The 225337-nt window shown below is 68.3% G+C and carries 219 protein-coding genes and 4 tRNA genes (2 of these 223 only partly in view); 140 read left to right on the forward strand and 83 right to left on the reverse strand.

What is annotated here, in order from left to right; genetic code table 11:
* On the forward strand, positions 1 to 151 hold the 3' end of the coding sequence (locus ACFVY3_RS01600; RefSeq protein WP_400158548.1) for an SDR family oxidoreductase. The gene continues 635 nt to the left of window position 1, outside the view; 151 of the gene's 786 nt are visible here — the last part of the coding sequence; its start codon lies off the left edge, out of view; its stop codon occupies positions 149 to 151.
* Between the two features lie 25 nt (positions 152 to 176).
* Here the strand turns inward: ACFVY3_RS01600 and ACFVY3_RS01605 are convergent, their stop codons facing one another.
* From ACFVY3_RS01605 to ACFVY3_RS01620, 4 genes are read right to left on the reverse strand one after another with little or no spacing between them, the layout of a single operon-like run.
* On the reverse strand, positions 177 to 1367 hold the full coding sequence (locus ACFVY3_RS01605; protein ID WP_400158549.1) for an acyl-CoA dehydrogenase family protein: 1191 nt from the start codon (positions 1365 to 1367) through the stop codon (positions 177 to 179).
* A gap of 9 nt (positions 1368 to 1376) precedes the next feature.
* Positions 1377 to 2897: an APC family permease gene (locus ACFVY3_RS01610; RefSeq protein WP_400158550.1), complete on the reverse strand. Its 1521-nt coding sequence runs from the start codon at positions 2895 to 2897 to the stop codon at positions 1377 to 1379.
* Entirely contained in the window at positions 2894 to 4108 is a 1215-nt protein-coding gene (locus ACFVY3_RS01615) for a glutathionylspermidine synthase family protein (RefSeq protein ID WP_400158551.1), read from the reverse strand. Before ACFVY3_RS01615 ends, ACFVY3_RS01610 begins: the two co-directional genes overlap by 4 nt.
* Before the next feature lie 2 nt (positions 4109 to 4110).
* Entirely contained in the window at positions 4111 to 4773 is a 663-nt protein-coding gene (locus tag ACFVY3_RS01620) for a Tat pathway signal protein (protein ID WP_400158552.1), read from the reverse strand.
* Between the two features lie 178 nt (positions 4774 to 4951).
* Here ACFVY3_RS01620 and ACFVY3_RS01625 point away from each other — a divergent pair, with 178 nt between their 5' ends.
* The 6 genes from ACFVY3_RS01625 to ACFVY3_RS01650 all read left to right on the forward strand — a co-directional run bounded on the left by ACFVY3_RS01625 (position 4952) and on the right by ACFVY3_RS01650 (position 11035).
* Positions 4952 to 5605, forward strand: coding sequence for an MOSC domain-containing protein (locus ACFVY3_RS01625; RefSeq protein WP_400158553.1), 654 nt, complete (start codon positions 4952 to 4954; stop codon positions 5603 to 5605).
* A 438-nt stretch (positions 5606 to 6043) separates the two neighbouring features.
* Complete coding sequence (locus ACFVY3_RS01630) at positions 6044 to 8056, forward strand: DEAD/DEAH box helicase (RefSeq protein ID WP_400158554.1); 2013 nt, start codon at positions 6044 to 6046, stop codon at positions 8054 to 8056.
* A 255-nt stretch (positions 8057 to 8311) separates the two neighbouring features.
* Positions 8312 to 8383, forward strand: a tRNA-Thr gene (locus ACFVY3_RS01635).
* Positions 8384 to 8444: 61 nt separating this feature from the next.
* Positions 8445 to 8518, forward strand: a tRNA-Met gene (locus tag ACFVY3_RS01640).
* Between the two features lie 157 nt (positions 8519 to 8675).
* Positions 8676 to 9335: an NAD(P)H-binding protein gene (locus ACFVY3_RS01645; protein WP_400158555.1), complete on the forward strand. Its 660-nt coding sequence runs from the start codon at positions 8676 to 8678 to the stop codon at positions 9333 to 9335.
* A 128-nt stretch (positions 9336 to 9463) separates the two neighbouring features.
* Positions 9464 to 11035, forward strand: coding sequence for a Na+/H+ antiporter (locus ACFVY3_RS01650; protein ID WP_400158556.1), 1572 nt, complete (start codon positions 9464 to 9466; stop codon positions 11033 to 11035).
* 9 nt (positions 11036 to 11044) lie between these two features.
* Here the strand turns inward: ACFVY3_RS01650 and ACFVY3_RS01655 are convergent, their stop codons facing one another.
* Positions 11045 to 12265: an ROK family protein gene (locus ACFVY3_RS01655; protein WP_400158557.1), complete on the reverse strand. Its 1221-nt coding sequence runs from the start codon at positions 12263 to 12265 to the stop codon at positions 11045 to 11047.
* A gap of 83 nt (positions 12266 to 12348) precedes the next feature.
* Here ACFVY3_RS01655 and ACFVY3_RS01660 point away from each other — a divergent pair, with 83 nt between their 5' ends.
* From ACFVY3_RS01660 to ACFVY3_RS01700, 9 genes are all read left to right on the forward strand, one after another.
* On the forward strand, positions 12349 to 14055 hold the full coding sequence (locus tag ACFVY3_RS01660) for a glycoside hydrolase family 13 protein (RefSeq protein WP_400158558.1): 1707 nt from the start codon (positions 12349 to 12351) through the stop codon (positions 14053 to 14055).
* A complete protein-coding gene (locus ACFVY3_RS01665) occupies positions 14052 to 15032 on the forward strand; it encodes an aldo/keto reductase family oxidoreductase (RefSeq protein ID WP_400158559.1) in 981 nt (326 codons plus the stop codon). Before ACFVY3_RS01660 ends, ACFVY3_RS01665 begins: the two co-directional genes overlap by 4 nt.
* Positions 15033 to 15177: 145 nt before the next feature.
* Positions 15178 to 16041 (forward strand): CoA ester lyase, encoded by an 864-nt coding sequence (locus tag ACFVY3_RS01670; RefSeq protein WP_290255983.1) that lies wholly within the window; start codon positions 15178 to 15180, stop codon positions 16039 to 16041.
* 26 nt (positions 16042 to 16067) lie between these two features.
* Entirely contained in the window at positions 16068 to 16991 is a 924-nt protein-coding gene (locus tag ACFVY3_RS01675) for a DUF2797 domain-containing protein (protein WP_400158560.1), read from the forward strand.
* A gap of 55 nt (positions 16992 to 17046) precedes the next feature.
* On the forward strand, positions 17047 to 17271 hold the full coding sequence (locus ACFVY3_RS01680) for a DUF3188 domain-containing protein (protein ID WP_400158561.1): 225 nt from the start codon (positions 17047 to 17049) through the stop codon (positions 17269 to 17271).
* Positions 17272 to 17290: 19 nt separating this feature from the next.
* A complete protein-coding gene (locus tag ACFVY3_RS01685) occupies positions 17291 to 17770 on the forward strand; it encodes a MaoC family dehydratase N-terminal domain-containing protein (RefSeq protein ID WP_400158562.1) in 480 nt (159 codons plus the stop codon).
* A 2-nt stretch (positions 17771 to 17772) separates the two neighbouring features.
* Positions 17773 to 18210, forward strand: a complete 438-nt coding sequence (locus ACFVY3_RS01690) for a MaoC family dehydratase (protein ID WP_377973209.1) — start codon at positions 17773 to 17775, stop codon at positions 18208 to 18210.
* A 15-nt stretch (positions 18211 to 18225) separates the two neighbouring features.
* Positions 18226 to 19503 (forward strand): MFS transporter, encoded by a 1278-nt coding sequence (locus tag ACFVY3_RS01695; protein WP_400158563.1) that lies wholly within the window; start codon positions 18226 to 18228, stop codon positions 19501 to 19503.
* Positions 19504 to 19617: 114 nt separating this feature from the next.
* Positions 19618 to 20685: a UDP-N-acetylmuramate dehydrogenase gene (locus ACFVY3_RS01700; RefSeq protein WP_400158564.1), complete on the forward strand. Its 1068-nt coding sequence runs from the start codon at positions 19618 to 19620 to the stop codon at positions 20683 to 20685.
* On the opposite strand, the gene ACFVY3_RS01705 is transcribed toward ACFVY3_RS01700, so the two are convergent.
* Both ACFVY3_RS01705 and ACFVY3_RS01710 read right to left on the reverse strand, forming a co-directional pair.
* A complete protein-coding gene (locus ACFVY3_RS01705) occupies positions 20682 to 21143 on the reverse strand; it encodes a hypothetical protein (protein WP_400158565.1) in 462 nt (153 codons plus the stop codon). The genes ACFVY3_RS01700 and ACFVY3_RS01705 overlap by 4 nt on opposite strands.
* Positions 21144 to 21212: 69 nt before the next feature.
* Positions 21213 to 21695, reverse strand: a complete 483-nt coding sequence (locus ACFVY3_RS01710; protein WP_400158566.1) for a hypothetical protein — start codon at positions 21693 to 21695, stop codon at positions 21213 to 21215.
* Between the two features lie 99 nt (positions 21696 to 21794).
* Between ACFVY3_RS01710 and ACFVY3_RS01715 the strand changes: the two genes are divergently transcribed.
* Positions 21795 to 22907 (forward strand): winged helix DNA-binding domain-containing protein, encoded by a 1113-nt coding sequence (locus ACFVY3_RS01715; protein WP_400158567.1) that lies wholly within the window; start codon positions 21795 to 21797, stop codon positions 22905 to 22907.
* Between the two features lie 9 nt (positions 22908 to 22916).
* Here ACFVY3_RS01715 and asd read toward each other — a convergent pair whose 3' ends face one another.
* From asd to ACFVY3_RS01780, 13 genes are all read right to left on the reverse strand, one after another.
* Positions 22917 to 24050: an aspartate-semialdehyde dehydrogenase gene (asd, locus tag ACFVY3_RS01720; protein WP_400158568.1), complete on the reverse strand. Its 1134-nt coding sequence runs from the start codon at positions 24048 to 24050 to the stop codon at positions 22917 to 22919.
* A 74-nt stretch (positions 24051 to 24124) separates the two neighbouring features.
* Entirely contained in the window at positions 24125 to 24457 is a 333-nt protein-coding gene (locus ACFVY3_RS01725; protein ID WP_290255973.1) for a hypothetical protein, read from the reverse strand.
* A 55-nt stretch (positions 24458 to 24512) separates the two neighbouring features.
* The gene (locus ACFVY3_RS01730; protein ID WP_290255972.1) at positions 24513 to 25166 is read right to left on the reverse strand and encodes a hypothetical protein; all 654 of its coding nucleotides are present in this window, start codon (positions 25164 to 25166) and stop codon (positions 24513 to 24515) included.
* A 9-nt stretch (positions 25167 to 25175) separates the two neighbouring features.
* A complete protein-coding gene (locus ACFVY3_RS01735) occupies positions 25176 to 26276 on the reverse strand; it encodes a WXG100 family type VII secretion target (RefSeq protein ID WP_400158569.1) in 1101 nt (366 codons plus the stop codon).
* A gap of 185 nt (positions 26277 to 26461) precedes the next feature.
* A complete protein-coding gene (locus ACFVY3_RS01740; protein ID WP_290255970.1) occupies positions 26462 to 26677 on the reverse strand; it encodes an NF038396 family protein in 216 nt (71 codons plus the stop codon).
* A complete protein-coding gene (locus ACFVY3_RS01745) occupies positions 26677 to 27288 on the reverse strand; it encodes a dihydrofolate reductase (protein ID WP_400158570.1) in 612 nt (203 codons plus the stop codon). Before ACFVY3_RS01745 ends, ACFVY3_RS01740 begins: the two co-directional genes overlap by 1 nt.
* The gene (locus ACFVY3_RS01750) at positions 27285 to 28088 is read right to left on the reverse strand and encodes a thymidylate synthase (RefSeq protein WP_400158571.1); all 804 of its coding nucleotides are present in this window, start codon (positions 28086 to 28088) and stop codon (positions 27285 to 27287) included. The genes ACFVY3_RS01745 and ACFVY3_RS01750 overlap by 4 nt, the downstream gene beginning before the upstream one ends.
* 49 nt (positions 28089 to 28137) lie before the next feature.
* Positions 28138 to 28527, reverse strand: coding sequence for a GntR family transcriptional regulator (locus ACFVY3_RS01755; protein ID WP_364133426.1), 390 nt, complete (start codon positions 28525 to 28527; stop codon positions 28138 to 28140).
* Entirely contained in the window at positions 28524 to 30158 is a 1635-nt protein-coding gene (locus tag ACFVY3_RS01760) for a hypothetical protein (protein ID WP_400158572.1), read from the reverse strand. Before ACFVY3_RS01760 ends, ACFVY3_RS01755 begins: the two co-directional genes overlap by 4 nt.
* A 78-nt stretch (positions 30159 to 30236) precedes the next feature.
* Positions 30237 to 31202, reverse strand: a complete 966-nt coding sequence (locus ACFVY3_RS01765; protein WP_364133417.1) for an NUDIX hydrolase — start codon at positions 31200 to 31202, stop codon at positions 30237 to 30239.
* Positions 31203 to 31213: 11 nt separating this feature from the next.
* Entirely contained in the window at positions 31214 to 33478 is a 2265-nt protein-coding gene (locus ACFVY3_RS01770) for an RNA degradosome polyphosphate kinase (protein WP_290255964.1), read from the reverse strand.
* Positions 33479 to 33575: 97 nt separating this feature from the next.
* Complete coding sequence (gene mshD, locus ACFVY3_RS01775; protein ID WP_400158573.1) at positions 33576 to 34595, reverse strand: mycothiol synthase; 1020 nt, start codon at positions 34593 to 34595, stop codon at positions 33576 to 33578.
* A gap of 288 nt (positions 34596 to 34883) precedes the next feature.
* Complete coding sequence (locus ACFVY3_RS01780; RefSeq protein ID WP_290255962.1) at positions 34884 to 35582, reverse strand: response regulator transcription factor; 699 nt, start codon at positions 35580 to 35582, stop codon at positions 34884 to 34886.
* A 343-nt stretch (positions 35583 to 35925) separates the two neighbouring features.
* Between ACFVY3_RS01780 and ACFVY3_RS01785 the strand changes: the two genes are divergently transcribed.
* The 6 genes from ACFVY3_RS01785 (at position 35926) to ACFVY3_RS01810 (ending at position 41442) form a co-directional block, all read left to right on the forward strand.
* A complete protein-coding gene (locus ACFVY3_RS01785; protein WP_400158574.1) occupies positions 35926 to 36660 on the forward strand; it encodes a permease in 735 nt (244 codons plus the stop codon).
* A gap of 179 nt (positions 36661 to 36839) precedes the next feature.
* Positions 36840 to 37460: an FABP family protein gene (locus ACFVY3_RS01790; protein ID WP_290255960.1), complete on the forward strand. Its 621-nt coding sequence runs from the start codon at positions 36840 to 36842 to the stop codon at positions 37458 to 37460.
* A gap of 91 nt (positions 37461 to 37551) precedes the next feature.
* Positions 37552 to 38286 carry a flavodoxin family protein gene (locus ACFVY3_RS01795; RefSeq protein WP_364133404.1) on the forward strand — a complete coding sequence of 245 codons (735 nt, stop codon included), beginning with the start codon at positions 37552 to 37554 and terminating at the stop codon, positions 38284 to 38286.
* Between the two features lie 22 nt (positions 38287 to 38308).
* Positions 38309 to 39391, forward strand: coding sequence for a YgfZ/GcvT domain-containing protein (locus ACFVY3_RS01800; protein ID WP_400158575.1), 1083 nt, complete (start codon positions 38309 to 38311; stop codon positions 39389 to 39391).
* Positions 39388 to 39795, forward strand: coding sequence for an ankyrin repeat domain-containing protein (locus ACFVY3_RS01805; protein WP_400158576.1), 408 nt, complete (start codon positions 39388 to 39390; stop codon positions 39793 to 39795). Before ACFVY3_RS01800 ends, ACFVY3_RS01805 begins: the two co-directional genes overlap by 4 nt.
* 75 nt (positions 39796 to 39870) lie before the next feature.
* On the forward strand, positions 39871 to 41442 hold the full coding sequence (locus ACFVY3_RS01810) for a DHA2 family efflux MFS transporter permease subunit (protein ID WP_400158577.1): 1572 nt from the start codon (positions 39871 to 39873) through the stop codon (positions 41440 to 41442).
* 73 nt (positions 41443 to 41515) lie between these two features.
* Here ACFVY3_RS01810 and ACFVY3_RS01815 read toward each other — a convergent pair whose 3' ends face one another.
* The 5 genes from ACFVY3_RS01815 to ACFVY3_RS01835 form a co-directional block, all read right to left on the reverse strand.
* Positions 41516 to 42226, reverse strand: a complete 711-nt coding sequence (locus ACFVY3_RS01815; protein WP_377973192.1) for a GNAT family N-acetyltransferase — start codon at positions 42224 to 42226, stop codon at positions 41516 to 41518.
* Positions 42227 to 42280: 54 nt separating this feature from the next.
* Entirely contained in the window at positions 42281 to 43306 is a 1026-nt protein-coding gene (locus ACFVY3_RS01820; protein ID WP_290255954.1) for a 6-phosphofructokinase, read from the reverse strand.
* 169 nt (positions 43307 to 43475) lie between these two features.
* Positions 43476 to 43730, reverse strand: a complete 255-nt coding sequence (locus ACFVY3_RS01825) for a PspC domain-containing protein (RefSeq protein WP_290255953.1) — start codon at positions 43728 to 43730, stop codon at positions 43476 to 43478.
* Positions 43731 to 43733: 3 nt separating this feature from the next.
* On the reverse strand, positions 43734 to 44009 hold the full coding sequence (locus ACFVY3_RS01830) for a hypothetical protein (protein WP_400158578.1): 276 nt from the start codon (positions 44007 to 44009) through the stop codon (positions 43734 to 43736).
* Between the two features lies 1 nt (position 44010).
* Positions 44011 to 45609, reverse strand: coding sequence for a PspC domain-containing protein (locus tag ACFVY3_RS01835; protein WP_400158579.1), 1599 nt, complete (start codon positions 45607 to 45609; stop codon positions 44011 to 44013).
* A 125-nt stretch (positions 45610 to 45734) separates the two neighbouring features.
* Here ACFVY3_RS01835 and ACFVY3_RS01840 point away from each other — a divergent pair, with 125 nt between their 5' ends.
* Both ACFVY3_RS01840 and ACFVY3_RS01845 read left to right on the forward strand, forming a co-directional pair.
* A complete protein-coding gene (locus tag ACFVY3_RS01840; RefSeq protein ID WP_400158580.1) occupies positions 45735 to 47105 on the forward strand; it encodes a PspC domain-containing protein in 1371 nt (456 codons plus the stop codon).
* Positions 47102 to 47791 (forward strand): LuxR C-terminal-related transcriptional regulator, encoded by a 690-nt coding sequence (locus tag ACFVY3_RS01845; RefSeq protein ID WP_400158581.1) that lies wholly within the window; start codon positions 47102 to 47104, stop codon positions 47789 to 47791. The genes ACFVY3_RS01840 and ACFVY3_RS01845 overlap by 4 nt, the downstream gene beginning before the upstream one ends.
* Positions 47792 to 47957: 166 nt before the next feature.
* On the opposite strand, the gene ACFVY3_RS01850 is transcribed toward ACFVY3_RS01845, so the two are convergent.
* The gene (locus ACFVY3_RS01850) at positions 47958 to 49175 is read right to left on the reverse strand and encodes a pyridoxal phosphate-dependent aminotransferase (RefSeq protein WP_400158582.1); all 1218 of its coding nucleotides are present in this window, start codon (positions 49173 to 49175) and stop codon (positions 47958 to 47960) included.
* Positions 49176 to 49389: 214 nt separating this feature from the next.
* Here ACFVY3_RS01850 and ACFVY3_RS01855 point away from each other — a divergent pair.
* From ACFVY3_RS01855 to ACFVY3_RS01900, 10 genes are all read left to right on the forward strand, one after another.
* A tRNA-Trp gene (locus ACFVY3_RS01855) sits at positions 49390 to 49462 on the forward strand.
* 79 nt (positions 49463 to 49541) lie between these two features.
* Positions 49542 to 49826, forward strand: coding sequence for a preprotein translocase subunit SecE (gene secE, locus ACFVY3_RS01860; protein ID WP_290255948.1), 285 nt, complete (start codon positions 49542 to 49544; stop codon positions 49824 to 49826).
* Positions 49827 to 49937: 111 nt separating this feature from the next.
* A complete protein-coding gene (gene nusG / locus ACFVY3_RS01865; protein WP_400158583.1) occupies positions 49938 to 50765 on the forward strand; it encodes a transcription termination/antitermination protein NusG in 828 nt (275 codons plus the stop codon).
* A 130-nt stretch (positions 50766 to 50895) separates the two neighbouring features.
* The gene (gene rplK / locus ACFVY3_RS01870) at positions 50896 to 51327 is read left to right on the forward strand and encodes a 50S ribosomal protein L11 (RefSeq protein ID WP_003803853.1); all 432 of its coding nucleotides are present in this window, start codon (positions 50896 to 50898) and stop codon (positions 51325 to 51327) included.
* Positions 51328 to 51512: 185 nt separating this feature from the next.
* Positions 51513 to 52220 carry a 50S ribosomal protein L1 gene (gene rplA / locus ACFVY3_RS01875; RefSeq protein WP_290255946.1) on the forward strand — a complete coding sequence of 236 codons (708 nt, stop codon included), beginning with the start codon at positions 51513 to 51515 and terminating at the stop codon, positions 52218 to 52220.
* A gap of 109 nt (positions 52221 to 52329) precedes the next feature.
* Positions 52330 to 53445, forward strand: a complete 1116-nt coding sequence (locus ACFVY3_RS01880; protein WP_400158584.1) for a GNAT family N-acetyltransferase — start codon at positions 52330 to 52332, stop codon at positions 53443 to 53445.
* A 138-nt stretch (positions 53446 to 53583) separates the two neighbouring features.
* The gene (locus ACFVY3_RS01885) at positions 53584 to 54702 is read left to right on the forward strand and encodes a GNAT family N-acetyltransferase (protein ID WP_290255944.1); all 1119 of its coding nucleotides are present in this window, start codon (positions 53584 to 53586) and stop codon (positions 54700 to 54702) included.
* Between the two features lie 293 nt (positions 54703 to 54995).
* Positions 54996 to 55577, forward strand: a complete 582-nt coding sequence (gene rplJ, locus ACFVY3_RS01890; RefSeq protein ID WP_364133372.1) for a 50S ribosomal protein L10 — start codon at positions 54996 to 54998, stop codon at positions 55575 to 55577.
* 76 nt (positions 55578 to 55653) lie between these two features.
* On the forward strand, positions 55654 to 56031 hold the full coding sequence (gene rplL, locus ACFVY3_RS01895; protein ID WP_290255942.1) for a 50S ribosomal protein L7/L12: 378 nt from the start codon (positions 55654 to 55656) through the stop codon (positions 56029 to 56031).
* Positions 56032 to 56233: 202 nt separating this feature from the next.
* Positions 56234 to 58075 carry a bifunctional metallophosphatase/5'-nucleotidase gene (locus ACFVY3_RS01900; RefSeq protein WP_400158585.1) on the forward strand — a complete coding sequence of 614 codons (1842 nt, stop codon included), beginning with the start codon at positions 56234 to 56236 and terminating at the stop codon, positions 58073 to 58075.
* A 138-nt stretch (positions 58076 to 58213) separates the two neighbouring features.
* Here ACFVY3_RS01900 and ACFVY3_RS01905 read toward each other — a convergent pair whose 3' ends face one another.
* Both ACFVY3_RS01905 and ACFVY3_RS01910 read right to left on the reverse strand, forming a co-directional pair.
* Entirely contained in the window at positions 58214 to 58744 is a 531-nt protein-coding gene (locus tag ACFVY3_RS01905; protein ID WP_400158586.1) for an aminoacyl-tRNA deacylase, read from the reverse strand.
* Positions 58744 to 59943, reverse strand: coding sequence for an acetyl-CoA C-acetyltransferase (locus tag ACFVY3_RS01910; RefSeq protein ID WP_400158587.1), 1200 nt, complete (start codon positions 59941 to 59943; stop codon positions 58744 to 58746). The genes ACFVY3_RS01905 and ACFVY3_RS01910 overlap by 1 nt, the downstream gene beginning before the upstream one ends.
* Positions 59944 to 60363: 420 nt before the next feature.
* On the opposite strand from ACFVY3_RS01910, the gene rpoB reads away from it, so the two are divergent.
* From rpoB to tuf, 6 genes are all read left to right on the forward strand, one after another.
* Positions 60364 to 63876, forward strand: a complete 3513-nt coding sequence (rpoB, locus tag ACFVY3_RS01915; RefSeq protein WP_364133363.1) for a DNA-directed RNA polymerase subunit beta — start codon at positions 60364 to 60366, stop codon at positions 63874 to 63876.
* A gap of 104 nt (positions 63877 to 63980) precedes the next feature.
* Entirely contained in the window at positions 63981 to 67880 is a 3900-nt protein-coding gene (locus tag ACFVY3_RS01920; protein ID WP_290255937.1) for a DNA-directed RNA polymerase subunit beta', read from the forward strand.
* Positions 67881 to 68346: 466 nt separating this feature from the next.
* Positions 68347 to 68721, forward strand: a complete 375-nt coding sequence (gene rpsL / locus ACFVY3_RS01925; protein WP_009358312.1) for a 30S ribosomal protein S12 — start codon at positions 68347 to 68349, stop codon at positions 68719 to 68721.
* Between the two features lies 1 nt (position 68722).
* The gene (gene rpsG / locus ACFVY3_RS01930) at positions 68723 to 69193 is read left to right on the forward strand and encodes a 30S ribosomal protein S7 (protein WP_026531948.1); all 471 of its coding nucleotides are present in this window, start codon (positions 68723 to 68725) and stop codon (positions 69191 to 69193) included.
* Positions 69194 to 69262: 69 nt separating this feature from the next.
* Positions 69263 to 71377, forward strand: coding sequence for an elongation factor G (fusA, locus tag ACFVY3_RS01935; protein ID WP_290255935.1), 2115 nt, complete (start codon positions 69263 to 69265; stop codon positions 71375 to 71377).
* A gap of 240 nt (positions 71378 to 71617) precedes the next feature.
* Positions 71618 to 72808 carry an elongation factor Tu gene (gene tuf, locus ACFVY3_RS01940; protein ID WP_290255934.1) on the forward strand — a complete coding sequence of 397 codons (1191 nt, stop codon included), beginning with the start codon at positions 71618 to 71620 and terminating at the stop codon, positions 72806 to 72808.
* Between the two features lie 100 nt (positions 72809 to 72908).
* Here the strand turns inward: tuf and ACFVY3_RS01945 are convergent, their stop codons facing one another.
* Complete coding sequence (locus tag ACFVY3_RS01945) at positions 72909 to 74348, reverse strand: GH1 family beta-glucosidase (RefSeq protein WP_400158588.1); 1440 nt, start codon at positions 74346 to 74348, stop codon at positions 72909 to 72911.
* A 395-nt stretch (positions 74349 to 74743) separates the two neighbouring features.
* Between ACFVY3_RS01945 and rpsJ the strand changes: the two genes are divergently transcribed.
* From rpsJ to map, 23 genes are all read left to right on the forward strand, one after another.
* The gene (gene rpsJ / locus ACFVY3_RS01950) at positions 74744 to 75052 is read left to right on the forward strand and encodes a 30S ribosomal protein S10 (RefSeq protein WP_003803825.1); all 309 of its coding nucleotides are present in this window, start codon (positions 74744 to 74746) and stop codon (positions 75050 to 75052) included.
* A 17-nt stretch (positions 75053 to 75069) separates the two neighbouring features.
* Entirely contained in the window at positions 75070 to 75720 is a 651-nt protein-coding gene (gene rplC, locus ACFVY3_RS01955; protein WP_290255932.1) for a 50S ribosomal protein L3, read from the forward strand.
* Between the two features lie 4 nt (positions 75721 to 75724).
* Positions 75725 to 76345 (forward strand): 50S ribosomal protein L4, encoded by a 621-nt coding sequence (gene rplD / locus ACFVY3_RS01960; RefSeq protein WP_290255931.1) that lies wholly within the window; start codon positions 75725 to 75727, stop codon positions 76343 to 76345.
* The gene (gene rplW, locus ACFVY3_RS01965) at positions 76342 to 76647 is read left to right on the forward strand and encodes a 50S ribosomal protein L23 (RefSeq protein WP_290255930.1); all 306 of its coding nucleotides are present in this window, start codon (positions 76342 to 76344) and stop codon (positions 76645 to 76647) included. The genes rplD and rplW overlap by 4 nt, the downstream gene beginning before the upstream one ends.
* A 29-nt stretch (positions 76648 to 76676) precedes the next feature.
* Positions 76677 to 77516, forward strand: a complete 840-nt coding sequence (rplB, locus tag ACFVY3_RS01970) for a 50S ribosomal protein L2 (RefSeq protein WP_290255929.1) — start codon at positions 76677 to 76679, stop codon at positions 77514 to 77516.
* A 12-nt stretch (positions 77517 to 77528) separates the two neighbouring features.
* Positions 77529 to 77810: a 30S ribosomal protein S19 gene (gene rpsS / locus ACFVY3_RS01975; RefSeq protein ID WP_018773666.1), complete on the forward strand. Its 282-nt coding sequence runs from the start codon at positions 77529 to 77531 to the stop codon at positions 77808 to 77810.
* A 38-nt stretch (positions 77811 to 77848) separates the two neighbouring features.
* Positions 77849 to 78214: a 50S ribosomal protein L22 gene (gene rplV, locus ACFVY3_RS01980; RefSeq protein ID WP_003803798.1), complete on the forward strand. Its 366-nt coding sequence runs from the start codon at positions 77849 to 77851 to the stop codon at positions 78212 to 78214.
* The gene (rpsC, locus tag ACFVY3_RS01985) at positions 78215 to 79042 is read left to right on the forward strand and encodes a 30S ribosomal protein S3 (RefSeq protein ID WP_290255928.1); all 828 of its coding nucleotides are present in this window, start codon (positions 78215 to 78217) and stop codon (positions 79040 to 79042) included. It abuts the gene before it with no gap.
* Entirely contained in the window at positions 79043 to 79459 is a 417-nt protein-coding gene (gene rplP / locus ACFVY3_RS01990; protein WP_056737809.1) for a 50S ribosomal protein L16, read from the forward strand.
* A gap of 2 nt (positions 79460 to 79461) precedes the next feature.
* Positions 79462 to 79791 carry a 50S ribosomal protein L29 gene (gene rpmC, locus ACFVY3_RS01995; RefSeq protein ID WP_290255927.1) on the forward strand — a complete coding sequence of 110 codons (330 nt, stop codon included), beginning with the start codon at positions 79462 to 79464 and terminating at the stop codon, positions 79789 to 79791.
* Positions 79788 to 80096, forward strand: a complete 309-nt coding sequence (gene rpsQ, locus ACFVY3_RS02000; protein WP_056737811.1) for a 30S ribosomal protein S17 — start codon at positions 79788 to 79790, stop codon at positions 80094 to 80096. Before rpmC ends, rpsQ begins: the two co-directional genes overlap by 4 nt.
* 632 nt (positions 80097 to 80728) lie before the next feature.
* Positions 80729 to 81097 carry a 50S ribosomal protein L14 gene (gene rplN, locus ACFVY3_RS02005; RefSeq protein ID WP_003803789.1) on the forward strand — a complete coding sequence of 123 codons (369 nt, stop codon included), beginning with the start codon at positions 80729 to 80731 and terminating at the stop codon, positions 81095 to 81097.
* A 3-nt stretch (positions 81098 to 81100) separates the two neighbouring features.
* Positions 81101 to 81460, forward strand: a complete 360-nt coding sequence (rplX, locus tag ACFVY3_RS02010) for a 50S ribosomal protein L24 (RefSeq protein ID WP_290255926.1) — start codon at positions 81101 to 81103, stop codon at positions 81458 to 81460.
* Positions 81460 to 82041 (forward strand): 50S ribosomal protein L5, encoded by a 582-nt coding sequence (gene rplE / locus ACFVY3_RS02015; protein WP_290255925.1) that lies wholly within the window; start codon positions 81460 to 81462, stop codon positions 82039 to 82041. Before rplX ends, rplE begins: the two co-directional genes overlap by 1 nt.
* Positions 82042 to 82119: 78 nt before the next feature.
* Positions 82120 to 82518, forward strand: coding sequence for a 30S ribosomal protein S8 (rpsH, locus tag ACFVY3_RS02020; protein WP_018769139.1), 399 nt, complete (start codon positions 82120 to 82122; stop codon positions 82516 to 82518).
* A gap of 18 nt (positions 82519 to 82536) precedes the next feature.
* On the forward strand, positions 82537 to 83073 hold the full coding sequence (rplF, locus tag ACFVY3_RS02025) for a 50S ribosomal protein L6 (protein WP_290255924.1): 537 nt from the start codon (positions 82537 to 82539) through the stop codon (positions 83071 to 83073).
* Positions 83074 to 83075: 2 nt separating this feature from the next.
* Complete coding sequence (gene rplR / locus ACFVY3_RS02030; protein WP_290255923.1) at positions 83076 to 83459, forward strand: 50S ribosomal protein L18; 384 nt, start codon at positions 83076 to 83078, stop codon at positions 83457 to 83459.
* 26 nt (positions 83460 to 83485) lie between these two features.
* Positions 83486 to 84166, forward strand: a complete 681-nt coding sequence (gene rpsE / locus ACFVY3_RS02035; protein ID WP_290255922.1) for a 30S ribosomal protein S5 — start codon at positions 83486 to 83488, stop codon at positions 84164 to 84166.
* A 3-nt stretch (positions 84167 to 84169) separates the two neighbouring features.
* Positions 84170 to 84376, forward strand: a complete 207-nt coding sequence (gene rpmD / locus ACFVY3_RS02040) for a 50S ribosomal protein L30 (protein WP_056626615.1) — start codon at positions 84170 to 84172, stop codon at positions 84374 to 84376.
* Positions 84377 to 84868: a 50S ribosomal protein L15 gene (gene rplO, locus ACFVY3_RS02045; RefSeq protein WP_364133347.1), complete on the forward strand. Its 492-nt coding sequence runs from the start codon at positions 84377 to 84379 to the stop codon at positions 84866 to 84868.
* Positions 84869 to 85058: 190 nt separating this feature from the next.
* Positions 85059 to 86369, forward strand: coding sequence for a preprotein translocase subunit SecY (gene secY / locus ACFVY3_RS02050; RefSeq protein WP_400158589.1), 1311 nt, complete (start codon positions 85059 to 85061; stop codon positions 86367 to 86369).
* A gap of 5 nt (positions 86370 to 86374) precedes the next feature.
* A complete protein-coding gene (locus ACFVY3_RS02055) occupies positions 86375 to 86944 on the forward strand; it encodes an adenylate kinase (RefSeq protein WP_290255919.1) in 570 nt (189 codons plus the stop codon).
* 106 nt (positions 86945 to 87050) lie between these two features.
* Positions 87051 to 87878 carry a type I methionyl aminopeptidase gene (gene map / locus ACFVY3_RS02060; RefSeq protein ID WP_400158590.1) on the forward strand — a complete coding sequence of 276 codons (828 nt, stop codon included), beginning with the start codon at positions 87051 to 87053 and terminating at the stop codon, positions 87876 to 87878.
* 110 nt (positions 87879 to 87988) lie between these two features.
* Here map and ACFVY3_RS02065 read toward each other — a convergent pair whose 3' ends face one another.
* The 3 genes from ACFVY3_RS02065 to ACFVY3_RS02075 form a co-directional block, all read right to left on the reverse strand.
* Positions 87989 to 89335 (reverse strand): ABC transporter substrate-binding protein, encoded by a 1347-nt coding sequence (locus ACFVY3_RS02065; RefSeq protein WP_400158591.1) that lies wholly within the window; start codon positions 89333 to 89335, stop codon positions 87989 to 87991.
* An 86-nt stretch (positions 89336 to 89421) separates the two neighbouring features.
* Positions 89422 to 90354 carry a carbohydrate ABC transporter permease gene (locus tag ACFVY3_RS02070; protein WP_400158592.1) on the reverse strand — a complete coding sequence of 311 codons (933 nt, stop codon included), beginning with the start codon at positions 90352 to 90354 and terminating at the stop codon, positions 89422 to 89424.
* On the reverse strand, positions 90351 to 91301 hold the full coding sequence (locus ACFVY3_RS02075) for a sugar ABC transporter permease (RefSeq protein ID WP_364133336.1): 951 nt from the start codon (positions 91299 to 91301) through the stop codon (positions 90351 to 90353). The genes ACFVY3_RS02070 and ACFVY3_RS02075 overlap by 4 nt, the downstream gene beginning before the upstream one ends.
* 247 nt (positions 91302 to 91548) lie before the next feature.
* On the opposite strand from ACFVY3_RS02075, the gene ACFVY3_RS02080 reads away from it, so the two are divergent.
* From ACFVY3_RS02080 to ACFVY3_RS02115, 8 genes are all read left to right on the forward strand, one after another.
* A complete protein-coding gene (locus ACFVY3_RS02080; RefSeq protein WP_400158593.1) occupies positions 91549 to 92571 on the forward strand; it encodes a P1 family peptidase in 1023 nt (340 codons plus the stop codon).
* Positions 92572 to 92752: 181 nt separating this feature from the next.
* Complete coding sequence (gene infA / locus ACFVY3_RS02085) at positions 92753 to 92974, forward strand: translation initiation factor IF-1 (protein WP_009358723.1); 222 nt, start codon at positions 92753 to 92755, stop codon at positions 92972 to 92974.
* A gap of 68 nt (positions 92975 to 93042) precedes the next feature.
* Positions 93043 to 93156, forward strand: a complete 114-nt coding sequence (gene rpmJ / locus ACFVY3_RS02090; RefSeq protein WP_009358722.1) for a 50S ribosomal protein L36 — start codon at positions 93043 to 93045, stop codon at positions 93154 to 93156.
* 184 nt (positions 93157 to 93340) lie between these two features.
* Positions 93341 to 93718 carry a 30S ribosomal protein S13 gene (gene rpsM, locus ACFVY3_RS02095; RefSeq protein WP_011775569.1) on the forward strand — a complete coding sequence of 126 codons (378 nt, stop codon included), beginning with the start codon at positions 93341 to 93343 and terminating at the stop codon, positions 93716 to 93718.
* A gap of 101 nt (positions 93719 to 93819) precedes the next feature.
* Positions 93820 to 94221, forward strand: a complete 402-nt coding sequence (gene rpsK / locus ACFVY3_RS02100) for a 30S ribosomal protein S11 (protein ID WP_066436904.1) — start codon at positions 93820 to 93822, stop codon at positions 94219 to 94221.
* Positions 94222 to 94346: 125 nt separating this feature from the next.
* Positions 94347 to 95357, forward strand: coding sequence for a DNA-directed RNA polymerase subunit alpha (locus ACFVY3_RS02105; protein ID WP_290255912.1), 1011 nt, complete (start codon positions 94347 to 94349; stop codon positions 95355 to 95357).
* Positions 95358 to 95432: 75 nt separating this feature from the next.
* Complete coding sequence (rplQ, locus tag ACFVY3_RS02110) at positions 95433 to 95987, forward strand: 50S ribosomal protein L17 (protein WP_290255911.1); 555 nt, start codon at positions 95433 to 95435, stop codon at positions 95985 to 95987.
* A 32-nt stretch (positions 95988 to 96019) separates the two neighbouring features.
* Positions 96020 to 96910, forward strand: a complete 891-nt coding sequence (locus ACFVY3_RS02115; protein ID WP_400158594.1) for a tRNA pseudouridine synthase A — start codon at positions 96020 to 96022, stop codon at positions 96908 to 96910.
* Between the two features lie 44 nt (positions 96911 to 96954).
* Here ACFVY3_RS02115 and ACFVY3_RS02120 read toward each other — a convergent pair whose 3' ends face one another.
* Entirely contained in the window at positions 96955 to 98610 is a 1656-nt protein-coding gene (locus tag ACFVY3_RS02120; RefSeq protein ID WP_400158595.1) for a sensor histidine kinase, read from the reverse strand.
* A 259-nt stretch (positions 98611 to 98869) separates the two neighbouring features.
* Here ACFVY3_RS02120 and ACFVY3_RS02125 point away from each other — a divergent pair, with 259 nt between their 5' ends.
* Positions 98870 to 99613: a response regulator transcription factor gene (locus tag ACFVY3_RS02125; protein ID WP_400158596.1), complete on the forward strand. Its 744-nt coding sequence runs from the start codon at positions 98870 to 98872 to the stop codon at positions 99611 to 99613.
* On the opposite strand, the gene ACFVY3_RS02130 is transcribed toward ACFVY3_RS02125, so the two are convergent.
* The 19 genes from ACFVY3_RS02130 to ACFVY3_RS02220 form a co-directional block, all read right to left on the reverse strand.
* A complete protein-coding gene (locus tag ACFVY3_RS02130; protein ID WP_400158597.1) occupies positions 99610 to 100059 on the reverse strand; it encodes an Hpt domain-containing protein in 450 nt (149 codons plus the stop codon). The two genes, ACFVY3_RS02125 and ACFVY3_RS02130, sit on opposite strands and share 4 nt — an antisense overlap.
* A gap of 107 nt (positions 100060 to 100166) precedes the next feature.
* On the reverse strand, positions 100167 to 101048 hold the full coding sequence (locus ACFVY3_RS02135; protein WP_400158598.1) for a type II secretion system F family protein: 882 nt from the start codon (positions 101046 to 101048) through the stop codon (positions 100167 to 100169).
* 7 nt (positions 101049 to 101055) lie between these two features.
* Positions 101056 to 101988, reverse strand: coding sequence for a type II secretion system F family protein (locus ACFVY3_RS02140; RefSeq protein ID WP_400158599.1), 933 nt, complete (start codon positions 101986 to 101988; stop codon positions 101056 to 101058).
* Positions 101989 to 101996: 8 nt separating this feature from the next.
* On the reverse strand, positions 101997 to 103538 hold the full coding sequence (locus ACFVY3_RS02145) for a CpaF family protein (RefSeq protein WP_400158600.1): 1542 nt from the start codon (positions 103536 to 103538) through the stop codon (positions 101997 to 101999).
* The gene (locus ACFVY3_RS02150; protein ID WP_400158601.1) at positions 103539 to 104729 is read right to left on the reverse strand and encodes a CpaE family protein; all 1191 of its coding nucleotides are present in this window, start codon (positions 104727 to 104729) and stop codon (positions 103539 to 103541) included.
* The gene (locus ACFVY3_RS02155) at positions 104726 to 105487 is read right to left on the reverse strand and encodes a Flp pilus assembly protein CpaB (RefSeq protein ID WP_400158602.1); all 762 of its coding nucleotides are present in this window, start codon (positions 105485 to 105487) and stop codon (positions 104726 to 104728) included. The genes ACFVY3_RS02150 and ACFVY3_RS02155 overlap by 4 nt, the downstream gene beginning before the upstream one ends.
* A 53-nt stretch (positions 105488 to 105540) precedes the next feature.
* On the reverse strand, positions 105541 to 106575 hold the full coding sequence (locus tag ACFVY3_RS02160) for a pilus assembly protein TadG-related protein (RefSeq protein ID WP_400158603.1): 1035 nt from the start codon (positions 106573 to 106575) through the stop codon (positions 105541 to 105543).
* Positions 106563 to 106937 carry a TadE/TadG family type IV pilus assembly protein gene (locus ACFVY3_RS02165; protein WP_400158604.1) on the reverse strand — a complete coding sequence of 125 codons (375 nt, stop codon included), beginning with the start codon at positions 106935 to 106937 and terminating at the stop codon, positions 106563 to 106565. Before ACFVY3_RS02165 ends, ACFVY3_RS02160 begins: the two co-directional genes overlap by 13 nt.
* Before the next feature lie 102 nt (positions 106938 to 107039).
* Positions 107040 to 107279 (reverse strand): Flp family type IVb pilin, encoded by a 240-nt coding sequence (locus tag ACFVY3_RS02170; RefSeq protein ID WP_400158605.1) that lies wholly within the window; start codon positions 107277 to 107279, stop codon positions 107040 to 107042.
* Between the two features lie 58 nt (positions 107280 to 107337).
* Positions 107338 to 107577 (reverse strand): Flp family type IVb pilin, encoded by a 240-nt coding sequence (locus ACFVY3_RS02175; RefSeq protein ID WP_400158606.1) that lies wholly within the window; start codon positions 107575 to 107577, stop codon positions 107338 to 107340.
* Between the two features lie 248 nt (positions 107578 to 107825).
* Positions 107826 to 108707 carry a type II secretion system F family protein gene (locus ACFVY3_RS02180; RefSeq protein WP_400158607.1) on the reverse strand — a complete coding sequence of 294 codons (882 nt, stop codon included), beginning with the start codon at positions 108705 to 108707 and terminating at the stop codon, positions 107826 to 107828.
* 13 nt (positions 108708 to 108720) lie between these two features.
* Complete coding sequence (locus ACFVY3_RS02185) at positions 108721 to 109647, reverse strand: type II secretion system F family protein (RefSeq protein WP_400158705.1); 927 nt, start codon at positions 109645 to 109647, stop codon at positions 108721 to 108723.
* Positions 109648 to 109667: 20 nt separating this feature from the next.
* Complete coding sequence (locus ACFVY3_RS02190) at positions 109668 to 111134, reverse strand: CpaF family protein (RefSeq protein WP_400158608.1); 1467 nt, start codon at positions 111132 to 111134, stop codon at positions 109668 to 109670.
* A complete protein-coding gene (locus tag ACFVY3_RS02195; RefSeq protein WP_364133299.1) occupies positions 111131 to 112333 on the reverse strand; it encodes an AAA family ATPase in 1203 nt (400 codons plus the stop codon). Before ACFVY3_RS02195 ends, ACFVY3_RS02190 begins: the two co-directional genes overlap by 4 nt.
* Positions 112330 to 113112 carry an RcpC/CpaB family pilus assembly protein gene (locus tag ACFVY3_RS02200; RefSeq protein ID WP_364133297.1) on the reverse strand — a complete coding sequence of 261 codons (783 nt, stop codon included), beginning with the start codon at positions 113110 to 113112 and terminating at the stop codon, positions 112330 to 112332. The genes ACFVY3_RS02195 and ACFVY3_RS02200 overlap by 4 nt, the downstream gene beginning before the upstream one ends.
* A gap of 19 nt (positions 113113 to 113131) precedes the next feature.
* Positions 113132 to 114235: a pilus assembly protein TadG-related protein gene (locus ACFVY3_RS02205; RefSeq protein ID WP_364133295.1), complete on the reverse strand. Its 1104-nt coding sequence runs from the start codon at positions 114233 to 114235 to the stop codon at positions 113132 to 113134.
* Entirely contained in the window at positions 114223 to 114630 is a 408-nt protein-coding gene (locus ACFVY3_RS02210) for a TadE/TadG family type IV pilus assembly protein (RefSeq protein WP_364133292.1), read from the reverse strand. The genes ACFVY3_RS02205 and ACFVY3_RS02210 overlap by 13 nt, the downstream gene beginning before the upstream one ends.
* Before the next feature lie 114 nt (positions 114631 to 114744).
* The gene (locus ACFVY3_RS02215) at positions 114745 to 114951 is read right to left on the reverse strand and encodes a Flp family type IVb pilin (RefSeq protein ID WP_364133290.1); all 207 of its coding nucleotides are present in this window, start codon (positions 114949 to 114951) and stop codon (positions 114745 to 114747) included.
* A gap of 271 nt (positions 114952 to 115222) precedes the next feature.
* A complete protein-coding gene (locus ACFVY3_RS02220) occupies positions 115223 to 115888 on the reverse strand; it encodes a prepilin peptidase (protein WP_400158609.1) in 666 nt (221 codons plus the stop codon).
* A 331-nt stretch (positions 115889 to 116219) separates the two neighbouring features.
* Here ACFVY3_RS02220 and rplM point away from each other — a divergent pair, with 331 nt between their 5' ends.
* From rplM to glmM, 3 genes are all read left to right on the forward strand, one after another.
* On the forward strand, positions 116220 to 116663 hold the full coding sequence (gene rplM / locus ACFVY3_RS02225) for a 50S ribosomal protein L13 (protein ID WP_043454696.1): 444 nt from the start codon (positions 116220 to 116222) through the stop codon (positions 116661 to 116663).
* Between the two features lie 39 nt (positions 116664 to 116702).
* Complete coding sequence (gene rpsI, locus ACFVY3_RS02230; protein ID WP_290255887.1) at positions 116703 to 117209, forward strand: 30S ribosomal protein S9; 507 nt, start codon at positions 116703 to 116705, stop codon at positions 117207 to 117209.
* Between the two features lie 196 nt (positions 117210 to 117405).
* Positions 117406 to 118767: a phosphoglucosamine mutase gene (gene glmM / locus ACFVY3_RS02235; protein ID WP_400158610.1), complete on the forward strand. Its 1362-nt coding sequence runs from the start codon at positions 117406 to 117408 to the stop codon at positions 118765 to 118767.
* A gap of 39 nt (positions 118768 to 118806) precedes the next feature.
* On the opposite strand, the gene ACFVY3_RS02240 is transcribed toward glmM, so the two are convergent.
* Entirely contained in the window at positions 118807 to 119706 is a 900-nt protein-coding gene (locus ACFVY3_RS02240) for a D-alanyl-D-alanine carboxypeptidase family protein (RefSeq protein WP_400158611.1), read from the reverse strand.
* A 5-nt stretch (positions 119707 to 119711) separates the two neighbouring features.
* The gene (gene coaA / locus ACFVY3_RS02245) at positions 119712 to 120677 is read right to left on the reverse strand and encodes a type I pantothenate kinase (RefSeq protein WP_400158612.1); all 966 of its coding nucleotides are present in this window, start codon (positions 120675 to 120677) and stop codon (positions 119712 to 119714) included.
* Between the two features lie 113 nt (positions 120678 to 120790).
* Here coaA and glmS point away from each other — a divergent pair, with 113 nt between their 5' ends.
* The 8 genes from glmS (at position 120791) to ACFVY3_RS02285 (ending at position 133365) form a co-directional block, all read left to right on the forward strand.
* Positions 120791 to 122683, forward strand: a complete 1893-nt coding sequence (gene glmS / locus ACFVY3_RS02250; protein ID WP_364133278.1) for a glutamine--fructose-6-phosphate transaminase (isomerizing) — start codon at positions 120791 to 120793, stop codon at positions 122681 to 122683.
* A 4-nt stretch (positions 122684 to 122687) separates the two neighbouring features.
* A complete protein-coding gene (locus ACFVY3_RS02255) occupies positions 122688 to 123035 on the forward strand; it encodes a holo-ACP synthase (RefSeq protein ID WP_290255883.1) in 348 nt (115 codons plus the stop codon).
* A 3-nt stretch (positions 123036 to 123038) separates the two neighbouring features.
* Positions 123039 to 124601: an NAD(P)H-hydrate epimerase gene (locus ACFVY3_RS02260; RefSeq protein WP_400158613.1), complete on the forward strand. Its 1563-nt coding sequence runs from the start codon at positions 123039 to 123041 to the stop codon at positions 124599 to 124601.
* Between the two features lie 90 nt (positions 124602 to 124691).
* Complete coding sequence (gene glgX, locus ACFVY3_RS02265) at positions 124692 to 126932, forward strand: glycogen debranching protein GlgX (protein ID WP_400158614.1); 2241 nt, start codon at positions 124692 to 124694, stop codon at positions 126930 to 126932.
* Entirely contained in the window at positions 126929 to 129253 is a 2325-nt protein-coding gene (treY, locus tag ACFVY3_RS02270; protein ID WP_400158615.1) for a malto-oligosyltrehalose synthase, read from the forward strand. The genes glgX and treY overlap by 4 nt, the downstream gene beginning before the upstream one ends.
* Before the next feature lie 38 nt (positions 129254 to 129291).
* Positions 129292 to 131061, forward strand: a complete 1770-nt coding sequence (gene treZ / locus ACFVY3_RS02275) for a malto-oligosyltrehalose trehalohydrolase (RefSeq protein WP_400158616.1) — start codon at positions 129292 to 129294, stop codon at positions 131059 to 131061.
* A gap of 21 nt (positions 131062 to 131082) precedes the next feature.
* Complete coding sequence (mgrA, locus tag ACFVY3_RS02280) at positions 131083 to 132120, forward strand: L-glyceraldehyde 3-phosphate reductase (RefSeq protein ID WP_400158617.1); 1038 nt, start codon at positions 131083 to 131085, stop codon at positions 132118 to 132120.
* Between the two features lie 159 nt (positions 132121 to 132279).
* Positions 132280 to 133365 (forward strand): inositol-3-phosphate synthase, encoded by a 1086-nt coding sequence (locus ACFVY3_RS02285; protein ID WP_400158618.1) that lies wholly within the window; start codon positions 132280 to 132282, stop codon positions 133363 to 133365.
* A gap of 229 nt (positions 133366 to 133594) precedes the next feature.
* On the opposite strand, the gene ACFVY3_RS02290 is transcribed toward ACFVY3_RS02285, so the two are convergent.
* The 3 genes from ACFVY3_RS02290 to mshA form a co-directional block, all read right to left on the reverse strand.
* Entirely contained in the window at positions 133595 to 134542 is a 948-nt protein-coding gene (locus ACFVY3_RS02290; protein WP_290255876.1) for a hypothetical protein, read from the reverse strand.
* Positions 134543 to 134722: 180 nt separating this feature from the next.
* A complete protein-coding gene (locus tag ACFVY3_RS02295; protein ID WP_400158619.1) occupies positions 134723 to 136426 on the reverse strand; it encodes a formate--tetrahydrofolate ligase in 1704 nt (567 codons plus the stop codon).
* Positions 136427 to 136498: 72 nt separating this feature from the next.
* Complete coding sequence (gene mshA, locus ACFVY3_RS02300) at positions 136499 to 137764, reverse strand: D-inositol-3-phosphate glycosyltransferase (RefSeq protein WP_400158620.1); 1266 nt, start codon at positions 137762 to 137764, stop codon at positions 136499 to 136501.
* A gap of 165 nt (positions 137765 to 137929) precedes the next feature.
* On the opposite strand from mshA, the gene ACFVY3_RS02305 reads away from it, so the two are divergent.
* The gene (locus ACFVY3_RS02305) at positions 137930 to 138466 is read left to right on the forward strand and encodes a GNAT family N-acetyltransferase (RefSeq protein WP_400158621.1); all 537 of its coding nucleotides are present in this window, start codon (positions 137930 to 137932) and stop codon (positions 138464 to 138466) included.
* 44 nt (positions 138467 to 138510) lie between these two features.
* On the opposite strand, the gene ACFVY3_RS02310 is transcribed toward ACFVY3_RS02305, so the two are convergent.
* Positions 138511 to 139995 carry a 6-phospho-beta-glucosidase gene (locus ACFVY3_RS02310; protein WP_400158622.1) on the reverse strand — a complete coding sequence of 495 codons (1485 nt, stop codon included), beginning with the start codon at positions 139993 to 139995 and terminating at the stop codon, positions 138511 to 138513.
* Positions 139996 to 140085: 90 nt separating this feature from the next.
* Here ACFVY3_RS02310 and ACFVY3_RS02315 point away from each other — a divergent pair, with 90 nt between their 5' ends.
* The 6 genes from ACFVY3_RS02315 to tsaD all read left to right on the forward strand — a co-directional run bounded on the left by ACFVY3_RS02315 (position 140086) and on the right by tsaD (position 145411).
* Positions 140086 to 141177 carry a carbohydrate kinase family protein gene (locus ACFVY3_RS02315; RefSeq protein WP_290255871.1) on the forward strand — a complete coding sequence of 364 codons (1092 nt, stop codon included), beginning with the start codon at positions 140086 to 140088 and terminating at the stop codon, positions 141175 to 141177.
* Positions 141178 to 141262: 85 nt separating this feature from the next.
* Entirely contained in the window at positions 141263 to 142483 is a 1221-nt protein-coding gene (alr, locus tag ACFVY3_RS02320) for an alanine racemase (protein ID WP_400158706.1), read from the forward strand.
* Positions 142480 to 143094 carry a tRNA (adenosine(37)-N6)-threonylcarbamoyltransferase complex ATPase subunit type 1 TsaE gene (gene tsaE, locus ACFVY3_RS02325; protein WP_400158623.1) on the forward strand — a complete coding sequence of 205 codons (615 nt, stop codon included), beginning with the start codon at positions 142480 to 142482 and terminating at the stop codon, positions 143092 to 143094. The genes alr and tsaE overlap by 4 nt, the downstream gene beginning before the upstream one ends.
* On the forward strand, positions 143095 to 143766 hold the full coding sequence (gene tsaB, locus ACFVY3_RS02330) for a tRNA (adenosine(37)-N6)-threonylcarbamoyltransferase complex dimerization subunit type 1 TsaB (RefSeq protein ID WP_400158624.1): 672 nt from the start codon (positions 143095 to 143097) through the stop codon (positions 143764 to 143766).
* A 59-nt stretch (positions 143767 to 143825) separates the two neighbouring features.
* Positions 143826 to 144308, forward strand: a complete 483-nt coding sequence (gene rimI / locus ACFVY3_RS02335; protein WP_364133242.1) for a ribosomal protein S18-alanine N-acetyltransferase — start codon at positions 143826 to 143828, stop codon at positions 144306 to 144308.
* Positions 144305 to 145411, forward strand: coding sequence for a tRNA (adenosine(37)-N6)-threonylcarbamoyltransferase complex transferase subunit TsaD (gene tsaD, locus ACFVY3_RS02340; protein WP_400158625.1), 1107 nt, complete (start codon positions 144305 to 144307; stop codon positions 145409 to 145411). The genes rimI and tsaD overlap by 4 nt, the downstream gene beginning before the upstream one ends.
* A gap of 69 nt (positions 145412 to 145480) precedes the next feature.
* Here tsaD and ACFVY3_RS02345 read toward each other — a convergent pair whose 3' ends face one another.
* Positions 145481 to 146632 (reverse strand): glutamate--cysteine ligase, encoded by a 1152-nt coding sequence (locus ACFVY3_RS02345; protein ID WP_400158626.1) that lies wholly within the window; start codon positions 146630 to 146632, stop codon positions 145481 to 145483.
* Between the two features lie 123 nt (positions 146633 to 146755).
* On the opposite strand from ACFVY3_RS02345, the gene ACFVY3_RS02350 reads away from it, so the two are divergent.
* Both ACFVY3_RS02350 and ACFVY3_RS02355 read left to right on the forward strand, forming a co-directional pair.
* Positions 146756 to 148417, forward strand: coding sequence for a glycoside hydrolase family 3 protein (locus ACFVY3_RS02350; RefSeq protein ID WP_400158627.1), 1662 nt, complete (start codon positions 146756 to 146758; stop codon positions 148415 to 148417).
* Between the two features lie 90 nt (positions 148418 to 148507).
* A complete protein-coding gene (locus tag ACFVY3_RS02355) occupies positions 148508 to 149341 on the forward strand; it encodes a shikimate 5-dehydrogenase (RefSeq protein WP_290255864.1) in 834 nt (277 codons plus the stop codon).
* Positions 149342 to 149366: 25 nt separating this feature from the next.
* Here ACFVY3_RS02355 and ACFVY3_RS02360 read toward each other — a convergent pair whose 3' ends face one another.
* Complete coding sequence (locus ACFVY3_RS02360) at positions 149367 to 150596, reverse strand: methyltransferase domain-containing protein (protein WP_400158628.1); 1230 nt, start codon at positions 150594 to 150596, stop codon at positions 149367 to 149369.
* A 56-nt stretch (positions 150597 to 150652) separates the two neighbouring features.
* On the opposite strand from ACFVY3_RS02360, the gene ACFVY3_RS02365 reads away from it, so the two are divergent.
* The 4 genes from ACFVY3_RS02365 (at position 150653) to ACFVY3_RS02380 (ending at position 155591) form a co-directional block, all read left to right on the forward strand.
* Positions 150653 to 151048, forward strand: coding sequence for a hypothetical protein (locus ACFVY3_RS02365; protein ID WP_400158629.1), 396 nt, complete (start codon positions 150653 to 150655; stop codon positions 151046 to 151048).
* A 237-nt stretch (positions 151049 to 151285) separates the two neighbouring features.
* Entirely contained in the window at positions 151286 to 151582 is a 297-nt protein-coding gene (gene groES / locus ACFVY3_RS02370) for a co-chaperone GroES (RefSeq protein WP_056737866.1), read from the forward strand.
* 81 nt (positions 151583 to 151663) lie between these two features.
* Entirely contained in the window at positions 151664 to 153274 is a 1611-nt protein-coding gene (groL, locus tag ACFVY3_RS02375; protein WP_290255861.1) for a chaperonin GroEL, read from the forward strand.
* Between the two features lie 256 nt (positions 153275 to 153530).
* Complete coding sequence (locus tag ACFVY3_RS02380; protein ID WP_400158630.1) at positions 153531 to 155591, forward strand: acyltransferase family protein; 2061 nt, start codon at positions 153531 to 153533, stop codon at positions 155589 to 155591.
* Here the strand turns inward: ACFVY3_RS02380 and ACFVY3_RS02385 are convergent.
* Positions 155575 to 156543, reverse strand: coding sequence for a DUF389 domain-containing protein (locus tag ACFVY3_RS02385; protein WP_364133222.1), 969 nt, complete (start codon positions 156541 to 156543; stop codon positions 155575 to 155577). The two genes, ACFVY3_RS02380 and ACFVY3_RS02385, sit on opposite strands and share 17 nt — an antisense overlap.
* A gap of 200 nt (positions 156544 to 156743) precedes the next feature.
* On the opposite strand from ACFVY3_RS02385, the gene ACFVY3_RS02390 reads away from it, so the two are divergent.
* The 3 genes from ACFVY3_RS02390 (at position 156744) to ACFVY3_RS02400 (ending at position 162508) form a co-directional block, all read left to right on the forward strand.
* Complete coding sequence (locus tag ACFVY3_RS02390; protein WP_400158631.1) at positions 156744 to 158828, forward strand: acyltransferase family protein; 2085 nt, start codon at positions 156744 to 156746, stop codon at positions 158826 to 158828.
* A 226-nt stretch (positions 158829 to 159054) separates the two neighbouring features.
* Positions 159055 to 160566 (forward strand): IMP dehydrogenase, encoded by a 1512-nt coding sequence (gene guaB / locus ACFVY3_RS02395; RefSeq protein ID WP_290255858.1) that lies wholly within the window; start codon positions 159055 to 159057, stop codon positions 160564 to 160566.
* 106 nt (positions 160567 to 160672) lie between these two features.
* Positions 160673 to 162508, forward strand: a complete 1836-nt coding sequence (locus tag ACFVY3_RS02400; protein ID WP_400158632.1) for an ABC transporter ATP-binding protein — start codon at positions 160673 to 160675, stop codon at positions 162506 to 162508.
* A gap of 41 nt (positions 162509 to 162549) precedes the next feature.
* Here the strand turns inward: ACFVY3_RS02400 and ACFVY3_RS02405 are convergent, their stop codons facing one another.
* From ACFVY3_RS02405 to ACFVY3_RS02420, 4 genes are read right to left on the reverse strand one after another with little or no spacing between them, the layout of a single operon-like run.
* Positions 162550 to 163158: a hypothetical protein gene (locus ACFVY3_RS02405; RefSeq protein WP_400158633.1), complete on the reverse strand. Its 609-nt coding sequence runs from the start codon at positions 163156 to 163158 to the stop codon at positions 162550 to 162552.
* 19 nt (positions 163159 to 163177) lie between these two features.
* Positions 163178 to 163825: a hypothetical protein gene (locus ACFVY3_RS02410; RefSeq protein WP_400158634.1), complete on the reverse strand. Its 648-nt coding sequence runs from the start codon at positions 163823 to 163825 to the stop codon at positions 163178 to 163180.
* Positions 163822 to 164451 carry a hypothetical protein gene (locus ACFVY3_RS02415; protein WP_400158635.1) on the reverse strand — a complete coding sequence of 210 codons (630 nt, stop codon included), beginning with the start codon at positions 164449 to 164451 and terminating at the stop codon, positions 163822 to 163824. Before ACFVY3_RS02415 ends, ACFVY3_RS02410 begins: the two co-directional genes overlap by 4 nt.
* A gap of 22 nt (positions 164452 to 164473) precedes the next feature.
* On the reverse strand, positions 164474 to 165436 hold the full coding sequence (locus ACFVY3_RS02420) for a hypothetical protein (RefSeq protein WP_400158636.1): 963 nt from the start codon (positions 165434 to 165436) through the stop codon (positions 164474 to 164476).
* Positions 165437 to 165576: 140 nt separating this feature from the next.
* Between ACFVY3_RS02420 and ACFVY3_RS02425 the strand changes: the two genes are divergently transcribed.
* The 7 genes from ACFVY3_RS02425 (at position 165577) to ACFVY3_RS02455 (ending at position 176778) form a co-directional block, all read left to right on the forward strand.
* Entirely contained in the window at positions 165577 to 166713 is a 1137-nt protein-coding gene (locus ACFVY3_RS02425) for a GuaB3 family IMP dehydrogenase-related protein (RefSeq protein WP_400158637.1), read from the forward strand.
* 103 nt (positions 166714 to 166816) lie between these two features.
* Entirely contained in the window at positions 166817 to 168568 is a 1752-nt protein-coding gene (locus ACFVY3_RS02430; protein ID WP_290255851.1) for a glycerol-3-phosphate dehydrogenase/oxidase, read from the forward strand.
* 60 nt (positions 168569 to 168628) lie between these two features.
* Positions 168629 to 169117 carry a PTS sugar transporter subunit IIA gene (locus ACFVY3_RS02435; RefSeq protein ID WP_290255850.1) on the forward strand — a complete coding sequence of 163 codons (489 nt, stop codon included), beginning with the start codon at positions 168629 to 168631 and terminating at the stop codon, positions 169115 to 169117.
* A 126-nt stretch (positions 169118 to 169243) separates the two neighbouring features.
* Positions 169244 to 170113, forward strand: a complete 870-nt coding sequence (locus ACFVY3_RS02440) for an SURF1 family protein (RefSeq protein WP_400158638.1) — start codon at positions 169244 to 169246, stop codon at positions 170111 to 170113.
* Positions 170110 to 170622, forward strand: coding sequence for a DUF3817 domain-containing protein (locus ACFVY3_RS02445; RefSeq protein ID WP_290255848.1), 513 nt, complete (start codon positions 170110 to 170112; stop codon positions 170620 to 170622). Before ACFVY3_RS02440 ends, ACFVY3_RS02445 begins: the two co-directional genes overlap by 4 nt.
* 152 nt (positions 170623 to 170774) lie before the next feature.
* Entirely contained in the window at positions 170775 to 172364 is a 1590-nt protein-coding gene (guaA, locus tag ACFVY3_RS02450) for a glutamine-hydrolyzing GMP synthase (protein ID WP_400158639.1), read from the forward strand.
* 208 nt (positions 172365 to 172572) lie between these two features.
* Entirely contained in the window at positions 172573 to 176778 is a 4206-nt protein-coding gene (locus ACFVY3_RS02455) for a DUF4011 domain-containing protein (protein WP_400158640.1), read from the forward strand.
* Positions 176779 to 176837: 59 nt separating this feature from the next.
* On the opposite strand, the gene ACFVY3_RS02460 is transcribed toward ACFVY3_RS02455, so the two are convergent.
* The 3 genes from ACFVY3_RS02460 to ACFVY3_RS02470 form a co-directional block, all read right to left on the reverse strand.
* Entirely contained in the window at positions 176838 to 177584 is a 747-nt protein-coding gene (locus ACFVY3_RS02460) for an RcpC/CpaB family pilus assembly protein (protein ID WP_400158641.1), read from the reverse strand.
* An 85-nt stretch (positions 177585 to 177669) separates the two neighbouring features.
* Complete coding sequence (locus tag ACFVY3_RS02465; protein WP_290255844.1) at positions 177670 to 177921, reverse strand: FmdB family zinc ribbon protein; 252 nt, start codon at positions 177919 to 177921, stop codon at positions 177670 to 177672.
* A 158-nt stretch (positions 177922 to 178079) separates the two neighbouring features.
* Positions 178080 to 178715: a 5-formyltetrahydrofolate cyclo-ligase gene (locus ACFVY3_RS02470; RefSeq protein WP_400158642.1), complete on the reverse strand. Its 636-nt coding sequence runs from the start codon at positions 178713 to 178715 to the stop codon at positions 178080 to 178082.
* 96 nt (positions 178716 to 178811) lie between these two features.
* On the opposite strand from ACFVY3_RS02470, the gene galU reads away from it, so the two are divergent.
* The 5 genes from galU (at position 178812) to ACFVY3_RS02495 (ending at position 182622) form a co-directional block, all read left to right on the forward strand.
* Complete coding sequence (gene galU / locus ACFVY3_RS02475; protein WP_290255842.1) at positions 178812 to 179717, forward strand: UTP--glucose-1-phosphate uridylyltransferase GalU; 906 nt, start codon at positions 178812 to 178814, stop codon at positions 179715 to 179717.
* Positions 179718 to 179721: 4 nt separating this feature from the next.
* Positions 179722 to 180363, forward strand: coding sequence for a GNAT family N-acetyltransferase (locus tag ACFVY3_RS02480; protein ID WP_290255841.1), 642 nt, complete (start codon positions 179722 to 179724; stop codon positions 180361 to 180363).
* Positions 180364 to 180461: 98 nt separating this feature from the next.
* On the forward strand, positions 180462 to 181442 hold the full coding sequence (locus tag ACFVY3_RS02485) for a hypothetical protein (protein WP_400158643.1): 981 nt from the start codon (positions 180462 to 180464) through the stop codon (positions 181440 to 181442).
* A 168-nt stretch (positions 181443 to 181610) separates the two neighbouring features.
* A tRNA-Ala gene (locus tag ACFVY3_RS02490) sits at positions 181611 to 181683 on the forward strand.
* Positions 181684 to 181797: 114 nt separating this feature from the next.
* A complete protein-coding gene (locus ACFVY3_RS02495; RefSeq protein WP_400158644.1) occupies positions 181798 to 182622 on the forward strand; it encodes a DUF1206 domain-containing protein in 825 nt (274 codons plus the stop codon).
* A 104-nt stretch (positions 182623 to 182726) separates the two neighbouring features.
* On the opposite strand, the gene ACFVY3_RS02500 is transcribed toward ACFVY3_RS02495, so the two are convergent.
* Positions 182727 to 182903 (reverse strand): CsbD family protein, encoded by a 177-nt coding sequence (locus tag ACFVY3_RS02500; RefSeq protein WP_290255838.1) that lies wholly within the window; start codon positions 182901 to 182903, stop codon positions 182727 to 182729.
* Between the two features lie 278 nt (positions 182904 to 183181).
* On the opposite strand from ACFVY3_RS02500, the gene ACFVY3_RS02505 reads away from it, so the two are divergent.
* Positions 183182 to 184858 carry a cellulase family glycosylhydrolase gene (locus ACFVY3_RS02505; RefSeq protein WP_400158645.1) on the forward strand — a complete coding sequence of 559 codons (1677 nt, stop codon included), beginning with the start codon at positions 183182 to 183184 and terminating at the stop codon, positions 184856 to 184858.
* A gap of 27 nt (positions 184859 to 184885) precedes the next feature.
* Here the strand turns inward: ACFVY3_RS02505 and ACFVY3_RS02510 are convergent, their stop codons facing one another.
* Positions 184886 to 185728: an SDR family NAD(P)-dependent oxidoreductase gene (locus tag ACFVY3_RS02510; RefSeq protein WP_400158646.1), complete on the reverse strand. Its 843-nt coding sequence runs from the start codon at positions 185726 to 185728 to the stop codon at positions 184886 to 184888.
* A 61-nt stretch (positions 185729 to 185789) separates the two neighbouring features.
* Here ACFVY3_RS02510 and ACFVY3_RS02515 point away from each other — a divergent pair, with 61 nt between their 5' ends.
* The 4 genes from ACFVY3_RS02515 to ACFVY3_RS02530 all read left to right on the forward strand — a co-directional run bounded on the left by ACFVY3_RS02515 (position 185790) and on the right by ACFVY3_RS02530 (position 189079).
* Positions 185790 to 186125: a YnfA family protein gene (locus ACFVY3_RS02515; protein WP_290255835.1), complete on the forward strand. Its 336-nt coding sequence runs from the start codon at positions 185790 to 185792 to the stop codon at positions 186123 to 186125.
* Positions 186126 to 186283: 158 nt separating this feature from the next.
* Positions 186284 to 186886 (forward strand): hypothetical protein, encoded by a 603-nt coding sequence (locus tag ACFVY3_RS02520; protein WP_400158647.1) that lies wholly within the window; start codon positions 186284 to 186286, stop codon positions 186884 to 186886.
* A 210-nt stretch (positions 186887 to 187096) separates the two neighbouring features.
* Positions 187097 to 188689 (forward strand): ABC-F family ATP-binding cassette domain-containing protein, encoded by a 1593-nt coding sequence (locus ACFVY3_RS02525; protein WP_400158648.1) that lies wholly within the window; start codon positions 187097 to 187099, stop codon positions 188687 to 188689.
* A 36-nt stretch (positions 188690 to 188725) separates the two neighbouring features.
* The gene (locus ACFVY3_RS02530) at positions 188726 to 189079 is read left to right on the forward strand and encodes a hypothetical protein (protein WP_364133174.1); all 354 of its coding nucleotides are present in this window, start codon (positions 188726 to 188728) and stop codon (positions 189077 to 189079) included.
* A gap of 39 nt (positions 189080 to 189118) precedes the next feature.
* Here the strand turns inward: ACFVY3_RS02530 and ACFVY3_RS02535 are convergent, their stop codons facing one another.
* The 3 genes from ACFVY3_RS02535 to ACFVY3_RS02545 all read right to left on the reverse strand — a co-directional run bounded on the left by ACFVY3_RS02535 (position 189119) and on the right by ACFVY3_RS02545 (position 192438).
* Complete coding sequence (locus ACFVY3_RS02535; RefSeq protein WP_400158649.1) at positions 189119 to 190795, reverse strand: ABC1 kinase family protein; 1677 nt, start codon at positions 190793 to 190795, stop codon at positions 189119 to 189121.
* A gap of 85 nt (positions 190796 to 190880) precedes the next feature.
* The gene (corA, locus tag ACFVY3_RS02540; RefSeq protein ID WP_290255830.1) at positions 190881 to 191876 is read right to left on the reverse strand and encodes a magnesium/cobalt transporter CorA; all 996 of its coding nucleotides are present in this window, start codon (positions 191874 to 191876) and stop codon (positions 190881 to 190883) included.
* A 7-nt stretch (positions 191877 to 191883) separates the two neighbouring features.
* The gene (locus ACFVY3_RS02545) at positions 191884 to 192438 is read right to left on the reverse strand and encodes an Lrp/AsnC family transcriptional regulator (RefSeq protein ID WP_377971966.1); all 555 of its coding nucleotides are present in this window, start codon (positions 192436 to 192438) and stop codon (positions 191884 to 191886) included.
* Positions 192439 to 192595: 157 nt separating this feature from the next.
* Here ACFVY3_RS02545 and ACFVY3_RS02550 point away from each other — a divergent pair, with 157 nt between their 5' ends.
* Positions 192596 to 193831 carry an MFS transporter gene (locus ACFVY3_RS02550; RefSeq protein WP_400158650.1) on the forward strand — a complete coding sequence of 412 codons (1236 nt, stop codon included), beginning with the start codon at positions 192596 to 192598 and terminating at the stop codon, positions 193829 to 193831.
* 35 nt (positions 193832 to 193866) lie between these two features.
* Here ACFVY3_RS02550 and ACFVY3_RS02555 read toward each other — a convergent pair whose 3' ends face one another.
* Positions 193867 to 194373 carry an Lrp/AsnC family transcriptional regulator gene (locus ACFVY3_RS02555; RefSeq protein ID WP_290255827.1) on the reverse strand — a complete coding sequence of 169 codons (507 nt, stop codon included), beginning with the start codon at positions 194371 to 194373 and terminating at the stop codon, positions 193867 to 193869.
* Positions 194374 to 194505: 132 nt separating this feature from the next.
* Between ACFVY3_RS02555 and ACFVY3_RS02560 the strand changes: the two genes are divergently transcribed.
* Positions 194506 to 195669, forward strand: coding sequence for a trans-sulfuration enzyme family protein (locus ACFVY3_RS02560; protein WP_400158651.1), 1164 nt, complete (start codon positions 194506 to 194508; stop codon positions 195667 to 195669).
* Here ACFVY3_RS02560 and ACFVY3_RS02565 read toward each other — a convergent pair.
* Positions 195666 to 196982, reverse strand: a complete 1317-nt coding sequence (locus ACFVY3_RS02565; RefSeq protein WP_400158652.1) for an MFS transporter — start codon at positions 196980 to 196982, stop codon at positions 195666 to 195668. The two genes, ACFVY3_RS02560 and ACFVY3_RS02565, sit on opposite strands and share 4 nt — an antisense overlap.
* A 118-nt stretch (positions 196983 to 197100) precedes the next feature.
* Between ACFVY3_RS02565 and ACFVY3_RS02570 the strand changes: the two genes are divergently transcribed.
* Positions 197101 to 198084 carry a LysR family transcriptional regulator gene (locus ACFVY3_RS02570; protein ID WP_400158653.1) on the forward strand — a complete coding sequence of 328 codons (984 nt, stop codon included), beginning with the start codon at positions 197101 to 197103 and terminating at the stop codon, positions 198082 to 198084.
* A gap of 55 nt (positions 198085 to 198139) precedes the next feature.
* On the opposite strand, the gene ACFVY3_RS02575 is transcribed toward ACFVY3_RS02570, so the two are convergent.
* On the reverse strand, positions 198140 to 199180 hold the full coding sequence (locus ACFVY3_RS02575) for a nitronate monooxygenase (RefSeq protein ID WP_400158654.1): 1041 nt from the start codon (positions 199178 to 199180) through the stop codon (positions 198140 to 198142).
* 49 nt (positions 199181 to 199229) lie between these two features.
* Here ACFVY3_RS02575 and ACFVY3_RS02580 point away from each other — a divergent pair, with 49 nt between their 5' ends.
* On the forward strand, positions 199230 to 200162 hold the full coding sequence (locus ACFVY3_RS02580) for an N-acetylglucosamine kinase (protein WP_400158655.1): 933 nt from the start codon (positions 199230 to 199232) through the stop codon (positions 200160 to 200162).
* A 38-nt stretch (positions 200163 to 200200) separates the two neighbouring features.
* Here the strand turns inward: ACFVY3_RS02580 and ACFVY3_RS02585 are convergent, their stop codons facing one another.
* A complete protein-coding gene (locus tag ACFVY3_RS02585; protein WP_400158656.1) occupies positions 200201 to 201223 on the reverse strand; it encodes a pirin family protein in 1023 nt (340 codons plus the stop codon).
* A gap of 65 nt (positions 201224 to 201288) precedes the next feature.
* Between ACFVY3_RS02585 and ACFVY3_RS02590 the strand changes: the two genes are divergently transcribed.
* The 8 genes from ACFVY3_RS02590 to ACFVY3_RS02625 all read left to right on the forward strand — a co-directional run bounded on the left by ACFVY3_RS02590 (position 201289) and on the right by ACFVY3_RS02625 (position 209267).
* Positions 201289 to 201753, forward strand: coding sequence for an NUDIX hydrolase (locus tag ACFVY3_RS02590; RefSeq protein WP_290255820.1), 465 nt, complete (start codon positions 201289 to 201291; stop codon positions 201751 to 201753).
* A 265-nt stretch (positions 201754 to 202018) separates the two neighbouring features.
* Positions 202019 to 203221 (forward strand): ribosome small subunit-dependent GTPase A, encoded by a 1203-nt coding sequence (gene rsgA / locus ACFVY3_RS02595; protein ID WP_400158657.1) that lies wholly within the window; start codon positions 202019 to 202021, stop codon positions 203219 to 203221.
* Between the two features lie 264 nt (positions 203222 to 203485).
* On the forward strand, positions 203486 to 204577 hold the full coding sequence (locus ACFVY3_RS02600; protein ID WP_400158658.1) for an ABC transporter ATP-binding protein: 1092 nt from the start codon (positions 203486 to 203488) through the stop codon (positions 204575 to 204577).
* Positions 204577 to 205278 carry an ABC transporter permease gene (locus ACFVY3_RS02605; protein WP_400158659.1) on the forward strand — a complete coding sequence of 234 codons (702 nt, stop codon included), beginning with the start codon at positions 204577 to 204579 and terminating at the stop codon, positions 205276 to 205278. Before ACFVY3_RS02600 ends, ACFVY3_RS02605 begins: the two co-directional genes overlap by 1 nt.
* Positions 205275 to 206021, forward strand: a complete 747-nt coding sequence (locus ACFVY3_RS02610; RefSeq protein WP_290255817.1) for an ABC transporter permease — start codon at positions 205275 to 205277, stop codon at positions 206019 to 206021. Before ACFVY3_RS02605 ends, ACFVY3_RS02610 begins: the two co-directional genes overlap by 4 nt.
* Positions 206018 to 206980, forward strand: coding sequence for an ABC transporter substrate-binding protein (locus ACFVY3_RS02615; protein WP_290255816.1), 963 nt, complete (start codon positions 206018 to 206020; stop codon positions 206978 to 206980). Before ACFVY3_RS02610 ends, ACFVY3_RS02615 begins: the two co-directional genes overlap by 4 nt.
* 142 nt (positions 206981 to 207122) lie before the next feature.
* On the forward strand, positions 207123 to 208343 hold the full coding sequence (locus tag ACFVY3_RS02620; protein WP_400158660.1) for a pyridoxal phosphate-dependent aminotransferase: 1221 nt from the start codon (positions 207123 to 207125) through the stop codon (positions 208341 to 208343).
* Positions 208344 to 208412: 69 nt separating this feature from the next.
* Positions 208413 to 209267 (forward strand): polyphosphate kinase 2 family protein, encoded by an 855-nt coding sequence (locus ACFVY3_RS02625; RefSeq protein ID WP_400158661.1) that lies wholly within the window; start codon positions 208413 to 208415, stop codon positions 209265 to 209267.
* On the opposite strand, the gene ACFVY3_RS02630 is transcribed toward ACFVY3_RS02625, so the two are convergent.
* Both ACFVY3_RS02630 and xseA read right to left on the reverse strand, forming a co-directional pair.
* Positions 209264 to 209506, reverse strand: coding sequence for an exodeoxyribonuclease VII small subunit (locus tag ACFVY3_RS02630; protein WP_400158662.1), 243 nt, complete (start codon positions 209504 to 209506; stop codon positions 209264 to 209266). The genes ACFVY3_RS02625 and ACFVY3_RS02630 overlap by 4 nt on opposite strands.
* Before the next feature lie 26 nt (positions 209507 to 209532).
* Complete coding sequence (gene xseA / locus ACFVY3_RS02635) at positions 209533 to 210819, reverse strand: exodeoxyribonuclease VII large subunit (RefSeq protein ID WP_400158663.1); 1287 nt, start codon at positions 210817 to 210819, stop codon at positions 209533 to 209535.
* 227 nt (positions 210820 to 211046) lie between these two features.
* Here xseA and ACFVY3_RS02640 point away from each other — a divergent pair, with 227 nt between their 5' ends.
* Together ACFVY3_RS02640 and ACFVY3_RS02645 are read left to right on the forward strand one after the other, a co-directional pair.
* Positions 211047 to 211913, forward strand: a complete 867-nt coding sequence (locus ACFVY3_RS02640) for a hypothetical protein (RefSeq protein WP_400158664.1) — start codon at positions 211047 to 211049, stop codon at positions 211911 to 211913.
* 22 nt (positions 211914 to 211935) lie between these two features.
* Complete coding sequence (locus ACFVY3_RS02645; RefSeq protein ID WP_400158665.1) at positions 211936 to 213027, forward strand: 4-hydroxy-3-methylbut-2-enyl diphosphate reductase; 1092 nt, start codon at positions 211936 to 211938, stop codon at positions 213025 to 213027.
* 15 nt (positions 213028 to 213042) lie between these two features.
* On the opposite strand, the gene ACFVY3_RS02650 is transcribed toward ACFVY3_RS02645, so the two are convergent.
* Positions 213043 to 214293, reverse strand: a complete 1251-nt coding sequence (locus ACFVY3_RS02650; protein ID WP_400158666.1) for a DNA recombination protein RmuC — start codon at positions 214291 to 214293, stop codon at positions 213043 to 213045.
* A gap of 77 nt (positions 214294 to 214370) precedes the next feature.
* Here ACFVY3_RS02650 and ychF point away from each other — a divergent pair, with 77 nt between their 5' ends.
* Positions 214371 to 215456 carry a redox-regulated ATPase YchF gene (gene ychF / locus ACFVY3_RS02655; protein ID WP_400158667.1) on the forward strand — a complete coding sequence of 362 codons (1086 nt, stop codon included), beginning with the start codon at positions 214371 to 214373 and terminating at the stop codon, positions 215454 to 215456.
* Between the two features lie 114 nt (positions 215457 to 215570).
* Here the strand turns inward: ychF and ACFVY3_RS02660 are convergent, their stop codons facing one another.
* The gene (locus tag ACFVY3_RS02660) at positions 215571 to 216071 is read right to left on the reverse strand and encodes a DUF4188 domain-containing protein (protein ID WP_400158668.1); all 501 of its coding nucleotides are present in this window, start codon (positions 216069 to 216071) and stop codon (positions 215571 to 215573) included.
* Between the two features lie 54 nt (positions 216072 to 216125).
* Between ACFVY3_RS02660 and ACFVY3_RS02665 the strand changes: the two genes are divergently transcribed.
* From ACFVY3_RS02665 to ACFVY3_RS02675, 3 genes are all read left to right on the forward strand, one after another.
* The gene (locus tag ACFVY3_RS02665; RefSeq protein WP_290255803.1) at positions 216126 to 216695 is read left to right on the forward strand and encodes a TetR-like C-terminal domain-containing protein; all 570 of its coding nucleotides are present in this window, start codon (positions 216126 to 216128) and stop codon (positions 216693 to 216695) included.
* A 306-nt stretch (positions 216696 to 217001) separates the two neighbouring features.
* On the forward strand, positions 217002 to 217265 hold the full coding sequence (locus ACFVY3_RS02670; protein ID WP_400158669.1) for a hypothetical protein: 264 nt from the start codon (positions 217002 to 217004) through the stop codon (positions 217263 to 217265).
* Positions 217266 to 217482: 217 nt separating this feature from the next.
* Positions 217483 to 218085, forward strand: coding sequence for a hypothetical protein (locus ACFVY3_RS02675; protein WP_400158670.1), 603 nt, complete (start codon positions 217483 to 217485; stop codon positions 218083 to 218085).
* A 46-nt stretch (positions 218086 to 218131) separates the two neighbouring features.
* Here the strand turns inward: ACFVY3_RS02675 and ACFVY3_RS02680 are convergent, their stop codons facing one another.
* Positions 218132 to 218857 (reverse strand): alpha/beta fold hydrolase, encoded by a 726-nt coding sequence (locus ACFVY3_RS02680; protein ID WP_400158671.1) that lies wholly within the window; start codon positions 218855 to 218857, stop codon positions 218132 to 218134.
* 73 nt (positions 218858 to 218930) lie between these two features.
* Here ACFVY3_RS02680 and ACFVY3_RS02685 point away from each other — a divergent pair, with 73 nt between their 5' ends.
* Together ACFVY3_RS02685 and ACFVY3_RS02690 are read left to right on the forward strand one after the other, a co-directional pair.
* On the forward strand, positions 218931 to 219626 hold the full coding sequence (locus ACFVY3_RS02685; RefSeq protein WP_400158672.1) for a helix-turn-helix transcriptional regulator: 696 nt from the start codon (positions 218931 to 218933) through the stop codon (positions 219624 to 219626).
* 76 nt (positions 219627 to 219702) lie between these two features.
* The gene (locus ACFVY3_RS02690) at positions 219703 to 220371 is read left to right on the forward strand and encodes an SDR family NAD(P)-dependent oxidoreductase (protein WP_400158673.1); all 669 of its coding nucleotides are present in this window, start codon (positions 219703 to 219705) and stop codon (positions 220369 to 220371) included.
* Positions 220372 to 220420: 49 nt separating this feature from the next.
* Here the strand turns inward: ACFVY3_RS02690 and ACFVY3_RS02695 are convergent, their stop codons facing one another.
* On the reverse strand, positions 220421 to 220972 hold the full coding sequence (locus ACFVY3_RS02695) for a DUF3090 domain-containing protein (protein WP_290255798.1): 552 nt from the start codon (positions 220970 to 220972) through the stop codon (positions 220421 to 220423).
* An 80-nt stretch (positions 220973 to 221052) separates the two neighbouring features.
* Between ACFVY3_RS02695 and ACFVY3_RS02700 the strand changes: the two genes are divergently transcribed.
* From ACFVY3_RS02700 to ACFVY3_RS02710, 3 genes are all read left to right on the forward strand, one after another.
* Entirely contained in the window at positions 221053 to 221955 is a 903-nt protein-coding gene (locus tag ACFVY3_RS02700) for a dihydrodipicolinate synthase family protein (protein ID WP_400158674.1), read from the forward strand.
* A gap of 50 nt (positions 221956 to 222005) precedes the next feature.
* Positions 222006 to 223616, forward strand: a complete 1611-nt coding sequence (locus ACFVY3_RS02705; protein ID WP_400158675.1) for a cryptochrome/photolyase family protein — start codon at positions 222006 to 222008, stop codon at positions 223614 to 223616.
* 299 nt (positions 223617 to 223915) lie between these two features.
* Positions 223916 to 225337: the 5' portion of an ABC transporter family substrate-binding protein gene (locus tag ACFVY3_RS02710; RefSeq protein ID WP_290255795.1), read on the forward strand. It continues 360 nt past the right edge of the window; the window shows 1422 of its 1782 coding nt (coding positions 1–1422); it begins with the start codon at positions 223916 to 223918; the stop codon falls past the right edge of the window.

Consider the following 225337-nt stretch of genomic DNA (forward strand, 5'->3'; position numbering starts at 1 on the left):
GCAGCTGCGCCAGGACCTGACCGGGCGGCAGCCCGGCGGACGGCTCGGCACCCCCGCGGACGTTGCCGGGGCGGTGGCGTTCCTGCTCTCGCCCGAGGGCCGCTGGATCTCCGGGCAACTGGTCAAGGCCGACGGCGGTTTCTCCGCCTGACGGCCCTGAGCCGGGGCCCGAACCGCTAGCGGAAGGCCGGGAGACCGGTGATGTGCTGGCCCAGCACCAGGGTGTGCACTTCGTCGGTGCCCTCGTAGGTGCGCACCGATTCGAGGTTGGCCGCGTGCCGCAGCGGTGAGTAGTCCAGGGTGATGCCGTTGCCGCCCAGGATGGTCCTGGCCTCCCGGGCGATCGCGATGGCTTCCCGGACGTTGTTGAGCTTGCCGAGGGAAATCTGCTCGGGCCGCAGCTGCCCGGCGTCCTTGAGCCTGCCCAGCTGCAGGGCCAGCAACGTCCCCTTCTGGATCTCCAGCAGCATGTTCACCAGCTTCTCCTGCGTCAGCTGGTAGCCGGCCAGCGGTTTGCCGAACTGCAGGCGCTCCTGCGCGTAGCGGAGCGCCGCCTCGTAGGAATCCCGGGCCGCGCCCATGGCACCCCAGGCGATCCCGTAACGGGCCTCGTTCAGGCAGCTGAATGGGCCGCGCAGTCCGCGGGCGGCCGGGAGCAGCGCCTCGGGTCCCAGCCGGACGCCGTCGAAGGTGATGTCGCACTGGATCGAGGCGCGCATCGAGAGCTTCTGCCGGATCGGCGCGGCCGTGACCCCGGCGGTGCCGGCCGGAACAAGGAAGCCGCGCACGCCGTCGTCGGTCATCGCCCAGACCACCATGATGTCCGCCACGGACGCCAGCCCGATCCAGCGCTTGGCGCCGTCCAGAATCCAGCCGGCGTCCTCGCCGCTGCCGTCCCGGCGGGCGAAGGTTTGCATGGCGGCGGGATCTGAGCCGGCGGTGGGTTCGGTCAGGGCGAAGCAGCCGATCGCCTCGCCCGCGGCCATGCGCGGCAGCCACTGCTGCTTCTGGTCCTCGGAGCCCCACAGGTGGATGGAGGTCATGGCCAGCGAACCCTGAACCGAGACGAACGTGCGGATGCCGGAGTCCCCGGCCTCCAGCTCCATCGCGGCCAGGCCGTACTCGACGGCGGAACGGCCCGGGCAGCCGTAGCCCTCCAGCTGCATGCCCAGCACGCCCAGCTCACCGAGCTCCGGGGCCAGGTCCAGCGGGAACACGCCCTCGTCGAACCACTCGGCAATCCCGGGCCGGATCCGCTGCCGGGTGAAGTCGCGGACCTTCTCCCGGACGGCCAGCTCCTCGGAGCTGAGCAGGGAATCGATGGCGAGGACGTCGGAGACGTCGGACACTTCGGCGGGTCGGCTCATGCGGCCATCCTACGGCCGGGCGCCGTCGACCGCGGGCTCCGTCCGCGTTGGCCGGACGAAATAGTCCCGCGTGGCGGGGGCGAAGCGGCAGACGGCGGCGAGGACCACACCCAGTGCCAGCAGCACCACCCCGCTGACGAAGGCCCCGCCGACGCCGAAGATGGTGGTGTTGCCGTAGCCCGGGTCCCACATCTGCACCGCGGAGACCACGAACGCTGCCGTCAGCGCCACGGCCCCGACGGCGGGCAGGATCCCGCGGAACCACAGGTTCCGGGCCGAAGCGCGCAGGGTCCCGCGGAAGTACCAGACACAGGCGAACCCGGTCAGGGCGTAGTAGAAGGCGATGAAGAGGCTGATCGAGCTGATCGAATCGGCCAGCAGGTTCTGGCTCAGGATGCTCATCAGCACGTAGTAGCCCACCGCCGCGGCGCCCATCACCTGGGTGGAGAACCCGGGGGTCTGGTTGCGCGGGTGCACGTGGGCGAAGCGCCGGGGGAGCGCGCCGTGCACGCCCATCGAGAGTGTGCCGCGGGCCGTCGGGAGGATGGTGGTCTGGGTCGAGGACAGCACCGAGGCAAGGACCGCGACCACGATCAGCCAGCCCCAGGGGCCGAGCACGGTGTCCTTCATCGCCAGGAAAACGTCGCTGCGGTTGGCCTCGTTGCCCAGCCCGATCCCGTCCGTTCCCACCGAGGCATACATCATCACCAGCAGGGCCACCGAGACATAGATCGCCACCAGGATCACCGCGGAGAGCACCGCGCCGCGGCCGGGCGTGGTGGCCGGATGCTCGGTCTCCTCGTTGACCGCCAGGCAGGTGTCCCAGCCCCAGTAGATGAACAAGGCCAGCAGTACCCCGTGCACCGCGGCGCCCGGATCGGAGACGAGCGCCGCCGGGTTGAACCAGGCCGGGTCGAACGGCTGGCCCGAGGCTGCGGGGCTGCCGGCGGCGATCTGGACGATCAGGGCCACGGCGAAGATGCCGAGGGACACGTACTGGACGTAGGTCAGGGTGCGCTGGACGTGCTCGCCGAGCCTGATCCCGCGGTAGTTCACCAGGGTCATGAAGACGATGAAGACGACGCCGGTGGCCGTCACCACCAGCGGATTGCCGGCGAGCGACCCGTCGCCGATCAGCAGCCAGAGGTACTGGCCGGCGACCTGGGCGAGGTTGGCCAGCACCACGATCCCTGCCAGCGCCACGCCCCAGCCGCCCAGCCAGCCGGCCCACGGGCCGAAGGCGCTGCGGGCCCAGGTGAAGGTGGTGCCGCAGTCGGGTATGGCGCTATTGAGCTCGCGAAAGGCGTACGCGATGAAGAGGACCGGAATGAAGCCCAGCAGCAGGATCAGCGGCGTCGCGTTCCCGTTGACGGCCACGATCAGGCCCAGGGTGGCGGCGAGGGAGTACACCGGGGCCGTGGAGGCCAGGCCCAGCATGACGGAGTCGCCCAGGTCCAGGATGCCGGCGCGCAGGCCCTTGGCCGGGACCGCGTCCGCGGCTCCGGGCGCCGTCGTGGAGGGGATGGTCATAGCGCGATACCTGCCTTGGCTGAGTTCCGGCCGGCCGGGGGAGCGGGGGCCGGGGCGTCGATGGTGTTGGGGACGAAGCGGCAGAAGTAGTCGGTGACCGGGCCGTCGGATTCGCGGATGCCGCAGCCGACCGATTCGCCGTCGACCACCCACAGCCCCAGCACCGGCCGGTTGCCGTCGAAGTCCGGCAGGGCGTGGAACTGCTGGTAGCACCAGCCCTCCCGGCCGTAGTCCCCGGGCTGTTCCAGGCTGAGGCCGTCGGCGTGGATCCGGATGTTGTCCCCCTCGCGGCCGTGCAGCGGTTTGGCGACCCATTCCCGCAGCGGGCCCGGGCCGTCCAGGTAGGCCGGCAGCAGGTTGGGGTGGCCGGGGTAAAGGTGCCACAGCGCGGCAAGGAGTGACTTGTTGGAGAGCAGCATCTTCCAGGCCGGTTCCACCCAGCGGGGGTTGGAGGCCCGCTGGAAGAGCCGCTGGCCGAACCGTTCCTTGATCATCAGCTCCCAGGGGTAGAGCTTGAACATGGTGCTGATCAGGTAGTTGTCCAGGTCCACGAAGCGGTTGAGGTTGGGGTCCCAGCCGATGTCCGACATGTTGATCCCGATGGTGCTCCAGCCGGCCTGCTCGGCCACGTCGCGCATGTACGCGGCGGTCATCCAGTCCTCGCCGGATTCCTCCTCCTCGGCGTGGGCCACGTGCAGGGTGCTCATCCCGGTCCGGTACTGGAGCTTGCGCCACTGCCGGATCAGGGCCTCGTGGATGCCGTTCCACTGGTCCTTTTCCGGGTGGACGTCCTGCAGCCAGAACCATTGGGCGACGGCGGCCTCGATCAGGCCGGTGGGGGTGTCCGCGTTGTACTCGAGCATCTTGGCCGGGCCGCCGCGCCCGTCGTAGACGAAGTCGAAGCGGCCGTAGATGTCCACGTCGCCGGCCTGCAGCGATTCGGCTGCCAGCTCCAGCGCCTGCGGGCCGATGCCGATCCCGCCCATCGCCCCGGTGGCCAGGAACTTTGCCGCCTCCAGGCACATGAGGTGCATCTGCTCGGCAGTGGTCTCCAGCGTCTCCACCTCGTCCATGGTGAATTCGTAGTAGGCGTCCTCGTGCCAGTACTCGAGGGTCTTTCCGTCGGGAAGTTCGGTGGTGGAGAACACCAGGCCCTGGGATTCGATCCGCGCCTTCCAATCCGGGCGGGGTGTGGAGTGCAGCCGTTTCATCCCTAGCCTCCCGTGCTTCCGCCCTTGGCGCTGCCGCCGAAGCCGCCGCGGCTGACCGTTCCGCCCTTGGAGCTATACCCGGTAGAGGCCTTGGCGCCCGAGGGGACGGTTTTGCTGAAGCTGGGGTAGGCGGAGCGGTTCTGGCCGATGCCGGGGACGCTGGCGCCGCGGGAGTAGAAGTACCAGGCGTAGATGCCCGAGCTGCGGCCGGCGGTGCTGCTGTTGCCGCACTGGGAGTCGTCCACGCGCTCGCCGGTTTCGTCGTTGAAGCAGACCTGGGCGTAGTCGGCGTCGTCGCCGCCGCTGGAGACCATGGCGGTGATGGTGCCGGCCAGCAGTGCGGTGACACCGAGGCCGACGACGACGGTGCGGCGCTGGGAGCGCTTCTTCCGCGCCGCTGCGGCGCGCTCGCGGTCCCGCTCGAACGGATCGAACACTGCGGTGGGTCCGGCCTCCGCCGGTCCGTGAGTGGGCCCGGGGGCGGTGCCGGCCTGATCCAGCAGCTCGGGCCGGAGTTCGGGCTGGGGGACCTGCCAGGGTGGCGGCTTGGGACCCTTCCCGGGCGTGGTCGCGTCGCCTTGATTGGCAGCCTTGTCAGCGGCCCGGTCGCCTGCCGGCTCCCCGGGCTGGTCCGGGGCGCTGCGCCCGCCGTCGTGCGTGTCCATGCTTCCCCCTGCGTGGTTGCTTCTCCGAATGGCGGCCTGCGCCGGCCGGGACGGCCCGGCACTCCGGCGGACCGCGGAATTCTGAAAGCCAGCCTAACCGGCAAACAGCCGGTCCGCTGCGGATTCGACCGCTCAAAAACCCGGCCGCGCTGTCCCCGGACCGGCCTACACTGGTGCCATGGAAACCGCATCCGTGCTTGCCGTCTGCGTGGTACACCAGTTGCTCAGCGATGAGGGACGGCTGGGCGTCACCGCCATCGACAAGCGCCCGGTCCAGGGCCCGGTCAAGGTCCACCGGCTGGGGCTGCGCGGCGACGTGCAGGCCGACCGGCTGGACCACGGCGGCGAGGACCAGGCGCTCTACGCCTATTCGCAGGACGACGCCGACTACTGGGCGGAGGAACTGGGCCGGGACATCCCGCCGGGGTACTTCGGCGAGAACCTTCGGGTGGCGGGCCTCTCCGCGACGGATGCGGTGATCGGCGAACGCTGGCGGATCGGGCTGGATCTTGAGGTGGAGGTCACCTCACCCCGCGTTCCGTGCAGCACGTTCCAGCGCCGGGTGGGGGAGCCGCACTGGGTCAAGCGCTTCACTGAGGCCGGCCGGGTGGGGACCTACCTGCGCGTGGTCAAGCCCGGCACCATCCAGGCCGGCGACCACATCCACCGGCTCTACGTCCCGGCACACGGCGTCACAGTCGGCAAGTGGTTTGCCGACCCCACCCCGGAGGACGCGGACGCCCTGCGGGACGCCGAAGCGGACGGCTCCATTCGGCTGCAGCCCGAGTACCACCGGATGTTCGAGAAGCTGCAAGCCGGCCGCATGGCCTGAAGCGGGCTGTAGCCGTAGGCCTGCGCCGTGCCTAAATACGCCTTGGCCCTGGCCCCGACGGCCGGTGTGCGCAAGCTCACCGCCGTCGTCGTCGTTCTCCGTTGGCGCCCGTGCGGGGCCATGGCCTACACTTGAAGCATCCCCCACTCCGGAAATCCCTAATTCCTGCCCAATTTTTGAGGCAGGACTGGTAAGTGTTGGGGCCCGCCATTGTGAGCGGGCATTTTCATAGGGAGAGCCGGCTAAAGAAAACGCTGTACAGACTGCTGGGATAGCAGCCAAGAGATGCAGCGTGAAGTCCTGCCAGGGATTGCGAAAGCGCCGGACTTCTGTGACCGGCCGGTCAAAGGATGCCCGGCGTTAGTGCGTCACGCGTTCTGCGGCTCCGCTCACCTCGGGTTGTGCCGCTTGGCCCCTATGGATGAGGAAGAATCACCTATGCCCGAAAATCAGGACCACTCCGTCGACACCGAAACCGCCACCGCGACCGGTATGAACGACGTCGAGACCACCGAAACCACTGCCGCCGGGACTCCGGCCGAGCAGCCCGCTGAGAACGCCGGCCAGGAAGAAGAGGGCGTCAAGTTCGTCGACCTCGGCATCGACGGCCGCGTCCTCGCCGCCCTGCAGGACGTCGGCTACGAGAAGCCGTCCCCGATCCAGGCGGCCACCATCCCGCTACTGCTTGAGGGCCGCGACGTCGTGGGCCTCGCCCAGACCGGTACCGGCAAGACCGCAGCCTTCGCGGTGCCGGCCCTGTCCAGGCTCGCCGAACTGCACGACCTGAACGGCCCGTCCCGCAAGACCCAGGCCCTGGTGCTTGCCCCGACCCGTGAGCTCGCGCTGCAGGTGGCCGAGGCCTTCACCTCCTACGCCAAGCACATCGACGACTTCACCGTCCTGCCGGTCTACGGCGGCTCCGCCTACGGCCCGCAGCTGGCCGGCCTGCGCCGCGGCGCCCAGGTTGTTGTCGGTACCCCCGGCCGCGTGATCGACCACATCGCCAAGGGCTCCCTGGACCTGTCCGAGCTTCAGTACCTGGTGTTGGACGAGGCCGACGAGATGCTGCGCATGGGCTTCGCCGATGACGTGGAGCAGATCTTCCAGCAGACCCCCGAGGGACGCCAGGTTGCCCTGTTCTCCGCCACGATGCCCGGCCAGATCCGCCGGATGTCCAAGCAGTACCTGAACAACCCGGCCGAGGTGCAGGTCAAGTCCAAGACCACCACCGGCGCCAACACCCGCCAGCGCTACCTGCAGGTCATGGGCCCGCACAAGCTCGACGCCATGACCCGCATCCTCGAGGTCGAAGAGTTCGACGGCGTCATCGCCTTCGTGCGCACCAAGATGGCCACCGAAGACCTCGCCGACAAGCTCCGCGCCCGCGGCTTCCAGGCTGCCGCCATCAACGGCGACATCCCGCAGCAGCAGCGCGAGCGCACCGTCGACGCGCTCAAGGAAGGCCGGATCGACATCCTGGTCGCCACCGACGTCGCCGCCCGCGGCCTCGACGTCGAGCGCATCAGCCACGTCATCAACTACGACATCCCGCACGACACGGAGTCCTACGTGCACCGGATCGGCCGTACCGGCCGCGCCGGCCGCTCCGGCGAGGCGATCCTGTTCATGACGCCGCGCGAGAAGTACCTGCTGCGCTCGATCGAGAAGGCTACCCGCCAGCCGGTGGAGCAGATGCACCTGCCCACCGCCGAGACGGTCAACACCCTGCGCTTGGGCAAGTTCGCGGACAAGATCACCGAGACCCTCGAGTCCGAGGACGTCGCGGCGTTCCGTGACCTGATCTCCTCCTACGAGGAAGAGCACGGCGTACCCGCCGCGGAGATCGCCGCAGCCCTGGCCGTCATGGCCCAGGGTGGACAGCCGCTGCTGGTCAAGGAACTGCCGGCCGCTCCCGAGTACCAGAAGCGCGAACGCTCCAAGGACGGCTTCGGCTCCCGCGGACCGACCCGCACCCTCACCGAGGGCAACGCCACCTACCGGATCGCCGTCGGACGCCGCCAGCGCGTCATGCCGGGCTCGATCGTGGGTGCAATCGCCAACGAGGGCGGCATCTCCTCGGCCCAGATCGGCGGCATCGACATCCGCTCGGACCACTCCCTCGTGGAGCTCCCGGCGGACCTCAGCCCCGAGCAGCTGAAGGCACTGTCCCGCACCCGGATCGGCGGCGAGCTGATCCACCTGGAGCTGGACAACGGCCGGAAGCCCTCCGGGGACCGCGGCGCAGGCCACGGCGGCCGTGGCGGCTACTCCGGCGGCAGCGGCAACTTCAAGGGCAGCGGCGGCTTCAAGCGCGAGTTCCGTAAGAACGACGGCGGCGAGCGTTCGTCCGCTGACCGCGGCGGCCGCTCCTACAGCGACCGTTCCGAGCGCAGCTTCGGCGACCGCAAGCCGCGGACCGAGGGCGGTTTCAAGCCCCGCAACAAGTGGTAACCACCTGTAGCTAAGCACTACCCGGACGGGCCGGCTCATCGCGAGCCGGTCCGTCCTTTTTGTCCCCCCACAGGGGCTCGGCCCGGGCGCAACGTAGCCTTCGTCACATCCGGGCCTAAAGGGGTCCCGCCGTCGTTGTTTCAGAGGCCCCGGGTGCCGCTATATCCCCGTCCTGGCGCGGATTTTGGGGGTAGCGGGACGCCGGCTGCGCCGATTTGTTGGGAGCGGAATCTTCCGGTAGAGTATTTACTCGTTGCCCCCCTAGCTCAGTGGTAGAGCGCGTTCTTGGTAAGAACGAGGTCACCGGATCGATTCCGGTGGGGGGCTCTGAATGAGGGCCTGCGTCAAGGCGGTTTTGACCGGCTTGACGCAGGTTTTTCTCATTCGTGGCGGTGTAGCTCAGTTGGTTAGAGCGCACGACTCATAATCGTGAGGTCGGGAGATCGAGCCTCCCCACCGCTACAGATGAATCCCCGGAAGTGCGAAAGCGTCCGGGGGTTTTCTGTTTCCCGTCTCGGGGCGTTGCGCTATCACCTCCGGGGCCCATCCGGGCTGTCTAGCCGCCCGAAGTGATAGCCCAACGGATGCGGTAGTTGCCGGGGTGGGACAGAATGGGACGATGACGAAAATTGCGATCATCGGCGGCCACGGCAAAGTGGCCTTGAAACTCTCCAGCATCCTCACCCAGGACGGGTCCCAGGTGACCTCGGTCATCCGCAACCCCGAACACCGGGACGACGTCGCCGCCACCGGCGCCACCCCCCTGGTGCTGGACGTGGAAAACTCGACGACGGCGGAGATCGCCGCGGCGCTGGACGGCCACGACGCCGTCGTCTGGTCCGCCGGAGCCGGCGGCGGAAGCCCGGAACGCACCTACGCCGTCGACCGTGACGCGGCCACCCGCTCCATGGACGCCGCAGACCAGGCGGGCGTGCGCCGCTACGTCATGGTCTCCTACCTCGGCGCCGGGCCGGACCACGGCGTGCCGGAGGACAACAGCTTCCACGCCTACGCCGAGGCCAAGGCGGCGGCCGACGCCCACCTGCGCCAGAGCGGCCTGGACTGGACCATCCTGGGCCCGGGTTCACTGACCGACGGCGAAGGCAACGGCCTGATCGAAGCCAACCCGGCCGACACCTCCGACGGCACCGGCACCGCCCGCGCCAACGTCGCGCTGGTCGCGGCCGCCGTACTGGCCGAGCCGAAGACCGCGGGACACACCATCGAATTCCGTGACGGTTCGGCTCCGGTGGCGGACGCCCTGCAGTCCCTCCTCTAAGCCCTCCCAATCCCCGGACCCGGGGGCGCAGGCGCGCCCCCGGGTAGGGTGGTAGGGGCTCCCGGCCGCGCCGCAATGGCAATTGCGCCGACGGGCCCGGAAGCAATCACCCCGGGGAAAGTGAGCACATGGATCTTTTGGCCCTCATTATTGGACTACTGCTGGCCACCGTCGTGGCCGTGGGTCTGGGGGACCGGCTCCGGTTGCCCTATCCGGTGCTGATGCTGATCCTGGCCGTGGCGCTGACCTTCATCCCCGGCTTCCCGGAGGTTGACATCACCCCGGAGTTGATCCTTCCGGTCTTCCTCCCGCCGCTGCTCTTCGCCACCGCGCAGCGAAGCTCCTGGGCCGTGTTCCGGGTCCGCTGGCGCACCCTGCTCATGCTCGCCGTCGCCTTGGTGGTGGTCTCCACCGCCGTCGTGGCCGGTGCCGCTTGGCTGATGATTCCGAGCATCGGCATCCCCGCTGCCATCGCACTGGGGGCCATGGTGGCACCCCCGGACCCCGTGGCCGTGGATTCCATCGCGGGCCGGGTCCACATGCCCCGCCGGCTGATCACCGTGCTGCAAAGCGAGGGCCTGTTCAACGACGCGGCGGCTATCGTCATCTTCCAGGCCGCCGTCGCCGCCTCCGTTTCGGGCACCAAGCTGGGGCCCGACGTCGTCCTCCAGTTTGCGCTCGGCGCGGCCCTGGCCGTGGGCGTCGGGATCGCCATGGGCTGGCTCACCGGCCTTGTCACCCGGCTGGTGCAGTCCATGGTGGCCCGGAGCGCCGTCACCCTGGTGGTCCCGTTCGCCGCTTACATCCTCGCCGAGGAGCTCCACGCCTCGGGCGTCATCGCCGTCGTCGTCACCGCCCTTGAGGTGCAACGGCACTCACGGCCGCAGGACGCCGCCGAACGCATCACCCGGACCGCATTCTGGGACGTGGTGGAACTGCTGGTCACGGGCCTGGCGTTCGGGCTGGTTGGCCTGGAGATCCGTCAGGTCATCCATGATGAGGGCTCTGCGGTCCTCGGCATGGCCGGCACCGCGGCGGTGATCTGCGTCCTGGTCTTCGCCGTCCGCTTTGGCTGGCTGGCCCTGATGTCCGGGCTGGCCCGCAGCAGCAAGAACACGCTCCGGCCCACCTCCGCCAAGGAAGTGCTGATCCTCACCTGGTGCGGCATGCGCGGGCTGGCCACCCTGGCCCTGGCCCTCGCACTGCCGCTGACCCTGGAGGACGGATCACCGTTCCCGGCCCGCAGCGAGCTGCTGGTGATCGCCTGCGCCGTGCTGCTGGCCACCCTGGTGCTTCCCGGGCTGACGCTGCCGTGGCTGATGCGGGTGCTGAAGGCCTCCGAGGACGGGTCCGTGGAGCGGGATGCCGCCCGCCTGCTGGCCGCCCGCGCGCAGCAGGCCGCCGTCGCCGCCCTGAAGGACCACCAGCTGATGAAGGAGCTGCCCCCGGAGAAGGTGGCGCTGGTGAAGGAGAAGATGACCCGCCTGCACGCCGAGCTACTCGACGGCAGCCTGCGCAACGAAAGCCTGGGGGACAAGCGCAAGCGCGGCCGGGAGCTGGCGATCGCGGTTCAGACCATCGCCCTGGACGCAGCCCGCCAGGAAGTCGTGGCCGCCCGGAACGAACCGGATATGGACCCCGAGGTGGCGGACCGGGTGCTGAGGCAGCTGGACCTGCGCACCATGACCATGCCGGAGTAGGTGCGGCCGCTACTTCGTCAGCCGCAGGTCCAAGGCGTTCGCCTCGACGTAATCCAGGGCGTGCCGGACGGCGCCGACCGTCACGATCGCATCCCCCAGTGTGGAGACGGTGACTCGCGGGGGAGTGGCGGTGAGGGCCGGCAGGGCGGCGGTGATGCCGGGCAGCAGTGCGCCGGCGGAATCGGCGACGGCGCCGCCGATCACCACCTGCTCGGGGTTGATGAAGCTGGCGATCGCGGCGATCACCCGGGCCATCCGCTCGGCGAGGCGGTCGAGGATCTCCAGCGCTGCGGCGTCCCCGGCCGCGGCGTCGGCGAACACCCTCCGGGCCCCCGCCGGACCGCCGCCGGTGGGACCCCCGGCCTCCGCCTGCCACGTCCTGGCCAGGCTCGCGATGCCCGCGCTGGAACCCACGCCCTCCACGAGGGAGAGGAATCCCATCTCCCCGGCGCCGCCCGCCCGGCCATGCAGCAGCCGGCCCGATTCCAGCACTCCCGCGCCGAGGCGTTCACTGGCCAGCAGCACCACCAGGTCGGTCACCCCGGCGCCGGTTCCGCGCCAGCGTTCGCCCAGGGCCGCGAGGTTGGCGTCGTTCTCCAGCCGCACCGGCCAGCCGTGGCGTTCGTGGAGGGCGGAGCGGAGGCCGACGTCGAACAGGGTCCAGAAGTGCTGGGCGGCGAGGACGGCACCCTCCCGGTCGACCGGGGCGGCGATGCCGGCCGTCACCGCCAGCACCTTCTCCGGGGTCTGGCCGGCCTCCCGGAGTGCGTCCAGGCAGGCCCGGTCCACCACGCTGACGCGCTCCTCCGCCGGGATGTCCGTGGCCCGGAAGGCCGCACTGGCCCGGCCGAGGACGGTGCCGCGCAGGTCCGCGACGGCCGCCGTCGTGGTCCCCGCGCCGATGTCGACGCCGAGGACGACGCCGGCGCGGGCATTCAGCTCAAAGCGCCGCGCGGGCCGGCCCTTGCGCGGTTTGCCGGCGGCGGAGGGGGAGGCGCCTTCGCGGGCCGGGGTGTCCAGCTCCCTTAGCCAGCCGCTCCGGACGAGGTCCTCACACACGGCGATCACGGTGGCACGGGTGAGTCCGGTGGCTGCCATCAGCCCGGTGCCGGTGGCCACCTCCGTGGTCCGGACGGCGGCGAGAACCGCCTGGGCGTTGACCCGGCGGAGGGACTGCGGCGTACCGGCGGCGTGCGGCTGCGGAATCTTGACCTCCCTGTAACGCGGCACCCATAATTGAGCGGTAATAGATTTAGTTTCTATCTAAATTATGCTGTCCAAAGTATCAGACCCGGCTCTCATAAGGACTTCACTTGTCGAACACCGCCACGCTGGCCACCCTGTCCGGATCCGACGCCGCCGCCGACCCGAACTGGTGGCGCCAGGCGTCTGTCTACCAGATCTACCCGCGCAGCTTCTCCGACTCCAACGGCGACGGCATCGGTGACATCAGGGGCATCACCGCCAAAGTCCCGTACCTGAAGGCCCTCGGCATTGACGCCGTCTGGCTCTCCCCGTTCTACCCGTCCGCCCTCGCCGACGGCGGCTACGATGTCGACGACTACCGCGACGTCGATCCCAAACTGGGTACCCTCGCCGACTTCGACGAGATGTCCGCCGCGCTGCACGCCGCCGGGATCAAGCTGATCGCCGACATCGTCCCCAACCACTCGTCCAACCGGCACGAATGGTTCAAGGAGGCCCTTGCCTCCCCGCGCGGCTCGGACGCCCGCGAGCGTTACATCTTCCGCGATGGCAAGGGCGAGAACGGCGAGATCCCGCCCTCGGACTGGGAGTCCGTCTTCGGCGGCCCCGCCTGGGAGCGCATCACCGAACCCGACGGCACCCCCGGCCAGTGGTACATGCACATCTTCGCCAAGGAACAGCCGGACCTGAACTGGTCCAACCGCGAGATCCGGGACGACTTCCTGAAGACCCTGCGCTTCTGGTCCGACCGAGGCGTGGACGGCTTCCGCGTCGACGTCGCCCACGCCCTGACCAAGGACCTGACCGAGCCGCTGCTCTCCAAGCTGGAACTCAGCGAGGCCAACACCGGCACCGACGGCTTCATCGACGGCTCGCACCCGTTCTGGGACCGCGACGAGGTGCACGAGATCTACGTCGAGTGGCGCGAGGTCTTCAACGAATACAACCCGCCGCGCACCGCCGTCGCCGAAGCCTGGGTCCACGCGAGCCGCCGCGCCCGCTACGCCAGCCCGCAGGGCCTGGGCCAGGCGTTCAACTTCGACCTGCTGCAGGCCGACTTCGACGCCGACGAGTTCCGGGAGATCATCACCCGCAACCTCGCCGAGGCCACCGAATCCGGCGCCTCGTCCACGTGGGTGTTCTCCAACCACGACGTCGTCCGGCACGCCACCCGGTACGGCCTCCCGCAGGGCGGCGGCAAGCACGCCAAGGGCCAGGACGGCAAGGGCTGGCTCCTCGCCGGTGCCCCCGCCGAGGAACTCGACATCGAACTCGGCCTGCGCCGCGCCCGGGCCGCCACGCTGCTGATGCTGGCGCTGCCCGGCTCTGCCTACTTGTACCAGGGCGAGGAACTGGGCCTCCAGGAAGTCGGCGAAATCCCGGACTCCGAGCGTCAGGACCCCACGTTCTTCCGCAACAAGGGCGTCGAGATCGGGCGCGACGGCTGCCGTGTCCCGCTGCCCTGGGAAACTGAGGGCAGCTCCTTCGGCTTCGGCGCCGGACGTGCGCACCTGCCCCAGCCCGAATGGTTCGGCCGCTACGCCGTCGCCGCCCAGGACGGCCAGGAGGGCTCGACCCTGGAGTTCTACCGCAAGGCCCTCAAGCTCCGCCGTGAGTTGCAGGCCTCCGAGGAACTGGAATGGGTGGAGAACAGCGATGCGGGTGTCTTGCACTTCCGCCGGCACGACGGCTGGCAGTCGGTGACGAACTTCGGCTCCGACGCCGTCGACCTGCCCGCCGGTGAGGTCCTGATCAGCAGCGGACCCCTCGACGGCGGCCGGCTGCCCGGCAACACCACCGTCTGGCTGCGGTGAGTGCCGAAGAAGTGCCCCCCGTCAAGGAACTGAACCCTGTCCAGGAACTGATTTATGGCTGCATGGGCCTGGGCGGCAGCTGGTCGGCGGAGCCGTACACGGCAGCCGACGTCGATCAGGCGGCGGCCGCGGTTGATGCCGCTCTGGAGGCCGGCATCACCCTGTTCGACCATGCCGACATCTACCGCAGCGGCAAGGCCGAGGCGGTGTTCGGCGAGGTGCTGGCACGGACGCCGGGCCTGCGCGAGCGGATCCGGCTGCAGACCAAGTGCGGGATCCGGCTGGGTGAGAACGGACTCGACGCCTACTACGACCTGAGCGGCGAGGCGATCCTGGAACGCGTCAACGGCAGCCTTGCCCGGCTCAAGACGGACTACGTGGACGTGCTGATGCTGCACCGGCCGGATCCCCTGCTGGATCCGGCCGAGGTGGCCTCCGCCGTCGGCCGCCTCATGGCCGAGGGAAAGGTCCGCGCGGTTGGCGTGTCCAACATGTCCGCGGCGCAGATCGAGCTTCTGCAGGACCGGGTGGAGGCGCCCGTCGTGGCCAACCAGTTGGAGATGAGTCTCGGGGCCCGGGCCTGGCTGGAGAGCACGGTCCTGGTGAACCATGCCGACGGCACGGACTACAGCTTTCCGCACGGCACCGTGGAGCACTGCGTCCGCCGTGGCATCGGGCTGCAGGCCTACGGAGCGCTGGCCCAGGGCCGGTATACCGGGGCGGCCGGCGGTGGGGATGCCGCCGCAAGCGCGACGGCGGAACTCGTCGCCGCGATGGCGGCGGAGAAGGGCACCACCGGCGAAGCCGTGGTGCTCGGCTGGCTGATGAAGCATCCGGCCGGCATCTCTCCGGTGATCGGCAGCGCCAACCCGGAGCGGATCCGCGCCTGCGCCGGTGCGGCGGACGTGGCCGCGGCCATGACCCGGCCCGAGTGGTACCGGCTCTGGATCACCGCCCGCGGCAGCAACATCCCCTAACCCATCCCACGGGCCGGCAGGCGAGGCTCTTACAAGCCCCATCTGACGGCCCGTGGGCGGCGGGAACGTGATTTTGGTCGTAATGGTCGCCCGGAACCGGGGTATTACTTGGCGGCCGGACGTTCCGGGCGGCTAGCGTAGAGGCATGACCTCTACGACCACCGCCGGGATTGTCCGGCCCCAACGCAATGTCCCGGCCGAGATCGCCCGCTCCTGGCTGCTGGTCAACGCCATGAAGCCGGAGCTGTTCACCGAATCCTCGGAGTCCCGCGCCGACGCGATCATCCTGGACATCGAAGACGCGGTGGACCCCTCCCAGAAGGACCAGGCCCGGCAGCACGTCGTCGACTGGCTGACCGCGGGCGGCAACGCCTGGGTCCGGATCAACGACGCCACCAGCCCGTTCTGGGCCGACGACCTCGCCGGCCTCCGCGGCACCCCCGGACTGCTCGGCGTGATGCTGGCCAAGACCGAGTCCGCGGACCAGGTCACCGAGAGCTTCCACCGCATGGACGGCAAGACCCCCGTCATCCCGCTGGTTGAGTCCGCCGTCGGCATCGAGGAAGCCAACCACATCGCCAAGGCCCAAGGCGCGTTCCGCCTCGCTTTTGGCTCCGGTGACTTCCGCCGCGACACCGGCATGGCCGCCACCCCGGAGGCCATGGCCTACCCGCGCGCCAAGCTCGTCGTCGCCAGCCGCGTCGGCAACCTGCCCGGCCCCATCGACGGCCCCACGGTGGGTACCAACCACCCGATCCTGCGCGAGCAGACCGGCATCACCGTGATGATGGGTATGACCGGCAAGCTGTGCCTGGCCATCGACCAGACCCACGTCATCAACGAGGTCATCAGCCCGACGCCGTCAGACGTCGCCTGGGCCACGGACTTCATGGCCGACTTCGAGGCCAACGGCCGCGTCATCCGCGACGGTTCCGACCTGCCGCGCCTGGGCCGCGCCGAGAAGATCATGAAGCTCGCGGTAGCCTTTGGGGTGCAGCCGGCCCTGTAGCGGCGCCCGACCCGTCAGGAGACCCCGTGATCCATGCCAACGAGCTGGTTCACGGGGTCTTTTGGGATCAACCGGAGAATCCCCGCGCCGCCCTGCGCGTCCAGGACGCCGCGGGCGGCTTCCGGGATGTGGAGCTCGACGCCGGAACCCGGCTCGGGTTCCGGATCTCCGTCCCCGGCAAACACTGCCTGGGCCACCACAGGGTGCACGGCCCGGCCGAGCGGGACCACATCCCCTGCCCACGGAACGCTCACGCCGAGCGCGGGAACCAGTGCGGCCCCTGCTTCGCGGCGGACGATTCCCGCCTGATCCACGACTTCCACCGCGGCGGCCACGTCCCGCCGCCCGGCCTGCGGGCCTACCTGATGCAGCCGCACTGGCTCTACGTCGCCTCCTTCGCCCACGGCGCCACCAAGGTGGGCACGGCCTCCGCGCTCCGGAAATGGCACCGGCTCGCCGAACAGGGCGCCGTGGCGGCACGGTACATTGCCCGGGCCGACGACGGCCGGATCGTCCGGCTGCTCGAGGACCTGGTCACCCGGGACGCCGGCCTGCCCCAACAGATCCGGTCCGCCGCCAAAGCCGCCGGCCTGGCCGACCCGCGCCCCGCGGCCGAGATCGATGCCCGCAACGCCGAGGAAGCTCAACGGGCCAGGGCGCTGCTGAGTGTGGCCGGCGGCGACGGGTACGAAGTGGTGGACGAACCCTGGGCCCGGCCTGCGCTGGCGGACCTGGCCTGCGGCCACAGCCCCCGGCACCCGTACCCGCACCCCCTCGCCGCCGACGCCCACGGCTTCACCATCCGGTCCCTGAGCGGCGGGATCGCCCTCGCCGGCCTGATGGACAACGGGCCGGAGTTCGTCGTCAACCTCGGAGACCTGAAGGGACGCCTGCTGGAAACCGGGGAGCACCACTCCGAGGTGCCGGCGGTCCAGGAGTCGCTCTTCTGAGCCGGAGCTTCCAAACCGGGGCGGGCCGCCCGGTCCGGCCCCGTAGAATGGCAGGGTGCTGAACGAATTCTGGGCCACCGCGCCGACCCGCTACAAGGTGCTCGTCTTCGGCGCCATGGGACTGATCGCCGCCGGCATCGTCCTCACGCTGATCGGCAACTCCACCGGCAACCAGGCGCTGTCCTTCGCCGCCCTCGGCGTGATCGGCGCCGGCCTCATCCTGCACATCGCCGGCATGGTGGTCCGCGGCCAGGCGATCCGCAAAAAACTCCAGCGGTAGCGGCCGCTAGGCTGGACTCATGACTATTAATCCGGACCTGCAGGGACGCAGCTACCCTGCCGCAGAGGTTTACGACGTCGGCCGGGATAAGATCCGCGAATTCGCGCGCGCCGTTAAGGCCGCCCACCCCGCCCACTTCGACGTCGAGGCTGCCCGGTCGCTGGGCCACGCGGACCTGGTGGCACCGCCCACCTTCGCCATCATCGTCGCCCAGCGCGCCGACGCCCAGCTGATCGCGGACCCTGCCTCCGGCATCGACTTTTCCCGCGTGGTCCACGCGGACCAGCGCTTCGTCCACCACCGCCCCATCACCGCAGGGGACCGGCTCGTAGCCGAGCTGCACGTCGACGGCGTCCGCGCCATGGGCGGAGGGGCCATGATCACCACCCGCGCCGAAATCTTCGCCGTCACCGGCGACGACGCCGGAACGGATTCCGGGCAGCGCGTCCCGGTCGCCACCACCACCTCGTCCATCCTGGTCCGCGGAGAGGGACAGTAACCATGACCCCCACTTTCACAGAACTCACGGTCGGCCAGGACCTGGGCAGCCGCACCATCGAGGTCACCCGCACGGACCTGGTCAAGTACGCCGGCGCCTCCGGAGACTTCAACCCCATCCACTGGAACGAGGCCTTCGCCACCGGTGTCGGCCTGCCCGGCGTGATCGCGCACGGCATGTTCACCATGGGCGCGGCCGTCCAGCTCGTCACCGACTGGGCCGGCGACCCCGCCGCCGTCGTGGACTTCCAGACCCGCTTCAGCAAGCCCGTCCCCGTCGCGGACACCACCGGAACGCCCGACGCCGGCGCCGTGATCGAGGTCGCTGCCGTCATCGGCGCGCTCGACGCCGAGGCGGGCACCGCACGCGTGGACCTCACCGTCGCCTCGGGCGGCCAGAAGGTCCTGATGAAGGCCCAGGCCGTCGTCAAGGTGGCCTGACCCGATGGCGCTGCCGTGACGGTCGGAACCCCGCAGGCCACCGAGATCACCCGGTGGCGCAACGCGGTGGTCGCGGCGTACGCCTTCAGCGGCGTCGCCTTCGCCAGCTGGGTGTCCCGCATCCCCGCCATCCGTGACGGGCTGGACCTGACTCCCGGCACCGTGGGCCTGCTCCTGCTCTGCATGACGCTGGGGTCCTTCGTCTCCGTATCCGCGTCCGGGCTGATCGTGCTGCACTTCGGGTCCAAGCAGACCATCCGGATCGGCAGCATCATGGTGGGCACCGGGCTGGTGATCGCCGGCATCGGCACCTCCGTCCTGGTCAGCCCGCTCGCGGTCGCGGCCGGGCTGGTGGTGGTGGGCCTGGGCACCGCCAGCTGGAACACCGCCTCCAACGTCGAGGGGGCCGCCGTCGAGCGGGCTGTGCGCCGGCACATCATGCCGCGCCTGCACGGCGCCTTCAGCCTCGGAACGGTCGCGGGGGCCGGCGCAGGAGCGTGGGCCGCCGGCGCCGGGATCCCGGTCGCCTGGCACCTGGCCGCCGTCGGCGCCCTCGTCGCCGGATCCGTGGCTACGGCCGCAACCTGGTTCCGCGCTGACGTCACCCCTGTGACCGCCGACGAACCCTTCACCCCCGCTGGCCCCGATACCTTCGAGGACCCGTCCACCGGGCCCATCCCCGTGATCAGCCACGCCTCCCAGGACGCGGCCGCGCCCCTGGACAACAAACGCCAGATCGCGCAGGCCTGGCGCGACCGCAGGACCCTGCTGCTGGGTGTGCTGGTCCTCGGCCTGGCCCTCGCCGAGGGGGCCGCGGGGGACTGGGTGGCGCTGGCGCTGGCCGACGGCCACGGCCAGACGCAGGCCGCCGGGGCCGCCGGGTACGGATTGTTTGTCACCTTCATGACCGTGGGCCGGTTCGCCGGAACCGTGGCGCTGGACCGCTTCGGCCGGGTCCCGGTGATGCGCTGGTGCGCCGTGCTGGCCGTTGGCGGCCTCGCCCTGTTCGTCTTCGCCCCGGTGCCGTGGCTGGCCTACGTGGCCCTCGCGTTCTGGGGACTCGGCGCGTCCCTGGGCTTCCCGGTGGGGATGTCTGCTGCGGCCGACGATCCCGTGCGCGCCGCGGCGCGGGTTTCCGTGGTGTCCACCATCGGCTACGGCGCATTCCTCTGCGGACCGCCGCTGCTGGGACTGCTGGCCGAGCACGTGGGAATCCTGCACTCCCTGCTGGCCGTGATGGTGATGCTGGTGGTCAGTTTCCTGCTCTCCCCGGTGGCGCGGAAGGCCGCCTGACTCCTGGCCCTCCGGTCCGGTGCCAGGCCGCATTCCCACGCGGGTGCCGGCCTGCCTCCCGGGTCGGGCGCCCCGGCTTTCGGAGGGGCCGCCGAACGCGGCTAGGCTGGAGGGGTGACCCAGACTCTGCTTTCCTCCCTGACCACCGCCGGCGTCGGCGGTCCCGCCGCCCGCTATGTGGAGGCCCGGACCGAGGCGGAGATCATCGACGCCGTCCGCACCGCCGACGCCGCGGGGGAGCAGGTGCTGATCCTCGGCGGCGGCTCGAACCTCTTGGTAGCCGACGGCGGGTTCGCCGGCACTGTGGTGAAGATCGCCTCGGAGGGGTTCACCGTGAACGCCGAGGACTCCTGCGGCGGCGTCGCCGTCGTGGTCCAGGCCGGTCATAACTGGGACGCCCTGGTGGAACACGCCGTCAGGCACGCCTGGTCGGGCATCGAGGCGCTCTCCGGCATCCCCGGCGCCACCGGCGGCACCCCGGTCCAGAACGTCGGCGCCTACGGGGCTGACGTGTCCCAGACCATCGCCGCGGTCCGCACCTGGGACCGGCAGCGGAACGCCGTGCAGACCTTCACCAATTCCGAACTGAAGTTCGGCTACCGCGACTCGATCCTGAAGCAAACCACCGTCAGCGGTTCACCCCGCTACGTGGTCCTCACGGTCGAATTCCAGCTTCCGTTGGGACGCATGAGCGCCCCCATCCGCTACGCCGAGCTGGCCCGGGCCCTCGGCGTCGAGGTCGGCCAGCGGGCCTACTCCAACGACGTCCGCCGCGAGGTGTTGCGGCTCCGGGCCTCCAAAGGCATGGTCTGGGACGCCGAGGACCGCGATACATACTCCACCGGGTCATTCTTCACCAACCCGATCGTGCCGGCCGAGACCGCGGACCGGCTGCCGGCCGACGCGCCCCGGTTCCCCGCGGGCGCCGAAGGCATGGTCAAGCTTTCCGCGGCCTGGCTGATCGACCGGGCCGGCTTCGGCAAGGGCTTTGGCCTTGAACCGGACAGCGTGTCCGGCGGCCGGGCCTCCCTGTCCACGAAGCACACCCTCGCCATCACCAACCGCGGCGGCGCCAGCACCGATGATGTGCTGGCCATCGCCCGCGAGGTGCGCAGCGGCGTCGCAGACCGGTTCGGCATCGAGCTGCATCCCGAACCGCTGCTGATCGGCGTCGAACTCTAGCCCACGGGATCCTGGGCGGGTTCTTCCTGCCGTGCGCGGGTCTTCAGCGCCGACGCCGCCAGCGCGTGCGCCCAGCCCGCCAGCGCCATGGTGGGGTAATAGACGGCCGCGGAAAGTGTGCTGGCCCGTATCCCGCCGAAAGCATGGTTCAAGCCCAGCACCATGGCAGCGATGGATGCCGCCGTGCCCAGGGCGGTCAGCACCACCAGCACGTGGACCGAACGGGGATGCTCACGCCAGCCGCGCAGCAGCCTAACCTTCCCAGGCGCCGCAGCGACCGCCCGGCCTCCGGCCGAGAGCGAGGCGTACCCGCCGGCCAACCCCAGGATTCCCCAGATGAGATAGGGCTCCGGGTCGCGTCCGCTCGCCTCCTGGCCCAGGGCTCCCGCCGTCGCGGCGGTTCCTGCTGCGACGGCAAGGGTGGCCAGCGACAGCCACAAGAGGCGGACGCGTCCCACCCCGCCAAGTAAACTCCCCACAGTCATCGGACCAGCCTACGGTAGGGGCCGGGCCACGTCAGCAGCGGACTAGTTTCGTCCCCGCCGCGGGACCACCTTGGTGAAGAGCATGAACGTGAAGCCGGAGGCGGCCGCGCCCAGGAGAAACACCTGGCAGAAGGCCACGGACTGCACGCTCGGGCCGCTGCGCAGCATCAGCCCGGCGCACGCGAACGCCACCGCTCCGGCCAGCAGGGCCAGGGACCCCAGCAGCAGGCTTTGCACCGTGGCGGGGAACGCGGCGCCCGGGTCCAGCTCCAGGTTCCGGCGCTCCTGCTCCCTGGGGGTCCGGCGGGGCTGCAGGGTGGCGGCGGTCGCGAAGCTCACGACGGCGATGGCCATGGCGGCCACGGAGACGGTCTGGAACGTCGTCATCAGGGGGGAGAGGCGGGTGCCGCTGGCGATGGCGACGGCGAGTCCCGCGGCCATGCCCACCGCGCTGGCGGCCCAGCCCAGCAGGGCCAGCCTCCGGCACAGCGGCCGCAGCCGGGGCCACACGTCTCCCAATGTCATTGATCCAGTTTAAGGACTCCGGCTGGGCGGACGCTGGGAGGGCTCCGGGGGTTCCGCATGTTCCCGCGGGCGGACGGAGGGCGGCCCTAGGATGGTGCCATGAAACCCGCCGGTCCGCGCCTGACCCGTCCTCTGCTGGGGCGGCTCCGGCTCGTGTCGCAGGGACTGGTCGGGGCGGGCTTCGCTTCGGTTCCGGAGGCGGTGCGGACCATGACGGCGATGCAGGCCCAGGACCTGCCGGCCGCGCTCTGGGCCGTAGGCGTGCGGGTCCCCGGGGCTGCGTTGGCCGACGTGCGCGGCGCCCTGGACCGCGGCGAGGTGGTCCGGTCCTGGCCGATGCGCGGCACTCTTCACCTGCTCGCTCCCGAGGACCTGGGCTGGATCCTGCAGATCACCTCCGGCCGGCTGCTCCGGAGCCTGGGCGCACGGCACCGGCAACTGGAGATCACCAGCGCGGACATCGACGCCGCCGCGGACGCCGCGCTGCAACGGGTCGCCGGGGGTGCCGCAATCAGCCGGGCGGAGCTGTTCGAGGCGTTTGATCAGGCGGGCCAATCCCCGGCCGGGCAGCGCGGCATCCACCTGCTCGCGGCCCTCTGCCAGCTGCGCCTGCTGGTCCTGGGGCCACTGGCGGGCAACCAGCAGCTGGTGGTCGCCTTCGATGACTGGATCACGGCGTCGCGGACCCTGGACCGGGCGGAGGGGACGGCCGAATGGCTGCTGCGCTACCTGCGCAGCCACGGCCCGGCCACGGAACGGGATTTCGCCTGGTGGTCCGGGATTCCGCTCACCGAGACCCGCGCCGCTCTGGCGCAGATCAAGGACCAACTGGCGGAGCTGGAGTTCGAGGGGAACCGGTACTGGCTGGCCCCGGAAACCGCGGCGCTGCTGGCCGAGGGTGTGCCCGGCGGCCGCTCCGTGCTGGCCCTGCCGGGGTTCGACGAGTTCGTGCTCGGCTACACGGACCGGTCCGGCGTCCTCCCGGCCGACCATGCTGACAAGATCGTGCCGGGCGGCAACGGTGTCTTCAAGAAGACCATCGTGGCCGGCGGGCAGGTGGTCGGGACGTGGAGCGCCACGGCGCGTCGGGGCCGGAACCAAGGCGTCGACGTCGTCGCCGAACCCTTCGAGACCCGGGACGGACTGCGGCCCGCCGCCCGGCAATCGTTCGAGCTGCGGGCCGCGGAGTACCGGCGGTTCCTGGGGCTGTAGCCCCCGGCGTCAGAGGGTGCCGGTGGCGATCTTGAGCATGCGGCGCAGCGGTTCGGCCGCGCCCCAGAGAAGCTGGTCACCCACGGTAAAGGCGCTGATGTACTCGGGGCCCATCTCCAGCTTGCGGATCCGTCCCACCGGAATATTTAGCGTGCCGGACGCCGCCACGGGGGTCAGGTCAGCCATGGACGCTTCTTTGGTGTTGGGCACCACGGTGGCCCACTCGTTGTCCGCGTCCAGCAGCTTCTCGATCTCGGCGACGGAGAGATCCTCGCGGAGCTTCAGGGTCAGGGCCTGCGAGTGGGAGCGCATGGCGCCGATCCGGACACAGAGGCCGTCCATGATCACCCGGTCCGCGGCGGAGGTGCCGAGGATCTTATTGGTCTCCACGCCGGCCTTCCACTCCTCCTTGGACTGGCCGTTGCCCAGGTCCGCATCGATCCACGGGATCAACGAGCCGGCCAGCGGCACGCCGAACTGGGTGGCGTCGATGTCGGTGCGCTGGTGGGCCAGGACCTTGCGGTCGATCTCGAGGATGGCCGACGCCGGGTCGTCCAGTTCCGTGCTGACCTCGGCGTTGAGCGTGCCGAACTGGCTGAGCAGTTCACGCATGTGCCGGGCGCCGCCGCCGGAGGCCGCCTGGTAGGTCATGGAGGTTCCCCACTCGACCAGGCCGTTGGTGAACAGGCCGCCCAGGCCCATGAGCATGCAGGATACCGTGCAGTTTCCGCCGATGAAGTCCTTGACCCCGCCGTCCAGGCCGGCGTCGATGACGTCGCGGTTGATCGGGTCGAGGACGATGATCGAGTCCTCGCTCATCCGCAGGGTGGAGGCGGCGTCGATCCAGAGGCCGTCCCAGCCGCGGCTGCGCAGCTCGCCGTGGACCTGCTTTGTGTAGTCGCCGCCCTGGGCGGTGACGATGATCGGCAGCTTCGCGAGGGTCTCGACGTCGTAGGCGTCCTCCAGCTTCCCGGACGCGGCACCGGCGATGTCCGGGGCTGCACCGCCCGCGTTGGAGGTGGAGAAGAAGACCGGGTTGATGGCGGCGAAGTCGCCCTCGTCCTGCATGCGCTGCATCAGGACGGAGCCGACCATGCCGCGCCATCCGACCAGTCCGACGGTCGGGGAAGCTGCTGTAGTCATTGGGCCAGTTTAGACTTCACGCCGCCGGAGCCGCAGTCGGTTACGCCACAGCCGGACGGTTGCGGCGTAATCGACTATTCGGCCGGCCGGGGCAGGTCACGGGCCTTGCGGAGCTTCTCGGCCTTGCGTTCCTTGATGAAGCCGGCCCAGCCGGCAAAGAGCGGAAACAGCACCAATACGTACATCCACCAGATCTCGCCCATGATGTGCCACTGGTCCGTCAGGGCCATCTGGACAACCGCGTAAAGCATCAGCCCGAACAGCGCCGTCATCAGCAGGGACAGGAACAACAGCCCACCGGAGGAGTTCACGGGCTTGATGACGCCGAGGCCGTCGTCCTTGCGGACCCCGTATTCCTCGTCGGTATAGGCGACGATCTCACCATTTTCGGCAAGGCGGTGCCTCACGGGTTCCTTCGGCGCAGGCGACGGCGTGTATCCCGGTTCCTGCGGGACATCCCGGCTACGCCTCGCCACGGGACTCCTCAATGCCGGCCAGCAGCCCGGCGTCGTCCAGCGGGGCGCTCTCTGCAACCTCGTCGGTGGCGAAGTCCGGAACGCCGGTGGCCCAGTCGCTGCCGTCGCGGCGGACCAGCAGGTGCTTCTCCTCCTGCAACGTCTTGAAGACCAGGTAGGCCGTGCCGCCCGGGTGTTCCTCGACGTGCTGGCGGAGCACCCGCAGGATGGCCTCCGCGGAGCCGATGGTGGGATCCTGCGCGAACGCAAACCAGGTCCCCAGGGCGCGAGGCTGCAGCATGAGGGCTACCTCCGGTGCTTCGATAAGCACCACGTTGTCCATGCTGTCCTCGGTCAGGAGGGACATCTCGGTCCAGCGCGTCGCATGGCCCATGGCCGTTGCGACGGCGGCGGCGACGCCCTTGACGCCGACCTGGTCGTCGTCAGAGACGACGGCCAGGTCCCGGGCCAGCAGGGAGGATGCGCCGGCCGTGTTCAGCGTGGAGTCCTCGACGAGTTCCTCGGCGCGGAAGACGCTGACGGAACGGTCACGGGAAGGTCCCTCGAAAACGTTGAGGAGGTAGGCGAGTTCGCCCACCCCGAAACCGATGACGTCGACGCCGAGGCGCGGTTCCTGGGTCGTTTCGTGCTGGACGGTCATCTAGGTCTCCTAATCTCCAAAGCCGAAGAACTTGGCCACGGACTTTCCTGCATTCTTGACGTTGTTGGCGGTGTCGCTGACAAACTTGCCGGGGTCCTTCACGGCATTGACCACACCCTCACCGATGTCCTTACCCACGCTGGTGATGGTGTCCCAGTTCTCGTAGACCGCGATTCCCACGCTGGCCACCTGGCAAACGGTGCCGGCGGGCGGGGGAAGGAAGCAGCCGACGCCGAGAAGGGCTTTGCCGGCGCTGGCCGCGCCCCCCTTGATGTCGCCGTCGGCGAACTTGGCGACCGAGTCATACGTGTTGAAGCCGACGCCGGCCCAACCCAGGCCGCGGGCGATGCCGGACTTGCCGAGCCACTCCAGGCTCGTGCCCTTGCCGAGCCAGGGCTTCTCCGCGATGAAACCGCCGAGCTTGTCCAACGGCTTGATGAAGTTGTTGAGGTTCTTCAGCGACGCCGCGTCCGAGGCCTTGTCGATCGCGTTGAGGGTGCGGCTGGCCTTGGAGGAATCCTTGAGCAGCCCTTCAAGGGTCTTGTTGCCCGCTGTGGTCTGCCAGAGGTTGCGGATCTCGAAGCCCGGCCCGCCCAGCCGGTGCCTGCCCTTGGTGAAGAGGGCGTTCACCAGTTCGGCGCGCTGGTTCTTCAGTACCCAGCCGTACTGCCCGACGGTCTTGGCCAAGGTGAGCGGGGTCTTGATGTTCTTCTGGATTCCCATGAACGTCTTGAGTCCCGCGGCGCCGCCGGCGAGGATGCCTCCGGCCACAGCCCACGCCCCAGGGCCGGAACCGTGGCCGAGCGGACCCAGTGGTCCGCCGCCGGACCCGGCCTTGGCGTTACTGGCCTTCTCCTGCTCGTCGGCCTGCGTCAGCAACTGCTTGGACTGCTGCTTGAGCGCCCGGGCGGTCTGCTGGATCAGGGCGCGGTGGCTGCCGTTCCACTCCGAGGTGAAGCGCGCGCTGTCCGCACCCTTCCACGACGTGTTGTTGTTGATGGCCGCCGTCAGGGCCGTCGACTGCTGCAGCAGCGTCTCCGAGGTCTGTCCGAAGCTTTGCGCCAGCATGCGCAGCTGGGCGACGTCGGCGCCCCACACGTTACCTGCCACGATGTACATCCCCCTTTGTCGGGCACCAGCCTACTGTGCCGCTGCCGCACTCCCACGTATTCCACCGGCCGCTGTCCACCTCAGCGAGGGGACCCGTGAACCGGACCGCCCCAATCTAACCCGGTTGCCGGCAGGCCGCGATGGGGTGCTCTCCCCATCCGGGTCCGCCGGGACGAGGGCGCCCGCTACTCGCCGTCGTCGGCCAGCAGGGCGCTCTTGCGCCGCCGCAGCGCGAACATGGCGCCGAAGGCGAACACCTGAGTGACGATCACCAGCACGATCGCCCCGGCGATCTTGTTGCCGCCCAGGATCATGGTCAGTCCCACGATGGCGGACAGCAGCGCCAGCAGGGGCAGGAGCATGTAGCCCAGGACGAACAGGGTTTCGGGTTTACGCAGCATTATTTGGCCTCCGTACGGCGCCAGAGGGTGATCCGGTAGCGGGTGCCGTTGGCGGCGGTGAGCCAGCCGTCGGCCGGGTAATTGGTTTCCGTGCGCCATTCGTAGCCGAGCTCGGGGGCGAAGGTGTCGCCTTCGGCTGCGGTGTCGATGGTGGTGACGACGGCGACGTCGGCCAGGTCCAGGGCCTGCGCGTAGATCTCGCCGCCGCCAATCACCCAGACCATCTCCGGGCCGGGGGCGAACTGGGATTCCAGCAGGGCCTCATCGAGGGATGCCACGGCCAGGGCGCCCTCCGCCTCGGGGGTGTCGCCCCAGCCGTCTTGCCTGGTGATGACGATGTTGGCCCGGCCGGGAAGGGGGCGGAACTTCGCGGGGAAGGACTGCCAGGTCTTCCGCCCCATGATGACCGGGTGTCCGGTGGTGAGCCGGCTGAAGTGCCGCATGTCCTCGGGCAGCTCCCACGGCATGGTGCCGCCCTGGCCGATCACTCCGGTGCTGGTCTGTGCCCACACCAGGCCCAGGCCGGTGAGGCTGTCGTGCAGCTGGTCGGTGAAGCCGCCGGGCTCCGCGGGGGCAGCCGCCGAGTTGCCCTGCTGGGGATCGGTGCTCATACGGCGATCGGGGCCTTGATCGTGGGGTGGTGCCGGTAGCCGACAACCTCGAAGTCCTCAAGGGTGTAGTCGAAGATCGACGCCGGGGTGCGGGTGAGCTTCAGCGTCGGGTACTCGTACGGTTCGCGTTCCAGCTGGGTGCGGACCTGGTCCACGTGGTTGTCGTAGATGTGGACGTCACCGCCTGTCCAGACGAACTCGCCGGGTTCCAGCCCGGTCTGCTGGGCCACCATGAGGGTCAGCAGGGCGTAGGAGGCGATGTTGAACGGGACACCGAGGAAGAGGTCGGCCGAACGCTGGTACAGCTGGCAGGAGAGCTTGCCGTCAGCCACGTAGAACTGGAAGAACGCGTGGCAGGGCGGCAGCGCCATGTTCTTGAGCTCCGAGACGTTCCAGGCGGAGACGATGTGCCGGCGGGAGTCCGGGTTGCTCTTGAGGTTGTCAATGAGTTCGGCGATCTGGTCGATGTGGCCGCCCTCGGGCGTGGGCCAGGACCGCCACTGCACGCCATAAACCGGGCCCAGCTCGCCGTCGGCGTCGGCCCATTCGTTCCAGATGGTGACGCCCTGCTCCTGCAGCCACTTCACGTTGCTGTCGCCGCGAAGGAACCAGAGCAGCTCGGCGGCGATCGACTTGAAGTGCACCCGCTTGGTGGTGATCAGCGGGAAGCTGTCGGCGAGGTCGAAGCGCAGCTGTCGGCCGAAGGCGCTGCTGGTGCCGGTCCCCGTGCGGTCGGACTTGTGGGTGCCGTGCTCCAGGACGTCGCGAAGCAGGTCTTCGTAGGGCGTTGGGATGCTCACCCCACCAGTCTACTGACCGGAGTCCTGCGGCGGTGTCCGGCGGTCAATCCTAGTCGAAGGTGCCGGACAGCCGGCCCCGCACCAGCTCGAGGACTGCCGCATCGTCCAGATGGGCAGAACGGGCAGCGGCGATGAGGCGGTCGGCAGCCTGCTCCACCTCGACGCCGGCGCCTCCCGGGCTGGCCCCCGGTGGCAGTGAGGTTGCCACCGTCGTCCCCTTCCGGCGGCCCGTCTCGACCAGGCCGGCGTGCTCCAATTCCCGGTACGCCCGGGCGACCGTACCCGCGGCGATGCCCAGGTCCGCCGCCAGCCGCCGCACGGTCGGGAGGTGTGCCCCCGGCTCGAGTGCACCGGCGGAGATCAACGCCGCAATTTGCGCCCGGATTTGTTCGAACGGGGGAACTGCCGAGCGGAGATCGATGGAAAGTCCTGCGGTCATGCGGCCGGCTGTGGGGTGGGACGTACGAAACCTCGGTGCGGAAGACGGACGGGCACGATGGCGATGACGATGGCGGCAGCAACGAAGACGACTCCCGCCAGGGATGCGGGCCACCACTCACCGACGGAGTACCCGAAAGGCACTCCGGTCCCGGCCGGCGCGAAGACCGCAGCCCATGCCGGGGTTTGGGTCATCAGCAAGGCGGCGGTCAACGCGGCGAGGAGCGACGACAGGGTCCTCACGGCCCGGTGCACGGTGACGGCCCGGAGCGCTGCGTCCGGCCCGTTGGGGACGCTTCGCCGGAACCGGGCGAGAAGTGCGACCGGCAGGGAGGCGGCCGCACCGACAGCCGCCAGCCCCGCGATGGGCAGCCAGTCCGCCGCACCGCCGAGTGAACTCTGACCGATGGCCGTGATTGCCAAGGCCAGCAGGAATGCGACGAGCGCCAGGACTGCCGTGGTCAGCATCGCCGGGCCGACGGTCCGGCGCGGCTGGCTGCGGGGGACTCCGGCGTCGCCGTAGTTGTGCCGGAGCACCAGCTCCCCGGCGGCCAGGCCGGCCGATGAGGCAACCGCGGCGACGGTGGCGAAGACGGCCCAGCCCAGCTCGAAGGTTTCGGCAGCCGGACCGGAGAGGACGAATGCCCCCACCACCAGCGGCAACCCGGCAGCAGCGGCGTGGAGCGGTCCGAGCGAGGACAGCAATCGCGCCGCCGGATGCTGGCCGGATCGCAGCCCCTCAACCGGACGGTTATCGGGTCCGAGCAGCGACGCCGCCAGCGTGGGCGGCCGCCAGCAGAACATCACCAGCAACACCGCCATGCCGGCCAGTCCGGCCGGATTGACCCACCCCGTGGAAACGGCGGCCGGATCCGGGTGTGTCGCGTAGTTGCCCGCGATGACGCCCAGGCCCGCGGCGATGGTGGCGACGGTTCTGAGCAGGCGGTTCATGGCGATGCTGCGCAGCGTCGCATTGTCCGCGGCGTCGAGGGCCTCCAGCTGACGGCGGCCGGCGATGAGAAGGAGCACCAGCACAGTGCCGCCGGCCAGGACCACCAGGGCCGCGCCGAGCCAGGCGGCCAGTTCCACTCCGGGGATGCGCCCGTCGCGGCCCCCCAGGAGCAGGGGGACGGATCCGTCGTTCACGGTGACGGCCGGGACGGCGTCGAAGCCCGGCAGCATCGCGACGACGGCGATCAACGCGCCGGCCGCTACGAAAATCCCGCCCGTCACCAGCGCCAGGCGGCGCGGCAGGAAATCCCGGATCCGCCGAACGGAGAGCACCGTCCGCCGTCGCGCCTGCTGGGGCCCGGGGTAGCTGAGCTGGCCCACGGCGTGCACCGCGAGGCAGCCCAGGACCGGCCAGGCCAGGGCTAGAACGACGGCCTCTGTACCCCTGGGATAGGGCGCCGCCGAGGGATTGGCCGGGATGATGCCAAGGTTCATCGCGCCCTGAAGCGAGCTGGCAACCCAGCCGATGATCCCCACCCAGAGCGCATGATTGGACAGCGATGCGGCCGACGTTCCGGTGGCGGGATCGTGGCTCACCCAACGGAGCACGATGTACACCACCATGGCGCCCAGCGAGAGCCCCACCACCAGCATCGATGGCACGTACAGAAGGCCCGGCATAAGATCCCCCAATGATCCGCCTAGTTTGTATCAAGCAGTTGATACAAACTAGCTGGGCGGGGAACCGGGGTCAAGGACCTAGTCGTCGAACGGGCGGAACTGCTCCACGGCGATGACCTTGCCCTTGGCCCGCGAGACGTGGCAGACCACGAGTTCGCCCGGCGCAAGATACGGATCCGACTCCGGCAGCAGGGCGCGGAGCCGGGAGTTCATGTGCTTGCCCAGCTGCGCGAACACGGTGGGGAGCGCCGGGCGGTGCGTGCACAGCGCCACCGGCCGTTCCTTGTCGAACAGGCCCTCCACCACGTTGGCAGTCTTGTGCGGGCTGCGGCTGTGCAGGTGTTCGGTGAGCGAATCGTGCAGCTTGACCTTGGCCTCCACGGCCTTGGCGTAGGGCGCGACGGTGGCGACGCAGCGCAGCCACGGGCTGGTGACCACCCGGGAAGGGCGCCACGCCTGCAACAGCCGGCCCACGGCCTGGGCCTGGCGGGTCCCGGTGGCGGCCAGCGGACGGTCGCCCTCAGCCTTGGACCAGGAGGAGCGGGGCTTGGCCTTGGCGTGTCGGATCACCACAAGGGGCCAGGTCTCCAGCTCGTGCCGCTCGTGGGCTGCCACCAGGGCGTCCAGCGGGGCGCGGTCGGAGGGATTGGTGAGCAGGCGGGCGGCCTTCTCCGGCGCGCACCAGAGGACACTGTCCACTTCCTTGCCGTCCGGGTGCAGGGGAGCGCCGTCGACGTCGACCGCCCAGTAGTGCACCACCTTCAGCCCGGCGTTGACCCGGTAGTGGATCGGCGGCAGGGGGATGCCCAGCGGCGCCCGCAGGCCGATTTCCTCGGAGACCTCCCGCGCCGCGCACTCGGGAACCGTTTCGCCCGGATCCAGTTTTCCCTTGGGCCAGGACCAGTCGTCGTAGCGGGGCCGGTGGATCAGCAGGACCTCCAGCTTGTCCTTCTTCACCCGCCAGGGCAGGGCCCCGGCGGCGACGACGGCGATCGTTTCGCCGGCATGCTCGGTCTGGTCGGCTGCCAGCGCGTCGCTGTTCACTACCGGCGGCCCTAGCGCAGGCTCGCCGGGCGCTGCCGGGAACGGGACGCGAGCAGCCAGGATTGGACGTCCTGCAGTTCGGTGCCGTCCTCGGCGAGGTGGTGGCGGGACCATTCGCCGCTGCGGTCCAGGTGCCAGCTTGCCGTCGCGGGATCCATGTACCGGCGGAGCATGTCCAGCACGTAGGTGACGTCGTCGCTGCTGGAGAGCTGGACCAGGGCCTCGACCCGGCGGTCCAGGTTGCGGTGCATCATGTCCGCGGAGCCGATGTAGACCACGGGGTCCCCGGCGTTCGCGAAGGCGAAGACGCGCGAGTGTTCCAGGAACCGGCCCAAAATGGAGCGGACCGTGATGTTCTCGCTCAGGCCCGGCACGCCCGGCCGCAGCGAGCAGATGCCGCGGACGATCACGTCCACCTTCACGCCGGCCTGCGAGGCCCGGTAGAGGGAGTCGATGATGGCCTCGTCGACCATGGAGTTGACCTTGATCTGCACCCGGGAGGCGATGCCGGCCCGGGCGTTGCGGATCTCGGTTTCAATCCGGTCAATCAGGCCGGACCGGACGGACCGCGGCGCCACGAGCAGCCGCTTGAACGTGGACTTGGGAGCGTAGCCGGAGAGCTGGTTGAACAGCCGGGACAGGTCCTCGCCCACCTGCTCGTTGGCGGTCAGCAGGCCCAGGTCCTCGTAGTAGCGGGCGGTGCGGGGGTGGTAGTTGCCAGTGCCGATGTGGCAGTAGCGGCGCAGCCCGTCCACTTCCTGGCGCACCACCAGGGAGAGCTTGCAGTGGGTTTTCAGGCCCACGATGCCGTAAACCACGTGCACGCCGGCCTGCTCGAGCTTCCGGGCCCAGGAGATGTTGGCCTGCTCATCGAAGCGGGCCTTGATCTCCACCAGGGCCAGGACCTGCTTGCCCGCCTCGGCGGCGTCGATCAGGGCGTCGACGATCGGCGAGTCACCGGAGGTGCGGTACAGGGTCTGCTTGATGGCCTGGACCTTGGGGTCCGCGGCGGCCTGCTCCAGGAACGCCTGGACCGAGGTGGAGAACGAGTCGTACGGGTGGTGCAGCAGGATGTCCCGGCGGCGCATCGCCGCGAAGACGTTGGCCGCCTTCGAGGTCTCGGACTCGTTCAGGTAGCGGGAGGTGTGCGGGACGTGCTTGGGGTAGTGCAGGTCCGCCCGGTCGATCCCGGCGACGACGGAGAGGCCGCGCAGGTCCAGCGGCGCGGGGACCGAGTACACCTCGGATTCCTCGACGCCCAGCTCACGGATCAGCAGCGCCCGAATGTTGGGGTTGATGTCGTTGGTGAGTTCCAGCCGGACGGGCGGGCCGAAGCGGCGGCGCAGCAGTTCCTTTTCCAGCGCCTGCAGCAGGTTCTCGGCGTCGTCCTCTTCGACCTCGACGTCCTCGTTGCGGGTCACGCGGAAGGTGTGGTGCTCCAGCACCTCCATGCCGGCGAACAGCTGGTCCAGGTGGACGGCGATGACTTCCTCGAGTGCGATGAAACGGGCCACCCGGCCGGGCACGGACCCGGCGCGCGGGCCATCGATGGAGATCAGTCGCGGCAGCTGGTCGGGGACCTTGACGCGGGCGAAGAGTTCCTTGTCGCTGACCGGGTTGCGGACCACGACGGCGAGGTTCAGGGAGAGCCCGGAAATGTAGGGGAACGGGTGCGCGGGGTCCACGGCCAGCGGCGTCAGGATCGGGAAGACCTTCTCGGCGAACATGGCGCTGAGCTGGTCCTTGGCCTGGTCGTCCAGCTCGTCCCAGTGCATCAGGTGGATGTGCTCGTAGGCCAGTGCCGGGCGGATCTGCTCGGCCCAGACCCGGGCGTGGCGCTGCTGCAGGCGGTGCGCCTCCTCGCCGATCTGTTCCAGGACCTGCATGGGGCTCAGCCCTGCGGGGGACGGCACGGCGAGTCCGGTGGCGATGCGGCGCTTGAGGCCGGCCACCCGGACCATGAAGAACTCGTCCAGGTTGGAGGCGAAGATGGACAGGAAGCTGACCCGCTCCAGCAGGTGCAGGTTCGGATCCTCGGCCAGTTCCAGGACGCGGGCGTTGAAGGCCAGCCAGCTCAGCTCGCGGTCCAGGAATCGGTCCGGGCTGATGTCGCCCTCGGGTTCGAGGTTCGGGGCGAACTCCGGGATGTCGATCCGGTCCTGGGTGGCGCGCGAGGCGGGAACTTCGGAGGAGCCGAACCGGGCCCGCGCCGGCCGGGAGGAGCTGTTCTGCGTTCCGGCCTCAGACGTGGCCGTCCCGGCTTGGTCCCGTTGCATGGTCTCTCCTAATGCTGGCGCGATGTAGCTTCAACCTTACAAGGATTCGCACCCCGGTGAGCCCGTTTGACGCCCGGTCCGGCGGCCGTGGTGCGGCTTAGCCGGCGGTCCGCGGGGCGTACATGACGTCCATGTCCCAGCGGGTGAAGCCGAGCCGGCGGTAGAGCGCGACGGCGGGGATGTTGTCGCCGTCGACGTACAGCATCACCGCGTGCAGGCCCTGACGCTGGAGGTGCCGGATCCCGGCGACGGTGAGGGCCTTGCCCAGTCCGGTGCCCTGGGCCTCCGGGGCGACGCCGACGACGTAGACCTCGCCGATCGCGGGGTGGTCGCCGTGCCGGGGGTGGATCTTGGTCCAGTGGAAGCCCAGCAGCCGTCCCGAGGCATCTTCGGCGAGCAGGAATCCCTCGGGGCTGAACCAGTCCTCGGCCATCCGGGCGTCCAGGTCGGCGCGGGTCATGGCGCCCTGTTCGGGGTGGTGGACGAACGCGGCACGGTTCACCGCCAGCCAGGCCTCCTCGTCCCGTCCCGGCTCGAAGCTGCGGAGGGTCACGCCCTCCGGCAGCGGCACATCGGGCAGGTCCGAGGCTGCCGTGGCCAGCCGCATCTTCCACAGTTCCCGGACGGGCACGTACCCGTACCGGGCGGCAAGATCCGCCGCAGCCTCGTGGTTGCCGTGCGACCACGCCTTCAGGCCATCGAAGCCGCGGACGCGCTGCAGTTCGCTGACCAGACGGTCCGCCACGCCCTGGTTGCGGTAGCTGGGGTGCACCGCCACCTCCAGCACCGCGCCGTCCTCCGGCTCCCCGATCACGACGGCGACGCCGGCCAGGTCGTTGCCGTGCGGACCGGCGGGTGTGCCGGCAGCCGGCGGGGCGGCGACGTCGGCGTCCCTCGCCTTGCTGGAATAGTCGGGGGAGTAAAGCGCCAGGGTCATCACCGAATGCGGGCCGGCGTCCGCAGCGCGCAGGGTGACCAGCGTCTGCTCGGACAGGGGCGGGTTGCCGTCGGATTCCTCCGCGGCGGCCACCAGCGTCCTGACATCGCGCAGCAGCTGCTCGTCGACAGCTCCCTGCAGGGTGAGTACGGGCCAGTTTTCCGGGTGCGCGGGACTCATGGTGCAAGGCTATACGTCCCCGGGCCCGGGGAGGGGGTATCGGCCGGATTTGATGCTTCGCCGCCGGATGCGTATAGTCGGTAACTCATCCGGCGCAGGGATAGGTTGTTCAGATCGCTGTTTCGGAATGTGAGGGGGATCCACCAGTGGGGTGGCCTCGATACGTTCGACCCGTATGTCCTCCACCAAAGCGCCGTACGGCGCATAGGAAAGGCCCCGGACCTGATGGTCCGGGGCCTTTCCTGTGTTTTGCGGTTTATATCGGGGAGTCTCCGCCGCGCCGAGGGGCTAAGCCTCGGAGAGTTCTTCGTCCGGCTGCCGGGCCAGCGTGAGCCGGTAGCCGACGTTGCGTACCGTGCTGATCAGGTTTTCGTGGTCCGCGCCCAGCTTGGCGCGCAGGCGCCGGACGTGCACATCGACGGTGCGGGTGCCGCCGTAGTAGTCGTAGCCCCAGACCTCGGTGAGCAACTGCTGGCGGGTGAACACGCGTCCGGGGTGCTGGGCCAGATACTTCAGCAGTTCGAATTCCTTGAACGTCAGGTTCAGCACGGCGCCGTTGACCCGGGCGGTGTAGCTGGCCTCGTCAATCACGACGCCGGCGGCCCGGATCTCGGTGGGGGTGTCGTCCTGGTCCGGCATCGCGCGGGCAATGCCGAGCCGGATCCTGGCCTCAACCTCGGCCGGGCCGGCGGACTCGAGCAGGATGTCGTCGACGGCCCACGCGGAGGAGACGGCGGCCATGCCGCCCTCGGTGAGGATCAGCATGAGCGGGGCGCTGAGGCCGGTAGCCTTCAGCAGCTGGGTCAGCGAGCGGGCGCCCACCAGGTCCTTGCGCGCGTCGAGCAGGACGATGTCGCACGGGTCGGTCTCGAGCAGTGCCGTGGGCTCAGCCGGCAGGATGTGGACCCGGTGGTTGAGCAACTCAAGCGCAGGCAGGACGTCCACCGATGAGCCGGTGCTGTTCGTCAATAACAGGATGTGCGACATGGTTCCTCCAAGGGGTGTCCGCGCATCGTTGGGCGTTTGTGCCGGGCTTTCACCGGCCGGTACTGGACTCCCGGTCCGGGCTCCGGTGTGGGGAGCCCTGCTTGAAGTCTGGTGCAGCCCTGGGTGGGCCGGCCGGGGGAGCGTAGCTGAGGCTCTGAGTATACCCAAACGCCCTCCAACCGGCACGGTTTCGCGGCCTGCCGCGCCCGCTGCTGCGACACAAAACGTTCATATAGGGCAGGATTGACCGGAGAACCGCCGCGGGAAGAACCGCAGTCCACAGAGCAGCCAACACGGCAGTCAACAGAGCCGCACGGGGGAGAACCGCATTGGGAAGAAGCGCATGAAGTCCTGGAGCGTCGGTGTTATCGGCCTGGCCGGGCTCGCCGCGATCGTCGCCGGAGCCTACTCCACCCCGGAGGTCCTGCTGGCCGTCGCCGTGCTGACCGCCGCCCTCGTGGGCTTCGGCTGGCCGCATTTCCTGGGTATCCCGGCCAAGAAAACCCTCGCCGCGCTGATCGGGCTGCCGGGGATCGGCTCTGCGGTGGCCGCAACCTACCTGCCGGGTCCGGCCTTCCTGGCCTGGACCCCGGCCTTCGTCGCCGCCGGCGTGATGGCGGTGTTCGTCATGCAGTTGATCCGCGGCACCGGCCAGGCGCAGCGGCTCGAATCGACCCTGGGCTCCTGCGCCGGGGTCCTGCTTTCCTGCCTTGGCGCCGGCTGGATCGCTTGCTCCCGGTTCAACGGGGTCAAGGAGATGCTGCTCATCGCCGCCATCAGCGCGGCGATCGCGCTCGCGGCCGGGCTGATCCGCTGGCCGGATCGGGTGGTGGCGCCCCTGGGCATCGTCGGGGCCGGCCTCGCCGGGCCGCTCGCGGGCCTGGCGATCTCGAACATCGCCGTGGTGCCCGCGGCACTGGTTGGAATAGTCGTCGGCGCCGTGCTGGTCAGCTTCCGCCGCCTCGTGATCATCCGCGGCGAAACCCTGAACCTCGCCGCGGTCCTCGGAATGGGGCTGGGACCGGTCTCCGCCGTCGGATCCCTGGCCTACTTCATCGATAAACTCCTCATCCACTAACGCGTTAGGATGTCATCATGTCCGTACTTGCATTTGAAATCTTCTTCCTTGTCCTGCTTGCCGTGGCCGGCCTGTCCATGGCCTGGTTCGCCGGTTTCGTGGTCTACCGCCTCTTCAAGGGCCAGAAGTAACCACCACCCCGCAACCGCCCGGAAACCGTCGCTTTAGAGGTCATCGCCGTGCCCATTGAGATCCCGACCGATCTGACCCCCGAAATCGTTCCGCTGTCCTGGCTCATTGGTGAGTGGGAGGGCCGCGGCCGGCTCGGCGCCGGGGACGAGGATTCCGAGCACTTCCTGCAGCACGTCTCCTTCACCCACAACGGCCTGCCCTACCTGCAGTACAGGGCCGAATCGTGGCTGACCGACGACGAGGGCACCAAGCTGCGCCCGCTGACGGTGGAGACCGGCTTCTGGGCCCTCGACCGGAAGCAGCGCGAGGAGGACGGCGGTCCCGGCCTGATCCCGGCCGACATCGTCCCCGTGTTCAAGAGCGCCGAAGAGGTCGAAGAGCTCCGCAACGCCGACGGCGGGTTCGACATCTCCGTCTCCATCGCCCACCCGGGCGGCATCTCCGAGCTGTACTACGGCCAGATCAAGGGACCGCAGATCCAACTCAGCACGGACCTGGTGATGCGCGGCAGCCACTCCAAGGACTACACCGCGGCCACCCGCATCTTCGGGCTGGTGGACGGGAACCTCCTCTGGCGGTGGGACGTTGCAGCCGGCAAGAGCCAGGCCGGCGACGGCGGCAGCGGCCTGGAAGCCCACGCCTCCGCCATTCTCAGCAAGGTCGGCTGACAGCGCAGCTGCCCGGGACCGCTCCCCGCCGCCGGCTTTCCATAAGTCCGCATCGAACGCGGGGAGCAGTGCCAACAAAGGGAGCAGTGCCATGAATGATCCGCAGACCAGCGAAGCCGGCAAGCGCCGCTACGACGACCTCTCCGCCGTCTTCTTCAACGGCACACTGAAGAAGTCGCCCGAGACCTCCAACACGGACGGGCTGATCCAGATCAGCCGCCGGATCATGGAGAAGCAGGGCGTCACCACCCGGGTCATCCGGACCGTCGATCACGACATCGCCAGCGGCGTGTATCCGGACATGCGCGAGCACGGCTGGTCCACCGACGCGTGGCCGGAGCTGTACCCGGCGGTGCGGGACGCGGACATTGTCGTCGTCGCCGGCCCCATCTGGCTGGGCGACAACTCCTCGCAGACCAAGAAACTCATCGAACGCCTCTACGCCCACTCCGGCGAACTGAACTCCCGGGGCCAGTGGGCGTTCTACCCCAAGGTCGGCGGGTGCCTCATCACCGGCAACGAGGACGGCATCAAACATTGCGCCATGAACGTGCTCTACAGCCTGCAGCACATCGGGTTTACCATCCCGCCCCAGGCCGACGCCGGCTGGATCGGCGCCGTGGGACCCGGCCCCAGCTACCTCGATGAGGGCTCCGGCGGGCCGGAGAACGACTTCACCAACCGCAACGCCACCTTCATGACCTGGAACCTTTTGCACCTGGCCCGGATGCTCAAGGACGCCGGCGGGATCCCGGCCTACGGCAACCTGCCCGAGGCCTGGAAATCGGGCACCCGTTTTGGCTTCGAAAATCCGGAATACCGCTGAGGACAGAGGACTTCTACTTCATATGAGCACCAAGAGCCCTTTGCTGTCGCGCCCCGGAGCCGTGGAGGCCGCCGGACCCGACGCCGGCGTGGCCGCCCACTACGGCGAGCCCCTGCGTGAGCAGCGCGCCCTGGCGGCCGGCACCGCCGTCGTCGACCTCTCCCACCGCGGGGTGGTCACGGTCACCGGACCCGACCGCCTGAGCTGGCTCAACACCCTGTCCTCGCAGCAGGTCACGGCACTGCCCCCGGGCCAGTCCACCGAGCTGCTGCTGCTCAGCGTGCAGGGCCGGATCGAGTTCGACGCCCGCGTCGTCGACGACGGCGCCACCACCTGGATGATCGTCGAGGCCGCGGAGGCCGCCCCGCTGGCGGAGTGGCTGAACCGGATGAAGTTCATGCTCCGGGTGGAGATCGCCGACGTCTCCGCGGACTGGGCCGTGCTGGGCAGCACCCGGGCTGTCCCCGAATGGGACCGCCTGACCGTCTGGGAGGATCCGTGGCCGCACGTCGGCGCCGGAGGGTACTCCTACGCCGTCGTGGCCGAGCAGGAGCACCCCGGGCTGGAGCGGCCGTGGTTCGAATACCTGGTCCCCGCAGTGGACCTGGAAGCCACGGTGGGGGAGCGCCCCCTCGCCGGCACCCTCGCTGCCGAGGCGCTCCGCATCGCCGCCTGGCGTCCGCGCTGGGGTGCCGAGACCGACGACAAGACCATCCCGCACGAGCTGGACCTGCTCCGCACGGCCGTCCACCTGGCCAAGGGCTGCTACAAAGGCCAGGAAACCGTCGCCCGCGTCCACAACCTCGGCCACCCGCCCCGCCGCCTGGTGTTCCTCCAGCTCGACGGCTCCCAGCACACGCTGCCCGCCGTCGGCAGTGACGTGCTCGCCGGGGACAAGAAGATCGGCACCGTGACTTCGGTGGGCCAGCACTACGAAATGGGCCCGGTGGCCCTCGCGGTGATCAAGCGCTCCGCCGATCCGGCGCAGGTCCTGACGGTCGCCGACGGCACCGAAACCTACCCCGCGGCCCAGGAACTCGTGGTCGCGCCCGACGCGGGCCAGGTCGTCGGCCGGCAGACTGGATTCCTGAGGAGCCCCCGATGACCGGCGAACAGCATTCATCCACGCAGGCCCCCGACGCGGACACCGTCGACCTCGCGCACCGGCTTTTCGACGCCGCCCGGGAGGGTGACACGCCGCTTCTGGCGGCGTACCTCTCCGCCGGCGCCCCCGCGACGCTGAGCACCGCCTCCGGCGATTCCCTCCTGATGCTGGCCGCCTACCACGGCCACGCGGAGACGGTGCGGCTGATCCTGAGCCAAGGCGGGGACGCCAACACCGCCAACGACCGCGGCCAGACCCCGCTGGCCGGCGCCGTCTTCAAGGGTTACCGCGATGTTGTCGAGGCGCTGGTCGACGCCGGCGCAGACCCCGACGCCGGCAGCCCCTCCGCCCGGGACGCGGCCACCATGTTCGCGCGCAGTGAGATCCTCGCCCTGTTGCGCTGACCTGGCTGTCCCACCCCGGCTGTAGTCTCAACGCTCCACCTTCACCCCGGCAGTAAGCACCTAAAGGAAGAACCGATGGAAAACGTAGCGCGGCCCTGGGCGGCCCTCTGGTCCCTGGTGATTGGGTTCTTCATGATCCTGATCGACACCACCATCGTCTCGGTGGCGAACCCGAAGATCATGGAAGGACTCAACGCCGACATCAACTCGGTGATCTGGGTGACCAGCGCCTACCTGCTGGCCTACGCGGTTCCGCTGCTGATCACCGGACGCCTGGGCGACCGCTTCGGTCCGAAGCGGCTCTACCTCACCGGCCTGGTGGTCTTCACGCTCGCCTCACTCTGGTGCGGGCTCTCCGGCGACATCCAGACCTTGATCGCAGCCCGCGTGCTGCAGGGCCTCGGCGCCGCGCTGATGACGCCGCAGACCATGGCCGTCATCACCAGGATTTTCCCGCCGGACCGCCGCGGTGCCGCCATGGGCATCTGGGGCGCCACCGCCGGCGTCGCCACCCTGGTGGGCCCCATCCTGGGCGGCGTGCTGGTGGACGGGCTTGGCTGGGAATGGATCTTCTTCATCAACATTCCGGTCGGGATCGTCGGCTTCGTGCTGGCCTCCCGGTTCGTCCCGGCGCTGGACACCCACCCGCACAAGTTCGACATCCCCGGCGTCCTGCTCAGCGCCGTCGGCCTGTTCCTGCTCGTGTTCGGCATCCAGGAGGGCGAGACCTACAACTGGGGCACCATCAGCGGCCCGATCACCGTGTGGGGCCTGATCATCGCCGGCATCATCGTGCTCGTGGGCTTCGTCCTCTGGCAGCACTTCAACAAAGGTGAGCCGCTCCTGCCGCTGGGCCTGTTCAAGGACCGCAACTTCTCGCTGGCCAATATCGCCATCACCTCGGTTGGCTTCACGGTCACCGGGTTCGGCCTGCCCCTAATCTTCTACTACCAGGTGGTCCGCGGCCTCACGCCCACGCAGTCGGCGCTGATGATGGTGCCCATGGCCGTTATCTCCGGCGGCCTTGCCCCGGTGGTGGGCCGTATCATCGACCGGGTCAACCCGAAGTACATCACGGCCACCGGTCTGGTCCTGATGTCCGTCGCCCTCTTCTGGAACTCCTCGCTGATGCACCCGGACACGCCCATCTGGCTGTTCCTGCTGCCCAGCACCGTCCTCGGCTTCGCCAACGCCGGTATCTGGGCTCCGCTGAGCTCCACCGCCACCCGCAACCTGCCGCCGCGGCAGGCCGGCGCCGGCTCCGGCGTCTACAACACGACCCGCCAGATCGGCGCCGTCCTGGGCAGCGCCGCGATTGCCGTGTTGATCCAGTCCCGGCTGGCCGCAGAGCTTCCCGCCGCGCCGGGGTCGGCCGGCAACGCCAGCCCGATGGCCTTTGGCGGCGCGCTGCCGCCGCAGCTGCATGAGGGGTTCTCGACGGCGATGGGCCAGTCCATCCTGCTGCCCGCCGTCGTCATCCTGCTCGGTGCAGCCGTGGCGCTGTTCTTCGCCAAGCCCCAGGTCACCCAGCCGTGGACGGCTCCGGCAACGGAGTCCAAGCCGACGTCGGAGTCCGCAGCTCCGGAGCCCGCGACGGACGGCGGCCGCGACGCCGTGGCCGACGGCGTGGAAGCCCGGCAGGTCTAAGGCGATTCGCCCGGGCCGCTCGATGGGATGCCCCGTCGAGCGGCCCTGAGGGGCCGGGGCCGCAGGGGCTGCTCTAGCCCAGCAGGACGCTGGTCTGGATTCCGCCGGCGGTGAAGCCCAGGCTCCGGGCGAGGGCCAGCGAACCCTTGTTGCTGACATCGGCACGCCACTGCAGGGTCAACCCTGAGGCGAGGGCCTCGTGGGCGGCTATCGACGCGGCCAGCGTCCCGAGCCCGCGCCGGCGCCACTCCGGTGCCACCAGGACCCCAAGGTGCGCCAAGATGCCCTCCCACTCGCTGTAGGCGCCGCAGGCCACGGGGGAACGGTGGCCGTCCTCGACGTGCATGATGGTGAACCGGTTTTCCAGGTCCGCCAAGCCCACCTCGTTGACGTCGTCCGGCGGGCACAGGCCCTCGAGCTCGATGGCCTCGGGGTTGCCGTGGGAGACGGTGAGCTCCTCGGCAGGCTGCCTCAGGGGCAGGTCATCGGCGAAGAAGAGGGCTGCGGCGCCGAGGCCGTGGCCGCCCCGGGCACGGGTGATCGTCAGGAGTGTGACGTGCTGGGCCAGCTCCTCGTCGGAGTAGGCTTCGGCGGCTTCCAGCGCCCAACCCGGTCCCACCAAGGCCGAACCGCCGAACAGCCGGACGAACTGCAGCGCCCGGGCGTCGTCGACGACGCGTGTGACGCGCTGCCCGCCGGAGGCCGCGAACGCGCCGTCGTCGAGCCCCAAACGGCGGGCCCACGCGAGCTGGATGATGTCGGCGGAGCCGGGCGTGAGTGTCATGGTTCAACCCTACCCAGACCGGTAACTGCGCCGGCCCACCCCGGCTGCGGCGGCCTAGCCGAAGAGGACGGCGGCTTCCTCGTAGCGGTGCTGCGGGACGCTCTTGAGGTTGCCCAGGGCCGCCTCGAAACCGACGTGGACGATGTCCGTGCCATTGAGCGAGACCATGGTGCCCCAGCGCTCCTCCACCACAGAGTCGATGGCCGCCATGCCGAGCCGGGTGGCGAGGACCCGGTCGAAGGCTGTGGGAACGCCGCCGCGCTGGATGTGGCCGAGGACCGTGGCGCGGGTTTCGATTCCGGTGCGGGCCTCGAGTTCGGGGGCCAACAGTTCGGCGATGCCGCCCAGCCGGGGACGGCCAAAGGTGTCCAGTCCGCGCTCGGAGTGCGGCGATTCCTGGCCCTCGGGGACGAAGCCCTCCGCAACGACCACCAGGGGTGCGCGGCCGCGCTCATGGGCGGAGACCACCCATTCGGTGATCTGCTCCATGGAGGCCTGCTGCTCGGGGATGAGGATGGCGTGGGCGCCGGAGGCCATGCCGGCGTGCAGGGCGATCCAGCCCACGTGACGGCCCATGACCTCGGCGATCATGGTGCGGTGGTGCGATTCACCGGTGGTCCGCAGCCGGTCGATCGCCTCGGTGGCGATCTCGACGGCGGTGTCGAAGCCGAAGGTGTAGTCCGTGGCGTCGAGGTCGTTGTCGACGGTCTTGGGGACGCCGACGATCTTGAGGCCGGCGTCGGTGAGGCGCTTGGCGGCCGCGAGGGTGCCCTCGCCGCCGATCGCGATGATGGCGTCGATGCCCAGCCGGTCCATATGGGCCTTGATGACCTCGGGGCCGCCGTTGTTTTCAAACGGGTTGGTGCGGGAGGTGCCCAGGATGGTGCCGCCCTGCTTGGCGATGCCGCGGACCATGGTCCGGGGAATCTCGATGATGTCGCCCTCGACGACGCCGCGCCAGCCGTCCAGGAATCCCACGAACTCGTGGCCGTGGACCGCGATGCCCTTGAGAACGGCGCCACGGATGACGGCGTTCAGTCCGGGGCAGTCGCCGCCGCTGGTGAGGATTCCAATTTTCATGTCTGGGCTCAAATCCTGGTTTGAAGGTGTACGGGCAGAGCGCCACGCTGAGCTCACCAAGAAGTTTAGCCGGGGATGTGGGGCAGGACACAAACCGGTTCCGGAGGCCCGGACGCACGCTGCCCCCGCCACGGGCGGTGGCGGGGGCAGCGTCAATCATGAGCCGGGGTCAGGGGCGGTTCGCGCGGCGCTCCAGGAACGTCTGGGCGATGATGGCGTTCTGCTGGTCCGGGAGGAGGGCCCAGGCGGCCAGGTAGAACACGAAGGCCGGGCCGGGCAGCAGGGCGAAGAGGAGGAACGCGATCCGGACGTAGGCGACGTCCACGTTGAGCCTGGCCGCGATGCCGCCGCAGACACCGCCGAGCCACCGCTGCGGTCCCCGGCGCAGGCCGAGGCCCCGGACAATGCTGAAGAACTTTTCCATGGATTAAGACTTCCTTGTAGTAGTGGCTTTGTCACGCTTGCGGGCGGAGACCAGGCCGCCGATCACGAGGGCCGCGCCGGCCCCGATCATCAGGCCGATCAGGACATAGGTCCCGTTCAGGACCACCAGGCCCAGGCGGGAAATGATGATCAGGGCGGCGAGGGCCAGCACGATCAGCCCCCACACCACCGTCCCCACCCGGGCGCCTTCGCTGGCGGGTGCGTTCTCCGTGACCAACGGGGTGCCGTCTTGGGTGGTTCCCGGGTCGTAGCTGCTCATGTCAGTTCCCTTCCTTCACGGTGATGTTGCTCAGGGTGCCGGAGACCTTGATGACCAGGCGGGACCCGGCGACGTCCGTGTTGTAGTCGCTCTGCTGGCTGGTCATGCCGCCATGGTTGCCGTTGGAGTCGTTGAGGTTTCCCATCGTCAGGTCCGCCCGGATCTGCACGGGGACGTTACGCGGAATCAGCACGGTGATGTTGCTGGCGGTCGCGTCCAGAGGCACCACGACGTCGGAGCCTAGCGGTGCGTTCAGGTCCAGCCGGGTCAGGTCCACCGTGCCGCTGCCGCCGGTGATGTCGAAGCCGTCCGCGGCCTGCCCGATGGTGGTGGGCGCCCAGTCGACGTTCTGGAACCGTGCCCGGTCCGCGTTCGGGACCAGGCCGTAGACCGCCCCGGTGACCAGCGCCACCACGGCGAAGAAGCTGAGGATGCCGGCACCACGGCCGCGCAGGCCGCAGACCAGGATGCCGAGGCCCAGGACAGCGGCTCCCACCGCCCAGACCACCGCGTTGCCGGCCGGTCCGAGGTTGATTGCGTGGACGGCGTCGAGAGCCTTTAGCCCGCCGCCCGCCAGAAGAGCGAGGCCGGTCGTGACGGCGACGGCGGGGGCGCCGGGACCGGCGGACCTGACCTTCGGAGCGGGTACCGGCGCATATGCGGACGGGCCTGCGGTATAGCCCGGCGCGGTGGCCGCGGGCGACGCCGTGTAGTCCGGCCCGGTGGGGTAGATCGTGGTGGGATACGAGGCGGCCGGATAGGTGCCCACGGGCGGGGTGCCGCCTGACGGGGAACCCGCCGGGGTGCCGGTCCCGGCCGGTGCCGGACCGGACGATCCAGGGCCGGTTGCAGCAGGTCCGGTTGCCGCTGGGCCCTGCGGCGGGAACCCGGCGCCGTGGGTCTCGGCGGGCCGGCGCGTCCTGCCCCGCTGGGAGAAGTAGTAGAAAGCGTAGATCGCCCCGCCCACCCAGAAGACAGTCCACACGACGGCGCCGAAACCGTACCGGTCCCAGCCCCAGACGCCGTTGCCCAGACTCGGGAAGCCGATCAGCGTGGTGATCAGCGCGCCGGTCATACCGGTGCTCCACCGTCCGGCGGCCGCCTCCTGGACGTGGATCCGGCCGTCGGGTTCGGGCAGCAGGGCCCAGGCCAGCCCATACAGCAGGACTCCGACGCCGGCGAAGACCGTCAGGACGATAAGGATGCCGCGCACAATCAGGGGATCGACGCCCAACCGCTGGGCGATGCCGCTGGCCACACCGGCCACCCAACGCTCGCGGCCCCGGTGGATGCCGTGGCTGCGGATCCAATCGAAGAAGTTCTGCTGGGACCCGGCCGGCCGGCGGTCGCCGGCGTAGGGCGGCCCCGGGGGCGGCGTGTACGGCGGGGTGCCACCGGAGGGAGGGGTGTAGGGCGGCGGGGTGTACGACGGCGGTGCATACCGGGGCGCGCCGTCCGGTTCCGCCGAGGAAGCCTGCGACGGTCCGGAAGGCGAGGGCGCAGAGGCGTCCGCCGTGCTGTCCGCCGGGTCACTGGCGGGACGGCCGTCCGGCTGGCTGTCGGCGGCCGGGACCTCATCGGGGTCAGGGTGCGTGTTCATAGTTCGATCCTCCCGCCGGCGGGACCGTCCGCTCTACTGGGGAAACCCCTGACCGGTCCCTGACCGGCCCCCGGTTCGGGCCGTGAACCGCCTCCGGAAGGCCCCTGCCGTGCTTGGATGGATCCATGACCACCGCGCCACTCCGCCCACCGCTGACCCGCGGCGGCGACCGCATGATCGCCGGTGTCTGCGCTGGGCTCGCCCGCCACCTGGGCTGGCCCGTGCAGATGATCCGCGCCGGGATGGTGGTGGCCGCGTTCGCCGGCGGCGCCGGCGTCGCGTTCTACGCCTGGCTCTGGATCATGGTGCCGACCGCGGACGAGAGCGCCCGCCGCAACGCCCGGCCTCCGGCGTCGCCCATCGCCCCCGCCGTGAGCGCCCCCGTGCAATCCCCGGACGCCCAAGGAAACACGGCCACCGCCGGGGAGCCGTGGCGTTTCCGGCTTGCCGGCATGCCCTACGGGAAGGAGATCCTCCTGGGCGTCGGGCTGCTGCTGGCCGCCGGGATCCTGGTGGCGCGGCTGTTGGGACTGGACGTCCCGCTGGGAACCCTGATTCCCGTGGCCGCGATCCTCGGCGGCGCCGCCATCGCCTGGATGCAACTGGATGAGACCCGCCGGACCGGGATCATGGACAAGGCCAAGGCAAACCAGGCCGGCGGCTGGGCACGGCTCGCGGCCGGCCTGGCGCTGGTGGTGGCCGGGGTCCTGGTGATGGTTTCCGGCTCCGGATCCTGGCAGCAGACCTGGCTGGCACTCCTGGCCTCGGTGGCGGTCCTGGGCGGCGTCGCGCTGGTGCTGCTGCCCTGGGGGCTGAAGTTCTGGCGCGACCTCGAGACCGAACGGGAGGGCCGGGTCCGCGCCACGGAAAGGGCCGAGATCGCCGCCCACCTGCACGACTCGGTGCTGCAGACCCTCGCGCTGATCCAGCGCCGGGCCGGCAACGAACAGGACGTCATCCGCCTCGCCCGGGCCCAGGAGCGCGAACTCCGCGGCTGGCTGTACCGCAACGCGGAACGTGACGAGGGGCAGCTCTCGGATGCCCTTCAGGCCGCCGCCGCGGAGGTGGAAGACGCGCTGGGCCAGCCCGTCGACGTCGTCAGTGTCGGGGACAGCGCCATGACCGCAAGGCTGGAGGCCCTCGTCATGGCCGCCCGGGAGGCCATGCTGAACGCCGCACGGCACGGCGGGGGGCCCGTCTCCGTGTACCTCGAAGCCACCGGCGGGGCCGCGGAAATCTTCGTGAAGGACCGCGGCCCGGGATTCGACCCGGCCGCCATCCCCGCGGACCGGCTGGGCGTGCGCGAATCCATCATCGGGCGGATGCGGCGGCACGGCGGAACGGCCGTGATCGTCAGCAACCCGGACGGCACCGAGGTCCGGCTCAGCCTGCCCCTGGCCCCCGACACGGCCGCGCCCGCACCGCCGTCCACCACCACGCCTCCCGAACCAGCCCGGCCCACACCCGCCGGCACCACCACGAAGGACACGCCATGACCAGCCAGCCCGACAGCCCAGTGCCCGCGGGAGCCCCCGTCCCCGCCACCCGGGTGGTGATTGTGGACGACCACGCCATCTTCCGTTCCGGCCTGAAGGCGGACCTCGACGCCGGGATCGCCGTTGTGGGGGAGGCCGCCACCGTCGAGGACGCGGTGCGTGTCATCGGCGAGGCCCTTCCGGACGTGGTGCTGCTCGACGTGCACCTGCCGGGCGGGACCGGCGGCGGCGGCCGGGACGTCCTGGCCGGCTGCGCCGCACTGCTGGGCACCACCCGCTTCTTGGCCCTGAGCGTTTCCGACGCCGCCGAGGACGTCGTCTCCGTGATCCGTGCCGGGGCCCGCGGCTACGTCACCAAGTCCATCTCCGGCGCCGAGATCAGCAACGCCGTGCGCCGCGTCGCGGGCGGGGACGCGGTCTTCTCCCCGCGGCTCGCCGGCTTCGTGCTGGACGCCTTCGGGACCTCACCCGCCGACATCGCCGACGACGAGCTGGACCGGCTCTCGGCCCGCGAACTCGAGGTGATGCGGCTGATCGCGCGAGGGTACAGCTACAAGGAGGTGGCCAAGGAACTGTTTATCTCCATCAAGACCGTGGAGACCCACGTCTCGGCCGTGCTCCGCAAGCTCCAGCTCTCCAGCCGGCACGAACTGACCCGCTGGGCCGCCGAACGCCGCCTGCTCTGACCCTCCCTCAGATCCGGTGACATAAAACCCGATGCTCCCTCACGTTCGGCCGGGTTAACACCGATGCTCCCTCACGTTTAGCCGGGTAAAGCGGACGCTCCCTCACGTCCCGGAAGGATGTGAGGGAGCGTCGCTCGTTTCGCTGCCGAAGGTGAGGGAGCGTCGGTTACTTGGCCTTGCCCAGGAATTCCTGCAGGCGTCCGACGCCGGTGGCCAGGTCCTCGTCGCCGAGGGCGTAGGACAGGCGCAGGTAGCCGGAGGGGCCGAACGCCTCACCGGGAACCACGGCCACCTCGACCTCGTCGAGGATCAGCGCGGCGAGCTCGGCCGACGTCGACGGCGCCACCGGCCCGTTCGCCGTAGGGAACTCCTTGCCCAGCAGTGCGCGGACGTCCGCGTAGACGTAGAACGCGCCCTTGGGGGTAGGGCAGTCGACGCCCTCGATCGCGTTCAGCCCAGCGACGATCGCCTTGCGGCGGCGGTCGAAGGCCACCTTCATTTCCTCGACGGCGGTCAGCGGACCAGAGACAGCTGCCAGTGCCGCGATCTGCGGAACGTTGGAGACGTTGGAGGTCGCGTGGGACTGCAGGTTGGTGGCGGCCTTGATGACGTCGGCCGGGCCGATCATCCATCCAACCCGCCAGCCGGTCATGGCGTAGGTCTTGGCGACGCCGTTGAGGATGACCACCTTGTCCCCGAGGGCCGGCACGGCCGTGGCGATCGAGGTGAACGGCACGCCGTCGTAGGTCAGGTGCTCGTAGATCTCATCGGTGACCACCCACAGACCCTTGGCCGCGGCCCACTCGCCGATCGCCGTGACCTGCTCGGGGGAGTAGACGGCGCCCGTGGGGTTCGAGGGGGAGACGAACAGCAGGATCTTGGTGCGGTCCGTGACGGCTGCCTCGAGCTGCTCAACGGTCACCAGGTAACCCTGCTCCGGCCCGGCGAAGACCTCCACCGGCACGCCGCCGGCCAGCCGGATGGCTTCCGGGTAGGTGGTCCAGAAGGGTGCCGGGACAATGACCTCATCGCCCGGATCCAGCAGCGTGGCGAAGGTGTTGTAGACGGCCTGTTTGCCGCCGTTGGTCACCAGGACCTGCGACGCTTCGCACCTGTAGCCGGAGTCCCGGAACGTCTTCTCCGCGATCGCCTGCTTCAGCTCGGGGAGCCCGCCGGCGGGGGAATAACGGTGGTACTTGGGCTGGCGGGCAGCCTCGATGGCGGCATCCACGATGTAGCCCGGAGTCGGGAAGTCGGGCTCGCCGGCACCGAACCCGATGACCGGACGCCCAGCCGCCTTCAGTGCCTTCGCCTTGGCATCGACGGCCAGGGTGGCGGATTCGGCTATGGCGGAAATGCGCTTGGAAATGCGGGCGGCAGGCATCGCGGGTCCGTTCTTCGCGTCAGCACGGGGCTGGATGTGGGATTCGACGGAATCTACTCTATGCTGTTCACCGGATCCTCCGGGATGCCAAGAGAGCCGGTTCGACGTGGACGTAGTTCATGCGTAGAATGGATCTCCGGTATTGAAAACACGATGATGGCGTGCGCCTCAGGGAAACCTGTTCAGTCCGCCGCCGGCACGGTTTTTAATCCATAGGGTAGTGGCGCAATTGGTAGCGCAGCGGTCTCCAAAACCGCAGGTTGCAGGTTCGAGTCCTGTCTGCCCTGCGCAAGCTGTTCCGGAATGCACCGGAACCAGCGCAGCAACCATGGTTCAGTCCGGAGCCGGGTATCCGACATCGCGAGGATGAGTGAGGGTCAGGTGACCGAAACAGCTGCCAGCAGCTCCAAAGGCCGCCCCGCCAAGAAAGCCCCCAAGGCAGGCTTCTTCGCCCGGATCGCACTCTTCTTCCGCCAGGTCATCGGCGAACTGAAGAAGGTCGTAGCGCCCACCCGCAAGGAACTGGTCAACTACACGCTCGTGGTGCTGGTGTTCGTGGTCATCATGATGGTCGTCGTCACCCTGCTGGACCTGGCCTTCGGGACCGGCGTCGGCTGGGTCTTCGGCGGAACGGGTCCCACGGACCGCTAAGGCGACCGTCCGCAGGCCGCGTGCCGCCCCGGGAAATCGGGGCAGTAACGGGGTGTGCGGAATTGAGTCATTTAAATAGGCATGTTAGGCAATGAGGAAGCAGGAGACCAAGTGTCTGAGCAGGAGCTCGAGGTAACTGAGACTGAGCTGGAGAAGAGCCAGGACGCCGCGGCGGAAGCCGTGGAGGAGTCCGAGGCTCCGGCTGCTGCGCCCGAATTCGACGACGCCGCCGACGCTGACGCGAACGACGCCGTGGACGAGGCTTCCGCCGGCTCCGAGGACGAGGGCGAGGCGGAAGAAGGCGACGCCCTGGCAGCCGCTGCCGCCGCGGCCGAAGCCGACCCCGCCGAGGAGTTCAAGGCCAAGCTGCGCCGCCAGGAAGGTGACTGGTACGTCATCCACTCCTACGCCGGCTACGAGAACCGCGTGAAGGCCAACCTCGAGACCCGCATCCAGACTCTGGACATGGAAGATTACATCTTCGAAATCCAGGTCCCGATGGAAGAAGTCGTCGAGATCAAGAACGCCCAGCGCAAGATCATCAATCGCGTCCGGATCCCCGGCTACGTGCTGGTGCGCATGGACCTGACTGACGCCTCCTGGGGCGCCGTCCGCCACACCCCCGGCGTGACCGGCTTCGTGGGCAACGCCCACAACCCGGTGCCGCTGCGCCTGGACGAGGTCTTCTCCATGCTGGCCCCCGTCTTCGAGGGCGAGCAGGCCGAGAAGGGCAAGCCGGTCAACAAGCAGAACCAGACCCCGGTTGCCGTGGACTTCGAGGTTGGCGAGTCCGTCATCGTCAAGGAGGGCCCGTTCGAGACCCTGCCCGCCACGATCTCGGAGATCAAGCCCGAATCCCAGACCCTGGTGGTCCTCGTCTCCATCTTCGAGCGCGAAACCCCGGTCACCCTGGCGTTCAACCAGGTCAGCAAGATCTAGCACCGATCACAGAATTCGCTCCAGGCTGCCCGCTTTGCGGCCCCGGAGCGGCCGGCCGCCTCGCCATGGCGGCCAACCACCTGAGGCACGCTCCTGTGTCCCAGGACGAAATTGAGAGAAGGACCCTACATTGGCTCCCAAGAAGAAGGTCACCGGCCTCATCAAGCTGCAGATCCAGGCAGGTGCCGCTAACCCGGCCCCGCCGATCGGTCCTGCGCTCGGCCAGCACGGTGTCAACATCATGGAATTCTGCAAGGCGTACAACGCTGCAACGGAAGCCCAGCGCGGCAACGTCATCCCGGTTGAAATCACCGTTTACGAGGACCGCTCGTTCACGTTCATCACCAAGACCCCGCCGGCCGCCGAGCTGATCAAGAAGGCTGCAGGCGTCGCTAAGGGTTCGGCTACCCCGCACACCGTCAAGGTTGCCAAGCTGACCCAGGCCCAGGTCAACGAGATCGCCTCCACCAAGATGGAAGACCTGAACGCCACCAGCCTCGAAGGCGCAGCGAAGATCATCGCCGGCACCGCCCGCTCCATGGGTATCACCGTCGAGGGCTAGCCCCCACCCGCTGGGAGAGCACCGCCGCGGAACACCGCGAACGGCAGTGACCAGCACCCGTCGGGCAACCGGCACCCCCTAATTATCGAAAGATCGGAACCCCGGACACGCCGTCCGGATATATCCGACTGTGGCAGGGCCCAGCGCGGTCCGCAGACCACAACTGCACAAGGAGAAACAGCAGCATGGCAAAGCGCAGCAAAGCATATGAGGCAGCCGCCGCCAAGATCGACGCGGAGAAGTTCTACGCGCCGTTCGAGGCAGTGACCCTCGCCAAGGACACCAACCCGTCCAAGTTCGACGCCACCGTTGAGGTCGCGTTCCGCCTCGGCGTCGATCCCCGTAAGGCCGACCAGATGGTCCGCGGCACGGTCAACCTGCCGCACGGCACCGGTAAGACCGCCCGCGTCCTGGTCTTCGCGACCGGCGACAAGGCCGAGGCCGCGATCGCAGCCGGCGCCGACTTCGTTGGTTCCGACGACCTGATCGAGAAGATCTCCGGCGGCTGGACCGACTTCGACGCCGCCGTCGCCACCCCTGACCTCATGGGCAAGGTTGGCCGTCTCGGTAAGGTCCTGGGTCCGCGTAACCTGATGCCGAACCCGAAGACCGGCACCGTGACCGCTGACGTCACCAAGGCTGTCAACGACATCAAGGGCGGCAAGATCGACTTCCGCGTCGACAAGCACTCGAACCTGCACTTCATCATCGGCAAGGTTTCCTTCGACGCCGTCAAGCTGGCCGAGAACTACGCCGCTGCACTGGAAGAGGTCCTGCGCCTCAAGCCGTCCGCTTCCAAGGGCCGCTACATCCAGAAGGCCACCGTGGCCACCACCTTCGGCCCCGGCATCTCGGTTGACCCGAACGTCACCAAGGTCCTGACCGAAGCGTAAGCTTCCGGACCCCGCGCCACGCCGCCCTCGGCGGCAGGCGCCAGCGAAGACCGTCCCGCACCCGCGGGGCGGTCTTTTCTGTTGCCGGCACCGCGGCTAGGCTGTGCGGGTGAATCCAGCACCCCACAGCATCGACGAACTGCGCCTCCCCGCCTCGCTCGACGACGACGCCGACGGCGCCGCGGAGTTTCGGGAGTTCAATGAACTCTGCGACGTGCTGGCACTCGAATCGTGGGGCAACCACGACCGGACGACGGCGGCCCTGGCCCGCCTGCGCTTCTGGCAGGAGACCGGGTACGGCCGGACCCGGCTCTTCGTCGTCCGGTCCGAAGGCCGGATGGTGGCCCGGGCCAGCGTCCGGCTGGGCCTGACCGAAAACCTCGACCGCGCCGGGATCCAGGTCGCGGTGCTGCAGGCCCACACCGGGCGCGGCATCGGACGGGCCCTGCTGGCTCACGCCGAAGCCGCCGCGGCCGCCGAGAACCGGTCCGTGTTCCTCGGCTCCACCCAGCACCGTGCGGATTTCGACCTCGACGGCGGCGCCGTGGTGCGCCCCGCCACCGGCACCGGGGCCCTCCCGGCGGGGGCGCGCAGCGTCCGCTTCGCCACCGCCGCCGGCTACCGGCTCGAACAGGTGGAGCGCTACAGCAGCCTGGACGTTGCGGCCACGGCCCCGGAGTTGGACCGGCTGGAATCCGAGGCCCTGGCGAAGGCCGGCGGCTACGACGTCCTCACCTGGACGAACCACTGCCCGGAGGAGCTACTGCCGCAGCTGGCCGACCTGATGTCCCGGATGAGCTCCGATGCCCCCAGCGGCGGCATCAGCTACGAGGAGGAGCACTGGGACGCGGCGCGGGTCCGGCACGTGGAGGACACCTGGCGGGAAGCCGGAAATACCTCGCTGGTGGCAGCCGCACGGCACCGGGACACCGGGGACCTCGCCGCCTATTCGGTGCTGGAACTCCCTGCCGGTAAACCCTGGCTGGCCGAGCAGGACGACACCCTCGTCGCCGCCCCGCACCGCGGACACCGCCTCGGCATGCGGGTGAAGATCGCTAACCTCCGCCGGCTCGCCGGGGCCGCCCCGGCCGTCGAACGCGTCACCACCTTCAACGCGGCCGAAAACGGGTACATGCTCGCCATCAACGAGGCCCTGGGCTTCCGTCCCGCGGGCTGGGACGGCGAGTGGCAACGCGTCGCCGGGCCGGGCCTGGCGGGGGAGTAGGCCGCGCCGCCCCCGGTCCTACCGTCAGCCAAAAAATCCCCGTGGCGGGGCATGGAACGCAGGGGGTTTCGGGCATATGCTGACGCTCAAAGCCTGGCACCAGCGGGGCCAGGCTAAGGCGGCAGAATGGCTGGGAACATGACCGCTCAGGCAGGCGACGTACGGATCGAGCAGCTCTGGATCCCGGATTCGTTGGAGGGGGAGGACGCGGCGGACTTCATCGCCGCAGTCGAGGTGGGACGCAAGGTCCGAATGGCGACCTGGGGCACCGACGACCTGGCCTATGCCCCTCAGGAGAAGCTGCTGGAAATGGCCGACCCGTATGAACGCCAGGTCATCCTGGTGGCCAAGGTGGACGGACGGATCGTGGGGACCGTGGACATCGCCCTGCCGCTCGCGGACAACACGGAACTGGCCGAGTTCACCTTGGACATCCTCCCGGACTTCCAGGGTCACGGCGTTGGGCGCCAGCTGCTCGAGGCCGCCGAGCACTTCGCCCGCGACGAGGGCCGGCGGATCATCCTGATTGACACCAACCACCCCGGCGTCACGCTCGCGGACCAGTCGGCGGGCCAGCTGATCCCCGGGGCGGGCCTGGGGTACGTCCCGCTGAACAGCCGCGAGGTGGAGTTCGCCCGGCTCACCGGCTACACGCTGCAGCACATCGAACAGTTCAGCGCCTGCACCCTGCCGCTCGACAGTCAGCTGGTGGCGGACCTGCAGGCCGAGGCAGAGGAGGCCAATGCCGGGCGCTACCGCCTGCACCACTGGACCGACCGGTGCCCCGACCGCTGGTTGGAGGCCGTCGCCCTGCTGGAGAACCGGGCGGGCGACGGCGGGGTGCCGGAGCAGGAAGAGGACGCGCTGGTGTTCGACGGCGAACTCCTGCGCGAGACCGAGGACGTCGCCATCGCGCAGGGCCGCCGGACCGTGGTCACCGCCGTCGAGGAGATCGCCAGCGGCACGCTGGTGGGGCTGACCACCATCAGTGTCCTGGGACTGCGCCCGGACGTCGTCTTCCAGGACGATACCGTGGTGCTGGCCGAGCACCGCGGCAATAAACTGGGCCTGCTGATCAAACTGGCCAACATGGAACGGCTGTCAGAACAGTTCCCGGACGCGCGGGTGCTGTACACCTGGAACGCCCCGGAAAACCGCTACCTCCTCACGGTGAACCAGAAGCTCGGTTTCACCACGGCCGGTGTCACCGGGCTGTGGCAGAAGGAACTCCCGGACCTGCGGCCCAGCACTAGCTGACCCCGATTTGGTGGGGCCCGCCCCCATCCCGTACCCTAGAAGAACCAAAGACCGTCGGTTGTTGGAAATCCACTCTCCTGAGCATCGCTCACTTCTGCAGTTGTGTGCGGGGGATTCAAGTTGGTTTCCGGACGAAGGCCCCTCAACGCAGGGCGGCCGGCGCAGGTGAACGAAGCAAAGCTCCGCGGCACGCCGCGTCGAGACAAGCCCCGTGCATCTGCGCGGGGCGTTTTTAGTTTTAGCGATCCTGAGGGGACCCGGACACACCGGCATTTATCCCCGGAAGGAGGGTTATGGCAACGCCTAGCAAGGTTTCAGCAGTAGCTGAGATCACTAACGATTTCAAGGAATCGAACGCAGCTGTCCTGACCGAATACCGTGGGCTCACCGTTGCACAGCTCAAGCAGCTGCGTGTTTCTCTCGGCCAGGAAACCAAGTTCTCGGTCGTCAAGAACACCCTGACCGCCATTGCAGCCAAGGAAGCCGGTGTCGAAGCATTCGACGGCCAGCTTGCCGGCCCCACTGCAATCGCGTTCATCAAGGGTGACGCAGTTGCCGCTGCAAAGAGCCTGACGGATTTTGCCAAGGCCAACAAGCAGCTGGTCATCAAGACCGGTTACTTCGAGGGCAAGGCACTGAACGCCACCGAAGTTGCTGCCCTGGCAGCACTCGAGTCCCGCGAGCTCCAGCTCGCCAAGGTCGCAGGCGTCCTCAAGGCCCCTGCTGCCGCAGCCGCTCGTATCATCGACGCTCTGCGCCTCAAGCTTGAAGAAGAGAACGGTGCCCCGGCAGCAGCCGAAGCACCCGCCGCTGAAGAAGCCCCCGCAGCAGAAGCCGAGGCTCCGGCCGAAGCCGCAGCCGCCGAAGAGAACTAACTCTCTCTCACCCAAGACTCCGGTGTGACGGCACGGCCAAGCCCGCCAAGCACCACTATAGGAAGGACGCCAAACCATGGCGAAGCTCAGCAACGAAGAGCTCATTGAAGCTTTCAAGGAACTGACCATCATCGAGCTCTCCGAGTTCGTCAAGCTCTTCGAAGAGACCTTCGAAGTTACCGCAGCTGCTGTTGCTGTCGCCGGCCCCGCCGGTGGCGGTGCCGCTGAGGAAGCCGAAGAGAAGACTGACTTCGACGTCATCCTCGAGGCTGCCGGCGACAAGAAGATCGCAGTGATCAAGGAAGTTCGCGCCATCACCTCCCTGGGCCTCAAGGAAGCCAAGGACCTGGTTGACAGCGCCCCGAAGGCCGTCCTCGAAGGCGCCAACAAGGAAGCTGCCGAGAAGGCCAAGGAGCAGCTCGAGGCTGCCGGCGCCACCGTTACCGTCAAGTAACGACCGGCTCTTCGGAAGGCCTCACGCCTTTCAGCTCCGGGAAACCCCGTCCACTCCGGTGGGCGGGGTTTCCTGCGTTCCGGGGCAGAGAACATCCGGTAAACGCTCGGAAAATGATCGTCTCCTCTCCTTTTCAGCCGGGTGCCGGCGGCCTAGACTGTGGCATTGTGCCAATCGGCCGCCAACCCCGAGGAGTCCATCCATGACCGATCCGAACCCCCACGTGTCCCGCCGCGCGATGCTCGCGGCAGCCTTCGTCGGAGGCAGTGCCGCGGCGGCCGCCGTCGCCGGAGCCCCGGCCGCGCAGGCAGACGCCGGCGGCCAGGGGGCTGCGAAGAAGCAGTTCACCCTGACCGTCCTGGGCACCACCGACCTGCACAACAACGTCTTCAACTGGGACTACTTCAAGAACGCCCCCTACGCGGACACCGCCGGGAACAAGATCGGCATCGCCCAGGCCGCCACCCTCATTAAGGCGGTACGCGCCGAGCGCGGGGCCGCCAACACGCTGACCATCGACTCGGGCGACACCATCCAGGGGACCCCGCTGGCCTACTACTTCGCCAAGGTCAACCCGATCTCCACCGAGGTGAAGCACCCCATGGCGCTGGCCATGAACGCCGTCGGCTACGACGCCGTCGCCCTCGGCAACCACGAATTCAACTACGGCATCCCCCTCCTGCGGACGTGGGAGAAGCAGCTGGACTTCCCGCTCCTGGGCGCCAACGTCCACGACGCCGTCAGCGGCAGCCGGGCGTTCACGCCCTACGTGCTCAAGCGCGTCAAGACGGAGAGCGGCTGGGTCACCGTGGGCCTGGTCGGCTTCGTCACGCCCGGGTGTGCGCTATGGGACCGCGACAACGTCCACGGCAAGCTGGACTTCAACGGCATCGTCGAGGAAGCCAAAACCGTCATCCCCGAGATGAAGGCGGCCGGCGCCGACGTCGTCATCGTCTCCAGCCATTCGGGCGCCACCCCGGGCTCCTCCTACGGTGACGCCCTCCCGTTCCCTGAGAATGCCTCCACCCAGCTGGCCGAGGAGGTCCCGGGCATCGACGCGATCCTCGTCGGCCACGCCCACCTGGAGATCCCGGAGCGTTTCGTGACCAACAAGGCCACCGGCCGCCAGGTGCTGCTCACCGAGCCGCTCAAATGGGGCATGCGCGTCGCCGTGATCGACCTGCAGCTGAGCAAGGAGCAGGGCCGGTGGAGCGTCGCCGCGGCGCACGCCCACCTCCTGGACGCAAAGACCGTCGACGCCGATCCCGCCGTCGTCGGCGCCGTCCAGGCCGGCCACGACGCCACCGTCAAATACGTCAACCAGGTGATTGGCACGTGCACCGCGCCGCTGAGCACTGCGACGGCCTGCTGGTCCGACTCCGCGGCGATCGACGCCATCAACTACGTCCAGGCCAGCACCATCAAGGCCGAGCTCGCCAACGGCCCCTCCGCCGGCCTCCCGGTACTCTCCATCGCCGCGGCGTTCTCCCGGTCGGTGGACGTCAAGGCCGGTCCGCTGACCATCCGGGACGTGGCGGGGCTGTACATCTTCGACAACACCTTGCTCGCCATCAAGGTCACCGGCGCGCAGGTCAAGGACTACCTGGAGTGGTCGGCCCAGTACTTCAAGCCGGCCACCGGTACCAGTGTGCGGGCGGACCAAATCACCAACGCGGCCACCGCGCTGGCCCCCAACGGCACCCCGGACTACAACTACGACGTTGTCTACGGCCTGGACGCTCCGCTGAACTACGAGATCGACCTCGCCCGGCCGGTGGGGGACCGGATCCGCAACCTCAGCTACGACGGCGCCCCGCTGCCCGCGGGCAAGGAGTTCGCCATGGCGATCAACAACTACCGGCAGAGCGGCGGCGGCAACTTCCCGGCGGTAAAGACCGCCCCGGTGCTCTCGAACAGCCAGCAGGAGATCCGGCAGCGGATCATCGACTACGTGGTGGCGCAGGGAACCCTGGACGCCGCGGTATTCAGCCAGTCGAACTGGCGCCTGACAGTTAACGACCAGCCCCTGACAGTCACCGCCTGACGGCCGCCGCGGCGGTCCGTCCCGGAGCCTAGGGACGACGGACGACGCGGGGCCCCGGCGGCCCGCCCCCGAACCGGGAGCGGGCCGCCGGGGCCCCTTTCCTGTGTTAACCCGGGCCGGCTACTTCGACCGGTGCGGCTAGGACATCGGGTCGGTGATGTCCGTGACGACGGCGCCAAGTGCTGCCAGCAGCGAGTCGGCGTCGACGAAGGCGCTGTAGCCGTGCTCCCCGGCCCCCATCGAGATCCGCCGGCCGGCGACCGTGCTGTCCGCGTAGACCGGCCACGCCGTGGTGCTGCCCAGGGGAGTGATGGTGCCGCGTTCGTAGCCGGTGGCGTCGAGGGCGACGTCGGCACTGGGGAGCGAGAGTTTGTTGACCCCGACGGCCTGGCGCAGCTTGGGCCAGGAGATCTGCCGGTCGCCCGGGACCAGGGCAAAGAGGAAGGTGCCGTCCTTGTGCTTGACCACCAGCGACTTGACGATGTCGGCGGGGGTGATCCCCAGGATGGCGGCCGCCTCCTCGAGGCTGCGCGCCGCCTGCCGCTCCACCAGCTCCACACTGAGGCCCCGGGCCGCGGCGTCGGCCAGGAACCGCCGGCGCCCGGCGCCGCCGACGGGGCCGTCCCCGGCGCCCAGACCGGGCGCCGGGACCTCCTCCGGACCGGTCATCAGTCGCGGTACAGCAGCAGGGCCTCGCCCTGTCCGCCGCCGCCGCAGAGGGACACCGCCGCCTTGCCGGAGCCGCGCCGCTTCAGTTCGTGCGCCGCGTGCAGGGCCAGCCGCGCGCCTGAGGCGCCGATCGGGTGGCCGAGCGCGATGGCGCCGCCGTGGATGTTGCACTGCTCCAGCGGGTAGTCCAGATCCTTGAGGGACTGCACGGCCACAGAGCCGAACGCCTCGTTGATCTCGATGAAGTCCAGGTCCGCTGTCGTCCAGCCGGCCCGCTGCAGGGCCATCTTGATGGCGTTGGAGGGCTGGGAGTGCAGCGAGTTGTCCGGCCCGGCCACCTGGCCCGGCGCGCCCACGACCGCAAGGTACTCCAGGCCGTGCTCCTCGGCGTAGGACCGGGACGTCAGCACCAGGGCGGCGGCGCCGTCGGAGAGCGGGGAGGAGTTGCCGGCGGTGATCGTGCCGTCGGTCGCGAAGGCGGCGCGGAGCCCGGCGAGGGACGCCACGGAGGTGTCCGGCCGGACCCCCTCGTCCGTGCTGACCGTTACCGGTTCACCCTTGCGCTGCTTCACGCTGATCGGCGCGATCTCGCCGTCGAACACGCCATCCTTGCTGGCGGCGGCGGCCCGCTGGTGCGACGCGGCGGCCACCTCGTCCTGCGCGGTCCGGTCGATGCCCAGGGTGACGTTCTTGCTCTCGGTGGAGAGGCCCATGGACTGGCCGTCGAACGCATCCGTCAGGCCGTCGTGCGCGGCGGCGTCGAGGGCCTGGATGGAGCCGTAGGTCCAGCCCTGGCGGGAGCCCGGCAGCAGGTGCGGTGCGCGGGTCATCGACTCCTGGCCGCCGGCCACCACCACCGTGGCGTCGCCGCTGCGGATCATCCGGGCGGCGTCGATCACTGCCGTCAGGCCGGAGAGGCAGACCTTGTTGATGGTGACCGTGGGGACGTTCCAGCCCACACCGGCGCCGATGGCGCTCTGGCGGGCGGGGTTCTGCCCGGCGCCGGCCTGCAGGACCTGGCCCATGATCACGGCATCCACCTGATCGGTGGCCACCCCGCTGGCGGCGAGGGCCGCGCGGATGGCGTGGGCGCCGAGCTCGACGGCGGTGAAACTGGACAGCTGTCCGTTCAGCCGGCCCTGCGGGGTGCGGGCGGCGGCGAGGATGACAACATCGTTGTTGTCCGGCGAGTTGTTCATGATGGTCTTTTCCGATCTCTGGGGATAGCCCAAGGTTATCGTGAGCCCCATCACGGGGCCATCCGGGGAACCGGCCCGGCCGCCCACCGCGCCGCCCGCCCCACTCCCGCTCCGGCGCCCACCCCTCCGCGCGGGGGAGGGCCGGTGTTTGCAATCGCGGCGTAAGTGGGGTAGACAAGTAGGTTGCTTTGCCGTATCGTAGATATTTGCGTCTTCCCTGTTTACCTTCAGCCTTCATATAGCGGTGGGCTTAGCCTGACAGCTGTTCCATCAATGTGCCGTCTACAACGTGCACCAGCATGGGCAGTACGGGTCCCGGGTCATATAGCGGAACCGGATTGGTAGCACTGCGGAGTCACTTCGCAGACTGCATGACGGGGGAGATCTGAAAACGCCTGAAGGTCTGTGGAAGGATCCCTCTTGGTCGCCTCGAGCACCTCTAATGAAAACAACGCCGCTATTAATGCCGACAGCACCGATGGTGCCACCCGCCGGCTCTCCTTCGCTAAGATTCACGAACCGCTGGATGTTCCGAATCTGCTTGCCCTGCAAACCGACAGCTTTGACTGGCTGGTCGGCAACGAACGCTGGCAGGCACGCGTAGCGAAGGCAGTCGAAGAAGGTGACCTGAGCGTCGCAACGACGTCCGGTCTGTCCGACATCTTCGAAGAGATCTCCCCGATCGAGGACTTCCAGGGCACCATGTCCCTGAGCTTCTCCGAGCCGGAGTTCGCTGACCCCAAGTACACCATGGCCGAGTGCAAGGACCGGGACGCTACGTACTCGGCTCCGCTGTACGTCAAGGCCGAGTTCATGAACAACAACACGGGCGAAATCAAGCAGCAGACCGTGTTCATGGGTGACTTCCCGCTGATGACCGAGAAGGGCACCTTCGTCGTCAACGGCACCGAGCGTGTCGTCGTCTCCCAGCTGGTCCGTTCGCCGGGCGCCTACTTCGAGCGCACCGCCGACAAGACCAGCGACAAGGACATCTTCACCGCGAAGATCATCCCGTCCCGCGGCGCCTGGTTCGAACTCGAGATCGACAAGCGCGACCAGGTCGGCGTCCGCCTCGACCGCAAGCGCAAGCAGTCCGTCACGGTGCTGCTGAAGGCCCTCGGCTGGACCGAAGGCCAGATCCTCGAGGAATTCGGCCAGTACGACTCCATGCGTGCCACGCTGGAGAAGGACGCCACCGAAACCCGCGAAGACGCGTTGCTGGACATCTACCGGAAGCTGCGCCCGGGCGAGCCGCCCACCGTCGAAGCTGCCCAGTCGCTGCTGGACAACCTGTACTTCAACTCCAAGCGCTACGATCTGGCCAAGGTTGGCCGTTACAAGATCAACCGCAAGCTGGGCATCGACCGCTCCCTTGGCGACAAGGAAGCCTCGGTCCTGCACGTTGAAGACATCGTCGCCATGATCAAGTTCCTCGTCGCGCTGCACGCCGGCGAGAAGACCATCATGGGCAAGCGCGATGGCCAGGACCACGAGCTGCGCGTCGAGATCGACGACATCGACCACTTCGGCAACCGCCGCATCCGCGCCGTCGGCGAGCTCATCGAGAACCAGGTCCGCACCGGCCTGTCCCGCATGGAGCGCGTTGTCCGCGAGCGGATGACCACCCAGGACGTCGAGGCGATCACGCCGCAGACCCTGATCAACATCCGTCCGGTCGTTGCCGCGATCAAGGAGTTCTTCGGAACCTCCCAGCTCTCGCAGTTCATGGACCAGAACAACCCGCTCTCGGGCCTGACCCACAAGCGCCGCCTGTCCGCGCTGGGCCCCGGCGGTCTGTCCCGTGACCGTGCCGGCATGGAAGTCCGTGACGTGCACCCGTCCCACTACGGACGTATGTGCCCCATTGAAACCCCTGAAGGCCCGAACATCGGTCTGATCGGTTCGCTGGCGTCCTACGGCCGGATCAACCCGTTCGGTTTCATCGAGACCCCGTACCGGCTGGTCAAGGACGGCGTCGTCTCCGACGACGTCCAGTACCTGACCGCCGACGACGAGGCCGAGGTGCTCATCGCCCAGGCCAACGCGCCGCTGGACGAGAACAAGAAGTTCGCCGAGGACACCGTCCTGGTCCGTGCCCGTGGTGGTGGAGGCGAGCCCGTGCTGGTCCCGGCCGCCGACGTCGAGTTCATGGACGTTTCCCCGCGCCAGATGGTGTCCGTGGCTACCGCCCTGATCCCGTTCCTCGAGCACGACGATGCCAACCGTGCACTCATGGGTGCCAACATGCAGCGCCAGGCCGTGCCGCTGGTCCGCTCCGAGGCGCCGTTCGTCGGCACCGGCATGGAGCGCGCCGCCGCCGTCGACGCCGGTGACGTGGTCATCGCGAAGAAGGCCGGTGTGGTCACCGAGGTCTCCGCCGAGCTCGTCATCATGCTCAACGACGACGGCACCGAGACGAACTACCGGATCAACAAGTTCGCCCGCTCCAATCAGGGCAACTGCTACAACCACCGTGTCCTGGTCAACGAAGGCCAGCGCCTCGAGGTCGGCGGCATCATCGCCGACGGCCCGGCGACGGACCAGGGTGAACTCGCCCTCGGAAAGAACCTCCTCGTGGCATTCATGTCCTGGGAAGGCCACAACTTCGAGGACGCCATCATCCTCTCCCAGCGGATCGTGGCCGAGGATGTCCTGTCCTCGATCCACATCGAGGAGCACGAGATCGATGCCCGCGACACCAAGCTTGGTGCCGAGGAAATCACCCGTGACATCCCGAACGTGTCCGAGGAAGTCCTGGCCGGACTGGACGAGCGCGGCATCATCCACATCGGTGCCGAGGTCGAAGCCGGCGACATCCTGGTCGGCAAGGTCACGCCCAAGGGCGAGACCGAACTGACCCCGGAAGAGCGCCTGCTGCGCGCCATCTTCGGTGAGAAGTCCCGCGAAGTGCGCGACACCTCCCTGAAGGTGCCCCACGGCGAGTCCGGCACCGTCATCGGCGTCCGCGTCTTCGACCGCGACAACGACGACGAGCTGCCCCCGGGCGTGAACCAGCTGGTGCGCGTCTACGTGGCCGCCAAGCGCAAGATCACCGACGGTGACAAGCTCGCCGGCCGTCACGGCAACAAGGGCGTCATCTCCAAGATCCTGCCCGTCGAGGACATGCCGTTCCTCGCGGACGGTACCCCGGTGGACATCGTCCTGAACCCGCTGGGTGTTCCGGGCCGTATGAACGTCGGCCAGGTCCTGGAAACGCACCTGGGCTGGGTTGCCAAGACCGGCTGGAAGATCGAAGGCGAGCCCGAGTGGGTCAAGAACCTGCCGAACCTGCCGCGGGAGAGTGGTTCCACCACCGTCGCGACGCCGGTCTTCGACGGTGCCCGCGAAGAGGAAATCACCGGTCTGCTGGACTCCACCAACGTGACCCGCGACGGTGACCGCCTGATCAACTCCTCCGGCAAGACCCGCCTGTTCGACGGCCGCTCCGGCGAGCCGTTCCCGGATCCGATCTCGGTCGGCTACATGTACATCCTGAAGCTCCACCACCTGGTGGACGACAAGATCCACGCGCGCTCCACCGGCCCGTACTCCATGATCACGCAGCAGCCGCTGGGTGGTAAGGCACAGTTCGGCGGCCAGCGCTTCGGTGAAATGGAAGTGTGGGCGCTCGAAGCTTACGGCGCCGCCTACACGCTCCAGGAACTCCTCACGATCAAGTCCGATGACATCCACGGTCGTGTGAAGGTCTACGAAGCGATCGTCAAGGGCGAGAACATCCCCGAGCCGGGCGTTCCTGAGTCCTTCAAGGTCTTGATCAAGGAAATGCAGTCGCTGTGCCTGAACGTGGAAGTTCTTTCCACGGACGGAACCACAATTGAAATGCGTGACTCTGATGACGCAGTCTTCACGGCTGCGGAAGAACTGGGCATCGATCTGTCTCGTGCAGAGCCCAGTTCCGTAGAAGAGGTCTAGCAGGGAGTCCACGACGGCGGGCTTGCCGCCCGCCGTTGGACGACCTCCCTCTTCCCGTAACCCAAGACTTCAGAATTTAGAGAACAAGAGAGAACAGGGACCATATGTCCAGCGAATCCTCCTTCGGCCTCATGCAGATCGGCCTCGCCACCGCGGAAGACATCCGCGGCTGGTCTTACGGCGAGGTTAAGAAGCCGGAAACCATCAACTACCGCACGCTCAAGCCCGAGAAGGACGGCCTCTTCTGCGAGAAGATCTTCGGCCCGTCCCGCGACTGGGAGTGCTACTGCGGTAAGTACAAGCGCGTGCGCTTCAAGGGCATCATCTGCGAGCGGTGTGGCGTTGAGGTCACCCGCGCCAAGGTCCGCCGTGAGCGCATGGGCCACATCGAGCTGGCCGCCCCGGTCACGCACATCTGGTACTTCAAGGGTGTTCCGTCCCGCCTGGGCTACCTCCTTGACCTGGCTCCGAAGGACCTCGAAAAGGTCATCTACTTCGCCGCCTACATGATCACCAGCGTCGACACCGATGCCCGCCACGAGGAACTGCCCAACCTGCAGGTTGAGCACGACATCGAGAAGAAGCAGCTGATCGACAACCGCGATGCCGACATCGCCGCGATCGCCCGCGACCTCGAAGGCGAAATCGCACGCCTCGAGGGCGAAGGCGCGAAGGCTGCCGACAAGAAGAAGGCCCGCGACTCCGCCGACCGCCAGATGGCGAACGTGCGCAAGCGTGCCGACGCCGACATCGAGCGCCTCGAGCAGGTCTGGGACCGGTTCAAGAACCTCAAGGTCGCCGACCTCGAAGGCGACGAGGGCCTCTACCGCGAACTGCGTGACCGCTACGGCATGTTCTTCGAGGGCTCCATGGGCGCCGAGGCCATCAAGAAGCGTCTCGAGAGCTTCGACATGCAGGCCGAGTCCGACCTGCTGCGCGACATCATCGCCAACGGCAAGGGCCAGCGCAAGACCCGCGCCCTCAAGCGCCTCAAGGTCGTCAACGCGTTCCTGACCACCAACAACAGCCCCCTGGGCATGGTGCTGGACGCCGTCCCGGTGATCCCGCCGGAACTGCGCCCGATGGTCCAGCTGGACGGTGGCCGCTTCGCGACCTCCGACCTCAACGACCTGTACCGCCGCGTGATCAACCGCAACAACCGCCTCAAGCGGCTCCTGGACCTCGGTGCCCCCGAGATCATCGTCAACAACGAAAAGCGCATGCTTCAGGAAGCCGTTGACAGCCTGTTCGACAACGGCCGCCGCGGCCGTCCGGTCACCGGACCGGGCAACCGCCCGCTGAAGTCCCTGAGCGACATGCTCAAGGGCAAGCAGGGTCGTTTCCGTCAGAACCTCCTCGGCAAGCGCGTCGACTACTCCGGCCGTTCGGTCATCGTCGTCGGCCCGCAGCTGAAGCTGCACCAGTGCGGCCTGCCCAAGCAGATGGCGCTGGAGCTCTTCAAGCCGTTCGTGATGAAGCGCCTGGTTGACCTCAACCACGCCCAGAACATCAAGTCGGCCAAGCGCATGGTCGAGCGTTACCGTCCGCAGGTCTGGGACGTTCTCGAAGAGATCATCACCGAGCACCCGGTGCTGCTGAACCGTGCACCTACCCTGCACCGTCTCGGCATCCAGGCGTTCGAACCGCAGCTCGTCGAAGGCAAGGCCATCCAGCTTCACCCGCTGGTGTGTGGCGCCTTCAACGCCGACTTCGACGGCGACCAGATGGCAGTCCACCTGCCGCTGAGCCCCGAAGCCCAGGCCGAAGCCCGGATCCTGATGCTGTCCTCGAACAACATCCTGAAGCCGTCCGACGGCCGCCCGGTGACCCTGCCGTCGCAGGATATGATCATCGGCCTCTACCACCTGACCACCAAGCGTGTGGGTTCGGCGGGCGAAGGCCGGATCTTCTCCTCGATCTCCGAGGCCATCATGGCGTTCGACCTGCACGAGCTGCACCTGAACTCCAAGATCAAGATCCGTCTTGACGGCTTCGTGCCCTACGCGGGCTGGGAAGCCCCGGAGGGCTGGGAGCAGGGTCAGACCGCACTGGTCGAGACGTCGCTGGGCCAGGTCATCTTCAACCAGACGCTGCCCGCGGACTACCCGTGGGTTGAGGCTGTTGCCGACAAGGGCGAACTGTCCCGGATCGTCAACGACCTCGCCGAGCGCTACCCGAAGGTCGTCACGGCGGCAACGCTGGATAACCTGAAGGACGCCGGTTTCTACTGGGCCACCCGCTCGGGCGTCACCGTCGCCATCTCGGACATCGAGGTTCCGGCCTCCAAGCCGGAGCTGCTGGCCGGTTACGAGACCATGGCCGCGAAGATCCAGGGCCAGTACGACAAGGGCCTGATCGACGACGACGAGCGTCGCCAGGAACTGATCGAGATCTGGAACAAGGCCACGAACGAGATCGCCCAGGCGATGCGTGACAGCCTGTCGCCGATGAACACCATCAACCGCATGGTGTCCTCCGGTGCCCGTGGTAACTGGATGCAGGTCCGTCAGATCGCGGGTATCCGTGGCCTGGTGGCCAACCCGAAGGGTGAGATCATCCCGCGTCCGATCAAGTCCTCCTACCGCGAGGGCCTGTCGGTGCTGGAATACTTCATCGCCACGCACGGTGCCCGTAAGGGTCTGGCCGATACCGCTCTGCGTACCGCCAACTCGGGTTACCTGACCCGTCGTCTGGTGGACGTCTCGCAGGACGTCATCGTCCGTGAAGAGGACTGCGGCACCGAACGCGGCCTCGTCACCCCGATTGCCGTGGCTGACGCCAACGGCGAGCTGGTCCTGGACGAGAACGTGGAGAACAGCGCCTACGCCCGCACCCTGGCCGTGGACGTCGTTGACTCCTCGGGCAAGGTCCTGGCGGCTGCCGGCACCGACTGCGGCGACGTGGTCATCGCTGAGCTGTTCGCGGCCGGCATCACCGAGGTCAAGGTCCGCTCCGTACTCACCTGTGAGTCCAGCGTCGGTACCTGCGCCCTGTGCTACGGCCGTTCGCTGGCCACCGGCAAGACCGTTGACATCGGCGAGGCCGTCGGCATCATCGCCGCACAGTCCATCGGTGAGCCCGGTACCCAGCTGACCATGCGTACGTTCCACACCGGTGGTGCTGTGTCCGCCGGCGGCGGTGACGACATCACCCAGGGTCTGCCCCGTATCCAGGAGCTCTTCGAAGCCCGTACCCCGAAGGGTGTCGCACCGATTGCCGAGGCGGCCGGTCGCATCACCATCGAAGAGTCCGAGCGCCAGATGCGTCTGGTCATCACCCCGGATGACGGTTCCGAAGAGATCGCCTACCCGGTGCTGCGCCGTTCCCGTCTCCTGATTGAAGACGGCGACCACGTCAGCGTCGGCCAGAAGCTGATCAACGGTCCGGTCGACCCTAAGCAGGTGCTGCGCATCATGGGTCCCCGTGCCGCGCAGAAGTTCCTGGTGGACGAGGTCCAAGGCGTGTACCGCAGCCAGGGCATCGGTATCCACGACAAGCACGTCGAGGTTATCGTCCGCCAGATGCTGCGCCGCGTCACGGTCATCGAGTCCGGTGAATCCGACCTGCTGCCTGGCGAGCTCGCCGAGCGCAGCCGGTTCGAGGACGCGAACCGCCGCGTGGTCTCCGAGGGCAAGACGCCGGCCTCCGGCCGTCCCGAGCTCATGGGTATCACCAAGGCCTCGCTGGCCACTGAGTCCTGGCTGTCCGCAGCATCCTTCCAGGAGACCACCCGCGTCCTGACGCAGGCGGCCATGGAAGGCAAGAGCGATCCGCTGCTGGGCCTCAAGGAGAACGTCATCATCGGTAAGCTGATCCCGGCCGGCACGGGTCTCCCGCGCTACACCGAGGTCACGGTCGAGCCGACCGAGGAAGCGAAGGCCAACCTCTTCACCGGCCCGAGCGCGTTCAGCGACTTCTCCTACGATTCCCTGGGCGGCGACGGAGCTCCTGAGTTCCACGCCATCCCGCTGGATGACTACGACCTGGGCAGCGACTTCCGCTAACCAACCGGGCGGCCCGCCGCCCCGGTAACAGGTCACTGAACGGTCCTCCACCTTCACGGTGGGGGACCGTTCCCGTTTAAGCACGTCGGGCCGTCTGCCGGCGGCCTTTATGTCCGGTCCGGGGGCCCGAATTCCCCGCCGATTAAGGGCCGGGGCCCGCCCGTGGTAGACTGGAGACTAATTGTTATTGTGGCAGTGGATGAGTGCGCCGGTTCAGGAACCAGCTTCGTGCTGAGGATGAACCGAGACGACGTTTCCGGTTTGCAGGGTTCTTGTGCAACGTATGCCACATTTTCGCATGCCTAGGGGCACTTCCGGACGCGAGTCCGCCGGCCCCGGTGTGCGGTCCGACTATTAAGGCTTCGCCTCAGCTGCTCTGGAGATCACTTCAAAGCTCGAGCGGCGGGGCGCAGCGACAAGAGAGCGGCCGCCAACGGCCGTTCCGGATAAAACGGAGAACACGAGAGTGCCTACGATTAACCAGCTGGTCCGCAAGGGCCGCACGCCTAAGGTCTCGAAGACCAAGGCTCCCGCGCTTAAGGGCAGCCCGATGCGCCGCGGTGTTTGCACCCGCGTCTACACGACCACCCCGAAGAAGCCGAACTCGGCTCTGCGTAAGGTTGCCCGTGTGCGCCTCAACGGTGGCGTTGAAGTCACCGCTTACATCCCCGGTGTTGGCCACAACCTGCAGGAGCACTCCATTGTGCTCGTCCGCGGCGGCCGTGTGAAGGACCTCCCGGGTGTCCGCTACAAGATCGTCCGTGGCGCCCTCGATACCCAGGGCGTGAAGAACCGTAAGCAGGCCCGCAGCCGCTACGGCGCAAAGATGGAGAAGAAGTAATATGCCTCGCAAGGGTCCGGCCCCCAAGCGGCCGCTAGTACTAGATCCCGTTTACGGCTCCCCGCTGGTCACTCAGCTGATCAACAAGGTGCTGGTTGACGGCAAGAAGTCCACCGCAGAGCGCATCGTCTACGGTGCCCTCGAAGGCGCCCGCGCCAAGTCCGGTGGCGACCCCGTTGCAGCCCTCAAGAAGGCCATGGACAACGTCAAGCCTTCCCTCGAGGTCCGCTCCCGCCGTGTCGGTGGCGCAACCTACCAGGTTCCCGTTGAGGTCAAGCCGGGCCGCTCCACGGCCCTGGCCCTCCGCTGGCTGGTCGGTTACTCCAAGGCCCGCCGCGAGAAGACGATGACCGAGCGCCTCCAGAACGAAATCCTGGATGCCTCGAACGGTCTCGGAGCCGCTGTAAAGCGTCGCGAAGACACCCACAAGATGGCCGAGTCCAACAAGGCCTTCGCACACTACCGCTGGTAATACTTCCCGGACGCCGCCGGCTCAACCGGGCCGGCGGCGAACGTGCAGTCCATCCGAAAGGGAGACACCGTGGCACAGGACGTGCTTACCGACCTTAGCAAGGTCCGCAACATCGGCATCATGGCCCACATTGATGCCGGCAAGACCACTACTACCGAGCGCATCCTGTTCTACACGGGTGTGAACCACAAGATCGGCGAGACCCACGACGGCGCGTCGACCACCGACTGGATGGAACAGGAAAAGGAACGCGGCATCACCATCACGTCTGCCGCCGTGACCTGCTTCTGGGAAAACAACCAGATCAACATCATCGACACCCCCGGCCACGTGGACTTCACGGTTGAGGTTGAGCGCTCTCTGCGCGTCCTCGACGGTGCAGTCGCCGTGTTCGATGGCAAGGAAGGCGTGGAGCCGCAGTCCGAGACTGTCTGGCGCCAGGCCGACAAGTACAACGTTCCGCGTATCTGCTTCGTCAACAAGATGGACAAGCTGGGCGCCGACTTCTACTTCACCGTTGACACCATCGTCAGCCGCCTCGGCGCCAAGCCGCTGGTCATGCAGCTGCCGATCGGTGCCGAAAACGACTTCATCGGCGTCGTCGACCTGCTCTACATGCGCTCCCTGGTGTGGCCCGGCGATGCCAAGGGTGACGTGACCATGGGTGCCAAGTACGAGATCCAGGAGATCCCGGCTGACCTCAAGGAAAAGGCCGAGGAGTACCGCAACGCCCTCGTTGAGACCGTTGCCGAGTCCTCCGAAGAGCTCATGGAAAAGTACCTTGAGGGCGAAGAGATCACGATCGACGAGCTCAAGGCCGGCATCCGCAAGATGACGATCAACTCCGAGCTCTACCCGGTCTTCTGTGGCTCCGCGTTCAAGAACCGCGGCGTCCAGCCGATGCTCGACGCCGTCGTGGACTACCTGCCGAACCCGCTTGACGTCCCGCCGATGGTCGGTCACGACCCGCGCGACGAAGAGAAGGAACTGACCCGTAAGCCCTCCGCTGACGAGCCGTTCTCCGCTCTGGCGTTCAAGATCGCCGCGCACCCCTTCTTCGGTCAGCTGACCTTCATCCGCGTGTACTCCGGTCACGTTGAGGCCGGCGCCCAGGTGGTCAACTCCACCAAGGGCAAGAAGGAGCGCATCGGCAAGCTGTTCCAGATGCACGCCAACAAGGAAATGCCGGTTGACGGCGCTACCGCTGGCCACATCTACGCAGCGATCGGCCTGAAGGACACCACCACGGGCGACACCCTGTGCGACGCGTCCAACCAGATCGTCCTCGAGTCCATGAGCTTCCCGGAGCCCGTGATCTCGGTTGCCATCGAGCCGAACACCAAGGGTGACCAGGAGAAGCTCTCCACGGCCATCCAGAAGCTCTCCGCTGAGGACCCGACCTTCCAGGTCTCCCTCAACGAAGACACCGGCCAGACCATCATCGCCGGCATGGGCGAGCTCCACCTGGACATCCTGGTGGACCGCATGCGCCGCGAATTCAAGGTCGAGGCAAACGTGGGCAAGCCCCAGGTCGCCTACCGCGAAACCATCAAGCGTGCTGTGGAGCGTCACGACTACACGCACAAGAAGCAGACCGGTGGTTCGGGCCAGTTCGCAAAGATCCAGATCGCGATCGAGCCGCTGGACACCGCCGAGGGCGAGATGTACGAGTTCGAGAACAAGGTCACCGGTGGCCGCGTTCCGCGCGAATACATTCCTTCGGTTGACGCCGGCATCCAGGACGCGCTCAACGACGGCGTCCTGGCCGGTTACCCGGTTGTTGGTATCAAGGCCACGCTGATTGACGGCGCTTACCACGATGTTGACTCCTCGGAAATGGCGTTCAAGATCGCCGGCCGGATGGCTTTCAAGGAAGCCGCCCGCAAGGCGAACCCTGTCCTGCTTGAACCGCTGATGGATGTCGAGGTCCGCACCCCTGAGGAATACATGGGTGAAGTTATCGGTGACCTCAACTCCCGCCGTGGCCAGATGCAGTCCATGGAGGATGCCCAGGGCGTCAAGGTCATTCGTGCGCACGTTCCGCTGTCCGGCATGTTCGGCTACATCGGTGACCTGCGTTCGAAGACCCAGGGCCGCGCTGTGTACTCCATGACGTTCAACAGCTACGCGGAGGTCCCGAAGGCAGTTGCCGACGAGATCATCCAGAAGAGCCGCGGCGAGTAGTCTCCGGACTGCACGCAGCTGCGACAAAAACTCGGGTGCGTTTCCTCCAGGGGAGATTCACCTTGTGCTGGCGGCCGGACCCGGTCCGGCCGCCAGCACGAACAGGCTCGAGGCACTAGTATTAGTTCCTGAATCTGCAATTTCACCAATCCAAAGCCCCCCAAGTAGACTTACTGGAGTTTCGGCCGCGACAAGCGCGGGCGAAGGGTAAGTCATTTGAAAACGTTCTAGGAGGAACCTGTGGCAAAGGCAAAGTTCGAGCGGACTAAGCCGCACGTTAACATCGGTACCATTGGTCACGTTGACCACGGTAAGACGACGCTGACGGCCGCCATTTCCAAGGTGCTGTACGACAAGTACCCGACTCTCAACGAGAAGCGTGACTTCGCCTCGATTGACTCTGCTCCCGAAGAGCGTCAGCGCGGCATTACCATCAACATCTCCCACGTTGAGTACCAGACCGAGAAGCGTCACTACGCACACGTTGACGCCCCCGGTCACGCTGACTACATCAAGAACATGATCACCGGTGCTGCCCAGATGGACGGCGCAATCCTCGTGGTTGCCGCTACCGACGGCCCGATGGCTCAGACCCGCGAGCACGTTCTGCTCGCCCGCCAGGTTGGTGTTCCCTACCTGCTGGTCGCCCTGAACAAGGCTGACATGGTCGACGACGAAGAGCTCCTCGACCTCGTCGAAATGGAAGTTCGTGAGCTCCTGAGCTCGCAGGGCTTCGATGGCGACAACGCCCCGGTTGTCCGCGTTTCCGGCCTCAAGGCTCTGGAAGGCGACCCGGAGTGGGTCAAGTCCGTTGAGGACCTGATGGAAGCCGTCGACGAGTCCGTTCCGGACCCGGTTCGTGACCGCGACAAGCCGTTCCTGATGCCGATCGAAGACGTCTTCACCATCACCGGCCGTGGCACCGTTGTTACGGGCCGCGCCGAGCGTGGCACCCTCGCCATCAACTCCGAGGTCGAGATCGTCGGCATCCGCCCGGTCCAGAAGACCACGGTTACCGGTATCGAGATGTTCCACAAGCAGCTCGACGAAGCATGGGCCGGCGAGAACTGTGGCCTGCTGCTCCGTGGCCTCAAGCGCGACGATGTCGAGCGTGGCCAGGTTGTCGTCAAGCCGGGTTCCATCACCCCGCACACCGACTTCGAGGCCAACGTCTACATCCTCTCCAAGGACGAAGGCGGACGCCACAACCCGTTCTACTCGAACTACCGCCCGCAGTTCTACTTCCGTACGACGGACGTTACCGGCGTCATCACCCTGCCGGAAGGCACGGAAATGGTTATGCCCGGCGACAACACTGAGATGACCGTTGCGCTCATCCAGCCGATCGCAATGGAAGAGGGCCTCGGCTTCGCTATCCGTGAAGGCGGCCGCACCGTTGGTTCGGGACGTGTCACCAAGATCATCAAGTAATTTGATGGCCTAGCACGATCGGCACGGCTCCTCGGAGCTGCCACGATCACAACAGCCCCGCTGCACTGCAGCGGGGCTGTTGGCTTTTAATAGCGGCCGATCACTGTGAGGCACCCCGGTGGCGGGCCCGGCTGAGCGCGCGGTACCAGTAGTAGGACTCCTTGGGCGTCCGCTCCAGGGTCCCGAAGTCCACGTGGACCAGGCCGAAGCGCTGCGAGTAACCAGCTGCCCATTCGAAGTTGTCCATCAGCGTCCAGACGTAGTACCCGAGGAGTTCGACGTCGTGGGCGATACCGCCGGGAGCGGTCGCCGCCAAGGCCTCGCCCAGGTGGCCCTCAAGGTAGGCGATGCGGCTGGGATCGGGCAGTGTCCCGTCGACATGGTCCGGCTCCGGGAAGCTGGCGCCGCTCTCGGTGATGAAGAGCGGCGGAAGCGCGGCGCCGTAACGGTCTTTAAGTCCGCGCAGCAGCGTGCCGAGGTGCTCCGGTGCCACGGGCCAGCCGAAGCCGGTGGTGGGGTACTCGGGGAAAGCGGCCAGGTGGAACGGCAGCCGTGCCATCGCCTCCGTGGTCCCTGCGGGACTCTCCGCCGGGCCCCGGCCGGCGGCGGCGCGCACCGGGTAGTAGTAGTTCAGTCCGTAGAAATCCAGCGGCTGGTGGATGGTTTCGAGATCCGCGTCGGACACCCGGGACAGGTGGCGGAACCAGGGCCGGGCCGCCAGCGGGGGTGTGGGGTACCGGCCCAGCAGGATCGGGTCCGCGTAGATCCGGTTGAGGGCGAGATCGAAAACTGTGGCCATCAGCCGGTCCAGGATCGAGCCGCTGGCCGGATGCACGGGGGAGTGCAGGTTGGTGACGCCGACCGCCCCGGGGACGCCGGCGGCGCGGAGGGCCTGCACCGCCAGGCCGTGCGCCAGCAGCTGGTGGTGGACGGAGGGCAGGGCGTTGAACAGCAGGTCGCGGCCGGGGGCGTGGACGCCGAGGGCATAGCCGTTCAGCGTCACCGAGGCCGGTTCGTTCAGGGTCACCCAGTGGGAGACGCGGTCGCCGAACCGGTCGGCCGCCGCGGCGGCGTAGTCGCCGAAGCGCAGGGCCGTGTCCCGGTTCATCCAGCCGCCGCGGTGCTCCAGAGGCAGGGGGGTGTCCCAGTGGTAGAGGGTGGCCATGGGGGCGATGCCCGCGGCCAGCAGCCGGTCGATCAGCCGGTCGTAGAAGTCCAGGCCGGCCGGATTGACCGGTCCCGTTCCGTCCGGCTGGATCCGCGGCCAGGAGAGCGAGAAGCGGTAGGAGTCGACGCCGAGGTCCCGCATGAGGTCCACGTCCTCGTCCATGCGGTGGTAGTGGTCGCACGCGACGGCGGGGGAGTGGCCGTCCTGGATGGTCCCGGGCTTCTCGGCGAAGGCATCCCAGCCGGAGGGGCCGCGGCCGCCGGCGGACAGGGCGCCCTCGATCTGGAAGGCCGCGGAGGCCACCCCCAGGAGGAAGCCCTCGGGGAGGCGTTCGGCGAGGTCGCGGACGGCGGCGGAGTCCTGCACGGTCATCACCACATCCTCGTCCGCGCAGGCGCCGAAGGCAACGGATCGGCGGCCGAAAATCCCGCCAATTGGCGTCTGCCCGATATTTCCGGCATACTAGATGAGTTGTTCAAGCGCTCTTTCGCGTCCCGATCCGGATAATGCCGGGTGTCAGGGTCCAGGTAAGAGCCCAAACATAACCCACTCTCCAAGGAATTGCGGACGAGTACGCGTGCACAGCGCGACACGCCCGACCGCGGGGGTCGGTTGCGCCGGCAGGTTGAGGAACCCGGATTCATCCGGATTCAGCTTGTGCGGCGGGTGGTGGTTACGACCTCAAATGCTTCGGCAGCCGCACAACACGTAAGTGAACAGGGCAGCCCTAACCAGGGGAAGCACAGACTGAAAGAGAGTCAGGCGACATGGCGGGACAAAAAATCCGCATCCGGCTGAAGTCATACGACCACGAGGTCATTGACGTTTCAGCACGGAAGATCGTTGAGACGGTCACGCGCGCAGGCGCAACTGTAGTTGGCCCCGTGCCGCTGCCGACGGAGAAGAACGTGTACTGCGTTATCCGCTCTCCGCACAAGTACAAGGACAGCCGCGAGCACTTCGAAATGCGCACGCACAAGCGTCTTATCGACATCATCGACCCCACGCCCAAGGCTGTTGACTCGCTCATGCGTCTCGACCTGCCGGCCGACGTGAACATCGAAATCAAGCTGTAGGGAGGTGCTGAGAGACTATGACCGCAACCCGTAACGTAAAGGGCCTGCTGGGCACGAAGCTCGGCATGACCCAGGTCTGGGACGAGAACAACAAGCTCATCCCCGTCACTGTGGTCCAGGCAGACTCGAACGTCGTCACCCAGCTGCGCAACGCAGAGGCTGATGGCTACGTCGCCGTTCAGATCGGCTACGGCCAGATCGACCCCCGCAAGGTCACCAAGCCGCTGGCTGGTCACTTTGAAAAGGCAGGCGTCACGCCTCGCCGCCACGTCGTCGAACTGCGCACTGCAGATGCCGACTCTTACGAGCTGGGCCAGGAGCTCTCTGTTGAGCTCTTCGAAGCCGGCCAGAAGATCGACGTCGTCGGCACCACCAAGGGTAAGGGCTTCGCCGGTGTTATGAAGCGTCACGGCTTCCACGGCGTTGGAGCTTCCCACGGTGCTCACAAGAACCACCGTAAGCCCGGTTCAATCGGTGGCGCATCCACCCCGAGCCGCGTCTTCAAGGGCATGAAAATGGCCGGCCGCATGGGCGCCGTTCGTCACACCACGCTGAACCTCACGGTCCACGCGGTTGACGTCGAGAAGTCGCTGCTCCTTATCAAGGGTGCCGTTCCCGGCGCCCGCGGCCAGGTCGTCCTCGTACGCACCGCCGTGAAGGGAGCCTAGTTCAATGACTAGCACTGTCAAGGTTGACCTGCCTGCAGAGATCTTCGATGTTCAGACCAACGTGCCGCTGCTGCACCAGGTCGTCGTCGCACAGCTCGCTGCTGCTCGCCAGGGTACCCACAAGACCAAGACCCGCGCCGAGGTTTCCGGTGCCGGTCGCAAGCCGTTCAAGCAGAAGGGCACCGGCCGCGCCCGTCAGGGTTCCATCCGCGCTCCTCACATGACCGGTGGTGGCATCGTCCACGGCCCGACGCCGCGTGACTACAGCCAGCGCACCCCCAAGAAGATGATTGCTGCTGCACTGCGCGGCGCTCTCTCTGACCGCGCCCGCAACGGCCGCGTCCACGTCGTCGCTGAACTGGTTGCCGGCTCCAAGCCGTCCTCCCGTGAAGCACTGGCAACGCTGCGTGGCGTCTCCGAGCGCAAGAACCTGCTCGTCGTCATCGACCGCGCCAACGACGTTGCTGCACTTTCCGTGCGCAACCTCCAGGACGTTCACGTTCTGTACGCAGACCAGCTGAACACCTACGACGTGCTCGTTTCTGACGACGTAGTCTTCACCAAGGCCGCCTACGACGCATTCGTTGCGGACAAGGCTGCAAAGACCGAGGAGGATGCCAAGTGAGCGCAGCCACCATCAAAGACCCGCGCGACGTCGTCCTGGCGCCCGTCGTCTCGGAAAAGAGCTACGGCCTGATCGACGAGGGCAAGTACACCTTCCTGGTGGACCCCCGCTCGAGCAAGACCGAGATCAAGCTGGCCGTGGAGAAGATCTTCTCCGTCAAGGTTGACTCGATCAACACCATCAACCGTGCCGGTAAGCGCAAGCGGACCAAATTCGGATGGGGCACCCGCAAGAGCACCAAGCGTGCGATTGTCAGCCTCAAAGAAGGCACTATCGACATCTTCGGCGGTCCGCTCTCGTAGCGGAGACCACTTTAACGAGGAAATAAATTATGGGAATCCGTAAATACAAGCCGACTACCCCGGGCCGTCGTGGCTCGAGCGTAGCGGACTTCACCGAAATCACGCGGTCGACGCCGGAAAAGTCGTTGGTTCGTCCCCTCCCGAAAAAGGGTGGACGTAACAACACCGGTAAGATCACGACCCGTCACAAGGGTGGTGGACACAAGCGTCAGTACCGTCTGATCGACTTCCGTCGCCACGACAAGGACGGCGTCAACGCCCGCGTTGCCGAAATCGAGTACGATCCGAACCGCACGGCTCGCATCGCCCTCCTGCACTACGTTGATGGCACCAAGCGTTACATCATCGCCCCGAACAAGCTGGCCCAGGGTGACACCGTGGAAGCAGGTGCCGACGCTGACATCAAGCCCGGCAACAACCTGCCGCTGCGCAACATCCCGGTCGGTACCGTGATCCACGCAGTTGAACTGCGTCCGGGTGGCGGCGCCAAGATGGGCCGCTCCGCCGGCGCATCGATCCAGCTCGTCGCCAAGGAAGGCCGTTACGCCCAGCTGCGTCTGCCCTCCGGCGAAATCCGCAACGTTGACGTGCGCTGCCGCGCCACCGTCGGCGAGGTCGGCAACGCCGAGCAGTCGAACATCAACTGGGGCAAGGCCGGCCGTATGCGCTGGAAGGGCGTCCGCCCGACCGTCCGTGGTGTCGCCATGAACCCGGTTGACCACCCGCACGGTGGTGGTGAGGGTAAGACCTCCGGTGGTCGTAACCCCGTCAACCCCAACGGTAAGCGCGAAGGCCGCACCCGCCGTCCCAACAAAGAGAGCGACAAGCTTATTGTTCGTCGCCGTCGTACTGGCAAGAACAAGCGATAGGAGCCTGGACACATGCCACGCAGCCTGAAAAAAGGTCCTTTCGTTGACCAGCACCTCTTTGTGAAGGTAGCCAGGGAAAACGAAAAGGGCACCAAGAACGTCATCAAGACCTGGTCCCGCCGTTCGATGATCGTCCCCGACATGCTCGGCCACACGATCGCCGTGCACGACGGACGCAAGCACATCCCGGTGTTTGTCACTGAGTCGATGGTCGGGCACAAGCTCGGCGAATTCGCTCCCACGCGGACTTTCCGCGGCCATGTCAAGGACGACCGTAAGGGCAAGCGCCGCTAGGCGCCTGCACTTACGTCAAAGACGAGAGAAGGAAAGCAATGGAAGCCAAGGCAATTGCGCGTCACATCCGCGTAACGCCTATGAAGGCCCGGCGCGTCGTCAACCTTGTTCGTGGGAAGCAAGCGAACGAGGCTCTGGCAATTCTGAAGTTTGCCCCGCAGGCAGCTTCTGAGCCGGTATTCAAGGTAGTTCAGTCGGCAATCTCCAACGCCCGGGTCCTCGCGGACCGCGACGGCGTGGCGTTTGACGAAGGTGACCTCATCATCAGCGAAGCGTTTGTTGATGAAGGCCCGACCATGAAGCGGTTCCAGCCGCGCGCCCAGGGTCGTGCATTTCAGATCAAGAAGCGCACGAGCCACATCACCGTGGTAGTCGCTACCCCGGAGAAAGAGGAGGCTCGCTAAGTGGGACAGAAAGTAAACCCGCACGGGTTCCGACTCGGCATCACCACCGATCACGTATCGCACTGGTTCGCCGACAGCACCAAGTCCGGCCAGCGGTACAAGGACTTCGTTCGCGAAGACATCCGCATCCGCCAGCTCATGTCCACGGGCATGGAGCGCGCCGGTATTGCCAAGGTTGAGATCGAGCGCACCCGCGACCGTGTCCGCGTGGATATCCACACGGCTCGTCCGGGCATCGTGATCGGCCGCCGCGGCGCCGAAGCAGACCGCATCCGCGGCGAGCTCGAAAAGCTGACCGGCAAGCAGGTCCAGCTGAACATCCTCGAGGTCAAGAACCCCGAGATGGAAGCCCAGCTTGTTGCCCAGGGCGTTGCAGAGCAGCTGACTTCCCGCGTGGCTTTCCGCCGCGCGATGAAGAAGGCCATGCAGTCCGCGCAGCGTGCCGGTGCCAAGGGCATCCGTATCGCTTGCTCGGGTCGACTGGGTGGCGCTGAAATGTCCCGCTCGGAGTTCTACCGCGAAGGCCGTGTGCCCCTGCACACCCTCCGCGCGAACATCGACTACGGCTTCTACGAGGCCAAGACCACCTTCGGCCGCATCGGCGTGAAGGTCTGGATCTACAAGGGTGACGTCACCGCCAAGGAACTGGCCCAGCAGGCTGCTGCTGCCCCGTCCCGCGGCCGCGCTGGCGACCGTCCGGGCCGTCCCGGTGGCGCCGACCGTGGTGACCGCCGTCGTCGTAACGACCGTCCGGCCGCCGACGCAGCTCCTGCTGCCGAGGCTCCGGCAGAGGCGGCTCCGGCCGCTGCAGAAGGAGGACAGGCTTAAATGCTTATCCCACGTCGAGTCAAGCACCGTAAGCAGCACCACCCGGGTCGTTCCGGCGCTGCCACGGGTGGCACCGAGGTTTCGTTCGGTGAGTGGGGTATCCAGGCTCTGAGCCCGGCATACGTCACCAACCGCCAGATCGAATCCGCCCGTATCGCGATGACCCGCCACATCAAGCGTGGCGGCAAGGTCTGGATCAACATCTACCCGGACCGTCCGCTGACCAAGAAGCCGGCCGAAACCCGCATGGGTTCCGGTAAGGGTTCGCCGGAATGGTGGGTCTCCAACGTCAAGCCGGGCCGGGTTCTCTTCGAACTCTCCGGTGTCAATGAAGAGGTAGCTCGCGAGGCCCTGCGCCTGGCAATCCACAAGCTGCCGTTGAAGGCACGCATTGTGCGTCGCGAAGGTGGTGAATAGAAATGGCAGTAGGGTCGAAGGAACTCGCACCCAAGCAGCTGGACGGTTTCGACAACGAGCGTCTCGTTGAGGAACTCCGCAAGGCGAAGGAAGAGCTGTTCAACCTGCGTTTCCAGTCCGCCACCGGACAGCTGGAGAACCACGGTCGTCTGCGCGCGGTAAAGAAGGACATCGCACGCATCTACACCGTTCTCCGCGAACGCGAGCTGGGCATTCGTGCCGAGGTTGCCGCACCGGTTGTGGAAGCCAAGGAAGAAAAGAAGTCCAAGAAGGCTGCAACCAAGAAGGCTGACAAGGCCGACGAGGTTGAGACCGAGGAGGACGCCAAGTGAGTGAAAAGGACGAGAACGTGACGGAAACTGTTTCCGACGCTGCCAAGGCTGACGAGCGCGGTTACCGCAAGACGAAGCGCGGCTACGTCGTCTCGGACAAGATGGAAAAGACCATCGTTGTCCAGGTCGAAGACCGCGTGAAGCACGCGCTCTACGGCAAGGTCATGCGGCGCAACACCAAGATCAAGGCTCACGACGAAGAGAACAGCGCCGGCATCGGCGACCTGGTTCTCCTCGCGGAGACCCGCCCGCTCTCCGCTACCAAGCGGTGGCGCCTGGTCGAGATCCTCGAAAAGGCCAAGTAGCATCTGCTGCCTCCCCGTCAGGGGAACCGGCTAGGAAACCCCCGTTCCCGTCTGGGAGCGGGGGTTTTGCCGTTCCCGGGGGAGTGGCCGCAACACCGTGGGACGCTCCCTCACTTCTGGCGCGTTTCCGTGGGACGCTCCCTCACTTCTGGCGCGTTTCCGTGGGACGCTCCCGCACTTCTGGTGCGCTCCTGCGGGACGCTCCCTCACTTCTGGTGCGTTCCTGCGGGACGCCCCCGCTTTTGCGGTGCGTTGCTGCAGGACCCCGAGGCGGATCTGAGGGAGCGTCGGGGGAGAGCGCCCCGGATCTGAGGGATCGTCGGGGGAGAGCGCGCCGGATGCTTGGGGGAGGCCGTCGGCTGTGATATGGGGATCTGCCGGAATCGTGCTAGGATATTGAGTTTGTATGGCGCCTTTCGTGTGCCATCGTCAACCTCGTAAACAATCGTGCCACGGCATAGTGCATGCCCGCGCCCCAAGGCGCACGGGATGCAACTGCTTTTGGCACGGGCGTTTAGGCCTGGTCTGGCAAAATCCAGGCAGGTCAAGAGACACCCCGATCAACCGTTCCGCAAGGCTCATTCCGTAGCAAGATCACGGCCTGAGAACCGGCGCGACGCAAGGAGTAAATAGTGATTCAGCAGGAGTCGCGACTCAAGGTCGCCGACAACACGGGTGCTAAGGAAATCCTTACCATTCGCGTTCTCGGTGGATCCGGTCGTCGCTACGCAGGCATCGGCGACGTCATCGTCGCCACCGTCAAGGATGCAATCCCGGGCGGCAATGTAAAGAAGGGCGATGTCGTCAAGGCTGTCATCGTCCGCACCAAGAAGGAACGCCGCCGTGCGGATGGTTCCTACATCAAGTTTGACGAGAACGCAGCTGTGATCCTGAAGAACGACGGTGACCCCCGCGGTACCCGTATCTTCGGACCGGTTGGTCGTGAACTGCGCGACAAGAAGTTCATGAAGATCGTTTCTCTGGCTCCGGAGGTGCTCTAGTCCATGGCTAAGATCAAGAAGGGTGACCTCGTTCAGGTCATCACTGGCGCCAAGGCTGAGCGCGGCGGCGACCGCGGCAAGCAGGGCAAGGTCCTGCGCGTGTTCCCCGAGACCAACCGCGTGCTGGTCGAAGGCATCAACCGCGTCACCAAGCACACCAAGGTCGGTCAGTCGCAGCGCGGCACCAAGACCGGTGGCATCGAGGTCGTTGAGGCCCCGATCCACATCTCCAACGTGGCCCTGGTTGACCCCTCCACCAAGAAGCCCACGCGCGTCGGTTTCCGCACCGAGACCGTTGAGCGCGATGGCGTGAAGCGCGAAGTGCGCGTCCGCGTGGCCAAGAGCTCAGGGAAGGACATCTAATGACTGAGACTCTCGAGACTCCGGCTAGCAAGATCGTTCCTCGTCTGAAGACCAAGTACGCCGATTCCATCAAGAGCGCGCTCGTTGAGGAATTCAAGTACGACAACGTCAACCAGGTTCCCCGCCTGGTGAAGGTCGTTGTGAACATGGGTGTTGGAGATGCCGCCAAGGACTCCAAGCTGATCGACGGCGCCGTCCGCGACCTGACCCTGATCACCGGCCAGAAGCCGCAGGTCACCAAGGCCCGCAAGTCGATCGCACAGTTCAAGCTGCGTGAAGGCATGCCGATTGGTGCGCACGCCACCCTCCGTGGCGACCGCATGTGGGAATTCCTGGACCGCCTTGTCACGCTGGCTCTGCCGCGTATCCGGGACTTCCGGGGCCTCAGCGGCAAGCAGTTTGATGGCAACGGCAACTACACCTTCGGTCTGACCGAGCAGGTTATGTTCCACGAGATCGACCAGGATTCCATCGACCGCGTTCGCGGTATGGACATCACCGTCGTGACCACTGCCAAGACCGACGACGAAGGCCGCGCGCTGCTCAAGGCGCTGGGCTTCCCGTTCAAGACCGAAGACTAATCCAGCTACATAAAAGGTCCGCACGCCAGTCACTAGGCCGGCAGCGGAAACCGTTATGAGGAAGGGCAAGAGCCCACCATGACTATGACAGATCCTGTCGCAGATATGCTTACGCGTCTGCGCAACGCAAACTCGGCATACCACGATTCCGTGTCTATGCCTTACAGCAAGCTCAAGGCTCGCGTCGCCGACATCCTTAAGGCAGAAGGCTTCATCGCCGGCTGGAAGGAAGAAGACGCGGAGGTCGGCAAGAAGCTGACCCTCGAGCTCAAGTTCGGTCCGAACCGCGAGCGTTCCATCGCCGGTGTTCGCCGTATCTCCAAGCCGGGTCTCCGCGTTTACGCGAAGTCCACCAACCTGCCGCACGTGCTGGGTGGCCTGGGTATCGCAATCCTGTCCACCTCTTCCGGCCTCCTGACTGACAAGCAGGCCGGCAAGAAGGGCGTGGGCGGCGAAGTCCTCGCGTACGTCTGGTAACGGGAAAGGAAGAGAATAATGTCACGTATTGGACGTCTCCCCATCACCGTTCCTGCCGGCGTTGAGGTCAAGGTTGACGGCTCTGTCGTCTCCGTCAAGGGTTCCAAGGGAGAGCTGAGCCACACCGTGCCCAGCCCGATCGAGGTCGCCCTGGAAGATGGCACCCTGACCGTCAGCCGCCCGAACGACGAGCGCGCCTCCCGTTCGCTGCACGGCCTGACCCGCACCCTGATCGCCAACATGATCCAGGGTGTCACCGCAGGCTACGAGAAGAAGCTTGAGATTGTCGGTACCGGTTACCGCGTCCAGGCCAAGGGTTCTGACCTGGAGTTCGCTCTGGGCTACAGCCACCCGGTCAACGTCTCGGCTCCGAACGGCATCACCTTTGCAGTTGAGACCCCGACGAAGCTCTCTGTTTCAGGTATCTCCAAGCAGCAGGTCGGCGAAGTTGCTGCCAACATTCGCAAGCTGCGGAAGCCCGACCCGTACAAGGGCAAGGGTATCCGCTACGCCGGCGAGGTCATCCGCCGCAAGGTCGGAAAGGCTGGTAAGTAACCATGGCCATCGCAATTAACAAGAAGCGTACGAACAAGAGCAAGTCTGCCCAGCGCAGCCGCCGCCAGCTTCGTATCCGCAAGCGCATTTCCGGTACGGCTGTACGTCCCCGCATGGTCGTCAACCGTTCGGCCCGCCACGTATTCGTCCAGGTTGTCGATGACACCAAGGGCCTGACCGTGGCAAGCGCCTCCACCCTGGAAGCCGACCTGCGCGCGTTCGACGGCGACAAGACCGCCAAGGCCAAGCGCGTCGGCGAGCTCGTTGCCGAGCGTGCCAAGGCTGCCGGCATCGAAGCTGTCGTCTTCGACCGCGGTGGTAACAAGTACCACGGCCGGATCGCCGCCGTCGCTGACGGCGCACGTGAAGGTGGGCTGGCACTGTGACCGAAAATAACGAAAAGGACACTCAGGTGACTGAAGCTGTAGCTGCTCCGGCAACCGAGACCGCTGCGCCTGCTACCACCGACGACCGCCGTGGCGGTGCCCGTCGTGGCGAGCGTGGCGACCGCGGCCAGGGCCGTGGCGACCGTGGTGGCCGTGGTGGCCGCGACGGCGGCCGCGAAGCGGAGAAGAGCCAGTTCGTAGAGCGCGTCGTAACCATCAACCGTGTTTCCAAGGTCGTCAAGGGTGGTCGGCGCTTCAGCTTCACCGCCCTCGTCGTCGTCGGTGACGGCAACGGTATGGTCGGCGTTGGCTACGGCAAGGCCAAGGAAGTTCCCGCCGCCATCGCGAAGGGCGTTGAAGAGGCCAAGAAGTCCTTCTTCCGCGTTCCCCGCATCGGCAGCACCATCCCGCACCGCGTTCAGGGTGAGGCCGCCGCAGGCGTCGTCATGCTGCGCCCGGCGTCGGCTGGTACCGGTGTTATCGCCGGTGGTCCGGTCCGCGCGGTCCTGGAGTGCGTGGGCATCCACGACATCCTCTCCAAGTCGCTCGGTTCCTCCAACGCCATCAACATCGTTCACGCGACCGTTGACGCGCTGAAGCGCCTCGAAGAGCCGGCAGCAGTGGCAGCACGCCGCGGCCTGCCCCTCGACGAGATCGCCACGCCGGCAATGGTGAAGGCGATCATGAACCAGAAGGCAGGTGTCTGAGTCATGGCGAAGAACCTGATTCCGTCCGACGCTCAGTTGGAGATCACCCAGATCAAGTCCGCCATTGGCGGCAAGCAGAACCAGCGCGACACCCTTCGGTCCCTCGGCCTGAAGCGGATCGGACACACCGTTGTCCGCACCGCCGACGCCGTGACCGTTGGCATGCTCAACACGGTTCCGCACCTGGTAAAGGTAGAGGAGGCGAAGTAAATGGCCGAGAAGAACACCGCCGAGAAGGCACAGGGCGCTGCTGAGAAGCAGAACGCGCTGAAGGTTCACCACCTGCGTCCCGCCCCGGGTGCCAAGACCGCCAAGACCCGCGTTGGTCGTGGTGAAGGCTCCAAGGGTAAGACCGCCGGTCGTGGCACCAAGGGCACTGCAGCCCGCTACCAGGTCAAGGCTGGCTTTGCCGGCGGCCAGCTGCCGCTGCACATGCGCCTGCCGAAGCTGCGCGGCTTCAAGAACCCGTTCCGGGTTGAGTTCCAGGTTGTAAACCTGGACAAGCTCAACGAGCTGTTCCCGGAAGGTGGCACTGTCACCGTGGAGAACCTGGTCGAAAAGGGCGCCGTTCGCAAGAACCAGCCCGTCAAGGTGCTAGGCACCGGCGACATCACCGTCAAGGTTGACGTCACCGCCCACGCATTCTCGGCCAGCGCTGCGGAAAAAATTGCCGCAGCCGGCGGAAGCACCACCGCCCTCTAAGGAGGCGGCGGGGCTGATGCCCGTTGCATAAAACTCCCGGCACCCTGGGGCTCACGCCTCCGGGTGCCGGGAGTTTTTTCACACCCGGACCCCCTGTCGATTGTTCGCAGGGAGCTTCCAACCGCTAGACTCGGTTGTTGGGTTTGTTTGACCTATCTCACACGATTTTACTTATTACACAGGAGGACGCTTGCTTAGCGCATTTGGCCGGGCCTTTCGCACGCCTGATCTGCGACGCAAGTTGTTGTTCACGCTGGGAATCATCACCATCTTCCGCTTGGGTGCCTTCATCCCCTCGCCCGGTGTGAGCTACCAGAATGTCCAGCAATGCTTGCAGAACGGTCAGACCTCGGGCGGGATCTACCAGCTCGTCAACCTGTTCAGCGGCGGTGCACTGCTCCAGGTCTCCATCTTCGCCCTGGGGATCATGCCCTACATCACCTCCAGCATCATTGTGCAGCTGCTCCGCGTGGTCATCCCGCGGTTCCAGCAGCTCTACGAAGAGGGTGCCTCCGGCCAGTCGAAGCTGACCCAGTACACCCGGTACCTGACGATCGCCCTGGGCCTGCTGAACGCCACGACGCTGGTGTCGCTGGCGCGCTCCGGCCAGCTGCTGCCGAACTGCCAGCTGCCGATCATCCCGGACTCAAGCATCATCACCACCATCCTGATCGTCATCACCCTGACGGCCGGCACCGGCCTGATCATGTGGATGGGTGAGCTCGTGACCGAAAAGGGCGTGGGCAACGGCATGTCGCTGCTGATCTTCACGTCAATCGCCGCCGGCTTCCCGACGTCCCTCGGCGCCATCTGGAAGGCGCAGGGCCCCGGCACGTTCTTCCTGGTGCTGCTGATCGGCCTGCTGACCGTGGCCCTGGTGGTCTTCGTCGAGCAGTCCCAGCGCCGCATCCCGGTGCAGTACGCGAAGCGCATGATCGGCCGCCGCACCGTGGGCGGCACCAGCACCTACATCCCGATCAAGGTGAACATGGCCGGCGTCGTGCCCGTCATCTTCGCCTCGTCGATGCTGTACCTGCCGGGCCTTATCGCTCAGTTCAACGCGCCCAAGCCGGGCGAGCAGATGGCCCCCTGGGTTGAGTGGATCAACAACAACCTGACCAAGGGTGACCACCCGATCTACATGGCCCTGTACTTCGCCCTGATTGTGTTCTTCACGTACTTCTATGTTGCGATCACTTTCAACCCTGAAGAAGTTTCTGACAACATGAAGAAGTACGGCGGCTTCATTCCGGGCATCCGTGCCGGCAAGCCGACCTCGGACTACCTGCAGTACGTGCTTTCCCGGATTACCTTGCCCGGCGCGATCTACCTGGGCTTCGTTGCCCTGATCCCGCTCATCGCCCTGGTCCTGATCAACGCCAACCAGAACTTCCCGTTCGGTGGCACCTCGATCCTGATCATGGTGGGCGTCGGCTTGGAGACCGTCAAGCAGATTGATGCGCAGCTACAGCAGCGTCACTACGAAGGGCTTTTGCGATGACGAGAATGTTGATTATCGGACCTCCCGGCTCCGGCAAGGGAACGCAGGCGGAACGCATTTCGGAGCGCCTCGGCGTCATTGCGATCTCCACCGGCGACATCTTCCGGGCCAACGTCAAGGGCGAGACGCCGCTCGGGCTCGAAGCCAAGAAGTACATGGACGCCGGCGACTTCGTCCCGGACAGCGTGACCAACAAGATGGTCCGCGACCGTCTCTCCGAGGGTGACGTCGAGGCAGGGTTCCTGCTGGACGGCTACCCCCGCACCACCGCCCAGGTGGACTACCTCGACGGGATCCTGGCCGACAACGACCAGAAGCTCGACGTCGTCCTGCAGCTCACTGCCGACGACGAGGAGCTCGTCACCCGGCTCCTGGGCCGCGCCAAGGAAACCGGCCGCAGCGACGACAACGAAGCCGTCATCCGCCACCGGTTGGACCTGTACCACGGCCAGACCGAGGCGGTCGTCAACAAGTACGCCGAACGCGGCATCCTGACCCGCGTGGACGGCATCGGCGGCATCGACGAGGTCACCGACCGCGTCATGCAGGCCATCAAAGCAGCACAGTCCGCCTAGGACCCGCCGCAAACCGTTGAGGCTCCTCCCGCACTGCCGGGAGGGGCCTCAGGCATTTGTCCGCCATCCCGCCAGGGGCGGCGGCACCACCGAGAGGACGCAGAGTATGGCATTCGGCCAGACGCGCATTGAATACAAGACCAACGCCCAGATGCGGACCATGCACGAGGCCGGCCTGGTGCTGAGCCGGGCGCTCGACGCCGCCGTCGCCGCGGCCGTCCCCGGCGTCACCACCAAGGACCTCGACGCCGTCTTTGCCGGCGTCCTCAAGGACGCCGGGGCCACGTCGAACTTCCTCGGCTACCACGGCTTCCCCGCCACCATCTGCACCTCGGTCAATGAGGAAGTCGTGCACGGCATCCCGGGCGACCGGGTGCTGAACGACGGCGACATCATCTCGATCGACGGCGGCGCGATCGTTGACGGCTGGCACTCGGACTCGGCCCGCACCGTGATCGTCGGTACCGCCGACCCCGAGGACCAGCGCCTCTCCGACGTCACCGAGGAAGCCATGTGGCGGGGGATCGCGGCCCTGGCGAAGGGCAAGTTCGTCGGCGACATTGGCAACGCCGTCGACGACTACGTCTCCTCAGTCCCGGGCAAGCCGCTGGGCATCCTCGAGGATTACGTGGGCCACGGCATCGGCTCGGCCATGCACATGCCGCCGGACGTGCTGAACTACCGCACCAGCCACCGCGGGCCCAAGATCCGTCCCGGACTGTGCCTGGCGATCGAGCCCATGCTGGTGCGCGGCAGCATCGACACGGCAGTGCTGGAGGACGACTGGACCGTCGTCACCACCGACGGCGCCCGCTCGTGCCAGTGGGAGCACTCCGTGGCCGTGCACGATAAGGGCATTTGGGTCCTCTCCGCACCCGACGGCGGCGCCGCAAAGCTCGCCCCGCTCGGCGTCGTGCCCGTTCCCATTCCCTAACGTCCGGTCACCCAGGGGCGTTGGCGCGCTGCGTCCCCGGTGACACAGAAAAGCCCTGGTGCTGCGGGGACTCCCGCAGCACCAGGGCTTTTGCGTATCGCCGGCCGGTGCTAGCTTTTCAGCTTCGGCTTGACGTCCTTGGTGTAGATCCCGTCGAGGGTGGTCTTCAGGTCCGTCATGGTGGCCTTGACGTCGCCCTGCTGGGTGAGGATCTTGGCAGCGGCCTTGGCCATTTCCTGGTCCGCGCCGGGCAGGAACACGCGGGCGTTGTCCTGGACGTGGGTCACGGCGAGCTGGTCCATGGCGGTCTTGATCTGCGGGGTCTTGGCGAGCACCGCGGTCATGTCCGCCGACTTGCGGATCGGCATGTAGCCGGTGGCGGCGGAGAAGGCCGCCGTGCTCTCCGGCTCCGTCATGAACTTCAGGAACGTCGCGGCGGCCATCTGGACTTCCTTGCTGACACCGCTGGGGATGCCCAGGCCGGCGCCGCCGGTGGGGCAGACGCCGGTGTCCTTCTTCGGGCCGCCCGGCAGGAAGCCGACGCCCACGTTGAACTTGGCGGACTGCAGGACGCCCAGCAGGTCGCCGGTGGAGGAGATCGTGGCCGAGGCGATGCCGGCGGCGAAGTCGTCGGCGGCGTTCTTGGACGAGACGCCGGCCCACTTGTCCTTGTAGACGGAGTCCTGGGCCCACTGCAGGGCCGCCACGGACTCGGCGGAGTCGCAGTTGAGGTCCCAGCCGTTGGACCAGCTGCCGCCCCAGCCCCAGAGGTTGTTCTGCAGCGTCCAGCCGGCGTAGCCGGCCAGCGCCGGGTACATGTAGGAGTAGCTGGCGCCCGAGGCGGCCTTCAGCTTGGGGGCCCACTCGCCGAATTCCTGCCAGGTCTTCGGTGCCCGGTCAGGCAGGCCCGCGGCCTTGAAGTGGTCCTTGTTGTAGTAGAACAGCGGGGTGGACCGGCCGTAGGGGAGGGCCCACTGCTTGTCGTTGTACTTGTAGTCATCGACCAGCGACTTCTGGAAGTCGTCCATCTTGAAGTCCAGCTGCTTGATCAGGCCGTCGAGCGGGATGATGTTGCCGTTGGTGTAGTAACGGAACCACCAGACGTCGGAGAGGACCACCAGGCCGGGCAGGGCGGACTTGGCTGCCTGGGAGGTCTGGAACTTCTGGGCGATCTCCTCGTAGTTGGCGCCGGCGGTGATCAGGTTGACCTTGATGTCCGGGTACTTGGCCTGGAACTTGTCGATGATGGCCTTCTCGACGTCCTGGGACTTGCCCGGGTGGCTGGTCCAGAAGTCGAAGGAGCCGGCCGGCTTCACGCCGGTGAAGTCGATGTCGGACGCGCCGGTGGTGGCGCCTCCGCCGCTGGTGGACGGTCCGCCGCAGGCGGCCAGGGCCGCGGCACCGGCGCTGGCGCCGGCGAGGCCAAGGAAGTTACGGCGGTCGAGTTTGGGGGCCATGATGGTTCCTCTCGGGAAAGGTTGACTCGATTGAAGCGTGGTGGAACGGGGAAAATCGGGTGTGGGCGGAGGGCGAGCCTGGACGGCTACCCGGTGACGCTGCCCTGGGTGAGGCCGGCGACGATGTACCGCTGCAGCGCGGCGAAGACCAGCAGGATGGGGACGATCACCAGCATGGCGCCGGCCATCAGGATGCCCCAGCCCGCGCCGTTGCCCTCGGAGGTCTGCAGCAGGGTCAGGCCCACCGGCAGGGTCATGGTCTCGGGCCGGTCGGTGATGATCAGCGGCCAGATGTAGTCGTTCCACTCGCTGACGACGGTGACGAGGGCGACGGTGGCGATCGAGGGCAGGGACACCGGGGCGACGACCTGCCAGAGGCGGCGCCAGTGGCCGGCGCCGTCGATCTCCGCGGCCTCAAGGATGGACCCGGGGAGGGTCAGGAAGTGCTGGCGCAGCAGGAACGTGCCGAACGCGGTGCCCAGGCCGGGGAGGATGATGCCCCAGAGGGTGTTCTTCCCGCCGATTCCGGCGATCAGGATGTAGTTCGGCAGGATGGACACCTGCGGCGGCACCATGAGGGCCACGAGGATCACGATGAAGATGACGTTCTTGAGCGGGAACCGGACGAACACCAGGGCGTAGGCCGTGAGGATGGCCAGGATGACCTTCACCGTGGAACCGACCGTGGTGACGATCAGGCTGTTGATGAAGAACTGGCCGAACGGCACGGTGGTCATGGCCACCTTGTAGTTCTCCAGGTTGAAGCTCTGCGGCAGGATCTTCAGGTCCGTGGTGACGATCTCGCCGGGAGTCTTGAGCGAGCTGAGCATCATCCACAGCAGCGGGACGACGACGACCAGGGTGGCCAGGATCAGCGGCACGTAGCCGCCGACGATCGTCTGGACCAGGTTGGCGCGGGAGAACGGGCGGTTCCGTTGCGGCGGCAGGTCCTGGTTCGCGCCTGCCGCGGGGGCGGCCCCGGCCGCCGGATCGGGACTGACGGGGGAGAGCGTGCTCATGAGTAGTGCACCTTACGTTCGACGAACCGCACCTGCAGCACGGTGATGATGAGCAGGATCGCGAAGAGGATCACGGAGATGGACGCGGAGTAGCCGGCCCGGTTGTAGGCGCCGAAGGCCTGCAGGTAGGCCTCGTAGATCAGCGTGGAGGTGCCGTTGCCCAGCGGGGTCATGATCCGGATCAGGTCGAACGCCTGCAGGGAGCTGAGCAGCGTGGTGATCAGGAGGAAGAAGGTGGTCGGGGAGAGCAGCGGCACGGACATGCTGACGAAGCGGCGGAAACCGTTGGCGCCGTCGAGGGACGCTGCCTCCATGACGTCCTTGGGCAGCGACTGCAGCCCGGCGAGGTACACCACGGCGCAGTAGCCGAGGTTCTTCCAGATGTAGACGATGATGACCATGACCAGCGAGAGCTGCGGGTCGTTAATCCACTGGGGGCTCTGCTGGCCGATGCCGCGCAGCAGCCAGGAGAGCACGCCGTAGCCCGGGTCGAAGATGAACAGCCAGACCAGGCCGACGCCGACGCCGCTAAGGACGTAGGGGGCGAAGACGGCGGAGCGGGCGAAGGTGGTGCCGCGGACCTTGGCGTTCAGGGCCAGGGCCACCAGCAACCCCAGGATCATCGAGCCGCCGACGGTGACGACCGTGAAGACCGCCGTGGTGCCGAGCACGTTGGGTGCATCGGCGCTGGTGAAGAAATTGATGTAGTTGTCGAAGCCGACGACGGTCGCCGAGGCGGAGCCAAGCGTCCAGTCCAGCGTCGAGTAGTAGATGTTGTTGATCAGCGGCAGATAGGTGAACACCGCGATCAGGGCCAGGTTGGGCAGTGCCAGCGCGAGAAATACGAAGAAGTCCCGGCGGGTCCTGGCGGACCAGCGTCCCCTGCGCCGGGCCGGTGCGACGGCCGCGGCGGTAGCCGCTGGCCTGTCAGTCAATTGTCTTGTCATGGTGCGTCTCTAACGGATCCAGGCCTGCCACTGGCAGGCGTTCGGGCGGGGGGATCAACATACACTTCATCACACACTTGATGGGTGGAACCCCGCACAAGGCCCCGTCAGAGCTTTGTTATGCCAGGCTTCCTTGCCCGTTTACCTTCTGTTGGTTGCAGTATTCCACACCGTTCGCCTGTGGTCAGGGATGCTCGGATTGGCGAACCGGGCACCAATTCCGCCCGGCCCGGCGCACAATGGAGCCATGACGGGGATCACGGATGTACCGGGGATCAGGGTGGGCCATGCCGGCCGCCGCGGCGGGGGCTGGCTGAGCGGGGTGACGGTGGTGCTGCCACCGCCCGGGACCACCGGCTCGGTCGACGTCCGCGGCGGCGGACCCGGCACCCACGAGACCGACGCCCTGGACCCCACCACCCTTACGGCCACGGTCGACGCCGTCGTCCTCACCGGCGGCAGCGCGTTCGGCCTCGCCGCCGCTCACGGTGCGCAGCGGTGGTGCGAGGAGCAGGGGAGGGGGTTCGCCGTCCCCGGCGGGGTGGTTCCGATTGTGCCCGCCGCGGCGATCTTCGACCTGGGCCGGGGCGGCGACTTCGGCGCCCGACCGGACGCGGCCATGGGCTACGCGGCTACCGCGGACGCCGCCTCCCGCCCGGAAGGGCACGACGTCGACCGCGGCAACGCCGGCGCCGGCACCGGAGCCCTGATCGGCCGGGGATCCTACAAAGGGGGAGTTGGCACAGCCTCCATCACCCTGGACAACGGCGTCGTCGTAGGGGCCATAGCCGTAGTAAACGCGCTGGGGTTACCTTTTGGCACATCGCCGACGCGGGTGGAACCCGGCAGCGTGCGTCTAAGCGACGAAGGAGCGAGCACGCAGAGGGTTGCGCCCGTGCCGGCGGAAGCCAGCCACGGCCCGGAGGGCGCGCAAGCGCCGCAGCTGCCGCCCCTCAACACGACCCTCGTCGTCGTCGCCACGAACGCCCTCCTGGACAAGGCCGAGTGCAAGCGCACGGCCTCGGCGGCGCACGCAGGCCTGGCCCGGGCCTTGAACCCAAGCCACACCCTGGCCGACGGGGACACGGTCTTCTGCCTCGCCACGGGCGCCCTCGCGCTGGACCGCGACACCGACGCGGCGCGGCAGCTGAGCCTGATCACGCTGCAGAGCGCGGCGGCCGACGCCGTGCGGCTGGCGATCCTGGACGGGGTCGACGCCGCAGTCGACGAGACCACCCCGGCGGGCCGGTTTCGTGCATACCGGCGCTGAGTGCGCTAGCATGACTGGATTTAACATTCGGCCTTCGATGCCGTAATGTTGACTGTTGGTTGTCTGCCCTGCTGTGCCCTTTTGGGGAGCGGTAGCCGGGAGGCAAGCAAGAAATCACAAACGTTCGCGGCCGCATCCGGTGCAAACCGGGGTGCCGCGGCAACAACAGTTAGCGGAGGGTATGGCCAAGAAGGACGGGGTCATTGAGATCGAGGGCGTTGTGACCGAGGCGCTGCCCAACGCGATGTTTCGCGTTGAGCTCACCAACAAGCACATCGTTCTGGCACACATCTCTGGAAAGATGCGACAGCACTACATTCGGATCCTCCCCGAGGACCGCGTAGTGGTGGAACTGAGCCCTTACGACCTGACACGTGGTCGTATCGTCTACCGCTACAAATAACCACTGGACGGCCGTGGCATCAGCCAGGGTCCGGGCCAGCTGACCACTGCAACACGCAAAGGAACGCCATGAAGGTCAAGCCGAGCGTCAAGCAGATCTGCGAAAAGTGCAAAGTGATCCGCCGTAATGGCCGGGTCATGGTGATCTGCGAGAACCCGCGCCACAAGCAGCGCCAGGGCTAATTCTCCCCTTCGGAGAACCCCGGGTTGCTAACCCACGCAAGTAAATAAAAGGCAGCACAAGCTGATCTGGGACATTGAGCACCAACGAGTCCGGACAGCTAACCCCCGGTCGGAGGCTGGGGCCGCACACATCGTGCGGGTGTACTGCCTACGACCTCCGGTTTATTCAAGGAGTACCGCCACTATGGCTCGTCTCGCTGGCGTAGACATTCCCCGCGAAAAGCGGCTGGAAATTGCGCTTACTTACATCTACGGCGTGGGCAAGACCCGTGCACACGAAACCCTGGCTGCCACCGGCATCAGCGCCGACGTTCGGGTCAAGGACCTGACCGACGCCGAACTGGTTCAGCTGCGTGACTACATCGAAGGCAACTACAAGGTTGAGGGTGACCTTCGCCGCGAGGTAGCCGCCGACATCCGCCGCAAGGTCGAGATCGGCAGCTACGAAGGCCTGCGTCACCGCAAGGGCCTGCCCGTACGCGGTCAGCGTACGAAGACCAACGCTCGTACCCGCAAGGGCCCGAAGCGCACCGTCGCCGGCAAGAAGAAGGCCGGACGCTAAAACCCATGTGCCCCCTGAGATCGCTTCGCGATTGCAGGGAACCAGGCATTTGTGGGCCGACAGCGTTCGCTTCCCCCAAATAACTTTCTGTAGGAGAAATAATGCCCCCGAAGACTCGTGGCGCGGTTCGCAAGCCGCGTAAGAAGGACAAGAAGAATATCGCGCTGGGCCAGGCGCACATCAAGAGCACGTTCAACAACACCATCGTGTCCATCACGGACCCGTCCGGTGCTGTCATCTCCTGGGCCTCGTCCGGTGAGGTTGGATTCAAGGGCTCGCGTAAGTCCACTCCGTTCGCCGCTCAGATGGCCGCCGAGGCCGCTGCCAAGCGCGCCCAGGAGCACGGCATGCGCAAGGTTGACGTTTTCGTCAAGGGACCGGGCTCGGGACGCGAGACCGCCATCCGTTCGCTGCAGGCCGCTGGCCTCGAGGTTGGCTCCATCCAGGACGTCACCCCCAGCGCCCACAACGGCTGCCGCCCGCCGAAGCGCCGCCGCGTCTAATGCTCTGCCGTGCTTGCCCGGACCGTCGCCGGTCCGGGCAAGCGCCGCGGCGTTAAGCCATTAGACCGATCTTTCCACCACCTGTGTTGCGTCATATAGCGGATGCTCGCCGAAAGGAAACCTAAGTGCTCATTGCACAGCGCCCCACCCTCTCCGAAGAGGTCGTCTCCGAAAACCGTTCCCGCTTCATCATCGAACCGCTGGAACCGGGCTTCGGCTACACCCTCGGTAACTCCCTCCGCCGTACCCTGCTCTCCTCCATCCCCGGTGCCTCTGTCACGAGCATCCGGATCGATGGCGTGCTGCACGAGTTCACCACGGTTCCGGGTGTCAAGGAAGATGTCACCGAGATCATCCTGAACATCAAGAACCTGTCGGTTTCCTCCGAGCACGATGAGCCGGTTGTCGCTTACCTGCGCAAGCAGGGCCCGGGAGTCGTCACCGCCGCGGACATCGCTCCGCCGGCCGGCGTCGAATTCCACAACCCGGATCTGCACATCGCCACGCTGAACTCGAAGGGCAAGTTCGAACTCGAACTGACCATCGAGCGCGGCCGTGGCTACGTGTCGGCAGCTCAGAACAAGTCCGGCGACTCCGAGATCGGCCGCATCCCGGTCGACTCGATCTACTCGCCGGTGCTGAAGGTGACCTTCCGCGTGGAAGCTACCCGTGTCGAGCAGCGCACCGACTTCGACAAGCTGATTGTCGACGTTGAGACCAAGCCGGCCATCGCCCCGCGCGATGCCGTTGCCTCGGCCGGTACCACCCTGGTGGAACTGTTCGGTCTGGCCCGCGAGCTGAACACCGCAGCTGAAGGTATCGAGATCGGCCCGTCGCCGACGGACGCTGCCCTGGCAGCGGACATGGCACTGCCGATCGAGGATCTGGACCTCACCGTCCGTTCCTACAACTGCCTCAAGCGTGAGGGCATCCACACCGTGGGTGAACTCGTTGCCCGCTCCGAGGCTGACCTGATGGACATCCGTAACTTCGGTGCGAAGTCCATCGACGAGGTCAAGGCAAAGCTTGTTGAGCTGGGTCTGTCCCTCAAGGACTCCCCTCCCGGTTTCGACCTTGCAGCCCGCGCCGCAGCCATCGAAGAGGACGACGCCGCGTTCAGCGACGACGAGCTCTAAAACAGATCTTGGCCGGCGGGCCGGACGCACCGCAGCGTGCACGGTCCGCAGGCTTCCATATGAGGAGAAATAGTTATGCCTACCCCCACTAAGGGTCCGCGCCTCGGAGGCGGCCCGGCTCACGAGCGCCTCATGCTCGCGAACCTCTCTGCCGCACTGTTCGAGCACAAGCGCATCACCACCACGGTGACCAAGGCCAAGCGCCTGAAGCCGTACGCCGAGCGTCTGGTGACCTTCGCCAAGCGCGGCGACCTGGCTTCCCGCCGTCGCGTGCTGGGCCTGATCAGCAACAAGGGCGTCGTCCACGAGCTGTTCACCGACATCGCGCAGGCGATGGAGAACCGCGACGGCGGCTACACCCGCATCACCAAGATCGGCAACCGTAAGGGCGACAACGCCCCCATGGCTGTCATCGAGCTGGTCCTGGAGCCGGTTTCCGCCAAGCAGGCCGTGGTTGCCGAGGCCACCACCGCCGCCAAGCGCGACGCCGACAAGAAGGACGAGGCTGCTCCGGTTGCCGAGACCGAAGCCGCTGAGACCGAAGAGGCCCCCGAGGCCGAGGCAGCAGCAACCGAAGAGGCTCCGGCCGCCGAGGAAGCTCCCGCCGAGACCGAGAAGGAAGCGAAGTAATTCGCTGACCGCCTTCTTATAGACTTAGGTCTATGAACGAGCACGAACCCGCTGTCCCCCTTACCGGGGACGGCGGGTTTTTGCGTATCCGGCTGGACCTCTCCTACGACGGGGCGCCGTTCAGCGGCTGGGCGCTCCAGCCCGGCCGGCGCACCGTCCAAGGCGTCGTGGAGGAGGCCCTGGCCCTGTTGCTGCGCCGGCCGGTCCGGGTCACCGTGGCCGGACGGACCGACGCCGGTGTGCACGCCCGCGGCCAGGTCGTGCACTTCGACATGGCTGCCGCCGAATGGGCCGGGCTTCCCCGCGGCGCCGGACTGGATCCGGCCGCCGCGTTGCTGCGCCGGCTCCGCGGCGCCCTCCGCCGGGGCATGGGGGACCTCGCCGGGGCCGTCGAGGTACACCGCGCGGCGCTGGCGCCGGAAGGCTTTGACGCCCGGTTCAGCGCGCTCTGGCGCCGCTACAGCTACCGCATCGCCGACGGACCGGCCCGCTGGGACCCGGTCACCCGGCACGCCACGCTCTGGCACAAGACGGCCCTGGACACCGCACTGTTGAACGAGGGTGCCGCGCCGCTGCTGGGGCTGCAGGACTTCCGTTCCTACTGCAGGCCGCGCGAGGGTGCCACCACCATCCGCGAGCTGCAGCGCTTCGAGTTCACCCGCGGGGCCGACGGCGTCATCGTCGCGACCATTCAGGCGGACGCCTTCTGCCACAACCAGGTCCGTGCCCTCATCGGTTCGGCGCTGTTCGTCGGCGCCGGCCAGCAGCCCCCGGGCTGGCTCTACGAACGGCTGCTGGCCCGGCAGCGGGACGCACGCTCCGTCCTGGCCCCGCCGCACCCGCTGGTGCTGGAAGAGGTGGCCTACCCCTCGGCGGAAGGGCTGTTGGCCCGGGCGGAGCTGACCCGCGCCCGGCGCGAGTAGCGCCTTTCCCCGGCGGTCCCCGATCTTCGGTTGGCAAGCCGCGGCTAGAAGGAGCGCGGCGGCCCGTCCGCCGGCAATTCGACGGTGAAGGTGCTGCCGTGGCCCGGGCGGGTGCGGCAGGTGATGGACCCGCCGTGTCCCTCCACGATCGCCTTGGTGATGGACAGTCCCAGCCCGGCCCCGGGGATGGCACCGTCGCGCACCGCCGGGCTGCGGAAGAAGCGGGTGAACACCCTGTCGGCATCGGCGGCGGTCATGCCGATCCCGGTATCCCGCACCTGGAGGACCACGCGGCCCTCCGCAGCGCAGCCGGAGACCGTCACGGATCCGCCGTCGGGCGAGTACTTGATGGCGTTGGAGACCAGGTTGTCGAGGGCCTGGCTGATGCGCAGCGGATCGACGTTCGCCCACAACGGCTCCCGGGCCTCCATCGACAGGGACACCCGGGCCGCCTGCGCGTGGGCCTGGGCGGAGCCGATGCTGGCCTCCACCAGCCCGGCGAGGTCGGTGCGACGGGGCTGCAGCTGGACGGCGGCGCTGGCGGTAACCAGCAGGTCGGAGACCAGGGCCAGCAGCCGCTCGGCGTTGCGCTGGGCCACCTCAATACGGCGCAGCACGGACGGCGGCAGCTCCTCGCCGAGGACAAGGTCCAGGTTGCCGATGATGGAGGTCAGGGGCGTCCGGAATTCGTGCGAGACGGTAGCGACGACGTCGTCCTTGGCGGCCAGGGCATTTACCAGCCCCGTGACCTCGTTGTAGACCACGACGGCGCCGCCGAAGCCGCCGTCGTCGTCGCGTAGCGGCCGGGCGCCGGTGGAGACCACCCGGCCGCCGGGGGCGCCGCCGAAGCAGACCAGGTGGTCGGCGAAGGATTCCCCTGCCATGGCACGCCGGATGGGCCGCCGTTCGGGCTGGAGCGGGGTCCGCTGGTCCGGCCCGGTGAGCAGCAGGTGGTCCTCCCAGCCGCGGTGCACGGCGGTGCTGGCCCCGTGCGGCGCGGCGCCCGACTCGAGCCGGCTCTGCCAGCTGTTGGTGAGCAAGCGCCGCCCCTCCGCGTCGACGGCCACGATCCCTACGTCCACCGTGTCCAGGATGGTGTTCAGCAGCCGTTCCCGTTCCCGGCTCTCGGCCAGGAGCGCCTGAAGCTGGGCTTCCTTCGAGTCCACGCGGCGCTGCTGGCGGGCAAGCTGTCCCTTGACGAACTCCATGGCCACCGCCACGGCCAGGGTGGTCAGGGACAGCAGGGCGACGGTGGCGATCCGGCCCGGGCTGTCGTCGGGGCCGGCGTCGAAGAACCACGGGAGTCCGGCCAGCAGCGGGCCGAAGAAGCTCAGCGCGGCGGCGATGCCGGGGGAGAGCCGGGAGGAGGCGAGCCAGACCACGGGCAGGACGGACAGCACCCCGAGGCCCGGCAACTCCTCGGCCGCGGCGACCCGGCTGAGTCCAATGGCGGCCAGATCGAGCACCGGAATCCACAGCGTTGCCAAGGCCGGGAGGCGCTCCCAGGGGACCACCAGGCAGGCAAGGAAGAGGGCGGCGTGGGCGGCGACGGCGGCCTGGCCCCACCCGCTGTAGAGGTGCAGGTCCCAAGCCGACGGGGCCGCGGCGAGGCCGGCGGTGAGCAGCAGGGTGAGGGGAAGCTGGGAGCTCAGGACGCGAAGGCGGGTGTGCAGGACGGTCGGGCGGCGGGGTACCCGCACGTCATGAACCAGCCGCCACTCACCCAAAGGCCAACGCTCCTCTCACGAAGCTTGAGTTTACAGTCGTGTCAAAATAAATTGACATCAAACATACGAAGATTGCTGAACAAAAATGTGCCGGAGCCCGGGATTTTGTCCCCGGCTGGGTATGGTGGCAGGACGTGCTGCGGGTCTTTGGCGCGGCGGAGCCCCGCATGGCGGAGGTGCCCCGTGCCGGTAGCGGCGGTGGAAGCGGAACTGCAGCGGATGTGAGGGTGGCATGACAGACCTGGGCGTGGCCGTGGTCGTAGAAGACGACGCCGATGTGCGGAACCTCGTCGAGGCCGTGCTGCGGCAGGCGGGCTTCGAGGTGCATTCCGCATCCGAGGGCCGCGAAGGCGTCGACGTCGTCCGCCGCGAGGATGCCCAGGTGGTCACCCTGGACGTGGGACTGCCGGACATTGACGGCTTTGAGGTCCTGCGCCGCATCCGTCAGTTCAGCGACGCATACGTCGTCATGCTCACGGCCCGCACCGACGAACTCGACACCCTGACCGCACTCCACACGGGTGCGGACGATTTCCTCACCAAGCCCTTCCGGCCGCGCGAACTCCGCGCCCGCGTGGCGGCCATGATGCGCCGCCCACGCCGGGACAACGGCGGAGCCGTGGCGGCGCCTGCACCGGCGCCGGACAACGTGCTGCGCCACAACGGGCTGTCGCTGAACCCGGACATGCGCTCCGTGACGGTCGACGGCGAGCCGCTGGCCCTGACCCGCAGCGAATTCGACCTCCTGCATGCGCTCCTCAAGGGCGCAGGCGCGGTCCGGTCCAAGACGGACCTGGTCCGCGTGGTCCGGGGGGAGTACTACCGGGCCGACGCCTACATCAGCGACTCCGACGAGCGCGCCGTCGAGGTCCACATCGGCAACCTGCGCCGGAAACTGGGCGAGGACGCCGTACAGCCCCGCTGGCTGCAGACCGTCCGGGGTGTGGGCTACCGGCTCGCGCCTGCGCAGCCCTAGCACTCCATCAGGATGTAGCTGAACTGCAGTTCCTGGACGGTTTCCCGGCCCCGGGCGGCGACCTCGCCGAGCCTGCCCTCGGCCTCCGCCAGTAGGCCTTCCCGGACCAGGCCTTCCAGCTCCGTGGCCAGGGCGGCCAGGCGCAGGCCGCCGACCATCGAGGACGAGGTTTTCACGCTCAGCACGGCGTCGAGGGCCGCCGTCGCGTCCCGGCGCGTCAGGGAATCAGCCAGGGAGGCGTAGCGCTGCTCCCACATCAGGGAGTAGTCGCGGGCAAAGCCCCGCGCGACCGTCGCACTGTTGAGCTGTTCGCCCAGGTCCTGGAGGGCCCCCGGGTCCATCAGGGGTGCCGCTGCGGGCCCCGGCCGCGCGCCGTCGTCGGACGTGACGGCAGTGGTCGCGGCCCCCGACACCGGATTTTCGGGGCTGGCAGCTGAAAGAGACATGGCACTACGGTACCCGCTTGACCCGGCGGCCGTCCGGGCGCCCGATGATCCTGCGCAAACCCTGAGGGGAACCTTGTCGGGCCCGAAGGCGCCCGCCACGCGCGGCGTCAGTGGCCGCTGAAGGTGTTGATCGCGTTGATAACCGCGGGGCCCAGGATGGCGATGAAAAGCACCGGAAAGATGAAGAACAGCAGCGGGAACAGGATGGTCACGGGCAGTTTCATGGCCTTCTCCTCGGCCCGTTGCCGGCGCTTGACGCGCATGACCTTCGCCTGAATCCTGAGCACGCGGCTGATGGCGATGCCATAGGTGTCCGCCTGCACCACGGCCTGGACGAAGCTGCGGAGTTCGGGGATGCTGGTGCGCTCGGAGAGGGCCTGATACGACTCGCGGCGGCTGCGACCCACCTGCATGTCCTGCAGGGTGCGGACCAATTCCTCCGCGAGGGGTCCCTTGCCGTTCTCGCCGGCACGGGCCATGGCGCCCTCGAAGCCCAGGCCCGCCTCGACGGAGATCAGCATCTGGTCCAGCGTGTTGGGCAGCTCCAGTTGCATGGCCTTCTGACGCTCCTGGCCCTTGCTGTACAGCAGCAGATCTGGGATGAAGTAGCCCAGCAGTATCACGAAGAGTCCCACGAGCTTGAGCATGGGCGCGGGGGTGCTGGCGAACCACAGCCCCAGCAGGGCACCGACGGCGCCGAGCAGCGGCTTCGCGGCGAGCACCCGGCCGAGGGGCAGCGACGCCGGCCGGCCGGCGAGGGCCAGCAGGTGGTCGAGTTTGCGGACGTAGGCCGGGGGAGTGAGGCGTCGGCCCAGCCGCTCCAGCACGTCACGCTTGCGCGTCTCGGTGGTCTCGGCGGGGGCGGTGCCAAGGGCGAGTATCTGGCGGATGGCGCGCTGGGATTTCCGGTCCACCGAGAGCACGGACCAGGACAGGTAGGACAGCGGCAGGCAGATCAGCAGCAGCCCGGCGAGGAGGATGGGGTTCACGGCAGCCTCAGAACTTCAGGTCGATAATCTTGCGCATCCACAGACCGCCGATGGTCATCAGGATGATGGAGGCGGCGATCATGCCCCAGCCGAGCGGGTTGGTGAACATGACGTTCATGTAGCCGGGGTTGACCAGCATCAGCATGAGCACGATGCCCACGGGCATGGCCATCAGGATGTAGGCGGAGAATTTGCCTTCGGCGGCGAGGGACTTGATGTGGCCCTTGATCTCGCTGCGCTCGCGGATGGTCTCGTTGACCTGGTCGAGGACTTCCGCCAGGTTGCCGCCGACCTCGCGGTTGATCTGGATGGCCTGGGCGATCCAGACAAAGTCCTCGTTCTGCATCCGGTCCGCAGTGTCGGTCAGGGAGTCGAGCAGGTCACGGCCCAGCGAGGTTTCCGTGATGATCCTGCGCATCTCTTCGGCGGTCGGGCTTTGGGATTCGTTGCCGGCCGCGTCGATGGCCCGCAGGATGCTGTGCCCGGCGCGCAGGCCGCCGGAGAGCAGCTGCAGGGTGTCGCCGAGCTGGTCATCGAACCGGGAACGGCGGCGGCCAGCGAGGAAGGTGAGGACCATGTGACCCGCCACCGGAGCGAGAAGGACCAGGAGGACCGCCAGGAGGGGGCCGCCCACCAGGAGGCCGGCCAGGGCTCCGACGAGTGCGCCGGAGAGCAGCAGCACGTAGAAGTCCCCCTGTCCCAGGCGGAGACCGGCCTGCTCGAGGGCCTCCCGGTTGAAGAGCCGGACCTTGCGGCGTGCGAAGAAGCCCTCGGCCAGGCCCGCGGCGGATCCGGCGAAGCGGCTGAGGGAGGACTCCGCGGCGACCTGTACCGGCCGCCGTCGGTCCAGGGGTACCCGGGACGCACCGGGGGCCACGACGACGATGGTGAGGAGCAGGATGGCGGCGACCAGGAGGGCGACGCCGGCGTACAGAATCACGGTCCGGGTCACCCCCGTCCGGCGGGGGCCAGCGGAGTCGCGAACACGCTCGGCGAGACAAAGATGCCAAGGTCCTCGAAGCGGTCGATGAAGCGGGGACGGATCCCGGTGGCCACCGGTTTGCCCAGGAAGCGTCCATGGGCGTCGACGCCGGCGGAGTAGTCGAAGACGAAGGCATCCTGGAGGGTGACGATGTCCCCTTCCATGCCCTGGACCTCGGTGACGTGGGTGATGCGCCGGGAGCCGTCACGGAGCCTGGAGATCTGCACGATCAGGTTCACCGCGGAGGCGATCTGTTCCCGGATGGCGCGCAGGGGCAGGTCCATCCCGGCCATCAGGACCAGGGTCTCCAGGCGGGCGACGGCGTCCCTGGGGGAGTTGGAGTGGACGGTGGACAGCGATCCGTCGTGGCCGGTGTTCATGGCCTGGAGCATGTCCAGGGACTCGCCGCCGCGGACCTCACCGACGACGATCCGGTCCGGCCGCATACGCAGCGAGTTACGGAGCAGGTCGCGGATGGTGACCTCGCCCTTGCCCTCGGTGTTGGGTGGTCGGCTCTCCAGCCGCACCACGTGCTCCTGCTGGATTTGCAGTTCTACCGCGTCCTCGATGGTGACGATCCGCTCGTCGTGCGGCAGGAAGGAGGACAGGACGTTCAGCAGGGTGGTCTTGCCGGTACCGGTGCCGCCGGAGACGATGATGTTCAGCTTGGCCCGGACGCAGGCGTTGAGCAACTCCGCCATCTCGGGGGTGAGCGTGCCGAACTCGATCAGGTTCTGCACGGTGAGGGGAATTTTGCTGAACTTTCGGATGGTGAGCGAGGACCCGCCGACGGCCAGCGGCGGGATGACGGCGTTGACGCGGGAGCCGTCCTCGAGGCGGGCGTCCACCAAGGGCGAGGACTCGTCGATGCGGCGGCCCACCTTGGAAACGATCCGTTCGATCACCTTGCGCAGGTGCTCCTCGGAGCTGAACCGCGAGTCCGTAAGCGTGAGCTGACCCTTGCGTTCCACGTAGATCTGGTCCATCCGGTTGACCATGATTTCGGTAACTGCCGGGTCGTCCAGGAGCCGTTGGAGCGGGCCGTAGCCGAGGACGTCGTCGGCGACGTCGCGGACCAGCCGGCCGCGTTCCTCGGCGGACAGCGGCACCTGCTCGGCGTCGACGATGCGGATCAGTTCGTCCCGGGCGGTAGCCCGCAGTTCGTCTTCCTTCAGGGCGGAGTCATTGAAGCGGGTCCCCATCCGTTCGAACAGGGCGGTGGCGGCGCGTTCCTTGAGTGCGGCGAAGGCGTCCACCGGCTGGGCTCCGCGGCCGCCGTCGTGGTGCTCACCGAGGGCATGCGACGGCGCCGCCGCGGAGAGGCGGGAGGGCTCGTGGCGTTCCGGTGCAGCGTGCCCGGAAGCAGCGTCGAGGGCGATGCCGCCCCCGATCTGCGTCGGCAGGGGATGACCCTGGGCAGGGGACGGGTGCGGCGCCGGGGGAGCCGGCTGCGGGGCTGCCGGGACGTGACCGCCCTCTGCTGCGGAGAGGCGTTCGGAGAGTTTCATTTAGACGACCACCCTTCGGTGCAGTTTCTTTTGGGCCTTGGCACGCCAGGCCGGATCGAACCGGGCGACCAGCTGCCTCAATCCCTTCACCGCCGGGTCCCGCCGGGCGTCCTGGAGGACGGGAATGCCACGGTTGGTGGAGTAGGCCACGGCCTTGGACCGTGGGATGCTCACGTCCACCGGGGCGCCGATGGTGGCCTCCACGTCCTGGACGCTGAGGCCGGACTTGGCGTCTGCCATGTTCAGCACGACATGCCGGGTCTCGGGCAGCAGGTCCAGCCGGCGGAGGATGTCCAGGCCGGATCGGAGGCCGCGGATGCTGGGGACGTCCATGGCGCTGACCCAGACCACGTCGGTGCACTGCTCCAGCGCGGCCAGCCCCACCTCCGGCAGTCCGGGCGCCGTGTCGATGACAACGTATTGGAACTGTTCGGCCAGCTGGGCGATGAGGCGGCTGACCTGCTGGGGCGTGATGCTGTCCGCCTCCACCGGGGTCCGGGGCGCGCAGAGCGCGTAGATGCTGCTGGGGTGCACGGTGAGGAACGCCTTGAGGACCAGGGAGTCCTGGCTTGCGGAGGCGGAAACGGCGTCCGTGACGGTGTGTTCGGGGTTGAGGTAGAGCCCGGAGGCTATGTCGCCGAACTGCAGGTCCAGGTCCACGACGACGACGCTCATCGGCGCGACCTTGCCGAGGCCGATGGCGATGTTCGTGGCGATGGTCGTTTTCCCGACGCCGCCCTTGGGGGAAAAGACCCCGATCACCAGGCCGCGCGGGGCATCAGGGTTCTGGATCGCGGCGGTGCGGTTGCGGCTTGCGTAGGACTGGCAGGCCCGCTCCAGCAGCACCCGGATCTGTGCGGGGTCAGCCGAGGGGCTGAGGATGTCCCGGATGCCGGCACGCATGGCGAGCAGGACGACGTCGGGGTCCGTCTCGCCGACCAGGATGACGCTGAGTTCGGGCAGTTGGACGTCGAAGACCGTCGCCAGGCGGAGCGCGTCCTCGGCGGGGACGTCCGGTCCGATGATCAGCACTTCGGGACGTTCCTGGTCCAGCTTGGCGAAGAGTTCGCCCGGGTTGGCGGGGTCGACGGCGGCGAAGGTCTGGACGCCGCCTGCCAGTCCGCCGCCCACGGCCCGCCGGAGCCGCGCGTCGAAGTCGGTGTTGGGGGAAATGAGGACGAAGCGGCTCACTTGTATACCTCCGGCTTGGTCATGATGCCCGGGCGGCCGCTGTCCGTCGCGTCCAACGGCTCCCGGCTCAGCCAGATGCTCGCTCCGTCAGAGAAGTTGGACGCGTAGACAATCTTCGTCGCCTCAACGTCGTTTACCGCGACGGTCACGATCATTGAGCCGACTGGCAATGAGGTGTCGGCGGTGGGTGCCGAAGGGCCGCTTGGCGACGGCTGGGGGCTGGGGGAGGAAGATGGCGCCCGCTGTACAGCCGTGACCAAGGCCTTGTGGACAGTCAGCTGGGTGGTTTCTTTGTCGCTTTTGCCCTCGATTCCGCCATTCTTAAGGTTGATGAAAACACCGACGTGATCACCGGCGGCGATGCGTCCGCCGACGACACGCTGGGGTTCGAGCTGGAAGGAGACTTCCTGGAGCCCCTTGGGGATCTCGACGGCGCCGCTGGTCTTCAGTTCCTCGGGCTGGATCAGCCGTTCGGCCACCAATTGCTCGCCCGGCAGCAACTCCACGGACGTGACTTTGCCGCCCTGGCCGTCCAGGTTCTTCAACGCCGACTTGGAAACAGCGGTGCCGGGGAGCTCCTGCGTGGTGAGGAAGGCCTGCAGGCTGGCCGAAGGGGTGCCCGCGGGGATGGCCTTCTGGACCACCAGGACGCTGATGGGTTCAAGGTCCTTGACGGCACGGCTGTCCGCACCCTGGGCGTAACTGACGACGAGAATGGCGCCGACGATGGCGATGACGATTGCCGCAACGCCTGCCAATAAGCGTGACTTCAAAAACTGCTCCTGAACATCTTGAGAACGGGGAAAGCTTTTTACTGCGTCAGTCGGACGATGGTGGCTCCGTTTGTATCGACCGGACCGAGGGTAAATCCGTCGGCCAGGGAGACGTACTGAATGAAACTGCCGATGATGCCTCGGCAGTTTCCGTCGCATGCAACAGAAGACGGGACCGCGGGGGTCGTATTTTGGAAGGAGTCGGGCAGCGAGTTATTGCCGCTAAATTTCCAGCCTTTGACCTTGAAAGCCGCGAAGCTGATCAATCCGTAGACCGCGCCGGAGCCGGTGCCGGAGACCTTGTTGAAGACGGGGAGGAGTACCACGACATCCTTGCCGGCAGAGATGCTGGCCGCCCAGCTGTTGAGGGTTGCGGTGCAGATAGAGGGATAGCTGTTGCCTGGGTCGCTGCCGCTTTCGGAGGCGGCAAGATCAATGAGGCCGCCGCAGATGCCGGGGTCGCTGACCAGCCATCCGAAACCGCCTTGGACTGCGGCGCCGGAGGGCCCGTAGTTGCAGTCGGCGTTGGCATTGCTTCCGTGGTTCTGAAGCAGTTGGAGTGTGCCGTCGACGTAGCCCTGTACCTGACAAATAGAGAAGGCAACCGGAAACGCGGCGGGCCCCTTGACCGGGCTGCCCCAGGCCACGCTGGCGGAAGCCGAAACTTGAGCGGAGTTGATGCCCAGTGCCCGGGCAAAGAACAGAGAGACCTGGTTTGGCTCCTTGCCGGCTTCCTGGGAGCCGGCGTTCACCGTCACGGTGCGGTTGGCTTTATCCAGCACGATGGACTGGATGTTGCTGAGCCCGTCGTTGGCGTTTCCATTGGCAAGGCCGCTGGCGAGTGACGACGTAGTGGCGCAGCCCGGATCGTTAGGATTCTTGGCGCACTTCTGGGCAACGGCGAGGGCGGCCGAATCGGCCCCGTTGCGCAGTTGTGTCCTCTCCGCGTACAGCATGCCGGCGTCGACCGCGACGGCTGCGAAGCCGAGCAGCGTCACCATGAGGAGGGCAACGAGGATGGCAATCGCACCGCGCTCGTCAGCGCGGGTCGCCGGACCGGTCAGCCGCCGCACAACATCACCCCCGTGCCCTCCAAGGGGAACGGTCCCGCGATGCCTGTCAGCGTCGAGAGCGTGTAGCTCACCTTGACCGTCACCTGTGTCCCCGAAGTGCAGACGGTGGGCGTGACGGTGATATTACTGTCCGTCAACGCAGGTTGGACTGCCACAGCGGCGTTCTTGACTGCCGTCCTGGCCCCGGTGGGATTGTTGGTGATCGCCATGACCCGCACTCCCTCACGCGCGGCGCTGGAGAGGGAGACCTGGACGTTGTAGGCGCGTCCGAATTCCATGATGCCAAGCAAGAGCATGACCAGGACGGGGGCGAGTAGGGCGAATTCCACCGCGACGGCTCCCCGTTCGCTTGTCTTGGACATGGGGCACCGCCTTCCTGGATGTTCTACGGTTCACGCTTACAGCAGCCAGGGTTGGGAAAGGCCGGCGCCCTCCCCAACCCTGGCTGGTGGTTCATGGAGTCGCTAGATCGAGCACTTTCCGTCGGTTGTGACCCCGCCGGTGGTTGAGGCGGCCGTATATGCGCCGCCCTTGACGCTGCACTGGACCGAGTTGAAGGTCTCTTTCAGAGTCCCGCCGAGCAACGTGACGGCGACGATGATCACAACGGCGATAAGGGAGACCATGATGCCGTATTCCACGGCGGTGGCGCCGCGCTGGTCGCGGCCAAGACGTGCAGCGAGGCTGCTGAAGAAGGAACGCACGGATGTCTCCTGGGCGATAGGTGCGGCCCGAAAGGGCCGGGGAACAGGGAAATTAAAACTACTTCGAGCACTTTCCGTCGGTTGTGACCCCGCCAGTGGTTGAGGCGGCGGTATATGCGCCGCCCTTGACGCTGCACTGGACCGAGTTGAAGGTTTCCTTCAACGTGCCGCCGAGCAGCGTGACGGCAACGATGATGACGACGGCGATGAGCGAGACCATGATGCCGTACTCAACGGCGGTGGCGCCGCGCTGATCGCGGCGAAGGCGGCTTGCGATGGTGGCGAGGAAGGAACGCATGAGTGACTCCTGAGCGAGGTGGGCGGCTGGCCCTGCACCAGCACTGAGAGGAACTTAGCAACCACCGACACGCCGAGATCCCCACTTTCCAACTTCCTGTGTGAAGGCTTGACGAACTGTCCCTTTCCTGCCCTTTACCTGCGCCGATACTGCGCCGGAGGCTCCTTACGGGCGGCTACCACAAAGAAGGACCCCCTCGACTCTGGTCCGAGGGGGTCCGGTCTGTGGCCGCCGGCGAGCGGGCCGGCTTACTTCTTGGCGAAGAGGTCCATGATGCTCATCGCAGTCGGTCCAAGCACCACAATGAACAGAGTGGGCAGAATGAAGAAGATGAGCGGAAAGAGCATCTTGACCGGCATCTTCATGGCGTGTTCCTCGGCGCGCTGGCGCCGCTTCACCCGCATGTCCTTGGCTTGTGCGTGCAGCACGCCGGCAATGGCGATGCCGTAGCTGTCCGCTTGGACGACGGCGCGAACGAAGCTCCGCAGGTCTGGGACGTCGACGCGCTGCGCCATGGCCAGGTACGCCTCCTTCCGGGACCGTCCCACCTGGATGTCCTGCAGCGTCCGAATGAGTTCGTCGGCAAGCGGGCCCTTGCCATTCTGGCCAGCGCGCGCCATGGCAGTTTCGAAGCCGAGCCCGGCCTGAACTGAGATCAGCATCTGGTCCAGCGTGTCCGGCAGCTCCAGCTTGATCTGCTCGCGACGTTTCTGGGCATTGTTCCGGATCAAGATATCGGGGACGAAGTAGGCAAGCGCCGTGACGCCCACCATCAGGAGGACGTTGGTGATCGTGGGGCTTCCGGCCACCAGCATGGTCCCCAGTACTGCTCCCGTTAGTGCCAACAACGGCTTAACCAAGATGACCCGACCCAGGGGCCAGTCCTTCGGCCGCCCTGCACCGGCAAGCTGCTTGTCCAGCCACGCGGCATAGCCCTTGGGGGTGACCCTCCGGCTGAGGGCAGCGAGCTGCCCAGCGGCGGACACCACAGACCCGGCCGTCTCCGGACGCCGCCCCAGGTTGGTTTGGATGTTTCGCAGGCCGGCCCGGTCGCCGGTAAAGGCGAGCCACGTCATGAGGGACACCGGGGCGATGATGGCCAGGATGGCGGCATAAGCGATGGGATTCATAGTCTTCGTCCTCTCAGAACTTTGGTTTGATGAGGCGGCTGAGCCAGAATCCGCCGGCGGCCAGCAGCACGACGGCGGTGACGATCATCAGGAAGCCGGGAAACGTGGTGAGGAAGACTTTCGAATACAGCGTGTTGAATAGCGTGAGTCCGAAAAACATCACGATCGGCAGAGCCATGAGGACCAACGCCGACATACGCCCTTCCGCGCTGAGAGCCTTCACCTGGCCGCGTAGCTGGGTCCGGTCCCGGATGGTCTCACCCACGTTGTCCAGGACCTGCGCGAGGTCACCGCCTACCTCGCGGTGGATCTCGATGGCCCGGGTGATGGAGGCAAAGTCCTCGTTGGCCGTCCGCCGGGCCACATCCGCCAGCGATTCCCCGAGGTCCCGGCCGATCCGGGTTTCGTTGACCACCCGGCTGAGTTCCTCTTTCATGGGCGACTCGTTTTCCTCCGCGGCGGCGTCCACCGCCCGGAGCAGGCTGTGTCCGGCCCGCAGCCCCCCGGCCAACATCTGCAAGGCGTCCGGTACCTGCTCGGCGAACTTGCGGCGTCGGCGGGAGACCAGGACCTGCAGCAGGAGAAGGAGCCCGACCGGCGTCATCACCAGCAACAGGAAGGCCGGCACCAGCCCGCCCAGCAGGAACCCGATGACCGCGGCGACGAAGGCTGCGGCTCCGACGAACAGGAGGTAGTCGCCGGGCTGCTTCTTCAGGCCCGCGCTGTCCAGCCGTTCCCGGCTGAGCAGGCCCGGGCCCCGGCCGCGGAGCTGCTGGTTGAGGGCAGTCACGGCATGGTCGGTCAGCTTCGTCAGGCCGGAGTTGTGGTTGGCCTGCAGCTCCGGACGTCGCCGCGAGAGGGGGACGCTGCGGGAGGCGAAGACGACGACGATCACGATGACCAAGGCGGCGTAGACCAGGAGCAGGCCTCCGACAAACACCAAGGGAGAGAGTTCCACCGTTACCGCCCCCTCATCGCTGCGGCGCCGAAGACCGCCGGCGAGATCGGTATACCGAGCTCGGCGAAGCGGTCGGTGAAGCGCGGGCGGACACCGGTGGGGATGGTCCGGCCCAGGAAGCGGCCGTTGCCATCGACACCGGCCGCGTAGTCGAACACGAACGCGTCCTGGAGCGTGACGACGTCGCCCTCCATGCCCTGAACCTCGGTGATGTGCGTGACCCGGCGCGAGCCGTCCCGGAGGCGGGTGATGTGCACAATCAGGTTCACCGCGGAGGCAACCTGTTCGCGGATGGCCCGCAGCGGCAGGTCCATCCCGGCCATCAGCACGAGGGTTTCCAACCGCGCGACGGCGTCCCGCGGCGAGTTGGCGTGGACGGTGGAGATGGACCCGTCGTGGCCGGTGTTCATGGCCTGCAGCATGTCCAGGGACTCGCCGCCGCGGACCTCGCCAACCACGATCCGATCCGGCCGCATGCGCAGCGAGTTGCGGACCAGATCGCGGATGGAGATCTCGCCCTTGCCCTCAATGTTGGGCGGACGGCTCTCCAGCCGGACCACGTGATCTTGCTGCAGCTGCAGTTCCACGGCGTCCTCGATGGTGACGATCCGGTCCGTGCGCGGGATGAACGAGGAGAGCACGTTCAGCAGGGTGGTCTTGCCGGTGCCGGTACCGCCGGAGACGATGATGTTCAGCCGCGCCTGCACGCACGCCTGCAGCAACTCGGCCATCTCGGGCGAGAGGCTGCCCATGGTGACCAGGTCGTGCACCGTCAGGGGGTCCCGGCCGAACTTGCGGATGGTCAGGGCCGGACCGTTGACCGCGAGTGGCGGAATGATGGCGTTGACGCGGGACCCGTCGGAGAGCCGGGCATCAACCAGGGGAGAGGACTCGTCGATGCGCCGGCCCACGTTGGAGACGATCCTTTCGATCACCCGGCGCAATGCCTCGTCGGAGGTGAATTTGGCATCGGTGAGCTGAAGCCGCCCCTGGCGTTCCACGTAGATCTGGTCGAATCGGTTGACCATCACCTCGGTGACGGTCGGGTCGTCCAGGTACCGCTGGATGGGTCCGTGGCCCAGCACGTCGTCGGTGATGTCCCGGATCAGCCGCTGGCGTTCCGCCGCGGAGAGGGGAATCTGTTCCTCTTCGACGACAGCCTTGAGTTCTTCCTTGACGGACTGGTGCAGCTCGGCCTCATCCACCGAGGAATCCGTGATGCGGGAGCCCAACCGTTCGAAGAGGGACGCGCTGGCCCGTTCCTTGAGGGCGTTGAGTGCCTCGCTGGCCACCGTTGCCGTCTGCGGCAGTTCGGCGGCGGGCTGCGCCTCCGCGGCGGTCTTGGCCTCGAGGATCCTGCCGAGGGTGGCCGGCGCGTTGGGCGCGGCGAAGACGTCGTCGTCGGGCTTGTTTGCTTCGGTGGGGCCGGGGACCCCGCGCAGTTGCTGGTATCGGTCCGCGAGGCTCATTGGACTACCGCCCTTCTGTGGAGTTGCTTGTGGGGCCGGGCGTCCCAGTCCGGCTTGAACCGGTCGACCAGGCGCCGCAGGCCCTTGAGTGCCGCGTCCCGGCTGTTGTCCTGGAGGATGGGGACGCCCTTGTTGGTGGAGAACGGCAGGGTCCGTGAGCGGGGAAGGACGACGTCGACGGGTGCGCCGATGGTGGCCTCGACGTCCTTGAGCGAGAGACCTGCGCGGCGGTCGGCCATGTTCAGGACGATGTGCCGGTGGGCCGGCACCAGGTTCAACTCGTCGAGGATCTGGAACCCGGTCCGCAGTCCCCGGATGCTGGGGACGTCCATCCCGCAGATCCAGACTGCATCGGTGGCCTGCTCCAACGTGGCCAGGACGTGCTCGCCCAGACCCGGTGCGGTGTCGACCACGATGTAGCGGAATTCCTGCCGCAGCTGCTCCAGTAGGTGGCTGACATGGGCCGCGGTGATGCGGTCCATCTCAATCGGCGTCCGAGGGGCGCAGAGCGCGTAGATTCCGGCCGGATGGACCGTGAGGTAGGTCTTGAGGACCATGGAATCCTGGCTGGCCGCTCCCGCCACGGCGTCGGTGATGGTGAACTCAGGCTCGAGCAGCAGTCCGCTGGCCACGTCCCCGAACTGCAGGTCCAGGTCCACCACGACCACGCTCATCGGTGCGCTCTTGCCCAGCCCGACGGCGAGGTTGGTGGCCACCGTCGTCTTGCCGACGCCGCCCTTGGGTGACATCACGGCAATCACGCGGCCGGGGCCGTGGTCTGCGTGCTCCGTGGCCTGCGGACCCAGCCCCCGGCGCCGGCCGGCAGCGGCGAGGCTGGCCCGCTCGAGCATGACGCGGATGGTGTCGGGATCCGCGTCGGGATCCAGGAGATCCCGGACACCGGCACGCATGGCTTGGACCACGGTTTCGTGTTCTGCAGTGCAAGCCAGCACGACGCTGATCTCGGGGTATTGCAAGTCCATGACGGAGGCCAGTTTCAGCGAGTCGGCCACCGGGACGCCCGGTCCCAGGATGAGGACCTCCGGCGGTTCGCCGACCAACTGCTTCAGCATGTCGGCAGGTCCCTCGGGCAGGTAGTCCGCCTTGAATACGTGTAGCTCGCCGTGCATTCCGTTGACGGCCAGACGGACCAGGCGTTCGAAGTCCGAATTCGGGGTGATGAGGACGAAGCGGCTCATTTGAACAGCCCTGCCGCATCCACCGTGCCGGTTCCGGCGTCCGGGGAATCCGAGGGTTCCTTGGACAGGTAGATCTTGCCGAACTCCGCCGCGAAGACGATCCGCTCAGCGTCAGCGCTGTTCCGCGCCAAGGTGATGAGGTAACCGCCGTCGCCGGAGGACTTCGACGACGTCGTCGAGGAAACCTGGCTTGCGCCGCCGCTATCCGAGGCCGTTCCGGACTGCGTCGCCGCGCCGTCGCTATACTGCGCCGCAGTGACCAGGACCTTGTGGAAGGTTTGCTGCGTGCGGCTGAGCTTGGCGCCGTCGGTGCCCGTGGCCGCCGATTCCAGTGAGAGGAAGACGCCGACCGTGTCGCCAGCCTTCAGAATGCCGCCGGCCACGCGTTCGATGGGTAGTTTGAGCGTGACCTCCTGCAACCCGGTGGGCACCTGGACCCGAGACGGGCCGAGGAACGAGGTTTCGTCGACCATGCGGCTCGAGAGCAACTGCTCACCCGGTTCCAGGGTGACCGCCGTGACCTTCGACCCCAGGGAGGAAAGATCGGTGATGGTGTTGTCCGCCACCGCAAGCTTCGGGACGTCCTTTTTCACCACCATGCCGGCCACCTTGTCCGCCGAGGTTCCGGCGGGAATTGCTTTCTGTACGACATACACGGATTCTGTTTCCGTTCCGGCGACAGCACGTTTATCGGCATTCTGTACATAGGAAACCAATAGGACTGTGCCAATGATGGCAACAAGTAGAGCCGCAATGCCCCCCAGCAGGCGTGTTCTCATTTCAACTCCTTAGAAATACTTATCGTGTGAGCGTTATTTCGACCGTTCCCAGGTCCGTGCCAGTGCCGGGACCAGTTTGGGTCGAATTAATGGTTTCGAATTTCACAAATTGACCGATGACGCAGCGCGCGTTGCCGGTGGTGCCGCCGTTGCCGCCGCCACCGTTTCCGCCGTGACCGTTGCCCCCGCCGTTGCCCCCGCCGGAGTTCACCGTGGTGCAGGCCAGGGAACTGTTCATCCCGGGGTCGGAGGCCGCGTTGCGGAACTCGTAAGGCGAGCCGTTCCCGAACTTCCAGCCCCAGATCTTGAAGGTGGCGTAGCCGATGATGTGGAAGTAACCGTTTTGGCCTTGGTTCGAGGCGTCATCGAAGACAGGGAAGGTGACCTTGACCTCACCACCGCCGGAGATGGTGTTGATCCATCCGGTCAGAACGGCGGCGCACTCCGTCGGCGGGTTGTTGCCGGGATCCGAACCGATCCGGTTACTGCCCGTCTGGGTGGTGGCGACGCAGGGCGAGCTTTGGTCCAGCCAGCCCCACCCGCCCGGGATTTCCGTGCCGGACGGGCCGGTGCAGGTACCGCCCGGCTTGTAGGAGATCTTCTGGACCTGGGCCGTGGCCGCGGCGGTGGATAGGTTGTAGCAGTTGTCCGAGATGGCCAACGGGAAAGCGGAACCCCCGAGGGGCGGCGCCCACGACGCGGTAGCGCCGGCACGGACGGTTGCGGGAGGAGCATTCAGGGCGCTGGCGAATAATTTGGTGAGGAAGCCCGCGCCGTTGGAGCCCAGGGTAGAGGTGACCACCCTGACCTGTCCGGGGACGGACAGGTCAACCGAATCGACGGCGGACGCGCCGTCGTTTGAGTTTGGTCCTGCAAGTTCCCGGGCCCACGTGAGCGCCTGTGACACGGTGCAGGTGCCGGCGGAGTGGCACCGTTGCGCTGCGGCAAGGGCTCCCGCGTCCGCGGCGTTCTGCAGCTGTGCGCGTTCCGCATAGATCTGTCCGGTGTCCACGGCCAGGGACCCTGCACCGATCAGGACAAACATCAGCAGCGCCACCATGACGCCGGCCGCGCCGCGTTCCTTGCCGTCCCGGGCCTGCTTTGGCCGCGCTAGCCGTGGCATCGCATGGCCCCCGTCCCGCGGACCGTCACGGAGCCGCCGAATATCCCGGTGAGGGAGTTCGCGGTGTAGCTGAGCGCCACCTGGGCGTTACCCGTTCCGCCAGTGGGGCAGGCGCCCGTGAAGGTGTAGCTGAAGCCGGCCGGGCTGAGCCCCGGTGCGCCCGCGACGGCGGCGGTCCGGGCGCGGGCCTGATCGTTGTAGATCGCCATGGTCCGTGCGGCCTCGCGGGCCGCCTGGGTAACGGAGATCTGCAGGTTGTAGGTGTAAGAAAACTCGACGATCCCGCCCACCAGGGCCAAAAGGATCGGTGCAACGAGGGCGAACTCGACGGCGGCCGCCCCGCGTTCACGGCCGGCCCGCCTAGGCGGGCGCGGGGGCTGGTTGCTGCGCTTCATAGGATCCCCCCAGGGAATAGATGCAGCGATGGGATGGACTGTGCCGCGCCCGCGTGGCGCGGACGCGGCACAGAGGTTGGTGCTGAGACCTGTTTGAGAGAAGTGGCCGGAAACCTACCGGGCCCATCCGTTGACAGTGGCGGCGAGCCCGTTGAACCAGCCGGAGAGGGCTGTACCGAAGGCCGTAACGGCGAGGATGATGCCGAAGGCGATGAAAGCCACCAGCAGCGAGTATTCAGTCGCCGTGGCACCCTTTTCGGATTCCAGCTTGCCCTTGACGCCGGCGATGAAAGAAAGCATTGAGACCATGAGACCAGTCATTGTATTAATCCTTTTCCAGAGTTTTTTGATATTTATCGAAACTCCGGCAAATCCCCCATTTGCTATTCGGTGGAGCGTCGATGCGACCACCATGGCACGGCAAATATCGGCCCGGCAATGATTTCAACTACTCGACTTCCGCACGTAAAAGAGCGCGTTTACGCAGGTATCCGGAGTGCTGTACTCAGTCCGAGACGGCCCCGACGGTAAACTACTTGTTTTGCTAAGTCGGCTTACTTATTGGTGGGTGGGGGAGCCGACGACGGAAGCCTTAGGCGGAGAGCAGGATGACGGCCAGTGCGGCGGTCAGCATGGACGGCCCGAAGGCAACTTCCTTCGGCGTGTTTCCGCGGTTTTTCAGCACCAGCAGAGCGGCGGCGGCGCCGCCGGCCACAAAGCCCAGGGCGCCCCCGTAGAACAGGTGCGGCCAGCCTAGGTATCCCAAGTACAGCCCGAGGGGCGCGGACAGCTTTACGTCGCCCATTCCGATGCCATTGGGACTGATGAGAGCCAAGATGAAGTAGCAAACGAAGAGGATGACGAGGCCGATGATGCCCCGGAGCAGTGCCGGCCACTCCCCGGAGGTCATTGCGGAGCCCGTCAGGAGCACCAGGCCGACACCCAGGAGCGGGCCTACGAGGCGGTTGGGAAGGATATGGAATGAGAGATCAATTCGCGTCAATTCCACCGCGGCAATTGCCAGAAATAGATAGGCGGGTAATTCCGGTGCCGGGCCGAGGCGCCAGGCCAGTGCGCCGCAGAGCAGTCCCGCTGCGGCCGCCGTCGGCCATGCCCGGCGTGGAGACGAAACGGCGAACTGGGGGAGCGCACGGCGGGAGGCGGCCCGGGCTCCGAAGTCGAGAGCGACGCCGGCAATGGCGATCGCCAGGATAAAAAGTGCCGCTCCAGCCGCAGGAAGGTGTTCCGCCCCGGTCACGGTGGGAGCGGTCACGGGGCCTCCAGGGATCAAGTGCGGCGATGATGCCGCCCGGTTCTGCGCCACAGCTGGCCTGCGGGTGGCGGACAGTTCATTTTGACCCATGCCCACGGCTTCCGCTAATCTAGGTAGTCGTTGTGCGTGTCCTATCTCGATGGTGCGTGCCCGCAGAGAATCCGGTTGCAGGATAACTACTCCGCGTGCACATTCGAGACCACAGGATGACTGGTTACATAGAGCCCTCACCTCTGTTCCGGTAGCGCATAGATAGTAGGTGCACTCCGCGTGACGCCTAAAACAAGAACGCCAGAACAAGAACGAGGCAAACACCGTGCGTACGTACACCCCGAAGCCCGGCGATATCAACCGCCAGTGGCACGTCATTGACGCCACCGACGTTGTCCTTGGTCGTCTTGCCAGCCAGACCGCAATCCTGCTGCGCGGCAAGCACAAGGCCACCTTTGCGTCCCACATGGACATGGGCGACTTCGTCATCATCATCAACGCTGAGAAGGTTGCCCTCACCGGCGCCAAGCTGGAGCAGAAGCGCGCTTACCGCCACTCCGGCTACCCGGGCGGCCTGACCTCCGTCAACTACGCGGAGCTGCTTGAGACCAACCCGGTCCGCGCCGTGGAGAAGGCCATCAAGGGCATGCTCCCGAAGAACTCCCTCGCTGCACAGCAGCTGGGCAAGCTGAAGGTTTACCGCGGTGCAGAGCACCCGCACGCCGCCCAGCAGCCCAAGACTTTCGAAATCACCCAGGTCGCCCAGTAGTCCTGGCCACCAAACAACTTTATTAATACAAGGAGAACCGTGGCTCAGAACGAAGAGACCACCGAAGCCGTCGAGGCTGAGGAAAACCTGACCAGCTACACCTCTGAGAGCGGCGCTGCTGACGCAGCCGCTCCCAAGAAGGAACGCCCGGCCCTGACCGTTGCCGGCGCAGCTGTTGGCCGCCGCAAGGAAGCCGTCGCACGCGTCCGCGTCGTCCCCGGCTCCGGCAAGTGGACCATCAACGGCCGCGAGCTGGCGAACTACTTCCCGAACAAGCTGCACCAGCAGGACGTCAACGAGCCCTTCAAGATCCTCGATCTGGAAGGCGCCTACGACGTCATCGCCCGTATCCACGGCGGTGGCCCCTCCGGCCAGGCCGGTGCACTGCGTCTCGGCATCGCCCGTTCGCTGAACGAGATCGACGTCGAGAACAACCGCGCCACGCTGAAGAAGGCCGGTTACCTCACCCGTGACGCCCGCGTCATCGAGCGTAAGAAGGCCGGTCTCAAGAAGGCCCGTAAGGCTCAGCAGTACTCCAAGCGCTAAACAGCGCCTTCCCGGTGTGTGGCCGCTGGCGCGACCACACACCGGGACCCGCGGCGCTGTCCAGCGCTCGGATCCCCAAGCGCTAAACAGTGCCTGCTTCGGAAGCCCGTCCCGCATCTGCGGGGCGGGCTTCCGTCGTTAACGGGGTCGAGGGGCCCGACGTCGTTTCCCGGGCCATCGACTAAACTCGGACACGATGTCTAGATTATTTGGAACAGATGGTGTCCGGGGCCTTGCGAATGGCCTGTTGACCGCGGAGCTGGCGATGCAGCTGGCACAGGCCGCCGCCGTCGTGCTCGGGCACGACCGCAACACGGGCCAAGGGCGGCCGCGCGCCGTCGTGGCCCGCGACCCGCGGGCCAGCGGCGAATTCATCGCCGCCGCCGTGGAGGCGGGGCTCTCGAGCTCCGGCATCGACGTCTACGACGCCGGTGTCCTTCCCACCCCGGCGGCCGCCTACCTGGTGGCGGACCTCCACGCCGACTTCGGCGTGATGATCTCCGCCTCGCACAACCCGGCCCCGGACAACGGCATCAAGTTCTTCGCCCGCGGCGGCCAGAAGCTCCCCGACGAGGTCGAGGACGCGATCGAGGCCAGGCTCGGCGAGGAGCCGCTCCGCCCTGTCGGTGCCGACGTTGGCCGCATCCAGCGCTTCTCCGACGCCGAGGACCGCTACATCGTCCATCTGCTCGGCACGCTTCCGCACCGCCTCGAAGGCCTCAAGGTCGTCGTGGACTGCGCCCACGGAGCAGCTAGCGGCTGTTCGCCCGAGGTGTTCAAGACCGCCGGCGCCGAAGTCATCACCATCGGCGCCGAGCCAGACGGCATCAACATTAACGACGGCGTCGGGTCCACCCACCTCTCCCCGCTAAAGGCGGCAGTCGTGGCGCACGGCGCGGACCTCGGCATCGCGCACGACGGCGACGCGGACCGCTGCCTGGCCGTTGACCATGAGGGCACCGAAGTCGACGGCGACCAGATCATGGCCATCCTCGCCCTGGCCCTCAAGGACGCCGGGAAACTCAAGGACGACGTCCTGGTAGCCACGGTCATGAGCAACCTCGGCCTGAAGCTCGCCCTCCGCGGCGCCGGCATCGAACTAAAGGAAACGGGTGTGGGGGACCGATACGTCCTCGAGGCCATGCGCGACGGCGGCTTCAGCCTGGGCGGCGAACAGTCCGGCCACGTCATTTTCGCCGATCACGCCACCACGGGCGACGGCGTCCTCACCGGCCTCCAGCTTGCCGCGCAGGTGGCCCTGACCGGGCGTCCGCTTAAGGACCTCGCCACGGTCATGACCAAGCTTCCCCAGGTGCTCATCAACGTCCGCGACGTGGACCGCAGCCGGGTCAACGGCGACGCGGCCGTTGCCGCCGCCGTGGAAGCGGCCGAGGCCACGCTCGGCGACACCGGCCGGGTTCTGCTGCGGCCCTCGGGTACCGAGCCGGTGGTTCGCGTCATGGTCGAAGCAGGGGACCACGAAACCGCAGAACGGGTGGCCGGGGAACTGGCCGAGGTAGTCCGGACCGAACTCGCATTGGCGCTGGCCGGCGACTGACGATCCACCCGGCCGCTAGGGCCCGCCGGCCTGCCTCGATCAGAGGTAGGCCGGTGCGGCTTCCAGGCCGAAGTACTCCTCCAGCGTGGGGACACCCCTGGTGGCCATGTCGCCGGCGGCCTCCACTCCGATGTAACGCAGGTGCCAGGACTCGTAGTAGTAGCCGGTGGTCTCGTGGTGCATCCACGGATACCGAACGATGAAGCCGAAGCGGTGGGCGTTTGCCTTCGCCCAGACGGCCGCGGGCTGCTCGGCGAAGCAGGGTTGGAAGCCGCAGGCGCCCCCGCCGTCGCCAATGTCAAACGACCAGCCCGTCTGGTGCTCTGAGAAGCCCGGCCGGGCCGATGCGGTGTCCGCCTCCGCCTGTCCCCTCGTCGCGACGTAGCCGTTATAGGTCGAGGTCTGGGTGACAAAGGACCGGTACCCGCTGGCCAGGGTCATCACTACGCCGGCCGTTGCGGCCGCGGCGAACATCCGCTCCGCTGCGGCCGCCGTCGTGCTGTTCAGGAGGGCGGCCTCGCCGGACACCGCCAACCGGACAGCGGGCTGAACCAGATCCGGCGGGATAAAGGTTGCAGGGGAGAGCGGCCGGTGCTTATTGACCACCACCCAGGGGCTGGCGGGATCCGTCAGGGAGTGCTGAGGCCCGGGCGCGGAAGCCGCCGGCGACGACGGTGCAGGGGCGGTCGCCGACGGGTTGGCGGGCTCCGGGCTCGCCGAGGGAGTCGCCGTCGGCGTCGTTTTAGGGGATACGCTGACCGGGGAGGCAGCGGGCGATGGTGGCACGCCCGTGCCGGACGCCGGCGCGGGTCCGGCAGAGGGCTCGCAGGCTGTTAGGGCGGCGGCGGTTATTGGGACGGCGGCCGCGGCCAGAAAACCGCCGAAGCGCCGGCGGCTAAAAAGCCCCTCACCCCCGTCGTCGCCTCGGTTATAGCCCACCCGTGCTAGACCTTGCGAAGCAACATGCGGCGGATTGAGTGATCAGCATCCTTCGTGAGCACCAGCTGGGCGCGTCCCCGGGTGGGGAGCACGTTTTCCACCAGGTTCGGCTCATTGATTCGCTTCCAGATCCCGCGGGCCGTCTCCTCGGCCTCGGCGTCTGAGAGCGTGGCGTAGCGGTGGAAGTAGGACTCCGGCTGCGCGAACGCAGTGGTGCGCAGCTTGCGGAACCGGTCCACGTACCACTCCTCGATGTAGGAGGTCTTGGCGTCCACGTAGATCGAGAAGTCGAAGAAGTCGCTCAGCGCCAGGCCCTGCCGGCCGTCATACCGCGGGCGAGCGGGGGCGAGGACGTTGAGGCCCTCCACGATCAGCACATCGGGCCGGCGGACGACGACTTCCTTGCCGGAGACGATGTCGTAGGTGACGTGGGAGTACCACGGGGCCCGGACTTCCTCCGCTCCGCCCTTGACCTCACTGACGAAGCGCAGGAGGGCGCGGCGGTCATAGGACTCCGGGAATCCCTTGCGGTCCAGCAGTTGCCGCCGCTTGAGCTCCGCAAGGGGGTAGAGGAAACCGTCCGTCGTGATGAGTTCCACGTTGGGGGTGCCGGGCCAGCGGCGCAGCATTTCACGCAGTACACGGGCGATGGTGGACTTGCCCACGGCCACCGAACCGGCGACGCCGATCACGAAGGGGGTGCGGCGGGTCGTCTCGCCCAGGAACGTGGTGGTGGCCGCGTGCAGTTGGTTGGCCGCCTCGACGTAGAGGTGGAGTAGCCGGGAGAGCGGGAGGTACACCTCGCGGACCTCCCGCATGTCCAGTGGGTCGCCGAGGCCGCGGAGCCGGAGGACGTCCTCCTCGTTGAGGGGCTGCTCCATTTGGGCAGCGAGCCGGGACCAGGTCTGCCGGTCCAGCTCCACGAACGGGGAGACGCCCTCGCCGTTCGCATCATTGCGTTGCGAAGTCACCCTAGAGATTCTGCCCTCGCGGGCGCCCAGAGCGAAATGCGCGCGCCGTGACGGCTGGCGCTCCGGGCGTAGCGATCCTGAGTGCAGCCTTAAAACCAGATAAGCTGGTGCCCATGTGTGGAATCGTTGGATATGTAGGCCGCCCGAGTGGCCAGGTAAGTACCGAGCACCAGGCCCTGGACGTCGTCCTCGAAGGTCTGCGCCGGCTGGAGTACCGCGGATACGACTCCGCAGGTATCGCCGTGGTCGCCGATGGCGCGATCTCCTCGCGGAAGAAGTCCGGCAAGCTCAGCAACCTCATCGCCGAACTTGAAGCCAACCCGCTGCCGGATGCGACCACCGGCATTGGCCACACCCGGTGGGCCACCCACGGCGGTCCGACCGACCAGAACGCACACCCGCACCTGTCCGACGGCGGCAAGCTGGCGCTGATCCACAACGGCATCATCGAGAACTTCGCCGAACTCAAGCAAGAACTGCTGGAGAAGGGCGTGACCTTCCAGTCGGAGACCGATACCGAGGTTGCCGCCGCCCTACTCGGCGACATCTACCGCAACCAGCTCGGCGGCGACAACGCCAACGGCGGCCTGACCAAGGCCATGCAGCTCGCCTGCCAGCGGCTCGAGGGCGCCTTCACGCTGCTTGCCGTGCACGCCGACCAGCCCGACGTCGTTGTGGCCGCCCGCCGCAACTCCCCGCTGGTGGTGGGCCTGGGCGAAGGCGAGAACTTCCTCGGCTCCGACGTCTCCGGCTTCATCGACTACACCCGCCGCGCCGTGGAACTCGGCCAGGACCAGATCGTCACCATCACCGCCGACTCCGTAGAGATCACAGACTTCTTCGGCGCCCCGGCCGAGGGCAAGGAATACCACGTCAACTGGGATCCGGCCTCCGCAGAGAAGGGCGGCTTCCCGTCCTTCATGGAGAAGGAAATCCACGACCAGCCCGACGCCGTGCTGCAGACCCTGCTGGGCCGCTCCGACGTCGACGGCAAGCTGACCCTGGACGAGCTGCGGATCGACCCCGAGCTGCTCAAGAGCGTCGACAAGATCATCGTGCTCGCCTGCGGTACCTCCGCCTACGCCGGCCAGGTCGCCAAGTACGCCATCGAGCGCTGGTGCCGGATCCCCACGGAGGTCGAGCTCTCGCACGAGTTCCGCTACCGTGACCCGATCGTGGACGCCCAGACCCTGATCGTCTCGATCTCCCAGTCCGGCGAGACCATGGACACCCTGATGGCGGTCCGCTACGCCAAGGAACAGGGCGCCAAAACGGTGGCCATCTGCAACACCAACGGCTCCACCATCCCGCGCGAATCCGACGCCGTGCTCTACACGCACGCCGGCCCGGAAATCGCCGTCGCCTCCACCAAGGCCTTCCTCGCCCAGATCACCGCCGCCTACCTGCTGGGCCTCTACCTCGCCCAGCTGCGCGGTAACAAGTTCCAGGGCGAAATCAAGGACATCCTCTCCGACCTGGGCAAGATCCCGGAGAAGGTCCAGTCCATTCTCGACGACGCGTCCCGGATCAAGGAGCTCGGCGAGTCCATGGTCGACGCCAAGTCCGTGCTGTTCCTGGGCCGCCACGTCGGGTTCCCAGTCGCCATGGAAGGTGCGCTCAAGCTCAAGGAGCTTGCCTACATCCACGCCGAAGGCTTCGCCGCCGGCGAGCTCAAGCACGGCCCGATCGCCCTGATCGAAGAGGGCCAGCCGGTGTTCGTGGTGGTCCCGTCCCCGCGTGGCCGCGACTCCCTGCACGCCAAGGTGGTCTCCAACATCCAGGAAGTCCGCGCCCGCGGTGCCAAGACGATCGTCATCGCCGAAGAGGGCGACGACGCGGTCAAGGCCTTCGCCGAGCACGTCATCTACATCCCGGAAACCCCCACGTTGCTGGCGCCGCTGCTGACCACCGTCCCGCTGCAGATCTTCGCGCTGGCCCTCGCCAGCGCGAAGGGCTACGACGTGGACCAGCCGCGGAACCTCGCCAAGAGCGTGACCGTAGAATAGCCGCATGATCGTAGGCATTGGCGTAGACGTCGTAGACATCGAGCGGTTTGGGCGGCAACTCGAGCGCACCCCCGGGTTGCGGGACAGGCTGTTCGTCCCGGCCGAGCGGGAGCTGAACACCCGTTCCCTGGCCGCCCGGTTTGCCGCCAAGGAGGCTGTCGCCAAGGTCCTCGGCGCACCGGCCGGCATGAACTGGCAGGACTGCTGGATCGGCTTGGACCAGAACGGGCCCACGGTGCAGGTCAAGGGCACCGTGCTGGCCGTGGCCCAGTCCAAGGGCGTCAAGCGCTGGCACCTGTCCATCAGCCACGACGGCGGGATCGCCACCGCCACGGTGATCGCCGAAGGTTAGGCCATGATCAGCGCCCATACCGGAACGCACATCCGGGACGTCGAACGGCGGTTCCTGGAAGCAGCTGCGGACCCCGGTATGGGCGCTGTTCTCATGCAACGGGCCGCCTATGGGCTAGCCAACGCCGTGGTGCGGGAGCTGCGGGGTCGTGGGCGCCGGCTCTACGGGGGCGGTGTCACAGTCCTTGTCGGCAAGGGCAACAACGGCGGTGACGGCCTCTTCGCCGCGGCTCTGTTGGCCCGCCGCGGCATGATGACGACGGCGGTCCTCACCGCCGGTGACGCCCACCCGGAGGGCCTGGCCGCCTTCCACGCCGCCGGCGGCCGGTCCATCGCCCTGCCGGACTCTGGTGGGGCCGCCGTCGGGCTGGCGCGCCGGGCCGCCGGTTCCGACATCGTCATCGACGCCATCCTCGGCACCGGAGCCCGCGGCGGCCTGCAGGGTTCGACGGCGCGGCTCCTTGAACTGCTGTCCGGCGAGATCCGGGACCAGCGTGACCGGAGACTGGCGCCCGGCAGCGGAGCCCTCGTGGTCGCCTGCGATATCCCGAGCGGCATCGACGCGGACACGGGTGAGGCGCACGGCGTGGTCCTGCCCGCCGACGTGACCGTGACGTTCGGCGCCGCCAAGGCAGGCCTGCTGGCCGACCCCGGTGCTGAGCATGCCGGCCGGATCGTGACGGTGCCCATCGGCGTTGAGGACGGCCTTGGCCACCCGTCCGTGCGCCGGCTGCAGGCCCAGGATCTGGCGGCGCTCCTGCCGTACCCGTCCCGCCGGGCACAGAAGTACTCCCGCGGCGTCCTTGGCGTGGTCGCCGGATCGGAGCGGTACCCCGGCGCCGCCGTCCTCGCTTGCCGCGGCGCCCTCGCCGCCGGTGTCGGCATGGTCCGCTACGTTGGGCCGCCGGCGGTGGCCGACCTGGTCCGGCACGCCTGCCCCGAGGTCGTCTGCGGCCAGGACACCGACGTGCGGGTCCAGGCCTGGCTCCTCGGCTCCGGACTCGACGACGGCGCCGGCGAGCAGCTCGACCGCGTCCGGGCCGCCGCTACTGCCGGGCTGCCCGTGGTGGCCGACGCCGGCGCCCTTCCCGTCCTGTCCCGCGAGCTCCCCGGTCAGACCGTGCTGACACCCCATGCCGGCGAACTGGCCACCCTCCTGAGCCGCTACGGCGCCGCCGGGGAACGCACCGCCGTCGAGGCCGCGCCGCTGGCCAGTGCCCGGCACGCGGTATCCCTGACCGGCGCGACGGTGCTGCTCAAGGGGGCGACCACCCTGGTGGCGGCCCCGTCCGGCGCGGTCTTCAGCCAGGCCGAGGCCACCCCCTGGATGGCCACGGCGGGCAGCGGCGACGTCCTGGGCGGCATCTTGGGCGCCCTGATGGCCCAGCTGGCGGACGGTCCGGAGCACTTCGCCGCCGCCGGAATCGCGGCCGCGGACCGCTGGGCCGCCGTCGGCGCCATGGCCGCCAGCCTGCATGGCCGGGCCGGGACACTCGCCAGCCGCGGCGGCCCCATCACGGCCACCGATATCGCCCGCACGCTCCCGGAGGTCATGGCCGCGCTGTAACACAACCGACCCTGCCGCGTCTTGGTAATTTAGTAACCCTGCTTACAAGTAGTCTGTCTAGAGATAGTCCGCATCGCACGAGGAGTACACATGGAAGTTTGGCCCGGTACGGCATACCCGCTGGGAGCCACGTTCGACGGCACCGGCACCAATTTTGCACTGTTCAGCGAACAGGCTGAGCGGGTGGAGCTTTGCCTCCTGGCCGACGACCTCACCGAAACGCGGATCGAACTCACCGAGGTCGACGGCTACGTCTGGCACTGCTACCTGCCCATGGTCCAGCCGGGCCAGCGCTACGGCTTCCGCGTCCACGGGCCCTACGACCCGGCCAACGGCAACCGGTTCAACCCGAACAAACTCCTCCTGGATCCGTACGCGAAGGCCATCAAGGGCCAGATCGACTGGGACCCGGCCCTCTTCTCCTACGAGTTCGGCGACCCGGATTCCACCAATGACGCGGACTCCGCGCCGCACACCATGCACGGCGTGGTCATCAACCCCTTCTTCGAATGGGACGGCGACCGCCAGCTGCGCGTGCCCTACCATGAGTCGGTCATCTACGAGGCGCACGTGAAGGGCCTGACCGAGCTGCACCCGGACATCCCCGAGGAGCAGCGCGGCACCTACGCAGGCGTGGCGCACCCCGCCGTCGTCGAACACCTCAAGAAGCTCGGCGTGACCGCCATCGAGCTCATGCCCGTGCACCAGTTCGTCAACGACGGCACCCTGGTGGAGAAGGGCCTGAACAACTACTGGGGCTACAACACCATCGGCTTCTTCGCCCCGCAGAACACCTACAGCTCCGCCGGCGACGGCGGCCTGCAGGTCCAGGAGTTCAAGGCCATGGTCCGGGACCTGCACCGCGCCGGCATCGAGGTCATCCTCGACGTTGTGTACAACCACACCGCCGAGGGCAACCACTTGGGACCCACGCTCTCCTTCAAGGGCATCGACAACCAGGCCTACTACCGCCTGGTGGACGGCGACCTCAAGCACTACATGGACTACACCGGCACCGGTAACTCCCTGAACGTCCGGCACCCGCACTCGCTGCAGCTCCTGATGGACTCGCTGCGCTACTGGGTCACGGAGATGCACGTCGACGGCTTCCGCTTCGACCTCGCCTCCACCCTGGCCCGCGAGTTCTACGACGTGGACAAGCTCTCGACCTTCTTCGAACTCATCCAGCAGGACCCGATCGTCTCCCAGGTCAAGCTCATCGCCGAGCCCTGGGACGTCGGCCCCGGCGGTTACCAGGTGGGCAACTTCCCGCCGCAGTGGACCGAATGGAACGGCAAATACCGGGACACCGTGCGCGACTTCTGGCGCGGCGAACCCTCCACCCTGGGCGAGTTCGCGTCCCGGCTGACCGGCTCCGCGGACCTGTACGAGAGCTCCGCCCGCCGGCCGGTGGCCTCCATCAACTTCGTCACCGCCCACGACGGCTTCACCATGCGGGACCTCGTGTCCTACAACGAGAAGCACAACGAGGCCAACGGCGAGGGCAACAACGACGGCGAATCCCACAACCGCTCCTGGAACTGCGGCATCGAGGGCGACACCGACGACGAGACCGTACTCGCCCTGCGCGCCCGCCAGCAGCGCAACTTCATCGCCACGCTGCTGCTCTCCCAGGGCGTCCCCATGCTGCTGCACGGCGACGAGCTCGGCCGCACCCAGCAGGGCAACAACAACACCTACTGCCAGGACTCCGAGCTCAGCTGGATCCACTGGGAGGCGATGGACCAGCCGCTTGTGGAATTCACCGCCTTCGTGAACAAGCTCCGCCACGACCACCCGACCTTCCGGCGCAGCCGCTTCTTCGACGGCCGCCCGGTGGTGCGCGGCGAGGGTGAGAAGCTGCCGGATATCGTCTGGCTCAAGACCGACGGCACCGGCATGCTCCCGGAGGACTGGGGGAGCGGCTTCGGCCGGACCATCGGTGTGTTCCTCAACGGCCACGGCATCCAGGAACAGGACTCCCGCGGCCGGCGGATCACCGACGACAGCTTCCTCTTGGCCTTCAACGCCCACGACGACGGGGTCGACTTCATCCTGCCGCCGGACGAGTACTCCCCGAACTGGGAGGTCCTCATCGACACCGCAGCCCAGGCCGACGACTACGAGCCGCTGAAGGCCGGGACCACCCTGACCCTCGCCGCCAAGTCCATGGTGGTGCTGCGCGCCTACACCGGCCCCGAGGTGGAGGTCGACTACTCGGCCGCCGCGTCGCTGGCCGCCCGTGCCGCCGACGAGGAAGCCCAGGAAGAGATGGTCCAGGCCCAGACCAAGGCCGCCGACGAGAGCGAAGCGAAGGCCACCCAGGCATGAAAACCCCGATTTCCACGTACCGGCTGCAAATCCGGTCCGGCTTCACCCTGCAGGACGCCGCCACCCAGGTCCCGTACCTGAAGTCGCTCGGCGTCGACTGGATCTACCTCTCACCCATCCTCACCGCGGAGAAGGGATCGGACCATGGCTACGACGTCACCGACCCCTCCACCGTGGACCCGGACCGCGGCGGCCCCGAGGGCCTCGCCGCGGTCTCCCGCGCCGCCCGCGAGGCCGGCATGGGCGTGCTGGTGGACATCGTGCCCAACCACGTCGGCGTCGCCACCCCGGTCCAGAACCCGTGGTGGTGGTCCCTGCTCAAGGAAGGCCGCCAGTCGCCTTACGCCCCGGCGTTCGACGTCGATTGGGACTTCGGCGGCGGACGCATCCGCATCCCCGTGCTCGGCGAGGACTCCGACGTCGACGCCCTGGAGGTCCGCGACGGCGAACTGCGCTACTACGACCACCGGTTCCCCCTCGCCGAGGGTAGCTACTCCGCCGGGGATGATCCCCGCGCGGTCCACGACCGGCAGCATTACGAACTGGTGGGCTGGCGCCGCGCCGACAACGAACTGAACTACCGCCGGTTCTTCGCGGTCAACACCCTCGCCGGGATCAAGGTCGAGGACCCAAAGGTCTTCGACGAGGCGCATGAGGAGATTGTCCGCTGGTTCCGCGAGGACCTGGTGGACGGCCTCCGCATCGACCACCCGGACGGCCTGGCAGACCCGGGCGGCTACCTGCACCGGCTCCGGGAAGCCACCGGCGGGGCGTACCTGCTGATCGAGAAGATCCTGGAGCCTGGCGAGGAATTGCCTGCCGGGTTCGAAGCCGAGGGCACCACCGGGTACGACGCGCTCGCGGACGTGGACCGGCTCTTCGTGGACCCGGCCGGTCAGGCCGGCCTGGACGCCCTGGACGCGTCGTTGCGCGACGGCAAGGTCCCCGATTACGAGGACATGATCCGCGGCACCAAGCGGCGGATCACCGACGGCATCCTGCACTCCGAGATGCTCCGCCTCGCCCGGCTGGTCCCGGCGGACGCCGGCCTGACCGTGGACGCCGCGGCGGACGCCCTGTCCGAGGTCATTGCCGCCTTCCCGGTCTACCGCAGCTACCTCCCCGAGGGGGATGACGTGCTGAGGGAAGCGTGCGATCTCGCCGTAGAGCGCCGGCCGGAGCTCGAGGACGCCGTTCGAACCTTGCTGCCGATGCTGCTGCAGGCCGGCCCCGACGCCGGTGAGGAACTGGGCCGCCGCTTCCAGCAGACCTCCGGCATGGTGATGGCGAAGGGCGTCGAGGACACGGCCTTCTTCCGCTACACCCGGCTGGGCACCCTCACCGAGGTCGGTGCGGACCCCACCGAATTCGCGGTTTCCGTGGACGACTTCCACACACGGATGACCCGCCGGCAGGAGCGTCTGCCCCTGTCCATGACGACGCTCAGCACCCACGACACCAAACGCAGCGAGGACACCCGCGCCCGGATCACGGTGCTCGCCGAGTGCCCCGCCGAATGGAGTGCGGCTCTGGGACGGCTGCAGCAGCTCGCCCCGCTGCCCGATGGCCCGCTGGCGAACCTGCTCTGGCAGGCCATCGCCGGGGTCTGGCCGGCGGACCGGGAACGGTTGCAGTCCTACGCGCAGAAGGCCGCCCGGGAAGCGGGGAACTCCACCGACTGGCTGGACCCGAACGAGGAGTTCGAGACCAAGCTGACCGCCGCCGTCGACGCCGCCTTCGACAACCCGGCCGTTCGTGCCGAGCTGGATTCACTGGTCGAATGGCTGGACCCGCGGGGCGCCGTCAACGCGCTCGGCGCCAAGCTCGTCCAGCTCACCATGCCCGGCGTCCCGGACGTCTACCAGGGCACCGAGTTCTGGGACCGGTCCCTGACCGACCCGGACAACCGGCGTCCATTCGACTTCGGCGCCCGCCGGGCCGCCCTGGCGCGGCTGGACGGCGGCGACCTGCCGGACTCCTACCGCGACGACGACGCCAAACTCCTGGTCACCTCCCGGGCGCTGCGCCTGCGCCGCGACCGGCAGGACCTCTTCACCGGCTACACGCCGCTGCAGGCCACGGGTCACGCCGCCGGCCACGTCGTCGCCTTCGACCGCGGGCAGGACGCCCCGGGCGCCGTCACCGTCGCCACCCGCCTGCCCCACGGCCTGGAGCAGCGCGGCGGCTGGCAGGACACGGCACTTGAGCTCGCCGTGCCGATGACCGACCAGCTCACCGGCCGGTCCTTCGAACCCGGCTCCGTGGCGGTGGGGGATCTCCTCCGCCACTTCCCGGTGGCCCTCCTCGCCCCGACCGCATGAGCCCTTCACAGACCCACGCCAACCCAGGGGGAACGGCAATGACACTGCCCACAGACGGATCCGCGCGCTTCGACATCTGGGCGCCGGAGGCCAAGGACGTCGTCCTGCTCGCAGGCGGCCAGCGCTACACCATGACCCGCGTAACCTCAGGCCCCGAGGGCTGGTGGACGGCGACGGACGCGCCGGCCGGCGACGACGTCGACTACGGCTACCTCCTCGACGGCGACGAAAGCCCGCTGCCGGATCCGCGCTCACGCCGGCAGCCCGAGGGCGTCCACTCCCTCTCCCGGACCTTCGACCCCCGCGCACACCAGTGGGCCGACGCGGGCTGGTCCGGCCGGGACCTGCAGGGCAGCGTCATCTATGAGCTGCACCTGGGCACCTTCACCCCCGAGGGAACCCTGGACGCCGCCGCCGGAAAGCTCGACTACCTCGCCGACCTCGGCGTCGACTTCGTCGAACTGCTGCCGGTCAACGGCTTCAACGGCACCCACAACTGGGGCTACGACGGCGTCCTCTGGTACACCGTGCACGAGGGCTACGGCGGCCCCGCGGCCTACCAGCGCTTCGTCGACGCCGCCCACGCCGCCGGGCTGGGCGTCATCCAGGACGTGGTCTACAACCACCTCGGCCCCAGCGGCAACTACCTGCCCCGCTTCGGCCCGTACCTGAAGTCCGGCGAAGGCAACACCTGGGGCGACTCGGTCAACCTCGACGGCCCCGGCTCCGACGTCGTCCGCTCCTACATCCTGGACAACGCCGCCATGTGGCTGCGCGACTACCACGTCGACGGCCTCCGGCTCGACGCCGTGCACGCCTTCAAGGACGAACGCGCCGTCCACCTGCTGGAGGACTTCGGCGTGCTCGCCGACGCCGTCGCCGCCGAAACCGGCAGGCCCGCCACCATGGTCGCCGAATCGGACCTGAACAACCCGCGCCTGCTGTACTCCCGGGACGCGAACGGCTACGGACTGGCCGGGCAGTGGAGCGACGACTTCCACCACGCAGTGCACGTCAACGTCAGCGGCGAAACCACCGGCTACTACGAGGACTTCGGCTCCCTCGGCGCACTGGCGAAGGTGCTGGAGAAAGGCTTCTTCCACGACGGCAGCTACTCCAGCTTCCGCGAACGGCACCACGGCCGGCCGATCAACACCGGCCTGGTCCACCCCGCCGCGCTGGTGGTCTGCAACCAGAACCACGACCAGATCGGCAACAGGGCCACCGGGGACCGGCTCTCCCAGACTTTGGGCTATGGGCAGCTCGCACTGGCCGCCGTCGCCACCCTCACCGCCCCGTTCACCCCGATGCTGTTCATGGGCGAGGAATACGGCGCCAGCACGCCCTGGCAGTTCTTCACCTCCCACCCGGAACCGGAACTGGGCAAGGCCACCGCCGAGGGCCGGATCAAGGAATTCGAACGCATGGGCTGGGACCCCGACGTCGTCCCCGACCCGCAGGACCCGGAGACGTTCACCCGCTCCAAGCTGAACTGGGCCGAGGCCTCCGAGGGAGACCACGCCCGGCTGCTGGCCCTCTACCGGGAGCTCATCGCCCTGCGACGCTCGACGCCGGACCTCACCGACGGCGGGTTCGCGGACACCGCAGTCGACTTCAGCGAGGACGAAGGCTGGCTGCTGCTGCGCCGCGGCGGCACCGAGGTCGCCCTCAACTTCTCCGCCGAGGCCCGGACAGTGTCCGTCACCGGGTCCTCCCTGGGCCTCGCCACGGACGACGCCGTCGCCCTCGAAGGCGGGACGCTGAGCCTGCCCGGCCACAGCGCCGGCATCCTCGCGGCCCGGCCCTAACGTCAGAACGGAAGGAAACCCATGACCTACACCGCAGCGGAAAACCGCTACGACACGATGCCCTACCGCCGGGTCGGGCGCAGCGGCCTGAAACTGCCGGCCATCTCACTGGGCCTGTGGCACAACTTCGGCGACGACAAGCCCTTCGAGGTGCAGCGGGACATCCTGCGCCGCGCCTTCGACCTGGGCGTCACGCACTTCGACCTGGCCAACAACTACGGCCCGCCCTACGGCAGCGCCGAAACCAACTTCGGCCGGCACTTCCGGGACGACTTCGCCCCCTACCGCGACGAGCTGATCATCTCCAGCAAGGCCGGCTACGACATGTGGCCCGGCCCCTACGGCAACTGGGGCTCCCGCAAATACCTGCTGGCCAGCCTGGACCAGTCGCTGGGCCGGATGGGCCTGGACTACGTGGACATCTTCTACAGCCACCGCCCGGACCCGGAAACCCCGCTGGAGGAAACCATGGGCGCCCTGGACCAGGCGGTCCGCTCCGGGAAGGCCCTCTACGCCGGGATCTCCTCCTACACCCCGGAACAGACCCTGGAGGCGGCCCGGATCCTGAAGGACCTCGGTACGCCTCTGCTCATCCACCAGCCCAGCTACTCGATGCTGAACCGCTGGACCGAGAACGGCAGCCCGAGCCTGCACGAGGCGCTGGAGCAGGTGGGGGCCGGGTCCATCGCATTCTCACCCCTGGCCCAGGGCATGCTCACCGACCGCTACCTCAACGGCGTCCCCGAGGACTCCCGCGCCGCCCAGCACAAGTCGCTGGACACAGGCATGATCAGCGAGGAGAACCTGGACCGCGTCCGCGGGCTCAACCGGATCGCCGAGGGCCGCGGCCAGACCCTGGCCCAGATGGCCATTGCCTGGATCCTGCGCGACCAGCGCAAGGGCGCCCCCGTCACCTCCGCGCTCGTCGGGGCCTCCAGCGTCCGGCAGCTCGAGGACAGCCTCGCCGCGATCAACAAGCTGGACTTCAGCGCCGAGGAACTGGACGCCATCGACGAGTTCGCCGTCGAGTCCGACATCAACCTCTGGGCCCAGAAGTAACCGGTCCGTTATCGAAACGGTGCCGCGGACGGGAACAAACCCCGCCCGTGGCACCGTTGACTAGAATGCAAGGACGCCGCACGGCGTCGTGCCCGCTTCTTCGCCGTCCCCTCGCGGTACGGCCACGCCGGGCACCTGTTGGTTCTCTAAGGGAGTTTCGTGTCTGCAAATCCGATTCGTGTTGCAATCGTGGGCGTGGGTAACTGCGCCACCTCGCTGGTCCAGGGTGTCGAGTACTACCGGGACGCCGATCCCGAGGCCACGATCCCGGGTCTGATGCACGTCCAGTTCGGCAAGTACCACGTCAACGACGTCCAGTTCGTGGCGGCGTTCGACGTCGACGGCAAGAAGGTGGGCCAGGACCTCTCCGCCGCCATCCTCGCCAGCGAAAACAACACCATCAAGATCGCGGACGTCCCGCCGACCGGTGTCACCGTCCAGCGCGGCCCCACCCTCGACGGCCTCGGCAAGTACTACCTCGAGACCATCGAGCAGTCCCCGGAGGAGCCGGTCGACGTCGTCCAGGCCCTCAAGGACGCCCAGGTGGACGTCATGGTCTGCTACCTGCCCGTCGGTTCGCAGGAAGCAGCCGAGTTCTACGCCCAGTGCGCCATCGACGCCGGCGTCGCCTTCGTCAACGCCCTGCCGGTCTTCATCGCCGGAACCAAGAAGTGGGCGGACAAGTTCACCGAGGCCGGCGTCCCGATCGTGGGCGACGACATCAAGAGCCAGATCGGTGCCACCATCACCCACCGCGTGATGGCTAAGCTGTTCGAGGACCGCGGCGTAACCTTGGACCGCACCTACCAGCTGAACGTCGGCGGCAACATGGACTTCAAGAACATGCTGGAACGCGACCGGCTCGAGTCCAAGAAGATCTCCAAGACCCAGGCCGTCACCTCCAACGTCGAGGCCGACCTCGCCGCCCGCGACGTGCACATCGGCCCGTCCGACTACGTGCAGTGGCTGGACGACCGCAAGTGGGCCTTCGTCCGCCTCGAGGGCCGCAACTTCGGCGACGCCCCCGTGTCGCTGGAGTACAAGCTGGAGGTCTGGGACTCGCCCAACTCCGCCGGCGTGATCATCGACGCCGTCCGGGCCGCCAAGATCGGCCTGGACCGCGGCATCGGCGGCCCGCTGCTCTCCGCCTCCAGCTACTTCATGAAGTCCCCGCCGGAGCAGTTCAACGACGACCTCGGCCGTGAAAAGGTCGAGGCCTTCATCCGCGGCGACCTGGACCGCTAAAACCCTTCCCCGGTTCCGGACGCTCCCTCAGATCCGGCCCGTTCCACCACGACGCTCCCGCACTTCCGGTGCGGGAGCATTGTGGTTTCCTGCCGGAGGGACATTCCTTTCCGCACGCTCCCTCACGATCGGCGGGTTCCGTTGGGACGCTCCCTCACGATTGGCGGGTTCCGTTGGGACGCTCCCTCACGATCGGCGGGTTCCGTCGGGACGCTCCCTCAAATCGACATCAAAAGCCGGCGGCGGTTGACGGGCTAACGTATGCGCTGCGTAGGACACGTTTGATTTTGGACGTCGCGGCAACGAAACCGTCGGCGAGGTCTTGTTTAGTCAAAAGGATCACTTCCCAGCCAGCGGCTTCGAAGGCCTTATCTCGGCGTCGATCGCTGAAGATTTGGGCGGGCTCCAGGTGATGACCGCCATCGTACTGGATCGCGAGGCGTCGACGCCGGTACCCGAGGTCGGCCGTCGGGGTTGCGGAACTGCCCGGGCGCAGTTCTATTTGAAGCTCCGGTTCAGGAAGCCCGGCGTCGCACATTGCAAGGCGGAGAAGGGTCTCAGGCCCTGAGTCGGCTCCCACGCGCATCAGATCCAGGGCTTCCCGGGCGCGGACGATCCCCTGCAGATTGGGGTGACGGCAAAGCATCAAACGCAGTCCGTCGATGGTCCCGAACGGTTCGCTCCGTCCCTCCAGGTTGAACCGCGGGATCCGAACGAGCTCGTCCCCCATGCAGACCAGCTCAGGCAGGTTCAAGCGTTTGGCCAGGTCGAGCCACGTCCGGGAGCGCGTGCTGATCCGGATGTCATCAACGGTCTCGACCTCGTCGTCGAAGGCAACAACCGTGTGTCCAACAATTCCTTTCCGACGGACTTCCGGGAGCGCGCGGGGCTTGCTCAGGTGTAACTCCTCGGAATCCGAGAGCCACGGGGGCAAGAGTTGGCCGCGAAGCCGAGCGGCCGTGACGTGTGAGATCCACGCCCCGGGGGAGGCCTCGGACAACGCGCGCGCGGCCGACTCCAGCTCGAAGCTCCAACTTGCGGGCCGGTAGAGCCCCCGACTGACGTGCCGGACATCCGGCTGCCGCAACCTGGCTCTCGTCACTCCCAACGACATCGCAGAAGTAAGGGTGAACGGTCTAGCCTCCAACGACTCCGGCAACTCTCTTCGTGCGCTCATGCTGGCATTGTGGACGACTTGGACAAGCTTTGGAGAAGTTATCCACAGCCGTCTAAGAAGCCGCGACGGACGTGAGGGAGCGTTTCGTCGGTCGGTGCCGGACGTGCGGGAGCGTTCCGTCGGTCGGTGCCGGACGTGAGGGAGGGTTCGGGTTTGGGAGGGCCGGACGTGAGGGAGGGGTTAGAAGAGGCCGACAGGGTTGCCGTCGGCGTCGACGTCCATCCGCATTGCCGCCGGGACCTTGGGCAGACCGGGCATGGTCATCACGGCGCCGGTGAGGGCCACAATGAAGCCCGCTCCGGTCTTCGGGATCAGGTCCCGGACGTGCACGGTGAAGCCTTTCGGTGCGCCCAGCTTGGTGGCGTCGTCGCTGAACGAGTACTGCGTCTTGGCCATGCACACGGGCATCGAGGACCAGCCGTTCTTCTCGATGTCGGCCAGCCGCTTCAGCGCCGGCACGGAGAATTCCACGCCGTCGGCGCCGTAGATTTCCTGGACGATGGTGCGGATCTTGTCCTCCACCGACAGCTCCAGCGGGTACAGCGGGGCGAACCCGTGCGGGGCCTCGATCGCGGCGGCCACCTTCGCGGCGAGTTCGTCGCCGCCGTCGCCCCCGCCGCCCCGGCCCCAGACGTCGGCGACGGCGGCCTCGACACCCTCCGCCTTGCACCAGGCCAGCAGCCAGTCGAGCTCCTCCTGGCTGTCGGTGCCAAACTTGTTGATCGCGACCACCGGGGTGATGCCGAACTTGCCGATGTTGCGGACGTGCCGTTGCAGGTTCGCCACGCCGGCGGCGAGGGCGTCGACGTCGGGCTCCTGGAGCCGGTCCTTGGCCACCCCGCCGTGCATCTTGAGCGCGCGGACGGTGGCGACCACGACGACGGCGGACGGTGCCACATCGCCAACCCGCGACTTGATGTCCATGTACTTCTCCGCGCCCAGGTCGGCGCCGAAGCCGGCCTCGGTGACCACAATGTCCGCCAGGGAGCGGGCCGTCTGCGTGGCGATCAGGGAGTTGCAGCCGTGGGCGATGTTGGCGAAGGGACCGCCGTGGACCAGGGCGGGTGTGCCGGCGATGGTCTGCACCAGGTTGGGCTTGATCGCGTCCTTGAGCAGCATGGTCAGGGCACCCTCGACGCCGAGGTCGGCGACGGTGACCGGCTCCCGGTCGTAGGTGTAGCCGAAGGTGATCCGGCCCAGCCGGGACCGCAGGTCGTCCAGGTCCGTGGCGAGGCAGAAGACGGCCATGATCTCGGAGGCGACCGTGATGTCGAACCCGTCCTGCCGCGGCACCCCCTGGGTCGGGCCGCCGAGTCCGATCACCACCTCGCGGAGGGCCCGGTCGTTCATGTCCAGGACCCGCTTGAACGTCATGCGCCGGGGGTCGATGTTCAGCGCGTTGCCCTGGTAGATGTGGTTGTCCACCAGCGCCATCAGGGCGTTGTTGGCGGAGGTGATGGCGTGGAAGTCGCCGGTGAAGTGCAGGTTGATCTCGTCCATCGGCAGCACCTGGGAGTAGCCTCCGCCGGTCGCGCCGCCCTTCATCCCCAGGATGGGGCCCAGCGAGGGCTCGCGCAGCGCGATCATGACCCGGTGGCCGGCGCGGGCCAGGGAATCGGCCAGGCCGACGGTGGTGGTGGACTTGCCCTCCCCGGCAGGGGTGGGTGACATGGCCGAAACGAGCACCACCTTGCCGCGGGCCGGAGTAGCGGCGCCGGTGAGCCGGGCCGGATCGATCTTGGCCTTGTACCGGCCGTAGTGTTCCAGCGCCTCGGGGTTGATCCCGGCGGCGGCCGCGACGTCGTCGATGGGCCGCATGGTGGCGCGCCGGGCGATCTCGAGGTCGCTGGGAACGGGCGCGGCGGGGGAGGTGGGGGCTGACATCGGCGTCCTTCGGCTCGTGGCGTGGATTCGCTGTGCCGGCGGTCCCGGCCAAGCGTCCGGCGGGGCTCCCGGTCAGGGAGCGGGCACCGCCGTGGTGCTTCGTGCTCCAAAATACTGGACCAGCGCGCCCTGGTAGCTCTCCAGCGTCAGCGCGGCCGTGTGGTGCCAGCCGAATCCCTGGGCGTGCACGGACGCCGCGCGGCCCATGTCTTCGCGGGTCAGCGGGTCGTCGTGCAGGGATTCGAGAGCGTCCGCCCAGTCCGAGGCCTTGTGACCCTCCACCAGCAGCCCGGTCCTGCCGTCGAAGATGGCGCGGGAGAGTCCGCCCACGCGGGTGGCGACCACGGGGGTGCCGCAGGCCTGGGCTTCCAGTGCCACCAGGCCGAAGGATTCGCTGTAGGAGGGCATGACGACGACGTCCGCGGAACGGTACCAGCCGGCGAGTTTCGGCGCGCTGACCGGCGGGTGGTGGGTGACGACGTCGTCCATCCCGGCGGCGGTGATCAGGGCCTTGAGGTCGAAGTCCTTCGCCCCGCTCACCGCGCCGAGGATGGTGACCTGCAGGTCGATGTCGGGGCGCCGAGCACGCAGCAGGGCTGCGGCCTTGATCAGGATTTGCGGACCCTTCAGGCGCTGGATCCGGCCGGCGAAGAGCAAGTGGAAACGGCCCGGAGGCACGCCGTGGTCGCTTCGGGCCTTGGCCCGGAAGGCCGGGGTGAAGACATCAAGGTCAACCCCGGGCGGGGCGACGTCGATCCGGTCCGGGTCCGCGTCGTAGTGCGAGACCAGTTCCGCAGCCTCCGCCGCGGTGTTCGCGATCAGGCGGGTGGCGCCGTCGACGATCCGGTGTTCGCCCTCTTCGCGGCGCCGCGGCTCGGGCCTTTCCCCGGACTCCAGCAGCAGATTCTTGACCTTGGCCATGGTATGCATGGTGTGGACCAGCGGCACGCCCCAGAGTTCCGAGAGCTCCAGCCCCGCAACCCCGGAGACCCAGTAATGGGAGTGGATCAGGTCGTACCGGCCGCGCGGCTGGTCGGCCTTGATCCGGTCAATCTCCGCGACCATCGTGTGCAGCAGCGCGGGCAGTTCCTCTTTCGGGACTTTTCGCGCAGGCCCGGCGAAGACGTTGTGCACGCACACACCGGGGGAGGGGTGCTCGACGGCGGGCTGGTCCGCCGCCGTGGAGCGGGTGAAGATCTCCACCTCGACGCCGGATTCCGCGAGGGCGGCGGCCAGGGCCCGGATGTAGACGTTCATGCCGCCGGCGTCGCCGGACCCGGGCTGTTCCATGGGGGAGGTGTGCAGCGAGAGGAATGCGACCCGACGGACCAGCGGCATTGTGGCGTCCTTCCTCTCAGGGTGCGGTTCCCGGCGTTCCGGGGACGTGGATTCGGTAAAACACTACTCCTGCGGAGGCTCGGGTTGCCGCCCGGGACGTGGCGGCCCGGCGCCCGCGGGTGCCCCGCCGTGACCCGTCCGAGCCCCGCTGGTACGGTGGCCGCTGTGAGCACCGTTGACAAGGCCCCGCAGGAAACCGCCGACTGGATCATCAGGGACGCCACGGACCGCGACTGGCCCGGCATCTGGGAAATCCTGGAGCCGGTGATCCGTGCCGGTGAGACCTTCACCTGGGACCGGGACACCACCGAGGACGCTGCGCGGGCCAAGTGGGTCAAGACGGCGCCGGGCCGGACCTTCGCCGCCGTGGGCACAGGGGAGCACGACGGCGTCGTGCTGGGCACGGGGGAGCTGCACGCCAACCAAGGTGGCGGCGGGCGCCACGTGGCGAATGCGGGCTACATGGTGCGGGCCGGGTTTGGTGGCCGCGGCCTGGCCCGCGCGCTCTGCGCCTACTCCCTCGACGCGGCCCGCCGGGAGGGCTTCAGGGCCATGCAGTTCAACGCCGTGGTGGAGACCAACGTCAGGGCGGTCGCCGCCTGGCAGGGCATGGGCTTCACCATCCTCGCCACCATTCCCGAAGCCTTCCAGCACCCGGAGCAGGGGTTCGTGGGCCTGCACGTCATGCACCGGATGTTGTAGGCACGTCCGCTCCCACGCAGGCTTTCCCTCCGCCGAATTTTCTCTCAACGGCCCGGTGAGCCCTGCCACAGCGCGGCGAGCCGGGGGAAGGCCGCCTCGTATCCGGCCAGCAACCTCGCGGCCAGCTCCTCGGAGTCGACCAGCGGGTGGCGGGCGAAGGCGGCCAGCGCGGCTTCCCTACGTGCCAATCCGAAGACAGGGCTGGAACCGCCGCCGGGGCCCCCTGTGCCGTCGCTCCCCGGGACGCCCGACCGTGAGTCCGGCGCCGGCGTCGTGGCCCGGACCACCAGCCGCTCGACCTCTTTCACCCGGCGCATCAGGTCCAGCTGCGCCTGGGCCGGGCGGTCCTGGGCGATGGGCACCACGCCGTGGGCATTGACGCGGCACGGCACCTCGACGACGGCGTCCGCCGGCAGGCCCGGGATCGCAGGACCCCCGCCTCCGCCGGGCCCTGTGGGCGGCAGGGTGTTGGGGACGTTGAGGATCAACTCCGTCTCCGGGCCGCCGGAGAGCGCCCGCATCAGGGCCAGCGCCACCCTCTCGTACCCGCCCCCGGCGAGATCCTCCTCGTCCCGTTGTTCGCCGCCTGGCCTGGCCTCGGCGAGGTAGCCCTCCTCGCGGGACCGGCGCGCGGCGTCCCACAGCGCGTAGGCCTCCGCCCCCGCCGCGGCCAGCCGCGGGTACAGCCCGGCCTGCTGCCGGTGGATGGACTCGCCGCGGGTCTCCGCCGCGGACCGCATCGCGGCGGCGGCCTGCCCTGTGGCGTAGTAGTAGAAGAGGTACTCGTTCGGCAGGCAGCCGAGCCCGGCCAGAAGTTCCGGGGAAAAAAGGCGGCCCTCCTCGAACCCGGCCAGTTTCCGCGGATCGGCGAGCAGTTCCGGCAGGTGGTCCCCGCCGTCGGCCTCAAGCCGGTACAGCCAGCCGAGATGGTTCAGCCCGTAATAGCCCACCCCCGCCAGAACGCCGTCCGGCAGTGCTACGCCGGCGGCCCGCGCCGCCCGACGGGCCAGGCCGCCGGCGGAATCACAGATCCCGACCACCTTCGGCCCCAGCACCGGGATCAGGGCCTCCGTGACCATCCCGGCCGGGTTGGTGAAGTTCACCAACCAGGCCCCGGGACACAATCGCCGCATGGCCGTGGCGAGCTCGAGCATCGGGGGGATGCTCCGCAACGCGTACGAGATACCACCCGCGCCGGTGGTTTCCTGTCCCAGCAGCCCAGCGCCCTGAGCCACCCGTTCGTCCGCCACCCGTCCCGCGGTTCCGCCCGGGCGGATGGCGGCGAAGACCATGTCCACCCCGGTGAGGGCCGACTCCAGGGACGTGGAGGTCCGAACCGCCGGGGCGGGCGCGCCGTCCGGAAGCCCGGCCCGGAACGACGCCAGCACCGCCCCGATGGCCTCCAGCCGGTGCGCCTCGACGTCGTACAGCACGCACTCGTCCACCAGCCCGGCGTACGGGCCGGTGCAGAGCGCCCGGTAAATGAGCGGCACCCGGAACCCGCCGCCGCCGGCAACCATGAGCCGCATGCCAGCAGTGTAGGCCAGTCCGGCGGCGGCGGGGGAGGGGCGGACCAAAGCCGCTACCGGGACCGGGCCGGCGGGCGTACCCTGCGGAGTATGGACGCGATTCCAGCGCCGCGTTTCGATCCGCTTGCCGCCGTCCGCTCCCCGGCGGCCCTGGGATTCGACGTGCTGCTGACGGGCACCGTGTTCCAGGACATCATTTTCACCGGACTGCCGCACGCGCCGCGGCCGGGAACCGAGATCTGGAGCGAGGGCATGGGCAGCTGCCCGGGCGGGGTGGCGAACCAGGCCATCGCCGCGGCCCGGCTGGGATTGCGGACGGGCCTCGCGGCGGTCTTTGGCGACGACGGGTACGGCGAGGAGAACTGGAAGATCCTGGCCGGGCAGGAGCATGTGGACCTCTCGCTGTCCCGCCGGATTCCCGGCTGGCACTCGCCCGTCACCGTGTCCCTCAGCGTGGAAAAGGACCGGTCCATGATCACCCACGGCCACCCGGCGCCCGTCTCCGCCACCGAACTGATCGGGTCACCGCCGCTCGCGCTCGCCGCCGTCGCCGACCTCGCCGAGGAGATGGAACCGTGGGCCGTGGCCGCGCACCGGGCCGGCGTCCGGCTCTTCGGCGACGTCGGCTGGGACCCCACGGAAACCTGGGCGCGGGCGCGGCTGGAGAACCTGCGCTACTTCCACGCCTTCCTGCCCAACCAGCAGGAGGCGATGGCCTTCACCGGCAAGGACAACCCATGGGCGGCGCTCTACGCGCTCGCGGACCGGGTGCCGGTGGCCGTGGTGACCCTCGGCGCGCAGGGTGCCATGGCGGTGGACTCGGAGAGCGGCGAGGAGGAATGGGTGCCGTCGCTTCCCGTCACCGCCTTCGATCCCACCGGTGCCGGCGACTGTTTTGCCGCGGCGTTCATCGTGGGCTGCCTGGCCGGCTGGCCGCTGGGGGACCGGCTGCGCTTTGCCAATCTCTGCGCCGCCCTGGCCGTGCAGCACGTGGGAGGTTCCCTCGCCGCACCGGGCTGGGGCGACCTCGCCGACTGGTGGCAGCGGGCCAACGCCCGGAAGGAACGTCAGGGCAGCCAGTGGCTGCGCCGCTACCGTTTCCTCGAGGAAATCGTGCGTGACGTCCCGCCGGCGGCGCAGCGCCGGGCCGCGGCGACCATCGCGCACCTCTCGGACGCCTAGGACGGCGAAGACGCGGGGGCGGGAGCGCGGACCCGGGTGCCCGGAATTCAGCCGCGTCCGGGGCCACCCGTAGAATCGTTAGGTGATATCCCCAGCAGCATCAGGTGAGTCCCAGCCGTCCGCGGACGCCGCGCCGGCCCGCGCGGAGGAACGGTCTGCGGTCATCGACCTCGCCGCGGTCCGGCACAATGTCCGGCGGCTCGCCGCCGTCGCGTCCCCGGCGAAGGTGATGGCCGTGGTCAAGGCGGACGCCTACGGACACGGCGCCATCCCGGTGGCCCGCGCCGCGCTCAGCGCCGGTGCCAGCTGGCTGGGCGTCGCCCACATCTCCGAGGCCCTCGCCCTCCGCGCCGCCGGCATCGACGCGCCGCTGCTGGCCTGGCTGCACACCCCGGACAGCAACTTCGCCGCCGCCGTCGCCGCCGGCATCGACATCGGCTGCTCCGGCTGGGAGCTGGGCCGGATCGTCGCGGCCGCCCGCGAACAGGAACGCCCCGCCCGGGTCCATCTCAAGGTGGACACCGGCCTGGGCCGCAACGGCGTGACCCTCGCGGCCTGGGACTCGCTGCTCGGTGAGGCCCTCGAGTACCAGGACCAGGGCCTGCTGCGCGTGGTCGGGATCTTCTCCCACCTGGCCGTCGCGGACGAGCCCGAGCGGCCGGAAACCGATGCGCAGCTCGCCGTCTTCCGCGACATTCTGGCCATGGCCCAGGACGCCGGCGTCGACCCCGAGGTCCGCCACCTCGCGAACACCCCGGCCACCCTGTCCCGGCCGGACACGCATTTCGACCTGGTCCGGGTGGGACTGGGCATCTACGGCCTCTCGCCGTTCGAGGACCAGGGCGCCGAGGACGTGGGACTCCGCCCGGCCATGACCCTGCGCACGGTGGTGGCCCACTGCAAAGACGTCCCCGCCGGCCAGGGCGTCTCCTATGGTTTGAACTACCGCACTGCCGGCCCCAGCACCCTGGGCCTCATCCCGCTTGGCTACGCCGACGGCGTCCCGCGCATTGCCACCGGCGGACCCGTCCGGGTGGCGGAGCGGACGTACCCGGTGGTGGGCCGGATCGCAATGGACCAGATGGTGATCGACCTGGGTCCGCTGGAGGTCTCGGCGGGCGGGACGTCGCTGCTGGGCGAGGAGGCCGTCCTGTTTGGCGACGGCGCCGACGGCGGGCCCACCGCCGAGGACTGGGCCCGCGCCGCCGGGACCAACAACTATGAGATCGTCACACGGATCAGCACCCGGGTGCCGCGCCGCTACATCAACGAGGCCCCCGACTCCGACGGCGGGGAGTCGCTGTGAGCGCGCCGGTGTGGGAGCGCAGCGTCGAGGTCGCCACCGCCGCCCAGACACAGGAGCTGGCCGCCGCCCTCGGCGCCGAACTGCGGGCCGGGGACTTGCTGGTGCTCACCGGGGAACTCGGCGCCGGCAAGACCACGTTCACCCAGGGGCTGGGTGAGGGGCTCGGCGTGCGCGCCGGCATCATTTCACCGACGTTCGTGCTGGTCCGGATCCACCCCAACCTGCCGGACGGACCCCGCCCCGGCGGTCCGGACCTGGTCCACGTTGACGCCTACCGGCTGGAGTCCGCCGCCGAGATCGACGACATCGACCTCGAAAACACCATGGACTCCGCGGTGACCGTGGTGGAGTGGGGCCGGGACCGGGTGGAGCACCTGAGCGAGAGCCGCCTGGAAATCGACCTGCACCGCAGGCTGGGAAGCAGCCCCGGCGGAGGCCACCGGCCCGTCCCCGAAGCGGACACCGCCCCGGACGACGTGCTCGACTTCGAAGACGAGGACGACGACGAGCCCCGCACCGTGGTCTTCCGCGGCTTCGGCCCGCGCTGGGCCGAACCGCCCGCGGCCCTGCCTGCCGGCCCGGACGCAACGCGCACCCAGGAAGAGGACTAAATGCTGATTCTCGCCATCGACACCTCGGCGGTTGCCAGCGCGGCCCTCGTCTCCGACGATTCCCTGGAAACCGTGGTGGGCTGCTTCGCCACCGAGGACACCCGCAGCCACGCCGAGGTCCTCGCCCCCGGCATTGCGAAACTCCTGACCGGCGCCGGCCTCACCGGCGCCGACCTCGACGCGGTGGTCACCGGCGTCGGCCCCGGACCCTTCACCGGCCTGCGCTCGGGGATCGTCACCGCCCGGACCCTCGCGAACGTCTGGGGCAAGCCGCTGTACGGCATGATGAGCCTGGACGCGATCGCCCTCGAGGTGGCAGAGTCCATCGACAGCGCCGCCGAGTTCCTGGTGGCCACCGACGCCCGGCGTCGCGAGGTGTACTGGGCCCGGTACACCTTGGCCGCCGGGCAGCTTCCCGAGCTAGCGGACGGACCCCACGTCGGCTTCGCCTCCGAGCTGCCGGAGCTGCCGGTCTACGGTGCCGGTGCCGGGCTGTACGCCGACCAGGTACGCGCCGTCGCCGGTTTCGCCGAACGCCAGCCCGAGGCGGTGTCCCTGGGCCAGTTCGCCCTCGCACGCCTGGCCGCCGGGGAAGAACTGCCCGACACCACGCCCCTCTACCTGCGCGAATCCGACGCCCAGGTGCCCGGGCCGCGGAAGCGCGCGCTGTGACCGCCGGGGCACCCGCCGCCGGCTCCGGACCGGCTAGCGGGGGCGTGACCCTGCGGCCCATGACGGCCGCCGACATCCCTGCCGTCCACGCCCTGGAGGTCCGGCTCTTCCCCGTGGACGCGTGGCCGTTGCAGATGTTCGGCGACGAGCTCTCGCAAACCGACACCCGCCACTACCTCGTGGCCGAGGCCGACGGCGGGATCGTGGGCTACGCCGGACTGATGTGCATCGAGCCCATCGCGGACGTCCAGACGATCGCCGTCGTCCCCGAGCAGGAGGGCCGCGGGATCGGCTCGGCCCTGCTGACCCGGCTGATCGCCGAGAGCCGCCGGCGCCGCGCCGCGGACGTGCTGCTCGAGGTCCGGGCCGACAACCCGCGCGCCCAGCAGCTCTACCGGCGCTTCGGCTTCGAACAGATCCACATCCGGCCGCGCTACTACCGCGACGGCGTCGACGCCCTGATCATGCGCCTGACCCTGACCGGCCCGGAAACCGCCGGCCACACGCCGGACGATAACCCTGAGGAGACAGGCCAGGCATGAACAACGCTCCGCACAGCCAGCAGCCGCTGGTGCTCGGCATCGAATCCTCCTGCGACGAGACCGGCGTCGGCATTGTCCGCGGCACCCGTCTGCTCGCGAACACCGTGTCCTCCTCGATGGAGGAACACGTCCGTTTCGGCGGCGTCATCCCCGAGATCGCCTCCCGCGCCCACCTGGACGCCTTCGTTCCCACGTTGACCGAGGCGCTCGCCGCCGCAGAGGTGGCCCTGGACGACATCGACGCGATCGCCGTGACCTCCGGACCCGGCCTGGCCGGGGCCCTGATGGTGGGGGTCTGCGCGGCCAAGGCGCTGGCCTTGGCCACCGGGAAGCCGCTCTACGCGATCAACCACCTGGTGGCGCACGTGGGCGTCGGGCTGCTGGACACTGACGCCGCCGGCGGTCCCGGACAGCCGGCGGCCCTCCCCGACAACCTTGGCGCCCTCCTGGTCTCCGGCGGGCACACCGAAATCCTGCGCATCCGCAGCATCACCGACGACGTGGAACTGCTCGGATCGACGATCGACGATGCCGCCGGTGAGGCCTACGACAAGGTGGCCCGGCTGCTGGGCCTGGGCTACCCCGGCGGCCCGGCCATCGACAAGCTGGCGCGCACGGGCAACCCCAAGGCCATCCGCTTCCCCCGCGGGCTCAGCCAGCCCAAGTACATGGGGACCGCGGAGGAGCCGGGCCCGCACCGCTACGACTGGTCGTTCAGTGGCCTGAAAACCGCCGTTGCGCGTTGCGTCGAACAGTTCGAGGCCCGAGGCGAGGAGGTGCCGGTGGCCGATATCGCCGCGGCCTTCCAGGAGGCGGTGGTGGATGTCATCACGGCCAAGGCGGTGCTCGCCTGCCGCGAGCACGGCATCACGGAGCTGCTGCTGGGCGGGGGAGTGGCGGCCAATTCCCGGCTCCGGCAGCTCACCGAGCAGCGCTGCACCTCGGCCGGAATCAGGCTGACCGTGCCGCCGCTGAGCCTCTGCACGGACAACGGTGCCATGGTGGCCGCCCTCGGAGCGCAGCTGGTGATGGCCGGGACGGCGCCCAGCGGGATCGGTTTCGCGCCGGATTCGTCGATGCCGGTCACGTCCGTCTCGGTCTGAGCCGGCGGAGGGTTCGAGGCGAAGGGGCCGGCAGGCTCCCGGCCGGACCACGCCGTCGGGCGGGAGGCGTCAGGCCGCCGGGCCCTGCCGCATCTGCTTGACCAGGTCCAGTACGACGGCGCGCAGGTCGCCGCCGTATTCTGCGGCGACGCGGCGCTGCCGCTGGTAGCCGGCCCCGCGGTCGATGATTTTCGTGACGTCGCCCAGTTCGGCGGCGCAGCCCAGCTGCTCGGCTATCGGGGCGAGCCGGTCCAGGGTTTCCCGAAGGTGGTCCGTGACGAGCTGTTCGTTCCCCTCGGCGTCGAGGATGATGATCGCGTCCAGGCCGTACCGGGCGGCGCGCCACTTGTTCTCCTGCACGTGCCAGGGCGGCATGGTGGGGATAGTCCCGCCGTTGTCCAGGATGGTGGAGAACTCGTGGACCAGGCACTGGGTCAGGGCCGCGATCGCGCCGACCTCCTCCAGGGTGGCCAGGCCGTCGCAGATGCGCATCTCGATGGTGCCAAGGTTGGGCACGGGCCGGATATCCCAGCGGATCTCGGAGAGGGCGTCGATCACCCCGGTGGTGAACATGTCCTGGACGTAGGACTCGTAGTCCTCCCAGCTGCCGAACTGGAACGGCAGGCCCGCGGTGGGCAGCTGCTGGAACATCAGGGCCCGCTGCGAGGCGTAGCCGGTGTCCTCGCCGCCCCAGAACGGGCTGGAGGCGGAGAGGGCCTGGAAGTGCGGGAAGTAGTTGACCAGGCCGTCGAGCACGGGCAGGACCTTGTCGCGGCTGTCCAGGCCGATGTGGACATGGACGCCATAGATCACCATCTGCCGGCCCCACCACTGGGTGCGGTCGATCAGCTTGGCGTAGCGTTCCTTGTCCGTCACCGGCTGCAGCTGCGGCGGGCTGAACGGATGGGAGCCGGCGCAGAAGACCTCCACGCCCATCGGGTCCGTGACCTCACGGAGCGCGGCGAGGGATCCCGCCAGGTCCGCCTTGGCCTCGGCTACCGTGGTGCAGATCCCCGTGACCAGCTCCACCGTGTTGAGCAGCAGCTCCTGCTTGATGTGCGGGTGCTCGTCGTCCTCGTTGAGTTCCGGATGCCGGGCGGCAACGCCGCGAAGCACCTCCTTGGCGACCGAGGCGAGCTCGCCGGTCTCGGCGTCGACGAGGGCCAGCTCCCATTCGACGCCTAGTGTTGACTGCCTGGATGAAGCGAACTCGATCTTCATACGGTCCCTTCGCTGTAGTGGCGGCGCTCGCCGGTGGTTATGTGCGCCGTCACCGCAGCCGGGGCGGCGAGCGGGGGTATGGCAACAATGTCCCAAGTCTAGTGCAGGGGTAGCATCGAGCTGGTGGTCAAGTTACAGCTGATGCGTGAAAGTCTTCACAACCGGAACCTGTTGCCCGTGACCGCGGCGCTGCTGGCGGGGCTCGTGCTCCCGGCCGCCGGATGTTCGTCTCCGGCCACTCCCGGCGCCGGTTCACCGGGGCAAGCCGCCCCCTCCGCCCATTCCGCGCAACCCCTCGGCTGGGGACCCGAGCAAGCTGACGCCGACGCCGCCGCCCGGGCGGTGGCGGGAATGTCTCTGGAGCAGAAGGCGGGCCAGGTCCTGCTGGCCTCCTTCTCCGGGCTCGACGTCGAGGCGCACGCCAAGACGGTGGAACGGCTGCACCTGGCCGGGTCCATCGTGATGGGCGACAACGTTCCCGCGGCGGCGTCCGGCCAGGTGGACACCGCCGCCATGCGCGCCGCCACCGACCGGCTGCAGCGGGCGGCCCGCGCCGACGGCCGTGGCTGGCCCGGCCTGATCGGCGTCGACCAGGAGGGCGGGCTGGTGGCCCGCCTGCGCGCCCCGCTGACCGAATGGCCGGCGCCCATGAGCTACGGCGCCGCCGGCAGCGACCCGCTGGCCGCCGACGCCGGACGTGCCCTCTCGGCCGAACTGGCAGGGGTGGGCTTCAACGTCGACTTCGCCCCGGCGGCGGACGTGACCATGGGGCCGGCGGATCCCACCATCGGTGCACGCTCGTTCTCCGGCAGCCCGGACACTGCGGCCGCCGTCGGCACCGCGTTTTCCAAGGGCATGCTGGATGCCGGCGTTCTGCCCGCGGCCAAGCACTTTCCCGGCCATGGGTCCGTCAGCGTCAACTCGCACCAGGGACTCCCGGTCCAGGGCGCCAGCCTGGACCAGCTCCGGGCCCGTGACCTCAAGCCCTTCCAAGCCGCGATTGACGCGGGCCTGCCCATGGTCATGACCGGCCACATCTCGGTGCCCGCCCTCCAGCCCGGAGTCCCCGCCTCCGTCTCGGCCGCCTCCTATGCCGAATTGCGCCGCATGGGGTTCAAGGGCGTGGCGGTCACCGACGCCATGAACATGGGCGCCATTACGGAGCAGTTCCCCAACGATTCGTCCGCGCCCCTGGCGCTCGCGGCGGGGGCGGACTTGATCCTGATGCCCGCCTCGGTGGACACCGCGCACGCCGCGATTGTCTCCGCCGTCCGCAACGGCAGCCTGCCGGCCGCACGACTGGACGAGGCCGCGCGCCGCGTCGTGACCATGCAGCTCTGGCGCGGACGCAGCCAGCCGACCCGTGCCTCGGCGCCCGGCAGTGGATCGGCCCTCTCCGAGAAGGTCTCGCAGGAGGCCATCACGGTGCTGTCCGGGCCGTGCAAGGGTCCGATCGTGCCCGCGAGCGTCCGGGTGACCGGCGGCACGGAGCAGGACCGGGCCCGCTTCGCTGCCGCCGCCCGGCAGGCCGGCGTCGGTGTTGGGTCCGGCCCGGTGGTGGCGCTCATCGGGTACGGCGAGGGCCCCGTGACCGCCGACGTCGCGGTGGCCCTTGACGCGCCCTGGCCGCTGGAGAAATCCGCTGCCCCGGCCAAGATCGCCCTTTACGGCCGGAGCCAGGAGGCCTTCGAAGCGCTCGCGGCGGTGCTGGCCGGCAAGGCGCCCGCGCCGGGGAAACTCCCGGTGGCCGTGGGCGCGCAGGGCCCGGGGGCCGGCTGCACCTAGGCGCTGAGCCTGAGAGCTGCACCTGAGAGGAGGAGAGGGCCGCTGGACCTGGGACGGGTACCGTCCCGCGCGGTGGCGTTTAATAGAGCGGTGCCTATCCTGAACAAAGACATGACGCTGTGTATCTCGCTCTCGGCCCGCCCGAGCAACAACGGGACGCGCTTCCACAACCACCTGTACGAGCAGCTGGGCCTGAACTGGATCTACAAGGCCTTCGCCCCCACCGACCTGGGCCAGGCGATCGCCGGTGTCCGCGGGCTGGGGATCCGCGGCTGCGCCGTGTCGATGCCGTACAAGGAGGACGTGATCGACCTCGTGGACGTCATGGACCCGTCCGCGAAGGCCATCGACTCGGTCAACACGATCGTCAACGACGGTGGCACCCTCACCGCCTACAACACCGACTACACCGCCATCGAACAGCTCCTGCAGCGCAACGCCGTGCCGGTGGACTACTCCGTCTGGCTCCGCGGTGCCGGCGGCATGGCGAAGGCGACGGCGGCCGCGTTGCGCGACGCCGGGTTCCGGGACGTCACCATCATTGCCCGCAACGAGGACGCCGGCCGGGCGCTCGCCGACCTCTACGGTTTCGCCTGGCGCGCCGACGTTCCGGCCCAAGGCGATGGTGTGGACCCCGCCGCGCTGCTGATCAATGTCACGCCCATCGGCATGGCGGGCGGCGCCGAGGCGGACGCCCTGGCCTACCCGCAGTGGGCGGTGGAGGAAGCCGAGGTGGTATTCGACGTCGTCGCCCTGCCCGCCGAGACGCCGCTGATCAAGGCCGCGCGGACCGCCGGGAAGAAGGTCATCACGGGCGCCGAGGTGGCCACCATCCAGGCGCTGGAACAGTTCGTCCTCTACACCGGCATCCGTCCCAGCGAGGAGCAGGTCCGGGCCGCCGAGGAGTTCATGCGCGCCCAGTAAGGTCGCCGCCCGGCGCTACAGAGCCCTACGGGGCGACTGGACGTACCGCGACGGCAACCCGGTCCTCGCCGATCCGGGTGAGGACCAGGGTGGCCTTGTTCTTGGCCTTCTTCGCGGCCCGGCCGCCGGGCAGCAGCTGCCCGCGCAGTTCCTCCGGGGTCACGGCCACGCCGCGCTTCTTGATCTCGAGCACGCCGATACCGTTCTCCCTGACCCAGGCTTTGAGGGCCTTGACGTTGAGCGGCATCACCTCGAGGACCTCATAGGCGCGGGCGAACGGGGTGTCCTGCAGTTCGGGGGCGCAGATGTAGGCGATGTGCTCGTCCACCAGGTGTCCGCCGAGCCGGAGCGCGACGTCGGCCACCAGTCCGGCGCGGATCACGGCCCCGTCGGGTTCGTAGAGGTACCCGGATACCGGGCCGACGGGGGCCGCCGGGCCGCCGTCGAAATCCTCGGCGCTGGTGAGCTCCGCCGCGCCCCGCGGGCCGAGCACCAGCGCGGCGCGGCGGATTCCCGGGCGGCGGACGGCGTTGAACCAGAGGGCGACCTCGGTGACGTCGCCGCCTACCGACACCCACTGTGCCTCGCAGTCCGCGGGAATTGCGGTGTGGGGGATCCCGGGGCCCATCTTCACGCCGACGGCGCGGCCGGAGGCGGCCAGCGACTCGACAAAGGACAACGGCGGGGAAAAGTCTTCCGGGTCCCAGAGCCTGGTGGTGCCCGAGGTGGACGTGGTCCGGCGGGCCGGGTCCAACCAGACCCCGTCGATCCCGTCCAGCGGCACGGATTCCGCGTCGGCGTGCACCACGGTGGCGTTCCGGAACGGGATCAGGTTCATGGTGGCGCAGGCAGCAGTGGTCTCATCCAGCTCCACCGCGGTCACCGTCAGGTCCAGGGACGCCAGGGCCATCGCATCGGCGCCGAGGCCGCAGCCCAGGTCCGCGACGTGGGTGACCCCCGCCTCCGCGAAACGCTGGGCGTGCCGGGCGGCGACCGTGAGCCTCGTGGCCTGCTCCAGACCGGCACGGGTGAAGATCATCTGCCCGGCGAATTCGCCGAACTTGGCCTCCGCTTTGGTCCGCAGCCGGGACTGTGTCAAGGCCGCGGAGACCAGATCCGCCGGGTGGCCGGCCTTGCGGAGCGCCGCGTTGAGCTGGAACGCCTCCTCCTCCCGGTACGGGCCCAGCGAGGACAGCAGCTCCCACCCCGCCGGATTGAGCAGTGGTGCGATCTGGTCCTGCGGTGTCTCAGCCATGCCATCGATCGTAGTTCAGGCCCGGGAACCCTGCGGCGCCCACTAGGCTTGACGGCATGAACGACAGGAACACGGAAACCGATGGAGCGGCGGCGGGGGAGGCCCCGGGCCGTCGGGGATTGGCCCGCTACGCCCGTCCGGCGCTGATCGCCGGCGTCATGGTCGCCGTCGTCTGTGTCGCGCTGCTCGTAATCATCTTCCTCCTCGACACGTTCAACGCAACGGTTTACTCGGTGGACGGCAAGGACGTCGCGGACGCCACCGACGAGGCCCGGGCCATCCGCGACACCTACGCCGGCGTCCGGATCGGCAGCATCATCTTCCTGATTGCAGGCCTCCTCGCGGCCCTGGCCGGCGGGTTCCTGCTCTACCGGACGCGCAACGACGTGCCCCGGGTGGACGAGGACGACGACGGGCTGGAGTGGGCCTACGACGACTTGGCGGGGGAGTAGCCGGGCCGTTAGGCCTCTCGTCCTGTCAGCAGGCCGTTCGCCACAGATGAACTTCTGGCACTCACCTTGACCGAGTGCTAACTCCTTACATAGAGTCGTCATTAGCACTCCCCCTAGGCGGGTGCTAACACATAAGCATCAGCTGCCAGGCTGCTGCCGGCACCGCGACGACGGTCTGTATGCATGGCGCCACCGCTTTGAAGTCCATGAATTTGCTGACGAAAAGGAGAGGTCCGAGTGTCGGTCTCTATTAAGCCTCTTGAGGATCGTATTGTTGTCCGCCCGCTCGAAGCCGAGCAGACCACGGCCTCCGGCCTGGTTATCCCGGACTCCGCACAGGAGAAGCCGCAGGAAGGCGAAGTTGTCGCGGTAGGCCCCGGCCGCTTCGATGACAACGGCAACCGCGTTCCCGTCGACGTTGCCGTTGGCGACGTCGTCATCTACTCCAAGTACGGCGGAACCGAAGTCAAGACCGGCGGTGTCGAGTACCTCGTACTGTCCGCCCGCGACGTTCTGGCGATCGTCGTAAAGTAACTCTCTTGGATCCCCGCGCCGCCGGACCGTCAGTGATGAACGGGACGGCTGCGCGGGGTTCTTTCGTGAAAGGACAACACCATGGCAAAGCAGCTCGCGTTTAACGACGCTGCCCGCCGGTCCCTCGAGGCCGGCATCGATAAGCTCGCCAACACCGTCAAGGTGACGCTAGGCCCCCGCGGCCGCAACGTCGTGCTGGACAAGAAGTGGGGCGCCCCCACGATCACCAACGACGGCGTGACCATCGCCCGCGAGGTTGAGCTGGACGACCCGTACGAGAACCTGGGCGCGCAGCTGGCCAAGGAGGTCGCAACCAAGACCAACGACGTCGCCGGTGACGGCACCACCACCGCAACGGTGCTGGCGCAGGCCCTGGTAAAGGAAGGCCTGCGCAACGTTGCCGCCGGCGCCGCCCCGGGCCAGATCAAGCGCGGCATCGAGGTCTCCGTCGAGGCCATCGCCGCCCGCCTGCTGGAGAACGCCCGTCCGGTCGAGGGCACCCAGGTGGCCAACGTTGCCGCCATCTCCGCCCAGAGCGACGAGGTCGGCGAACTGCTGGCCGAGGCGTTCGGCAAGGTCGGCAAGGATGGTGTGATCACCATCGAGGAGTCCTCCACCACGCAGACCGAACTCGTCCTCACCGAGGGCATGCAGTTCGACAAGGGCTACCTGTCCCCGTACTTCATCACCGACGCGGACCGCCAGGAAGCCGTCCTCGAGGACGCCCTCATTCTGATTAACCAGGGCAAGATCTCCTCGCTGCAGGACTTCCTGCCGCTGCTGGAGAAGGCCCTGCAGGCCTCCAAGCCGCTCTTCATCATTGCCGAGGACGTCGACGGCGAGGCCCTGTCCACGCTGATCGTCAACCGCATCCGCGGCACCCTGAACGTCGTCGCCGTCAAGGCTCCCGGCTTCGGTGACCGCCGCAAGGCCATGCTGCAGGACATCGCGACCCTGACCGGCGCGCAGGTCGTCTCCCCGGAACTGGGCCTCAGCCTGGACACCGTGGGCCTGGAGGTCCTCGGTACCGCGCGGCGTATCACCGTCACCAAGGACAACACCACGATCGTTGACGGCGCCGGTTCTGCCGAGGACGTCGCGGCCCGTGTCGCACAGCTGCGCGCCGAGCTGACCCGCACCGACTCGGACTGGGACAAGGAAAAGCTGCAGGAACGCCTGGCCAAGCTGGCCGGCGGCATCGGCGTGATCAAGGTCGGCGCAGCCACCGAGGTCGAGCTGAAGGAAAAGAAGCACCGCATCGAAGATGCTGTGTCCTCCACGCGCGCCGCGCTGGAAGAGGGCATCGTCTCCGGCGGCGGTTCGGCCCTCGTCCACGCCCTCAAGGCCCTCGACGAGGACCCGACGGTCAAGGCACTCGACGGCGACGCAGCAGCAGCCGTGGGCATCGTCCGCCGGGCGCTGACCCAGCCGCTGCGCTGGATCGCCCAGAACGCAGGCTTCGACGGCTACGTCGTTGCCGCTCGGGTGGCGGACTCGGCCGTCAACCAGGGCTTCAACGCGAAGACCGGTGAGTACGAGGACCTGATCGCCGCCGGCGTGATCGACCCCGTCAAGGTCACCCGCGCCGCCCTGCGGAACGCTGCCTCCATCGCCGCGCTGGTTCTCACCACCGAGACCCTGGTGGCGGAGAAGCCGGCCGACGAGGACGAGCACGCCGGCCACCAGCACTAGGCCAACGTGTAGTTCCTGCTGCACCACGTGCACCATCTGCAGCAGAGAGAGGACGTCCCGGCATCGCGCCGGGGCGTCCTTTCTGCTTTCCCGGGCTGCGACGGGAGATCATGGCCGGTTCACAAGCTCCTCACAGTCCACCCTGCTTAACTCGCTGGGTGCACCCCGGCGGCTGGCACCCCCGGCGCACCTTCCGTAGAGTGGAACACTTAGGTTTCGGCGGCCCGATGGGGGCCGTCCGTGGTGAGGAATTTTGATGACGCAGCAGGCGGGGCTCCAGGAAGCGGCTCCCACGGGCGTTCCGGCCCGTCCCAACCGGAAACCCGGCTACCGGCCCGAGATCCAGGGGCTGCGGTCGCTGGCTGTCCTGATGGTGATGACCTATCACATCTGGTTTGGCCGGGTCTCCGGCGGTGTGGACGTGTTCCTGCTGGTGTCGGCTTTCCTCATGACCCTTCAGTTCGTGGGACGTTACGACGACGGGCGTCCGACCGCCCTGGTCAAACACTGGCTGCATCTCTTCCGCCGCCTCATCCCGGCGGCCGTCGTCGTGGTGGTCGCCACGCTGGCGGCGACCATCCTGTTCCTTCCCCGGACCCGGTGGCTGGACATCGTCGGCCAGGCCTGGGCATCCCTGGTGTATTCCGAAAACTGGCTGCTGCAGGCCCAGGCCACCGACTACTACGCCTCGGACCACTCCTCGGCCAGCCCCTTCCAGCATTTCTGGTCGCTGTCCATCCAGGGGCAGGTGTTTATCCTGTGGCCCCTGATCTTTGTGGGTGCCGCGCTCCTCGCCAAGCGCTTCCGCCTGAAGTATCGGGCGCTGTTGGCCTACGTTTTCGGGCTCATTTTTGCCGTCTCCCTCGTGTACTCCATCGTCTTCACCGCGGCCAGCCAAACCGAGGCTTACTTCGACACCGGCGCCCGCCTCTGGGAATTCGCGCTCGGATCGCTCGTGGCGCTGGTCCTTCCTCTGCTCCGGATCCCGGCGCCGTGGCGGGTGCGTCTCGGGTGGCTTGGCATCGCCGCGATGTTGAGTTGCGGCTTCCTGCTGGACGTCCAGGCGTCCTTCCCCGGCAGTATCGCGCTGTGGCCCACCCTGGCCGCCGCCTGCGTGATCGTCGCCGGTCAGACCGGTAGCCGGTTCGGGGCGGACCGGATTCTCAGTTCCCGGCCGCTGGTCCGCCTCGGGGACATGTCCTACGCGATGTATCTCTGGCATTGGCCGCTCTTGGTCGTTGCGCTCGCGGTGCAGCAGCGCGGCCACGCCGGTCCAGTCACGGGTTCGGCGATCATCGTAACCACCATAGCGCTGGCCTACCTGACCACCCGGTTCGTGGAGCGCCCGTGGCGGCAGTGGAAGTGGCCGGAGGTGAGGCGGCGCCGGGCGTCGCTCGCGATCGTGGCCGCCCTCACGGTCGCCGCCGTCCCGCTGGCCGGGCTCCAGTTGGCGTTGTACTTCGAGAATCAGGGCATCCTGGCCAAGGCCGCGCGGAATAATCCCGGCGCCCGTGCGCTGCTGCCGGACTTCACAGAGCAGGCCGACGCCGACGCGGCCCTCCTTCCCGCGCCGGAGAACTTGGGCAAGGACTGGGCCAGTTTGCCGCAGCCGTGCAGCGGTACACTCGAGCCCCAGAATGCCACCCTCCGCGGAGTGTGCAACGAAAACACCCAGAACGGGAATTCGGCGAAGAGGGTTCTCGTCCTCGGCGACTCGCACGCAGAACAGTGGCTCCCCGCCCTGAAACCGGTGAGTGATGAGAAGGGATGGCGGCTCTACGCCATGCTGATGGGCGGCTGCAAGCCCGGCACAACTGCGCAGAACGCCAATGCCGATTGCGACAAGTTCAACACCGCCGTCACCGCGGAGGTCAAGCGCAACCCGCCGGATGCGATCGTGGTGGTGGGCACCGCGGCGTCGCCCTCGTCAAACGGTGAAACGCTGATCCCCGGTCTGGAGTCCAGCCTCGATACGTGGACCGGTCTCGGAATCCAGGTGATCCTGCTGCGGGACAACCCGCGGTTCGAATTCAACATGGCCGATTGTGTCGTGACGAAGGGGAAGGACGACACGGCGTGCCTGCCGGCCAAGAGTGGACTCTTCGCCGCAGATAACCCGCTCGACACCCTGGCGGACAGAGCCCCGAACGTCGTCACACTGGATATGACCGACCTCATCTGCCGTGAAAACGACTGCCCCGGCGTCGTGGGCAACACCTTCGTCTACCTGGACGACAACCACCTCAGCCGCACCTATTCGGCGAGCATGGCCCCGATGGTCAAGGACCGGCTGCTTTCCGCTACCGGCTGGGAGTAGCGCTGCTGCGCCCCTGGCGGGGTCGGGCGCCGCGGGGGTGCCGCCGGGTCACCACCCGGTAGAAAAGGAGCACGGCCACCGCGGCCACCACCAGTCCGGCGAGGTTGATGAACAGCTGCACGGCCGAGCCCGCCGCCTTCTGGTACTCGCCCAGCACCAGCGCCACCGCGACGAACCCCGCCGCCGGCACGGTGGTCACCGAGATGAACACACCCACCAGGGCGGTGGAACGGCGGCTGATCACCGACAGCATGCCTGCCACCCCGGCCAGAAGTGCCACGATCAACGAGTACGGTCCCGGGTGGTAGATGAACTCGACGGCGGACCCGGTGTCCAGCGCGGACGTGGGAAAGAGCCCCAGCGGAACGGACAACCACGCGGTGAAGGCCGCCGCGAGCATCGCAACCGGGAATCCGACGCCGAGGGCCAGGGCCGCACTGCGCCCGAGCCGCCACTGCCGCCGCACCAGCGCCACCGCCAGCGCCGCGAGCGGCCCGAACTCCGGACCGACGGCCATCGCTCCGACGATGGCGATGGTGGAGTCGGTGACGATGCCGATCGCCGCCAGCTGGGTGGCGAGAACCAGGAAGGCCAGGAAACTCCAGGTCAGCTTGGCATCGTCCCCGGTCTGCCGGGAGACCTCGTCCCAGATCATCGCGTCCGCGCCCTCGCCCGGCGCCTCAGCGACTGCGCGGTCGGCCCGGTCGGAGAGCAGGAGCTCGGGGGTGGTGACGGAGATGGAGCCCGCGCGCTGCACACCCAGTGACTGAAGCCTCTCCAGCAGCGGATCGACGGCTTCCCGGGCGATCATCACCTGCAGCACGTCACCCTCGGGCACCAGCGAGGTCCCCGGATGCAGCGCCACCTCCGCCACACCTTCCGCATCCGAGCAACACTCGACGACGGCGGAGGTCAGCTCCGCCGGAACGCTTATTCGCACCGTGACGATCACCGGCGGCCTCCTTCGACCCGTTCAGAGTAGCCGGGGGAATGCGGCGGGGTACTCAGCCGCGCGGCCTCAAGGAGTGCATCCTAAGGCGCAGCCGCAATTAGTAAGCACTCTGGCGATTGGCGAACGAAATTACGGTTCGGTAACATTGATGGTTCGGAATCCTGCCCACAATGTCGATGAATCACCCCGAGGGGTCCCGCGTGTCAGAGCTGCGAACCAATCCCACCCGGCCGCATGCGCCGGCCGGGTCTCCGGCGAGCCGTAAAACGGGCTACCGCCCGGAGGTCCAGGGGCTGCGCGCCCTGGCCGTCCTCATGGTCGTGACCTACCACGTCTGGCTGGGGCGGGTCTCGGGAGGCGTGGACATCTTCCTGCTCATCTCGGCCTTCCTCATGACCCTGAGCTTCGCCCGCAAGGTCGAGGCCGGGAAGCCGCTGCGCCTCGTGCACCACTGGCTCCACCTGCTGAAGCGGCTGCTGCCCGCCGTCGTCGTGGTGGTGCTCGCCGTGCTCGCCGGGACCTGGGCGATCCTCCCCGCCAGTCGCTGGCCCGATGTCCTGAGCCAGGCCTGGGCCTCCCTCTTGTACCGGCAGAACTGGCTGCTCGCGGACACCGCCGTCGACTACTACGCCCAAGACCATTCGGGTGCGAGCCCGCTGCAGCACTTCTGGTCCCTCTCCATCCAGGGGCAGGTCTTCGTGCTGTGGCCGCTGATCTTCGCCGGAGCGGCGCTGCTCCGCCGGGCACTGAACCGCTGGACTCCACTGGGGACAAAGGGCGTCAGCTACCCGCTGCTGCTCGCGGTGGCCTTCGGTGCGGTCTTGGCCGCGTCACTCGTCTATTCCATCGACCAGACCGCCAGCAACCAGGCCTACGCGTACTTCGATACCCGGGCCCGCCTCTGGGAGTTCGCCCTGGGCTCGCTGCTCGCCCTGGCCCTGCCGCACCTGAAGCCTGGCAAGGCGCTGCGCGTGGTGCTGGGCTGGGCCGGCCTCGTGGCCATGCTCTCCTGCGGACTGCTCCTGACCGTCGACCGGTCCTTCCCCGGCTTCATCGCCCTCTGGCCCACGCTGGCCGCCGCCGCCATCATCGTCGCCGGGCAGAGCGGAAGCCGGTTCGGCGTGGACCGGCTCCTGACCTGGCGGCCGCTGGTGGCCCTTGGCGACAACTCCTATGCGCTGTACCTCTGGCACTGGCCGCTGCTGGTGCTGGCCCTCGCCGGGTGGGGGATCACCGCGCCGGACCTCTGGCAGGGCCTGGCCATCGTCGCCGTCTCCATCGCGCTGGCGGTGCTGACCACCCGTCATGTGGAGAAGCCGCTGCGCGAATGGCACTGGCCGCAGAGCCGGGCCTGGCGCTCCGCCGTCGTGATCGCCGCCTGCGGTGCCCTGCTGGCCGCCCCGATCACCCTCTGGCAGGGACGCATCAGCGCGGACGAGGCTGCAGCCGCCGCGCAGCCGCGGGACCTCACCCCGGGGGCCGCCGTCCTGGCGCCGGAGAACGCCGGCAAACCCACGCCGGAGGCGAAGATCATCCCCGCGCCGCAGGCGATGAAGAACGAATGGGCGGACATCGACGGCCTCTGCACGGACGCCAACGTGCCCAGCAACCCGCTGCTGCAGGGCTGCCTGCAGAACAGCCGCCCCGAGCACGTAACCAAGCGGATCGTGGTGCTCGGCGACTCGCACGCCCAGCAGTACATGGCCGCCCTCGGCCCGGTCGCCAAGAGCCACGGCTGGGAGGTCGTCACCCTGCTCAAGGGCAACTGCCGGTTCGGCGGCCAGTCGGACCAGCGCGATGCAGACTGCAACGCCTTCAACAAGGCCAGCGCCGAGTACGTCCTGGAGCATAAACCGGATGCGGTCTTCACCGTCGCCTCCCTGACCCACAAGGACGCCCCCTACGAGACCGAGGTCCCGCAGTACCTCGAGGGCATCAAACCCTTCACCGACGCTGGGATCGACGTCGTCGGAATCCGGGACAACCCCCGCTTCACCCAGAACATGCCCGAATGCGTCCAGAAGAAGGGCGCCGACGCCGCCGCATGCAACGTCCCGCTCCAGGAGTCCCTGGCCGCCGCCTCGCCGCTGGATGACTACCGCGGCAAGGTGCCCCGGCTGCACCTGATGGACATGAGTGACTTCATCTGCGCCAACGGGACCTGCCCCGCCGTGGTGGGCAACGTCTACGTCTACAAAGACGACAACCACCTGACCAAGACCTATGTGCAGACGATGATCCCGATGTTCGAGGAGCGCCTGCTCGCGGCGACCGGCTGGAGCTGAGCGGAGCCTGCGTGCCGTCCGGGCGCCGCACTCGCGGAGCCTCCGTGCCCCCGGCTGGCTCCCCGGATGAAGTGGCTCACACCCGCCGCCCGGAATATGGGGATCGGCGCCAAGGTTCTACTATTTATTCAACACTTCTGCACAGGCCACGCCCGTAATGACGGGCTGGTCATCTGCTGCAACCCCTACCCGTGAACCCCAGAAACCCAAGGTAAGAGGCGCACTCATGACCCAGCCCGAACACGACCCCTTTGGCTTCGTCGGCCTGACCTACGACGACGTTCTGCTCCTGCCGGGGCACACCAACGTCATCCCCTCCGACGCCGACACCTCCTCCCGGATTTCCAAGCGCATTTCCGTGAAGACCCCGCTGCTCTCGGCCGCGATGGACACGGTCACCGAGTCCCGCATGGCCATCGCCATGGCCCGCCAAGGCGGCCTCGGCGTCGTCCACCGCAACCTCTCGATCGCCGACCAGGCGGACCAGGTGGACCGGGTCAAGCGCAGTGAATCCGGCATGATCACCAACCCGCTGACCATCGGCCCCGAGGCCACCCTGGCCGAGCTCGACGAGATCTGCTCGCACTACCGCGTCTCCGGCCTCCCCGTCGTGGACGAGGGCATGCGGCTGCTCGGCATCGTCACCAACCGCGACACCCGCTTCGTTCCCGAGGCAGACTTCGCGATCCGGCTGGTCAGCGACGTCATGACCAAGATGCCTCTGGTCACCGGCCACGTGGGCATCAGCCGCGAGGAAGCCTCCCACAAGCTGGCCACCAACAAGATCGAGAAGCTCCCGCTGGTCGACGACCAGGGTCGGCTCAAGGGCCTGATCACCACCAAGGACTTCACCAAGGCCGAGCAGTACCCGCTGGCCACCAAGGACGACGAGGGCCGCCTCCGCGTCGGCGCCGCCATCGGCTTCTTCGGTGACGGCTGGGAACGCGCCATGGCCCTGATCGACGCCGGCGTCGACGCCCTGTTCGTGGACACCGCCAACGGCCACTCTCAGGGCGTGCTGGACATGATCCGCCGCCTCAAGTCGGACCCGGTCGCCGCGCACGTGGACATCATCGGCGGCCAGGCCGCCACCCGTGAGGGTGCTCAGGCCCTGATCGACGCCGGTGCCGACGGCATCAAGGTCGGCGTGGGTCCCGGTTCCATCTGCACCACCCGCGTCGTGGCCGGCGTCGGTGTCCCGCAGATCACCGCCATCTACGAATCCGCCAAGGCCGCGATTCCCGCCGGCGTGCCGCTGATCGCCGACGGCGGCCTGCAGTACTCCGGCGACATCGGCAAGGCCCTGGTGGCTGGCGCCGACACCGTCATGCTCGGCTCCCTGCTGGCCGGCTGTGACGAGTCCCCGGGCGACCTGATCTTCGTCAACGGCAAGCAGTTCAAGCTCTACCGCGGCATGGGCTCCCTCGGCGCGATGCAGACCCGCGGCAAGAACACCTCCTACTCCAAGGACCGGTACTTCCAGGCCGACGTCTCCGGTGATGACAAGCTCATCCCCGAGGGCATCGAGGGCCGGGTGGCCTACCGTGGCCCGCTCGCCTCCGTGGCGTACCAGCTGGTCGGCGGCCTCCGCCAGACCATGTTCTATACCGGAGCCCCCACGGTCCCCGAACTGAAGGCCCGCGGCAAGTTCGTCCGGATCACCCCGGCCGGGCTGAAGGAATCCCACCCGCACGACATCCAGATGACGGTCGAGGCCCCCAACTACGGGGCACGGTGACCCGAACAGGTTGCCCGACCGGCACCCGAAAGGGACCGTTCTGATCACTCAGAACGGCCCCTTTTCGCGTGTCCGCGGCATTGGGCGCGTGACCTAGGCTGAAGCTATGTCCGAACTGTTGCCCGCGCGCGAACCGGCCCGGAAGCTCGCGTTGCGGCCCTACGCCCGGGCCGTGGCGCAGGTGTTGCGGGTCAGTTTCCGCGCCTCGCCCGCCGCCGTCGTCATGAAGGTGGCCGGCTCGTTGATCTCGGCGCTGTTGCCGCTGGTCACCACCTACTTCGCCGCGCTGACGACGACCGCGCTGGCCGCGGCCTACGCGGGCAACGCCGCCGCCGGGCAGCAGGCGATCGTCTACGTCGTCGTCACCGCCGCCCTTGGCCTGTTCTGGGGCGCGTTCAGCAGCGTGGACCGCTACATCCAGCAGCTGATGAGCTTCCGGGTCGGCGCGATCGTGGGCGACCTGATGTACGAACGGTTCCTGGTCCTGGAATTTTGGCGCTATGACGACAAGGAAACCGTTGACCTCTACGACCGGGCCAAGCGCTTCTCCGACTCCTACGCCCGGGTCTTGGACCGGATCGCCGCGATTTTCACGCAGCTGGTCTCCGTGGTGCTGGCGATCGGCGCACTGTGGCTGGTCAACTGGTGGATCGCCGTGATCGTTCTGGTGGCGATCGTGCCCAGCGTTTACCTGCAGTTCAAGCTCTCGCGGGAGCAGATCGCCCACTGGAACACCCAGGTGGATTCGCGCCGGCAGCGGCGGATGATCGAAACCAACCTGCTGCGGCCCCAGCACATCGCCGAGATGCGGCTCTACGGGATCGTCGGCTACCTGATGGGGCTCCGGTCACGGCTCCGCGACGCCGACGAGAAGCGGCGGCTGGACTTCCAGAAACGCTACATCCCCCGCCAGCTCGCGGCCGACGCGCTCCAGTATGGCGCCGAGGTGGTGGCGCTGATCTGGGTGGTGGGGCAGATCATCGCCCGGGCCCAGCCCGTCGGCCAGTTCCTCTACGTCCAGCAGATCGTGAGCCGCGCCCTGTCCACGGCGAACAACCTGGTCTCCTCGCTGAGCTCCATCGACGAGGACCTCGCCAACCTCAAGGACTACGAGCTGTTCATGGCGCTGCCGGTGCACTCCGAGCACGCCCCGCCGCTGCTGCAGGCACCCCGCACCGTGGAACTGCGGGACATCCGCTTCACCTACACCGGCAGCGACCTGGAAGTCATCAAGGGCATCTCGCTGACCATCCGGCAGGGCCAGCACGTCGCCATCGTGGGGGAGAACGGCGCCGGCAAGTCCACCCTGATCCGGATTCTCGCCGGGCTTTACCGCCCCGACTCGGGCCAGGTGCTGCTGGACGGCGTCGACCTGGCCGCCGTCGACGTCACCTCCTGGCACCGCCACCTGGCGGTGCTCAGCCAGGAGTTCCTGAAGTACGAGTTCGCCACCGCCGCGGAGAACATCCGCTTCGGCGACGTCGACGCCCCGCCGGACGACGCACGGATCCGCCGGGCAGCGGCCGACGCCGAGGCGCTGGACTTCATCCTCAAACTCCCCAACGGCCTGGACAACCACGTCAGCAACTGGATGGAGGACCCCCGCGGGCGCAAGGGCAGCGGCCTCTCCGGCGGGCAGTGGCAGCGGCTGGCCATGGCCCGGAACTTCTACCGGGACGCCGCCTTCATGGTGATGGACGAACCGACGTCGGCGATCGACGCGCTCGCCGAGCACCGGATCTTCACCCGGCTGTTCGCGGACCAGAGCAGCACCATCATCGCCATCAGCCACCGGCTCGCCACGATCGAGAAGGCCGACGTGGTGTACATGCTCGAGGACGGCCGCGTGGTGGAGCAGGGCAGCCACAAGGACCTCGTCGCCCTGCGCGGCCGCTACTTCCGGATGTTCGAATCGCAGTTGAGTGACGCCGACGCCGGCTGACCTCCAGGACGGGAGGATCGCAGGCTGCCCCACCGCACGGCTCAGTCTCCGGAAAGGATCGTGGTGCGGACCGTCGCCACGGCGGGCCGGGCAGGGACGCTGCTGAAGCCGAAGGTTACCGCCGGCCGGATAGGCACCAGCGCGCCCTGGTCTTCGCCGTCCCAGCGGACCCGGGCATCGGTGATCCGGTGAAGGTCGGTGACGCCGTAGAACTCCCTTCTGCCGTTCCCGGCGGTGCCGGCGGTCCGGGCACCCGGGCTGAAAAGGGCGGCGAGGGGATTGATCGCGGTCAGCCAGGCGGGGTGGACGGCAAGCCGGCGAGGGACCGCACGGAGCCCGACGCCGGTCACCGTGCGGGTGCCGATGCCTGCCTCGATAGCGAGGGGACCGGCGGCGACGGTGAGCCGGCCGCCGTCGAGCCCGGCGTCCACCCCAACAATCCGTACCTCGTCGAACTGGTAGGTGGCGGCGACAAACTCCGCCACCGCGGCGGAAGGGGCCAGCAGCAGCCGCCGTCCGGTGGCCTCCTGGACCATCACATCGGCGAAGGCGCCCAAGGGGGACGAATGCCAGATGCCGATCACCGCCCGGAAGCCGGACGCGGCGCCAATCCCGGCGATGTGTCCGTCAAAGATCCAGCGCTCGGCCATGATTAGTGCCCGGCCACGGTCAGAGCGGTCCATACCCGGCGGCACCGCGGGGGTCGCGCCAATTAGCCAGGTCTGCCTCCACCGCGGCACGGAGGCGCGGGTCCGAGCCGATCCTGCGGCGGAAGGATTGCCGGCCGCGGCCCAGGACCACGGAGGGGACCAGGATGCAGGCCACCAGGAGCGCGACCAGCAGGACATAGGCGCCCGCCACCGCGGCCAGCGTTGAACCGCCCCGGGCCGCGATGCCGGGGGAGACGAACCCCAGGATGGCCCCGAGGACCACGGCCAGCACGGCGACCATCATGATGCCGCCGCGCGCCGACCCCGGGCCGCGGGTGACCAGGCTGGTGCCGGTGGCCGGCAGCGTTGCGCGGACCCGTTTCCAGGCCACAGTGCCCGGCACCGCCAACAGCACCCCGGCCGCGCCGAGGGCCAGGACCCAGGCGGGGTTTCCGGACCGGGCCGAGATGAACGCTCCCGCCAGCAGCAGGACGGGTCCGGCGGCGATGGCAGCGCTCCAGGCCGCGGCCCGGGCCGCCTGCGCGTCGGCTAACTGGCGCAGGCGGGACGGGGCGTTCGGCGGGCTGACCCGGGCCAGTTCCGGCGAGGCCCAGTGGTCGAGGGGATGCGCGGGCCGGTCCCGGGCGAACGTTGACGGGTCGGTCATGCCGGCTGCAGGCCCAGGCCCTTACGGAGGCTGAAGTCCAGGTCCCCTAGGCGGAGGGGGACTGCCTCGCTGCCGTCGTCCCCGGCGCGGAGTTCGAGGGACCCGTCCGGGTCCGCCTTGACGTGCACGGCGTGGGAGGCGCCGTCCGGGAGGTGGCGCCGGAGGGTCGCCGCGGCGGGCCGCCCGTCCGGGGACGCGCCCAGGTAGAAATTCACCATCTCGACGGCCGTGACGATCATGCCCTCGGCATCGGTGAGCGGGCGCAGTTCGTGCACCCCGTACTTGCTCAGGCTGAGGATCAGGGCGCCGTCGGCGGAACCAAAGAGGAAGTACACGTGGTCGGCCTGGGGGGTGACCAGCGCGATTTCCAGCCACGCATCGGCACCGGCCAGTGCGGCCGCCACGCTGGCGGCCTGCCCGACCGGCACCAGGGCGTCGGCCTCGATGGTCATCAGCCCCCGTTCCAGGAGCGTGCTGACCCCCGCCTGTTCCAGCGGCGCGCCGGCGGCATGGTCCAGCCGGAACAAGCGCTGGCACTTCAGGGCCGCGTCGGTCCCCGCCAAGGCGACCAGGGCGATCAGTTCGTGCTCGGTGATAAGCAGGGGTGCGTCGTCTTGCGCGGTCATGACTGCCTTTCGGGCGACGGGTTTAGGGGTGGGTGGTGGTGCGGGTCTCGGTCTCTTGTCCCAGTCTAGGGAGAAGGGGCGATGGGCGGCTCAGGTGAGCCAGCCCCCACACCTTTTTGGCGCCATCGGCCACGGCATCCGCGACGTGCGTGGCGCCGTCGCCGATCATTTCCGAGGCTGAGCCGTAGCCCAACTTGCCGGCGAGCAGGCCCGCCCCGCCCCAGGCGACCCCGGCGACGGCAAAGAAAGGTCCCGCCACCGGAACGAAGCTGCCCGCAGCGAGGACGGTGGAAACGGCACCGTCGATCTTCATCCCGGTGTTATCCGTCGCAATTCCCTGCGCCAGTTGCAGGCCGCCGGTGACGATGCCCAGGCCGCCGGACAACCGTCCCAGCATGGAGGTTCCGTTGAGGAGCTGGGTGCCGCGGACGTAGCCGGCTTCGGCGGCCTGGCCGTACTGGGCGCCGAGCATGGGCCAGTTGGTCAGCTTCGTGACCAGCCCGCCCTTGGCCATGGTGTCCAACAGTTTGTCCGCGTAGAGCCCGGCCGAGGTGACGGCAGCGTTCCCTGCCAACCACGGTGCCCCGCCGGCCCCGGCGATGATCGTCTCGAGACCGGTTTCCTGCCCGGTGCCACTGGCACTGCCGGAGGGGCTGCCGGCGGGAGTGCCGGGGCGGGAGGTGCCTCCGGTGCCGGGGGTTCCCGCGGTTCCACCCTGCGCGCTGGCCGCCTCCTGCTCGTTGGCCTGGCTGAGGAGGAGCTTCGAGGCCTCCGCCAGCGACTGCGAGGCCCTGCTGAGAAGCGGCTTCAGGGTTCCGCTCCACTCGCTGCGGAACCGGCCGGCATCGGCGCCCTGCCAGGCGGCTCCCGCCACCAGGGAGTTGATCCGGCGCTCGGTGTCGGAGAGCCGCGACCCGGACAGCCCCATCGACTTTGACAAGGACCGCAACTGCTCGACGTCGGCGCCGTAAAGGCCAGGGGCCATGGATGGTCCTCCAGGAAGGGATGAATGGGGGCTGGTGTGACCCCAGCGTAGGGGACAGGCCCGCGGGACCGCCATGGGCAGCGCTGCCCATGGCGGCCGGCCGCAGGCATCCCGGGCCGGGCCTGGGATAACCTAGAGCAGTGACTTACGAGATTGAGATTGGCCGAGGCAAGCGTGGGCGTCGTGCCTACTCCCTGGATGACATTGCGATCGTCCCCAACCGCCGTACGCGTGACCCCAAGGACGTCTCCGTTTCCTGGCAGATCGATGCCTACAAGTTCGACATGCCGGTGATCGCCGCACCCATGGATTCGGCCATGTCGCCGGAAACCGCCATCGCCCTCGGCCGTCTCGGCGGCCTCGGCGTCCTGGACCTCGAAGGCCTGTGGACCCGGTACGAGGATCCGCAGCCGGTACTGGACCAGCTGGCGGCCCTCGAAGCGGAGGACAGCTCCACCGCCGTCACCCGCCGCATGCAGGAGCTGTACCAGGCGCCGATCCAGCCCGAGCTCATCACCTCCCGGCTGGCCGAGATCCGCGCCGCCGGCGTCACCGTCGCCGGGTCCCTGACCCCGCAGCGGACCCAAGAGCACTACAAGACCGTGCTGGCCGCCGGCGTCGACATCTTTGTTATCCGCGGCACCACGGTCTCCGCTGAGCACGTCTCCAAGGACCATGAACCGCTGAACCTCAAGCAGTTCATCTACGAGCTCGACGTCCCCGTGATCGTCGGCGGGGCCGCGGGCTACACCCCGGCCCTGCACCTGATGCGCACCGGCGCAGCGGGTGTCCTGGTCGGCTTCGGCGGCGGTGCCACCACCACCACGCGGCGCGCCCTGGGCATCCACTCGCCGATGGCCTCCGCCATCTCCGACGTCGCGGCCGCCCGCCGCGACTACATGGACGAATCCGGCGGACGCTACGTCCACGTCATCGCCGACGGCGGCATGGGCACCTCGGGCGACATCGTCAAGGCCATCGCCATGGGCGCCGACGCCGTCATGCTCGGCAGCGCCCTCGCCCGCGCCGAAGAAGCCCCCGGCCGCGGCTGGCACTGGGGCCAGGAGGCCCACCACCTTGAGCTGCCGCGCGGCGATCGGGTCAACGTCGGCACCGTCGGCCCGCTCGAGGAGGTTCTCTTCGGACCTGGCCACCACACAAACGGCACCGCCAACCTGGTCGGCGCCCTGCGCCGCTCGATGGCGACCACCGGTTACTCGGACCTGAAGGAATTCCAGCGCGTCGATGTCGTCGTCTCGCCCTACGCCGGGAACTGAGGCGGCGTAGGGGGTAACCGGTCCGCCGTCCTGCCCCTGCCCATCCGCCGAACTTGGACGTAGTGTGGTGCACTACGAGGTTTGATCCGGATGGAGGCGTGAGATGAACAGTTTTCCCGGTGGTGCTCCCAAGGCCGGAGGCGCGCTTGGACCCGACGAGCGCGAAGCTTCCCTGGCCGCGTTGCGGGCAACCGCGGAGCCCGGCAAGGAACTCGACATCCTCATCGTCGGCGGTGGCATCGTCGGCGCCGGCGCCGCGCTGGACGCGGTCACCCGGGGGCTGAGCGTCGCCATCGTGGAGGCCAACGACTGGGCCGCAGGAACCTCCAGCCGGTCCTCGAAACTCATCCACGGCGGCCTGCGCTACCTGGAGATGCTCGACTTCGCCCTGGTCAAGGAGGCGCTGCACGAGCGTGGCCTGATCCTCTCGGTCCTGGCCCCGCACCTGGCCCGTCCGGTCCCGTTCCTCTACCCGCTGACCAAACGCTTCGTGGAACGGCCCTACGTCGGCTCCGGCATCGCCCTGTACGACGCCATGTCCATCACCGGCGGGCACAGCCGCGGCGTCCCCTTCCACAAGCACCTGAGCCGGCGGGGAACGCTGCGGGCCGCCCCCAGCCTGAAAAACGACGCCTTCGTCGGCTCCATCCGCTACTACGACGGCCAGGTCGACGACGCCAAGTACGTCGCGAACCTCATCCGGACCGCCGCCTACTACGGCGCGCATGCCGTGAACCAGATGGCCGTTGTGGACTTCCTCCGGGAGGGCGAGCGGGTGGTCGGCGCCAAGGTGGTCGACCACGAGGACGGCTCCAGCTTCAACATCCGCGCCAAGCAGGTCATCAACGCCACCGGGGTGTGGACCGACGAGACCCAGGCCATGGTCACGGACCGCGGCCAGCTCAAGGTCCGGGCGTCCAAGGGCATCCACCTGGTGGTGCCCCGCGACCGGTTCCAGTCCACAGTCGGGCTGATCCTGCGGACCGAGAAATCGGTGCTGTTCGTCATTCCCTGGGGCCGGCACTGGATCATCGGCACCACCGACACCGACTGGAACCTGGACAAGGCGCATCCGGCGGCCTCCAGCAAGGACATCGACTACATCCTCGAGCACGTCAACAAGGTGCTGAAGCGGCCGCTGACCCGGGAGGACGTCGAGGGCGTCTACGCCGGCCTGCGGCCCCTGCTGGCGGGGGAGAGCGACTCCACCGCAAAGCTCTCCCGGGAACACATCGTGGCGCACCCGGTACCCGGCCTTGTCGTCGTCGCCGGCGGCAAGTGGACCACCTACCGCGTGATGGCCAAGGACGCCGTGGACGAGGCCACCCGCACCATGGACGAACGCGTCCCGCCGTCGTGCACGGAGTCCATCCCGCTGCTGGGCGCCAGCGGCTTCAAGGCGGCGTGGAACAAGCGCAGCCGGATGGCCGAGGAGACCGGGGTGCACGTGGCCCGGGTCGAACACCTGCTCAACCGGTACGGCTCGATGGCCCCGGAAGTCCTGGCCCTCATCGCAGAGAACCCCGAGCTTGCCGAGCCGCTGCCCGGGGCCGACGACTACCTGGGCGCCGAGGCGGTCTACGCGGCCAAGTTCGAGGGCGCCCGGCACGTGCAGGACGTCCTGACCCGCCGGACCCGGATCTCGATCGAGGCCTGGGACCGCGGTGTGTCAGCCGCGCCGGTAGTCGCTAAACTCATGGGTGAAGTTCTCGGCTGGAGCGATGCGCAGCGCGAGAGCGAAATCAAGCACTACCTGGCCCGGGTGGACGCCGAACGGCTCAGCCAGGAACAGCCGGACGACGAATCCGCCGACGCCGCACGGCTGGGTGTGGAGGACATCGTCCCGTTGCGCTGACCCGGGCGGGAACGGCCCCAGCCGGCCGGCGTGCACGAAGCCAAACCGAAGGGACAGCTCTTGGCGGAACCACTGGACCGGTACGATGCCGACCTCACCACGCCGCAGATGGTGATCCTGGAGCTGGACGCCGCCGACAAGTACGACGCCTCCGCCCAGCTCGCGCAGCGGATGTTCGAGGCGGGCCGGATCTCGGACCTGGAGGGCTTTCTCTCCCATGTCAACGCCCGGGAACACCAGATGGCCACCGGCCTGCCCGGCGGCGTGGGGCTGCCGCACGCCCGCAGCGAGTTCGTTTCCCGCACCTCGATCGCCGTGGGCATCACCAAGTACGGCAAGGCGCTGGACTTCGGCGCCGCCGACGGTCCAGCCACCGTGGTGCTGCTGATCGCGACGCCGGCGAGTTCGTTCTCCGACCACCTTGAGGTCCTCGCCACGCTGGCCCGCTCGCTGTCCAAGGAATCCTTCCGGGAGTCCCTGCGCCGGGCCTACGACCCGGAAGTCATCGCCGAACTGATCAACTCCTCCCTGGTGTTCTTCGACCACTAAGAGTGCGGCAGGCCCTTTCGTGTCGACTTCGTCGCCACGCAGGGACCGGGCTGCTCCACTCTAGGGGCAGCCGGAACTCCCAGGCCCGTTTCGGTCTTCTACAGGCGGACGAAGTACGGTTAAGGGGTGTTGAAAACCGCCCTCAAACCCCGCTGGATCGCCGGCCTGGTCTTTGCGCTGGTGATCTCGGGGGTCTTCGTGCTGCTGAGCCAGTGGCAGTTCGGCCGCTCCACGCGGTCCGAGGCGCCGGTTTCCACCGCCACCGAAGACCCGAAACCGCTGACCGCCGTCCTCAAACCCGGCGAGTTCTTCCCCGGCACCGCGGCCGACCAGGTGGTTACCGCCACCGGCCACTACGACCCGCAGAAGCAGGTCCTGGTCCCCGGACGGGTCAAGGACGGCGCCAAGGGGTACTGGATTGTCACCGGCTTCGCCGTCCAGGGGGCCCCCGTGCTGATCGGTGCCGGCGCGAGCCCCGAAACCTGGCTGGCCGTTGCCCGCGGCTGGGTTGCCGATCCCGCGGACGCGGCCGCGCCGCCCTCGGGCACCATCGCCCTGACCGGGCGGCTGATACCGTCCGAGGCACCCGTCCCCAACACCGACCCGGGTCCCGGCCGGGCGACCGCCGTTTCCACGGCCGAGCTGATCAACGTCTGGAATGTCAGCAGCTACCCCGGCTTCGTCGCCGCCAGCGCCGAGCGCGCCGGCGGGGCCAACGTCAGCGTTGCCGCGCCGGCGAAGGCCCTGGACATCGGCCCCCAGCCGCCGCAACAGAGCATCAACTGGCTGAACCTCTTCTACGCCGCCGAATGGGTGGTGTTCGCCGGGTTCGCCCTCTTCATCTGGTGGCGGCTGGTCAAGGACGACTACCGCCGGGACCTCGAGGACGCCCTCGACGAGCAGGAACGCGAGCAGTCCGAACGACAGGACCCGCCGCACCCGGACACCGACACCCCGTCCACCCACACCACCACCGACCCGAGAGTGCAATCATGATTGAGCCCAAACCGGCCATCGACCCGCAGCAGCCCGCCGGACCGGGACGACCCGCCGGCAAGAAGCGCCGCTTCGGCGGAACCGAGGCCCAGATCCGCTCCGCGCTGAAGTTCTACAAGGTGTTGGCCTACCTCACCGGTTCCATGCTGCTGCTGTTGTGCGCCGAGCTGATCGCCCGCTACGTCTTCGGCCAGTACCTCTTCGCCGGCGGCACCAACGCGGTCACCGGGCAACCGTTCGGCTTCGGGTTCGCCGACGCCGACCCGGCCGGCGTCATCGGCGGCGTCAACGTCTCGGTCACCGTGCTGATCGTGCACGGCTGGATGTACGTGGTCTACCTGATGTCCAACTTCCGCCTCTGGTCCCTGATGCGCTGGCCCTTCGGCAAGATGATCATCCTGGCCCTCGGCGGCGTCGTGCCGTTCCTCTCGTTCTTCGTGGAGAAGAAGTTCCACGCCGAGGTCGAAGCCGAACTGGCCGCCAACCCGCAGGCACCACAGCGCTATTAAGCCCTTTCTCGGCCCCCGCGCCGCCGCAGGCCGTCCGCCACGGTTCGCCGCTGACCTTCACCGGCCGCGCGTGACGCGGCCGGCCTGTGAGTTCGCTTACCCGCCGCACCGCGAATGTGCGGGGGAGCGGGGGCGCAAAGTAGGCTAGAGGGGTGACCACACCCACTGCATCCCAGACGTCCCAAAGGCCGGTCCTGGTTGTTGACTACGGTGCCCAGTACGCGCAGCTGATTGCCCGCCGCGTCCGGGAAGCGAATGTGTATTCGGAAGTTGTTCCGCATACCTACAGCACCGAGCAGCTGCTGGCCAAGAACCCCGCCGCGATCATCCTCTCCGGTGGCCCGTCCAGCGTTTACGCCGAGGGCGCCCCCGGCGTCGGCGCGGACCTGTTCGACGCCGGGGTCCCGGTCTTCGGCATCTGCTACGGCTTCCAAGCCATGGCGAACGCCCTGGGCGGCAAGGTGGCCCGCACCGGCCTGCGCGAGTACGGCGCCACGGAGACCACCGTCCTGGGTGAGGGTCGCTCCATCCTCGAAGGCATGCCGCAGCACCAGAGCACCTGGATGAGCCACGGGGACTCCGTGCACGAGGCACCGGAGGGCTTCGAGGTCCTGGCCACGACGGCCGGCGCCGACGTCGCCGCCTTCGCAAACGAGGAGAAGTGCCTCTACGGCGTGCAGTGGCACCCCGAGGTCAAGCACTCCGCCTACGGCCAGCAGGTCCTGGAGAACTTCCTCTTCAAGGGTGCCAAGCTGGAACCGAACTGGACCACCGGCAACATCCTCGAGGAGCAGGTCGCCCGGATCCGCGAGCAGGTCGGCGACGCCCGGGTCATCTGCGGCCTCTCCGGCGGCGTGGATTCCGCCGTGGCGGCCGCCCTGGTCCAGCGCGCCGTCGGCGACCAGCTCACCTGTGTCTTCGTCGACCACGGCCTGCTGCGCGAAGGCGAAGCCGAACAGGTGGAGCGCGACTTCGTCGCCGCCACCGGCGTCAAGCTCTACGTCGCCAATGAGCAGGAACGCTTCCAGGCCGCCCTGGCCGGTGTCAGCGACCCCGAGACCAAGCGCAAGATCATCGGCCGCGAGTTCATTCGTGCCTTCGAGGAGGCCGAGCGGGCCATCGTCGCCGAGGCGGCAGCGCACGGCGACAAGATCAAGTTCCTGGTCCAGGGCACGCTGTACCCGGACGTCGTCGAATCCGGCGGCGGCGAGGGCGCGGCCAACATCAAGAGCCACCACAACGTCGGCGGCCTGCCCGAGGACCTGCAGTTCGAGCTCGTCGAACCGCTGCGCGCCCTGTTCAAGGACGAGGTGCGCGCCGTTGGCGCCCAGCTCGGCCTGCCGCAGGAAATCGTCGGCCGCCAGCCCTTCCCGGGCCCCGGCCTCGGCATCCGCATCGTCGGTGAAGTAACGAAGGAACGCCTCGACCTGCTGCGCAAGGCCGACGCGATTGCCCGCGCCGAGCTGACCGCCGCCGGCCTCGACAACGAGGTCTGGCAGATGCCCGTGGTACTGCTGGCCGACGTCCGCAGCGTCGGCGTGCAGGGCGACGGCCGCACCTACGGCCACCCGATCGTGCTGCGCCCGGTCTCCTCCGAGGACGCCATGACCGCGGACTGGTCGCGGCTCCCGTACAACCTGCTGGCCCGGATCTCGAACCGGATTACCAACGAGGTCGACGGCGTGAACCGGGTGGTGCTGGATGTGACCAGCAAGCCGCCGGGAACCATCGAGTGGGAATAGCCTTGTAAAGGGCCGGCCTCTCCGGAGGCCGGCCCTTGGCGTTTAATCCTCCGGCCGGTCGAGAGGAACCGACCGCACTATTTTGGCCCCTGCCAGTGTTGCGGCCCCTCCCGGCGGGCCGATCCGGGCTACGCTCGAAGGCATGCCGGTATGGTCCAGGGCGTTCCGCGCGAACACAGAAACCGTGAGCACAGAAAAGAAGGCAGAAGTGTCAGTTGGTCAAGGCCACCCCGAAGGCTCCGAGGAGTTCAGGAAATGGCTGTCGGGACTGAAGCCCGTCACGGGCCCCGACACGATGCTGCGCTTCACAAAGACGCCCGAGGGTTCCATCGACCTGACCCATGCCCACCCGTCGGGGCTGGCGCAGCTGATGGCCGGGCGGCGCACGCGGCTGTCGACCCTCATCCGTGACCGCCAGCAGTACGTCGTGGCGGCGCGCGCGTCCCGGAACCTGCGCTCGAAGATCTTTGAGCTGGCCAACGACCGGGGCATCGACGCGGGGTACCTCTCGGCCGGCACCGTCGTCTGGACCTCGGCCGTCGGCGGGAAGCCGCAGCGGGTCTCCGCTCCGGTCATGCTCACGGCCGTGTCCCTCACGGTCCGTCCCGGCGAAGACGACTACGAGCTGCAACTGACAGAGCAGGCCCGGATCAACCCGGCACTGGTCCGTCACCTGAAGACCATCCACGGCATCGTCTTCGACGTCACCGCCGTGACGCGGATGGCCTACAGCACTGCACGCTTCGATCCGCTGCCCGTCCTGGACCGGCTCGCAACCCTGATCCAGCCGATCCACGGCGCCGAGGTGGAGCACAACCTCCTCGTCTCGACCTTCGCCGATCTCTCCGGCAACCTCGACGACCCGTGGATCAACCCGGAGAACAAGCTCGTGGCCGCCCTTGGCCGCGTGGCGGCAGGCGACTCCGTGGAGGTACCCGAGCTCAAGGACGGCCGCTTCGCCAGCACGGACGAGCGGAACCCCGCCGACGAGCTGCTGCTCCTCGACGCGGACGCCGACCAGCAATACGTGGTGGATGCCGTCCGTGCCGGCGACTCCCTGGTGGTCAGCGCCCCTCCGGGAACCGGACAAACCCAGACCGCGATCAACACCATCGGCGCCCTCGTCGACGAGGGCAAAAGCGTGCTGGTGGTGGGTGACCGCCGCGCCAGCCTGGGCGAGGTCTCCGCGCAGCTCGAAGCCCTGGGCCTGGACTCGATGCTGGTGCAGCTGGCCGGGAGCACCACCCCGCTCCAGCTCAAGGGCCAGCTGGTGCGCGCGATCGTGCGCAACGAGAAGTCCCTCGAACCGCAGCTGAAGAACCTGCACGCCACCCTGACTGAGCACCGGCACGCGCTGATGGACCACGTGGCCTCCCTGCACAACGTGCGGGAGCGCTGGGGCTGCTCCCCGTACGAGGCGATGCAATCGCTCGCGGCCTTGACCGCGATCCATCCCGCCCCGGCGACCACCGTCAGGCTCAAGCGCAGCGTCCTGGACAACATCCGCGACCGCGCGGAGCTGGCCGAGCGGCTGCGGCGAGCCGCGGAACTGGGCAGCTTCAGCCGGGCCTCGACCCTGAGCCCGTGGCACGGCGCCCGTTTGCTGACCCGCAAGGAAACCCAGGAAGCGCAGCAGGTGGCGCGCTCTGTCGCGGAGAAGCTGCCGCGGCTCCGCGACCGGATGAACGAGGTCGCCGAGCACGCCGAAATCCGGCTGGGGGAGACCTTCGCCGAGTGGGGCGACCAGATCGACCTGCTGGTCGCCGTGCGGGGAAGCCTGGACAAATTCACTCCCGATATCTTCGACCGTCCGGTCCACGACCTGATCTCGGCCACTGCTTCCTCGTCGTGGCGGCGGGAGCGCAGCATTGAAATGCCCTCGATGCAGCGGTCGCGGCTGCGGCGGGTCGCGAAGGAGTACGTCCGGCCGGGCGTCCACATTGCCGATCTGCACAGTTCGCTCGTCCTGGTGCAGGAGCAGCGGGCGGCGTGGTCGGGGTACGCCACCACGCAGCGGCACCCCGCGGTGCCGTCCGGGTTGGGCGAGTTGTCGGGGCTGTACCGGGAACTGGACGCCGAGCTCAAGGATCTCGGCGAGGCCGTCAGGTATACCCGCGACGGCGGCGACGTGCAGAATACGCCGTACCCGGAGCTGCTCGACCGGCTGACCCGCCTGGTGGCGGACACCGGCACCCTTGAGACCCTGCCCGAACGCACGCTGCTGATTGAAAACATGCGCGAGCACGGCCTGGGTGAGCTGCTGGCGGATCTTGCCGAGCGTGAAGTCTCCGCGGACTCCGTCGCCGCCGAACTCGAGCTCGCCTGGTGGCAGTCCGCGCTGGAGGCGATGATCAGCGGGGACGACTACCTCGCCATGTCCGACGGCGATGCCCTCCGGCAGCTGGAGGCGGAATACCGCCTCGCGGACAACGCCCATATCGCCAGCGGCGCTGCCCGGCTCCGGTGGAAGCTCGCGGAGCGCTGGCGGGCGGCGCTGGTAGAGCACCCGCGGCAAGCCGAACTGCTGCGGAGCCTGCTCAAGGACGGCCGGGTCACGCCGGCGGCGCTCACCGCCCAGTCTGCCGAACTCATCCCCATGCTCGTGCCCGTCTGGTCCATCAGCCCATACCTGATGACGAGCCTGCTGCCCGCCGAACAGCACTTCGACGCGGTGGTGATCCTCGACGCCGAGGCGACCTCCCTGCAGGCAGTGCTCCCCGCGGTCGCGCGGTCCCGCCAGGTCATTGCCTTCGGCGATGACAGGATCGCCAGCCCGCGAACCTTTACCGTGGGTGTCGAGCGGCTCGCGGCGGGAGAGAGCTCCCACCACCGCGTCGATAGCGCCTACCAGAGCCTGGCGGCGGTGCTGCCGGTGCGCAGGCTCCGGACCGTCTACCGAGCCGTGGACGAGGATCTGGTCCGGCAGCTGAGTAAGAACTTCTACGGCGGCGAACTCCGGCGGCTGCCCGAGGGGCAGTCCGCAACCGGGCTGGACCGCGCCCTCACGGTCGAATACCTGCCGGACGGAACGGGTCTCCCAAGCGCTGACCAGGACGGCGTCGAGTCCGTCCTGGCCGAAGTGAACCGGGTCGTTGAACTCGTCTTCGACCACGCGAGGCTGCGTCCGAGGACCTCCCTCGCCGTCGTCACCGGCAGCCTGCGGCACGCCGCCCGGATCGGCGAGGCCATCCGACTGCAGCTGCCGAACTACCCGCTGCTGGCGGGCTTCTTCACCGCTGGCACCGAATCGTTCCGCGTGGTCGACCTCGAACGGGCGCAGGGCCTGGTCCGCGACCGGGTGATCTTCTCGCCCGGTTACGGCCGCACGCCGCACGGCCGCGCGCTGCACAGCCTGGGGCCCCTGTCCGTCGAAGGCGGCCGCGCCAAGTTCGCACTGGCGATGACCCGTGCCCGGCGCTCCCTCCACGTGCTCACCTGCTTCCGGCCCGAGGATCTGGACAGCTCCCGGCTGAGCCACGGGGCCGTGGATTTCTACGAGCTGATCGACCGGGAGATTGCCGGCAACTCGGACCTGGGCAGCCCCGCGTCCCGCGCCGCCGCCAGCGAGCAGGCGCTCGGTGCGGACCCGTTGGTCACGGACCTCGGCGACAGGCTCCGCGCCCGCGGCGCCCGCGTCTGGCACCAGTACGACGGAGCCCTGGACATGGTGGCGGCTGCGGATCCACTGCACACGATTGGACAGGACGACGCCGACATCCCGCGTCCGGTGGCCATCGAATCCGACGGAACCGAGCGTTACCGGCGGATGACCGTCCGCGAACGCAGCCGGCTCCGGCCGCAGCTGCTGGAACGCCTGGGCTGGCGCTACATGCCGCTGTGGACCATCGAGGTCTTTACCGATCCCTCCGTGTGCGCGGACCGGATTGGCGGGTACCTTGGATTGGAGAAGCCGGTGGCGTCCTCCCGGATCGGGACCGCTCCGGGCTTCTCGGACGACATGGAAAGTTTCGGGCTCGAGAGCGCCCGGGACGCGTATGCGGCCACCGGCCAGGCGCCCACCGCCTGGGCCGCCGCGGCGCACCAGCAGGAATTTACGAGCAGTACTAAGGAGGCGGACGTGACCAGTCACCAGGGCGCCGCAAACGACAACCGGAACCATCCCGGCGAGGCCCACGGGGAACCTGCCACGGCGGCCACCATCGACACCGACAGGGCAGCCCGGGCCGGGGAGGGCCGGAGTGCCGGTTCCCCGGATCAGGACGCGGACCGGACTGCAGCCAGTGCTTCCGGTCAGCCGTCCCGGGCCGAAGGCGCCCCTGCACACAGCGCGTCCCCGGCAGGGATCCTTCCCACCAAGGCCGCGGAGGATGATCCCCGACGCTGGGGCGACGAGCCCGGCGGGTATGACCACGACGCCTGGCTGCAGGAACAGAAGCCGCCGCACTGGGGCTGACACCAGGGGCGGGGCAGCGCCGGCGCGGGACGGTGAGCAACAGCACGCCCGCAGCGTGACTACGGCCCACCGGGACCAACGAGGACAAAAAACAACTTTCCCTGCGTCGACGCGCCGGCAAGCTTCCTGGACTGCTCGGGGTCGGCCGCAACCACCATCAGCCCGTCCGTATCGCCGACGTCGAGCCATTGCCCGGACCTGCCGCCACGGGCGGAGGTCCAGAGCACCGGGACGCGCGCGGCCAGAATCTCCGACGTTGCCGCCTGCTCAAACCCATTGCCGCCGGTCAGCACGATGTTGACCAGCTGACCGGGGGAGACCAGCTGGATCGAGGCGGGATCAGCCATGCGCAACGGTACGGCGGCGGAACCGGGTGGGCTCCCGGTCAAGAGGCCGGGTCCGACAAAGAACGATGAGCTCAGCAACTGCCCCCGGCTCAACGCGATGCCCAGCTGCTGCCCCTCGGCCGTCGACGGGTCAATGGCCGCGTCAGGTAAAACCCCCGGCGGAACCTGGACTGCGTTGAGATCCCCCGGGGCGAGGAGCCGCCCCGCCGGAAGATCCCCGGCCGCGGCCCAGGCCGTGACCGTCGGCGGGGGAGCGGGAGTAAGCTGCTGGACTGCGAGCCCGGCGGCCAGGCACAACAGAAGGGCGGCGATCAGCCTGCGGTTGCGCCCCACCCAGCGACGGAGGCGACGTGGGGAGGACCGGCGGGAGGTAAGTAAGCGTCCTCCCGCGGGCCGGCCCGCAACGGATGGGCCGCGGGCAGTCCCGGTACGAAAGAAGTGAAGCCTTGCTGGTGCCATGGCTTCACGGTAGGAGCCTGAACGCGGCGGGCTTAGCCCCGGTCCGGGCTATGTGGACAAGCTACAGCGGGAAGCTGCAGGTGCCTTAGTTGGCGGCGGCGGTCGGAGCCGCGGCCGGGGTGGCAGCCGGTGCGGCGGGCGCCACGGAGCTGCCTTTGGAATCGCGGGAATCGGTCCGGTAGAAGCCGGAGCCCTTGAAGACGACTCCGACGCTGTTGAACTTCTTGCGCAATGTTCCCTGGCACTCCGGGCAGGTCGTCAGCGATTCATCGGAGAACGACTGCACGGTCTCGAAGGCGTGGTTGCAGTCCTTGCAAGCGTAGGCGTACGTGGGCACTGGGTTCCTCCTCTAGGACAAACGAGCAGGTCCCGTACTGCGTCCCTCCCGTCCGCTCCTTGAGGGGGGCGGCTGGCTCGGGGAGCCAGAGGATTAGCAGTCACAGGGCCTGAGTGCTAATTCTATCACCGCGCGAACAAGTGGAAGAATATGCGGCGTCAGCGGCTGGCGACTGTGGGAACAAGGCCGTCGGGCGTGAGTGCGGCCCCGACCTTCCGGTCGAAGACTTCGACGGGGATGGTGCCCGCGGGCAGCACTTCATCGGCGTAGACGACGCCGGCAGTCGGCACCGGGTGGCTGCCGTCGTTCCCGGGCAGGGCCGAGAGGGCGGCGAGGAACTTGTCGTAGTAGCCGCCGCCCTGGCCGATCCGGTTTCCGTCGAGGTCCACCGCGGTGGCGGGAACGAAGATTCCGGCTGCCCCCGCCACTGCATCGGTGCCAAGCCGTTCCCCAATTGGTTCCTGAAGCGGCGCGTACCGGCTCCGCGCGTATTCGCTCTGCGGCGTCCACACCACCCAGCTCAGTTCCAGGTCCGGCTCGCAGACGGGAAGCAGCACCCTATGCCCGGCGTCGTGCAAGGCCTCCAATAGGGGAAGAGTCGGCGGCTCCGAGCCGACCCCCAGGTAGGCGGCGAAGGTGCCTGTTCCGCCGTCGGACAGCGACGCCGCCCACGCGGCGCCGTGCACGGCCAGGGCTGAACCGGCCGCCGCACGCGCCGCCGGCGTCATTGCCGCCCGACGCTGCCGGTGCCGGGTGCGGATCGCTTCCTTGGTGTCCCTGTCGCGCGCTTCCATGCAGTGGCTCCTTCGCCTCGCCGGCCGGGCAAACACGCCGCAGCCGCACCGTGAGGGCAATTACCTGATGTTTGCCCCCTCGGTTAGATTAGTCGGGTGAAGACACCTAACGCCTCCGTCCGCAAGGCCGTCATCCCCGCAGCGGGCCTCGGCACCCGCTTCCTTCCCGCCACCAAGGCGATGCCGAAGGAGATGCTGCCCGTCGTCGACAAGCCGGCCATCCAGTACGTGGTTGAAGAGGCCGTCAAGGTGGGCCTCAACGACGTCCTGATGATCACCGGGCGCAGCAAGCGGGCCCTGGAAGACCACTTCGACCGGGTCCCCACCCTGGAGGCGACCCTCGAAGCAAAGGGTGACACCGCCAAGCTCGAGTCCATCCAGGCCGCCAGCAACCTCGGCGACATCCACTACGTCCGCCAGGGTGACCCGATGGGCCTCGGCCACGCTGTGCTGCGTGCCAAGCAGCACGTCGGCTACGAGCCGTTCGCCGTCCTGCTCGGTGATGACCTGATCGACGCCCGCGACGAACTGCTGAGCACCATGATCGAGGTGCAGGCCAAGACCGGCGGTTCGGTCGTGGCCCTTATCGAGGTCGACCCGTCGCAGATCAGCGCCTACGGCTGCGCCGACGTCGAGGCCGTCGACGGCGAAGACTACGTGCGCATCAACCACCTCGTGGAGAAGCCCGACGTCGAAGACGCGCCCTCCAACCTGGCGATCATTGGCCGTTACGTCCTGCACCCGGCCGTCTTCGACGTGCTGGAGCGCACCGAGCCCGGCCGCGGCGGCGAGATCCAGCTCACCGACGCCCTGCAGGAACTCGCCGCCGGCGAGGGTGAAGGCTACGGCGTGTACGGCGTCGTCTTCCGCGGCCGCCGCTACGACACCGGCGACAAGCTGAGCTACCTGAAGGCCTGCGTCCAGCTGGCCTGCGATAGCGAAGACCTGGGCCCGGGCCTGCGGGAGTGGCTGCCGGGCTTCACCGCCGGGCTGACGCACTAGTCCCGTGGGGGGCAGCTTCACCTGGCCGGTCACGCTGGAGAGCGGCGACCTGGTCCTGCGGCCGATCCGGTACCGTGACCGCCGCGAGTGGAGCGCCCTCCGCGCCCGGAACGAGCAGTGGCTGGCCCCCTGGGAGGCGTCCAACCCGGCTCCCGGGGGCGGCCTGCCCAACTACCGGCAGATGGTGAGTTCGCTGAAAGCCCAGGCGGCACAGGCGACGGCCCTGCCGTTTGTGATTGCTGCCTGGACGCCGGGACACCGGGAACCCGTCATTGTGGGGCAACTGACCGTCTCCTCGATTGTGTGGGGCTCGGCCATGATGGCCACGCTGGGGTACTGGGTGGACCAGGACCGGGCCGGGCAGGGCATCGCGCCCACCGCGGTGGCCATGGCCACGGACCACTGCTTCCGCACCCTCGGGCTGCACCGGATGGAAATCAACATCCGGCCGGAGAACGGTCCCAGCCTGCGGGTGGTTGAGAAACTCGGCTTCAGGGACGAGGGGTATCGGCCCCGGTACCTGCACATCAACGGCCGCTGGGCGGACCACCGCAGCTTCGCGCTGACGGCCGAGGAGGTCCCCGAGGGCCTGCTGGGCCGGTGGCTCCGGGAGGGCCCGGTACGCCGGCGGGAAACGCCGTCCTGACCTGCGTTTTCGTCACGTTGGGCAGTTTCTCCGGCCGCGCCGCGACACACCGCCGCTAATGCGGTCCGCCACGCCCTCAAGCTCTTACGGTTTTGAGTGTGGACTTCCCTCTCAGCAGCTCAGTGATCCTTGTCGTCGCTGTTGCGCTCTGGATCGTATGGGTGGCTCCCTACATGCTCCGGAACAGCCGCCAGCTTCGGCCGGCTGGAGACTTCCTGATGGACGCCGCGGACGTGGAACGAGCCGACCCCCAAGCCGGAAACGTCGTGGCCATGACGTCACCGCAGGAGAAACCGATGACCAGTACGCAGCGCCCCGCCTCCGCCCCTTCGACGCCGGACTCGGCGTCCGCCCCGGCGTCGATGAAGTCCGCCCGGCCCTCGAGCCTTCCGGCAGACTCCACGTTCCGCATCCGGTACGGCCGCCTGGCGCTGGCGTTGCTGGCGGTGGTGTCCCTCCTGACCGGTGTCGTGTCCGGCGTGCTCCGCCTCTTCGGTCTGGGCTCCGGCTGGTTGCCGGTCCTGACCCTGCTGGCCGCGGTCGCCGCCGTCGTACTCCTTCGTTCCCTCGCCGTCCGAGACCGTCGCCGCAAGGTTGAGCGCGCGTTCCGGTCGGCCATGGCCCCGCCCCGCCCGGCGCGGCCCGCGCCAGTAGAGCTGCCCGCGGCTGCCCCCTCGGATGCGCCGGCAAAGGAAAGCCCCCTGTTCGACGCCGAAGCCGACGGCGGGCGGGTCCGTCCCGTCACGCTGACCGTCGCCGAGCTGCGGCAGGCTGCACTGGCCGAGGCAGCCGCGTCCGGTGACACCTCCGTCCACCAGGTCGGCGACCCGGCGTCCCCCGAGGGCGCCAGCTGGGAACCGGTCCAGGTGCCCAAGCCGACCTACGTCGAGGCCCCCAAGGCCGAACGTGCGGCCCCGGAACCCCTCGACCTCCCCGCCGCACCGAAGGCCGTCGGCAAGCCGTCGCTGAAGCAGGCCTCCGTGCGCGGCGCCGAGGAGGCTGCCGAGTCCAAACCCCAGGGCAAGGGCCAGAGCGCACTGAGCAACCTCGACGACGTCCTCCAGCGGCGCCGAGCCTGAGTCCACCCAGGAAGCCCCGGATCCACCACCACGGTGAATCCGGGGCTTTTTGGCTTTTCCGGGTGAGGTTGCTGCCCGCGCCGGTGCGTCGGTTGGCGTTGCGGGCAGATACTTTGTAGCCTAAGAACGTTTGGTGACGCCGTTCCCTTTCGGGAGCGGCGTTGTCACGGGGCTATAGCTCAGTTGGTAGAGCGCTTCGTTCGCATCGAAGAGGTCAGGAGTTCGAATCTCCTTAGCTCCACATTGCCTCCCGCCGCCGGTTCCCCCGCGCGGCGCCATCATTCCCCTCCACCTTCACGCTGGCTATGCTGGGCGGACCAGTTCAGCCGCTTGATGACCAGTGAAGGATCCCGCCGTGGGTGACGCCTCGCAAAAAGCCAACCGGGCCGTCTCGGAGGCCAGCTCCGCTGCCAGGGGACCGGTACTCCGGAACTTCGCCCGGGCCGGCTACGTCTTCATCGGCCTGGTCCATATCCTGATCGGTGCCATCGCCCTCCAGATTGACCGCGGGCAGGGCGGCGAGGCGGACCAGTCCGGGGCCATCGGCTCCCTGGCGTCCAAGCCCGGCGGCGCCATCCTCTTGTGGGTGGGGTTCGCTGCCTGCGCGGCCTTGGCCCTCTGGATGGTGAGCGAGGCCGTCGTCGCGGGCCGCGCGCAGGGCGAGGCGAAGGACAAGGCCAAGGAAACGGCGTCGGCGGCCGGAAAAGCCGTCATCTTCGGTTTCCTGGCCATCACCTTTGCCGTCTTCGCCGCTGGCGGTACCAAGAGCTCCAGCCAGTCGGCCAGCGACTTCACCGCCAAGATTCTGGCCGCACCCGCCGGCGTCCTGTTGCTGATCGTCATCGGCGCGGCCATCATCGGCGGCGGGGTCTACTACGTCTACCGGGGCGTCACCCGGAAGTTCATGGAGGACCTCACCGTCCCCGGGAACACCCGCACGGCCGTGGAATGGCTCGGCACCGTCGGCTACGCCGCCAAGGGCGTCGTGCTGGGCGTGGTCGGCATCCTCATCATCGTGGCGGCGGCGACGGCGGACCCCTCCAAGTCCTCGGGCCTGGACGGCGGCCTCAAGACCCTGGGGTCCCAGCCGTTCGGCGTGGTGCTGCTCGCCGCCGCCGCGGCCGGTCTGGTCTGCTATGGGGTGTATTCGATGGCACGGGCCAAGTACGGCAAGTTCTAGGATCCGCCGGTTCCGGGCGTGCACCGGCGTGACTCCCGGGAACTGCCGTGGCACAGCAAAGGGCGCCTCCCGTTGCGGGAAGCGCCCTTGGCAGTAGTCCGGGATCAGTCCTTCTTGAAGGCGTCCTTGACCTTCTCGCCGGCCTGCTTGAGGTCGCCCTTGGCCTGGTCGGCCTGGCCTTCGGCGCGGAGGCGGTCGTTGCCCGTCGCGTCGCCGGCGGCTTCCTTACCCTTGCCGGTCATCTTCTCGGCAGCGTTCTCGATCTTGTCGCCCAGTCCCATGGTGTTTCCTCCTCTGGTTGGCGGCCGCTCGATACGGCCATGTCCCCATCCTAAGCCTGCTTAGCATCTATCGCGCAAGTAGTAGCGCCGCATCCGGGGCCAAGTCCCAGCCAAACCCCAGCCCCGGCCACGTGCGCCGCAGGAGTTCGTCGCCGTCGGACGCGGGCCGAAGACCAGGAAATATTCCGCCCACCCCAGAGCGTCGCCGAAGGAGCGGCGGCCGGGCTGGGTACGGTGAGGCTCAGTGGGCCTGCCTGGCCCGGAATCTTGGAGGACATGTGTCATCAGGCCGCCCCACCAGACAGAGCCCTGCCCGCCGTCGTCCGGCCCGGACGCTGGGTGTCGTCGCCGTGGGTGTCGCCGCCCTGCTGGCGGTGGCGGGCTGCGCCGGGCCCGCGGAGCCCGGTGCGGTCATCGAGCGGGTCGCGGACACCACGCCCGCGGCTACGGGGTGGCTGCACACCGACGGCGGCACCATCCGGGACTCGAATAACGCCCCGTACATCATCAAGGCGGCCTCCTGGTTCGGGCTGGAGACCCCCGACTGCGTCCCGCACGGACTCTGGGGCACCCTGACCATCGACGAAGCCCTGGCCAGCATAAAATCCATGGGGTTCAACACCGTCCGGCTGCCGTTCTCCAATGAGTGCCTGGCCGCCACAACCATCAAGGGCAGCGTCAACTATTGGGCCAACCGGGCCTACAACCTGGAGGGCAAGCGCCCGCTGGATGTGATGGACACGGTTATCGCCCGGGCCAAGGCCAACGGCCTGCAGGTCATCCTGGACCGGCACCGCCCTTCCTCGGCAAGCCAGTCGCCCCTCTGGTACACCGCCGCCGTCCCCGAGTCCCGGTGGATCTCGGACTGGCAGATGTTGGCGGCCCGGTACAGGAACGATCCGACCGTGATCGGGGCCGACCTGCACAACGAGCCCGCGGGGTCCGCTACCTGGGGCGGTCCCGCCGCAACCGACTGGCAGGCGGCGGCGACCCGGGGAGGCAACGCCGTCCTGGCCGCCAACCCGAACCTCCTGATCCTTGTCGAGGGAATCGAGAACCAGGCGACCGCGGGAGGCACCTGGTGGGGTGGTGGCCTGGCCGACGCCGGCGCGAAGCCCGTCACCCTCGCCGTGCCGCACCGGGTGGTGTATTCGCCGCACGATTACCCGGCGTCCATGTTCGCCCAGAAATGGTTCAGCGACCCCGCCTACCCGGCCAACCTTCCCGCCGTCTGGGACCGCAACTGGGGATACCTGCAGAAGCAGGGAATCGCCCCGGTGCTGCTGGGGGAGTTCGGCACCGCCCTGGCCACCGCCTCCGACAAGGCCTGGATGACCTCCATGGTCAGCTACCTCAAGGCCAGCGGCATGTCCTTTGCCTACTGGTCCTTCAACCCCAACTCGGCCGGTACAGGCGGTCTGGTCCAGTCCGACTGGCGCACGCCGGAACGCGCCAAGCTGGATGCGCTGGCCCCGATTCTGACCAACGCCCCGGGCACGTCCCCAACGCCTACGCCGACGACGTCGCCCGCGCCTACGCCGACGACGTCTCCCTCGCCCACCCCGACGCCGACGGGCGCGCCCACGGCTCCCGCACCGGCACCGAGCACCAGCCCGTTGCCGTCGCCCTCGCCGAGCGCGAGCCCGGGACCGGCCAGCGGGGATGCCCTGTCGGCCACCTGGCGGTTGACCAGTTCCTGGCCCGGCGGCTACGTGGCGAACCTGGACCTTGAGGCGCTGCGCGCGGCGCCGTCGTGGTCCGTGTCCTGGAACGACCCCACGGTGACCTCGGTTGCCAACTCCTGGGGGATGAAGTGCACGGTGGTCCCGAAGACGTCCGTCACCTGCACCGGCTCGGACTGGACGGCGAAGCTCGCCGCCGGGCAGAAGGTCACGGTCGGGTTGCAGGTCAACGCCGCAAAGGCCCCCGTCAACCCGGCGCTGACCATCAGGTAGCCGCCACGGCGCCGGTGCTTCCGCCGGTCAGCGTTCCGGTTCCACCACGGTGATGTCCAGCGGCATCCGGTGACTCCTGCGGAGCCGGCCGGCCAGGACGTTCCGGGCGCCCCGGGACAGCAGCCGGGCCGGGGTGAGGTCCCGGTACGCCGCGGCATCCGACGTGACCAGGCCCAGCAGGGGTTTCGCGGCGGCCTCCGGGGCCTGCCCCCACAGCCCCACCACCACCTGAAGGGCGGAAAGGCGCTTCTCGTAGCCGGACTGGGCCCGGATGCGCCGCAGGAGGTCCGTTTCCACCAGGCCGGGGTTCATGCCGTGGACCCGCACGCCGGTGCCGCGCGTTTCCCGGCGCAGGGTCTCGGTGAACTGGCGCACCCACCGTTTGCTGGAGGCATACGCGTTCTGCAGCGGCACCGGCCCGCCGTCGCCCTGGCCGTAGAGGTTCACCAGGTCGCCGTGGCCCTGCCCGAGCATCACCGGCAGGGCCACCCGGGAACCGTGGAAGGTGCCCAGGATGTTGGTCCGGACCACCCGCGTGAAGTCGTCCACCGGTGTGGACGCCGTCGGCCCGTACACACCCGAGACGCCGGCGTTATTTACCCAGATGTCCAGCCCGCCGAGGCGCAGGGCCTCGTCGCGCAGGGACTCGACGTCGGCCAGTTCCGCGGTGTCGCAGCCCAGCCCCAACGCCGTGATTCCCGCCGCCCGGAGCCGGGTGGCGGCCGCCTCGGCGTCGGCGGCCGACCGGGACGCGAGGACGACGGCGGCCCCCTCGGCGCCCAGCAGCCCCGCCATCGCAAAGCCCAGGCCTCGGGAGGACCCGGTCACCACCGCTACCCGCCCCTCAAGGAGCCCCTGTCCGGTCTGCATGCTTCCCTCATACCCGCCGACGCCGCCGCGGACAAGGGCCGGGGTGCGCAAAGATGGTGGCATGACCATTGCGCGCACCGTCCTGCTCTTTGCCCTGGCCGCCGTGGCCGAAATCGGCGGGGCCTGGATGATCTGGCAGGCCGTCCGCGAGGGCCGCGCCTGGTGGTGGGCCGGGATCGGGATCGTCGCCCTCGGGCTCTACGGCTTCGTCGCGACACTTCAGCCGGACGCCCACTTCGGCCGGATCCTGGCCGCCTACGGAGGCGTCTTCGTGGCAGGGTCCCTGGCCTGGGGCATGGCGGTGGACGGATTCCGGCCGGACCGCTGGGACGTCATCGGGTCCGTGGTCTGCCTGGCGGGCGTGGCCGTTATCATGTTCGCGCCCCGGGGTCCCTGAGCCCGCCGGTACGCCCCGCACCACTGTTTATCCCCAAGAAATCCGCAGGAATCCCGTTCCCCGCCGTCGCGCCGTCTCCGTCTGAGTAATGTTTTCCCCGGTTGGCTTGGTGACAGGGCCTGCCGGACACCTCTTTGGAACTCTGGAAGGAACACCCCTTGGCAGGAATTTTCACGTGGCTCGGCGCCCTGGGCACCGCAGGCAAGGCAACAGCCGTGGCCGCCGTCGTCGTCACCGGCGGAGCGGGGGCGGCGATGGCCGCCACGGTCAGCGAGATCACCGCGGATCCGACGCCGACCGTCACCGCCACGGCGACCGCCACCGACTCCCCGACGGCCGCTCCCACCGAGACCGCCGAGCCCACGGAACCGGCACCGACCGCTACCGCATCCGCGGAGCCGACCGAGACCGCGGAACCGACGGAGCCCGCCCCGGCCCCCTCAGCCACCGATACCCCGTCCGCTGCCCCGACCGAAACCGGCGAGGCCACGGAACCGGCCGAGTCCACGGAAACGAAGGACAGCGAACCGGAGAAATCCACTCCGGCTGAGGCGGGCAACAGCGCCTGGGCCCACGCGAACGCCGAAGCGCACCGTGCCGCCGGCCAGGCCAAAGCCGAACAGCACCGCGACGAGCACGCGGCCACCCCCGCCGTCCCCAGCTACGGCAACGGCCCGGCCCACGAAGCCGAGCACGACCCGGCTCCCGCGCCGGCCCCGGCAGCCGCTCCCGCGGCCGGCCATGGCAAGTCCGGCCGCTAGCGGACCGCACACCCCCAGGTCCAGCACCCAAGGGTCCAGCACCCCAAGAGCCCCGTCCCGCAACCGCGGTGCGGGGCTCTTCGCATGCCGGGATATTCTGGAAACCACGGGTTCCCTGCGCCACCCGGACTTCCACTCCCGCTTCCCACAGCGGCCGGGCCGCCCACCGTACGGTCCGCCGTCGGGCACGGGCGCCCCGAAAGGACCCCCATGAGCCTGATCCGCCTGAACGACGTCAGCGTCCGCTTCGAGAACACTCCGGTCCTCCGTGAGGTCTTCTTCCGGCTCGAGCCCGGCGACCGGGTGGGGCTAATCGGCAAGAACGGCTCCGGCAAGACCACAGTCCTGAAGCTAGTCCTGGACCAGGTCGTGCCGGACGCGGGTTCGGTCAGCGTCGATCCGGGCGTCCGCGTGGGCTACTTCTCCCAGTTCTCCGAACTCAACGGTGCCTCCACCATCACGGAGGTCCTCAACGGACTGTTCGGCACGGTGAAGGCCGTCGAGGCGGAACTTGCCGGGATCGACGCCGCCATCGCCGCCGACCCCGGTGCCGGGGAACTGGACCGCCTGATCACCCGGCAGGCCGCGCTCTTCGAGGAGATGGAACGGCTGGACGGGTGGGACTACCCGCGCCGGATCGACACCGTGCTGACCACCCTCGGCTTCGAGGACGCCCACCGGCACTGCGCCATCGACGAGCTGTCGGGCGGCTGGCGCAACCGGGCCGCGCTGGCGAAGATCCTGCTCGAAAGCCCGGACGTGCTGCTGCTGGACGAGCCGACCAACTTCCTCGACGTCGCCGGGGTGCAGTGGCTGGAGAACTGGTTCCGCGACTTCAAGGGCGCCGCCGTCATCGTCTCGCACGACCGCATGTTCCTGGACGCCGTGGTCACGCGGATCGTCGAAGTGGAGAACTACCACCTGCACGAGTATCCGGGGAACTTCGCCGAATACGTGGTCCAGAAGCAGTTCCGGCTCAAGACCCTGGAACAGCAGTTCGTCCACGAAGCCGAGCTGCTGGCCTTCGAAGCGGAGGGAATTGCCGACCGGCGTGAGGCCGCCAAGGCCGCCAGCCGGGGCCTGGAGAACAAGCTGGCCAAGATCAAGAAGTCGCGAACCCCCCGGCCGGTGGACCAGATCGTCACCGAGATCTACGGCGGCCTGCACGTCAAGGACGTCCTCTGCCGGGTCGAGGGGCTGGAAAAGTCCTACGACGGCCGGACGCTGTTCACGGACCTGGGCTTCGAGATCCGCAAGGGCAACCGGATCGCCGTCCTGGGCGCCAACGGCAGCGGCAAATCCACCCTCCTGCGAGTCCTCACCGGCGAGGAGGCCCCCGACGCCGGCACGGTCGCCTGGGCCAAGGGTCCGGGGTACGTCTCCTACAACGCCATGCTGGCGGCGCTCGACGACGGCGACACCGTCTCGCACGCCGTCAACGCCCTCCCGGACAGCCTGGCCCTGACCGCCACCAGGAAGTCGGTCAACCGCTTCCTCGCGATGTTCCAGTTCTCCGAGGCGGATCTCAAGCAAAAGATCGGCAACCTCTCCGGCGGCCAGAAGGCCCGCGTCGCCATGGCCCAGTGTCTGCTCTCGGGGGCGTCCGTGCTGCTCCTCGACGAACCCACAAACCACCTGGACCTCTCGAGTACCCAGGTGATGGAACGGGCCCTGCTGCACTTCCCGGGCGCCGTCGTGGTGGTCAGCCACGACCGGTTCTTCACGGAGAAAATTGCCACCCGGCTGCTGGTCTTCGGGGCCGACGGCGCCGCCCCCGGCCAGGTGGAGCAGCGCGCCGCCTGACCTGCGGCGGCTTACGGCGCCGACTAAAATGGGGCAATGGCGGAACAACCTCCGGACCAACGTCCGGACCTACCTCCGGAACATGGCCCCGATCCGTGGGAGGAATTCGACCGGCTTGGCCCGGCCCGGGAGGACCGTGTGCGCGGACAGCCGGGCGGCGAGCCCAACGGCTTCGGTTTCCGCACAGGAGTGCGCAGCGCGAAGGTGGCCGTCGGCTTCGCGGTGTACGCGCTGGTCCTTGGCAGCATCCTGGTGGGGGCGGGCGTGGTCTATTTCATCGGCCACCGGGAGTGGCTCTGGCTCGCGCTGATGGCGGCGATCGAGGCGGTGTTCGTCCTAGCCTTTGCCCGGCTGGTGGCGCAGGCACGGCACCGACGCCCCACGCCCTGAGGCAGTCGCGGACAACCAGCTGGATTGAAGCAGGCGGCCCTAGCCGGTCCCGCGCCGCCGGTGCGGCCGCGAGCCGATCGCCAGATAGCCGCCGAGGGCACCAACACCGCCCAGCCCGGCGGTGAACAGGGCCCTGGGCCACCGTTTCCACCGGTCCGGCTGGAAGGACACCAGTTCCCCGACGGCGCCGATCAGCGCAGCGACGATCAGGCCCGCGACGATCCGGTTGCCGGTCTTCTCCGCCCGGTCCATCAGCGCCTGGAGTTCCCCGGCCCGGAAATGCACGTCCACCCCGCCGCGCTCCAGCACCTCCAGCAGCCTCCGGGCCAGTTCCGGTGCCTCGATGCCGAACCTCAGGGCCTCCCACCCGAGCTTCTTCAGCCGCTCAGCCACCGCCTCCGGGGTGAGAGAGGAGAGCACCACACCGCGGGTGAAGGGCCCCAGCTGTTCGGTCAGCTCGAAGCCGGGGTCCAGCTGTTTGCCCAGCCCGTCGGCCATGACCAGCATCTTGACCATCAGGGCCGTCTCCCGCGGCAGGCGGAGCCGGCTGGTCCGCAGCAGCCCCGCCAGCTCGGCCAGGACCGGTACCAGCGGCACCTCCGCCAGCGGCCGGTCGGCGTAGCGGTCCAACAGCCGGCCCAGCGCCGCCTGCAGGGTGCCATAGTCGCCGTCGGCGCCGCCGCAGAGCCGCACCACCGCGGTGGTCAGGCTCCGGGGGTCCTTGTCCACAACCGCCAGCAGTACCCGCACCAGGTTCCACCGGGCGCCGTCGTCGATCCTGCCTACCATGCCGAAGTCGATGATGCCCAGCCTGCCGTCGGGTTCGACGAAGAAGTTTCCCGGGTGCGGGTCGGCGTGGAAGAACCCGTCCTCGAAAACCATCTTCAGGAGCACGGTGCAGGCGCGGACGGCGAGGTCCCCGGTGTCGATCCCGGCCGCCCGCAGCCCGCCGACGTCGCTGATCTTGATGCCGCGCAGCCGCTCCAGGGTGAGCACCCGCGTGGTGGTGGCGTCCCAGAAGACCCGGGGGATGTGCACGCGCGGGTCGCCGGCGAAGTTCGCCGCGAACTGCTCGGCGTTGCGCGCCTCCTGCAGGTAGTCCAGTTCCGCCCGTAGGGTCTGGGCGAACTCGTCCACCAGCGCCGCGACCCGCCAGCCGGCCACGGCCGCGGACGCCTGTTCGGCGCGTTTGGCCAGCTCGGCCATGATTTCCAGGTCCTCATTGACCTCCTCGACGACGCCGGGCCGGCGGACCTTGACCACGACGTCGGCCAAGACGCCGCCGTCGGCCGCGCCCCCGCCGGCGAGGATTGCCTCGTGGGCCTGCCCGATGGAACCGGTGGCGAGCGGTGTGTCCCGCAGCCCGGCCAGCAGTTGGTGCGCGGCCGGCCCGAGCTCCTCGGCGATGACGGCGCGGATTTGTTCGGCCGGGATGGCGGGGGAGGCGTCCTGCAGGGTGGCGAGCTCCGCGGCGTAGTCCGGGGGCAGGATGTCGGTCCGGGTGGAGACGATCTGGCCGAACTTGATGAACACCGTCCCGAGTTCCTCCAGGGCCAGGCGCACCCGCTCCGGGGCAGGCATCCGGGCGCCGGGCAACCCTCCGGGCCGGCCGGGAAGATGCAACCGCTCCAGGTGCAGCCCGCCCACCGCGAATCCCAGCCCGTGCCTGCCCAGGGTCTCCACGATGTGCCGGAACCGCTCCCGCCGCGCGCTCATGCGGCCAGAGTACACGGGGCCCGCGGGACACGGGGCGGTAGGGAAGGCCCGCCCGTGAGCGGGCGCCGGCGTCAGCGGGCCCCGGTCAGAGCCAGCCCTTCCGCTTGAAGATGGCGTACATCAGCGTCGCCGTGGCGGCCATCAGGCCGATCGCCATCGGATACCCGAACGCCCAGTGCAACTCCGGCATGTTCTCGAAGTTCATGCCGTACACCCCGGCCACGAAGGACGGGGCGAAGAAGATCGCGGCCCAGGAGGAGATCTTCTTGACCTGCTCGTTTTGCTCGGCGCTCGCCTCGTTCTGGCGGTTGGCGGTCAGCGTGCCGTCCAGGGTCAGCGCGTTCTGCAGCAGGTCCCGGAAGGAGTCCGCGCGGGAGATCAGCCGCTCCACGTGGTCCTCGACATCGCGGAGGTTGTGCTGCAGTTCCGAATCCACGCGGTACTTCTCGAAGCCGCTGCGCAGGTGCTGCATCATGGCCGGCAGCGGATGGATGGCCCGCTGGAAGTGGATCACCTCGCGGGCGAGCTCATAGATGCGCCGGGAGACCAGGGGGTCGCCGCTGAAGAGCTGGTCCTCGATCTCGTCGATGTCGTTTTCCAGCCCGGCAACCACGGGCCCGTAGTCGTCCACCACCTGGTCCATCAGCGCGTAGAGCACGGCCTCGGGCCCGTGGCAGAGCAGGTCCGGGCGCAGCTCCAGCCGGCGCCGCACCTGGCCGACGCCGGCGGTCTCGGCGTGCCGCACCGTCACCACGAAGTTGCGTCCGGTGAAGACGTGCAGCTCGCCGAACTCCACGGTCTCGGAGTCGTCCAGGTAGCGGGCGGGCCGGAGCACGGTGAAGAGGTTGTCGTCGTAGCGTTCCAGCTTCGGGCGCTGGTGGGCGGAGACGGCGTCCTCCACGGCGAGGCCGTGCAGTCCGAATTCGGCGGCGACGGCGGCCATTTCCTCGGTGGTGGGACGGTAGAGGCCGATCCACGCCATGCCCCCGTGGCGGTTCAGGGTCTCGAAGGTCTGTTCCAGGCTCTCGGGCTCGGCCCGGCGGACGCCGTCCACGTAGACGGCGTTGTCAATGATAGTCACCGGGCCATTATCCAGCGTCGGTGCCGTCACCGGCCGCAACGGCCCGGCGCGCTGGCCGCGCAGCGGTTCCGGCGGCGCCCTGGGCCAGCCGGCTGATCAGCGGCTCGGTGCGGTAGGGGATGTGGGTGTGCAGGGCGAGCACCGTCTCGGTCCGGATGACGCCCTTGATCCGCAGGATGGAGCGCAGGGCAGTCTGGAGATTGTGCGTGTCCGTGGCGACCAGCCGGCACCAGACGTCGCCCCGGCCGGAGATTTCGTGCACCTCCAGGACCTGGGGGATGAGGCGCAGCGCGGCGACCACGCCGTCGAGCTCCCGGTGGTTCACCTCGATCGTGACGAACGCGACGACGTCGTACCCCACCGCCTCCAGGTCGATCTCACGGCCGCCGTCGTGCAGGATCCCCGAACGCAGCATCCGCCGGACCCGGGTCTGCGCCGTGTTCCGCGCGATGCCCAGGGCGTCGCTAAGTTCGCCGATCTGGACCCGGGGATCCTTGACCAGTTCCAGCAGGATCCGCAGGTCGGTGGGGTCGAGGCTGTTCAAATCGTCACTCCGGTTCATCCGCGCGGGGCATCATTGATGGTTTTGATCAATTCTGGCACGAAAAGAGAGGTGAACGATCATGCGTGCCGCATTCTGGAGGCATCCATTTCTTTACCGGGTCCGTAGCCTCCCCACCGGGAACGCCCGCGGTACCCCGATGTGCAGGGACACCGTCATGACCGTCTTCAGCGAACTCCGCATGCGCCCGGCCACCGCCGCCCGCTGGGGTTGGGATGCCTCCGTCACCGCCCGGCTGGTGATGGCCGGCGTCGTCATTTTCACGCTCTTGGTGGGAGCCAATCTCGCGACCCCGCTCTACCCGCTGCTCCAGGCCCGGCTGGGCATCTCGGCGCTGGACGTGACGGTGGCGTTCTCCGCCTACGTCCTGGCCCTCGTTGCCACCCTGATCCTTGCGGGGCACTGGTCCGATCACATCGGCCGGCGTGCTGCCCTGGTGCTGGCGGTCCTGACGGGCCTGGCCGGCGGACTGGTCTTTGCCTCGGCCGACAGCCTGGCGGCGCTCTGCGCAGGGCGTGCCCTGCAGGGCGCCGCGGTGGCCCTGGCCACCGGGGCGAGCTCCGCGGCGCTGCGGGAACTGCTGCCCAGCCGGCCCGAATGGGCCTCCCGCTTCACGCTGCTCGCCTCGGCCGGCGGGGTGGCGGCCGGGCCTGCGATCGGCGGGCTGCTCTCGGTGTTCCCGGGTCCGACGTCGACGCCGTACTACCTCCACTCGCTGGTCCTGGCGGCGCTCCTGGTCCCGCTGTACCTGCTCAAGGCCCGCCCCGCGATCACCTCCACCGCCGGGCAGCAGCCGCTGAAGGTCCTCGCCCCGCGCAGGCCGTCCGTCTCCAGCGAGGCACGGGGCGCCTTCTGGCTCGCCTCGTCGGTGGGCTTCCTCAGCTTCGCCGTGTTCGGCTTCTGCCTCTCCCTGGCCCCGGGCTATTTCGCGCAGATCGTCCACGCCGACTCGCGTCCGCTGATCGGGGTCCTGGCCGGGCTCACCCTCGCCGCGTCCGCCCTGAGCCAGCTGCTGGCCGTGCGGGGACGGTTCGTGGTCCCGGCGGGGCTCGTGCTGCTCTCCGTCTCGGTGCTGCTGATCGCCGCCGCTGCCGCCTGGAGCAGCCCCTGGCTGCTGGTCGCGGCGAGCGTCACCGCGGGCCTGGGCCAGGGCGTGGCGTTCCGGACCGTCTTCAACACCGTCGCCGGCAAGGTCGAGGCGGCCCGCCACGCGCAGATCATCAGCACCGTGTACGTGATCACCTACCTCGGCAGCGCCTTCCCGGTGATCGGGCTCGGCCTGGCCGCGGGCGCCGTCGGGCTGCAGACCGCGGTGGCCGGCTTCGTGGTGCTCTGCGCCGCACTGGGCCTGGTTCTCGCGGCGGTGTCGCTGCGGCAGGCGCTGCGCGCCTAGTCCCTCGGGTCCGCGGGCGCCGAAGGTCCCTCGCCTCAGTCCGGCAGCGGCCCGTGGTTGCCCTGGATGTGGTCGAAGACCAGAGTGGTTTCCGTGTGGCCCACCACCGGGTCCGTGGCCAGGTTGTCCAGCACCCAGTCACGCAGGTCCTCCGTGGTGGCCACGGCAATGTGCAGCAGGTAGTCCACCGAGCCGGAGGTGTGGAAGGTCGAGAGCACGGCGGGGAGCTTGGGCACGCGGGCGGTGAACCGGTCGATTTGTTCGCGGTCGTGGGCCCGCAGGCGCACCGCGATCAGGGCCTGCACCGACCGGCCAACGGCGGGGAGGCTGAGTTTGGCCTCAAAGCCCTGGATGATGCCGCGGTCGGAGAGCGCCCGGGTGCGCATCAGGGCGGTGGAGGGCGCGATGCCCACCAGCTCGGCCAGCTGCTTGTTGGAGATGCGGGCGTCCGCCACCAGCGCTGCCAGCAAACGCTCGTCGATAGCGTCCAGCGGTTCGCCGGCCCCCGCTCCGGTCCGAACATTCTTCGCAGCACTGCTCACGGGTCCTCCTCCATGTGGTTTAGGTTCATCTTAGGCGGCCATATCCGCCGGTTCCATTCGAAACACCTGTCTCCTTCCGAATATCTGCCGGATACTTTCCCTATTCAATGGCGAATATTCACAAGGAGAATCGTGCTTTCCTTCGACTCCCAGGCCGTCCACGCCGGCCGCCAGGGCCTCACGGACCAGGGCCTGCATGCCGTCCCGATCGACCTGTCCACCACCGCCCCGCTTCCCTCCGTCCACGACGGCGGCCTCGCCTACGAGCATCTGGCCACGGGCGGCACCCCGCCGGAAGGCCAAAGCACGGTCTACCAGCGGCTCTGGAATCCGACGGTGGCACGCTTCGAAGAAGGCGTGGCCCTGCTCGAGGCGATGCCGGAGGCCGTGGGCTTCGCCAGCGGCATGGCGGCGCTGAGTGCCGCACTGCTGGCCGTCGTGGCGACGGGGAGGAAGCACATCGTTGCGGTCCGGCCGCTCTACGGCGGCAGCGACCACCTGCTGGCCTCCGGCGCGCTGGGCACCGAGGTCACCTTCACCACGGCCGGCGGCGTGCGCGGTGCGCTGCGGCCGGACACCGGCCTGGTGATCCTGGAAACGCCGGCGAACCCCAGCCTGGACCTGGTGGACATCGCCGCCGTCGTGGCCGCCGCCGACGGGATCCCGGTGCTGGTGGACAACACCTTCGCCACCCCGGTGCTGCAGCAGCCGGCACGCCACGGAGCGGCCATGGTGCTGCACAGTGCCACCAAATTCATCGGCGGCCACGGGGACGCGATGGGCGGGGTCATTGCGGCCGGCGGCGAGTGGACCGCCCGGCTGCGGCGGGTGCGGGCCATCACCGGCGGAATCCTGACGCCCTGGCCGGCCTACCTACTGCACCGCGGCCTGGCCACCCTGCCGGTCCGGGTCCGGGCCCAGCAGGCCGGCGCCCACAAGGTGGCCGTCGCCCTGGCCGGCCACGGGCTGGTCCGCCGCGTCTACTACCCGGGGCTGCCGGACTGCGATCCGCAGGGCCTGATGGGGACCCAGATGGCCGGCCCGGGATCGCTGCTGGCCTTCGAGCTGGGCAGCCCGGACCATGCCGGGCGGCTTCCCGGGGCCGTGAGGCTGCTCACCCACGCGGTCTCCCTCGGCGGCATCGACTCCCTCATCCAGCATCCCGCCGGCCTGACACACCGGCCCGTTGCGGCCGAGGCGAAGCCGCACGCCGGGCTGTTGCGGGTCTCGGTGGGGCTCGAGGACCCGGCGGACATCATCGCGGACCTGATTCAGGCCCTGGAAGCCACGCGCTAGGCCTGCGCGGCGCCGGGCGCCCCGGCAGGATGGACGACGGCGGTGACGGCCGCCGTCGTCGCCGCCAGCGCCATCACCCCCAGGGCCAGCGCAGTCCAGCCCAGCGACTGGAACAGCAGGCCCCCCGCCCAGCCCAGGACGCTGGAGCCCAGGTAATACGCGAGGTTGTAGAGCGAGGCGGCCTGGGCCCGGCCGCCGCTGGCGATCACCCCGGTCCAGCCGGAGCCGATGCTGTGGGCGGCGAAGAAACCGCCGGTGAAGATCAGGAGCCCGGCCAGGATCAGGACCAGCTGAGCGGTGAGCGTCAGTGCCAGGCCGCCCACCATCAGCACCGTCCCGGCGATCAGGACGTTCCGCCGGCCATGCCTCGCTGTCAGCCCGGCGGCCCAGCGGGCCGAAACCGTGCCCGAGAGATAGGCCAGGAAGATCAGGCTGATCAGGGTGGCCGGCAGGCCGAACGGTTCTGCGGAGAGCCGGAACCCCAAATAGTTGTAGACGGCCACGAAGCCGCCCATCAACAGGAAGGCCTGCAGGTAGATGGCCAGCAGCCGCGGGTTCCGGCCATGGCGTCCCAGGGTGGCCAACGCGCCGCGCAAGCCCCCGGCGGCGGACGGGGTGAAGTTCCGGGCCGGCGGGACCAGGACAAGGAACAGGACCGCCGCCACAGCGGCCATGGCGGAGACGCACAGGACGGCGGCGCGCCAGCCCCAGAGTTCGCCGACGGGTCCGGCGAGCAACCGGCCCGCCAGCCCGCCCAGGGTGGTGCCGGCAACGTAGGTCCCGGCGGCCAGCGCGGCCTGGGCCTTCGTGATCTCCTCATTCAGGTAGGCCACCGCGATTGCCGGAATCCCGCCCAGTGCCATACCTTCCAGTGCCCGCAGGGCGAGCAACACCGGGAACGTCGGCGCCAGCGGCGCCAGCAGGCCGAACACGGTTGCCGCCGAGATCGCCCAGGCCATGGCCCGGACCCGGCCCACCCGGTCCGCAACGAAGGACCACGGTAGGACCGTGAGGGCCAGCCCGATGGTGGCCAGGGAGATCGTCAGGGCGGCCTCCGCCGCGGTGACCTCCATTCCGCGCGCAATCAGCGGCAGGACGGCCTGGGTGGAATACAGCTGCGCGAAGGTGGCGACGCCGGCGAAGGCCAGGCCGGCAAGAATCCTGCGGTATCCCGCGGAGCCCTTGCGGTGGCCGGCCCACGCTGCCTGCGGGTCCCGTTGCCCGTGGTTCCCCGGGGCTTCAGTGCCGGGGACGGGCGGCGCCACGGGGGAGGGCCGGCCGGTGGCGGGGCTGGAGACGGGGTGGCGGGGCATCTGCCCAGCGTAGACGCCGGCCGGGTATGCTTCCAATGCATCATTACCATCAGATTCATATCCATAATGAAACATTTCTCCCGGCCCGTCGGGAGGTCATCTGCCGAGGAGGTCCCGCGTGGATGTGGAGCACAAACACCTTGTCCAGCTGTTGCCGCTGCTGCCGGTCCTGGCCGAGCTGGGCCGGACCCGGCACGTCACCGCGGCGGCCGAGGCCCTGGGCCTGCCGCAATCCACGGTCAGCCGCGGCATAGCGCGGGCCGGCCGCCTCATCGGCACGGAGCTGCTGCTCCGCGACGGCCGGGGTGTCCGGCTCACCCCGGCGGCAGAGGCGCTGCTGCCGCACATCGAGGCGGCCCTGACCCAGTTCCAGGCGGGACTGGACGTGGTGCGGCAGGAATCGGAGGTGGTCCGCGGCAGGATCGCGGTATCCTTTCAGCACACCTTCGGCGAGGCGATGCTGCCCCTGCTGATCAGCGCCTTCCACCGGCGGCACCCGCAGCCGGCCTTCCAGCTCAGTCAGGGCTCCCGCGACGGATGCCTGGCCGAGCTTGCCGCGGGAGAGGCCGACCTGGCGTTGACCGCCCCCGTCGCAGCCCCCAGCCGGGGGATCTCCTCTGCCGCCCTCTACCGGGAACCGCTGCGCCTGGTGGTCCACCACAACCACCGCCTGGCGGACCGGGGGAGCGTGCCGCTGTCCGAACTGCGGGCCGAACCGTTCGTGGCGATGGGCCCCGGGTACGGGCTGCGCTCCCTCTCCGATGCCTTGTTCCGGGAGGCCGGCTTCCGGCCGCGGATCGCCTTCGAAAGCCAGGACTCCCATACGGCCCGGGGCCTGGTCTCGGCCGGGCTGGGCGTCAGCATCCTGCCGCCGGCGGGCCCGTCCCCGGACCGGCACCAGCCCGGACAGCCGCCCGAACTGGGCTGGGTGGAGCTGGCGCTGGAGTCGGAGCTGGCCTTCCGTGAGATCGGCCTCGCGTGGCGGGAACGGCGCGGCGGGGCGGACGCCGAACCGGACCCGGTGCGCCTGTTCCGGGAGCTGGTGCTCAGCGAGGGCCCCTCCCTGCTGGCGGGCTTCGTCCGCGGCCGCTCCGGCCGCTAAACGGTCGTCTCCGGCGGTCGTCCCCGGCGCGCTGCGGCCGGCGCGTGGAGCGAGGCTAGCCCAGCAGCCGTGCCAGCACCCCGGCGACCGGTCCGGCCTTCGCCTCCCGCCATCCGGTGCCTGCCCACAGGTTCAGCCGTTCCGGATCCCCGGCGGCGGCCGCGGCCGCCCGCAGCGGCGCCGTCAGGTGATGGACCGCCGGGTAGGCCTCCGGCGCGTCCGGGTGCGCGGCAACGAACTCGTTCACCAGGGCCCGGGCGGCACGTCCCGTGAACGCCCGGGTCATGGCCGTTCCGGTGAAGCGCGGGCTGGCCAAGGCATCCTTGTGCAGCTGGCGGGTTCCACTCTCCTCTGTGCGCAGCAGGGCCGTCCCCACCTGCGCGGCGTCCGCGCCCGCGGCGAGGACGCCGGCCACCCCGGCCGCGTCCATGATGCCGCCGGCAGCCACCAGGGGAAGTCCGACGGCGGCGCGGACCGCCCGGACCAGGTCCGCCGTAGTACCCTCCGCCGGGCCCTCTTGCAACATCCCAAGCGATCCCGGCAGGAAAGCCCCGCTGTGCCCGCCGGCGCAGGAGTGCTGCACCACCAGGGCGTCCACCCCCTGCTCCTCCGCGAGCCTCGCCTCGGCCACCCCGGTCACGGTTGCCAGGACCACGGAACCTTTCTGCTGCAGGCGACGCACTACGTCCGCCCCGGGCAGGCCGAAGGTGAAGCTGACCAGTTCCACCGGGTCGGCGAGCAGCAGATCGATCTTCTCCTGCCAGCGGTCGTCATCGTCCAGCCGCGGCGCCGGGAGCTCGACGCCATAGCGATCCGCCTCGGGGATCAGCTCCTGCCGGTACGTCTCCAGCGCCGCCGTCACGGCGGGGCCCGGCGGCAGCTGGGCCGGGTCGGGGACGAAGACGTTCATTCCGAACCGGGCGCCGGTGGCCCGCACGGAGCGGATCTCGGCCGCCATCGCGGCGGGGTCCTTATAGCCGGCGGCGAGGAAGCCCAGCCCGCCGGCCCGGTGCACGGCGGTGACGAAGGACGGCGTCGACGTCCCGCCCGCCATTGGCGCGGCGATGACGCTGGTGCCAAACATCGGGTGCGGCATGGGTACTCCTGACGGGATTTTCGGCGGCCGTTGTCAGTAGGCTTGTCCGGTGACCCATTCTGACACCCCCTCCGTCCCCCCGGCCGCCGTCCCGAGCCGCGACGGGGCCGTGATCGGCCTGGACATCGGCGGAACCAAGACGCGCGGTGTCCGCTTCGAGTCCGGCGTCCCCGTGGCCGACGAGTCCGTCGGCAGCGCCAACGTCCAAAACGTCACCCCCGAGGAGGCGGCCCGGAACCTGGCGGAGCTGTTTGCCCGGATCGGCGGCGGCACGATCGCCCGCGTCTACGCCGGCGCCGGCGGCATCGACACGGACGAGGACGCCGCCGCGCTCGCCGCGCTGATCGCCCCACACGCCCCCGGCGCCCGGGTCACCGTGGTCCATGACTCCCGGCTGTTGCTGGCGGCCGGGGGAGCCGCCACCGGGGTGGCCGTCATCGCCGGCACCGGTTCTGCCGCCTGGGGGCGCAACGCCGAGGGCGCCGAGGCCCGGGCCGGAGGCTGGGGTTACCTCCTCGGCGACGAGGGCAGCGGCTACTGGCTCGGCCGGGAAGCGGTCCGGCACAGCCTGCGCCGGATGAACCAGGGACTGGAACCGGACGAACTGACCCGGGCGCTGCTGGCCTCCTGCGGCACGGACCACCCCAACAAGCTCATTGCCCTCTTCCACTCGCCGGCCACGGGCCGGCGATTCTGGGCCCAGCAGGCGCGTGTGGTGGTCGAGGCCGCCGACGCCGGGCACCCCGCAAGCCAGGCCTTGATCGGACAGGCCGGGCGCGACCTGGCCGACCTTGCCGCCCAGACCCTCCGGCAGCTCGGCATCGCCGGTCCCGTGATTCTGGGCAGCGGGTTGGGAATGAACGTGGTGCGCCTGCAGGACGCCTTCCGCACCGCGCTCGCGGCCGAGGGGATCACCGATGTCCGGGTGCTGCAGCAGGAGCCGGTGTTCGGGGTCCTGCAGCTCGTCGCCGAACAGGACTGAGCCGGCCTAAACGGGTCCGGGCCAACCGGCCGTCGTGGTTAGTGCCGCCGTCGCGGACGCAAGGGAACCCCGGGCAGCGGCGGCGCGGGGATCCGCCCGGCTTCCGGGCCGGCGTCGGGTCCGTGGCCGGGCACCAGCCCGAAGCGGGCCGACGCGGCGTCGGCGTCCGTGAGTCCGGCCTGCGCCTCCCAGTCCGCCCTCGCCTGGGCCACCTCCTCGTGGCTGCGGCCGACGAAGTTCCACCACATCAGCAGTTCCTCCTCGAACGGTTCCCCGCCCAGCAGCACGAACCGGGTCCCGGGAGCGGCCACCAGTTGCAGCCGGTCCCGGCCGGTGCCGAGGTAGCCCAGCGGCCCCGGCGGCACCTGCTGGCCGTCGAGTTCCATGCTGCCGTCGAGCACCAGGACGGCGTGCTCGAAGTCCGGGTCCAGGGGCAGGTCTAGAGGCCCGTCGCAGCTGATGTCGGCCCCAAGGATCGGCGTGAAGGTGGTGGCAGGCGACGTCGTCCCGGCCAGGCTCCCCACCATGACCGTCGCCGCGAAGCCCTCGCCGCGGACCACGGGCAGGTCCCGGTGCTGTTCGAACGCCGGGGCGCGGTGCCGGTCGCTGTCCGGGAGCGCCACCCACAGCTGCAGGCCGCGCTGCAGCGGCATTTCGGCATCAGGGCCGCCGGGCAGCACCGCGAACTCGGAGTGGGAGACGCCCCGTCCGGCGGTCATGATGTTGAGCTCCCCGGGCCGGACGATCACGTCGCTGCCCACGCTGTCGCGGTGCCGGATGGTTCCCGCCAGCGGCCACGTGACGGTCTGCAGTCCCGTGTGCGGGTGCGGGAGCACGGACATGGCGACGCGGTCGGGGCCGAAGCTGTCCAGGAAGCACCACGCGCCCACGGTCGGCAGGCCCCTCTGCGGGAGGGTGCGGGAGACGTTCATGGCCCGGACCCCGCCGAGCGGGACCTCGCGGGCCGGCCAGAGCTGGAGGCACGGACCGCTGGCGGTTCCAGCCACGCTGTGCGCGGCGGGGCAGACTTCTTCGGGCGGCAGGACTTCGAGGTTGGTCACCCTCAAACTCTAGGGCCCGGCCGCCGGATCCGGCAGGGCCGGCGGTGCGCGGTTACGCTGGGACGATGACCCTGCCATTCGACACCCGCCCTGCCGCCTACGGCGTCGTCATCCGCGACGACAACCTCCTCCTCGCGTACTGGAAGCAGGGCGGCCGCGAGGGCTGGACGCTGCCCGGCGGGGGATTGGACCTGGCCGAACACCCCGTGGACGGCTGCCGGCGGGAAATCTTCGAGGAGACCGGCTACGACGCCGCCGTCGGCGCCCTGCTGGGCGTGGACGTCGGGTACTGGCCCGCCGAGTCACGGCTCGACGGCGGCCACCGGGACTTCCAGTCGCTCCGACTCGTCTACGAAGCGGAGATCACCGGGGGAGAGTTGCGCCATGAGGTCGGCGGCAGCACCACGCACGCGGCGTGGATCCCGCTGGCCGAGGTCGCCGGGCTGAACCGGGTCTCGCTCGTGGATGTGGCGTTGAGGCTCTACCGGGAACGGCCGGTGGACGGCAGGCTTTCCCCGAACGGTCCCTAGCCAGCGGCGGCGGGGGCGGCTACCCTGAAGACACCGCGCCGTGAACGGCAGCGGGGAACGCGAAAGCTACTGCGGGGGAGGTGAACGTGATGATTGCAACGGACCTGCGCGCGCAGCGCACCACCAGCAGCCACAGCACACGTTCTGCCCCGGCCGTCCGCGCTTCCTGACCCGACCTCCGGCATCTCCTGCCGGGCGGGTATACACCGGTCCATTCCGACCGCAGCGGGCGACATGTCCCGGGGCCCAGCACAAAGGGTTCCCATTGAACGCTCATTCGAACGCTCACTCTGCACCATCTCATCATCACCACGTCCCCAGCGGCCCGGAAGCCTACGGTTTCACCGATTCCGTCCGGGACCTGTTCGCTGACCATCCCGTGTCCGGAGGAACCGGCGCCGGCCGCGTGGCGCGCGTCGACCGCACCCGCGTCGTGGTCGCCGCCCACGACGGTCCGCTCCACCTCCCTTATCCCCGCAACGGCGGCCTGCCCGCCACCGGCGACTGGGTGTGGCTCGGCCCCGACAGCGTGGGGGAGACCGCCATCATCGACGTCCTGCCCCGCCGGACGGCACTGACCCGCAAACAGGCCTTCGACGCTTCCTCGGAGGCCCAGGTGCTTGGCGCCAACATGGACGTCGTAGGGGTGGTGGTTCCGGTGGACCGGCCCCTCACCCATAACCGGTTGGAGCGCACCCTCGTGGCCGCCTGGGATTCCGGTGCCACACCCCTGGTGGTCATCACGAAGGCGGACCTGGCGGGCGTGGCGGACGACGTCGTCGCCACCGTCCTCCACCAGGCCGCCGGCGCCGCGGTGGTCACCACGTCCGCGCTGCAGGGCGACGGACTGGAGGAACTGCTGGCCCACTTGCCCCCGGGAGGCACCATCATGCTGCTGGGACCCTCCGGAGCCGGGAAGTCGACGCTGATCAACGCGCTCGCCGGGGCCGATGTCCAGGACACCGGACCCGTCCGGGCCGGTGACGGCAAGGGCCGCCACACCACCACCGTCCGCGAGCTGGTGCCGCTGCCCGGCGGGGCCGTCCTGATGGACACCCCGGGGGTGCGCGGGTTTGGCCTGTACGACGCCGAGGACGGCATGGGCGAAATGTTCGGCGACCTCGAGGAGCTGTTTGCCGGCTGCCGGTTCGCCGACTGCGCCCACGACCGCGAACCGGGCTGCGCCGTTCAGGCCGCACTCGCCGACGGCACACTGGAGGGCCGCCGCTGGGCCAGCTACCAGAAGATGCAGCGCGAGCTTGCCGCCCTGGGCCGCCGGCACGACGCGGCCGCGCGGCGGGCCTACCAGCGGGAATGGCACCAGAAAGTGTCCGCGGCCAGCCGCGGCCAGCGGGCGGCGGAACGCCTGGGAGAGGGGTACGGGGCCAAACGGGCCGCCGGCTCCGGCGAACCCGGCAGCAGCAGAGGTGGCGGCAGTGGCGGCAAGGCCGGGCGGCGCGGCCGCTAACGAAAAGGTGCGCCCATCCGCCCGGGCAACGGTGCCGAAGACTCCGCGGGGAGAGTTTCGCTCGCCCCGCGGAGGCGGTCCGCCGCCGCCGCGGGGACGCGGGCGCCGTGGGACGGTTTGATCACTTTTTCGACTCGTTTGATCAACCTGTCTGCGGCGCCCGTTACGCTGGGCTCCTACTCGCTTTACAGTAAAAAATAAGCATGCATATGATCAGTTGGCTGGACCGTCCCATGTTGCCGCCAACAGTTAGGTAAGCCCGTAATGGCAGAGGCCATGATCGAGTTCCAGAGCGTCACGAAGAAGTATCAGGGCGGCCAGGCCGCCGTTGACGATCTGAGCATGTCCATCGACAAGGGCGCGATCACGGTTTTCGTCGGCCCGTCCGGCTGCGGCAAGACCACCTCCCTGCGGATGATCAACCGGATGGTGGAGCCCACCTCGGGCACCCTGACCGTGGATGGCAGGGACGTCACCAGTGTCCCCGCACCCCAGCTGCGCCGCTCCATGGGCTACGTCATGCAGTCTTCCGGACTGATGCCACACCGTACGGTCCTGGACAACATCGCCACCGTCCCGCGGCTCAACGGCGTCTCCAAGGCCGAGTCCCGCAAGCGCGCCGAGGAGCTGCTCGACGTGGTCGGGCTCGCCTCCACCCTCGGGAAGCGCTACCCCTCCCAGCTCTCCGGCGGCCAGCAGCAGCGCGTCGGCGTGGCCCGGGCGCTCGCCGCGGACCCGCCCGTGTTGCTCATGGACGAGCCGTTCAGCGCCGTGGACCCCCTGGTCCGCGACGAGCTGCAGAAGGAACTCCTGCGCCTGCAGCGGGACCTCGCCAAGACCATCGTGTTCGTCACCCACGACATCGACGAGGCCACCGTCCTGGGTGACAAGGTTGCCGTCTTCGCTACTGGTGGAAAGCTGGCCCAGTACGCCGCGCCGGAGGAAATCCTGCGCGCTCCCACCAACGAGTTCGTGGCGGCCTTCGTGGGCCGGGACCGCGGCTTCCGGCACCTGGCCTTCAGCCCCTCCGACGGCGTCCGCATCCACGCGGCGCAGACCGTCCGGCTGCACGAGCTCGGCGCCGGCAGCGAGGCCGGAGACTGGCAGCTGGTGGTCGACGACGAGGGCCGTCCCCTGGGCTGGAGCGGTCCCGGGGCAGGAGCGGCCACTGTCCCCGGCGGCTCCCTCTTCCGCAAGGGCGAGACCCTCCGCCGCGCCCTGGACGCGGCGCTGTCCTCGCCCTCGGGTCTGGGCGTCGCCGTCGACGACGACGGCCGTGTCGCCGGGATTCTCAAGGCCGACGAGGTGCTCGCCGTCATCGACGCGGACCGGCGGGCCAGGCAGGGACGACTCTGATGGAATGGTTCCTGGCCAACAGCGGAACCGTCTTCACCCTCGCGGGCCAGCACCTTGTGCTCGCGGTGGTGCCGATGGTCCTGGGCCTGCTGATCGCGATCCCGCTGGCCCAGCTGGCGCGACGCAGCAGCACCCTCCGGGCGGTGGTCCTCACGGCCTCGTCCCTGCTCTACACCATTCCCTCCCTCGCGCTGTTCATCATTCTGCCCACCGTGATCGGCACCCGGATCCTGGACCCGCTCAACGTGATCGTCGCGCTGACCATCTACGCGGTGGCGCTCCTGGTCCGTGCCGCCCTCGACGCCTTCGATTCGGTGGACGATGACCTGCAGCAGGCCGCCGTCGCCATGGGCTTCAAGCCGCTGGCCCGTTTCCTGCAGATCGACCTGCCGCTGTCCCTGCCCGTGATGTTCGCCGGCCTCCGGGTGGTCTCGGTCAGCAACATCTCGCTGGTCAGCGTCGCGGCGCTGCTGGGCATCGGAAACCTCGGCATGCTGTTCACCGCCGGCCTGCAGCGCGACTTCGTCACCGAGGTGATGGTGGGCATCATCGCCATCCTCATCCTCGCGCTCGTAATGGACGCCCTCCTGGTGCTGTTCGAACGCCTCCTGACCCCCTGGGCCCGCGCCGCCGGGGCGAAGCCGGACGGCCCCGGGCGGACAGCCCGCGGCAGCGCTGCCACCGTGGAGGCCAGCGCATGAGCAACGTCTTCTCCGATACTTTCGCGTGGCTGGCCGACCCGGACCACTGGTCCGGCAGCACCGGGATTCCCGTGCGCCTGGCCGAGCACCTGCAATACACCGGCCTGGTCATGCTGATCGCCGTGGCCATCGCCGTGCCCGTGGGCCTGTACGTCGGCCACACCGGACGCGGCCGGGTGGCCGTCGTCGCCCTCGCCGGCGCGCTGCGCGCCCTGCCCACCCTGGGCCTGCTGACGCTTTTTGTCCTGCTAGCGGGAATCGGGCTGATGCCCCCGGTCTGGGCCCTCGTGATCCTGACCGTCCCGCCCCTGCTGGCCGGCACCTATGCCGGCATCTCCAGCGTGGACCGGAACGTGGTGGACGCCGCCCGCGCGATGGGCATGACCGAGCTCCAGGTGCTGTTCCGGGCCGAGTTCCCCAACGCCCTGCCCGTCATGTTCGGCGGGTTCCGCACCGGCGTACTGCAGGTCATCGCCACCGTCTCGGTGGTCGCGTACATCAACCTCGGCGGCCTGGGGCGCTACCTCTTCGACGGGCTGGTGCTTTCCGACTTCCCCCAAATGCTCGGCGGCTCGCTGCTGATCGCCGTGCTGGCGATCGCCGTCGACCTCGTCCTGGCCCTGTTCCAGCGGCTCTTCCTCGTCCGGGGCGCCGCCCGCACACCAAACCGCGGCCAGCAGGCCACGGTTGATCTCACAGACCCCGCGACCGCGGAGCCTGTTCTTCAAGGAGGTACATCATGAAGGAAAACCGCCAACGAGCCCTCGGCAGGCGCGCATTCGGCGCCCTGGCCACCGGTGTCGGCCTGGCCCTGGCGCTGTCCGCCTGCGGCGGCTCGTCCAACCCGCTGTCCTCCGCGCCAGCCAGCGGCGGTTCCACCGGCGGCGCCGGCGGGTCCCTGGTGATCGGCTCGGCCGACTTCACCGAGAGCCAGATCATTGCCGAACTGTACGCCGGTGCCCTGAACGCGGCCGGCGTCACCGCCACCACCAAGCCGAACATCGGCTCTCGCGAGGTGTACTTCAAGGCCGTCCAGGACGGCTCGGTGGACGTGGTCCCGGACTACACCGGCAACCTCCTGCTGTACGTAAACAAGGAAGCCACCGAGGTCTCCGCGGACGACATCGCCAAGGCGTTGCCCGGCAAGCTGCCCGACGGCCTGGCCGTGCTGGACGCGTCCAAGGCCGAGGACAAGGACGCCATGGTGGTCACCAAGGCCACCGCGGAGAAGTACAAGCTGAAGTCCATCGAGGACCTGGCCAAGGTCTGCAACGAGATCGTCGTCGGCGCCCCCGCGACGTTCGCCGAGCGCGCCTACGGCCTCCCGGGCCTGAAGAAGAACTACAACTGCGAGCCCAAGAAGCTGGAACCGTTCAGCGACGGCGGCGGCCCCCTGACGGTCAAGGCCCTGCTCTCCGACCAGGTCCAGGTAGCCGACATCTACACCACCACCCCCGCCATCGCGGACAACGACCTGGTGGTGCTGGAGGACCCGAAGAACAACTTCATCGCCCAGCAGGTCCTGCCGCTGTACAACAAGGCGAAGATGACGGACAAGGCCAAGGAAGCGCTGAACGCCGTCTCCAAGCAGCTCACCACCGACGACCTGATCAACCTCAACCGGGCGGTCAGCGGCAGCCAGAAGCAGAACCCGAAGGACGCCGCCGCGGCGTGGCTGAAGGACAAGGGCATCGTCAAGTAGACGGCGCCACACCCTGACGACGGCGGCCGCCGGGACCCGGATGACGGGGGCCCGGCGGCCGCTGCCGTTGGTCCGTATGGTTGTGACGGGCTGTGAGGCAAGTCTCAGGGGAAGTCCATCACCCTTATGGCATATTTGATGGATGGCAGAAATCCAGCAGTCCACCAAGCTTCATAATGTCCTCTACGACATTCGTGGACCGATTCTTCAGGCCGCCCAGCAGATGGAGGCAGAGGGTCACCGCATCCTCAAACTGAACATCGGAAACCCGGCCCCGTTTGGTTTCGAAGCGCCGGACGCGATCCTGGTGGACATGATCCGCCATCTGCCGCACGCCCAGGGCTACAGCGATTCCCGCGGCATCTTCTCCGCCCGCACCGCCGTCTCGCAGTACTACCAGACCCGCGGCATCCAGAACATCCACGTGGACGACATCTACCTCGGCAACGGTGTCAGCGAACTGATCACCATGTCCCTGATGGCCCTGCTCGACGACGGCGACGAGGTGCTGATCCCCACACCGGACTACCCGCTGTGGACCGCCTCCGTTGCCCTCGCCGGCGGCAAGCCCGTCCACTACCTCTGCGACGAGGAGTCCGGCTGGCAGCCGGACCTGGAGGACCTGGAAGCCAAGATCAGCCCGCGCACCAAGGGCATCGTGGTGATCAACCCCAACAACCCCACGGGCGCCGTCTACCCCGAGGAGACGCTGAAGAGGATCGTGGCCCTGGCCGAGAAGCACGGCCTGGTGCTCTTCGCCGACGAGATCTACGAGAAGATCCTCTACGAAGACGCCGTCCACGTGAACATGGCGAGCCTCACCGGGGATGACGTGCTCTGCCTGACCTTCAGCGGACTGTCCAAGGCCTACCGCGTCTGTGGGTTCCGGGCCGGCTGGATGGCCATCTCCGGGCCGAAGAAGAACGCCGCGGACTACCTCGAGGGCATCAACCTGCTGGCGAACATGCGGCTCTGCGCCAACGTCCCGGCCCAGCACGCCATCCAGACCGCCCTCGGCGGGTACCAGAGCATCAACGATCTCATCCTGCCCGGCGGCCGGTTGCTGGAACAGCGCAATAAGGCCTACGACATGCTCAACGCCATTCCCGGCGTGAGCACCCAGCAGGCCCGCGGTGCCATGTACCTGTTCCCCAAACTGGACCCCGAGGTTTACCACATCCGGGACGACGAGAAGTTTGTGCTGGACCTGCTCCGGCAGCAGAAGATCCTGGTCTCCCACGGCCGGGCCTTCAACTGGGTGCGCCCGGACCACTTCCGCATGGTCACTCTGCCCAACGTCAAGGACCTGGAGGAAGCCATCAACCGCATGGCGGACTTCCTCAGCCGCTACAAGGGCAACTAGGATTCGGGTCAGCAGCGCCGCCGGACACCCGTCGCGGCGGCCGGCTGCCCGGACCGGAATGAGGCTGTAATGGCAGACGCCGTGAACTTTGAGAAACATCCCGCCGAGTTGCTGAGGGCGGGCAAGAAGTTCAGCCTGGGCGATGTGGACCCCGGCGCCACCCCCGGGTACAGCGGCGACAAGGCCGCGGGCGAGACCCTGCTCGGCGAACTGGACGGCAAGCTGACCCGGCTCCAGGAGCAGCTCTTCGCGGAGTCACGCGCCGGTGGCAAGAAGCGGGTCCTGCTGGTCCTGCAGGCGATGGACACCGCCGGCAAAGGCGGGATCGTCAACCACGTCATGGGCCAGATGAACCCGCAGGGCGTGCAGTTGAAATCTTTCAAGGCACCCACGCCCGAGGAGCAGTCCTACGATTTTCTGTGGCGGATCGAGAAGGAGGTGCCGGCGGCCGGGATGGTCGGCGTCTTCGACCGTTCCCACTACGAGGACGTCCTGATCCACCGCGTGCACCGGTGGGCCGACGCCGAGGAACTGGACCGCCGCTACCGGGCCATCAACGAATTTGAGGCCCGGCAGGCCGCGGCAGGCACCAAGATCGTCAAGGTGATGCTGCACATCAGCCGGGACGAGCAGCAGGAGCGCCTGCTCGCCCGCCTGGACGATCCGGCCAAGCACTGGAAGTACAGCGGCAACGACCTCAAGGAGCGGGCCTTCTGGGACGACTACATGGACGCCTACCAGGCTGCCTTTGAGCGGACCAGCACCGAGCACGCGCCCTGGCACGTGGTGCCGGCAAACAAGAAGTGGTACGCCCGAATCGCCGTGCAGCAGCTCCTGCTGGACGCGCTGGAGTCCCTGGCTCTGCAGTGGCCCGCCCCGGAGATCGACCTGGACATGGAGCGGGAGCTGGTCCGGCGCTCCTAGCCCTCGTCGGCCGCCTGCTCCTTTGCGGCGGCCAGGCGCTTCCGGGCACCCTCCAGCCACTGCTCGCAACGCTTCGCCAGTGCCTCGCCGCGCTCCCACAGGGCGAGTGAGTCTTCGAGACTGACCCCGCCGGCTTCCAGCTTGCCGACGACCGCGACGAGCTGTTCGCGGGCCTCCTCGTAGCTGAGGGCGTCGAGGTCATTGTGGGTGGTGGGCGTTGACGCGCTGTCCGCTGCCATGGTGGTTCTCCTGGTGGTCTGTTGGGTTAGTCGTCGGTGGGTTCGGCGCCACCGGTGGACCGGGCGGTGAATTTTCCGCCGGCCACCCGGATTGCCAGGGCGGTGCCGTCCGGGGCCTCCTCGGGGAAGCGGATGACCTCGTGCCGGGCCCCGGGTTCGACGATGCCGTCGTCCAGCTGGACCACGGCATAGCCGCGGTCCAGGGTCTTCTGCGGGGACAGGGCCCGGATTTGCGCCTTGAGGTGCACCAGCTGGTCCGCGGCGCGAACCACCGCTGTGGTGATCGCGGAGTGCGAGCGGTTCTTGAGCCGCTCGACGTCGTCGTGGCGGTTGGTGATCATCCCCTCGGGGGCCGAGAGGACGGGCCGGGACCGGAGCGATGCCAGCCGGTCCGTTTCCCGGTCGACCAGCCGGCCGACACCGCGGCGCAGGTGGTCGCGGGCCTGCCGGACCCGGGCGAGTTCCTCCGCCACGTCGGGCACGATCCGCTTGGCCGCGTCGGTGGGGGTGGAGGCGCGCAGGTCTGCGACGTCGTCGAGGATGGGCCGGTCCGCCTCGTGGCCGATCGCGCTGACCACCGGGGTCGACGCCACGGAGACGGCGCGGATGAGCTCCTCGCTGCTGAACGGCAGGAGATCCTCGAGGGAGCCGCCGCCGCGGGCGATCACGATGACGTCCACCCCCGGATGGGCGTCGAGCTCGCGGAGCGCGCCGAGGACCTGCGCGACGGCGGTGTTGCCCTGGACAGCGACCTCACGGACTTCGAACTCGACGGCGGGCCAGCGCAACGCCGCGTTGCGGAGCACATCCTTCTTGGCGTCCGAGTCCCGGCCGGTGATCAGCCCGATCCGGTGGGGCAGGAGCGGCAGCCGTTTCTTGCGGGATTCGGCAAAGAGCCCCTCGGCGGCCAGCGCCTGGCGGAGCCGCTCGATCCGCGCCAGCAGGTCACCGAGCCCCACCGGGCGGATGTCTTTGACCGACATGTTCAGCCGGCCGGTCTTCAGCCAGAACTCGGCCTTGATCAGGGCCACGACGCGTGAGCCGCGCTCCAGCGGGGTCGCCTGCCGGTCCAGGACGCTGCTCCAGACCGACGCCGGCAGGGAGATCTCCGCGTCGATGTCCCGGAGGGTCAGGTAGGCGTTGGAGCCGCGGCGGTTCAGTTCGATGACCTGTCCCTCCACCCACGCCGACGGTGCCCGGTCGATGTAGCCCTTCAGCTTCTGGGAGAGCAACTGCAGCGGCCACGGATTGTCCGGGCTGGTACCGGCCGCAGTGGCCGGCAGCGTAGAGGCCTCGGCGGTCTCCTCAGACATGCCGGCGGCTGTCGACGCGGGGTGCCAGGTGCATGGTTGCGGGTCCTTCGGTGGTGGTCGCGGAACGATTCCGGCGGCGGGGCCGGCTTCAACTCTATCCATAGCAATACCAGCGGCGTCCGACTTTATAACGGCAGGCCTCTTGGTGACGGGGCGCGCGGTGGTTTTACCGTCCGCCCGGGCTCACCCGTAGGATGGCTTCACTCCCAACCCACCAGGAGACTTTCGTGCGCACTTTTGTCTCGGCCATCGCCGTACTGATCGGCCTGGCCTTGTCCGCGGTCGCCGTCCCCGCCCTCTGGGTGGACCGCAACATCGTCCAGGAGGACGGGTTTGTTGCCCTCACCGCTCCGCTGGGCAAGGATCCCGCCTTCCAACAGGGCCTGGCGACGGCGGCGGTGAACGGCATCGGCACCGGCCAGCAGCAGCTCCCGGACGCGCTCGCCAACCTGATCAAACCGATCCTGACCGACGCGGCGAAGTCCCTCACCACCGCTCCGGGCTACGCGGATGCTTGGGCGGAGACTCTCCGCCGCAGTCACCGGCTGAGCTTTGCGGACCCGTCGACGCTGCCCCCGGAAACCGACGGCGCTACCTCCCTGACCCTCGACGTCGCACCGTTGGTGGGTCTGGTGGTGAAACGGATCACCGAGGCTTCCCCGCTGCCCCTAACGCTGAAGGCCCCCGACACGGTCCGGGTCAACATCGGGCAATCCAGCCAGCGCCAGATGATCGAACGCGTGTCCGCCTATGCACCGATGGGAACGCCCGTGGCCGTGGGGGCGGCCATCGCCTTCCTCCTGGCTTTTGTCGCTGCCCGCCGCAAGTGGACCGTTCTGGCCGGTATGGGCCTGGGCGCGCTCGTGCTGGCAGCGGTGTGGAAGTTCGGCTCGGACCTGGCCGGGAAGGCTGTCCTGGCGACCTCGGGCGGCAACGACGTCGCGGGCATCTTCAAGCGCGAATTCGTAGACGCCGCCACCGCGAACTTCGGGCAGTGTATCATCGCCGCCCTGGTGGCCGGCGGTGCGCTGCTGGTGGCCGGCATCGTGCTCCGCGTCGTCGCCCAGCGCAGGCGGCCCACGGCCCGGCCGTAGCGAACACCGGTAGCATGGGGACATGACGTCCACCGCTGTTTCCATTCCGATGCCCTCCGTTCCGCGCCGGCGGCGTTCGCCGGAGGAAATCCTGGCCGCGGCCCCCGTTTCCGGGCCCAAGCGCGTGCTGCTGGCGGCCCCGCGCGGTTACTGCGCCGGCGTTGACCGCGCCGTGATCGCCGTGGAAAAGGCGCTCGAGCACTACGGGCCGCCGGTCTACGTGCGGAAGCAGATCGTCCACAACGTCCACGTGGTCAGCTCGCTGGAGGAGAAGGGGGCCATCTTCGTCGACGAAACCGACGAGGTCCCCGAGGGCGCCCTGGTGATCTTCTCCGCGCACGGCGTGGCCCCCTCCGTGGTGCAGTCCGCCGAGGACCGTGGCCTCCGCACCATCGATGCGACCTGCCCGCTGGTGACCAAGGTCCACCGCGAGGCCGTGCGCTTCGCCAAGGACGACTTCGACATCCTGCTGATCGGCCACGACGGCCACGAGGAGGTCGAGGGCACCGCCGGCGAGGCCCCCGAACACATTCAGATCATCAACGGCCCGCACGAGGTGGACAAGGTCACGGTCCGGGACCCGGAGAAGGTCATCTGGCTCTCGCAGACCACCCTCAGCGTCGACGAGACCATGGAGACGGTCCGGCTGCTGAAGGAACGCTTCCCGACCCTGCAGGATCCGCCCAGCGACGACATCTGCTACGCCACCACCAACCGGCAGGTGGCGATCAAGAAGATCTCGCCGCAGGCGGACCTGGTGATCGTTGTCGGCTCGGCCAACTCCTCCAACTCCGTCCGCCTGGTGGAGGTGGCCCTGGAGTACGGCGCGAAAGCCTCCTACCGGGTGGACTTCGCCAACGAGGTCGACGAGTCCTGGTTCGAGGGCGTCGCCACCGTCGGCGTCACCTCCGGCGCCTCCGTGCCCGAGGTCCTGGTCCAGGAGGTGCTCCGGCTTCTGGCCGACTACGGCTACGGCACCGTGGAGGAAGTCGTTACCGCGGAGGAAGACCTGCTGTTCTCCTTGCCCAAGGAACTGCGGGCTACGCTCAAGCAGGCCGGCGACGTCTCCCGCGCCCTGGGCGGCCGCGGGTCACGCCCCGCGGCCAGTTCCTAGCCCTTAGCCGGATTCCTAGGCGGCCGACTCTCCCGCTTCGGCCGGTCCGGCTGCGGCCACGGCGGGGGACTCGTACTGGAGCTCCGGCGCGGCCACGGAGCGCGGTGTCACCTTGACGGTGACCGGTGCGGCGAGCCCGGCGGTGTCCATGGCATTGAGTTTGCGCGCCGTCGGAAGCACCCGGGCCTCAAGGGTTCCCACCATCGAGTTGTACCGGTCCACGGACGTCTTGAGTGAGGAACCCAGCTTGGAGACGTTCTCGCCCAGGGTGCCCATCCGCTCGTAAAGCTGCTGGGCCAGTTCGAACAGCTCCCGCGCACTGTCGGTCAGCACGTCCTGCCGCCAGGTGAAGGCCACGGACTTCAGGACGGCCAGCAGCGTGCCGGGGGAGGCCAGCACCACGTTGCGGGACAGGGCGTAGTCCAGCAGGGCCGGATCAGCCGTCAGGGCCGCGGCCAGGATGGATTCGGCCGGCAGGAAGCAGATCACCAGTTCCGGGGCGTTGCCGGGGATGTCCCAGTACTTCTTTCCGCTCAGCGCATCCACATGGGACTTCAGCGCCTTGGCGTGCGCCGCCAGCAACGGGCCCTGCCCCGCGGTCCCCGCGGCGGCGTGGCCGGCCCGGCCGGAGGCGCCGAGTTCCTGCGCCTCCAAGTACGCGGTGAGGGGAACCTTGGCATCGACCACGAGCTGCTTCGCCCCGGGGAGCTGGACTACGAGGTCCGGCCGGACGGCGGTGTCCGAGCCGCTGCTGTGGACCTGCTCGTGGAAGTCCACGTGCCGCAGCATCCCGGCCGCCTCGACGACGCGGCGCAGCTGCACCTCGCCCCACTGGCCGCGCGCACTGTTCGACCGCAGCGCGGATTCCAGGGCGTGGGTGGAGCGCAGCAGCTGCTCATCCGAGAGCCTGGCTTCCTGCAGCTGCTGGGCGAGCTGGCCGTACTGCTCCAGCCGGTCCCGCTCCAGCAGTGAGACCTGCTGCTGCACGGCGGAAAGCTTCTCGGCCACGGGCGCCAGGGCGCGCAGCACACTGCCATCCTGCGCCCGCGCGTCACCCAGCTCGCGGTTCTGCGCGGCGAGGAGCCGGCGTTCGGCGTCGGCCGCAGCAAGCTGGGCCGTGGTCTCGGAAAGCCGGGCGGACAGCCCGTCGAAGTCCTGCTCGAGGCCAATCGCGCGGCGGCGGAGTACGACGAAGGTGAAACCGCCGCCGGCGGCGGCCCCGATGAGCAGCATCAGGAGGGCAAGAATGAGTGCGAAAGCGTCCATACCTTCACTCTGGCACGCACCTCTGACAGTTTTAGCCAGCGACGCCGGGGAGCCGTTTACCGGTAGAATCAATCCTCGTGGCTCTTACTATTGGCATCGTCGGACTGCCCAACGTCGGCAAATCAACTCTTTTCAACGCACTGACCCGCAACCAGGTGCTCGCGGCGAACTACCCGTTCGCCACCATCGAGCCCAATGTCGGCGTCGTGAACCTGCCGGACCCGCGGCTGGAGAAGCTGGCCGAAATTTTCGGTTCCCAGCGCATTCTGCCGGCCGCAGTGTCCTTCGTTGACATCGCCGGCATTGTCAAGGGCGCGTCCGAGGGCGAAGGCCTGGGCAACCAGTTCCTCGCCAATATCCGTGAGGCCGAGGCCATCGCCCAGGTGGTGCGCGTGTTCGACGACCCCGATGTCATCCACGTCGACGGCAAGGTCGATCCCCGCTCGGACATGGAAACGATCAACACCGAGCTGATCCTCGCTGACCTGCAGACCATCGAGAAGGCCATCCCGCGGATCGAAAAAGAAGTCAAGATCAAGAAGCGCGAGGCTGCCGAGCTGGCAGCCGTCAAGGCGGCCCAGACGGTCCTGGAGCGCGGCGACACCATCTTCTCCTCGATCAAGAGCGACAAGCTGGAAATGGAACACCTCAAGGAGCTGGGCCTGCTGACGGCCAAGCCCTTCATCTACGTCTTCAATGCCGACGAGGGCATCCTCGGCAGCCCCGAGAAGCAGGATGAACTGCGCGCCCTGGTGGCTCCCGCCGATTGCATCTTCCTCGACGCCAAGCTCGAGTCCGACCTCGTTGAACTCGACGAGGCAGAGGCCCGCGAGATGCTGGAAATGAACGGACAGGACGAGTCCGGCCTGGACCAGTTGGCCCGCGTCGGCTTCCATACCCTGGGGCTGCAGACCTACCTCACGGCCGGTCCCAAGGAGACCCGCGCGTGGACCATCCACCAGGGCGCCACCGCCCCGCAGGCCGCCGGCGTCATCCACTCGGACTTCCAGCGCGGCTTCATCAAGGCCGAGGTGGTCTCCTTCGACGACCTGATCGACGCCGGCTCCATGGCCGAGGCCAAGTCCCGCGGCAAGGTCCGGATCGAAGGCAAGGAATACGTCATGGCCGACGGCGACGTGGTGGAGTTCCGCTTCAACGTCTAATCCGCGAAGGACCGCAAAGGCATGGCCGCCGGGAACACCTGTTCCCGGCGGCCATCCGCTTTTTTGGGCTTCCGAACGAAAATGAAGCCGCCTGCCGGCCTCGGCTTGGACGTCTCATTCGGACCGATGATGCCCCGCCCTGTCTGCCTCCAAACGCTGGCGAGCGGTGTTGAGTCCCGCCCCGACCGGGACGTGGCCGGTCGCTGCTGCCAGCCCGAACACCGGCATGTCGCTGTACATGCTTTCCCTTCCACCCGGGATCGTCTCGTAGGTCTCATGCCAGATTCCGACGTCGCCGGTGCCGGCTGATTCCCGCATGAACCGGCGCCAGGGCTCAAGGTGCGGTGCGGAGCGGTCCGCCGCGAACCGCTGCAGATGCTCGGGGCTCTTCCAGTAGGTGACCATGATCGTGGTCCGGCCGAACCACTGCTGATAGCCCAGCAGCCCGGCCTCCGGCGTCTTGGCCAGGTAGCCAAGCATCGTGGGCATGGACGCCGCCACCTGTGCCACCTTCCCGAGTTTCCACCATCGGTTGGCCCGCATTCCGATCAGGAAGACTGTCACCGGCCCTTCGGGAGCGGCCGTGAAACGCCCTGTGTGAACGTGATCCGCCATGTCTCATTCCTTCCATAACAGTGTTACAGAACAGTGTTATGGAATACTGGTCCCATGGCAAGACCCGTAGTTCATGACGACAACCTGCGGCGGAGGCTGCTCGACGCCGCCGCCTCCCTGATCGCCCGCGACGGCGCCGCGGGCGTATCGCTGCGCGGTCTGGCCGCTGCCGCGGGAACATCGACGACGGCGGTGTATTCACTCTTCGGGGGTAAAGCGGAACTGCTGAGTGCCGTACTCGACGACGGCTTCGCGTCCTTTGCTGCCTCCCAACGGGACGCGGCCCACGGCGGTGTCGAAGCATTAGGGCTGGCCTATCGGGCCTGGGCCTTGGAGCATCCTGTCCTCTACGGCCTGATGTTCGGGGGTTCGCTGACCAGCCAGGTGCCTTGCCGGCCGACACCCGGAGCCGCTGAACCGGCGATGGGGCCGCTCTTCGCCGCAGTCGAGGCTGCGCTGCCCGGAGCCCCGGGGGATGAGATCGCCTCGACGGTGGGCGCGGTGTGGGGCCAAGTCCATGGGATGGTGTCACTGGAACTTGCCGGGGCGCCGGCGGCTGGCTGGACGTGGGACGGGGCCTATGATGCCGCCCTCAGGCAAATTAGCCGCTCGCTGGGACGGTAGGGAAGGACCTTGGCCTCGCGCGAAGGGAGGCCGGACGTAGATTACATCATCGGTTGACAGAGTCTCAGCACCATTCGGGACGTCGAGGGTGGGTAGAAAGGCATGAGCGGGCGCGTATCAACGCGTTATTCCGGGATGGAACATAGCGGATTTCCGACTCGAAGCGTTGGCCTCGATTACCAGAACTCCTGAGATGGCCAAGAACGCAGTGATGGCCGGCAGCCGTGGGCTGCCGGCCATCACTGGGTCGGTTGCGGAGTGTGGTCAGAGACCCGCGACCCCGTTTGGCGTCCCGACGCCGGTGCCGTGATAGCCACCATCATCCTTGATGGCCGACGGCCGGCCCATTTCCTCCGAGTGGCCGCGAAGAACGGGAACTTGATTGTTCAGGCGACGATGTCGCTGACCGACCCCGACAATTACCGCGCCGAGGCGGACCGTCTCACGGGATACGTCAATCAGGTTGTGCACGGGGAGCAGCAACTCCTGGACGGTGCCCGTCCAAGCCCCGGACGTGGGCCCGACCCCGGGCCGGAGCAGGAACCGCCGAGCGTCATCAAGAGCGCCTGACCATCCTTCTCCCAACATTGTGGACCGCTACCCGCCCTGCGGGGTGGTGGGAAATCCCACGCGATACTAAGTCTGCTGTCGGTATCGTGGGGGATAATCCCGGTAGGAGCCACACCGTGGCTGCGTAGTCCGCGATGACAAGCGCGCCGTCGTCGTCGAACGTCTCCGGCTTATGGCAGCGGGGCGAACGGCGCAGACGCACGACGAAAGGAAACCCATGAATCCTGACCCCAGCAAGTCCGCCGACGTGAACGCCAAACTGCCGGCCGAGGACCCGACCGGTCAGGACCCGGCCGCGACCGACCCGGATGCCGAGGCGAAACTGCAGCTCCAGTTGGCAATCTTCGAGGTCAGCAAGGACTCCAAGGGCAGGAGCCTTGATGAGATCATCACGCGGCTGCGGGCGGCGTTCGCAGACCATGGCGTGGACGAGCCGCCCTTCACCTGGCTGGAGTCCGTGGCATCCTCGGCGTACTACGGCGAGCCGTACATCATCGACTTCCCGACGGCTCTGGCAGCGGACGACGCCGTCTCCGCGCCGAATGAACAGGTCCGGGAGCGTCTCGAGACGCGCCGCGAGCTCCGTGAGGAGAAGCTGCCCCCGGGAATCTTCCCCTCGGCTTCAGACTGGAACGTGCCCGAAGTCGCGAGGCGCGGCCTGAAAGCCCCGGCGAAGGCCTCCGCAACGGCGCCGAGGACTTCGATCCTTGTGGCGATCGTGGGGTGCGTCGTGGTGGCTGCCGCAGCGGCGGTCCTGACCGCCCGCGCATCCAGGCGCCGAAGGACGACGGCGGCGCCGATCGCAGGGCGTACGCGCTAGCGGGCCGGCGCCGCGCAGCGGGCGGCACCGGCCCGACGCCGGCGTTTCAGGCGGATGCAACCTCGGACACGAGGACCCCGGCGAGATCTGCGGGGCGGCTCCACATAGGCCAATGGCCGGTCGGGAGATCGACGTACGTGACCGTCTTGAGGTGGGCGACTTCGGCGAACATGGGGTGGCCGCCCGCGGCGAGTTCCTTGACCTGTGCGCTCGCCATAGAGCAGCAGACGAAGGTGGTGGGGACCTTGAAGCGCGCGTCGTTGGTGAGGTCTACGGGCCGGCGGACGATAGGCCCGGGCTCCGACACCGCCCGGCTGCGGAAGCGCTCCAACTGCTCCGCGTCCAGGCCTTCGAGGCTTGCTTGGTGGCCGAGGGATTCGAAGGCCGGCAACGGGAGCGCTTCGGCGTCTTTCGGGAAATCGGGGGCAAAAGCCACGCCAGGGGCCGCCGGTCCGCTGTCGATCCAGACCACCCGGCTGATGAGTCCGGGGCGCCGGTCGAGGACGAGGCTGACCGGGGCATTCGCTCCGCTGTGCGCCACGACGACCACCGGGCCGCCGGCATCTTGGGCGGCCTTTTCGATGGCCGCAGCCTGGTCATCGAGTGTCCGGGTGAGCCGGACGGGATCGGCGTCGTCGAGGCCGGGCAGGGTCAAGGGAAGCGCGTGGAGGCCAGCGGCCGTCAGGTGTTGCAGGACCTCCTCCCAGGCCCAGGCTCCCAGCCAGTAGCCGGGGACAAGCAGGATCGTGGGCGAGATTGCAGATGATGTCATGTCCTCATCTTCGTGCGCCCTCCGGACAACGGTATGGCACTATTTATGGCATGGTTTCGGGTGGGTTGAACAGATGAAACGGGTCGAGCGGCTGCACGCCCTCTCGGAAAGGCTGCGCCGCAGCGGCGTCCGGGGGTGCACTGCGGAGCGCCTGGCCGCCGAGTTCGGTGTTTCGGTCCGCACGATCAAACGGGATATCGACGCACTGGAGAACAGTGGAACCCCAATTTGGGCGCGGCCGGGCCCCGGCGGCGGTTACGGTGTGGTGCCGCAGGCCAACCTGCCTCCGGTGAGCCTGACTCCGGGTCAGGCGGTGGCGCTCCTTGCCGCGGTGTCGGCGGCTCCCGAGGCACCCTACGCCGACCTGGCCTCCGTGGCTGTCCGCAAGATCATGGACGTGCTCGATCCGCGGACCCGGGAAAGCGTTGACGCCCTGGCGCGCCGGATCTGGGTGGACACGAAGGGATCCGGGATCAGGGCCGTCAGGTCGACACTGGAGGAGGCGATGTCGGAACAGCGGGTGGTGCGCATCCGCTACTGCGCGCAGCAGGGCAGCGAAACCCTGCGCGATGTGGAGCCGGTCATTTTCGCCTCGACGAACGGTGTCTGGTATCTGATTGGCTGGTGCCGGCTCCGCGACGCCATGCGCTGGTTCCGGGTGAGCCGCATCAGCCACGCCTCCGTGACGCGTGAGCCCTGCGGAACCCACTCCGTTGAGGAAATCGGTGCACCGCCCGCAACCTCACGATCGGTGCACGTCGAAGGATGAGCCACGGTGGTTCGAAGGCGAGACCAGCCGGGAGCAAGTGCTGGGCAGCGCGTTGGCTCTGACCTAGGATCGAGCCATGACGACGCTTGAGGGTGCAGTTGTTCTGGTGCTGGGTGCCACGGGAGGGCTCGGGTCGCGCATCGCCGCCCGGCTGGAGGACGGCGGAGCCGCCGTGGTCCGGTCCTCGCGCTCCGGCGGACAGGATCTGCGCGCGCCCGCCGCGGTCAGGGAAGTACTTGAGGGCGTGATGGCCCAGCACGGCCGGCTGGACGGGATGGTGGTGGCGTCGGGTGTTGTCGCCTTCGGCGCAGCGGCCGACCTGGACCCGGCAACGGTGGACGAACTCTTCGCCGTGAACACCACCAGTGTCATCGAGTTGATAGCCGGGGCCCAGCCGCACCTGGCGGAGTCGGCGAGGGCGGGCCGGGACCCGTTCGTGGTCACCCTGAGCGGGATTGTCGCCGAGGCGCCCGTCGCCGGGCTGGCGGCCTATTCGGCGTCAAAGGCCGCGCTCGCAGCCTTCGCGGTGGCCGCCGGCCGCGAGTTCCGCCGCGCCGGGATCCGGATCCTGGACGCGAGGCCGGGCCATACCGGCACCGCGCTGTCCGAGCATCCGATCGCCGGGCAGGCACCCAAATTCGGCGCGGCGCTGGACCCGGACGCGGTGGCCGCCCGCATTGTCACCGCCATCGTTGACGGCGAGAAAGACCTCCCCAGCACGGCCTTCGTGGGCGGCGCGTCCTGACCCACTGAAGACCCGAGGGGCCGGAAGAACCTGGCCCTCCCAGGGGAAATCACATGCCGGGAAGGGTGCAGGTGTGACCGTCGGGGTCCATCGGGTAGCCGCAGAGCGGGCAGGTCGGACGCCCGGCTCCCACGATCTCCCGGGTGCGTTTGGCGAAGGCCCGCGCGGTTCCCACCGGCATGCGCACCAGGAGCATCTCGCGGTCGTCCGCGTCGTCGTCGAACGAATCATCGTCCTCATCGGCGTCGACGTCGGTGATCGGGTAGGCCTCGATGATGATTTGGGCCGTCGTCGGGTCCCAGCCCAGCGTCATGGCACCGGCGCGGAACTGCTCCTGGACGGGTGCCAGCGGATCGTTGTCGACCAGTTCGACCGGTGTGCTGGTCGGCACGCTGAAGGGATTGCCGTCGACGGTGAAGAGCTGGTCGAGGATCTCGTCGATCTTCTCCGCCAGCTGGGCCGACTGCTGCTTCTCGAGGGCGATGCTCACCGTCTGCGACCCGGCGTTCACCTGGAGGTAAAACGTCCGCGCCCCCGGAACGCCGATGGTGCCGACGACCACCCGGTCTGGCCAGTCAAACTCGTGAACACGTGTGGGCATGTCAGTATTCTAGGCGCAAGGGCCGGCCGCTGCCCTTCGGGCCCGCCTATACAGTGGGCCGCCATGGCAAGGAGCATCCAGTGAACCCCAGCTTTACCGGCCTGAGTGCCTTCCCTCTGACGCCGCTGACACGGGACGCGGTTGATGAGGGTGCGTTCGGTGGCCTCGTCCGGCGCTTGGCCGCGGCCGGGGTTGACTCGATCACGGCCCTCGGGTCCACCGGCTCCTACGCCTACCTCAGCCCGGAGGAGCGGGCCGGTGTGGCACGCCTGGCTGTCGCCAACGCCGGCGACGTGCCAGTGTTCGTCGGGGTGGGCGCGCTTCGCACCTCAGACGTCCTCCGCCATATCGACGCCGCCGAAGGCGCCGGCGCCGCAGGAGTCCTGCTCGCCCCGATGACTTACCAGCCACTCACCGCGGACGACGTCTTCGGGCTCTTCGAGACGGTCGCGGGGCACACGGGGCTGCCCGTCATTGTCTACGACAATCCCGGGACCACCCGCTTCACCTTCACCACCGAACTGTACTCGGACATCGCGGCGCTCCCGGGGATCGCTTCGATCAAGATCCCGGCCGTCCCCGCCGGACCGGCGGAGGACCGAGCGCGGGTCGCGGGGATCCGGGCCGTCATCCCCGCCCATGTCACCATCGGCATCTCCGGGGATGCTTCCGCCGCGGCCGGGCTGGCAGCTGGCTGCGACGCCTGGTACTCCGTGATCGCCGGGACGCTGCCCGGGCCTGCGCTCACCATCACGCGGGCCGTCCAGGAGGGAAGGGCCGCGGACGCGGCGGCGGAGTCCACGCGGCTGGGCCCGCTGTGGGAACTCTTCCAGGAGTTCGGCGGCAGCCTCCGCGTTGTTGCGGCGGTGGCCGAACAGCTGGGCCTCGTCCAGGGGCCGAGCCTTCCGCTGCCCATCCGGGGGCTGGACACGGAGCAGCGGGCCCGCGTCGCCCGCGTCCTCAAGGCCCTGGACCTGGTTTGACTCAGGGTTGACTCAGGGCACCGCCGTCAGGAGTCCTTTATCGTAGGGTCATGAGCCCCGGCCCGGAACTGCGCCTCGTCCTCCCGCACCAGCTGTTCGACCAGCACCTGGACGCGGCGGCCGGGACCTTATTCGTACTGATCGAGCACGATCTGATGTTCCGCCAGTACTCGTTCCACGCCCAGAAGCTGGTGTTGCACCGGGCCACGATGACCCGCTTCGCCCGCCGGCTGCGCGGCCGCGGCTTCGAGGTGGAGGTCCTGGCCAGCGACGCCGGGCGGACCTCCGGCGATCAGCTGAGCGAACTGGTCCGCGGCCGCCGCCCGTCCCGGGTGACGTGGTTCGACGTCGTCGACGACTGGCTGGAGCGGGACCTGGACGCCGCCCTGAACAAGGGCGGCTACCGGCCGCGCGAGGCCGACGTGCTGGAGACCCCGAACTTCCTCACCAGCCGCCGGGACATCGACAACTGGTTTGCCGGGAAAACCGCACGCATGCACGACTTCTACGTGTGGCAGCGCCGCAGGCTGGACCTCCTGATGGAGGGTGGCCGGCCCGTGGGCGGCAAGTGGTCCTTCGACGCGGAGAACCGCAAGAAGCTCCCGCGCGGCTATACCCCCGCCATGGTGGGCCGGCTCGCCGGTCATCCCGCCGTCGAGCCGCAGGGCAGCTTCGACCTGACGGGACTGGACGGACCCGCGACGGAACAGCCCGACGGCGGCCCACAGGCCGGCCAGCACCGCGACGTCGCGGACGCGATCGACTGGGTGGCTAGGGAGTTCCCGGACGCCCCCGGGGACCCGAAGCTTTTCGCCTGGCCCACCAGCGCCGGGGAGGCCCGGGACCATCTGCGCGAATTCGTCCGGGACCGGCTGAACGACTTCGGACCCTACGAGGACGCCATCTCCGCCGGCCACCCGTTCATCGCCCACGGCCTGCTCACCCCGGCCCTGAACATCGGCCTGCTGGACCCACGGGAGGTGGTCGAGGCTGTCCTGGACGGAGCCACAGAGGCTACGCCCCTGGCCTCGGTGGAAGGCTTTATCCGGCAGGTCATCGGCTGGCGCGAATACATGCGCGCCACCTACCGCACCGGCGGCCGTGCCCTGCGCAGCGCAAACCGGCTGGGCCATCGGAATGAACTGGGTGAGGGCTGGTGGGACGCGGGCACCGGCCTGGCGCCGGTGGACCTGGTGATCTCCCGCGTCCTGGCCACCGGCTACGCCCACCACATCGAACGGCTGATGGTCCTGGGCAACGCCATGTCCCTGCTGCGCATCCACCCGGACGCCGTCTACGAGTGGTTCATGGAACTGTTCATCGACGCCTACGACTGGGTGATGGTCCCCAACGTCTACGCGATGAGCCAGTTCGCTGCCGGGGACGCCATCACCACCAAGCCCTACGTCTCCGGCAGCAATTACCTGAAGAAGATGTCGGATCTCCCGCCGGGAGAGTGGACGGCGGACTGGGACGGGTTGTACTGGACGTTCATCGCGGACCACCGGGCGGTGTTCGCCGCAAACCCGCGGTCGCGGATGGTCGTCTCGTTGCTGGACGGGATGGATCCGGAGACGCGCGCCCGCCACCGGGACCGCGCTGAAGTCCTCCTGGCGGCCGGCCGGCCGGGGAACCGGCTCACCGCAAAGGGAGCCCGGTAATTACGGCTTAACTGGGAAAGCTCGTCCGGGCGCCGGCAAGCGGATTTTTGCCGGGCCGTCAATAGCCCCCGGTAACGTATCCGTCAACGAATTTTCACAAAATTTACACAGCGGAATCATAGTTTGTTACAGCTCGATAACGAACGATAGTGCTGTCCGAATTTCCCACCATTCCGCCCCATCCCGGGTTTACAGTTCATGCCATGTGAGACGAACCACACTGCCGCTGGGGGAGTGTGGGCGTCTGGCCGGTGCCGTTGGCGCAGGTCTCATCCACACCACAGAAACAAGGAGGCGGAATGCGCTTCGGTCGTATTTCCAAAGCGGTGGGGGTGGCAGCGGCAGCTGCCCTCGCACTCAGCGCCTGCGCCGGCAACAGCGGCGGGTCAACCCCGTCGTCGTCAGCCGCGGCAGGCAAAACCGGCGGATCGGCAACGGTCGTCGAGGTTAACGCGTTCAACACGTTCAACCCGAACACCGCCGACGGCAACACTGACATCAACTCGAAGGTCAGCTACGCCACCCACTCGGGCTTCTACTACATCGATAACAAGCTGAACGTTGTCCGCAACGAAAAGTTCGGCAAGATGGAGAAGACCTCCGATAACCCGCTGACGGTGAAATACACTATCAACGACGGCGTGAAGTGGTCCGACGGCACCCCCGTCACCACCGCCGACCTCCTGCTGCAGTGGGCGGCCTTCTCCGGCTACTACAACGACGCAGACGCCGATGCCAAGACCGGTACCTCCTACTTCTCCTACGCCGGTGACCCCACCGGCCTGGCGCTCACCGACTTCCCGGAGCTGAGCGACGACGGCAAGTCGATGACCATCAAGTACTCCAAGCCGTTCGCCGACTGGGAAATCGCCCTCGGTGGCCCGGGCATCGACATCCCCGCGCACGTCCTGGCCAAGAAGGCCGGCCTGGCCGACGCCAAGGCGTTCGTGAGCCTGCTCAAGGGCATGCCCCGCGGCGACTCCAAGGCCCCGAAGCCCGCCAACGCGCAGCTCAAGGCCATGTCGGACCTCTGGAACACCGGCTTCGACACCAAGACCCTGCCGGCCGACCCGGAGCTCTTCCTCTCCAATGGCCCGTACGTCGTCAAGACCATCAACCAGGACCAGTCCTTGACCATGGTCAAGAATAAGGACTACAACTGGGGCCCGGACGCCAAGCTGGACGAAATCACCGTCCGCTACATCGGCGACTCCGCCGCCCAGGTCCAGGCGCTGAAGAACGGCGAAGCGGACATCATCGCCCCGCAGGCCTCCGCCGACACGGTGGACCAGCTCAAGGCGCTGCAGAGCCAAGGCGTGACCGTCGACCAGGGCAACCAGCTCTCCTACGACCACATCGACCTGAATTACAGCGGCCCGTTCGCGGACAAGAACGTCCGCGAGGCGTTCATGAAGACCGTCCCGCGCAAGGACATCGTCGACAAGATCGTCAAGAAGCTGGACGACAAGGCCAAGCCGCTCGACTCCCAGCTGTTCGTTCCGGACCAGGCCGCCTATGCCGACTCGGTCAAGAACAACGGCTCCTCCGCGTACCAGGATGTCGACATCGACGGCGCCAAGAAGCTGCTTAACGGTGCCACCCCCGAAGTCCGCATCATGTACAACAAGGACAACCCCAACCGCGTTGACGCCTTCTCCCTGATCCGCGAGTCCGCCGCCAAGGCCGGCTTCAAGATCGTCGACGGCGGTCTCGGCAAGTCC

It is taken from the genome of Arthrobacter sp. BPSS-3 (assembly GCF_044628475.1).
In the GTDB taxonomy this organism is placed as follows: Bacteria; Actinomycetota; Actinomycetes; order Actinomycetales; family Micrococcaceae; genus Arthrobacter.

Coding starts and splice junctions, on each gene's coding strand:
- ACFVY3_RS01605 (WP_400158549.1), bottom strand. CDS start 1,367: ATGAGCCGACCCGCCGAAGTGTCCGACGTCTCCGACGTCCTCGCCATC.
- ACFVY3_RS01610 (WP_400158550.1), bottom strand. CDS start 2,897: ATGACCATCCCCTCCACGACGGCGCCCGGAGCCGCGGACGCGGTCCCG.
- ACFVY3_RS01615 (WP_400158551.1), bottom strand. CDS start 4,108: ATGAAACGGCTGCACTCCACACCCCGCCCGGATTGGAAGGCGCGGATC.
- ACFVY3_RS01620 (WP_400158552.1), bottom strand. CDS start 4,773: ATGGACACGCACGACGGCGGGCGCAGCGCCCCGGACCAGCCCGGGGAG.
- ACFVY3_RS01625 (WP_400158553.1), top strand. CDS start 4,952: ATGGAAACCGCATCCGTGCTTGCCGTCTGCGTGGTACACCAGTTGCTC.
- ACFVY3_RS01630 (WP_400158554.1), top strand. CDS start 6,044: ATGCCCGAAAATCAGGACCACTCCGTCGACACCGAAACCGCCACCGCG.
- ACFVY3_RS01645 (WP_400158555.1), top strand. CDS start 8,676: ATGACGAAAATTGCGATCATCGGCGGCCACGGCAAAGTGGCCTTGAAA.
- ACFVY3_RS01650 (WP_400158556.1), top strand. CDS start 9,464: ATGGATCTTTTGGCCCTCATTATTGGACTACTGCTGGCCACCGTCGTG.
- ACFVY3_RS01670 (WP_290255983.1), top strand. CDS start 15,178: ATGACCTCTACGACCACCGCCGGGATTGTCCGGCCCCAACGCAATGTC.
- ACFVY3_RS01685 (WP_400158562.1), top strand. CDS start 17,291: ATGACTATTAATCCGGACCTGCAGGGACGCAGCTACCCTGCCGCAGAG.
- ACFVY3_RS01690 (WP_377973209.1), top strand. CDS start 17,773: ATGACCCCCACTTTCACAGAACTCACGGTCGGCCAGGACCTGGGCAGC.
- ACFVY3_RS01710 (WP_400158566.1), bottom strand. CDS start 21,695: ATGACATTGGGAGACGTGTGGCCCCGGCTGCGGCCGCTGTGCCGGAGG.
- ACFVY3_RS01715 (WP_400158567.1), top strand. CDS start 21,795: ATGAAACCCGCCGGTCCGCGCCTGACCCGTCCTCTGCTGGGGCGGCTC.
- asd (WP_400158568.1), bottom strand. CDS start 24,050: ATGACTACAGCAGCTTCCCCGACCGTCGGACTGGTCGGATGGCGCGGC.
- ACFVY3_RS01730 (WP_290255972.1), bottom strand. CDS start 25,166: ATGACCGTCCAGCACGAAACGACCCAGGAACCGCGCCTCGGCGTCGAC.
- ACFVY3_RS01740 (WP_290255970.1), bottom strand. CDS start 26,677: ATGCTGCGTAAACCCGAAACCCTGTTCGTCCTGGGCTACATGCTCCTG.
- ACFVY3_RS01745 (WP_400158570.1), bottom strand. CDS start 27,288: ATGAGCACCGATCCCCAGCAGGGCAACTCGGCGGCTGCCCCCGCGGAG.
- ACFVY3_RS01755 (WP_364133426.1), bottom strand. CDS start 28,527: ATGACCGCAGGACTTTCCATCGATCTCCGCTCGGCAGTTCCCCCGTTC.
- ACFVY3_RS01760 (WP_400158572.1), bottom strand. CDS start 30,158: ATGCCGGGCCTTCTGTACGTGCCATCGATGCTGGTGGTGGGGCTCTCG.
- ACFVY3_RS01770 (WP_290255964.1), bottom strand. CDS start 33,478: ATGCAACGGGACCAAGCCGGGACGGCCACGTCTGAGGCCGGAACGCAG.
- mshD (WP_400158573.1), bottom strand. CDS start 34,595: ATGAGTCCCGCGCACCCGGAAAACTGGCCCGTACTCACCCTGCAGGGA.
- ACFVY3_RS01780 (WP_290255962.1), bottom strand. CDS start 35,582: ATGTCGCACATCCTGTTATTGACGAACAGCACCGGCTCATCGGTGGAC.
- ACFVY3_RS01785 (WP_400158574.1), top strand. CDS start 35,926: ATGAAGTCCTGGAGCGTCGGTGTTATCGGCCTGGCCGGGCTCGCCGCG.
- ACFVY3_RS01795 (WP_364133404.1), top strand. CDS start 37,552: ATGAATGATCCGCAGACCAGCGAAGCCGGCAAGCGCCGCTACGACGAC.
- ACFVY3_RS01800 (WP_400158575.1), top strand. CDS start 38,309: ATGAGCACCAAGAGCCCTTTGCTGTCGCGCCCCGGAGCCGTGGAGGCC.
- ACFVY3_RS01805 (WP_400158576.1), top strand. CDS start 39,388: ATGACCGGCGAACAGCATTCATCCACGCAGGCCCCCGACGCGGACACC.
- ACFVY3_RS01810 (WP_400158577.1), top strand. CDS start 39,871: ATGGAAAACGTAGCGCGGCCCTGGGCGGCCCTCTGGTCCCTGGTGATT.
- ACFVY3_RS01815 (WP_377973192.1), bottom strand. CDS start 42,226: ATGACACTCACGCCCGGCTCCGCCGACATCATCCAGCTCGCGTGGGCC.
- ACFVY3_RS01820 (WP_290255954.1), bottom strand. CDS start 43,306: ATGAAAATTGGAATCCTCACCAGCGGCGGCGACTGCCCCGGACTGAAC.
- ACFVY3_RS01825 (WP_290255953.1), bottom strand. CDS start 43,730: ATGGAAAAGTTCTTCAGCATTGTCCGGGGCCTCGGCCTGCGCCGGGGA.
- ACFVY3_RS01830 (WP_400158578.1), bottom strand. CDS start 44,009: ATGAGCAGCTACGACCCGGGAACCACCCAAGACGGCACCCCGTTGGTC.
- ACFVY3_RS01835 (WP_400158579.1), bottom strand. CDS start 45,609: ATGAACACGCACCCTGACCCCGATGAGGTCCCGGCCGCCGACAGCCAG.
- ACFVY3_RS01840 (WP_400158580.1), top strand. CDS start 45,735: ATGACCACCGCGCCACTCCGCCCACCGCTGACCCGCGGCGGCGACCGC.
- ACFVY3_RS01845 (WP_400158581.1), top strand. CDS start 47,102: ATGACCAGCCAGCCCGACAGCCCAGTGCCCGCGGGAGCCCCCGTCCCC.
- ACFVY3_RS01850 (WP_400158582.1), bottom strand. CDS start 49,175: ATGCCTGCCGCCCGCATTTCCAAGCGCATTTCCGCCATAGCCGAATCC.
- secE (WP_290255948.1), top strand. CDS start 49,542: ATGAGTGAGGGTCAGGTGACCGAAACAGCTGCCAGCAGCTCCAAAGGC.
- rplA (WP_290255946.1), top strand. CDS start 51,513: ATGGCAAAGCGCAGCAAAGCATATGAGGCAGCCGCCGCCAAGATCGAC.
- ACFVY3_RS01885 (WP_290255944.1), top strand. CDS start 53,584: ATGACCGCTCAGGCAGGCGACGTACGGATCGAGCAGCTCTGGATCCCG.
- rplJ (WP_364133372.1), top strand. CDS start 54,996: ATGGCAACGCCTAGCAAGGTTTCAGCAGTAGCTGAGATCACTAACGAT.
- rplL (WP_290255942.1), top strand. CDS start 55,654: ATGGCGAAGCTCAGCAACGAAGAGCTCATTGAAGCTTTCAAGGAACTG.
- ACFVY3_RS01900 (WP_400158585.1), top strand. CDS start 56,234: ATGACCGATCCGAACCCCCACGTGTCCCGCCGCGCGATGCTCGCGGCA.
- ACFVY3_RS01905 (WP_400158586.1), bottom strand. CDS start 58,744: ATGACCGGTCCGGAGGAGGTCCCGGCGCCCGGTCTGGGCGCCGGGGAC.
- ACFVY3_RS01910 (WP_400158587.1), bottom strand. CDS start 59,943: ATGAACAACTCGCCGGACAACAACGATGTTGTCATCCTCGCCGCCGCC.
- ACFVY3_RS01920 (WP_290255937.1), top strand. CDS start 63,981: ATGTCCAGCGAATCCTCCTTCGGCCTCATGCAGATCGGCCTCGCCACC.
- rpsG (WP_026531948.1), top strand. CDS start 68,723: ATGCCTCGCAAGGGTCCGGCCCCCAAGCGGCCGCTAGTACTAGATCCC.
- ACFVY3_RS01945 (WP_400158588.1), bottom strand. CDS start 74,348: ATGACCGTGCAGGACTCCGCCGCCGTCCGCGACCTCGCCGAACGCCTC.
- rpsJ (WP_003803825.1), top strand. CDS start 74,744: ATGGCGGGACAAAAAATCCGCATCCGGCTGAAGTCATACGACCACGAG.
- rplC (WP_290255932.1), top strand. CDS start 75,070: ATGACCGCAACCCGTAACGTAAAGGGCCTGCTGGGCACGAAGCTCGGC.
- rplD (WP_290255931.1), top strand. CDS start 75,725: ATGACTAGCACTGTCAAGGTTGACCTGCCTGCAGAGATCTTCGATGTT.
- rplB (WP_290255929.1), top strand. CDS start 76,677: ATGGGAATCCGTAAATACAAGCCGACTACCCCGGGCCGTCGTGGCTCG.
- rpsS (WP_018773666.1), top strand. CDS start 77,529: ATGCCACGCAGCCTGAAAAAAGGTCCTTTCGTTGACCAGCACCTCTTT.
- rplV (WP_003803798.1), top strand. CDS start 77,849: ATGGAAGCCAAGGCAATTGCGCGTCACATCCGCGTAACGCCTATGAAG.
- rplP (WP_056737809.1), top strand. CDS start 79,043: ATGCTTATCCCACGTCGAGTCAAGCACCGTAAGCAGCACCACCCGGGT.
- rpmC (WP_290255927.1), top strand. CDS start 79,462: ATGGCAGTAGGGTCGAAGGAACTCGCACCCAAGCAGCTGGACGGTTTC.
- rplX (WP_290255926.1), top strand. CDS start 81,101: ATGGCTAAGATCAAGAAGGGTGACCTCGTTCAGGTCATCACTGGCGCC.
- rplE (WP_290255925.1), top strand. CDS start 81,460: ATGACTGAGACTCTCGAGACTCCGGCTAGCAAGATCGTTCCTCGTCTG.
- rpsH (WP_018769139.1), top strand. CDS start 82,120: ATGACTATGACAGATCCTGTCGCAGATATGCTTACGCGTCTGCGCAAC.
- rplF (WP_290255924.1), top strand. CDS start 82,537: ATGTCACGTATTGGACGTCTCCCCATCACCGTTCCTGCCGGCGTTGAG.
- rplR (WP_290255923.1), top strand. CDS start 83,076: ATGGCCATCGCAATTAACAAGAAGCGTACGAACAAGAGCAAGTCTGCC.
- rpmD (WP_056626615.1), top strand. CDS start 84,170: ATGGCGAAGAACCTGATTCCGTCCGACGCTCAGTTGGAGATCACCCAG.
- rplO (WP_364133347.1), top strand. CDS start 84,377: ATGGCCGAGAAGAACACCGCCGAGAAGGCACAGGGCGCTGCTGAGAAG.
- ACFVY3_RS02055 (WP_290255919.1), top strand. CDS start 86,375: ATGTTGATTATCGGACCTCCCGGCTCCGGCAAGGGAACGCAGGCGGAA.
- map (WP_400158590.1), top strand. CDS start 87,051: ATGGCATTCGGCCAGACGCGCATTGAATACAAGACCAACGCCCAGATG.
- ACFVY3_RS02065 (WP_400158591.1), bottom strand. CDS start 89,335: ATGGCCCCCAAACTCGACCGCCGTAACTTCCTTGGCCTCGCCGGCGCC.
- ACFVY3_RS02070 (WP_400158592.1), bottom strand. CDS start 90,354: ATGAGCACGCTCTCCCCCGTCAGTCCCGATCCGGCGGCCGGGGCCGCC.
- ACFVY3_RS02075 (WP_364133336.1), bottom strand. CDS start 91,301: ATGACAAGACAATTGACTGACAGGCCAGCGGCTACCGCCGCGGCCGTC.
- ACFVY3_RS02080 (WP_400158593.1), top strand. CDS start 91,549: ATGACGGGGATCACGGATGTACCGGGGATCAGGGTGGGCCATGCCGGC.
- infA (WP_009358723.1), top strand. CDS start 92,753: ATGGCCAAGAAGGACGGGGTCATTGAGATCGAGGGCGTTGTGACCGAG.
- rpmJ (WP_009358722.1), top strand. CDS start 93,043: ATGAAGGTCAAGCCGAGCGTCAAGCAGATCTGCGAAAAGTGCAAAGTG.
- rpsM (WP_011775569.1), top strand. CDS start 93,341: ATGGCTCGTCTCGCTGGCGTAGACATTCCCCGCGAAAAGCGGCTGGAA.
- rpsK (WP_066436904.1), top strand. CDS start 93,820: ATGCCCCCGAAGACTCGTGGCGCGGTTCGCAAGCCGCGTAAGAAGGAC.
- rplQ (WP_290255911.1), top strand. CDS start 95,433: ATGCCTACCCCCACTAAGGGTCCGCGCCTCGGAGGCGGCCCGGCTCAC.
- ACFVY3_RS02115 (WP_400158594.1), top strand. CDS start 96,020: ATGAACGAGCACGAACCCGCTGTCCCCCTTACCGGGGACGGCGGGTTT.
- ACFVY3_RS02125 (WP_400158596.1), top strand. CDS start 98,870: ATGACAGACCTGGGCGTGGCCGTGGTCGTAGAAGACGACGCCGATGTG.
- ACFVY3_RS02130 (WP_400158597.1), bottom strand. CDS start 100,059: ATGTCTCTTTCAGCTGCCAGCCCCGAAAATCCGGTGTCGGGGGCCGCG.
- ACFVY3_RS02145 (WP_400158600.1), bottom strand. CDS start 103,538: ATGAAACTCTCCGAACGCCTCTCCGCAGCAGAGGGCGGTCACGTCCCG.
- ACFVY3_RS02165 (WP_400158604.1), bottom strand. CDS start 106,937: ATGTCCAAGACAAGCGAACGGGGAGCCGTCGCGGTGGAATTCGCCCTA.
- ACFVY3_RS02175 (WP_400158606.1), bottom strand. CDS start 107,577: ATGCGTTCCTTCCTCGCCACCATCGCAAGCCGCCTTCGCCGCGATCAG.
- ACFVY3_RS02180 (WP_400158607.1), bottom strand. CDS start 108,707: ATGAATCCCATCGCTTATGCCGCCATCCTGGCCATCATCGCCCCGGTG.
- ACFVY3_RS02190 (WP_400158608.1), bottom strand. CDS start 111,134: ATGAGCCTCGCGGACCGATACCAGCAACTGCGCGGGGTCCCCGGCCCC.
- ACFVY3_RS02195 (WP_364133299.1), bottom strand. CDS start 112,333: ATGAGCCGCTTCGTCCTCATCACCCCGAATTCGGACTTCGAACGCCTG.
- ACFVY3_RS02200 (WP_364133297.1), bottom strand. CDS start 113,112: ATGAGAACACGCCTGCTGGGGGGCATTGCGGCTCTACTTGTTGCCATC.
- ACFVY3_RS02205 (WP_364133295.1), bottom strand. CDS start 114,235: ATGCCACGGCTAGCGCGGCCAAAGCAGGCCCGGGACGGCAAGGAACGC.
- ACFVY3_RS02210 (WP_364133292.1), bottom strand. CDS start 114,630: ATGAAGCGCAGCAACCAGCCCCCGCGCCCGCCTAGGCGGGCCGGCCGT.
- ACFVY3_RS02215 (WP_364133290.1), bottom strand. CDS start 114,951: ATGACTGGTCTCATGGTCTCAATGCTTTCTTTCATCGCCGGCGTCAAG.
- glmM (WP_400158610.1), top strand. CDS start 117,406: ATGTCTAGATTATTTGGAACAGATGGTGTCCGGGGCCTTGCGAATGGC.
- glmS (WP_364133278.1), top strand. CDS start 120,791: ATGTGTGGAATCGTTGGATATGTAGGCCGCCCGAGTGGCCAGGTAAGT.
- ACFVY3_RS02255 (WP_290255883.1), top strand. CDS start 122,688: ATGATCGTAGGCATTGGCGTAGACGTCGTAGACATCGAGCGGTTTGGG.
- ACFVY3_RS02260 (WP_400158613.1), top strand. CDS start 123,039: ATGATCAGCGCCCATACCGGAACGCACATCCGGGACGTCGAACGGCGG.
- glgX (WP_400158614.1), top strand. CDS start 124,692: ATGGAAGTTTGGCCCGGTACGGCATACCCGCTGGGAGCCACGTTCGAC.
- treY (WP_400158615.1), top strand. CDS start 126,929: ATGAAAACCCCGATTTCCACGTACCGGCTGCAAATCCGGTCCGGCTTC.
- treZ (WP_400158616.1), top strand. CDS start 129,292: ATGACACTGCCCACAGACGGATCCGCGCGCTTCGACATCTGGGCGCCG.
- mgrA (WP_400158617.1), top strand. CDS start 131,083: ATGACCTACACCGCAGCGGAAAACCGCTACGACACGATGCCCTACCGC.
- ACFVY3_RS02290 (WP_290255876.1), bottom strand. CDS start 134,542: ATGAGCGCACGAAGAGAGTTGCCGGAGTCGTTGGAGGCTAGACCGTTC.
- ACFVY3_RS02295 (WP_400158619.1), bottom strand. CDS start 136,426: ATGTCAGCCCCCACCTCCCCCGCCGCGCCCGTTCCCAGCGACCTCGAG.
- mshA (WP_400158620.1), bottom strand. CDS start 137,764: ATGCCGCTGGTCCGTCGGGTCGCATTCCTCTCGCTGCACACCTCCCCC.
- ACFVY3_RS02310 (WP_400158622.1), bottom strand. CDS start 139,995: ATGCGGCTCATGGTTGCCGGCGGCGGCGGGTTCCGGGTGCCGCTCATT.
- ACFVY3_RS02315 (WP_290255871.1), top strand. CDS start 140,086: ATGGACGCGATTCCAGCGCCGCGTTTCGATCCGCTTGCCGCCGTCCGC.
- tsaB (WP_400158624.1), top strand. CDS start 143,095: ATGCTGATTCTCGCCATCGACACCTCGGCGGTTGCCAGCGCGGCCCTC.
- rimI (WP_364133242.1), top strand. CDS start 143,826: ATGACGGCCGCCGACATCCCTGCCGTCCACGCCCTGGAGGTCCGGCTC.
- tsaD (WP_400158625.1), top strand. CDS start 144,305: ATGAACAACGCTCCGCACAGCCAGCAGCCGCTGGTGCTCGGCATCGAA.
- ACFVY3_RS02345 (WP_400158626.1), bottom strand. CDS start 146,632: ATGAAGATCGAGTTCGCTTCATCCAGGCAGTCAACACTAGGCGTCGAA.
- ACFVY3_RS02360 (WP_400158628.1), bottom strand. CDS start 150,596: ATGGCTGAGACACCGCAGGACCAGATCGCACCACTGCTCAATCCGGCG.
- ACFVY3_RS02365 (WP_400158629.1), top strand. CDS start 150,653: ATGAACGACAGGAACACGGAAACCGATGGAGCGGCGGCGGGGGAGGCC.
- groL (WP_290255861.1), top strand. CDS start 151,664: ATGGCAAAGCAGCTCGCGTTTAACGACGCTGCCCGCCGGTCCCTCGAG.
- ACFVY3_RS02380 (WP_400158630.1), top strand. CDS start 153,531: ATGACGCAGCAGGCGGGGCTCCAGGAAGCGGCTCCCACGGGCGTTCCG.
- guaB (WP_290255858.1), top strand. CDS start 159,055: ATGACCCAGCCCGAACACGACCCCTTTGGCTTCGTCGGCCTGACCTAC.
- ACFVY3_RS02400 (WP_400158632.1), top strand. CDS start 160,673: ATGTCCGAACTGTTGCCCGCGCGCGAACCGGCCCGGAAGCTCGCGTTG.
- ACFVY3_RS02405 (WP_400158633.1), bottom strand. CDS start 163,158: ATGGCCGAGCGCTGGATCTTTGACGGACACATCGCCGGGATTGGCGCC.
- ACFVY3_RS02410 (WP_400158634.1), bottom strand. CDS start 163,825: ATGACCGACCCGTCAACGTTCGCCCGGGACCGGCCCGCGCATCCCCTC.
- ACFVY3_RS02415 (WP_400158635.1), bottom strand. CDS start 164,451: ATGACCGCGCAAGACGACGCACCCCTGCTTATCACCGAGCACGAACTG.
- ACFVY3_RS02420 (WP_400158636.1), bottom strand. CDS start 165,436: ATGGCCCCTGGCCTTTACGGCGCCGACGTCGAGCAGTTGCGGTCCTTG.
- ACFVY3_RS02430 (WP_290255851.1), top strand. CDS start 166,817: ATGAACAGTTTTCCCGGTGGTGCTCCCAAGGCCGGAGGCGCGCTTGGA.
- ACFVY3_RS02445 (WP_290255848.1), top strand. CDS start 170,110: ATGATTGAGCCCAAACCGGCCATCGACCCGCAGCAGCCCGCCGGACCG.
- ACFVY3_RS02460 (WP_400158641.1), bottom strand. CDS start 177,584: ATGGCACCAGCAAGGCTTCACTTCTTTCGTACCGGGACTGCCCGCGGC.
- ACFVY3_RS02470 (WP_400158642.1), bottom strand. CDS start 178,715: ATGGAAGCGCGCGACAGGGACACCAAGGAAGCGATCCGCACCCGGCAC.
- ACFVY3_RS02500 (WP_290255838.1), bottom strand. CDS start 182,903: ATGGGACTGGGCGACAAGATCGAGAACGCTGCCGAGAAGATGACCGGC.
- ACFVY3_RS02510 (WP_400158646.1), bottom strand. CDS start 185,728: ATGCAGACCGGACAGGGGCTCCTTGAGGGGCGGGTAGCGGTGGTGACC.
- ACFVY3_RS02515 (WP_290255835.1), top strand. CDS start 185,790: ATGACCATTGCGCGCACCGTCCTGCTCTTTGCCCTGGCCGCCGTGGCC.
- ACFVY3_RS02525 (WP_400158648.1), top strand. CDS start 187,097: ATGAGCCTGATCCGCCTGAACGACGTCAGCGTCCGCTTCGAGAACACT.
- ACFVY3_RS02530 (WP_364133174.1), top strand. CDS start 188,726: ATGGCGGAACAACCTCCGGACCAACGTCCGGACCTACCTCCGGAACAT.
- ACFVY3_RS02535 (WP_400158649.1), bottom strand. CDS start 190,795: ATGAGCGCGCGGCGGGAGCGGTTCCGGCACATCGTGGAGACCCTGGGC.
- ACFVY3_RS02545 (WP_377971966.1), bottom strand. CDS start 192,438: ATGAACCGGAGTGACGATTTGAACAGCCTCGACCCCACCGACCTGCGG.
- ACFVY3_RS02550 (WP_400158650.1), top strand. CDS start 192,596: ATGACCGTCTTCAGCGAACTCCGCATGCGCCCGGCCACCGCCGCCCGC.
- ACFVY3_RS02565 (WP_400158652.1), bottom strand. CDS start 196,982: ATGCCCCGCCACCCCGTCTCCAGCCCCGCCACCGGCCGGCCCTCCCCC.
- ACFVY3_RS02575 (WP_400158654.1), bottom strand. CDS start 199,180: ATGCCGCACCCGATGTTTGGCACCAGCGTCATCGCCGCGCCAATGGCG.
- ACFVY3_RS02590 (WP_290255820.1), top strand. CDS start 201,289: ATGACCCTGCCATTCGACACCCGCCCTGCCGCCTACGGCGTCGTCATC.
- ACFVY3_RS02600 (WP_400158658.1), top strand. CDS start 203,486: ATGGCAGAGGCCATGATCGAGTTCCAGAGCGTCACGAAGAAGTATCAG.
- ACFVY3_RS02605 (WP_400158659.1), top strand. CDS start 204,577: ATGGAATGGTTCCTGGCCAACAGCGGAACCGTCTTCACCCTCGCGGGC.
- ACFVY3_RS02610 (WP_290255817.1), top strand. CDS start 205,275: ATGAGCAACGTCTTCTCCGATACTTTCGCGTGGCTGGCCGACCCGGAC.
- ACFVY3_RS02615 (WP_290255816.1), top strand. CDS start 206,018: ATGAAGGAAAACCGCCAACGAGCCCTCGGCAGGCGCGCATTCGGCGCC.
- ACFVY3_RS02620 (WP_400158660.1), top strand. CDS start 207,123: ATGGCAGAAATCCAGCAGTCCACCAAGCTTCATAATGTCCTCTACGAC.
- ACFVY3_RS02625 (WP_400158661.1), top strand. CDS start 208,413: ATGGCAGACGCCGTGAACTTTGAGAAACATCCCGCCGAGTTGCTGAGG.
- ACFVY3_RS02630 (WP_400158662.1), bottom strand. CDS start 209,506: ATGGCAGCGGACAGCGCGTCAACGCCCACCACCCACAATGACCTCGAC.
- xseA (WP_400158663.1), bottom strand. CDS start 210,819: ATGTCTGAGGAGACCGCCGAGGCCTCTACGCTGCCGGCCACTGCGGCC.
- ACFVY3_RS02645 (WP_400158665.1), top strand. CDS start 211,936: ATGACGTCCACCGCTGTTTCCATTCCGATGCCCTCCGTTCCGCGCCGG.
- ACFVY3_RS02650 (WP_400158666.1), bottom strand. CDS start 214,293: ATGGACGCTTTCGCACTCATTCTTGCCCTCCTGATGCTGCTCATCGGG.
- ACFVY3_RS02660 (WP_400158668.1), bottom strand. CDS start 216,071: ATGGCGGATCACGTTCACACAGGGCGTTTCACGGCCGCTCCCGAAGGG.
- ACFVY3_RS02665 (WP_290255803.1), top strand. CDS start 216,126: ATGGCAAGACCCGTAGTTCATGACGACAACCTGCGGCGGAGGCTGCTC.
- ACFVY3_RS02675 (WP_400158670.1), top strand. CDS start 217,483: ATGAATCCTGACCCCAGCAAGTCCGCCGACGTGAACGCCAAACTGCCG.
- ACFVY3_RS02680 (WP_400158671.1), bottom strand. CDS start 218,857: ATGACATCATCTGCAATCTCGCCCACGATCCTGCTTGTCCCCGGCTAC.
- ACFVY3_RS02685 (WP_400158672.1), top strand. CDS start 218,931: ATGAAACGGGTCGAGCGGCTGCACGCCCTCTCGGAAAGGCTGCGCCGC.
- ACFVY3_RS02690 (WP_400158673.1), top strand. CDS start 219,703: ATGACGACGCTTGAGGGTGCAGTTGTTCTGGTGCTGGGTGCCACGGGA.
- ACFVY3_RS02695 (WP_290255798.1), bottom strand. CDS start 220,972: ATGCCCACACGTGTTCACGAGTTTGACTGGCCAGACCGGGTGGTCGTC.
- ACFVY3_RS02705 (WP_400158675.1), top strand. CDS start 222,006: ATGAGCCCCGGCCCGGAACTGCGCCTCGTCCTCCCGCACCAGCTGTTC.